This is a genomic window from Streptomyces sp. NPDC005262, from assembly GCF_042872425.1.
In the GTDB taxonomy this organism is placed as follows: Bacteria; Actinomycetota; Actinomycetes; order Streptomycetales; family Streptomycetaceae; genus Streptomyces.
In genome coordinates this window covers 1-225,008 of sequence record NZ_JBIAKK010000013.1, presented here as the reverse complement: position 1 = coordinate 225,008, position 225,008 = coordinate 1, and the positions used below count along the sequence as shown (strand labels likewise).

Below are 225,008 nucleotides of genomic sequence, written 5' to 3'. Positions count from 1 at the left end.
CGTAAAGCGTTGGAAAAGCATGGTGGGGACCAGGGCGAGCTGGTGGCGCTGCTCTCCGGGGCGACCGCGGTGCAGGGGCCCGGTGTGAAGCTCGTCGTCGACGACGCGAAGGACACCGACCAGGGTGGTGGTGGACCGCGGGAGACCAGCGGTTTCGCCGATACGGGGCGGGTGCGCGACCGGGACCTGCAGCGGGTCGTCAACGGTCTGTGGCAGTCCGGGGCGGAAGCGATCGCCATCAACGGGCAGCGGCTGACAGCCCTGTCGGCCATCCGTGCCGCGGGCGACGCCATACTGGTCGACAACAGACCGCTCGTACCGCCGTACACGGTGCTTGCGGTGGGGGACGGGAAGCGGCTCAGTACCGCGTTCCAGGACAGTGCCGACGGGCAGTATCTGCAGGCGCTGAAGGACACGTTCTCCATCAGGACCAGCATCTCCGTCCAGGAGCAGGTGCGCCTTCCGGCCGCTCCGAGCCTGATCGTACGAACAGCAGAGCCGAAGGCCGCAGACACCGGCAGTGGTGCGGCAGACACAGGGAAGGGCACATCGTGATCGCCGTACTGGGCCTCGTCGTGGGAGTCGTGGTCGGACTGTTGGTCCGGCCCGAGGTGCCGGCGGTGGTCGAGCCCTATCTTCCGATCGCTGTCGTGGCTGCGCTGGACGCGGTCTTCGGCGGCCTGCGGGCCATGCTCGACGGCATCTTCGTCGACAAGGTCTTCGTGGTGTCGTTCCTCTCGAACGTCGTCGTGGCAGCCCTGATCGTGTTCCTGGGCGACAAGCTGGGTGTGGGGGCCCAGCTCTCCACCGGTGTGGTGGTCGTGCTCGGCATCCGGATCTTCTCCAACGCCGCGGCTATCCGCCGGCACGTCTTCCGGGCCTGAAGCCGATGAGCGACGAAGAATTTCCCCGTGACACCGAGCGCACCGGCGAGCCGCCGGCCGGCGCCCCCGAGGAGCTCACCGGGCGCCGGCGGCTCATCGCCGCCGTGTGGCCGCCCCGGGTGACCCGGGCTCAACTCATCGTGGCGCTGCTGCTGTTCGTCCTCGGCCTGGGGCTGGCGATCCAGGTGCGGTCGAACAGCGACAACAGCGCACTGCGCGGCGCTCGCCAGGAGGACCTGGTCCGCATCCTCGATGAACTGGACGACCGTACGCAGCGCCTTGAAGACGAGAAGCAGCGTCTGGACGATCAGCGGACAGAGCTCGAGAACAGTTCGGACCAGGCTGAGGAAGCGCGTAAGCAGACAGTGGAAAAGGAGCGGCAACTCGGTATCCTCGCGGGCACCGTGGCGGCGCACGGGCCCGGGATCACGCTGACGGTCAACGACCCGGGCGGCGCGGTGGAGCCGGACATGCTGCTCGACGCACTGCAGGAGCTGCGTGCGGCCGGCGCCGAGGCGATCGAGGTCAACGGGGTGAGGGTGGTTGCCAATACGTACTTCTCCGGTGACGGCGGTGACATCAAGGTCGACGACCGGCACATCTCCGCGCCGTACGTCTTCGACGTCATCGGCAAGCCGCAGGACCTGGAGCCGGCGCTGAACATCCCAGGCGGCGTCGTACAGACGCTGGAGAAGGAGCAGGCCACCGTGCATGTGGCACAGGCTGACGACATCGTGGTGGATGCCTTGCGACCGGCGAAGCGGCCTGACTACGCTCGGTCGTCCTCCCAGTGACGCCGGCGGGTACGGGGGGCGAAGGACACAGGCACGAGGTTGCGGGGGGTCGCCGCATCGTAATGGTGACGCGTGGTGGAAACTGTCGAGTGACTACGGACGTTGTGAAGATGTCCGGGTCGGCAGGTGTGTTCATTCAGGGTTCGTCCTGCCCCACGGGCGGGTCTATTTCGGTCAAGGGGAATCGCCCGTGAAGTTGTTTGGGAAGTTGTTCGGCAAGAGCGCACGCGATGAAGCTGCCCGCCATCGCGCACCGCGCCATGGCCAGGCCGATGAGCAGGGCACGGAACGCCCGCTCTTCCGCGACGAGGTGGCGGGTGCGGGCGGCGACATTTCGGGTGGTTCCGGCGCGTCGTCTGTTGACCCTGCCGGTGCGGGCCGCATAGGTTTCGGAGATCCATCGACCTCAAGTACGGGTGGAGGGTTCGCGTCCATGCCGGTCTGTACGAGGTGCGGTCATCGCAACGCCGAGGCCAGTCGTTTCTGCTCCAACTGTGGTGCGCCGCTGAGGGGTGGTGCTCCGTCCGAGCGCCCCTCGGAGACGACCTCGACCATTTCCATCTCCGGTCTCGAGGCGTACGAGGCGGAAGCCACGGGGCAGACGTCCGTGCCGTCCCTCTCTCCCGAGGCACAGGCCGCCGTCGACGCCCTGCCGCTCGGCTCGGCGCTCCTGGTGGTGCGTCGCGGTCCGAACTCCGGCAGCCGCTTCCTGCTGGACAGCGAGCTGACCACGGCCGGCCGCCACCCGCAGAGCGACATCTTCCTCGACGACGTGACGGTCTCGCGCCGCCATGTGGAGTTCCGCCGGAACCCCGACGGCAGCTTCACGGTCGAGGACGTCGGCAGTCTCAACGGCACGTACGTCAATCGTGAGCGCATCGACTCCGTCGCGCTGTCCAACGGCGACGAAGTGCAGATCGGGAAGTACCGGCTGGTCTTCTACGCGAGCCAGCGGGGCATCTGACCCGTCAGGGAAGGTCCATGCTGAGAACACCGACGGGCGGTGCCGGTCACGGCACCGCCACCGCCGCCGACCGTGCGATGAGTATCGGCGCGGTGCTCCTGCAGCTGCGGGACGAATTTCCCGAAGTCACCATCTCCAAGATTCGTTTTCTGGAGGCCGAGGGTCTCGTCGAGCCGCAGCGGACGCCTTCCGGATACCGGAAGTTCCGGCCCGACGACGTCGAGCGGCTGGCACAGGTGCTCCGGATGCAGCGGGACCACTATCTCCCGCTGAAGGTCATCCGGGAGCACCTGGACGCCCTCGCCCGCGGTGAACAGGCGTCCCTGCCGTCCGCGGGCGGGCAGCGGGACCTGACCGACGGTTCCGGCGACGCCGAGTCCGGGCGGGCGACCGCGGCGCGGATCGGCCGCGCGGAGCTGCTGGCAGCGGCCGAGGTCACCGAGAGCGAGCTCGAGGAGTGGGAGTCGTACGGCCTTGTCGCTCCGACGGCGGAAGGCGGCTACGACGCCGAGACGGTGACCGTGGCCAAACTTGTGGCGGATCTGGGTCGATTCGGTCTCGAACCGCGTCATCTGCGGGCCATGCGAGGGGCTGCGGAGCGTGAGGCCGGGCTGATCGAGCAGGTGGTCGCTCCCTTGCGCCGGCACCGGAATCCGCAGACCAGAGCCCATGCGGAGGCCACGGTGAAGGAGCTCGCGGAGCTGTCCGTACGGCTTCATTCGGCCTTCGTGCAGACCGCTCTGCGGATCCGACTCCACTGATCACGGGGGAGCCCGACTACCCAAACCTGCCGAGCACGTCCTAGGGTTGCTGTGTGAACGAGCTCGACGTTGTGGGTGTCCGGGTGGAAATGCCCTCCAACCAACCGATCGTGCTCCTGCGTGAAGTGGGAGGCGACCGGTACCTCCCCATTTGGATCGGTCCTGGTGAGGCGACCGCGATCGCCTTCGCCCAGCAGGGCATGGCTCCGGCCAGGCCGCTGACCCATGATCTCTTCAAGGATGTGCTCGAGGCCCTCGGCCAGGAGCTCACCGAGGTCCGCATCACGGACCTCCGGGAAGGGGTCTTCTACGCGGAGCTGGTCTTCGCCGGCGGGGTGGAGGTGAGCGCGCGTCCGTCCGACGCCATAGCGCTCGCGCTGCGCACCGGCACGCCGATCTACGGCAGTGACGGGGTGCTCGACGACGCGGGTATCGCCATCCCGGACGAGCAGGAGGACGAGGTCGAGAAGTTCCGGGAGTTCCTCGACCAGATCTCACCGGAGGACTTCGGTACCAACAGCCAGTGACCGTCCTGCGGAGGTTCCGTCACCGCATCCGGCAAGCCATTCCCGGGAATGGGACACGGGAAACCACCCTCAGGGTGATTATCACCCGGCGTGCCGAGTGTGGCGATCGTTGACGCACCCCGAGTGACTGCCTACCTTCGAGATGGCAGGTCAAGGACGGAGGTCGGCGTGAGAAACAGCGGCGACGGTACGGCAGCGGGTGGGCCGTATCTGCAGCACGGAAGTACAGCCGGCCACACCATCAGGCAACCGGTCCAACCGGCGGCGATGGCAGGGGACGGTACGGCAGCGGCCGGCGACATCGGATATCGAGGGCCGACGGCGTGCGCGGCGGCCGGGATCACCTATCGGCAGCTCGACTACTGGGCGCGGACAGGGCTCGTCGAGCCGAGCGTGCGCCCCGCCTACGGATCGGGCACGCAGCGCCTCTACAGCTTCAGGGACGTCGTCCTGCTGAAGATCGTGAAGCGCTTCCTGGACACCGGTGTGGCGCTGCAGAACATCCGCACCACGGTCCAGCATCTGCGCGCCCGGGGGTTCCAGGATCTGGAGCGGATGACGCTCATGAGCGACGGTGCGACGGTCTACGAGTGCTCCTCGCCCGACGAGGTCGTGGATCTGCTCCAGGGGGGCCAGGGGGTCTTCGGCATCGCCGTCGGCGTGGTGTGGCGGGACGTCGACGTCGCACTGTCGCAGCTGCACGGCGAGCGGGTGGACACCGGTGAGACGTTGGTCGGCAACAACCCCACCGACGAGCTTGCCCGGCGGCGCAACCGCGCTGTCTGACCGCGTGCGGATCAGGGGTGCGGCGATTGTCAGTGCCGTAGGGCAGCATCGATTGATGTGAGAGCCGCGCCCACCATCCTCCATCTCGACATGGATGCCTTCTACGCCTCTGCGGAGCAGGCGGCGAAGCCCAGCCTGCGTGGCAAGCCGGTCGTGGTGGGCGGGCTGGGGCCGCGCGGGGTCGTCGCCACCGCGTCGTACGAGGCCCGGCGGTTCGGGGTGCACTCGGCGATGCCGACGGCCCAGGCCCGGCGTCTGGCACCCAACGCCGCGTACCTGGTGCCACGCTTCCTGCTGTACCGGACGGTCAGCGACCAGGTGATGGAGCTGCTCGGGCGGCTCTCACCGCTGGTGGAGCCGCTCAGCCTGGACGAGGCCTTTGTCGATCTGGAGGCCGGCGGGGTGGCAGACGACTCGGCCTCGGCACGGGCCGTCGGTGAGCAGCTGCGGGACGCCATCAGAGCCGTCACCGGCCTCACCGGCTCGGTGGGCCTGGCGGGCTCGAAGATGCTGGCCAAGATCGCCTCGGAGGAGGCCAAGCCGAACGGGCTGCTGCTCATCGAGCCGGGCACCGAGCGCGAGCTGCTCGCGCCGATGTCCGTGCGGATCCTGCCCGGCGTCGGACCGGCCACCGGGGACCATCTGCGACGCGCCGGGATGACCACGGTCGACGACCTGGCCGAGGCCGGGGAGGCGGAGCTCGTACGGCTGCTCGGCAAGGCCCACGGCGTCTCACTGCACCGCATGGCCCTCGGGTACGACAACCGCCCCGTCGTGGCGGAGCGCGACGCGAAGTCGGTCTCGGTCGAGGACACCTTCGACATGGACCTGCACGACCGGGTCCGGGTCAGGACGGAGGTCGACCGGCTGGCCGACCGGTGTGTGCAGCGGCTGCGGGCCGCGGAGCGGTCGGGACGGACCGTGGTGCTGAAGGTCCGCAGGTACGACTTCTCGACGCTCACGCGGTCCGAGACGCTGCGGGGGCCCACGGACGACCCCGCGGTGGTCAGAGAGGCGGCCGCGCGGCTCCTGGAGGCCGTGGACACCACCGGAGGCGTACGGCTCCTCGGTGTGGGCGTCACGGGGCTCGCCGACTACACCCAGGAGGATCTCTTCGCGCAGGCGGCCGGTGAGCGGGCCGCGCCCGCCGACCCGGCCACCGAGGACCCGGGCCCCGGCGAGCACGGGGACGTGTCGGCGGCCGGTGCACCGGAGCAGGAGACCCCCGAGCAGCTCGCGGCCCGGCGCTGGCCCGCCGGGCACGACGTACGCCATGACACCTACGGTCACGGATGGGTGCAGGGCAGCGGGGTGGGCCGCGTGACAGTGCGGTTCGAGGAACCGGAGTCGCCGCCCGGCCGGGTGCGCACGTTCCGTATCGACGATCCGGAGCTGTCGCCCGCGGATCCGTTGCCACTGGTGCGCGATCCCGTGGACTACTCGTCCTGGCCGGCCAGCCTGCCGAAGTCGCGGTCCGGTCCAGGCTCCTCGGGCGGCGAGTCCAGACCGTAGTGCCGGTAGAGCTGAAGCTCCTGTTCCGGCGAGAGATGGCGGCCCACGCCGAAGTCGGGTGCGTCCTTGATCAGTGCGCGGTCGAACGGGATGCGGAGCGAATCGTCGACGAATTCGCTGGGCTCCAGCGGGACGAAGGCGTCCCTGCTGAACAGTCCGGTGCGTACGGCGGCCCACTCGGGGACGCCGGTCGCGTCGTCGAGATACACCTCGTCGATGGTGCCTATCTTGGTGCCCTTGCGGTCGAACGCCTTGCGGCCGATCAGGCTCCGCGGATCGATGTCGGTCTGCACGGTCCCTCCCATTGGTCGCGGCTACTCCACAGGCACTACGAAAGTGCAGATCCGGGGCTTCGGCCACTCGAGACTTCCGAGACGAAGCCCGCTGGTAGGCTGGCTATGGCCGCTGACCCCGTGCGGGAGAGTCCTCCGGAGCAAATCCGGCAGGCGCCGAAGGAGCAAATCCTCCCCGGAATCTCTCAGGCCCCCGTACCGCACGGACGAGGTCACTCTGGAAAGCAGGGCGGGTTTCGTGGCGGCTGACGCCGGGACGGATCCCTACCTCACCGACGGTGAAAGTCGGTACGCCGCAAGGCGGACCGGTGAAGCTCTCAGGTTGAGATGACAGAGGGGGAGGCCGTCCGGGCACCCGCGCCGCGGTGCCCCTCGCAGGTCGTGACAGACCAGGAGGCCTCCACCATGACCCCCCGTCGCACTCCGCTCTCCCAGCTGGAGCAGGGCATCCCCTTCGAACAGCGCCACATCGGACCCGATGCCGAGGCGCAGGCGAAGATGCTCGCCCAGGTCGGTTACGGCTCGCTCGACGACCTGACCGCGGCCGCGGTGCCCGACGTCATCAAGAGCGCGGAGGCGCTGCAGCTGCCGACGGCCCGCACCGAGGCCGAGGTCCTGGCCGAGTTGCGCTCCCTCGCCGACCGCAACCAGGTCCTCGCCCCGATGATCGGGCTCGGCTACTACGGCACCTTCACCCCGCCGGTGATCCTTCGCAACGTCATGGAGAACCCTGCCTGGTACACGGCCTACACCCCGTACCAGCCGGAGATCTCGCAGGGCCGGCTCGAGGCCCTCCTGAACTTCCAGACGATGGTCGCCGAGCTGACCGGGCTGCCCACCTCCGGCGCCTCGCTGCTCGACGAGGGCACAGCGGCCGCCGAGGCCATGGCACTCGCACGGCGCGTCGGCAAGGTCAAGAACGGCGTCTTCCTGGTCGACGCGGACACCCTGCCGCAGACCATCGCCGTGATAGAGACCCGCGCCGAGCCGACCGGTGTCGAGGTGGTCGTCGCCGACCTCGGCGAGGGCATCCCCGCCGACATCGCCGAGCGCGGTGTGTTCGGCCTGCTGCTCCAGTACCCGGGTGCCTCCGGCGCCGTCCGGGACATCAAGCCCGTCATCGAGCAGGCCCATGAGCTCGGTGCCATCGTCACCGTCGCCGCCGACCTGCTGGCCCTGACCCTCCTCACCTCGCCCGGCGACCTCGGCGCGGACATCGCCGTCGGCACCACGCAGCGCTTCGGCGTGCCGATGGGCTTCGGCGGACCGCACGCGGGCTTCATGGCCGTGCGCGAGAAGTTCGCCCGCAGCCTGCCCGGACGCCTCGTCGGTGTCTCCGTCGACGCGGACGGCAACAAGGCGTACCGCCTCGCCCTGCAGACCCGTGAGCAGCACATCCGCCGTGAGAAGGCCACCAGCAACATCTGTACCGCACAGGTGCTGCTCGCCGTCATGGCGGGGATGTACGCCGTCTACCACGGCCCCGACGGGCTGCGGACGATCGCGCGGCGCACGCACCGTTACGCCGCGATCCTGGCCGAGGGCCTGCGGGCCGCCTCCATCGACGTCGAGACCGACGCCTACTTCGACACGCTCACCGTGCGCGTCCCGGGCAGGGCCGCCGAGGTCGTCGCCGACGCCCGTGAGCGCGGTGTCAACCTGCGGTTCGTCGACGCCGACCTGGTCTCCCTCGCCTGCGACGAGACCACCACCCGTGCGCAGATCGCCGCCGTGTGGGCCGCCTTCGGCACCGACGGCGACATCGAGGCGCTGGACGGTGCGGCCGCCGACGCGCTGCCCGAGTCCCTGCTGCGCACCGATGCATTCCTCAAGCACCCGGTCTTCCACCAGCACCGCTCCGAGACCGCGATGCTCCGCTACCTGCGCAAGCTCGCCGACCGTGACTACGCGCTGGACCGCGGCATGATTCCGCTCGGCTCCTGCACCATGAAGCTGAACGCGACCGCCGAGATGGAGTCGATCACCTGGCCGGAATTCGGCGCGCTCCACCCGTTCGCGCCGGCCGAGCAGGCGGAGGGTTTCCTCACGCTCATCCGTGAGCTGGAGGAGCGCCTCGCCGAGGTCACCGGATACGACGCGGTCTCCCTTCAGCCGAACGCGGGCTCGCAGGGCGAGTTCGCGGGCCTGCTGGCCGTGCGCGCGTACCACCGGGCCAACGGCGACGACCAGCGGACCGTCTGCCTCATCCCGTCCTCCGCGCACGGCACCAACGCCGCGAGCGCCGTGATGGCGGGCATGAAGGTCGTCGTGGTGAAGACCGCCGACGACGGTGAGGTCGACGTCGCGGACCTCCGCGCCAAGATCCAGCAGTACCGCGACGAGCTGGCCGTGCTCATGATCACGTACCCGTCGACGCACGGCGTCTTCGAGGAGCACGTCGCCGACATCTGCGCCGAGGTGCACGACGCTGGCGGTCAGGTGTACGTCGACGGCGCCAACCTCAACGCACTCGTCGGCCTCGCCAAGCCGGGCCGGTTCGGCGGCGATGTCTCGCACCTGAACCTGCACAAGACCTTCTGCATCCCGCACGGCGGCGGCGGCCCGGGCGTAGGCCCGGTCGGTGTCCGCGCACACCTTGCGCCGTACCTCCCGAACCACCCGCTGCAGCCCGCCGCGGGCCCCGAGACAGGTGTCGGACCGATCTCGGCCGCTCCGTGGGGCTCGGCCGGCATTCTGCCGATCTCGTGGGCCTACGTACGTCTGATGGGCGGCGAGGGCCTGAAGCGCGCGACGCAGGTCGCCGTACTCGCCGCCAACTACATCGCCAAGCGTCTGGAACCGCACTACCCGATCCTGTACACCGGCCCGGCCGGACTCGTCGCGCACGAGTGCATCGTGGATCTGCGGCCGATCTCCAAGGCGACCGGTGTCAGTGTCGACGACATCGCCAAGCGCCTGGTCGACTACGGGTTCCACGCGCCGACCATGTCCTTCCCGGTGGCCGGGACGCTGATGATCGAGCCGACGGAGAGCGAGGACCTTGCCGAGCTCGACCGGTTCTGCGACACGATGATCGCCATTCGCCACGAGGTCGAGAAGGTCGCCTCCGGTGAGTGGAGCACGGACGACAACCCGCTCGCCAACGCCCCCCACACGGCCGCCATGCTCGGCGGGGAGTGGAAGCACGGCTACAGCCGCGAGGAGGCCGTCTTCCCGGCCGGGGTCTCGGCCGCCGACAAGTACTGGCCGCCGGTGCGCCGGATCGACGGTGCGTTCGGTGACCGTAACCTCGTCTGCTCCTGCCCGCCGCTGGACGAGTACGACAACTGACTCACCCGTCGGGTGTGACGCGGACATGCGTCGGGGCCGGTGCGGAGATCTTCTCCGGGCCGGCCCCCGTTCGTACGGGCCGCGGTCAGGCGGCCTTCATCACCTGGCCGGTTCCCAGTGGCCGGTGCGGGGCGATGATCTGCCCGTCCGGGAGCAGCTCACCGGTGTCCTCGAAGAGCAGGACTCCGTTGCACAGCAGGCTCCAGCCCTGTTCCGGGTGGTGAGCCATCAGGCGGGCAGCCTCCCGGTCGGCTGAGTCGGCGGTCGGGCAGGGTGGCTGGTGCTGGCACATGGGTGGGTTCTTTCGCTGCGTCGTAGTGAGTGTCCTGCGGCTTGATGAGGTGTTCATGGCCGCCCCCCGTATCAATCGGTCCGGTCCCAGTGTTGCCCCACGGGCGTCAATCCGCAGGGATTTCGCGGCAGCACTTCTCCTACTCCCATGACGCATCACCCGGCCGGACGGTTCAACACAACTGCACTGTCCCTTCGGGTGGTTCGGGGTAGCCGGACCGGACTAGTCCGGATGGCCTCGGAGTGCGTACGAGCAGTACTGTGCCCCGCCACCGGAAACGGCGACGGGGCACAGCAATGCGAGCCGGAGGCGGGCTGTGGTCAGGCCGGTGAACCGAGCAGGGGACCGGGGCCAGGGGTGATACGCAGCGTCATCACGGGGAGCAGATCGGCGACCCGGTGCGGGCGGTGTGCCGCGATGCCGGGCGGGGCGGGAGCCAGCGGTACCAGAAGGTCGGTGGGAGCGAGGGCTCCGCCGGACGCGGCGGCCTCGATGTCCTCGTGCAGCCACAGTGTGAGCATGTAGAGCTCTGGGATGGAGAGCAGGCGTGGCTGATAGTGCGGTGTCAGTGGCTCCGCCTGGCGCAGGGCGAGTTCGGTCGAGGTGATGTACGGACCCTCGAAGAAGTGCGAGAAGGTCCACCCGTCCGGGGTGAGCATGGTGTCCGCCGCGGCGACGGCCCGCTCCGAACTACGGATCAGGAAGCGCCACGCGGCCAGCCTGGTGCGTGGTGCGAGCCCGCTCGGGCCGATCCGGTCCAGCACATGGACGGGGAGCGGGAGTTCGGGGCTCAGCGGTCCCTGGACGGACCGGAGAGCCGGGGTGCGGGCCTCGCGGACTGCGGTGGGTGAACCGAGTGCCGCGAGGACGCTGCGCAGGGCGGGCGCGGGAGCCGGAGGTACGTGCAGCGGCATAGTGGGTCGCCTCTCACTTCGGAGACACGGTGATGCGTGGGCGGGTGCAGACGGCGCTGTCGGCGTGCGGGGCCAGAGGAGGCCGGTGACTGGGCCGGTGCGTCAACTCTCTGCCTCGTCCGCGGAGTTTATACGACAGGTGTTCACACGGTGTTTCCGCTAGCCGCCTCATGTATTGCCGGCAAGGCGGTATCCGGACTTTATTATGCGGAGAACCTGCTGATTCGGTGGGTGTGGCGCAGCTGCTGCCTGGTGTTTTTTCCCGGCGGCGGTCGGCCGAAACACGTCGACGATTTCACCACCACCGCACGGTGGGAACTGCGCAGTGCTTCATGCCGTCGGAATGTGCCCCCGGCGGCCGCACTCAGATTAGTGGGTCCGCGGTGTCCGTGGGGGCGTTATCGATCACCTGCCTGGGCATTATCGACCGTGACGCGAGCGGCCTGGGCCGCGGGCTGCCCACTCGAGGAGGGACGCTCCGATGGGGGAGAAGGTCGTGGCGGGCGCCTTTGACCTGTCCGATCGGCACAGGTACCGGAGGAAGCTCCACCTGTGCCTGGAGGGGCTGGGGAGGCTCCTGGCGGAGCAGAGGTTCGACCGCCCGCGCAACCTCATGGGCATGGAGATCGAGCTGAATCTGGCAGGTGCGGACGGTCTGCCGAGGATGATGAATGCGGCGGTGCTGGAGCGGATCGCGAGCCGTGATTTCCAGACCGAACTCGGGATGTTCAATTTGGAAGTGAACATAGTCCCGCACCGCCTGCACGGACGCGTATTCGATCAACTGGCCGAGGAGCTCAGGACCGGCCTCGGATATGCCCACCGGAAGGCAGGAGAGGTCGACGCCGGCATCATGATGATCGGAATACTGCCGACGCTCGACCATCGGGACCTGGTCTCGGCGAACCTCTCGGACGGGGACCGCTACGTGTTGCTGAACGATCAAATGGTGGCGGCGCGCGGAGAGGATTTCGCGCTCGATATCGAAGGCGTGGAGCGATTGGTCTGTACCTCCACCTCGATCACGCCCGAAGCGGCCTGTACCTCGGTCCAGCTGCATCTGCAGGTGACGCCGGCTCGGTTCGCGGACGTGTGGAACGCGGCGCAGGCCGTCGCCGCCGTTCAGATCGCCCTGGGGGCCAACTCGCCCTTCCTGTTCGGCAGGGAGCTGTGGCGGGAGTCCCGCCCGCCGCTCTTCCAACAGGCCACCGACACCAGGCCGCCCGAGCTGCAGAACCAGGGAGTTCGCCCGCGCACGTGGTTCGGCGAGCGGTGGGTCGGTTCCGCGTACGAGCTCTTCGAGGAGAATCTGCGCTACTTCCCGCCGCTGCTGCCGATCTGCGACGAGGAGGACCCGCTCCAGGTCCTCGACGAGGGCGGGGTGCCTGCGCTCCAGGAGCTCGTGCTGCACAACGGTACGGTCTACCGCTGGAACCGGCCGGTGTACGGGCTGGCCGACGGCGTACCCCATCTCCGTGTCGAGAACCGCGTCCTGCCCGCGGGGCCCACCGTCACCGATGTGATGGCCAACGCCGCGCTCTACTACGGCCTGGTGCGGGCGCTCGCCGAGGAGTCCCGCCCGGTGTGGACCAGGCTGCCGTTCGCCGCCGCGGCCGAGAACTTCGACACCGCCTGCCGCCGGGGCATCGACGCCGAGCTGATCTGGCCCCGGCCGGGCCGGTCGGGCGGGCTGGCCCGGCTGCCGGCCGTCAAGCTCGTACGGGACGAACTGCTGCCGCTCGCCGCGGCAGGGCTCGATGCCTGGAACATCGAGCCCGCGGACCGCGACCACTACCTCGGGGTCATCGAGGAGCGCTGCAAGCGGCGGGTGAACGGAGCGTCCTGGCAGGCGGACACCTACCACCGGGGGCTGGACGCCGGCCTCGCACGGGACGCGGCGCTCGGGGCGACGACGCGCCGGTACGCCGAGCTGATGCACAGCGGCGAGCCCGTGCACAGCTGGCCGGTCGGCTTGCCCGACAACCCGTAGACCGGCGTGGCCCGACGCTGTCCCAGGTGAGCCCGTGCGCGCTGTCCGATGCCGTGCCCGGCCGCGTGCCGGCTATCCCTGGGCGGCGCGGCTGTTCTGTCCGGCTGTCATCACGGCCTGCAGAATCACGGCCTGGATCTCGGCCGGGTCGGTGACCTGGTAGCCACCACCACCGGTCACCCTGGCTATCTCGTCCACCTCCTCGCGGTCGGCCTCGGGGCCGACCGCGATGGCGAGGAGCGGTACCGGACGCTCCGGGTCGGCGAGCCGCTTGAGCTCCGCGATCAGGGCACTGCGGGAGATGGAGCGGTCGTTCTGGTTCGAGCCGTCGGTGAGGATCACGACGGCGTTGAACTTCCCCTTCACATAGGTCGACTGGGCCTCCTTGTAGGCAGCCGGCGTGGTGTCGTACAGACCCGTCGCACCGTTCGGCACCGGCTGGAGTGCGGAGAAGGCCGCGGCGAGCGTCTCGCGGTGGGTGCCGCCGCCCTTCACCGGGTCGCCGAGCCGGGCGGTCGGCACCAGCCGGCGGTAGTCCTTGGCGCCGTCGAGCGTGGTCGCGAACTCCCCCAGACCTATCTCGTCGTCCGGCGTGAACTGGCCGAGGGCCCGGATCAACGACGCCTTGGTGACATCCATCCGGGACTGGTTGCGTCCCGGGACGAACGTGGCCATGGAACCTGAGGCGTCGACGACCGCGGTCAGCCGTGCGCTCTGCACAGTGATCGTTCACATGCCGAGCGTCTCCTGGACGTCCTCGGTGGAGGGGGGAACGGCGGATGAAGTGGCGTACGGCTGTGGTGCCTTGCCGCCGGCCGATGTGACCAGTTGTCGGCGACTGCACGCACGGCGGGGGCGATGTCGGGGGAGGTCATCATGGAGAGCCGAACTGGACTCCTCGCAGGACTCGGAGAACGACAACAGGCCGCCCTGCGCAGCAACTGCCGTACCTGCCGCCACAGCGAGGACCAGCATGGTGGCGATGACAACGGTGCGACGGCGTGGCGGAGAGCTGTCCCCGTCCGGTTGCGTCGCGTAGTCATCGGGCAAGCTGTGGCGTCCCATGTCGGTGGTGCCCCTCCTTGAGGATGAACAAGGAAATGGGGGACCACACCATCACCGGTGTTGGTCGCCCCCGGCCGATCGAGCATGATCTTCGTACCTGCATTCGAGACCCTGGCGGGGCGGGGAGCGGGATGAGACGCGAATGCACAACTGAAGGCGGGTGTACAGGTGGAGGAGGGGCGTGTGGCTGGTTCTTTCCCTCAGGAGGACGTGTCGCGACGGATCCTGCGGTCCGAAACGGTGCTGGTGCTGGCTCTGTCGCTGGGTGCCAGCGCGGTGTCTGCCCTGATCAGTTTTGTCGGATCGCTGACGAAACCGGGGGCTTTGAAGGAGCAGGCGGCGACGCTCAACAACTCGTACGCTCCAGGACGCCCCTGGCTGGATCTCGCCTGGCAGCTCTTCGGTATCGCCACGGCGCTGGTGCCCGTCGCGCTGGTGGCGCATCTGCTGATCAGGGAGGGGGCGAGCCTGCGCGCCATCGGCTTCGACCGGACCAGGCCCAGGTCGGACCTGGGGCGTGGGGTACTGATCGCGGCGGGGATCGGCAGCGCCGGCCTCGCCTTCTATCTGCTGGCGCGGGCCGCCGGGTTCAACCTCACGGTGGTTCCGGAGTCGCTTCCCGGTGTGTGGTGGAAGTATCCGGTCCTGATCCTCTCCGCGCTGCAGAACGCCGTCGTGGAGGAAGTGATCGTCGTCGGGTATCTGCTGCGCAGACTCGGGCAGTTGGGGTGGACTCCGATGGCCGCCCTGGTGGCGAGTTCGGTGCTGCGTGGCTCGTACCACCTCTACCAGGGGATCGGCGGGTTCATCGGCAACATGGTGATGGGAGTCGTCTTCGTGCTGCTGTACCGGCGATGGGGGCGCGTGGGCCCGCTGGTCGTGGCACATGCGCTGCTCGACATCGGCGCCTTCGTCGGGTACGCGCTGCTGGCCGGGAAAGTGGGGTGGCTGCCGACGCCCTGAGCGGGTTGCGCGGAAGGAGGGGGCGTACGGACCATTGCGCACGCCCCCTCGCCCGTCGGTCAGAAGGTGGTCAGCAGTTCTCCGTCGACGACTGTCACCGCGCTGCCCGTCAGCAGTGTGCGGTCACCGCGCAGCGACGTGCGGACCAGGCCGGAACGGGCGGAAGCCTGCAGGCCGGTCAGCTCGTCACGGCCGAACCGGGCCGACCAGAAGGGGGCCAGGGCCGTGTGGGCGCTCCCTGTGACCGGGTCCTCGTCGATACCGACCCGGGGGAAGAAGCCGCGGGAGACGTAGTCGTAGCCGCGGGACGGGTCCTCGGCGGCGGCCGTGGCGATGATGCCGCGCCGTGAGCAGGAGGCCAGCCCGGCGAAGTCCGGGGTCAGTCCGCGCACGGACTCCTCGTCGGCCAGTTCGACGAGCAGGTCGCCGATGTGGGCGCCGGTGTCATAGACGGTCAGCGGTTCCGCGCCCAGGGCGACGGCCAGTCCGGCCGGGGTGGAAGCCGGGGTGAGCGGGGCCGTGGGGAAGTCGAGCGTGAGTGAGCCGTCCGGGTGCGAGGTGGAGGTGAGGATGCCGCAGCGGGCGGCGAAGCGCACCGTTCCGCCGGCCGTTCCGGTCGTGTGCAGGACGTGGGCCGTGGCGAGGGTGGCGTGCCCGCACATGTCCACCTCGGTGGCAGGGGTGAACCAGCGCAGCGCCCAGTCCGCCTCTCCGCCCGGAGGCAGGGGGTGCGCGAAGGCGGTCTCGGAGAGGTTCATCTCCAGGGCGACCTGCTGGAGCCGGTCGGCCTCGGGGAAGGCGTCGGAGTCCAGGAGCAGGACGGCTGCGGGGTTGCCGGTGAAGGGGCGGTCGGTGAACGCGTCGACGATTCGGATCCTCATGGGACGACCGTAGAGGTCCTTGACGACGGCGGACCAAGGCCAATTCCAGGTCGGCGGCCCGGGATGCCGAGAGCCACCCCGGGCGCTACGGCCGACGTCCCCACGCGGAGACGAGCGGGGCGGTGGCCAGATCCAGGCGTCCGGTGGCGACGTTCTTCAGATGCCGGTCGATCTCCTCGTCGGTGGCGAGACCGGATGTCACCAGCCGGTCGCGGATCTGGCGCACGGTGGCGGCCTCGAGGACGGTGCACGCCGGTGAGGTGATCGGGAAGTACGCGTCCGCCTGCACATCGGCCAGACCCGCCTCGCGCAGCAGCCGGGGCAAGGTCCGGCCGTAGGTGAGGTCTGCGCCGCGGGCCGCCATGAGTTCACGGAAGCCTGATCGGAGGCGATTGGCGAGGCGCTGTTCGGGGCCGGACTCGTCGGGGCACAGCAGGGGCTGCAAGCCGGGGTCGGCGTCCTCCAGAAGGAGTACACCACCGGGACGCAGCGCCTCGATCATGCGGCGCAGCGCCCCGGCACGGTCGGTGACGTGCACCAGGACCAGCCGGGCATGGACCAGGTCGAAGCCTCCGGCGGGCGGGGGATCGGCGGCGACATCGTGGCGCAGTACCTCGACGACGTCGTCCGCGGCGCCCTGCGCCCACGACACATCGATGTCCGTCGCGACCACCGCGCCGGCCGGAGCGACTCGCGAGGCCAGCCCTGCGGGAACGGAGGGGCCACCGGCTCCGACCTCCCAGCACCGCATGCCTGTGGTGATCCCGAGCCGGTCGACATGCCGGAAGGTCACCGGGTCGAAGAGTTCGGCGAGGGCGCCGAAGCGGATACCCGCCTCGGACTGACGGTTGTCGAGCAGGTAGCCGTGGTCCGGGCCGTGGCCGTGCTCCGGGTCGGGTGCAGTCATGTCGCATCGCCTTCGTCCTGTGCCGTCTCGGGGCAAGTATGCAAGGCCCTTCCGTAACGATTGCCGTACGACCTGTTCCGATATATCGTTGACGCATCGCGACAGATCAACGATGGAAGGAGCGTAGCGATGCGTTCACATGGACACGACCACGAGCACGGGCACGGACATGGGCACTGCGGACCCGGTCATCAAGGTCGGGGCGACTTCGAGGGGCGCCGCGCCTTCGGGCAGTTCGGTCCGCCCTTCGGTGGCGGTCCGTTCGGTGGCGGCCCCTTCGGTGGGGGACGCGGTCGTGGAGGCGGCCGGGGAAGGGCGCGTCGCGGTGACGTCCGCGCCTCGATCCTGGCGCTGCTGAAGGACCGGCCGATGCACGGCTACGAGATGATCCAGGAGATCGGCGAGCGCAGCGGCGGGGCCTGGCGGCCCAGCCCCGGCTCGGTCTACCCGACCCTTCAGCTGCTCGAGGACGAGGGGCTGATCGTCAGCGCGAGCGAGGGCGGCAAGAAGCTGTTCACGCTCACCGACAGCGGCTGCACCGAGGCGGAGTCCGGGCCCGAGGCGCCCTGGGAAGAGGCCGGGCGCGGGGTCGACTGGGAGAGCGTGAACGAGATCCGGCAGGCCGGCTTCGGTCTGATGGAGGCGTTCGGCCAGGTCTGGAAGACCGGCTCGGCCGACCAGCGCCAGAAGGCACTGTCGGTGATCAACGACGCCCGTAAGAAGCTCTATCTGATCCTTGCCGACGAGCACTGACCCGACGGATGCGGAGGAGGGGCCCCGCGGCTCGACCGCGGGCCCCTCGTCCGCCCGGAGGCGGTCAGGCGGTGACGAGCCCGCTCAGCTTTCGGAGGGACTCGGCGAGCGCGGCGGTCGCCGAGTCCTTGAGCTTGCCTGCCATGAGGGAGACGGCGGCGCCGGTGAACTCTCCGTCGATGCGAACGGCGGTGGCATCGCCGTCGGGTGTCAGCGAGTAACGCATGGCCAGATTGACGCCCATGGGGCCCTTGCCCTTGGTGGTCAGCAGCCGGGCGGTCTCGAGCTCCTCCACCGTCCAGGTCACTTCGGCGGGGAAGCCCATGAGCTTCATGTTCTCCTCATAGGTGGCCGCGAGCTCGAGTGTGGCCGGGCCGCCCTTGGGGAAGCTGGTGTGGGTGGCATTCCACTGGCCGTACGCGGTGAAGTCCGTCAGCTGGGCCCAGACCTTCTCGGCCGGCGCTTCGATACGCGCTTCGGCACTGACTTCGGCCATGCGACCACCCCTTCTCGTCGGGTTACGGTGTCGCGGAACGTAGCCGCAGTAGCGAGAACATTCAATACTGATGAACCGTCAGGTATGTGGGGAGCGGCCCGCCCACCGGATCGGCGCCGCGTCGAAGTGGTCGAACGCCCGAGGGTACGGCCCGTCGTCATGGCGGTGGAACGCCGCCCGGAACAGTCGGCGGGCAGGGCGTCGCAGGGTGCGTGGCCCAGGTGGACGTATTCCCGGCCGTCGATCGCCGGCGGGGAGACCATCCATGACGCTCCGGCACTCCCATCCGGCTGTGGCGAAAATGGTGACGCGTGACGGACGCGTGCGGGGCGGCCCGCGGTTGCTCCGGGAGTACAAGGCAAGACGGCGCGCGCCGTCTCCCAGGATCGTATCCGTCATTGGCGCGATCTCATCCGCAAGGAGGAGGAACCGCTCTGATGTGCCCAACTTCGGTGGGATACCTAAATGGGCCCCTCCGGGGATGCTCGCGCACCACTGGACTGATGGGGTGAGAGGTGTGCAAAACCGGACGCCGCGGATCCCTCAGCAGCCCGCATCGAACCGTGCTGAGCTCGACGCCATCCTCACCGTGGAGCTGGCCTCGGTGGTGACAGGTGCGCGCCGGCGTGCACTGCGTGACGGCGACCGGCAGATCGACACGGCCCATCTGCTGCACTCCCTCATCGAGTCGGACCCGGAGGTCCGTGCGGCCTTCGCCGGTGGACCGCAGCTCGCCAAGGTGCTCGGCTATCTCGTGCAGCGCTCCATCGGTTACGGCCTTCGCTGGCAGGGTGCCGTGGAGGACTCCGGTGCGCTGCCCACGGTTACGGAGACGGGGGTGGACGGCTGGTCGCCCTCGGCCGTCTCGGCAATGGAGGGCGCGCGCGGGCGGGCGGAACTGCGCGGTGACCCGCGGGCCGGGGGACTTGATCTGCTCGCCGCTCTGGCGGCGGACCAGGAGTGCCGGGCCGTCGAGGTGCTGGAACGGGCCGGTGTCGACGCGGCGCTGCTCGCGGACCGGATCGCGAGGGCCTCCCGGCAGAGCTGACGTCGGGAGCGTGATCCGTTCGACGCGCATGACAGTGGTAACCATGGTGACGGTCCTGACGGCAGCTGTCATGATGTCCCGATGCACGCGTCTCAGGGGAGAAGCGCCGGCCTGGGACTAGCCCTTGCCTCGGCGTTCGCATTCGGTGGTTCCGGGGTGGCGGCCAAGCCGCTCATCGAGGCGGGGCTCGACCCGCTTCATGTGGTGTGGCTACGGGTGGCCGGCGCCGCTCTCGTCATGCTGCCCGTGGCCTGGCGCCACCGAGATCTCGTACGCGGTCGGCCGGTGCTGCTGCTGGGCTTCGGACTGCTCGCCGTCGCGGGCGTCCAGGCCTGTTACTTCGCCGCGATCTCCCGTGTTCCCGTCGGCGTGGCGCTGCTCGTCGAGTACCTGGCGCCCGCGCTCGTGCTCGGCTGGGTCCGGTTCGTCCAGCGCCGTCCGGTCACCCCGGCCGCCGCGGTCGGCGTGGTCCTCGCGGTCGGGGGCCTCGCCTGTGTGGTCGAGGTGTGGTCCGGGTTGAGCTTCGACGTCGTCGGGTTGCTGCTGGCCCTCGGTGCCGCATGCTGCCAGGTCGGTTACTTCGTCCTCTCGGATCAGGGGAGCCAGGACGGCGCGGCGGGCGCGGAGCCTCCGCATCCGGTGGGCGTCATCGCCTACGGACTGCTGATCGGCGCGGTCGTCCTCACCGTGATCGCACGGCCCTGGGGCATGGACTGGTCGCTGCTCGGGGGCAGGGCGGCCATGAACGGGACAGATGTGCCCGCGTGGCTGCTGCTCATCTGGATCGTGCTGCTCGCCACCGTGATCGCCTACGTCACCGGTGTGATCTCGGTGCGGCTGCTCTCCCCGGCGGTGGCGGGCGTCGTCGCCTGCCTGGAGGCGGTCATCGCGACCGTGCTCGCCTGGGTCCTGCTCGGCGAACATCTCTCCGCGCCCCAGCTCCTCGGCGGTTCCTTGGTGTTGATCGGTGCGTTCATCGCCCAGTCGTCGACGCCGAAGGCGGCTTCCGGGCCCGTGGCATCGGGGCCGGGTGAGGAGCAGGGCCGAGGGGAGCATGAGGACCGCGGTGTGGCGCGTGACGGGGGTCGTACGGCGGCGGCCGGGGAGGAGTTGTCCGCGGAGCGTGCCGCCACGTAGTGTGCCGATCATGCACTTGCACGTACTTCCGCCGCCTGCCGCCTAGCGCGGGCAGCCACTCCTGACGAAGACCGGGCTCGGGCAGTCCCCGAGCGGATCGTCGCTGCCCGCGCGCGGAGCCGAGCGGCCGTCGTCCTGTCCTTCTTGTGGAGAAGTCACGTGTCAAATCCTGCTGCCGGCCTGCCCGTCGGGCGGAGCCTGTTCTATCTGATCGTCGCCGGAGTGGCCTGGGGTACCGCGGGGGCCGCCGCCTCGCTGATCTTCCGGGTCAGCGATCTCGGCCCTCTCGCCCTGTCGTTCTGGCGCTGCGTAGGCGGCCTGGTGCTGCTCCTGGCCGCGCTCGTCCTGCGGCCCCGGCGCACCGCCGCCCCCGCCGAGTCACGGCGGCGCCGGCTGCTGCGCATCCTCGGGACCGGCGTAGGCCTCACCGTGTTCCAGAGCGCGTACTTCGCGGCCGTGGAGGCGACCGGCCTCGCGGTCGGGACCGTGGTCACGCTGGGCGCGGGGCCCGTGCTCATCGCGGTCGGTGCGCGGCTGACCATGGGGGAGCGGCTGGGCGGCGGCGGACTCGCCGCAGTGGTGGGCGCGCTCGCCGGGCTCGCCGTGCTGGTGCTCGGCGGCGACGGCGGTACGGTCCGGCCCGCCGGGGTCGCGCTGGCGCTGCTCTCCGCTGCCGGTTACGCGGGCATCACCCTGCTGACCCGGTGGCTGGGCCGCGACGGCGGTGGCTCCGACGCGCTCTCCACCAGCGCCTGGGCGTTCGGGATCGGGGCACTCGGGCTGCTGCCGATGGCGGCGGCCGAAGGTCTCGTGCCACATACCGCGGACGCCGCCCAGGTGGTGTGGCTGCTGGTGTACGTGGCAGCTGTCCCGACCGCGCTCGCCTACGCGCTCTATTTCGCGGGCGCGGCGGCGGTGCGGGCCGCGACCGTGTCCGTGATCATGCTGCTCGAACCGGTGAGCGCCGCGGTGATCGCCGTTGCCGTGCTCCGTGAGCAGCTCACCGCGGCGACGGTTGTCGGCACACTGCTGCTGCTCACAGCGGTGGCGGGGCTCGCCGTCGCCGAGACGCGCAGTGCGTCGAACGCCCGCCGCCAGGCGGCCGTTCCGGCCTGACGCCGACCGCCTGACCGCTGATCGGTCGTCAGAACGTCAGGTCGTCAGGACGTCCGGGAGCGCGGGTCCACCCCCTCGTAGAGAGCCCGCGCTCCGGACCGCGGTCAGAGGACAGTCAGATAGTCGGGCACGGCGATGGCCGGATCGAGATCGTCCGACGGCTGTGGCGCACGGTAGCCGCGGGCCAGCGGTACGACGCCCGCCCAGTGCGGCAGCGCGAGATCGTCCGGCTCGTCGTTCGGACCGCCGGTCCGCACCTTCGCGGAGACCTCGTCGAGATCGAGCCTGATCACGGCCGTCGCGGCGAGCTCCTTCTCGTTGGCCGGACGGGAGTCGGCGGTCCTGCCCGGAACGACATGGTCGACGATCGCTTCGAGCGCGGTGCGGCGCTCCTGCGGGTCGGTGACCGTACGGGCTACGCCATGGACCACCACGGAGCGGTAGTTGATCGAGTGGTGGAAGGCGGAGCGGGCGAGCACAAGACCGTCGACATGCGTCACCGTGAGACAGACAGGCAGGCCGGGGTCCGCCTGGCCTGCCGCCCGGAGCGGCCGGGAGCCGGTCGAACCGTGTACGTACAGCCGCTCACCGATCCGGCCGAACAGCGTCGGCAGGACGACCGGCGCGCCGTCGCGGACGAAGCCGAGATGGCAGAGATAGGCCTCGTCGAGTATCGAATGCACCAGCTCCCGGTCGTACGAGGCACGCTCCCGGGAACGGGTCGGGACGGTCCGCTCGGTCGGTTGGTACGGGGCTGCTGCCTCCGGGCCCGTGGTCTGCGGCGGTGCGGTGTCCGGCATTGCCAACTCCATTGCACTAGTGCATAATCTTGTTTGTGCTAGAAGAGTATCGGATCGTCGGGCGACGTGCATCGGAAATTGCCGCGAGTGTGGAGCGAGCGGTCGGGTCGGGCGAGCTCGCGCCGGGGCAAGTGCTGCCTCCCATGCGGGAGTTGGCGGCACGGCTGGAGGTCAATCCCAATACGGTGGCGGCCGCGTACCGCACCCTGCGCGAGCGCGGGGTCATCGAGACGGCCGGGCGCAGGGGGAGCCGAGTGCGCCTGCGCCCCGCCGGTACGGTGCGCGGCTCGCTCAGGGTCGAGGCGCCGCCCGGCGTGCGGGATCTGGGGGAGGGGAACCCGGACCCGGCGTTGCTGCCGCCGCTGGACGAGGCGCTCGCGGCGGCGGCGCGCGCGTACGCGAAGCGGCCCGGAATGTACGGGGAGGCACCCGTGGATCCGGAATTCGAGGCTCTGGTGCGTGCCGCTCTCGACGCCGACGGATTGCCGGCCGGGCCCGTGGCCGTCGCGTCCGGATCCCTGGATGCCATCGAGCGCGTGCTGGTCGCCCACCTCAAGCCCGGTGACGCGGTCGCCGTCGAGGATCCCGGCTGGGGCGCCCTGCTCGACCTCGTCCCGGCGCTGGGGCTGCGTCCCGTGCCGATCGCCCTGGACGACGAGGGCCCGCTCCCCGACGAGGTCGACCGCGCGCTGAACGCCGGTGCCCGCGCGCTCGTGGTCACCGACCGCGCGCAGAATCCGACGGGCGCCGCAATCGGGGCCGCACGGGCGGAGGAGCTGCGGTGTGTCCTCGCCGGCCACCGTGGAGTGCTGCTGATCGAGGACGACCACGGGCACGCCATCGTCGATCTGCCGTTGCACCCGCTGGCAGGCGCAACGGACCGGTGGGCGTTCGTCCGGTCGGTCGCCAAGGCGTACGGACCCGATCTGCGGGTTGCCGCGCTGACCGGGGACGCGATCACGGTCGACCGCGTCCTGGGGCGGCAGCAGTTGGGGCCCGGCTGGGTGAGCAGGCTGCTGCAGCAGGCCGTGGCGCATCTGCTCACGACGGGTGCGGTGGACTCCGGCGCGGTCGCCCGGGCGTACGGGGAGCGACGCGACGCGCTCGTCCAGGCGCTGGTGGAGCGTGGCATCGAGGCGCACGGCCGCAGCGGCATGAATGTGTGGGTGCCGGTGAGCGACGAGACCGGAGCCGTGGCCCGCTTGCTGAACGCCGGCTGGGCGGTGGCGCCCGGGGCGCGGTTCCGGGTCGTCGCGCCGCAGGGGATCCGGCTCACCGTGTCACCGCTCACCGCTGCCGACATCGCGCCGCTGGCCGACGCGGTGGCGGCAGCGGCGGAACCGCCCCGGCCGATGAGCTACGGCTGAGGCGGCCCTGACGGGTGGCCGGCCTCAAGGGCCGTCCCGTGTGGTGCCCGGCGTGCACGGCGGCAGCCACGGCACCTCGCCGCGTTGTCGGAGCACCGGGATACGCCCAGGGCGAGGGACCTCTCCGCCCTGCGATGCACCGCATCCGGTGCCGCGCGCTGATCACCAAGGACGACGGGACGGCGCTCAGGGGCGTGGAGTGGGCTTGGGCGAACGGGCCCTGCTCTGGGTGAGGGCGGCTCCTGCCAGGACGATCAGCGCGCCGACCGGGGTGTTCCAGCTCAACTGCTCGCCGAGCACGGCGACCCCGGCGGCGGTGGCGATGACCGGAATGAAGTACGTGACCATCTGCGCGGTCGTCGGGCCGACCTCCTTGACCAGCCCGTACTGCAGCAGCACCGCAAGTCCCGTACCGAGCGCGCCGAGGGCGACGACGGCGAGCGTCGGCAGCAGCGGGAAGCCGTCGGGCGCCGACGTGAACAGCGGGGTGACCAGCGCGATCTGCACCGTGCCGAGGAAGAGCTGGCTTCCCGTCAGGGCAAGGGTGGACGAGCCGCTGCCCGCCAGTGTCCGGCGCACGTAGATCCAGCCGATCGGATAGCTGAGAGAGGCGAGGAGCGCCATCGCCGTACCGCTGAAGTCCAGTCCGGAGAAGCCCTGCCAGGCGCCCAGCACGGTCAGCACGCCGAGGAAGCCGAGACCGAGTCCGGCCACGCGGCGACGGGTCGGCCGGTCCTCGGAGAGTGCGACGAGCGACAGCGCCATGCCCCACAGCGGCGAGGTGGCGTTGCAGATGCCGGCCAGCGTCGACGGGATGGTCAGTTCGGAGTAGGCGAAGAGCGAGAACGGCAGCGCGTTGAGGAAGAACGCCGCGACGGCGAGATGGCCCCAGGTGCGGGCGGTCCGCGGCAGCCGCTCGCGGCGCACCGCCATGGCGACGGCGAGCACCGCCGTACCCGAGAGCAGGCGGCCGAGGGTGACCTGGAAAGGGGCGTACCCCTCTGTGCCGACCTTGATCAGAAGAAAGCTGAAACCCCAGATGAGCGAGAGCGCCCCGAAGCGGATCCGCCAGTCCAGTGCGGGGCGGCGGGTGGCCGCAGGAACGGAGTACGGGGTGGAGGCCGCAGTGGTGGCCGTCCGGATCGGGGCGGACGGCACGGTGGCAGAGCTCGGCGCGGGTTCGGGATCGGTGGTCATGGCAGCGGCGGTCATGACAGCAACAATGACGAGTTCAACCGCGTAGGACAAGTGAGACTTTGTGCGAGTGGTCGCGTAGCATTGCTTACATGTTGAACTTGGAGCGCTTGCGGACCCTGGACGCCCTCGCCCGGTTCGGTTCGGTCAGTGGCGCGGCCGACGGCCTGCATGTCACCACGTCGGCGGTCTCCCAGCAGCTGGCGAAGCTGGAGCGCGAGGTGGGGCAGCAGCTCCTCGCCAAGAACGGCCGCGGGGTCCGGCTCACCGACGCGGGAAAGCTGCTCGCCGACCATGCCGCGAAGATCCTTTCCCAGGTGGAACTGGCCCAGTCCGACATCGAGGCCCAGCGCGGCGAGGTGGTGGGTGAGGTCCGACTGGCGGCCTTTCCGACCGCGGCGCGCGGACTGTTCCCCGCGACGCTCACCTCACTGCACGCGGACCACCCCGAACTGAGGGTACGCACAGCGGAATTGGAACCCGAGGCCGGAATCCGGGCCGTGCTGCGGGGAGATTTCGACCTGGCGGTGGTGCTCGACTGGAGCAACAAGAGGCTGCCGGTGCCCGGCGGTCTCACCATGGCCGAACTGCTCGACGACGCGCCGGACATAGCGATGCCGGCCGACCACCCGCTCGCGGGGAGGCCGGAGGTCGATCTGGAGGACTTCGCCGACGACGACTGGATCTCCTGGCCGGAAGGCGAGTTCTGTCACGACTGGCTGATGTTCACTCTGCGTTCGAAGGGCATCGAACCGCGCATCGCCCATCTCGCGGGCGAGCACCACACCCAGCTCGCGCTGATCGCCGCCGGAGTGGGCGTCTGTGTGGCGCCCCGGCTGGGCCGAGGAGTGGTACCGGACGGGGTGCGGCTCGTGCCCGTACGGCAGAAGATGCGGCGTCATGTGCACGCCGTGTGGCGGACGGACGCTGATCGCCGCCCGTCGATCAGGGCGGCGGTCATGGCGCTGCGGGCGGCGGGCCGGGACCTGGACGCACCGGTGGACGGCGACGGCGCGGACTGACCGGCGCGCGAGGCACCACGCCCACCTCAGGGAGACGGGGCAGGTGGGGTCGGCACCTCAGCCCAGGTCCGCCAGCTTCCGGAAGTCCCACGACGTGACCGTCTGCGGAGTCAGCCGCAGCCACGCGTGTCGTCCGTCGTGCGGCATGACGTCCATTCCGAAGTACTTCGCCGCGAACAGCCTCTCCGGCCCCACCAATTCGGGGCAGTCCTCGCCCGTACGCGGGGCTTCGCCGACGAAGACCGCCTCGCCCGACAACTCGACGCCGCGCAGCTCGCCGTACTCCGCGCCGTCGTCGACGACCACAGCCATCCTCGGGTCGTGGCGCAGCTGGGACGAGCGCAGACTCCGGGTGATCGAGTACAGCCACAGGGACGCGCCGTCCCAGACGAACCAGAGGGCGCCGATGTGTGGGCGGCCGTCCGCTGAGACGGTGGCTACCCGGCAGGTGCGCTGCTCCGCGAGGTAGGTGTCGCGTTCTGCCTCCGTCATCATGATCCGACGGCCCCGTCGCTGGGTGACGGTCATGGGACGCCTCCTTCGGCTGGCTGACCATGTGTCAGAAATCATGGAGCCTCTTCCCTCCTGGCGCAATGGCCGTTAGCCTCGCGCGCCCGGTCCGTCAGGAGAGGTCCGTCGCCTCGAATTACCGAGAGGGGCAGCCGTGCCGCCCAGGGAAAAGCTTGCCGAGCAGCTCGATCCTGCCACCACCGTCCTGCTGACGGTCGAGTGCCAGCAGGGTGTCGTGGGACCGGACAGCGCGCTGCCCGAACTCGCCGAGGAAGCGCTGACCTCCGGCGCCCTGCACAACATCGCCCGACTGGTGGCCGCCGCCCACGAGGCCGGAGTCCAGGTGCTGCACGCGGTCGCCGAACGACGCCCCGACGGGCGCGGCGCCAACAGCAACGCCCGTCTCTTCCGGGCTGCCGGCCGACTGCCGGTCCAGCAGCACTCCGGCACCACGGCGGTCGGGATCGCCGCACCCATCGAGGTGGCGGACGAGGACATCGTCGTACGCCGACTCCACGGCCTGTCGCCAGTCGCCGGCACGGACGTGGACGCCCTGCTGCGCAATCTCGGCTGCCGCAACCTCGTCGTCGTCGGGGTCTCCGCCAACGTCGCCATCCCGAATGCCGTCTTCGACGCGGTGAACCTCGGTTACACGGCCCTTGTGCCATCCGATGCCATCGCGGGGGTGCCATCCGACTACACCCCCGCGATGATCCGCAACACGCTCGCGCTCGTTGCCACCGTCACCACCACGCGGGAGGTGCTGGGCTGCTGGCAGAGCCACCGAAGGGCTACGACGCGAGCATGATCGAGTCGCCCTTGACCGTGATCGTCGCGGCGGGCAGCGGCTCGGTGGCGGGACCGCCCGACACATCGCCCGTCGCCGCGTCGAACTTGCTGCCGTGACAGGGGCAGTTGATGGTGCCGTCCGAGACACTCGTCACCGCGCATCCCCTATGGGTGCACTTCGACGAGAACGCCTTGAACTCCCCGGCCTTCGGCTGCGTCACCACCACGCCCTCGTCGGCGAAGATCTTCCCGCCGCCCTCCGGGATGTCCGCGGTCTTCGCGAGAGCGTTCCCGCCATCGCCGGTCGCACCCTTGGCCGGCTCGACGGCATCCGAGCCGCCCGAGTCCTTCGAGCTTCCGCACGCCGTGAGTACGGCAGCCACCCCGGCCGCACCGACGCCTGCGACAACGGTGCGACGCCCGAGACGGACCTCGTGCTCCTGCGGTGCGCTCATGCTGGCTTTCCCTTCCGCGGTGTTCATGACTTCGACCAGGGGTACGCGCCGCCGGGGCCTCGTGTTCAACGGCTCAGGGACTTCTTGAGGAAGTCCCGCTCCAGCAGCAACAGGTTGCTCGCCGTCTCCTCCTGCGTGACCAGGTGGCTCGTTCCGGAGAGCGGCAGCACGGTGTGCGGCCGCCCCGCGGCCAGCAGGGCTGCGGAGAACCGCAGCATGTGGGCGACGGCGACATTGTCATCGGCACATCCGTGCACCAGCATGAGCGGCCGCGTCAGCCGGTGTGCCTCGGAGAGCAGGGAATTGCGCTCGTACGTCTCCGGCTCCACATCCGGATGGCCGAGAAACCGTTCCTCCCAATGGGTGTCGTACAGCCGGCGGTCGGTCGGCGCCGCACCCGCGACGGCCGCGTGGAAGACCTCCGGGTGACGCAGCACGGCGGCGGCCGCGAGGTAGCCGCCGAACGACCATCCACGTATCGCCACCCGTCCGAGGTCCAGCTGCGGGTACTGTGCCGCCGCCGAGTGCAGCGCATCGATCTGATCTTCCAGGACAGCCGTCAGCCGGTCGCCCCGCACCGACTTCTCCCAGGCCTCGCCCCGTCCCGGGGTGCCGCGACCGTCCGTCACCAGCACCGCGAACCCCTGCTCGGCGAACCACCGGGCGGTCGCGGCCCACCAGCTGCGCACCGGCAGGACCAGCTGCAGGCCGTGGCCCGCGTAGGGGCTGAGCAACACGGGCAGCGGGTCGTCGCCCGATCGGTGCCACGACGGCAGATACAGGTTGCTGCGGAGCTCCCGCACCCCGAGTTTCAGCGTGAGGGGCCGCGGGGTGACCACGGGAGCCTCGGCGAGCACTGCGATCCGCCCCACCCGCGCGCCCTCGCGCAGCACGGTGACCGTCTGTCCCTCCGGGGTCCGGCTGTCGAGCACGACCGTGGAGCCGCCCACCGAGGCCGTGTGCACGCCGGACGCCTGGGTCAGGCGCAGGGGAGCGTCCCCGGTCGCGCCCGCCGCGTACGACCAGACATGGATCTCCGTCGGTTCCTCGCTCGCGGTGAAGAACACCCGCTCGCCGATGGCGCCGACGACCTCACGGACCTCCAGCCCCGGCGGTGTCGTGCGGCCACCGATCGCCAGTCCCTGGGTGTCGCCGCCCGGCTGTGCGGGAACGACAAGCGCCCCGGACGGAAGACGCAGCGGCGTTCCCGCGCGGAGTGCGACCCATGCGCGGTCGTGGGCGCGGTGCAGGGGCAGGGTCTCTCCCGTGGCCGGATCCACCGCCAGGACGTGGACCGAACGCTGGTCGCGCGTCTGGACCGAAACGATGGGCCCGTGCATGTCCCAGTCGGCCGTCGCGACGTACTCGAACGCCGGGTCCGTCCACATCCCTCCGGGGTGGTCCGGTCCTGCCGCCGCGGGCAGCCGGACCGCGACCCGTTCGCCCGACAGCCGCACGAGGTGCAGCGACACCTCCGCGTTCGCCGTGCCGGCCGCCGGGTATGCGATCACGCGCGGCGGCCGTTCCGGATCGGCCGGATCACTGACGTACCTGCGCTGCACCATGGACGTGTCGACGCGCGCCACCAGCAGCGCATCACCGTACGGCGACCACCAGTAGCCACGCTGTCGTCCGAGCGACTCGGCCGACACGTGGTCGGAGAGCCCGTACGTGACGTGCTCCGGCTCCTCCGGGGCGGCCGCCGGGCGGTCGTCGGTCCCGTCGCTCCGTACGAGCCGCAGCGCACCCCCGCACACGTAAGCGATCAAGGAGCCGTCGGGCGAGGGCCGCGGATCGACCACCGGGCCTGCGGTGGCGATCCGGCGCGGGGCGGAGCCGTCCGTCCGCACCACCCACAACTCACCCTGTAGTGCGTAGGAAGCGATCCGGACGTCCGCGTCCGTCGCGTACGACACCACCCCCGACGACATCTCGCGGGCCCGCTCCCGGCGCGTCAGCTCCTCCTGGGGCACCGCGCCACCGTCCCCGCCGTCGCTCCGCACGGCCGCCGGGTCGGCGAGCATCCGCTCCGCGCCGTCCTCGTACAGCCACAACCGGCTCACCGGGTCGGTGCCGCCCGTAGTCCTTATGAACAGCGCCCGTTCGCCGTCCGGTGAGACAGTGAACTGCCGGGGCACTCCGAGCGAGAAGCGCCTGGTACGGGCCGACTGCAGCGGCAGACCGTCGGACTTGGTCCCGGCGGCTTCCTTCATCGTCATGTCTGTGTTCCTCCTGGTGGTGATCGGCTGCTCCCGGCAGCTGCTTCGATCGGCTGCGAAATCCGTTCAGGCGTGTCCGGCGCACCCCGGTGATCAGGGGCGAGGCTCACCGGCGCCGCTCTTGTTCCTCTGCGTCGCCCCTCGGCGCCCACTGCTCCCGGTGCCGGTGCCGGTGCCGGGCCTGTCGGTGCCACGTCCCTGAGCGCGCCCGCGACAGTCGCTTGCCGACCGCGACAGGGGTGACGTCCGGCGCCGTGGGCGGCGGCACCGGGCTGGCCGTCGCGTCGGCGGCCGTCCCGCGTGATCATCGAGGCGCGTGGCCGGGAGTGCCGGCCGGCGGTCCGCCGGGCAGCAGGGGGGGGCGAAGTCCGGAGCTGTAACTCCCAGGTTCTCCCCGCGATTCGTGCCAGGTTCCGGCGGAAGGCGGTTTCCGGTCCGCACCGGTACTTGTGAAGACCGGATGCCTGGCCCGATAGCCTGGGAAAATGCTCACAGAAGTCACAGCGACCCGCTACGTCACCCCCTTGAGGGAAGGCGGATCCCTGCCCGGAATTGTCGAGGCCGACAATTTCGGCACCTACGTCATGAAGTTCACCGGCGCAGGACAGGGTCGCAAGACCCTCGTCGCGGAGGTCATCTGCGGGGAGCTCGGCCGGCGGCTGGGACTGCGGGTCCCGGAACTCGTCACGATCCAGCTCGACCCGGTCATCGGGCTCGCCGAGCCGGATCAGGAGGTGCAGGAGCTGCTCAAGGCGAGCGGTGGGCTGAATCTCGGTATGGACTATCTGCCTGGTTCGATCGGGTTCGATCCGCTCGCCTACCAGGTGGACCCGGCAGAGGCCGGGAAGATCGTCTGGTTCGATGCGTTGATCAACAATGTCGACCGATCGTGGCGGAACCCTAACATGCTGGTCTGGCACGGCGACGTCTGGCTCATCGACCACGGCGCCACGATGATCTGGCACCACAACTGGCCGGGCGCGCAGGCGTCGTCCGCCAAGCCGTACAACGCTTCCGACCATGTGCTCGCACCCTTCGGCCCGGACATCGCGGCCGCGGCCGCCGAGCTCGCCCCGCTCGTCACCGAACAGCTGGTGGCCGAGGTGACCGCCGAGGTGCCCGACGAGTGGCTGGTCGACGAGCCCGGCTTCGATACGACCGACGCGCTGCGTCGCGCCTATGCTGCGCCGCTGCTGGCACGTGCCGCCACCATCCATGAGCGGATCTCGATGGACGCGCCCACGAAGACCAAGCCGTCCCAGGCGCCGGGGTGGCTCACCGAGCACCTGGCACCGTGGCCGCACCCCACGAAGAAGGACCGGGCCGCGAAGGCCGCGGCCGAGCAGGCCGGTTCGGACCTGACCGGTACGACGCAGAACAGCAAGGACGGTGGCCGGTGAGCGAGCGCGACGTTTTCGAGTACGCGCTGCTGCGCGTCGTGCCCCGGGTCGAGCGCGGTGAGTGCTTCAACGCGGGTGTGCTGGTGTACTGCCGTGCCAAGTCCTTCGTGGCCGCCCGGACCCATCTCGACGAGAACAAGCTGAAGGCCCTGGACCCGCAGGCCGACGTGGTCGGCGTGCGGGCGGCGCTGCGGGCCGTCGAGGGTGTCTGTGACGGTGGCGACGCGGCCGGCCAGGCCGCCTGTGACGATGCGGGCCGGCGCTTTCGCTGGCTGATCGCCCCGCGCTCCACGGTCGTTCAGCCGAGTGCGGTGCACAGCGGTCTCACCACCGATCCGGAGGCCGAGGTCGAGCGGCTGCTCGACCTGCTGGTGCGCTGATCCGGCACCTGTCGGCGCCACCCCTGCCCACCTGGGGCCGTGGCGCCGACAGGTGTGACATGCGCTGCTGTCCCCGTGGGCCGTTGACACCGAGTGCCAGGGCTTCTAGCGTCTCGTCTGCTGAAGGTACTAAGCGGTTGCTCAGTTATCGGGAACTTCCTGACGTCCGCTGAGCCGCGATCCAAGGGCGAGGAGAACCAAGCATGTCCACCACCGAGCAGCGCGTCGCCATCGTGACGGGAGCGGCGCGGGGCATTGGCGCCGCCACCGCGGTACGCCTGGCGGCCGAGGGCCGCGCCGTCGCCGTACTCGACCTCGACGAGGCGGCCTGCAAGGACACCGTCGAGAAGATCACCGCCGCCGGGGGCACCGCCCTCGCCGTCGGCTGCGACGTGTCGGACGGCGCCCAGGTGGAGGCCGCCGTGGCGCGTGTCGCCGCCGAGCTCGGCGCCCCGACGATCCTCGTCAACAACGCGGGCGTGCTCCGCGACAACCTGCTCTTCAAGATGAGCGAGTCCGACTGGGACACCGTGATGAACGTGCACCTCAAGGGCGCGTTCCTGATGGCCAAGGCCGTCCAGAAGCACATGGTGGACGCCAAGTTCGGCCGTATCGTCTCGCTGTCCTCCTCCTCGGCGCTCGGCAACCGCGGCCAGGCCAACTACTCCGCTGTCAAGGCCGGTCTGCAGGGCTTCACCAAGACCCTTGCCAAGGAGCTCGGCAAGTTCGGCATCACCGCCAACGCAGTCGCGCCCGGCTTCATCGTCACCGAGATGACAGCGCAGACCGCGGCCCGGGTCGGCATGGGCTTCGAGGAGTTCCAGGCCGCCGCGGCCACTCAGATCCCCGTGCAGCGCGTCGGGCACCCCGAGGACATCGCCAACGCCATCGCCTTCTTCACGGGCGAGGAGGCGGGCTTCGTCTCCGGTCAGGTCATGTACGTCGCCGGCGGACCGCTCAACTGACCCGAAGGGCAACGGAGATCATGACTGTGCAGGACAGTGGGAAGGTCGCGCTGATCACGGGCGCCAGCCGGGGGATCGGCTACGGGATCGCCGAGGCGCTCGTCGCCCGCGGCGACCGGGTGTGCATCACCGGCCGCGGCGAGGACGCGCTCAAGGAGGCCGTCGAGAAGCTCGGCTCCGACCGGGTCATCGGCATCGCCGGCAAGGCGCACGACGAGGCGCACCAGGCGGCGGCTGTCGAGCGCACCATGGAGGCGTTCGGCCGCGTCGACTTCCTGGTCAACAACGCCGGTACGAACCCGGTCTTCGGCCCGATGGCGGAGCTCGACCTGGCCGTTGCCCGCAAGGTCTACGAGACCAATGTGATCTCGGCGCTCGGCTTCGCCCAGCAGACCTGGAAGGCCTGGCAGAAGGAGAACGGCGGGGCGATCGTCAACATCGCCTCGGTCGCCGGTGTCTCCGCCTCGCCGTTCATCGGCGCGTACGGCATGAGCAAGGCCGCCATGGTCAATCTGACCCTTCAGCTGGCGCATGAGTTCGCACCGGTCGTCCGGGTCAACGCCATCGCCCCCGCGGTCGTGAAGACCAGGTTCGCCTCGGCGCTGTACGAGGGCCGTGAGGCGGAGGCGGCCGCGGCCTATCCGCTCGGCCGGCTCGGTGTCCCCGAGGACATCGGTGGCGCCGCCGCGTTCCTCACGTCGAACCAGTCCGACTGGATCACGGGGCAGACGCTGGTGGTCGACGGAGGCATCTTCCTGAATGCGGGCGTGGGCTGAGCACAGCCTGAGCCGGTTTGGCCCTGATTGCCTCAAGTGCCCCGTCGAGCCTAGGGATTGACCCGACGGGGCGCTGCGGTATGGTCTGCCGACCCATGGCTGATCGAGGAGCGTGCACGTGTTCTACCGGGCCAGGCTGCAGGCCGCTGCAGCCCTTGCTTCCCTTTCTCTGCTGGCCGGCTGCGGTCTTTTGTCCGACAGCGGATCGGAAGTGGATCAGAAGATAGTCGTCGGTACCACGAGTGAGCCCTCCACCCTCGATCCTGCTGCGGCGTGGGACAACTCCTGGGAGCTGATGCGCAACGTCTTCCAGACCCTGGTGAGCTTCCCCACCGGCAGTACGAGCCCCGAGCCCGACGCCGCGGAGTCCTGCACTTTCACCGACCGGACCAGCACGGCCTACCGCTGCACCATCAAGCAGGGGCTGAAGTTCTCCAACGGGGACAAGCTCGACGCCGAGGCCGTGAAGTACTCCATCGACCGGATCCTGACCATCAAGGTCAAGGGCGGCCCCCTCGGCCTGCTCGGCTCCCTCGACCGGGTCGAGACCGTGGGTGACAACAAGGTCGTCTTCCACCTCAACAAGCCGGACGCCACGTTCCCGTTCGTCCTGGCCACCCCCGCGATGTCTCTGGTGGCGCCCGGCGACTATCCGAAGGACCAGGTCCGCACGGACGGCAAGGTCACCGGATCCGGCCCCTACCTCCTGGACACGTACGTGCCGGGGGACAGGGCCGAGCTGGTGAAGAACCCGAACTACAAGGGCTTCGCCAACCGCAAGAACAATGCCGTGACCATCCGGTACTTCAAGGGGTCCGCCCCCATGGTCGACGCGCTGCAGAAGAACGAGATCGACGCCACCTACCGCGGCCTCACCGCCGAGGAGGTCGTCAGGCTCGAGGACAACAAGGACAAGAACAGCAAGCTGCAGCTCATCGAGACCGTCGGCGCCGACATCCGATTCCTGGTCTTCAACCCCGAGGACCCGGCAGCCGGGAACCCTGCCGTCCGACGGGCCATCGCCCAGCTCGTGGACCGGGACGCCTTGGTGGCCAAGGTGTACCAGGGCACTGCCGAACCGCTGTACTCCATGGTGCCCAAGGGCATCGCGGGGCACACCACCAGCTTCTTCGACAACTTCGGTGACCCGGACACGGAGAAGGCCAGGCAGATACTCGTCAAGGCCGGCATCACCGAGCCCGTCGCCATGACGTTCTGGTTCACCACCGACCGGTACGGCTCCTCGACGGCCCCCGAGTTCGATGAACTGAAGCGGCAGCTGGAGGCCTCCGGGCTGTTCAAAATCACGCTGAAGAGCGCTCCGTGGAAGACGTTCCAGGCGGGTTTCACCAAGGGTGACTACCCCGTCTTCGGCCGCGGCTGGTTCCCGGACTTCCCGGACCCGGACAACTTCATCGCCCCCTTCGTGGGCAAGGACACCGTCACCGGTATGCCGTACGTGAAGAACGAGATCACCCAGCATCTGCTGCCGCAGAGCCGCCAGGAGAGCGACCGGGGCGCGGTCAGCAAGCAGTTCGAGCGGGCCCAGAAGATCCTGGTCGACGACGTCCGGCTGCTGCCGCTGTGGCAGGGCAAGCTGTACGTGGCGGCGGGCGAGGACATCGGCGGCGGCGAGCGCGCCCTGGACCCGCAGACGGTCATGCAGATGTGGGAGTTGCACCGCAAGGCCAGCTGGTAGGGCTTGCCCGGTCGATTGTCAGTGGCCCCCGGTAGGTTCTCGGACAAGAACCTATTTGCGTACCGGAGGTTGTTGAAGTGACCGACACCGACCTGCTGCCCGAGTCCTGGCGCGGCGTACTCGGCGAAGAGCTGCAGAAGCCGTACTTCAAGGAGCTCACCGAGTTCGTCGAGGAGGAGCGGGCCAAGGGGCCGGTCTATCCGCCGCGCGAGCAGGTCTTCGCCGCACTGGAAGCCACTCCGTACGACAAGGTGAAGGTCCTGGTACTCGGCCAGGACCCTTACCACGGCGAGGGGCAGGGGCACGGGCTGTGCTTCTCCGTGCGGCCCGGCGTCAGGACGCCGCCCTCCTTGCGGAATATCTACAAGGAGATGAAGGAGGAGCTCGGCCTGCCGGTCCCGGACAACGGGTATCTGATGCCGTGGGCCGAGCAGGGTGTGCTGCTGCTCAACGCCGTGCTGACGGTCCGGGCCGGCGAGGCCAACTCGCACAAGGGCAAGGGCTGGGAGAAGGTCACGGACGCGGTGATCCGCGCGGTGGCCTCGCGGCCCGATCCGGCCGTCTTCGTCCTCTGGGGCAACTACGCGCAGAAGAAGCTCCCGCTGATCGACGAGGATCGCCATGTGGTAGTCAAGGGTGCGCACCCGTCGCCGCTGTCCGCGAAGAAGTTCTTCGGCTCCCGTCCGTTCACGCAGATCAACGACGCCGTTGCGGCGCAGGGGCACCAGCCCATCGACTGGCGCATCCCCGACCTGGGCTGACCGCAGCCACCTGCCCGACAGGCTCGGGCGCTTTGCCCGAGCCTGAGCGGGTTTGCCCGCATCAGCGGCTAGCGTCGAGCCGACCGGATTCGAACGGACTCCATCGGGCGTGACGCGGCGACCGGACGCTATGCAGCGACGGGGTGCGACGCGGCGGCCGGTGCGGTCGGATCCGACCGGGATGGGCTGGGCAGGTGCGAGGGAGACCGCGGTGACGGAGCAGCAGCAGGAGGCGTCGAGGGACGCCGTCATGACCAGGATCGGCCAGGCGATCATGCTGCTGCACGGTGGCGACCGGGAAGAGGCCCGGAACCGATTCGGCGCACTCTGGTCGGAGATCGGCGAGGACGGCGAAGCCCTTCACCGCTGCACCCTCGCGCACTACATGGCAGACACCCAGGACGATCCCGGTGATGAACTGGCCTGGGACCTGAGGGCGCTGACCGCCGCAGAGGGGCTGACCGACGAGCGGGCGGCGGAGCACCGGGACACGCACGCGGTCCGGGCCTTCTATCCCGCGCTCCATCTCAGCCTCGCGGCGGACTATGTGAAGCTCCAGCGCCCGGAAGCTGCCTGGATCCATCTGAACCGGGCCCGGAAGGCCTCCGACGTGCTCGCGGACGACGGGATGGACGACGGGTACGGGGGTGGGGTCCGAGCGGCGATCGGGCGACTGGAGCGGCGGCTGTGGGATCAGTGGCCGTAGGTGTCTTCGCAGATCCGGGACTGGGGGCTGCCCGCCGGCCAGCCGCCGTATCCCCGCCCGAGTGCGCAGACGTCCGTGCCGGTGGCGGGGGAGGACGGCAGGTCAGGGACCTGTGTGGGCACCGCGCGCGGGACGTGTGCCGACCATGGGCCGGTCACGCCTGGATGCTGCCTTTGCCGGGGAGCGCGCGCCGCGCCGCGACGGGTCTCCGGGGGGACCCCGGTGGCCGGGCCGGACGCCGCCTCGGAGGGTTTGGGGTCCGGCAGCGCCTCCAGCGTGTCCCGGACCGGTGGCCGGACGATCTGGGGGGCCAGGTCCTGGACGGTCCTGCTGGTCTGGGGCCGGGGCGCAAGGCCCGGCTGGGGCTCCACGGACACGCAGCCGGACACGGCAGTGACTGCCACCCCGACGAGGAGCTGCACGGCGATTCTGGTTCGTTGCACCTGGGCAACTCTGCTGTGCGGGCAGCACTTCGCGGGAGCGGGGAAGTCATGATTGGCCCGCACGAGTGACCCCCGGTCAGCGCAACGCCCGGCCGTTGCCGCTTCCCGGGGCACGGGTCGGGCCGAGCCGGCTCCCCGTCGGCTCCGGGTCGGGTCCTGGGCCGGTCAGTCGCCGGTCGAGCCGTCGATCTTCTCCCGGACCAGATCGGCGTGGCCGTTGCGCCCGGGAAGCCCTTCGCCCCCCACGAGACCTGGGGCCGCGGCGCCCTCTGGGGCACGCAGCCGCTCAAGGACGGCCGGATCTACGCGTACGCGGCCGCGGTCGCACCAGCCGGAGAGCGGGCCGACGACGAGAAGGCCGAGCTGCTGCACCGGTTCGGCGGCTGGCACGACCCGATCCCCGGAATCATCGCCGCAGTCGAACCCGACCGGATTCTCCGCAACGACGTGCACCATCTGATCGACCCTCTGCCGGCGTTCCACCGGGGCCGCACCGTCCTGGTCGGCGACTGTGCCCACGCTATGGCGCCCACGCTCGGGCAGGGCGGCAACCAGGCCATCGAGGACGGTATCGTGCTCGCCCACCACGTGGCGCCCGACGGCGAACTGGCGGCGGCCCTCGCCGCGTACAGCGCGGACCGGGTCCCGCGTACGGCCGGCATCGTCCGCAAGGCCGCCCAGGTGACCCGGCTGATGCGCCTGACCAGCCCTCCTGCCGTCGCGCTGCGCGACACCCTGATGTCCGCCGTCTCCCGCTTCGGGCCCGGCCTCGTCCTGCGCACCTTCGACGGCATCGCCGACTGGCGGCCGCCGCAGCACACGTATGCTGCCGGGACGAAGAACACGCCCATGCCGCAGCGGTAGCCACGGGCGGGTCATGGGCGAGAGGGAGACCCCTGTGAAGGTCGGCTGCATCGGGCTCGGCGACATCGCGCAGAAGGCGTATCTGCCGGTACTCACCACCCTGCCCGGGGTCGAACTGCATCTGCAGACCCGTACCCCCGGCACCCTGGCCGCCGTCGCCGAGACCCACCGGATCCCACCGGAACAGCGCCACACCGACCTCGAATCGCTGATCGCCGCGGGCCTGGACGCGGCGTTCGTCCACGCCCCGACCTCCGTACACCCGGAGATCGCCGGCCGGCTTCTCGACGCGGGTGTTCCCACGTACATCGACAAGCCGCTCGCCTACGAATTCGCCGATTCCGAGCGGCTGGTGCACCTCGCCGAGGAGCGCGGTGTCAGCCTGGCCGTCGGCTTCAACCGGCGGCTGGCGCCCGGCTACGCGCAGTGCATCGAGCACCCGCGCGAACTGATTCTGATGCAGAAGAACCGGGTGGGTCTGCCCGAGGAGCCACGGGCGATGGTGCTCGACGACTTCATCCACGTCGTCGACACCCTGCGCTTCCTGGTGCCGGGCCCGGTCGAGCACACCGTCGTACGGGCCAGGATCCGCGACGGGCTGATGCACCATGTCGTGCTGCAGCTGTCCGGCGACGGTTTCACCGCCATCGGCGCGATGAACCGGCTCAGCGGCTCGACGGAGGAGCGGCTCGAGGTCTCCGGGCAGGATTCCAAGCGCGAGGTGGTGAACCTCGCAGAGGTGATCGACCACAAGGGGCAGCCGAGCGTCCGGCGACGCGGCGACTGGGTGCCGGTCGCGCGCCAGCGCGGCATCGAGCAGGGCGTGCTGAACTTCCTGGACGCCGTGCGGGCCGGAAAGCTGCTGAGTGCCCGGGACGCTCTCGAGAGCCACGAGTTGTGCGAGCGCATCCTGCGTGACCTGGACTGTGCCTAGGGGATCCGCGGATCAGGGTCTGACCCCCGGCGCACTGCGCCGCAGTGGATCGTCCACAGCGGAATCCGCAGGTCAGGACGGGTTCCTTCCGCTCCGGATGCGTCTCGCTCGGCCCCGGGGCAGGCTGAGGGGAATGGACCGCCGGCCCGTGGAGGTGACCTCGTGAAGCCTCACGACGAGCCACAGGGATGGGGCGCGCTCCAGCCGCCGCCCGGCTACTACGCGGCGGACGGGCGGCCTCCGGATGCGACGCAGCGAAGCCTGATCCTCGACTGGGCGGTCAATCAGCGGATCGCGACCGGCTGGCGGGTGGAGTCCCGGGCCGAGACACAGGTCGTGATGGTCAGGGGACAGCCGCTCAACCACGTGCTGCACGCCCTCCTGATGGTGTTCAGCTGCTTCCTGTGGGGGGCCGTGTGGATGGTGCTCGCCGTGAAGAACAAGGTCGAGCGCGTCGCACTCACCGTCGACGCGCGAGGGCACATCGTCTCCGTGAACGGCCCGTCATAGCGTGGGTGCCCGGTCAGGGACCGGGTACCCCGGCTTTCGGACCCACGGCACCGACCGGCTCCTCCGGGTTACGCCGCCGCAGCGACCGGCCGCCCTCATAGGCGCAGAATGCCGCCAGCACGGCCAGCGCGCCGTACACCGGCCAGTCGCCCAGCCGCACGTAGAGGGTGCTGCCACTGGCCAGCGGTACGTCGAAGACGGTGGCCCCGCTCGTGTCCGTGCCCAGCGGCGTGCCGACGCGCTCGCCCCGCGGGCCGTACGCCGTGCTGATTCCGGTGAGCGTGGCATGCACCATCGGGCGGCCGTTCTCGGCGGCCCGCAGCGCGCCGAGCGAGGCGTGCTGCTCCGGCGCCCAGGTGTGCTGGAACGAAGAGGTCGACGACTGGGCGATCAGCAGCTGTGCCCCGTCCCGGGTCAGACGCCTGCTCATGTCGGGGAACGCCGACTCGAAGCAGACCAGCGGCCCGACCCGCAGAGTGTGCTCCGGCGCGCGGCCCTCGGTGGATCCGTACCTGCGGGGCGGCTCGGGTACGGACATCACCACCTGTCGGGTGCCGCGCAGCCGGTCCTCGCCCGCCGCCTTGCCCACGGACGTCACCCAGCCGAGCACCGAACGGGCCGGGATGTACTCACCGAATGGCACCAGGCGCATCTTGTCGTAGCGGTCCCCGGTCGGGCCGTCCGGCCCCACCAGCACCGCACTCTTGAATATCCCCGTCCGGCCCGACGCGCCGGTGTGCCGGGCATCCTCGTTCACCAGCAGATCCGCGCCGACCCCGCGCGAGAGTTTCGCGAGCCGCTCGGCCAGGTCCGGCCGCCGGGACAGATCCTGGCCGACACTGCTCTCGCCCCACACCACCAGATCGACGTCGCGGCCCGCCAGCGTGCGGGTCAGCTGCTCGCTGCGCGCGAAGCGGAGCGCAACGCTGTTCGGTCCCGCGACGACCCCCGGCTGCACGACGGCGATCCGGGCCACGCCCGACTGCTCCGGCTGCGGCGCCCACATCCATATGGCGCCCACGGCCAGCGCGCACACCACGACGGCGATCGCCGCGGCCGTCCGTGCGCCGGGCGTCAGGAGCAACAGGGTGACCGCGGTGTTCACCGCCACCACCAGAAGACTCACCAGCCACACGGCGCCGACCGATGCCACACGGAGCGCCGCGGGTACCTGCCACTGGCTCGCACCGAGGAGTCCCCAGGGACCACCGAGACCCTCCCAGGAGCGTGCCAGCTCGATGATCAGCCAGCCGGAAGGCACCACGACCACGGCGGCCGCGGCCGTGGCGACGGACGGGGCGCCGCCGAGCATCCTGGACACCAGCAGGCCCCAGGGCGCCCACAGCAGACCGAGCAGCGCCGCGAGGACGACGATGAAGACGTGCAGGCTCGGCATCAGCCATTGGTGGACGGCGAGCAGGTAGCCCGTCCCGCCGAGCCAGCCGTCGAGCGCCGCCCGGCGCGCAGTACCGGCCGAGCGGATCAGCAGCAGCCAGGGCACCAGCGCTACATAGGCGAACCACCACAGGGACGGGGCCGGGAAGGCGAGCGCGGGCAGTGCCCCGGCGAGCAGGGCTCCAGCGCCGCGCCACCAGGGTGACCGGAGCATCCCCTCCCGCTGCTCACGCCGACCGACGGGAATCCGCATACCGCGCCTCCTCGACCTGACCGGTGAGCAGTGGTGCACTTCTCCTTACCCAGTGTGGGGGGAGCGGAACGGGTGCGGCGAGGCCGGGTTCGGGGCTGCGCGGCTCAGCTCGGTGCGAGGGAGCCGGAGAGGCTGCGCCATTTCTCGTGGACGGTCACGGTACGGATCCGCCAGCCGGCGTCCGTACGCAGCAGCCCGAAGGCGTACCGGCCGCCGGAGGCGAAGTTCGGCGCAGTGCTGCCGGGGGCATCTCCGTCGGGTGCACCCTCCAGCCGCATGGGGTTCAGGTAGTCGGCCCGCACATCGGCGCGGTCACCGGGGTAGCCGCCCAGGTCCTGGAGGTCGAGCCGGCGGTTGACGATCAGGTGCTGGCGCACGGGGAAGAGCCGCATCGTCTCCGCGAGCCAGTGCGCGACCTCGGCTGCGGGCCCCTCGACACCGCCCGCGCTGCGGTAGTCGGCTCTGCCGTCCGGGGTGAAAAGGTCCCGGTAGTCCTGCCAGGAGCCGTCGTCCACCGCCACCGCATAGCCGGTGATCACTGCGTCGATGGACAGCTGGTCCATCACGGTCGCGAGAGCCACGCGCTGCGTCATCCGGCCAGTGTGTGCCCGCCGACCGCAGACGCCAAGGGCTGTGCACGCGCGGCGCCATGTCCGACCATGATCCGGTCGCCCGGAACCCCGGACCAGGATCCCGGACGACAAGAACGCCACGGCCGGCACCCGCACCGCCCGTGGCCGTCTCAGCAGGGGACCACGGCCACCGGCCCGAGCGCATGAGTGAGTGTTGTCTGCGCCACGGGGGAAAGCCCGAATCCAAGCTCCTCGCCGCCCTTGCGCCGTCCGATCACCGTGAGGGCGGCGGTCGCCGACGCCGTGACCAGGGTGTGGGACGCGGATCCGTGGACCGGCTCCTGCACGACCTCGACCTGCGGATACTTCTCCGGCCGCCCGGCGGTGAGCTCCGCGAGGGTCCGCTCGGCCGCGCCCGCCGCCGCATCCCGGTCGAAGACGGGGCCGCCGGAGAGCATCGACGAGAACATCGTCCAGCCGTGCACGATCCGCAGGCGCGCTCCGGGCCTTGTCATTGCGGCCTCGAACGCGAAGTCCAGCACCGCCTCACTGCTTTCGTCGGCGGCCACCCCCGCGACAATGTCCGAGTGTGTCGCCGGTGCCGCCTCCGCCCCCTCCTCGTCCTCCCGGCCACTGCGAACGACGACGACGGGACACCTGGCCATCGAGGCGGTCGTCAGACTGTTCGAGCCGATCAGCAGTGACCGGAACCCGCCCAGCCCGCGCGAGCCAAGTACCAGCAACGACGCGTGCTCGCTCAGCGCCGTCAGTGCCGCGGCCGGGAAGTCCATCGGCGCGAGGGTCGACGTGTGCAGGGTCGGCGCGACCTGCGCCACCCGGCCCACGGCCTCCGCGAGCAGTTCCTCGGCCTCCCGCCGCTGCTCCTCCTGGCTGGCATGCCGATTGAGCGGCCTGACATGCACGATCGTCAGCGGAAGCCCTCGCCGCACGGCGTCGCGCGCGGCCCACTCGAGCGCCTCGTAGCTGCGCCACGAACCGTCGACGGCGGCGATCACAGGAAGCTCGGCGGTGGTCATGGAGTCCTCCAGGGTCCAGCGGTACACGTCCCAGGCTGGTACGTGTACGGGGCATACGGCATGGACTTTCGGCCGTGTCCGCCCCCCGGTATTACCCCGGTCGTGTTCCGTACGCTACGGCCGGTCGGCGTCCGGCGCAGGAGCAGCCGCAGTGCGAACGGCGAAGCGGTGCGAAGTGCTGAAGCGCGTCGCGGAAGGTCACGAGCAGACAGGTCTCCGGTCTCTCCGGACTGTCGGCTTCGGGACTTCCGCGACGCGCTTCAGCTGAGGGCGATCCGGCGACGGCCGCCCTCATGGCGGAGCGGTGGGGTATCAGCTGCCGGCGATGTACGCCGTGAGGGTGCCCAGATTTCCGGTGAAGTCGGACGTGGTGATGCCCAGCGGACTGGCCTGCGGCGTATAGGGGGATTCCAACGGCGGCTTCAGCGGGTCGTAGGGCGAGGTGTCGTAGATGTCGCCCACATTGCGGCTCATGTAGGCCTTGCCGTCGTACGGCGTCGCGGGTGCCGGACCCCGGTAGGGGTTGGTGATCGAACCGATCGGCGTCAGCCAGTGATCGCGGCTGCCGAGTCCCTCGACGACGGCATCGGCCTGCGCCCGGGTCACGGTCGGCAGCGACAGATCGGCGTCCCGGAAGAGGTCGTCGAGACTGAGGTCGCTCATCGAGAAGTAGTCCGGCAGTTCACGCCTGCCGTGGGCGGAGAGGGGCGAGCGGGCCTTGAGGTCGGCGACCTCGGACCGGCTCATCGCCATGAGCTCCTCGTACGTCGCGCGCAGCGCGGCGGTGTCGACCTTGCGCCCGCCGCCGTAGTGGCTCGGGGTGTCCCGGTGGTCGTAGTCGTTGTAATAAGCGCCGTTGCGGATGTTGGAGCCGAAGCGGTGTACGAAGCGGGCGCGGTTGGTGCCCAGTTCGACGAAGGTCGGGTGCGTGCTGGAGGCCAGCAGCGGGTTCTCCGCCTTCTGCTGGTCCGTGAGCCGGCAGCTCTCCAGCCACGTTATGGCTTCCGGGACGCGGCGCAGGAACTCATGGTCACCGGTGAGACGGAAGTAGGCGAAGAGCTGCGACACGTTGGTCTGAGTGGTGTGGGTGACCAGTGCCCGCGGCTCGTAGGACCGGGCGCCGGCGGGAGCGCCGGCCGGTCGGCCGCCTGCCGCACGGGCGAGATGCTGGAGACCCCAGCCGGCCTGCGGACCCGGCTGCTGCATACGGTGGAGACAGGCCATGGCCCGCCTGACGTCGGGGATCAGGTCCCGGCGCCCCAGGGCGGTGATGCACATCAGCAGGAACTTGATGTTCTCGCCGAGGACGTTGTCGTTGAACGTCACATGTCCGGTGTAGTCGCCGTCCTCCATGCCGTGCCGGATGCCGGACGGCAGCCACGACGGCAGTTCGTCCGGCCAGGGCGTCTGCTTGACGGAGCCGGAGAAGGCCGGGAAACGCTGTGGCCAGCCGCCGTCGGCGACACCGCCGCGGTACTGCGCCGCGACGATGAAGCGGATCGCGCGGTCCAGGGATGCCTCGAACTTGGGGTGCGGCCGCTCCAGTTGGAGCCGGAGAATCAGCTGAGCGGCGGTCGAGGTGGCCGCGTCGTCGAACGTGGCGTTGCCGTAGAAGTGCTGGAACTCCTCCAGGCGCCACCCGTTGGCGCCGATGGTCCCGTACCACTTCCGCAGCGAACCCTCGCCCGCCGTGTCATGGATGTAGTTCCAGCCTCCGCAGGCCAGTTGGGCGGCGACGAGGGCGAGCCCGGTGCGCTTGGCCGCCCGGTAGCAGGCCTCCGATCCGGTGGCATGGTAGGCGTCGAGCAGGCTGTGGCCGACGGACGGGGTGCCGGGCGGCTGGATCCAGCACATCGTGCGCCGGGCTTCCATCTCGCCCCAGGTCGTCGAGAGGTCCGGCAGGTAGCTCCAGACGTAGCCGCCGCCGTAGGAGACGTGCTCGTCCATGAACGTGGTGACGCGGTCGACGGTCGCGGCGATCTCGCCGCGCGTCCGTGCGGAGGCGGGAGCGGGGGTGGTGCGGGGCGCGGTACCGGCGGCCGAGGCGCGCCCGGCCGATCCGATCACGAGTGCCGCTGCCGGTGCGACAGCGAGGCGGGAGAAGGTGCGACGGCTCACTGGCAAATGCATCGAACGACTGCCTCCACTCTGGTGGCGAAACGCGAATGAAGGGCCGCGGGGAGGCGGTCCTGGGCATGACGCAGCGTGATCCGAGGACCTTGCTCGCCATGCGAAAGGAGTTCTAGCACCATGTGGTGGCGGAGCCAATAGGTCATACACAACTACGGTGTTCATGTACGTGGATAACTGGAGGAGTTAATCGGTTATATGCGACTCACTGGTTCGGCTATCTGGACGCCAGGAGTCAAGTTGAGCGTCCGGGTGGAGCCGGTCGATCGTCACGCTGAGATATGCGCCGCCCCCTTGAGTGACGCGGCAGCCACGGCTTGAGGTCATCCGGCGAGGGGCGATCGCGGTACTCCGGAGGGCGTACGGCGACTGCCTCCGGACGTACGACGACGGCCGCGCACCCCACGGGGGATGCTCCGGACATGGAGAACCAGCCCGCCGCATCCGCCAGGACGGAACCGGTCCGCAGCGGCACGCCCGACTCACCGCCGACCGCGCCCCCAGGGCGGAAGCCGAGCCCGCTGGAGCGCCTGTGTTACGCGACCGGCGCGGCGCTCGTCGTCTCCGGGCTGCTGCATCTGATCGTCTTCGCCGTCGACGGCGGCCCCTGGGACGGTCCGGTCTCCTGGCGCAAGCCCGTCACCTTCGGGCTCTCCTTCGGCCTGACGCTCATCGCGATCTGCTGGGTGGCCTCGTACGTCCGCCTACGGACCCGCACCCGTGACGTGTTGCTGGCGGTGTTCGCGGCCGACTGCGTGCTGGAGGTCTCCGGCATCACCCTCCAGGCCTGGCGCGGCGTACCGTCCCACTTCAACATGGAGACCCCCTTCGACACGGCGGTCTCCATGTCGCTGGCCGTCGGCGGGGGAGTGCTGTTCGTCATTCTGGCCGCCCTGGCGGTGGCCTCGTTCGTGCGGCGTCCCGAGGGGCCGACCGGGATGGCGCTCGCGCTGCGGGCCGGTTTCGCGATCCTTGTCGTCGGGCTGCTGGCGGGCGCCGCGATGATCGCCCGCGGCGTCTATCTGACGCGCACCGGCCACCAGTTGGCCGGCTACGCCTCCACTGCATCGCTCAAACCGCTGCACGGCGTCAGCCTGCACGCGATCCTTGTACTGCCCGTGCTGGCCAGGGTGCTGGCCGGCACTCCGTGGAGTGACTCCACCCGGCGCACCCTCGTCCGAGCCGCCGTGGGGTGCTACGCGGCGGCCGTCGTCGGGGCGCTGACATGGGCGGTCGTGGCGTACTGAGCCGTCGTGCACGGAGAGCCGGTTTGATCTTAGGTGCGGTGGCCGTTCACTGGTCCGTGGTGGTGAACCGATGAGTCGGGTCACCGAAGCGGGACAACTGCCTGCCGCGTAGGCATGGATCGCCGCGTGAGCGGAATCCCCGTGCGAGCCGGCCGGTCAACCTGGAGACTTCCGGCATGAACAAGATTCCCACCATGTTCGTCCGCGACTTCGCCTCTCGCCCCGCGCGCGTGCTGCCGGAGGTGACGCCCGGCTGCGAGTGGGTGCTCGCCGGGGAAGGCCGTGCGACCCGCAAGTACGACGGCACGTGCGTGATGCTCGACGAAGCAGGTGAGTGGTGGGCACGGCGCGAGGTGAAACCCGGCAAGGCGTCGCCGCCGAACTACGAGGTCATCTCCACCGACGACGCCACCGGCAAGACGGTCGGCTGGGAACCGATCGGGCAGTCGGCATTCGCGAAGTTCCACGCAGAGGCGGTCCAGAACATCGGACCCTGCGAGGGGATCACCGGGACCTTCGAACTGGTCGGCCCGAAGATCAACGGAAACCCGGAGCGCAGCGACTTCCATCGCCTTGTCGAGCACGCCCTCGCGCGCGACGTGGCCGTGGAGGAGCTGACCTACGAGGGCATCCGGAGCGCCGTGCTGGCCCTGGCCACGGCCGACGGCTGCGAGGGCATCGTCTGGCACCACCCCGACGGACGGATGGCGAAGATCAAGGCGCGTGACTTCACCCCGGACCGGTCGTGAGGCCGGTGACGACCCGGCCCGCTCCGGGCCCCGCCCGGAGGTCGACGCAGGGCGCCTTCCGTCACCTGTTCCGGGCTTCCGCTCCTGCCGCCATGGCGGTGTACGACAGCGGGGGGCAGAGCCGGGCCCGTCTTCACGATGCGACAACTTCCCCCCGCCGGACTGCGCTTCGACCGGCGGTGACGGAAAGGACGGGCGGGGCGGCAGGCCCGGTGCTGACGGCCGGACGTGTCCTGGTGGATACTCCCTGCAGGCCCCGCCGGATGGTCCGGACGCCCTGGTGTGCCGCCGGAGTGGTGCAGAGGCACCGTCGCCGGACACCAGCCGTAGCCTTCTCGGGCTCGGCGCCCTCACAACGACCGCTATGCACAGGAGACTTGATGGCTGACGCTTCACCGCGCCGCGCGGACGACAGCGCCGAGGACATGGGTACGACGGCTGCCCGCGACCTTGTCGAGGCGCCGCGGCCGCAGTACGCGGGCCTGTTCGTCGCGCCCCCCGACCTGCCGGAAGCCGACACCGACTGACGCAGCCCCCTGCCGCTCTCCTCCATGAACAGGTGGCGGTCACCTCCGCCGACGAGGTGGTGGACCGGTCGGACCTCGCCCATCCTTCAGAGATGCAGGTGGCGGGTTCTGGCCGGCAGGCCGGGTCGCCGCTCTCGGGCGAGGCGGCCCGGCCCAACCACCGTCCCGGCCGGCGCGCACCGCCCCGATCAGGCTCGAAGCCGTACTAGCCCGCCGACTCACCCGCGTGCGGGCTCAGTACACCGGCCGCCACGAGGGCGAACAGCAGCACGCCCAGCAGCACGCGGTAGATGACGAACGGCATGAAGCTCTTGGTGGTGATGAACTTCATGAACCATGCGATGACGGCGTACCCCACGCCGAAGGCGATGAACGTCGCGAAGATCGTCGGCCCCCATGACACGTGCCCCTCGCCCGCGTCCTTCAGCTCGAAGACGCCCGAGGCGAGCACCGCCGGGATGGCCAGCAGGAACGAGTAGCGGGCCGCCGCCTCACGGGTGTAGCCCATCAGCAGACCACCGCTGATCGTGGCGCCCGAGCGGGAGACACCCGGGATCAGGGCCATCGCCTGGCAGAAGCCGAAGATCAGACCGTCCTTGACGCCCAGCTCCTCGAGGGACTTCCGCTCCTTGATGGCCCGGTGCTTGCCGCCGGTCTCGTCCCGGGCTGCGAGACGGTCGGCGACGCCGAGGACGATGCCCATGACGATCAGGGTGGTGGCGATGAGCCGCAGGTCGCGGAAGGGGCCCTCGATCTGGTCCTTGAAGGTCACGCCGAGGACGCCGATCGGGATGGAGCCGACGATGACCAGCCAGCCCATCTGGGCGTCGTGGTTGCTGCGCATCGACCGGTTGGTCAGCGAGCGGAACCAGGCCGAGACGATCCGCGCGATGTCCTTGCGGAAGTAGATGAGGACGGCCGCCTCCGTGCCGATCTGGGTGATGGCGGTGAACGCCGCACCCGGGTCGTGCCAGCCGGCGAACGCAGCGGTCAGCCGCAGGTGCGCGCTGGAGGAGATCGGCAGGAACTCGGTCAGTCCCTGAACGAGGCCCAGGACGAACGATTCGAACCAGCTCATGGGGCTTTGGCCATCCCGGAAGTCATCGTGCATCGGCCGACGGACAGCAGGGCCGTCGGCAACGTGCGGAGTGCGGTCATGTGAGGGAAGGGCCACGGCGGGCCCGATGATCGTCTGTCGTGCGCGGGCAGCGTATCGTCCTCGGGTGAACGGGGTGACGGCTGCCCCCGGCCATCGACCGGAGCCGGCGCTGTGCCCAGTGCCGTTCAGCGGGCACACGGCCGGTCCGCCGACGCCGCCCGCCGGGTCGTTCGGCGTCGGGACGGTCGCTCCGTCGCCGCCCGCGGATCATTCCCCGCCGGAACCGTGCCTCTTGCCCTGCGCGCCCGTCATTTCGCGCCGAGACGGTGCCGCTTGCGCCAGGCGACGACGGCCGCGCCGATCCCGGTCAGCACGATGAAGCCCATCGCGGCCAGGAACGCGGGCGACGTCGGCGACGAGGCCTCGCTGCCCGCGACGACGTACGCGGCGGTGTTCGGGACGGAACCGATCCCGGTGGCCATCAGGAACGGCGGATACCCCATCCGCGACACCGCCGCGCAGTAGTTGGCGGCCGCGAACGGCACGCCGGGGAAGAGCCTCAGGGCCAGCATCGAACGGAACCCGTGCCGGCTCAGCTGCCCGTCCGCCGCCTTCAGCCAGCGCCCGCGCAGCAGCGTACGGAGCGCCTCCTGTCCCAGCACCCTGCCCAGGCCGAACGAGATGCCCGCACCCAGCACCGTGCCCGCCAGCGCGGCGGCCAGACCGGCCTGAGAACCGAAGAGCGCCCCCGCGGCCAGATTGAGCAGCGGCCGCGGTACGAACGCCACGGTGCACACCCCGTAGGCGACGCCGAACAGCGCAACCGCAGCGCCGCCGCTGCTCAACCGGGCCGGCCACCCGGTGGCCAGCAACCGCTGCGGTTCGAGGAGCAGCATCGCCGCCGCGGCGGCCACCAGCAACACCACGAGCAGCGAGAACCGGGACCAGGGCGAGCGCAGCGCCCTCGAGCAGCGCAGGGCCAGGCCGGTGGCGGACCGGGCGTCGGGGAGGGGGTCGAGCATTCGGGGAGACTAACCGACACCTTTGTGTGATCGCCGTAATGTGCCCCGTACGGGCCGCCCCGCCGGCAGCACACGGGACTGCGTCGGGGGTGCCCGGGACCGGCTCCCACCGCTGTGGGTGCGCGGACACGAACCAGCTGCGGAGCCCGTCGGCCGGGGGATGAACTCTCGTACCGGGGCCGGAAGAACGCCCGGAGAGAAAACCGTTCGACGGGTAAGCGGCCGTCGGCCATGATCGGACCCATGTTCCGGTACGCCTTCCTCGCAGCGCAGTCCGCAGTCGCGGACACGCCGAAGGCTGCCGTCGTCCCCTCCGTCGATGTTGCCGCCGCGTTCGCCGCTGCCGCAGCAGCAGTTGACGCAGCAGCGTTCGCCGCTGCCGCAGCGCCCTCCGGCGGCGCCCGAAGCTGACCCTCCCCCGACAGTCCGGCGGACCCCGTAAGGGGAGGGTCGGCAGGGCCCTGGGGTCTTCTCTCTCAGCTTCGCATCCAGAAGGAATCGAGCCATGCCCAAGACGGCATACGTGCGCACCAAGCCGCACCTCAACATCGGCACCATGGGCCACGTCGACCACGGCAAGACCACCCTGACCGCTGCCATCACCAAGGTCCTCAGCGACCGTGCAGGCAGCAGCACCTCTTACGTCTCGTTCGACCGGATCGACCGGGCGCCCGAGGAGGCGCAGCGCGGCATCACCATCAACATCGCGCACGTCGAGTACGAGACCGACACCCGTCACTACGCGCACGTCGACATGCCCGGCCATGCCGACTACGTCAAGAACATGGTCACCGGCGCCGCGCAACTCGACGGGGCGATCCTCGTCGTGTCCGCGATCGACGGGATCATGCCGCAGACGGCCGAGCACGTCCTGCTCGCCCGCCAGGTCGGCGTCGACCACATCGTCGTCGCTCTCAACAAGGCCGACGCGGGCGACCCCGAGCTGACCGACCTGGTCGAGCTGGAGGTCCGCGAGCTGCTCTCCGCGCACGGCTACGGCGGCGACGGCGTACCTGTCGTCCGGGTGTCCGGTCTGAAGGCGCTGGCGGGTGACCCGCGCTGGACCGCGTCCGTCGAGGCGCTGCTGGACGCCGTCGACACGTACGTACCGATGCCGGTGCGCTACACCGACGCCCCGTTCCTGCTGCCCGTGGAGAACGTCCTGACCATCACCGGCCGTGGCACGGTCGTCACCGGGGCCGTCGAGCGCGGCACCGTCCGTGTCGGGGACCGGGTGTCCGTGCTCGGGGCGGACGTCGAGACGGTCGTCACCGGTCTGGAGACCTTCGGGAAGCCGATGGAGTCCGCGCAGGCCGGCGACAACGTGGCGCTGCTCGTGCGAGGGGTGGAGCGTGACCGGGTCCGTCGCGGCCATGTGGTGGCGGCGCCCGGCAGCGTGACGCCCAGCCGTCGCTTCACCGCGCAGGTGTACATCCTGTCGGCGCGGGAAGGCGGTCGGACCACACCGGTGGCCACCGGCTACCGGCCGCAGTTCTACATCCGTACCGCGGACGTGGTCGGCGACATCGACCTCGGCGAAGCGGCAGTGGCTCGCCCCGGCGACACGGTCACCATGACCGTCGAGCTGGGCCGTGACACACCGCTGGAGTCCGGCCTCGGCTTCGCGATCCGGGAGGGCGGCCGCACGGTCGGCGCGGGCACCGTGACCGCCCTGCTCTGATCCGTACCCGGCCGCGCAACGGACCTGCCCCCCCGCATGCCAGGGAGGCGGGTCCGTTGCCATGCGCAAGACTGACGGCATGGCAGACATTGCACTGGTGCTCGGAGCCGGGGGCGTCACCGGAAGCGCCTGGGAGACCGGGATCCTGTACGGACTCGCCGAGGCGGGTGTGGACCTGTCCACCGCCGACCTCATCATCGGCAGCTCCGCCGGGGCCGTCGTCGGCGCCCAGCTCGCCTCCGGTCGGCTCGGCCTCCCGGAACTGTACGCCCGCCAGCTCGCGGATCCGCAGGGCGAGACCGGCGGCAGGCTCGGCACGGCCACGCTCATGCGCTACGCCCGGGCCGCGCTGACCGCGGGCACCCCCGAGGCGTACGGGCGGAAGCTGGCCCGAATAACGCGCGGGACCCGGACCGGAATCACCGCCGCCGATCGGCGGGCTCTGATCGCGAGCCGGCTGCTGACGCCCGAGTGGCCCGAGCGGCAACTGCGCATCACCGCCGTCCACGCGGCCTCCGGGGAACTCCACACGTTCGACAGGGACAGCGGGGTCCCGCTCGCGGACGCCGTCACCGCCAGCTGCGCCGTTCCCGCGGTCTGGCCGGTCGCCACCATCGACGGCCAGGACTGGATCGACGGCGGGGTCTACTCCCCGGCCAACGCCCATCTCGCGGCCGGATGCGAGCGCGTCGTTGTCATCGCACCGACGGACAGTGGCAACAAAGTGATCGTCTCGCCCCGGTCCCAGGCCACCGACCTCGAAGCGAGGGGCACCCGGGTCGCCGTCATCACCCCCGACGCGGCCGCCAGGAAGGCATTCGGCCGCAACCCCCTCGACCCGAGCCGCCGGGCGGCCGCCGCGCGAGCCGGACTCGCCCAGTCCGCGACGCACACCGAGAAGGTCGCCGCGGTTCTGAACGGCTGAACCCGCACCCCACAATGGAAGGGTGAACGAGCCGATACCTGTGATCCGGGACGTGGATCAGGGCACCGCCAGACTGCTTCCCGACGTGGACCGGGACCGGGCCTGGCTGCTCACCGTCGACGGCGCACCCCAGTCGTACGTCGACCTCGACGATCCGGGCCATGTGGAGTTCGAGTACGCGCGACGGCTCGCCCATGTCCTCGACTGCGCCGGGGAGCCGGCCGCGCCCCTCGACGTACTCCATCTCGGCGGCGGCGCACTCACCCTGCCCCGCTATGTCGCCGCGACCCGGCCGGGTTCCCGGCAGATCGTCGCCGAGGCCGACCGCGGCCTCCTCGACCTGGTCACCGAGCAGCTGCCGGTCCCCGACGGCAGCGGGGTCACCGTGCACGCCACGGACGCCCGCGGCCTGCTGGAGGAGACACCGGCCGGATCCGTGGACGTGCTGATCGCGGATGTCTTCGGTGGCTCACGTGTGCCCGCGCACCTCACCTCGGTCGAGTACGCGAGGGCGGCCGGTCGGGCGCTCAAGGACGACGGTGTGTATGCCGCCAACCTCGCCGACAGCACACCCTTCGCCTTCCTCCGGTCGCAGCTCGCCAACTTCGCGGCCGTCTTCGACGAGCTCGCTGTGATCGCCGAACCGGCGGTGCTGCGCGGCCGGCGGTTCGGGAATGTCGTCCTGGTCGCCTCCCGCAGCCCCTTCGACATCGCGACCCTGGCCCGCCGCTGTGCGGCCGACGCCTTTCCGGCCCGGGTCGAGCACGGCGCCGCGCTGGACCGGCTCATCGGCGCGGCCCGGCCGGTCGGGGACGCAGACGCGGTGCCCTCACCCGAGCCGCCCGACGGCGCCTTCAGTATCGGCTGACGGTGCCTTACCGGCCGTGGCGGACGGCCCCGCGGCCACCGGCACCGTGGCGGCCTTCCGGCGGGTGAGGTTGCGTACGTCGGGTACGAACAGCACGGCTCCCGTGACCAGCACGATCAGCACGGCGCAGCCCCAGAGCGCCTGACCTCGTCCGACCAGCTCCTCCACCGGACCGGCAACCGCGGTGGCCAGCGGCAGCATCGCCACCGATCCGAACCAGTCGTACGCCGAGACCCGCGACAGCTTCTCCTCCGGGATCTCCTGGTGCATGGCCGTCATCCAGGAGACCCCGAACACCTCGATGGCGACACCGCTGACGAACATCACCGCGCTGAGCCCGGCCACCGGCAGCGGTACCGCGAGCGCCGCCGACGGCAGGGCCAGCGGGAAGACGCAGAGCGTCCCGGCGAGCAGCAGCCGCCGGGGCTTCCAGCGCATCATCAGCAGTGCTCCGCACAGCGTGCCGACCCCGAATGCGGCGAGTGCGAGACCCCAGGGGCGGGCGCCGCCGAGTTCGTCCTTGGCGACCAGCGGCCCGTACACCGACTCGGCGGCCCCGACCACTGCCACCACCACCGAGAACTGCGCCACGATGGACCACAGCCAGGGGCGGCCGACGAACTCCTGCCAGCCTTCGCGCAGATCCGAGAGCAGCCCGCCGCCCGGTGCGCGCGACGGGATGTGAGCGACATCGAGGAAGGCGCGCAGCGCCCCGGCCACCGCGAACGCCGCCGCGTCGACGGCCAGGACCCAGCCCGGGTTCATCGCCGCGATCATGGCGCCACCGAGCGCTGCGCCACCGATGGCGGCGCCGTGCATCGACATCCGGAAGAGGGCGAAGGCGCGGCCGGCCTGCTCGCCACTGACGCTGGACATCAGCATGCCCTCGGCCGCCGGGTTGAAGAACGCCTGCCCGGTGCCGCAGGCCGCGGTGAGCACCATCATCTGCCACAGCTTCGGATCGCCGGCCAGCACCAGCCAGGCGAAGGCGGCCTGCGAGACGCAGTTGAGGGCGTTCGCCGCGACCATCACACGGTGGCGCGGCAGCCGGTCGGCGATGGCGCCGCCGATGAGCAGGAACACGACCAGGGGCGCGGTACGGGCAGCGGCGACCAGGCCGACGTCGCCGCCGTCACCGCCCGACTCCAGAACGGCGAACGTCGCCGCGATCAACGCGCCATGGGTCCCCAGGCCCGTGATGATCGCGGCGGCGGTCAGCAGACTGTAGTTGCGCCCGGCCCAGGCAGGGCGGCGTATGCGGGACGGGGGAACGGAAGCAGGAGTCACCAAGGGACTATCCCTGTCCGGAGCCCGACCTGCCAAATGCATTGCCCGGGCGGTACGCGGAGCGGATGTGGATCAGGAGCCGGTCAGACGTGCATCAGGACTTGGTGACGTCCGTGAGCCGCAAGGTGCTGAGGATCTTCTGGATCGTGGTGTCCGGAAGTTCGCCCTCCACGTCCGCTCCGGCGTAGAGGATCCACGAGGAGTACTCACCGTTCTTGTTCTTGAAGGAGAACGCGATCGACTTGCCGTCGCTGTCGCACTTCTTCTTCTTGGTGACGCCGGGCGCGGTGGCCGTGACGACACTGCCGGTGACACCGGACTTCGTGGTGTACGGCTTGGGCTTGCCGATCTTGATGGTGCCCTTCGGCATGTGCTGCGCATAGGCGGCCCACACCCAGTTCGCCGCCTCGTTCGTCGCCGCCTCGTCGGTGCTCTTCGCACCCTGGGCGCCCTTGGTGCCGACACCGGCCAGGCTCATGTCCTCCTTGGTGCCGTCCTTGTCGGCGTCGTCGACGCACCACTTGCTCTTGTAATACGCCGGCGCGGAGAAGCCGACCGCGGGCGACCCGTCGCCCTTCTTGTCGTCCTCGAAGAAGGAGAATATTCCGGGAGCGGCGACCTCCCAGTCACCGGGTACGTCGAACTGGGTGCCCCACTTGGGGTTGGTGACGACCTTCCAGCCCGCGATGAGGGGCTTGGCGTCCCCGTCGGTGCCGCGCGGGTTCGCCTCGGGCGAGGACGCGCTGTCGGACGGCTTCGGGGAGGACGACGACTTCCCGTCATCGGCGACGTCCGTACCGCCCTTGTCATCGTTCTTGTTCATCACCACGACACCGGTGACCACGGCGGCCACGACCACGGCGGTGGCCGCGACGATCGCGACGAGGGTCGTCGACTTCTTCTTGTTGTCGCCCGGCTGCGGCGCACCGGGCGGACCGGAAACCGCGTACTGCGGCACGGTCGGCTGCTGGTACGGGTTCGGCTGCGGATATCCCGGCTGCCCCTGCTGCGGATAACCCGGTTGCTGCCCCTGCTGCGGGTAACCGGGCTGGCCCTGCTGCGGGTAACCCGGCTGGCCCTGCCGCGGATATCCCGGCTGCTGATAGGGATTCGGCTGCTGGTACCCCGGCTGCTGGTACGGGTTCTGACTCTGGTCCTGCGGGTTCTGCTCGCCCCCGGGCGGCTGCTGTCCTGGCCACATGGCGAGTAACGATAGAGGGGCGGCGGCCGGTCGGCTACGGCCGCCCCCGTGGGGAAGCGGTCAAGGCGGCTGCCATGTGGCCGTCTTGAGGGGAGCGGGGATGGTCAAACGGTTCTACTCGTGAGTAACATTCGGCCCATGAGCGCTGAACAGATGACAGTCGGAGACATGCTCGTCGCCACCGTTCCGATGGCGAGGACCCTCAATCTGGAGTTCCTCGAGACGACCGCGGAGCGTGCGGTCGTCCGCATGCCCGACCAGGCGGAGTATCACAACCATGTCGGCGGTCCTCATGCCGGAGCGATGTTCACGCTCGCCGAGTCGGCGAGCGGCGCGATCGTCATCGCCGCCTTCGGCGACCAGATGTCCCGCGCCGTGCCCCTCGCCGTGAAGGCGGAGATCGGCTACAAGAAGCTGGCGATGGGTGTCGTCACCGCGACCGCGACCCTGGGTCGGCCGGTGGCGGACGTCGTCGCCGAACTCGACGAGGGCAAGCGTCCCGAATTCCCCGTCACCATCGAGATCCAGCGCGCCGACGGCGCGGTGACCGGTGAGATGACCGTCGTCTGGACACTCCGCCCGAACGCCTGAGGACCGCACCGCCCGACCTGGGCCGTCCCCACCCTGACGAGGGGGCGGGGGCGGCCCTTCGCGCTGTCCGGGCGGGTGGTGGGACGGGTAGGCTTCCAGCCGTGCGCCGAGTCGCCGGCGGGCGACAGCACATCAGCACGGGAGGAACCGGCGTTGCACATCCAGGAGTGGCTGGAGACAGTCCCCGCGGTCAGCGTGTACGTCCTCGTGGGCGTCGTCATCGGGCTGGAGAGCCTGGGCATTCCGCTGCCCGGTGAGATCGTCCTCGTCAGCGCGGCACTGCTGGCCGCCGGGCACAGCGGCATCAACCCGGTGATCCTCGGCGCCTGCGCCTCCGCCGGAGCGATCATCGGGGACTCGATCGGGTACGCCATCGGGCGCAAGGGCGGCCGGCCGCTGCTCGCCTGGCTCGGCGGCAGGTTCCCCAGACACTTCGGTGCGGACCAGATCGCCATGGCGGAGCGGTCGTTCCAGAAGTGGGGCATGTGGGCGGTGTTCTTCGGCCGCTTCGTCGCACTGCTGCGTATCTTCGCCGGACCGCTGGCCGGCGTCCTGCGGATGCCGTACTGGAAGTTCCTGATCGCCAATGTGCTCGGCGGCATCGTCTGGGCGGGCGGCACCACGGCCGTCATCTACTCGGTGGGGGTCGTCGCCGAGGCCTGGCTGAAGCGTTTCTCCTGGCTCGGACTGGTGGTCGCGCTGCTGATCGGGCTGACCTCGATGCTGGTCCTCAAGAGCCGTGCCAAGAAGGCGGCGGCGCAGTCCGGGGAGCGCACCGCGGCCGAGGCGGAATCGGTGCCGGCCGCGGACTGACCCGCCGGCTGGCTGCCAGGGCCGACGGCTCGTACGGCGCTCAGCCCTGGTGCGCCTGGCGGTGCGCCTTGGCCAGCTCGACGTAGCCCACCGCGTTGAACTTGATGCCCTCGAGCTCCTCCTCGGTCAGGTCGCGCTTGACCTTGGCCGGCACCCCCGCGACGAGCGAACCGGGCGGCACCCGCATCCCCTGCGGGACGAGTGCCTGAGCGGCGATCAGCGATCCGGCGCCGATGTGCGCCCCGTTGAGAACCGTGGCTCCCATGCCGACCAGGACGTCGTCCTCGACGGTGCAGCCGTGCAGGACGGCGTTGTGGCCGACCGAGACGCGCTCGCCGACGGTGACGGGGAACCCGGGGTCGGCATGGACGCTGCAGTTGTCCTGGATGTTGCTGTCGGCACCGATGGTGATGGGGGCGCAGTCGGCCCGCAGCACCGCCTGGTACCAGGCGCTGGATCCCGCGGCCATGGTGACCTCGCCGATCACGACGGACGTCGGCGCGGTGAAGGCCGCCACGTCGATGTCCGGTTCGTGGCCGCCCATGCCCGTGATCAACGCCTGCTCTGCCATCGCCCGTTCCTCCGTGCTCCGGTTTGTTCGGCCGCGTGGTCCGGCCGCCGTTGTTCGATCGCCCGTGTTCGATCGAGCCAGGGGAACGGTATGCGACGGCCCTGCCCCTGCCGCGGAGTGGGGTGAACATCACAGGACGCCGCGGTGATCGTTCCGGCCGTGCCGACTACCGTGAGCGAGTGCCGAAGAACAGCAACACGTTCTCATCCCTCACCGCCTGGCGGCGCCGTGTCCTGTCCCGCGCCGTCCACCGCGGCTGGCGTGCGATCCAGGAAGCGGGCGCGATCACCGCCCAGCACCCGGGTGGGCTCCGCTTCGGCCGCATCGGCGAGGGGACCCGGCTGGCCTTCCCCCAGGGCACCGTCTTCGGTGAGCCCTGGATCGAGCTGGGCGGCCACTGCATCATCGGCGAGCAGGTCACCCTGACCGCGGGGCTGATGCCGGATCTGGACCTCGGCTCCGCGCCGATCCTGACCCTGGGGGACGGTGTGGTGCTCGGCCGCGGCAGCCATGTCGTCGCCGACACCACGGTGACCATCGGCTCGAACACGTACTGCGGGCCGTACGTCTACATCACGTCCACCAACCACAGCTACGACGATCCGCACGAGCCGGTCGGCAGGCAGTGGCCACGCATGGAGCCGGTCTCCATCGGACCGGGCTGCTGGATCGGCACGGGCGCGGTGATCCTGCCGGGGGCCAAGCTCGGCCGCAACGTGGTGGTCGCGGCAGGCGCGGTGGTACGCGGAGAGGTACCCGACCATGCGGTGGTGGCCGGGGCGCCGGCACGTGTCGTACGCAGCTGGGACCCGGTGAAGGGCTGGCAGCCGCCCCTGCGCACTCCTGCTCCGGTGCCGATCCCGGCCGACGTCACGCCCGAACAGCTGCTGGCCGTCGCGGAACTGGAGGAAAGGCCCTGAGGACTGTCCCGTAGCCCCGGGCGGATCGGCGCGCGGCGTCGGAGCCGGTGGACCGCAGGGTGGACGAGCGTCCTCGTGCTGGGCGTATCCAGGCGTTCCGGCAACGCGGCGAGGTGCCGTGGCTGTCGTCGTGCGCCCGTCGGGGATTACGGGACAGCCCTTGGAGCCGGCTTCCTACCCGGTGGCGAGCAGTACGGTCCCGACCAGGGCCAGCCCCGCCCCCGCCGCCTGCACCCCGCGCAGGCGCTCGCCCAGGACGCCGCGGGCGGCCAGGGCCGTGACCACCGGGTAGAGCGAGGCCAGGACGGCGGCCACGGTGACCGGGCCGTGCTGCGCGGCGATCGAGTAGGTGCCGTTGGCCGCGACATCGGCGAGGCCGACGAACGCCAGGGCGGGCAGCGCGGTCAGCAGTACGGCCGCCCCGCCCTCCTCGGGCAGTGCGCGTGCCCCGCGCCGTACCGATACGTACAGCGCCGCGCCGCCGACCGCGATGTTGGTGAGGCGCTGCACGAAGAGCGCCAGGAACAGCCCGGTGACCGTCGTGGACGCCTCCGAGATCAGCGACATCACCGTCCCGAAGCCGAATGCGGCCACCAGTGTCAGCAGCACCGCCTGCCGCTGCACCGGCGCCCCGCGCAGCTCCGGTCCACCTGCCAGCACGATGCCCGCGATCGCGACGGCGACCCCGGCGAACTGCAGCAGCCCGGGCCGCTCGCCGACGATCAGTCCGACACTCACCGGCACCGCCACGCCCAGCGAGCCGAGTGGCGAGACGACCCCCATGGGGCCGAGTGCCAGCGCCTTGTAGAAACTGAGCATGGCCACCGGGCCGACCGCACCGGCGGCCACGGCGAACCAGAGCTGACCGCCGGCCTCGCTCCAGCCGCCGGTGGCGACCACGATGATGCCCAGTACGACCGCCGCGACGGTCTGCGAGGCGACGACCACGGTGAGCGCGGGCGTACGCCGGGTGAGCAGCCCGCCGCCGAAGTCGGCCAGCCCCCACAGCAGGCTGGTGGCCAGGGCGAACAGTGCTGTCATCGGCATGCCTCGCAGTACAGTGCGGTGAACGGTTGGGTGCACCACACCGTAGTGCAGTATTTTCGACTCTGTCATCCATAATATTGGACGGAATGTGTCTGACCTCGACCAGCTCACCCAGTCGCTCGCGCGCAACCTCAAGCGCTGGCGCGGTGAACGTGGCTTCACCCTGGATGCCCTCGCCGCGCGCGCGGGGGTCAGTCGCGGCATGATCATCCAGATCGAGCAGGCGCGCACCAATCCGAGTGTCGGCACCACGGTCAAGCTCGCCGACGCCCTCGGCATCAGCATCACCACCCTGCTCGACTACGAACAGGGATCGCAGGTCCGGCTGGTTCCCGAGAGTCAGGCGGTGCGCATGTGGTCCACCGACGGGGGCAGTTCCACCACCCTGCTCGTCGGTACGGAGGCCAGGGGCCCGATCGAACTCTGGTCCTGGCGCCTGATGCCCGGCGACGGCAGCACCTCCGACCCGCACCCCGAAGGCACCGTCGAACTGCTCCACGTCACGGCGGGCGTGCTCACCCTCGAAGTCGACGGCGAGGCCCACTCCGTACCCGCGGGCACCTCCGCCACCTTCGAGGCCCACCACCCGCACGCCTACCGCAACGAAGGCTCCGAACCGGCCGAGTTCACGATGGCGGTGTCCATCCCGCCCGTACGCTGAGACGCCCGGTCGGCGGCCGTGCGGACGCTGTTAGCGTGGCGCGTATGCGCGCACCCATCGGCACCTTCGAGAACGCCGCCCCCGCCGTAGACCGCATCGACCTCCTCACCCCTCCGGTCGCCGAGGCCGTGCGCGGGGGATGGGGTGGTGTACCCGCCGACCGGATCCTCCACGTCGACACGGACCCGGAGATCGCGGACACGGCGCTCTTCGTCGCCCACCACGGCGCCGACCTGCTCGACCGGTCGGCCAACTGCGTCGTGGTGGCCGGCAAGCGCGGCGGCGAGGTCACCCTGGCAGCCTGCGTCGTCCTCTCCCGCACGCGCGTCGATGTGAACGGCGCGGCCCGCAAGCACCTCGGCGTCCGCAAGGCGTCGTTCGCCTCCATGGACACGGCGGTCGGCGAGACCGGCATGGAGTACGGCGGCATCACGCCGATCGGACTCCCGGCCGACTGGCCGCTGCTGCTCGATCCCGCGGTGGTGGACGAGGAGTGGGTACTGATCGGCAGCGGCAGCCGCCGGGGCAAGCTGATCGTCCCGGGGAAGGCGCTCGCGGCCCTGCCGAACGCGACGCTCGTCGAGGGGCTCGGCATCACGGTGTGAGGCGCCCATGCTTCCGTTCGAAGTCGTCGCGACGCCGTGGTCGACACACCTCGGCGGGGCAGCGGCAAGCACCGGGAGCCGAGGGGGCGTTCGGCCCCGCTACGGCCGCGCCGCCCGGCGGGACGGAAGCCGGCGGGTCGCGAAGTCCACCGCGTCGGTGAAGCGGAAGAGCCGTGCCGTCGCCGACCCCACCGTGCCGGTGCGTACCGCAGTGCCGTCGGCCGTGCGCTCGAACTCCGCTCCGAGCGCGGCGAAGTCGCTGTCGTCCAGCGCGACGTCCTCGTACTCCCACCAGTGGCGCCTGCCTCCGGTGGTCACCACACACCGGTAGCTGCGGCGGGGCGGGTCGGGCACGCGGTACTCGCCGAGGTGGAACGCACTGCAGGAGTCGAACCCGGTGCCCAGCAGCAGCACTTGAGCCCGTACGTCGTAGAGGAAGGCCAGCGGCGAGTCCTCGCCGAGATGGCAGTCGGGGCGGTGGTGCGCGACGATCTTCCCGGCGAGAGAGCCCAGCGCGGTGAACGACGTCTGGGGATGGCCGCTGCGCGCGGCCCCCGGCATCTGTCGTACGGCCTCCGAGAGGCGGCCCATCGACGGTGCGGCCGACGTCGCCCGGTCGAAGGGCGGCATGCTCGCCCGCACCGCCTCCCGGGCCGGGGCGCCGAGGCCGCGCACCCGCTCGCGGTAGTGCGGGGACGTATCGGAGTTCTCCGGCGTGAACGACGGGACGACCAGGGTGCCGTCCGCGCCGATCGTGTCCCGCAGTGCGGCGATCACTGACCGCACCCCGCCACTCACCGCCCCTGTCGCGCGCATCGACGCATGCACCATGAGGACACCGCCCCGCGCCACACCGAGTTCGGACAGCTCATCGGCCAGCCGGCTTCGGCGGTGGGGAACGGTCAGGACGGCGGACGCACCGGTAACACTCACAGCGGGACATTCTCCCAGCCGTTCGGCATGTGTGACACCCCGCACATCCGGCCGAGTCGCGGTACCCCGCTCATCGGTCCAGAAGCGGGATCTCGATCGCCGGGCAATGGTCCATCACCATGTCGAGTCCGGCCGCCCGTGTGCGTTCGTACGCAGCGTCGTCGATCACGCCGAGCTGGAACCAGACGGCCTTCGCGCCGACCGTGACCGCCTCGTCCGCGACGGCGCCCGCCAGTTCGCTGTTGACGAAGACGTCCACGACATCGACCGGGAACGGAATGTCCGCCAGCGAGGCGTACCCCTGCTCGCCGTGGACCCGCTCCGCCTTGGGATGCACGGGGACGATGCGCTTGCCGAAGCGCTGGAGGACCGCGGCGACGCCGTAGGCAGTCCGCGACTCGTTGTTGGACAGGCCCACCACGGCCCAGGTGTCGCCCGTGTCCTGGAGGATCCTGCGGACCGTCTCTGCGTCTGTGCCCGTGTCTGCGTACATGGTTCGGTCAACGGACATCGGTCGTGGGCCATTCCCGCCTTGCGCATAGGGTGGCCGGATGCAGGAGCAGTACCGGACAGTCGCCCGAGCGGGCGTGCACGAGACCGAGATCAACCGATCGCGCTTCATCTGCGCGCTCGCCCCCGCTGCCACCGAGCAGGAGGCGCAGGACTTCGTCGCACGCATCCGCAGGGAACACCCGACCGCCACCCACAACTGCTTCGCGTACGTGATCGGCGCCGACGCCTCGGTGCAGAAGGCCAGTGACGACGGCGAGCCCGGCGGCACCGCGGGCGTCCCGATGCTGCAGATGCTGATGCGACGCGAGATGCGGTACGTCGTCGCCGTCGTCACCCGCTACTACGGCGGCGTGAAGCTCGGGGCCGGGGGACTGATCCGGGCCTACGGAGGGGCGGTCGGCGAGGCGCTCGACGAGCTCGGCACGATCACCCGACAGCGGTTCCGGCTCGCCACGATCACCCTCGGCCACCAGCGGGCCGGCAGGCTGGAGAACGACCTGCGCGCCACGGGAGTGGCCGTGCGGGAGGTCCGGTACGCGGAGGCTGTGATCATCGAGATCGGACTGCCGGACTCCGACGTGGAGAGCTTCCGGAGCTGGCTCGCCGACGCGACCGCGGGTGAGGCGCTGCTGGAGCTGGGCGGCGAGGCGTACGGGGATGCCTGAGGGGTGGGGATCGGCCAGGCACCCACATCACCCGGCCTCATCCCCGGCGGCGGCGATCTGTCGGCCCTGCTCGATCCCGGCGCCCGCCCGGCGGCCGACGCGCCGGGGACGCTGGGCGGCGATGGGACACTGTGGTCGGTGAGGGAGCCGGGTCGTGAGGAAACGGTTTCTGTGAGGGAGCAGGGGCCCACCGACGGCAGCGCCGTCCCGTGCCGGTTCGGTGCGGCTCAGGGGTGCGGCCGGAGGCGGGCGCAGGGGCGAAGGGTGAGAGACATGCAGGTCGGAGCCGAGTCTTGAGGATTTTGCACACATCGGACTGGCATCTGGGGCGGTCGTTCCACCGGGCCTCCCTGCTCGACGCGCAAGCCGACTGCCTCGATCATCTGGTGGCGACTGTGCGCGAGCGCGAGGTCGACGCCGTCGTGGTGGCAGGTGATGTGTACGACAGGGCCGTGCCGCCGCTGTCCGCCGTGGAGCTCTTCGACCGGGCCCTGCACCGGCTCGCCGCAGCCGGCGTACCCACGGTGATGATCTCCGGAAACCACGACTCGGCCCGCAGGCTCGGCGTGGGCGCAGGTCTGATGGGCCGGGCCGGTATCCATCTGCGGACCGACCCCGCGGAGTGCGCCACCCCCGTGGTCCTGCGGGACGACCACGGCGACGTCGCGTTCTACGGACTTCCCTACCTCGAACCGGCCCTCGTCAAGGACGTGTTCAAAGCAGAGCGGGCCGGACACGAGTCCGTGCTGACCGCCGCCATGGACCGCGTCCGCGCCGACCTCGCGACACGGCCGGACTCCACCCGGTCCGTGGTGCTCGCCCACGCCTTCGTCGCGGGCGGCGCACCCAGCGAAAGCGAACGCGACATCACCGTCGGCGGAGTCGCCGCCGTCCCCGCCGGAGTCTTCGACGGCGTCGACTACACGGCGCTCGGCCACCTGCACGGCAGTCAGGCCGTCACCGAGCGGGTCCGCTACTCCGGCTCGCCCCTCGCCTACTCCTTCTCCGAGGTGGACCACCGCAAGACCATGTGGCTGATCGACCTCGACGCCACGGGAGCGATCACCGCCGAACGGATCGACTTCCCGGTGCCCCGGCCGCTCGCCCGGCTCCGCGGCCGCCTCGACGCGCTCCTCGACGACCCCGCGCTGACCCGGCACGAGGAGGCGTGGGTGGAGGTCACCCTTACCGACCCCGTCCGTCCGGACGAGCCGATGGCGCGGCTCATGGCGCGGTTCCCGCACACCCTCAGCCTCGTCCTCGAACCCGAGAGGGCCCCCGAGGATCCGCTCGCCTCCTACGCACAGCGCCTCAAGGGGCGCGACGACCAGCAGATCGCGGAGGACTTCGTGGCACATGTCCGGGGCGGGAACGGGGCGGACGACCGGGAGCGTACGGTGCTGCGCGGCGCCTTCGACCACGTACGGGTGGACGACGGCGTACGTGAGGTGAACCGTTGAGACTCCACGGACTCACCCTCACCGCCTTCGGCCCGTTCGGCGCCACCCAGGACGTCGACTTCGACGCGCTCTCGTCCGCCGGGCTCTTTCTGCTGCACGGTCCCACCGGAGCCGGGAAGACCTCTGTCCTCGACGCCGTCTGCTACGGGCTGTACGGCGCGGTGCCCGGCGCCCGCCAGAGCCCCGGCACCTCGCTGCGCAGCGACCACGCGCCGGTCGGCCTGCCTACCGAAGTGCGGCTGGAACTGACCGTCGGCGGACGGCGACTGGAGATCACCCGACGCCCCGCCCAGCCCCGCCCCAAGAAGAAGGGGGACGGCTTCACCACCGAGAAGGCCCAGAGCTGGCTGCGCGAGTACGACCCCGAGAACGGCTGGCAGGCACTCAGCCGGTCGCATCAGGAGATCGGTGAGGAGATCACCCAGCTCATCGGGATGAGCCGGGACCAGTTCTGCCAGGTGGTGCTTCTGCCGCAGGGCGACTTCGCACGCTTTCTGCGCGCCGACGCCGAAGCCCGCGGCAAGCTGCTCGGCAGACTCTTCGACACCCGCCGCTTCGCGGCCGTCGAGGAACGCCTCACCGAACTGCGGCGTACCGCAGAAACCCAGGTCAAGGCCGGCGACGAACAGATTCTCGCGATCGCCCAGCGGATCGCCCAGGCCGCCGGACCGGCGGCCGGCGAGCTGCCCCTGCCGGACGCCCAGCCCGGCGAACCGGGGCTGTCCGACGGCGTTCTGGAGTGGTCCGCCGTCGCCCGCAGCGGTGCCCGGGAACGGCTCGGCATCGCTGAGTCCGTCCTGGCCGCGGCCGAGAGCCGACAGGCGGCAGCCCGCCGTGAACTCGACACCGCGCGCGAACTCGCCAGGCTTCAGCAGCGGTACGAGGAGACGCGGCGCCGCGCCACCGAACTCGAAGCCCGTCGCCCCGACCGCGACGGGCACCAGGCCCGGCTCGAACGTGCTCGCAAAGCGGAACGCGTCGCCCCCGCACTGGAGCTCCGTGACGAAGCGGAACGGGCCTACCGCTCGGCGGGTGCGGCCCGCGAGCGCGCCCGCGCCCAACTGCCGGACAGCCTTGCCGACGCCGGTGCGGAACAGCTGGCAGCCGTGGAACGCAGGCTCCGGCAGGAGCTGGGCGGCCTCGACGCCGCGCGTCGGGCCGAGCGGCGGAGCGCGGAGATCGACACCGAGCGGGCCGAACTGGAGCGGCAGGCCCGGGCCGACGACGAACTGATCCTGGAAGCGGAAGGCTGGCTCGCGGGCTGGGAATCCGCCCGCCGCGAACTTCAGGAACGCATCGAAGCGGCGCAGGAGTCCGCGACCCGCGCCGAACAGCTGGCGGGCCGGCTGGAACCGGCTCGCCGACAGCTGGAAGCGGCGCGGCGCCGTGATGCGCTCGCGACGGAGTCGGCGTCCGCCGCGGACCGGCTGGCCGCGGCGCGGGAGCGCGCGCTCGGCGCCCATGAGAAGTGGCTGGAGCTGCGCGAACGGCGGCTGCGGGACATCGCCGCCGAGCTCGCGGCGCAGCTGGTCGACGGCGAGGCCTGCAAGGTGTGCGGGTCGGGCCACCACCCGGAGCCGGCTCGCGCCGGTGACGGTCATGTCGACAAGGCGGCCGAGGAGGCCGCTCTCGACACGTACCGGCGGGCCGAGCAGGTCCGTACGGAGGCGGACCGGGAACTCGGAGTCGTGCGCGAGAAGCACGCTGCGGCGCGGGCGGCGGCCCGGCCGGTGCAGGCGCGGAGCACGGGTGCGGCAGGTGGCGGCGACGCCCGCGTCGCCGGACCCGGTGCCGACGGCCTGTCCGGTGCCGCTACAGGCGCCGCTGCCGATGCGGCCCGCGCCGGCACGTCACCGGACCTCGACCCCACCGTCGCCGAACTGGACGCCCTGGTCACCCGGTTGGCGACCGAGCACACCCAGGCGCACCGCACCGCCGCCGGCACGCATGCCGCGCGGGAGGCTCTCGCGGCCGCCGAACGGGAGCAGGCCGAGCGGCTCGAAGAGCGGCAGTCGGCCGAGCGCCGTGCCGCTGCCCGGACCTCCCGGCGGGACGGCCTCGACCGCGAACAGTCCTCACTGGAAGCCGAGTTGGTGACCGCCCGCGGGGAGTCAGGCAGCGTTGCCGCGCATGCCGCCCTGCTGGAGCGCCGGGTCGCCCTGCTCGCCGACGCCGGGGAGGCGGTGCGCGCCGAGGAAGCGGCGGCACAGCACAGCAAGGAGGCCGACGGCCGGCTCGCGGACGCCGCCTTCCGGGCCGGGTTCCACACGCCGCAGGCCGCCGCGGCGACCCTGCTCCCGGCCGCCGAGCAGCGCGAACTCCAGCACCTGATCGATGCCTGGCAGGCCGAGGCCGCCGCCGTCGCCGACCGGCTGGCCGAGATGGAGACCCGCGCCGCTGCCGAACGCCCGCAGGCCGACCCGGACGCGGCACAGGCCGCGTACGACGCGGCCGAGCGACAGGTGAGGGACGCCGCCACCACGCTCGCCGCCACCCGGGAGCGCTGCACCGAGCTCGACCGGCTCTCGCGCCGCGCGGCGGACGAAGTGCGCAGGCTGGGACCGCTGCGCGCGGAGTACGAGCGGGTCGCGCGGCTCGCCGGTCTGACCGCCGGAACCTCGGCCGACAACGAACGCAAGATGCGGTTGGAGTCGTACGTGCTCGCCGCCCGGCTCGAACAGGTCGCGGCCGCCGCAACGGCCCGGCTGCAGCGCATGTCGTCGGGCCGCTACACACTGGTGTACTCCGACGCGCGCACCGGAGGCCGCCGGGCCGGCCTCGGGCTGCATGTCGTCGACGCCTGGACCGGGCGCGAGCGCGACACGGCCACGCTCTCCGGCGGCGAGACGTTCTTCGCCTCGCTCGCCCTGGCGCTGGGCCTCGCCGATGTCGTCACCGACGAGGCGGGCGGGGTCCGGCTGGACACCCTCTTCATCGACGAGGGGTTCGGCAGCCTGGACGACCAGACCCTGGACGAGGTGCTCGACGTACTGGACTCGCTGCGCGAGCGGGACCGCAGCGTCGGCATCGTCAGCCATGTCGCGGATCTGCGCCGCCGTATCCCCGCCCAGCTCGAAGTGGTCAAGGAGCGGCACGGATCGGCGGTGCGGCACCGGGCCGGCGGCGCGGTCAGCGGCTGATGGCCCGCCGGGGGAGGGGCGAGGAGTAGACGACGCTGGTGGTGACGGAGCCGAGCGCGCCGATCTTCCCCGAGACCCCCTCCAGATGACTCATCGAGCGGGCGGTGACCTTGAGTACGAAGCAGTCGTCGCCCGTGACGTGGTGCGCCTCCACGATCTCGGGCGTGCTGTCGAGGAGATCGTGGAACGGCTTGTAGTTGCCGTTCGGATAGCGCAGCCGTACGAGGGCGAGAATCGGCAGCCCGAGCCGTTCCGGATCCACCACGGCGGCGTAACCACGGATGACGCCCGCCTCCTCCAGCCGGCGCACCCGCTCCGTCACCGCGCTGGGGGACATGGCGACCTCACGCGCCAGTTCAGCGAACGTGGCCCGCCCGTCGCGTTGCAGGGCATCGAGGATGCGCCAGTCGGTCGCGTCCGTGGAATAGTCGGTCATGCCGTCAGACAACAGGGAATCCCCCGGCGAATCAAGCGCGGTGGCGGTGATCTCTTCTTCCCGCAGAAGGATCACCGGTCGTAGATTTTTGGTCATGACTTCGCAGCTCACCGCCTCCGCCGGTAACCCCGTCCTCCGCGTCCCGCCGGCCTCCCCTGCCGCGGCCGCCGCCTACTTCGGCGCCTCGCTCGCCTTCCACGCCGATGTCTCCGACGTCGCCGCCGCGCTCGCGGCCGACGCGGACCCCGGCTTCGTCGTCCTCGACTCCCGGTCCACCGCCTCCTGGGACCAGGGCCACATTCCCGGGGCCGTCCACCTGCCCACCGCGCTCATCGCCGTGCAGGCCCGGGACCTCCTCGACCCGGCCGTGCCCGTGGTCACGTACTGCTGGGGCCCCGGTTGCAACGGCGGCGCCCGCGCCGCGCTGGCCCTCGCCGAACTGGGCTACCAGGTCAAGGAGATGCTCGGCGGATTCGAGTACTGGGCGCGCGAGGGCTTCGAGTTCGAGACCTGGGAGGGCCGCGAGCGGCGCACCGCCGACCCGCTCACCGCACCCGTCGACTCGGACGACTGCGGCTGCTGAACGGATCGGGCCATGCGCCCCGACCGGGCCGATGACCATCGCCCGTCCGGCCGCCCCGGCGAAAACCCTCCTCGGCGGCGGGAGGAGCGGGCGCACGCCCGTGGCCGACGGCTGCCAGGCCCCTGGCACCGGCCCGGGCCTGGCCGCCGTCCACCGAGTGCGGTCCGGATTCAGAGCTTCGACAGCTCGTCGACCAGATCGTCCAGACCCAGCGGCCCCTGCGACAGAGCGGCCATGTGCCAGGCCTTGGCGTCGAACGAGTCACCGTGCGCCTTGCGGGCGTTCTCCCGGCCCAGCAGCCAGGCTCGCTCGCCCAGCTTGTAGCCGATGGCCTGCCCAGGCATGGACAGGTAGCGAGTCAGTTCGCTCTCCACGAAGTCCGCAGGCCGACCGCTGTGGTTGCCGAAGAACTCCTGGGCGAGGTCAGGCGTCCACCGCTCGCCGGGACGGAAGGGGGAGTCCGCCGGGATCTCCAGCTCGGCGTGCATGCCGATGTCCACGATCACCCGGCAGGCGCGCATCATCTGCGCGTCCAGGTAGCCGAGGCGGCGCTCGGCGTCGGGCAGGAAGCCCAGCTCGTCCATGAGCCGCTCCGCGTACAGGGCCCAGCCCTCCGCGTTGGCGCTGACCATGCCGATCGACGCCTGGTAGCGGGAGAGGCTGTCGGCGACATGCGTCCACTGCGCGATCTGCAGGTGGTGGCCGGGCACCCCCTCGTGGTACCAGGTGGAGACCAGGTCGTACACCGGGAAGCGGGTCTCGCCCATGGTGGGCAGCCAGGTGCGGCCGGGACGTGAGAAGTCCTCGGACGGGCCCGTGTAGTAGGGAGCGGCTGCGCCGCCGGGAGGTGCGATCCGGGACTCCACCTTCCGTACCCGCTCGGCGAGTTCGAAGTGTGTGCCGTCGAGTGCTTCTATGGCCTCGTCCATCAGGCCCTGCAGCCAGGCCTGGACCTCGTCGACACCCTCGATGTGCTTGCCGTGCACGTCGAGATGGGCCAGTGCCTCCCAGGGACCCGCGCCCGGCAGTACCTTCTCGGCCTCGGTCTTCATCTCGGCGAGCAGCCGGTGGTACTCGGACCAGCCGTACGCGTACGCCTCGTCGAGATCCAGATCGGTGCCGTTGAAGTAGCGCGACCAGCGTGCGTACCGCTCTCGGCCCACCGTGTCAGGGGCGCCCTCGATCCCGGGGGCGTACACATCGCGCATCCAGTCGCGCAGCTCCACCAAGGATGTCGTGGCCCGCCGGGCGGCGTCGTCCAGATCGGCGCGCAGCGCGTCCGGGCCGGGAGCGACGAAGCTCTGGAAGAACCCCGTCCCGTTGTCGCCGATCCACTCCGTCAGCTGGCCGACGAAGGTGGTGGTGGCCCGCGGCCCGCCGTACAGCTTCCGTTCCAGACCCAGCGCGAGCGAGGTGCGGTACCCCTCCAGGGCCGCGGGAACCGCGCGCAGCCGCTCCACGATCGCGGCCCAGTCCTCGTCGGTATCGGTCGGCGTCACCGTCAGCACCTCACGGACGCTGTGCGCCGGCGAGTGCAGATTGGAGACGGCGCGCAGGCTCTCGTCGGCCTCATGGACGGCGAGCTCCGCCGTCAGCCGCTCGCGCAGCAGGCGGCCGCAGCGGCGCTCGGCATCGCTGTCCGCGCCCGGCAGCTGCTCGGCCGCGTCGAGCTTCACCAGGGTGGTACGGGCCAGCTCGGCGAGAGCCTCCTGCCCGGCGGGGGAGAAGTCGGGCAGGCGGCTGGAGCTTGCCTCGACGCCGAGGTAGGTACCTGCGATCGGGTCGAGTTCGATGAATGCGTCGACGTAGTCGTCGGCGACCTGGCGGGGCAGTGCGCTGTACGTAGTGTCTGACATGCGAACATCCTCGTACGGCCAAGGGGCCCGCGTCACTAGCAATCGGCTTCGAGGGGCTGTCGCAGTTGTGACAGTCGTGGAGACCGCACCGGGTCATGCGGGCGTGGTGGCCGGACTTGACCGATCGGCCGCGACGGCCGGTACCGGACGTTCGGCGCGGTGGCCGGGCCCGTTCATTCGGTCTCCGCGGCCGGTCGGTGCGTTGCGGATGACGGAGGCAGCAGCGGACCGCACTCCCACTGCTGGAATATCAGCCGGGTCTCCACCCGGGCCACCTCGCGCCGCGAGGTGAACTCGTCCAGCACCAGCCGCTGCAGATCCGCGGTGTCCGTGACTGCCACATGGACCAGGTAGTCGTCGGGCCCGGTCAGATGGAAGAGCGCGCGGGACTCCGGCAACGCCCTGATCCGTTCGACGAACGGGCCGATAAGCTCCCGGCGGTGCGGGCGGACCTGTACCGAGAGGAGCGCCTCCAGACCGCGGCCGAGCCGGGCCGGGTCGAGACGGAGCTGATGGCCGAGAATCACTCCCGAGCGTCGCAGCCGGGTCACCCGGTCCAGGCAGGTCGACGGCGCGACCCCGACCTCCGTGGCCAGCTCACGGTAGGTGGTCCGGGCATCGTTCTGCAGCAGCCGCAGAATGTGCAGATCCACCGGGTCGAGAACGACAGAATCGGTCATTCGCCGAACGTAGCACGGCACTTCGCCACGCCGGTCCGGTGAGTGTTCAGAGTGGTGTCATGGACACCGAAGCCTCGATGCTGCCCTCGACGACACCCCGGTCCAGGGCGCTGGCCACCGAAGCAGTGCACGCCGGACGCGACGACCTCGCTGCACTCGGCCTGCACGCCCCGCCGATCGATCTGTCCACCACCTACCCCTCGTACGACTCCAGGGGAGAGGCGGAACGGATCGACGCCTTCGCCACCACCGGCGCCAGGCTCGACGGGCCGCCCGTCTACGCCCGGCTCGACAACCCGACCACGGCCCGGTTCGAGACGGCACTCGCCCGGCTCGAAGGGACCGCCGGCGCCGTCTCGTTCGCCAGTGGAATGGCGGCGCTCACCGCCGTCCTGCTGGCCCGCGCGAGCATGGGGCTGCGCCATGTTGTCGCCGTCCGCCCGCTCTACGGCTGCAGCGACCACCTCCTCGGCGCCGGACTGCTCGGCACCGAAGTCACCTGGACCGATCCGGCGGGCGTCGCGGGAGCCATCCGTCCGGACACAGGTCTGGTGATGGTCGAGACGCCGGCGAACCCGACGCTCGCCGAGGTCGACATCCGTGCGCTCGCGCACTCCTGCGGCTCGGTGCCGCTGCTCGTCGACAACACCTTCGCCACCCCCGTCCTGCAGCGGCCCGTCGAGCACGGGGCCAGGATCGTCCTGCACAGCGCCACCAAGTACCTGGGCGGGCACGGCGATGTGATGGGCGGGGTCGTCGCCTGCGACGAGGAGTTCGCGGCCCGGCTGCGTCAAGTCCGCTTCGCCACCGGTGGGGTGCTGCATCCGATGGCCGGGTATCTGCTGCTGCGCGGGCTCTCCACCCTGCCGGTGCGGGTTCGGGCCGCTTCCACGAGCGCCGCCGAACTGTCCCGCCGGCTGAGCGCCGACCCACGCATCGCCCGGGTCCACTACCCGAGGGTGGGCGGAGCGATGGTCTCGTTCGAGGTGTACGGGGATCCGCACCGGGTGATCTCCGCGGTACGGCTGATCACACCGGCGGTCAGCCTCGGCAGTGTCGACACCTTGATCCAGCATCCCGCCTCCATCAGCCACCGCATCGTGGATGAGGGAGACCGGCAGGCCGCCGGTGTCGGGGACCGGCTGCTGCGCATGTCGGTCGGCCTGGAGGACGTCGAGGACCTGTGGGCCGACCTGTGTCAGGCGCTCAGCGACCCGCCTGCTCGTACGGCGGCAGGGAGCGTACCGGAGTGGCTTCCAACCGGGCGGTGATGACGAGCGTGCCTTCCTCGATCTGGTAGTCGAGCGGCAGCGCGAGGGCTCGCATCGCGGCGACCATGCCGGTGTTGGACGCCTGGGTGACCGCGTAGACGCTCTCGCAGCCGGCCTCGATGGCGAGCGTCACCAGACGGCCGAGCAGCTCGGAGCCGATGCCGCGGCGCTGCCAGTCGTCCTCGACGAGGAGGGCGACCTCGGTCTCGTCGCCGTCCCAGAGGAGGTGGCCGAGGGCGACGAGCCGGCCGGAGGCCGTCTGAACGGCCAGGGTGCGGCCGAACCGGGGGCTCAGCAGGTGGTCCAGATAGCGGTCGGCGTCCTGGACCGGGCCGTGGTACCGCAGCCGCAGTGTCTGATCGGAGCAGCGGTCGTGCATGGCGCGGGCGGCTGCGAGATCGCTCTGGTCCGCACGGCGCACGGTGATCTCGTTGCCCTCGGGGAGCGTGAGCACGTGCTCGCTGCGCGGGACGCGGGGGCCGAGCCGTGCGTCGAGCTCGACCAGGGCGCGGGCCCGGGCGAACTCGGTCGGTGTGAACGGCAGATAGGGCCGTTCGATCGTGATCGCACCGCCGGACGGGTCGCGCAGCCGCATCACGGTCTCCTCCAGCACCCCCTCGACCGGCGCGGTCTCGCCGGTGGCGCGGCCGCTGATCGACACGGCAGGGAGCGAGTGGATGGTGCAGCGGCCGAGCAGCTGGCGCAGGGCGAGGGGGAGTTCGGCCGCGTCCAGGGCCGTGCGCGTGGCGAGGCCCAGAATGCGCGTCGGGGCATCCACCAGATCGTGCGCGTCGGCACGCTCGATCCAGGTGGAACTGCCGCCGGCGGCGGAGACGGCCCGGCTCAGCTGCTGCATCTGCAGCGGGGCCGGGGCACGCAGCAGGAACTCGTCGACCGTTCCCTCGGCCAGCGGGTGCGTCTGCAGGGTGAGGATGTCGACCCGGTGCCGGGCGAGAACGATGCACAGCGCGGCCAGGCTGCCGGGGGTGTCCCGGACAGTGGTACGCATCCGCCACAGCACCGTTTCCCCGGCGGGGAGGGCAGGGCCCGCGGCGATGGGCGTAGCCACCGGAGCGACAGCGCCGGTGGCGGCGGCGGTATCTGTGGCGGCGGTGTGGCGGTCGGTGGAACGGCCCGGGCCCGAGCTGTCGTGGTCGGCGCTCAGGCCGTCGGCGGTCGGTGGCGGTGCGTGGCTGTGCCGCCGTGCCCACCAGGTGTGGAACGTGGCCGTCGCGGTCAGCGCCACGGCCGAGGCGACCAGCAGATACGGGCCGTCCGGCTGGTGCCCGATCAGGTTGGCGATCGCGTCGGCCACCGCGACCGCGGTGAACAGGGCGGCCAGCTCGATCAGGTCCCGGCGCCAGTGGTGGGGGCGGCGGGCACTCTTCGCAGATGTCACATCAGTCATGCTTCCACTGTGACGGAGCGGTGTTGCCTGATCACGAACGCCTTGTGACCGATGGGTTAAGTATGGATCTAGGTCCCTATCGCCGGTTTTTGGCGGGTTACTGTCTTGAGTGATCGCGGTTGTGGCGGTGTATGCGGGGGCTGCGGCAGCCTGTGAACGCTTCGCAGCGGGTGCGGTCAGCGAGTGGCGCGGTGGGCGGACCGGTCGCGGGCCGGCCCGGTCACGGTGATGCGCGTCCGGTTACGGCACGATGTCCACGGCCGTCGCCCCGCACCCTGCTCCCAGGCGGCCGGCGGCCGCATGCGCACTCCGGACGCCGATCGGGCACTACCTGGTCACGGCCGACGGGAACCGCCGGATCCCTGCCGAACAGCGTCGTGTCAGGGCCGCGCACGTGCCCGGCCCGGGAGGAATCCGTGGCGGAGGAGGCCAAGACCTGAACCGGCCGGGTCGCGCAAGAACCGTGGAACCCAACCACCGACAATCGGCCCCGGACAGTCGTCCGGGGGCTCCGCCCACGTCGGTGAGCGGCACAGGCTCACTGCCCGACGCGTCCCGGCTGCAGAACCTTGCTGAACAGCACCGAACCGCCCTGAGCCCGCAGTCGCACGGTCAACTCGCCACTGTCACCGTCGATGTCGACCTCGCCGAAGAACTGCGGCGACTCCATCGGCGACACATTCGCCCGGTCGGGCGCCCGCACGAAGACCCGGTCGGGACCGAACGTGCTGTCCAGCGCATTGGCGGGGAAGCCACCGGCGGCCAGCGGCCCCGACACGAACTCCCAGAACGGTGCGAAGTCCTTGAACGCCGCGCGCTCGGGGGCGTAATGCTGCGCCGACGTGTAGTGCACATCGGCCGTCAGCCAGAGCGTGCCGGTGATCCGGCGGTGCTTGATGAACCGCAGCAGCTCCGCGATCTGCAGCTCACGGCCGAGCGGGGCGCCGGGATCGCCCTGGGCCACCGCCTCGAAGTCCGTCGCACCGTCCGTGACGACAAGTCCCAGCGGCATGTCCGCGGCGATCACCTTCCATACCGCGCGGGACCGCGACAGCTCGCGCTTGAGCCAGTCGAGCTGCTCGGCGCCGAGGATGCCCGTGGTGTCGTCAGGCTGCCGGCCGGGGGAGTTGGCGTTGCGGAACGAGCGCATGTCGAGGACGAACACGTCGAGCAGCGGGCCGTGCCGCACCACACGGTGCACCCGGCCGTCGCCGGACGACTCGTGCAGCGTCGACACCGGGAAGTACTCGCGGAACGCCCGCATCGAGCGCGCGGCCAGGACGTCGACGTTCTTCTCGGTGTACCGGACGTCGTCCAGGATCTGTCCCGGATACCAGTTGTTGCGCACCTCGTGGTCGTCCCACTGGATGATCGACGGCACCTGTGCGTTGAACTTCCTCAGGTTGTCGTCCAGGAGGTTGTAGCGGAAGTTCCCGCGGTACTCGGCGAGCGTCTCGGCGACCTTCGCCTTCTCCTCGGTGGTGACGTTGCGCCAGACCCGGCCGTCGGGAAGCGTCACGCTCGGCTCGATCACCCCGTCCGCGTAGATGTTGTCACCGCTGCAGAGGAAGAAGTCCGGGTCGAGACGGCGCATCTCGTCGTACACCCGGTAGCCGCCGATGTCCGGGTTGATGCCCCAGCCCTGTCCCGCGATGTCGCCGGACCACAGGAATCGGACCCCGTCACGGCGCCGGGCGGGCGCGGTACGGAACGTCCCGTACACCGGCTCACCGGTCCGGCGCGGATCGTCCGGGTCCGCGAGCGTCACCCGGTAGTGCACCTGCTCGCCCGCGGGCAGCCCGTACAGCGGCGTCGTGCCGGTGAAGTCGGTACCGGAGCCGACCAGGGGCCCGTACCAGGTGCGCGCCCGCCGGAACGAATCCGTTGCCGACGTCTCCACGATCATCCGCGCCGGACGGTCCGAGCGCACCCAGACGAGGGCGGACGAGGCGGTGACATCACCCACCTGAACGCCCCAGGCCGCGCGCGGTCGGCCGGACAGGGCGAAGGCGGGGGCCGCCGTCGCCGTCAAGGGGAGAGCGAGCGCGGCCGAAGCGACGAGTGAACCGCGCAGCACAGCGCGGCGGTCGGGCGAAGCGATGCGCGGGCGGTACGACATGGAGGCGCCTCCGGGGCAGCGGGACAGAGGTACGGGTGGCCGGTCGACGAGCCCCACTTTTGTGCCCGTCGGCGGCGAGCACACCAACCTCAGATGAACACCGGGCCGCGTCACACGTCGATGTCCGCTCCGTGCGGCTGCCGTTGGGCCTTCGGCGGCGCGCCGTGCCGCACGGTGAAGCCGGCCCGGAAGCCTCTGCCTGCTCAGCGACTGGTGTCGAGGATGACGCGTGCCACGAGCGCCGGATCGTCGTTCATCGGCACATGCCCGCAGCCGGGCAGCCGCACCAGCCGGGCACCGGGGATGGTGTGCTTGGCCCTGATCCCCTGCCGGCGCAGCAGCAGACGGTCGCGACTGCCCCAGGCGACAGTCACCGGAAGCCCCGGCACATCGTCGGTGAAGGCGACATTCCGTCCGACGGCGAGCGTCTCGTGGAATCCGGCCGCCTCGCGCAGGGCCACGGTCTCCGAGACGACCGCCTCGGGTGAACGGCGGCCGGGTCGCGCGTAGATGGTGCTCGTCAGCGCGGCACGCCCGGCCGCGCTGCGCGAGAGCCCTTCGATCAACGGCATCGGCATTGCGAGTGCGCCCTGTCGCATGGCCCGCAGCGTCGCGAACGCGTAGCGCCGCTCGCTCTGCGTCCAGAAACCGGCGGGCGACAGCGCCGTCACCGACCGTACGAGCTTCTCGCGGCCCAGTTCCAGTGCCAGCAGTCCACCGAGCGAGTTCCCGGCGACATGCGGGCGGTCCACGCCGAGCGCCTCACAGAACGAGCCGAGCACCGGCACCACGCTCCCCAGGCCGTACGGGACACCGTCCGGGAGCGCCGGGGAGGCGCCGAAGCCGGGCAGATCCACGGCTATCACATCCCGCTCCGGTGCCAGCGCGGGCAGCACCGGATCCCAGGCCTGGTGGTGGTGTCCGATGCCGTGGAGCAGCAGCAGCGGCTCTCCGGAACCGGTCCGTTCGTACACCACGGACACGGTCCGCGGACCTCGGGGCGAGTCGACGCTGAACGAGACCGTGCTGGCCATGCTGCTGCTCCCAGGGGTGGGCCGTGTGTGAAGGGATGGAGTGTCGAGTTCCGGTCAGAACGTGCAAGTGGCCTCCGCAGAACGGATGTAGACGCCTCGTCAATAACAATTACCGTTCGGTAGCCTGCAGTTCAAGGGGGCTGGGCAATTCGTGCTGGACAGGGCACGGCGCGTCGGCTGGGATGGATCCGTGACCACCGACACCGTTACCGACGTCTTCGAAGAACACCGCCCCGTCCTCACCGGGGTCGCCTACCGCATGCTCGGCCGGATCGCCGACGCCGAGGACGTGGTGCAGGAGGCATGGCTGCGCTGGTCGTCCGCGTCGCGTGAGGACGTACGTGAGCCGCGGGCGTTCCTCGTACGGATCACCACCCGGCTCGCCGTCGACCGGCTGCGGCAGTTGCAGTCGCGGCGCGAGGCGTACGTCGGACCCTGGCTGCCCGAACCGCTCGTCACCGACTTCGGCCCCGCTGTTCCCGACACCGCCGAGCAGGCTGTCCTCGCCGACTCCGTGTCGGTGGCCGTGCTCGTCGTCCTCGAATCGCTCTCCCCGCTGGAGCGCGCCGTCTTCGTCCTGCGCGAGGCATTCGGATTCCCGTACGGGGAGATCGCCACGACCCTCGACCGGACCGAGGCCGCGGTGCGTCAGCTCGCAGGGCGCGCCCGGCGGCATGTGGAGGAGCGCAAGCCGCGTTACGACGTCGATCCGGCCCAGCGCCGTGACCTCACGGAACGGTTTCTCGCCGCGGCGGCGGGCGGCGACATCGAGAAGCTGCTGGCGCTGCTCGCACCCGATGTGCGGCTGGTCGGCGACAGCGGCGGGAAGTCGAAGGCGCCGCTGCGGATCATCGAGAGCCAGGACAAGGTCGGCCGCTTCCTCCTGGCCGTCGCCCACGGTCAGCCTCCGGGCATGGAGATCCGGTTCCTGGAACTCAACGGCGGCCCGGCCCTGCTGGTGCTTTCGGACGGAAAGCCCGATTCTGTCTTCCAGGTCGACATCAGGGACGGTGTCATCCAGTGCGTATATATCGTCCGCAATCCTGACAAGCTCATCGGTCTGGACGTCGAATAGCCTGCCCGATCCGACGCCCGCCTCGGACACCTGCCTCGACCGAAGCCCCACGGACCCGCCGGACGTGGGGCTTTGTGCTGCGCGTACCTCACGGCACCACGAATGTCCTGTGAACGCTCAGCGGCAGATGCCCGTTTCGCTCCGTGACGGAATAAGGATTGGTCTTGACCAAGGGGGTGTGCCGTCCTATGGTCTCAACGTTAAGACAGGAACCTTTAATAAATAACGTCGCGGAAAAAGACGCTGGGTGATTGCGGAGGACAGGGTGGGGACCACGCAGCTGGAATCGGTGCAGGAGCCGAAGTACTGGCACCTCAAGACCGTGCTCAGTGAGGCACTCGACTCGGACTTTGCGGTGGGAGAGATCCTGCCCAACGAGCGTGAGCTCGCTGCTCGGTTCGGCGTCGCACGGGCCACGCTCCGGCAGGCTCTGGAGCAGCTCGAACTCGAAGGCAGGCTGCAGCGCCGCCGTGGCGTCGGGACCACCGTCGCGCCGCCGCGCCTGGGCGTGGCCGTCTCGACCGCGCAGCACGACTGGACGGACGGCGTAGCCGGCGAGGCCTGGCAGGCGGTCGACTGCACGAGCGCCGTCGCACCCGCCCCGGTGGTCGCCATGCTCGACGTGGAGAGCGACGAGCCCGTGCACATCGTCCGCCGGATCCGGGTCACCCAGGGACAGTCCGTCGCGGCGGAGTTCCTGTACGTACCGTCGTCGTCCGTGCCCGAACTGTCGGCGATCGAGAGCCCGTCGGGCCCCACCCGCGCCCGCAGTGTCGTGCGTGAACTGCACCGTCTCGGCCTTGACGGCCAGGACCGTTCGGTGGAGCTCGGTTCGGCCCGTGCGGACGATGCCAAGGAGCTCGACCGCCTCCCCGGTGCACCCGTCCTCGTCGTCACCACCCGCTACCTCGCCGCGGGAGGCACGGCCGCTGTCTCCGTCGCCACCTACCGGGCCGACACCTGCCGGCTCACCTTCGGCGCCTCGGGTGACCTGGAAATCAGCCACCCCGGCCAGGAGCGCAAGGCTTCCTGAGACCGGCCGGCCCCGCCGGCCCCGCACATGGAAGCGCGGCCCGTCGCACTCAGCGGCGGGCCGTCACCGTTCCCTCCACCGCGAACAGCTGCTCCTCGACATGGTCGAGTGCCAGGCGCAAGGCGCCGGTGGCCACGGCCGCCTCGCCGAGCAGGGACAGCGCGACCCTCGGCGGCCGGAGACAGTAGCGGGCGAGTTCACCCCGGAGCGGATCAAGGACGCCGTCCAGTCCCGCGGCCCAGCCGCCGATGACCACCAGCTCCGGGTCGAGTGCCAGTACCAACGCCGCCACATCGTGCACCAGGCGCTGGATGAACCGGTCGACCGCCGCCATCGCCCGCACGTCACCGTGGCGAGCCTGCGCGAACACCGCGGCGACCGCCTGCTCGTCCAAGGGGTCCAGCGGCGTGTCCGTCGTCGACAGCAGCTTCTCCGGAGTGACTTCGCGGCCCAGCAGATGCAGCGCCCCGATCTCACCCGCTGCCCCACCGAAACCGCGGTGCAGCCGACCGCCGATCAGCGAACCGGCTCCCGGACTCAGCCCCGCGAGGACGAACACGATGTCGTCGGACTCGGTGGCCGCGCCCTTCCAGTGCTCCGCCACAGCCGCCGCATTGGCGTCGTTCTCTACCAGGACCGGACATCGGAAGGAGCGCCGCAGCCGCTCACCGAGCGCGAGACCGGTCCAGTCCGGCAGCGCCGTACCCAGCCGTACCGTCCCGTCGGCCTCCACGATGCCCGGGCTGCCCACACCGACCGCACGCAGACTGCTCCGGGCCACCCCGGTACGCCGCAGGAGATCGGCGACCACGGCCCTGACCCGGTCGAGCCGGTCATCCGCGCCGGCGGTCTCCGACACCTCGCGTGAACCGGCACCGATGATCCGGCCGTCCAGTCCGGACAGCAGCGCGGAGACGCGGTGCGGACCGATCTCGATGCCGAGCAGATGCCCCGCCTCCGCGCGGAACCGGAACCGTCGGGCCGGCCTGCCCTGGCGCCTGGCCTCACCCTCGTCGGGCGTCGCTTCGACGACCAGCCCGGCCTCGAAGAGCCCCTCGACGACGCCTTCCACCGTGGGCCGGGACAGACCCGTGATCCGGGTCAGGTCCGTGAGTGTGGGGGAGTGGGCACCCCTGAGAGCATGAAGCACCACCGCGGAATTGATCCGTCGCAACAGCGACGGGTCCCCACCGGTCAGCCGGCCCACGGTGATTCCTTCCAGCTCGTGCGCATGTCAGGCGGATCGTACTCGCTGCCCGGAAGCAGGGCGACCGTGGGCCACGACGGGTTCCGGGCGGGCCCTGTGTCAGCTCGGAGCCACGAACCCGGACTCGTACGCGGCGATCACCGCCTGGGTCCGGTCCCTGGCTCCCAACTTGGCCAGCACCGCACTGACATGGGTCTTCACCGTCTCGACGCCGATGACGAGTTTGGCGGCGATCTCCGCATTCGACAGTCCCCGCGCCATCAACCGGAGCACCGCAGCCTCGCGCTCGGTGAGCGCCGCCCGCTTCATGACTGCCTTCGCCTTGCTCGTCCCGTACTCGGCGGCGAGCTGCCGGACGGCGGCCGGGAACAGCAGGGACTCCCCCTCCGCGACCAGGCGCACCGCATGCACGATCTCCGCGGGCCGGGCGCGCTTGAGCAGGAAGCCGTCCGCCCCCGCGCGCAGCGCCTCGTACACGTACTCGTCGTTCTCGAACGTCGTCACCACCAGGATCTTCGGCGGATCCGGCACTGTGCGCAGCACCACCCGGGTCGCCTCGATGCCGTCCATCAAGGGCATCCGCACATCCATCGCCACCACATCGGGGCTCAACTTGTGCACCAGCGGGATCACTGCCGCGCCGTCGGCCGCCTCGCCCACCACCTTGATATCGGGCTGAGCCTCAAGGACCGCGCGCAGCCCCGCGCGTACGAGAGGTTCGTCGTCGACCAGAAGAACGGTAACCGGCATCGGGTCAGCCTAAGGGCTGCATCGCAATCCCTGGCGGGCGCGCGACGACAGCTGCGGCGGCTCGCCGCGTTGTCGGAACCCCCGAGTACGCGCCGGTACGAGGACGCCCCGCCGCCTTGCGATGCGCCGCATCTGACGCCGCGTTCCGATCCACCGGGGATTACGGGACAGCGCTCAGGCGGTCCAGCGGGAGGCTTGCGTGCACCCGCCACTCACCGTCGTACGGACCGGTCTTGGCATTTCCGCCCAGGAGCGCGGCCCGCTCGCGTATGCCCCGCAGCCCGCTACCGCCCCCGGACGAGCCTGTCGATCCGGTGAGTGGATTCGCCACCTCCAGCTCAAGCCAGCCCTCCGCCACCGTGATGCGTACCCGTACAGGGACGGTCCCGGAGTGGCGCAACACATTGGTGAGGGCTTCCTGCAGGATCCGGTAGCCCTCGCGCGACACCGGCCCCGGAACCAGCTCCACCGGACCGGACATCTCGGCATCGACCTTCGCCCCCGAACCGCGCGCCGACTCCAGCAGCCGGTCCGCCTCGGCAAGGGTCGGCCGCTGACTCACCGGCGCGTCCGATTCGCGCAGAACCCGCAGCACCCGCTCCAGATCGTCCAGCGCATCCCGGCCCGTCTCCTCGATCGCGGCCAGCGCCCGCTCGGTGAATTCAGGATCCTTCGCCGCCCGCGCCGCGCCCGCCTGGACGACCGCGACGGTCAAGGCATGCCCGATCGAGTCGTGCAGCTCGCGCGCGATGCGATTGCGCTCCAGCAACTGCTCGGTGCGCTCCTCCAGCCGGGTAAGCCGCTCCACCGGCGACTGGCTGAGCAGCCACCGCGCAGCGGCCGTGACCAGCTCGCCGCACACCACCATGACGGCCAGCAGCACCAGCAGGGGCAACGGCACGAACAGGATGTACCACGAGTGCGGCTCCACCCCGCGGAGGAGCCAATCGCCGCTCGGGCCCGCATCGGTCACGGTGAGCACGAGGTCGACGGCTGTCGCGGGCAGCCACACCGTCGCGAACATCGCCACGCCGGACAGCAGCAACCGCACTTCCAGCCAGGCCACGGTGCGCCAGCGGTCCGCCCAGGTCACCGCGGACGCGGCAGCGATCGATGCGTCCGGACTGCCCCGCTCGTCAGGCGTGAGCAACAACTGCGCCTGGACGCCCTCGGCGAGCCGCATGGCGGGCAGCAGTCCCACCGGCACGGCGAAGACCAACGCCGCCCACGGTGTATCGGGGGAGATGAACAGCCACACGCTGACGACCGCGCTCGGAATGAGCAGATGCAGCCAGCGGGTGTAGGTGACGGAGTCGGTCAGCGGACGGAGGAAGCGGCGCATGCTGCCATCGTGTCAGTGACCCTCCGCGCGGCGGCTCCCCCGAGCGAGGGAGATGATCCCCTCCTGCGGGGGAGGCCAGGAGCTGGGCGCGGCCGCCAGGCTGAGGACATGACCAGCATCGACGTCCATGAGCTCACCAAGGAATACGGGGCCACTCGCGCCGTGGACCACTTGACGTTCAGCGTGCGGCCCGGCCGGGTCACCGGCTTCCTCGGCCCCAACGGCGCCGGCAAGTCCACCACCATGAGACTTGTCCTGGGCCTGGACCGGCCGACGGGCGGCACGGCCACGATCGGTGGCCGTGCCTACACCACGCTCGACGATCCGCTGCGCCGGGTGGGCGCGCTGCTCGACGCCCAGGCCGCCCACGGCTCACGGACCGCGCGGAACCATCTGCTGGCTCTCGCCACCAGTAACCGCATAGCTCCCACCAGGGTCGAAGAGGTACTGGAGGAGGCGGGGCTCGGCCGGGTCCGCAGCCATCGGATCAGGACGTTCTCGCTCGGCATGCGACAGCGTCTCGGTATCGCGGCCGCACTGCTCGGTGACCCGGAAGTCGTGATGCTGGACGAGCCGTCGAACGGGCTAGACCCGGAAGGCATCGTCTGGATCCGCGAACTGATGAAGCGACTGGCCCGCGAGGGCCGCACGGTCCTGGTTTCCAGCCACCTGATGAACGAGACGTCGTCGTTCGCCGACCACCTCGTGGTCCTCGGCCGGGGCAGACTCCTCGTCGACCTGCCGATGCAGGAGTTCCTCGACTCCCGCACCCGCCCGCGCGTGCGCGTACGCACGACCGAGTCCAGCCGACTCCGTGACGTGCTCACCCGCAAGGGATACGCGTTGTCGCAGGGCGACGACGGGCGCTGGACCGTCGAGGGGGCCAAGGCGGTGGAAATCGGTCCCATAGCCGCCTTCGAAGGCATTCCCATCCTGGAACTCGCCGACGAGCAGGACACCTTGGAGCAGGCGTATCTCGATCTGACCGCCGACGCGGCGGAATTCGCGTCCGCAGCAGCCTCACCCACCACTCGTCAGGAGGCCTGACCATGTCGACCCTCGCAGTGCTCCGATCCGAGTGGATCAAGATCAGATCGGTGCGGTCCGTGGCCGGCTCCCTGATAGCGGTCTTTCTCGCCACACTCGCCGTCACTGTGCTCGCGTTCGCCACCGTCGGCCAGGCCGAGGCGGACAACCCGGGTGTCGATCCGGTCTTCGGCGCCTTCTACGCGCTGAACTTCGGCCAGATCGCGGCAATCAGCTTCGGCGCGACCGCGCTCTCCTCGGAGTACCTGAACGGTGCCCTGCGGGTATCGCTCGCCGCAGTGCCGCGCCGTGACCTCTTCTACGCAGCCAAGATGACCCTCGTCGGTGCACTCGCGCTGGTCATCGGGCTCGTCACCAGCTTCACCGCTTTCCTGGTGGGGCAGTTGTTCATGGGGAAGTACGCGATCGGCCTGGGGGAACCAGGAGCCCTCCGAGCTGCTCTCGGCGGAGGGATATATCTGGCCCTGATGGCCCTGTTCGCGGCCGGCCTGACGGCTCTGCTGCGCAGCGCCGTCGCCGTTCTCAGTCTGCTTATCCCGTTCATCCTGATCGTCTCCTTCGTGGTCGGAGACATCGCGGGCGGTGTCGCGCAGTATCTTCCCGACCGGGCAGGGCAGTTGGTACTGCACCAGAATCCGGAGGGGAGCCTCGGGCCGTGGACGGGGCTTGCGGTCACAGCGGCCTGGGCGGGTGCGGCGCTGCTGACAGGCTGGTGGGCGATGCGGCGCAGGGACGCCTGACGGCCGGACTGCCCACTGTCGGAGCCCTGGTGGGGGGCGTCCGGCGCCCAGAGACGGCTGAAAGTCCCTCAAGGCTCAGGCCAGGGAAGTGGTTGTCAGTGCCGGGCGGTTTACTGGCGGTATGACGACCGCACATCACCTCCGCCTCATCGACGGGATGCGCGCCCGGGACTTCCCCGCGGAGCGCATTCAGTCGGGCTCAGGAGTCAGCGGGCCCGGTTACCACATGGTGTGGTTGCACGGGGACGACGAGCACCGGGACGACGACGAGGCGGGGCGTCTGGAGCACCGGGCACAGTGTCTCGCGGAGCACGACGCGCTGCTGACGCTGCTCGCGGGGCGCTGGGGTGAGCCGCAGATGATCAGTCTGTGGAGTGCGCAGGCGCGGATGATGGCAGGCGAGGAGATACCGGAGCCCTGGACCGATCCGGTCGCCGGATGTGAATTCCTGCAGCTCTGGCGCATCGAGGACCGGTGGATCGCGATGGGACTCCATCTGGAGGAGGAGGGCCCCGGCTGCGAACTGAGCGTCCTGGTGACGGAGATCGATCCGCCCTGACCGGCGACGGTGTCCATCCGGGGCCGAGCGGTCCCAGGGGGGGGCTGAATCATCCGCGCGGTTCGAGTCTCTCAGGCCGTATTACGGGGGCCTGCCGAGTCGACGGCCGTGCGGAGGCGCCCGTACTCCTCGGCCATGGTCCGGGCGGTCCAATGGGCGTTCAGACCGCTGGGGTTGGGCAGGGCCCAGACCCGGGCACCGCCGATCGTCCTGTCCTGCGGGCCGATCTGCGCGCGTCGGTCACCGAACGCGGTCCGGTAGGCCGTGACGCCCACGACGGCCAGCCACCGAGGTCGCAGCCGCTCGACCTTGGCCGCCAGGATGACACCGCCCTCGCGGAGCTCCTCGGACGCGAGTTCGTCGGCTCGCGCCGTGGCTCGGGCGACCACATTGGTGATGCCCAGGCCGTGGTCCAGCAGCTCGCTCTGTTCCGACGGCTTCAACTGGCGGGGGGTGAAGCCCGACAGGTGGAGCACCGGCCAGAAGCGGTTGCCAGGGCGGGCGAAATGATGCCCCGTGGCGCCCGTCATCAGGCTCGGGTTGATTCCGCAGAACAACACACGCAGGCCACCCGCGACCACATCGGGAACGGTGCGGTCGCGGGCGGCCTGAAGCTCTTCGGGTGTCATCCGGTTGTGGTTTCGGCCGTCAGAGGATGGAGCCCGGCGTGTATCCGGCGGCCTCCGGGTGCTGCTTGGTGATCTCCTCGATCCGGGCGACGAGCGCGGCGACCTGGTCGGCCGCCGCTCCCGTGAAGGAGAGCTTGTCGGCCATCAGGGCGTCGAGCTGGGCGCGGTCCAGCGGGATGCGGTCGTCGGCAGCCAGCTTGTCCAGCAGCTGGTTGCGCTCCGTGCCCTGCTCGCGCATGGCCAGGGCGGAGGCGACCGCGTTCTCCTTGATGGCCTCGTGCGCGACCTCGCGGCCGACACCGGCGCGGACGGCACCCATCAGCACCTTGGTCGTGGCGAGGAACGGCAGGTACCGGTCCAGTTCGCGGGCCACGACCGCGGGGAACGCCCCGAACTCGTCGAGCACCGTGAGGAAGGTTTCCAGCAGACCGTCGAAGGCGAAGAAGGCGTCCGGGAGAGCAACCCGGCGGACCACGGAGCAGGACACATCGCCCTCGTTCCACTGGTCGCCCGCCAGCTCACCGGTCATCGAGGCGTAGCCGCGGAGGATCACCATCAGACCGTTGACACGCTCGCATGAGCGGGTGTTCATCTTGTGCGGCATCGCGGACGAGCCGACCTGCCCCGGCTTGAAGCCCTCGGTGACCAGCTCGTGCCCGGCCATCAGCCGGATGGTCTTCGCGACGGACGAGGGTGCGGCGGCCAGCTGCACCAGTGCGGTCACCACGTCGTAGTCGAGCGAGCGGGGGTAGACCTGGCCGACGGAGGTGAAGGCCTGCCCGAAGCCGAGGTGGCCGGCGATGCGCTGTTCCAGCTCGCCGAGCTTCGCGGCGTCGCCGCCCAGCAGGTCGAGCATGTCCTGCGCCGTGCCGACGGGGCCCTTGATGCCGCGCAGCGGATAGCGGCCCAGCAGGTCCTCGAGCCGCCCGTACGCCACGAGCAGCTCGTCCGCGGCGGTGGCGAAGCGCTTCCCGAGGGTGGTCGCCTGGGCGGCGACATTGTGGGAACGACCGGCGATGACCAGCTCGCTGTACTCGCCGGCCAGCCTGCCGAGCCGGGCCAGGACGGCCACCGTGCGGTCACGCATCAGCTCGAGCGAGAGCCGGATCTGCAGCTGCTCGACGTTCTCGGTGAGGTCACGGGAGGTCATGCCCTTGTGGACCTGCTCGTGCCCGGCGAGAGCGTTGAACTCTTCGATCCGTGCCTTCACGTCGTGCCGGGTGACCTTCTCACGCTCGGCGATGGACGACAGGTCGACCTGGTCGAGGACCCGCTCGTAGTCGGCGAGGGCGGCGTCGGGCACCTCGATCCCGAGGTCCTGCTGAGCGCGCAGCACCGCCAGCCACAGCTGGCGCTCCAGCTTCACCTTCTGCTCGGGGGACCAGAGGACAGCCAGCTCGGTGGAGGCATAGCGGCCGGCCAGGACATTGGGGATGCGAGGCTTCGCAGACACAGCAGTCACGTGTCCAGATTCTACTGGCGGTTTCTGCAGGCCAGCGCCGCGGCCCGGTTTGTGGCTTACTACGAACGCGGTCTCTCGCGCGAGGGAAGCCGCCCGGACCCCGGCTCGGGGTCCTTCGGTACGGCTCCATGCTCCGCTGCCCGTGTTCACCCGGGTTGCCGGGCACCGGCTTCAGGAACGCGCGGTCCGACCCCTGCGGAGGCCGTACGCAGCCGCACCGAGCAGCGCCACCGCTGCGCCCGACAGCACCGACGGAACGGGAAGGGTGACAGCGAGGACCAGGCAGCCGGCCAGACCGAGCACCGGAATCGCGCGCAAGGGGCGGCCCTCGGACGGTGCAAGGGTGAGGGCAGCTGCGTTGGCGATGGCGTAGTACAGCAGCACGCCGAAGGAGGAGAAGCCGATCGCGCCGCGGACATCGCCGGTGGCGGCGACGAGAGCGGCGACCGCGCCCACGGCGACCTCGGCGCGGTGCGGTACGCCGAATCGGGGATGGACGGCGGCCAGTACGTGCGGCAGATGGCGGTCGCGGGCCATCGCCAGCGTCGTACGGGAGACCCCGAGCAGCAGCGCGAGCAGCGAACCGAGGGCGGCGACCGCCGCTCCGGCACGGACCACCGGCACCAGCGCGGGGACGCCGGCGGCACGGACCGCCTCCGCCAGTGGTGCTGTGGCATCGGCCAGCCGGGCGGGCCCGAGGACCGACAGCACCGCCACGCCGACGGCCGCGTAGACGACCAGTGTGATCCCGAGAGCCACGGGGACGGCTCGTGGGATCGTGCGAGCCGGGTCCCGGACCTCCTCGCCCAGCGTGGCGATGCGGGCGTATCCGGCGAAGGCGAAGAACAAGAGCCCGGCAGCCTGCAGCACTCCGCTCACCGTGGCGTCGGAACCCGGCGCCAATCGGGACGCCTGGACGACGCCGCCGGTGAGGCACGCGGTGACGACGGCAGCGAGGACCGCGAGGACCACGGCCACGATGATCCTGGTCAGCCAGGCGGACTTCTGGACCCCCAGACAGTTCACGGCAGTGAGCGCCACCACCGCGCCGACGGCCACCGCATGGGCCTGCCCCGGCCAGGCGTAGGCGCCGACGGTCAGGGCCATGGCCGCGCAGGAGGCCGTCTTTCCGACGACGAAACTCCAGCCTGCCAGGTAGCCCCAGAAGTCGCCCAGCCGCTCACGCCCGTAGACGTACGTGCCGCCGGAGGCCGGATAGCGGGCCGCGAGCCGCGCCGACGACGTGGCATTGCAGTACGCCACGACCGCGGCCACCGCCAGACCGATCAGGAGCCCCGACCCTGCCGCGCGGGCGGCCGGAGCGAGCGCGGCGAAGACGCCTGCTCCGATCATCGAGCCCAGACCGATGACCACCGCATCGAAGACCCCCAGGCGGCGCCTCAGTCCGTTGCCGCCTGTACCGCTGTTCACACCACCGCTCGCCCTACCAGCCATCGCATCCACCTCGCGCTCATCCCCTGCCTCACCTGCACCGCTGTACCGGCGCACCGTACAGAGCGAAGGTGACGAGACGGTGGCTGTCTGGCGCACCACATGACCGGAGCCCCTCGGGTCAGGCCGAGGGGCTCCGGTGTCTGTGCCCGGTACGGGACCGGGGAGTTACGGGGCCAGGGTCAGTCCGATCCGGATGCCGGTGGACGAACCGAGTGCCGACACCCCGTAGTAGAGGCCGGTGTCCGCCTTGATTCCCGAGGTGCTGGTGTTGTCGATCTGCAGGATCGTGCCGTTGTTGGCGTCCTCGCCATCCGCGCCGATCGCGATGTCCGCCCGGCTGTAGCCGGAGAGGTCGGTGAGGGACACGGACGAGCCGAGGCGGTCGTTGGGTTCGGTGGCGCCGGGGATGCCCGTGGTGTCCTGGCTGTATGCGACGGCCCCGGTGCCGGTGGGTCCGGTGGCGGAGCCGTGGATCAGGAAGACCTGGCCGGCGTTGCTCTCGTTCACGCCGCTGCGGGTGATGTCCTCGCCCGGCGCGCCGGTGAGAATGTCGCCGTACCCGTCGAGGTCGACATCGCCGACGGAGACGGACGCTCCCATGTCGTCGCCGGTCTCGCCGCCGCCCGGTACACCGGTGGTGTCCTGGTGGATCGTCTTGCGGCCGGTCGAGGTCAGACCGGTGGCCGAACCGAACACGGCCGTGACCGCGCCGCCCTTGGCGGTGTGCCCGGACTCGGTGGCGGACGGCTGGCCGACCGCCAGGTCGGTGGCGCCGTCGCCGTTGATGTCACCGGCGGCCAGCGAGCGTCCGCCGCGGGCGTCGAGGATGCCGACGCGCTGGAGTCCGGTGGTGGACCCCTTCAGCCACAGCAGGCGTCCGATGCCGCTCGGGTCGCGGTAGCTGACGGCTGCGTCCGCGTAGCCGTCCTTGTTGAAGTCGCCGGTGACCGCGGCCGCGTAGCCCACGGCAGCGGTGTAGGCGGTGGTGTTCAGGTAACCGGACCTGGCCGCACCGGTCTTGCCGTCCCAGGCCCACCAGCGGCCGGGCTTGCCCGGCGCGACGGAGAAGATGTCGGCCTTGCCGTCGGCGTTGAAGTCGCCCGAGGTGACGGTCGTACCGAGCTTCTCGCCGCCGATCCGGCCGGAAGTGGTGACCGAATAGCTCTTGCCGGTGGTGAGGGCGGGGCCGTACATCACGACGACCGTGCCGTTGTCGGCCTGCGTGATGTCCTCGCCGGGCCCGCCGATGAGCAGGTCGGCGTACCCGTCGCCGTTGACGTCGCCCCAGGCGTCGGACGAGCCGAAGAGGTCGCCCGCCTCGGAGTTGCCGGGCACTCCTGCACTGCTCTGGTTCAGCGTCCGCTTCGCCGTCGAGCTCGGGCCGTCCGCGGTGCCAGGCAGCACGGTGACGCTTCCGTCGCTGCTCGCCGCCTTCGGGAGGCCGACCACCAGGTCGGTGATGCCGTCCCGGTTGAAATCGGTGGTCGGGATCGCGGCGTTGCGGGTGCCGTTGGTCGCGTATGTCCGGATGGCGCCGAGCTTGGCGTACAGGTTGGCACCAGGGCATGCGGTGGCGAAGCCGTCGCGGTGTCCGGCGATGGTGTTGAACGTGACGTCACCGTCGGGCTGAGTGTTGCCGTCGGCGTCGGTGACGAGGCGGGTCAGTGTCACCTTGGCGGTGGGGCTGACCCCGTACTGGCCGAGCTTCCATGCGGCGATGCGCGCCGCGGACTGGAGCGCGGCCGGCGTCGGCTTGCCCGTCTCGAAGTTGCCGAGCAGGGAGATGCCCGTCGAATACGAGTTGAAGCCGTAGGTGTGCGCGCCCTTGACCGGGAGATCGGTGCCGCCGGCGCGGCCCTCGAAGATCTGGCCGCACTTGTCGACCAGGAAGTTGTAGCCGAGGTCGTTCCAGCCTTCGGTCTTCACGTGGTACGTCATGATCGCGCGGACCATCGCGGCCGAGTCGCCACAGCTGTAGTTGTTCGTGTCGACGGTGTGGTGGATGAAGACCGCCCGCACCTTGTCGATGTACTCGGGCGGATCCTCGACCAGCGACTCGTCGGCGCCCCACTGGGCGCGGCTGATGATCGGCGGCCGGTTGACGGTCGACGGCGGCGCGGTGGGTACGGGGGAGGGGGTGGCCGTGTCCGTGGGGGTGGCCGTCGCGGTACCCGTCGGGGTGCCCGTGGCCGTCTCCGTCGGGGTGCCGGTGGCGGTCTCCGTGGCCGACGGCGTTGCGGGATCGGCCGGTGAGGCGGTGTCCGTGGGAGCGCCGGCGGTGTCCGACGCGGTGGGAGCCGGGGTCCCCTCCAGTGCGAACGCCGCGTTCTCCGGACCGCTCGGTGCGAGAGTCGCCTCCGCCGGGTTCCTGGACTCGGCCTTGCTGACTCCGGGGTCGACCATGTGCAGCTTCAGGTTCTTCGGCAGTGCCTTGCCCGGCCGGCCCGACCCCACCTTCACCTGTACGGCGTCCGATGCCCCGACCCACATCGGCTCGGTGGCCCGGTTGGCGGCTGCCCGTTCCCGCCCGTCCGGCCCGTCGGCCGACACCTCCAGCTCGCGCCAGGGCGACCACTTGCCGGTCCCGGCAGCCCGCGTACGCACTTCGGCGGTGCCGTCGACCTTTGCCGCCCCTTCCCAGCCGATACCGACCATCGAGAACGCCGCGGTGTTCGTGACCGGCAATTGCCGCTCCGTGGCCGTGCCGTCGTCGATCGCGACCGACCGCAGCTTTGCCTGCCGAACCTCCGGCCCCTTGGGTCCGGCCGGGCCGTCGGACGGGTTTGCCATCGCCACCGTCACCACTCCGGCCCCACCGAGAACGACAGCGCCAACGGTCAGCCAGGCGCGGCGTTTCAGGCTCATCGGTCTGTACGCATGCGACGTGCGCGGGCTCAAATGCCCCACCCCTCAGAGAAGTTTGCTCAAGACACACCCGTCACATGGGCGGCCTGGTGTACCCAGCGCACCCAGGGTTCGAAACGTCACACGGGTCGGCGAAGTGTGTTGTGAGTCACGTGAATTGCCGGGCTGTCGGGCGTCGGATGCGGTCTCCTGACTGCGATTCACGTCCACCGGGCGGCGACGGGCCCGGTCAGTGCGTTCGGTGCCGCGAAGCCCCTTGCTGTGACATTTCTGTGCCACGACACGCAGAACTAGTCGAGAGGCTCGCGAGCCCGGGGGCATGGGCACCGTGAGCGGTGCCGGGGCGGTGCGGGTGCGACGCAGTCGGTACGAAGAGGAAAGTGTGACCAAGGGCGGGAAACAGCACCGCGGGCGAGTGGACGACGCCGAGCTCGGCGCCGCGGTGGAGCGGGCCCAGCAGGGGGACGAGGAAGCCTTCGCGGTGGCGTACCGGATGGTCCATCCCGGGCTGCTCGGCTACGTGCGGGGCCTGGTCGGCGAGGACGGCGAGGACGTGACCTCCGACGCCTGGCTGGAGATCTCCCGCGATCTCGGGCGGTTCCGTGGTGACGGGGCCGGGTTCCGCGGCTGGACCGCGACGATCGCCCGGCACCGGGCGCTGGACCATCTGCGAAGACAGAAGCGGCGGCCGCGCACCGCATTCCTGGAGCAGGACGTCCTCGAACTGCCCAGCGGTCATGACACGGCCGCGGCCGCCCTGGAGACGCTCTCCACCGAGCAGGCGCTCGCGCTCATCGGGCAGTTGCCGCGGGAGCAGGCGGAAGCGGTTCTGCTGCGTGTCGTCGTCGGTCTCGACGGCCCCGCGACGGCGCGTGTGCTCGGCAAGCGAGCCGGGGCCGTACGCACCTCCGCCCACCGTGGACTGAAGCGACTGGCAGAGCGCATGACCTCGGCGGGGTCGGGCACTGTGACGTCTGCGACGCGGCGCACGCTGAGAGATGAGACATGAGAGATGAAACGCAGCGGGTGACCGGAATGCCGGTGACCCCCGAAGTGGACGCACTGCTGACAGCCGCGCAGCGCGCCGGGGAAGCCGGCCCCGCTGCCGAGGAGCGGGCTCTCGATGCGTTCCGGGCGGCGCGCGACGAGGGCGCGCACACACCGGTCTCACCGCTGCGCCGCCGTCGGCGCGACGACTGGCGTCCGGTCGAGCGGTGGCGCGGAGTGCGCTCGGTCCGGGCCGTCGTCGCCGGCCTCGCGGCGGTGGTGGCGCTGGGTGGGGTCGCGATGGCCGCCGGCTCGGGGACGATGCCGGGACCGTTCGGTGACGGCGGCCACGACCGGCCGCACCCCGCACACCCCGCGAACGGCGAGCCCGCAAAGCCCGGCGGCAGTCAAGGAAGTACGCCGACGCCCCGCGCGGACCGCACGCGGCAAGGGGCGACGGACACCCCGGGCACCGGGCGGGCTTCCAACCATCCCGACCAGGCGAAGGACGATGCGGCACTCTGCCGTGCGTTCCGCCATGTGCAGGACAGCGGGAAGGCAGCGGACGCGACGGCCTTCGACCGGCTGGCGTCGGCGGCCGGTGGCGTGTCGGCGGTGCCGGACTACTGCGACGGCATCCTCGCCGCTCAGCCGTCGAAGGGGAACGGGACCGGCAGGAAGGAGAAGCCGGGAGCGACCCCGGCGGCCCCGGAAGCGGAGAAGGGCACCGGGAAGAACACCCGGGGCAACTCCGACGCGCCCTGAACCCGGACCCGTGGGTGCGGACGCAGGACAGCGGGGAGCCCGGGTGTGCCGCGAGCGCAACGCGCGAGCCGAACAGCGGAATGCTGCGCGCCCTGTGACACGACGCCCCGACGGGTACGCACGCGATCCGGGAGCGGCACCGGCGAGCCGCCACCGCTCCCGGACGCCACGTCAATAGGGTCGCCCGGACTCGTACGTCCGGAATTGGTGTCGCCATGAAGCCGTCCATCTGCCTGTGCATGATCGTCAAGAACGAGGCCCACGTCATCGAGCGCTGCCTCGCCTCCGTTCGCGACCTGATCGACACCTGGGTGATCTCCGATACCGGTTCGAGCGACGGAACACAGCAGCTGATCCGTGCCGCGCTCGACGGCATCCCGGGCGAGCTCCACCAAGAGCCCTGGGTGGACTTCGGCCACAACCGGACCCTGAACATCAGGCACGCCCATGCCAAGGCCGACTATCTGCTCCTCCTCGACGCCGATCTGGTGATCCACCGGGAGGGGTCGCTGCCTCCGCTGACCGCCGACTCGTACCTGCTGCGGCACGAGGGCGCGACCGAGTGCCGGGTCAAGCGTCTGGTCCGTGGCGACATCGCCTGGCGGTACGAAGGCGTCACCCATGAGTACCTCACCTCCGACCAGCGCGACGACCGGCGGACTCTCGACGCCCTCGTCATCGAGGACCACGCCGACGGGGGAACGCGGCACGACAAGTACGAGCGGGATGTGCGTCTGCTCGGTGCCGAACTCGAACGCGACCCCGACAACGCCCGGAACGTCTTCTATCTGGCGCAGACCATGCGGGACCTCGGCGACAGGGACAAGGCGATCGCCCTGTACGAGCGCCGCGCGCGGATGGGCGGCTGCGGCGAGGAGGTGTACTGCTCGCTGCTGCAGGCCGGGATCCTCAAGGCCGATGCCGACGACTGGCCTGCCGCCATGGACACGCTCTCGCGTGCCTGGGAGTCGCGGCCGCAACGGCTCGAGGCCTGCTACGAACTCTCCTCGCGGCTGCGCGGCCTCGGCCGCCACCGCGCCGCGCACGCGTTCGTCTGCGCCGGACTCGACCGGGAACCGCCGGACGACCTGCTGTTCCTCCAGCCGTGGGTGTACCGATGGGGGCTGCTCTTCGAGTACTCGATCACCGCCTGCCGGGTCGGCGACATCCTCGGTTCGCTCAGAGCCTGCGACCGGCTCCTTTCGATGCAGGACCTCCCCGACGTGCGTCGCAGGCAGACGCTCACCAACCGCGAGTTCGCCGAACAGCGTCGGGCCACTCGCAACGCGTCATGGGCATCACCCCCCGACTGGCGGCGGGGTCCACACCTCAGTGACAACAGCTGCAGTACCTGTCACGCCTGACATCGGCGGTCCGGGGCGACGGATGCCGTACCCGAGGCGGATGACCGGTGCGGGAGCCGCGCCCGGTGGCCCCGACAGGACATCACTGGCGGGCGCCGTCCACCCGGCGCCACGTCGCCACCGGGCCCGGGGTCCGGTCGTCCTCGGGGGTGACCCAGAAGGCCTTCCCGAGCTCGGTGCTGAACTGGGCGCCCGTCCGTCCGTCGCCGGACGACCGGCCGGTCAGACGCCGGCCGATCCATGGAACCAGATGCATGCGCGCGAAGCGGAGGTCGTCGACGCGCCGCGTCGTCCACCGAGGAGGCACGGCGGCGGGAAGCGGCGTCTGCCAGTCGTTCTCGACCGGAAGACCCAGCGTCTGCCAGACCGCCTCGGCAACTCTGCGGTGTCCCTCGTCGGTCAGGTGCAGCCGGTCGACGTCCCACAGCTGGGGATCTCCCAGCGCCGGAGCTCCGTACAGATCGACGACCAGCGCACCGTGGCGGTTCGCCAACTCGTCGACCAGGGTGAACAGCTCCTCCATGCGCGGACGGAACCGCTCCATCACCGGGCCGTTGCGACCGGGGCTGCGCATCAGCACCAGCTTCTTGCACGCCGGCGCCAGACGCTCCACGGCCTCTTCCAGCTGCCCGCGCACCATGCCCATGTCGCACTTCGGTCGCAGCGTGTCGTTGAGACCGCCGACGAGCGTGACGACATCCGCCTGCATGGCGGCCGCCGCTTCGACCTGCTCGTCGACTATCTGGCGGATCAGCTTTCCCCGTACGGCGAGATTCGCGTACCGGAACCCGGGGGAGCGGGTGGCGAGCCGGCCGGCGAGGACATCGGCCCAGCCGCGGTACGAACCGTCGGGCAGCAGGTCCGACATTCCCTCGGTGAACGAGTCGCCGACCGCGACGAGACTGGTGTAGGAGGCATTCATTTCCATGGCGATGAGATCGTATCGCGGTGGGGCCGGCGCCTTTCACGGAGACCGGACCGAGCCCGCCGGGCGGTGCGGGCCGTGGGGCCGGCGCGTACGCCTCACCACCACACGGCCCGCGCCGGCTCCGTCAGCGTCCTTGCGACCGTCCCACCAGCTCGCGCAGGACATCCTCCATCGTGACCAGACCGGCCAGCTTGTCGTCCTCGTCGAGCACCGCCGCGAGGTGTGTGCGGCTCCTTCGCAACGCCGTCAGCACATCGTCGAGCGGTGTCGCGGCCCGCACCCGGGCGATCGGCCGCATGGCCGTCACCGGGAACGGCACATCGCGCGGTGTGGCGTCCAGGGCGTCCTTCACATGGAGGTAGCCCAGGATCCGCTGCTCGCTGTCCATCACCGGGAAACGCGAGAAACCCGACTCGTACGAGAGCCGTTCCAGCTCCGCGGGTGTCGTCCCGACCCGGGTGGACACCACCTGGTCGACCGGCAGCACCACATCCCGTACCGGTCGACGGCCCAGCTCCAGGGCGTGCCGCAGACGCTCGGCCGCGCGGTCGTCGACGAGCCCGGCGTCCCCGGCGTCCTTCACGAGACGGGCCAGTTCGTCGTCGGAGAACGTGGCGGACACCTCGTTCTTCGCCTCCACCCGCAGAAGTTTCAGCAGGGCGTTGGCGAAGGCGTTCACCGTGAAGATCACCGGGCGCAGCGCCCTGGCCAGGGTGACCAGTGGCGGACCGAGTATCAGCGCGGTCCGTACCGGCTCCGCCAGCGCGATGTTCTTCGGCACCATCTCGCCGAGCAGCATGTGCAGATACGTCGCCACGGTCAGTGCGATCACGAACGAGATCGGATGGACCAGTCCGTGCGGCACACCCAGCACGTCGAAGACGGGTTCCAGCAGATGGGCGATGGCCGGTTCGGCGACGATACCAAGGACCAGCGTGCACAGCGTGATGCCCAACTGCGCTGCCGCGAGCAGCGCCGACACATGTTCCAGACCCCAGACGACACTCCGCGCCCGCCGGTCCCCGGCCTCGGCCTGGGGCTCGATCTGGCTGCGGCGTACGGAGATCAGAGCGAACTCGGCGCCGACGAAGAACGCGTTGGCGACCAGGGTCAGCAGACCGATGAATAGCTGGACGGCGGTCATCGTCCGTCCTCCGTCCCGTCGTCGGAGCCGGGCAGCGGTGCGTGCAGCAGTACCCGGGCCGCGCGGCGCCCCGAGGCGTCCGCCACATCGAGTCGCCAGCCCGCCAGCTCGATGGAGTCGCCCACGGCCGGGATCCGGCCCACCTCCGTGGCGATCAGTCCGGCGAGCGTCTCGTACGGTCCTTCCGGCACCCGGAGTCCGATGGTCCGCAGCTGGTCGGTGCGGGCGGCGCCGTCGGCCGACCAGAGGGTGCGTCCGTAGGCGTCCTCACCGGCCGGCGCGAGGTCCGGCGTCTCGTGCGGGTCGTGCTCGTCGCGTACCTCGCCGACCACCTCCTCGACGATGTCCTCCAGCGTGACGACTCCGGCCGTGCCGCCGTACTCGTCGATGACCACGGCCATCGCGAGCTTGCCGGACAGCCGGTCGAGCAGCCGGTCAACGGTGAGGGTCTCCGGTACGAGCAGGGGCTCGCGCAGCATCTCCGACACGCGTCTGCGTGGCCTCTCCTCGGCCGGGATCGCCAGCACGTCCTTGATGTGCGCGACGCCGACGACGGTGTCGAGGCTGCCCCGGTAGACGGGGAAGCGGGACAACCCGGTCGCCCGGGTGGCGTTCGCGACGTCCTCGGCGGTCGCCTGCACCTCCAGCGCGGTGACCTGCACCCGGGGGGTCATGACGTTCTCCGCGGTCAGATCTGCGAGATTGAGGGTGCGGACGAAGAGCTCCGCGGTGTCCGCCTCCAGCGCGCCTGCCTTCGCCGAGTGTCGGGCCAGCGCCACCAGCTCCTGCGGGCTGCGGGCGGAGGCCAGCTCCTCGGTCGGTTCGAGACCGACGCGACGCACGATCCGGTTGGCCGTGTTGTTGAGGTGGCTGATGAACGGCCGGAAGACCGCGGTGAAGGCCCGCTGCGGGGTGGCCACGGTCTTTGCCATGGCGAGCGGCGAGGAGATCGCCCAGTTCTTCGGTACGAGTTCGCCGACGACCATCAGGAACACCGTGGACAGTGCCGTTCCGAGCACCAGCGCGACCGAGGACGCCGCACTCGGGGACAGCCCGGTCGCCTCCACCGGACCGCGGATCAGTTTCGCGATCGACGGCTCGGAGATCATGCCGACGACCAGGTTGGTGACGGTGATGCCGAGCTGTGCGCCGGAGAGCTGGAAGGTGAGGCTGCGCACCGCCTTCATGGCGCTCGCCGCGCCCCGCTCGCCCAGCGCCTCCGCCCTTTCGAGCTGACCGCGCTCGACCGTGGTCAGGGAGAATTCGGCCGCGACGAAGGCACCGCAGGCGAGCGAGAGCAGTACCGCCACGAGCAGCAGGAGCACTTCGGTCATCGGTTCACCTCCGTCCCATGATCGGGCAGGGACAGGAAGATCGCTCGATGTCGGCGATGTCGGCTTCTACTGGGAGGCTCGCCCATGGGCGGACGCTCACACCTTTCGGGAGGAGGGGTCGGTAGTGCACCTATAGTAAAGGATCGGCAAAGTCGCCGGTGCTGCGGTTGTTCGCCGACCGGCTGCCGGGCGCGCGGGGGCTTGATCCACGACAGTCCTACAGCGGTTTCACCCAGCGTCGCCAGTGGCCCTCGCGGTGGTAACCCGCGGCAGTCCATGTGTGGTGCGCCCGTTCGTTGGCTTCCAGGACCATGGCGTCGACCCGTCGCCCACCCAGGCTGATGAATCGCTGTTCCGCTGCTTCCAGCAAGGCGGTGGCGATGCCTTGCCGACGGCGGTCCGGGTGTACGGCCAGCCGGTAGGCGGAGCATCGCCACCCGTCGAAACCGGCTATGACGGTTCCCGCGAGGAGACCGTCACGCTCGGCGAGAAGCAGGGCTTCGGGGTCTCTTGAGATGAGCCGGGCCACCCCGTCGTGGTCGTCGCTGATGCTGGTTCCTTCTGCGGCTTCGCTCCAGAACTGCAGCACGGCGTCGATGTCGGAGAGGTCGGCGCAACGGACGGAGAGATCACTCATCGGGTGAGCCAATCAGAACTCCGACCCGTTCGGCGAGCCTTTTCCGCACCGAGTGATCGAGAGCGGTCTGCGGAGTCATGTCCGGCGTCCGATCATCGAGGGTATGGCCCCGAATCCCGGGCGCGCCCGTTTCGCGCCTCCGTCGATCGCACCGATGCTGGCCGTGCCGGGGCCGCTGCCGGTGCACGACGAGGATTGGGCGTTCGAGGCCAAATGGGATGGTGCGCGCTGCGTCCTGACCAGCGCAGGCGACGGAACCGTGCAGCTGACTTCCAGGGCGGGCAACGACATCACCGTGACCTATCCCGAGCTGCAGGCGCTCGGCGGGATCCTGCGTGGGCGGGGTGTCGTCCTCGACGGCGAGGTCGTGGTCCTGGACGCCGAGGGGCGGCCCGACTTCGGATTGCTCCAGCGCCGGATGGGTGTGGCGAACACACTCCACGCCAGTCGCCTGGCACAGCAGACGCCCGTCCAACTCGTGCTCTTCGACGTGATGTTCCTGGACGGCCGTTCGCTGCTCACCTCCTCCTACCGCGAGCGTCGCCACGTCCTGTCGGGGCTGGGGCTGGCCGGTCCCCACTGGTCCGCGCCCGGATACGTGCACGGACAGGGTGACCGGACGTGGGAAACCGTGGTGCGTGAGGGCCTGGAGGGCGTGGTCGCCAAGAGGCTGTCCTCCCCGTACAGGCCAGGGGCTCGCTCGCCCGACTGGCGCAAGACCAAGAGGGTCGAGACCCTGGACGTGGTCATCGGCGGCTGGACGCAGAGGCGGGGCGCGGCCCGGGACGTGCCCGGCGCGGTTCTGGTCGGCGTGGACACTCCGGAAGGCCTGCGGTACGCGGGATCGGTGGGGTCGGGGATGTCCGAGCGTGAGCTGGGTGAACTCGCCGCGTACCTGGCGGTTCTCGCGCGCCCGACGTCACCGTTCACCGGTCCGGTCCGGGTGACGGATGCGCACTGGGTCGAGCCGCGGCTGGTCGCGGAGGTCACCGCCTCCGAGTGGACCGCCGCCGGCCGGCTGCGTCAGCCGGTCTGGCAACGGCTACGGCCGGACCTGACCCGGCTGGACTGAGTACCGGAGGCGACCGATCACGGGGCGATGCGGCGCCGTTGCCGGCGCGGGGTCGCGTCGACGGCACCCGTCGTCCCCCGGTGAGCGGGTCGGGGATCGATGCGGGGGCAGGGCTCCACCGCCTGACCCACCCCACCGGGCTCCCTTCCGCTCCGGAGGCGCGTGGCTTGTGTCATGCCGCTTCGTACCGGTGAGCCGGCCCGCCGCGCCACTCGATCCAGTTCGGGTCGTCCAGGAGATGCTCGGCATCGTAGATCCCGGCCCGCCGGAGGAATTCGATCAGGTCGCGGTCGTCGTGGGCGAGCCCTGCGATGTCACCGTTGATGGTGACCGCACGGCCACCGGTCGGTGCGCAGCCGTGCACGACTATCGGGGGACTCATCCCCTCAGGGTGCCTCCGCCCGGCCGCCCGCGCGCGCCGTGAATCAGGTGGCCTTGTACTGATGCGCTTCAGCGCCCTGCCACTGGACCACGGCGCGGTTGTCGAGGATCCGTTTCGGGTCAGCCAGTCCGGCGTCGGCGAGGAACACGATGAGGTCGTTGTCGCTGTGTGCGAGCCCGAGTCTCTCGTCGCGATTGTTGACGTGCACGGTTACGGGCCGGGCGCCGGACGGGGTGGGTGCGTGGATGGTGATCGGTGGTGTCGGCATGACTCCAGGGTGGCCCCGCGCGAGGGCGGGCGCATCCGGCCGGGGCAGATGTGGGGGCCCGGTCCGGCGTGAGGAGTCGGAGCGTGACGATCGGTGTGCGGTCAGTGGCCGGTGTGGCGATCGGTCCCCCAGGTGCCTCCTGCCAGGTCGGTCCCGCCCCCGACCGACGAACGCACGCCACCATGCGGTCAGTTGCCGGCGAGCTCCTGGACGATCGGGCCGCATGCCTCCATGTTCGGCTCCAGCACCGTCAGGTACGAGAAGCCGTACCGCTCCCGTCGCCTCTGCGGCGGCGACCAGTGCCGGGAAGGGGGCCGGCAGGCCCAGGTGGTCTGGGACCAGGACGACGTCGTACCCGAGCTGCTCCGCGCGGCGGCAGCGGGTGCGCCAGTCCGTCCCGCCGGCCGGCCGGCGTCAGCATGTTCACTCCGAATCGAAACGGCCTTGCCACGGCCTCTCCTCGCGCCGGGGTTGATCGATGGACAGGCCACACACTCTGCCAAGGAAGAGCGTTGTCCGTATGTCCGACCACGCTCCTTGCCTGTGCTAGCAATCCCGCGCTAGCGTGTTGCTGTGCCCAAGACTCAGCTGAACGTACGAGTGGACGAGGCCACCGCCGAGGCCGCGCGGCAGCGCGCGCTGCAGAGGGGGATGAGCGTGAACCGTTACATCGAGGAGCTCGTCAAACAGGATGCGGGCGAAGTCGGACATACCTTTGTAGAAGCGGCTGCCGACTTCATGAAGCAGTACGAGTCGGTCTTCGCCGAGGAGTTCGGCCCGGAGCGCGAAGGCACCCGTTGAACCTCCGGATCGACCTTTCCTGGCTGCTCATGGTCGCCGAGCACAAGACGCCCGGCGATCCGCAGGTCGTCGACTGGGGTGCGCTCGTCGCCGCGGTGGCCCGTCATGAGGCGGAGATCTTCGGCAGCCCCGTATACAGCGACCCGTACATCAGGGCCGCCGCACTTCTGCAGTTGCTCCTCCACGTCCCCGCGCTGGAACACTCCAACGCGATGTTCGCCTCCGCCGTCGCCTATGGCTATCTCGTCGCCTCCGGACGGAAGGTCATCACTTCGCCCGAACAGGTCCGCGACCTGGCCCGGCTGGTCAAGGAGGGCAAGGCCGACGTCCGGGCCATCTCCGACGAGCTCCGCCAATGGAGCCTGTGACTCCTTCTGCGCGGGGTTTCTGAGAAGGAGCCGGCCGACGTCCTGCCGGCGTCCGTGGACGAGCTGGAGCGGGAGGACCCGAGGGGTCAGTCCAGCACAGTCGTCCGGCGGGCCACGCCCAGCACGCAAGCGGAGGTGGGGAGACGGATCCCGCTCTTCGGCACCTTGACCCTGCGGTACTCCTCCACCACGAACCCGGCCTTCTCGATCGCGGCGAGTGTGTCCCGCGACGTGTGACACCCACCGCACACCAGCGGCCACACCGTCCGGTCCAGTGCCCGCTGGGTCGTCGCCATGGCGCGGTCGTCGGCCCGTACATGCTCGAAGAAGCGCAGTTCCCCGCCCGGGCGCAGCACCCGGAGGATCTCTGCGAGCGACCGTTCCACATTCCGTACGGTGCACAGCACGAGTGAAGCGACGGCCCCGTCGAACGCCTCGCTCTTCACCGGCAGCGCCTCCGCGGCCGCCGGCACGACATCCACCGGCATACCGGCACGCAGCGCGGACCGCAGCGCCAACTGCCGCAGGCACCGCTCGGGTTCGATCGCCACCACTTCGGACACGGCCGGCGGGTAGTGAGCGAAGTTCAGACCGTTCCCCGCGCCGATCTCGATGATGCGTCCCGACAGGCCCGTGAGCAGATCAGCGCGGATCGCCGCGATACCGGATCCGGTATCGGCGGCCACGCTCACACGGGCATAGACCCGGGCGAAGACCGGATGGTGCACCGCATCCTTCGGGATCTTCGTGCTCCGCAGACGCATGACAGACCTCCTCGACAGGACCGGCTCGACCGGGCCGGCTCCACCGGACCACTCGGCGCGGGCGGGCCGGACCCGCCCCGAAAACCGACCGGAGAAGCCCGACCGGCACAGTACGGCTACTTGGATTCTCCCCCGTCGCGCGCCGCTCAGCCGCTTCGCCGACGGCCGGATTTTCGGCCGTCACCGCTCCGCGGCTCAGTGAGCGGTCCGGATCCCGCCCAGCTCCGCCGTCAGCCAACTCGTGGCCCTGGCACGGAAGTCGACGGGCGCCAGCGCCCCCGCCCCGGCGGGCACCACCCCCAGCAGCGGCGCACCCGCCACCACCGGAAGATCACCGAGATTGCAGCGCGCGGCCAGGTCCGGCTCGGCGGGCATGCTGCCCACCACCACCCCGAGGCACCCGAGCCCCCGTGTCCGCAGGGCCTCCGAGGTGAGGGCGGTCGTGTTGAGTGTGCCGAGCCCGGCAGCCGTCACGACCAGGACCGGGGCGGCCAGCAGCCGGGCCGCGTCCGCGAGAGTGGCGCCCGCCTCGTCGAACCGTACGAGCAGCCCGCCCGCCCCCTCGACCAGCACCAGATCGTGCTCGGTCGCGAGTTTCTCGGCCGCTTCCGCGATCTGCTCCGGGTGCACGGGCGCCATGCCCGCCCGCCGGGCGGCCGTGCCCGGCGCCAACGGCTCCGGGAACCGTGCCAGTTCGAGGCCGGTGACTGCCTCGCCTGCCAGCCGGCGCACCTCGAAGACGTCGCCCGGTTCCCCCGGCGCGACACCCGTCTGGGCCGGTTTGAGCACGGCCACCGAACGCCCGGCGGCGACCGCCACCGCGGCCACCGCCGCCGTGACGACCGTCTTGCCGATCTCCGTACCCGTGCCGCTCACTACCAGTACCGGCATCTCAGCCCTCCCGCGCTGCGGCGCACACCGCACGGCAGATGCGCGCCAGATCGTCGTCGCCGGTCACATACGGCGGCATCGTGTAGATCAGGTCCCGGAACGGACGCAGCCACACGCCCTCGCGGACCGCGGCCTCGGTGGCCGCAGCCAAGTTCACGTCGTGATCGAGCTGTACGACGCCGATGGCGCCCAGGACACGTACGTCCCGTACTCCCGCGATCGAACGCGCACCGGCAAGACCGTCCCGCAGCCCCTTCTCCAGGCGCTTGACCTCCTGCTGCCAGTCCTGGCCGAGCAGCAGATCGATCGACGCCAGGGCCACCGCGGCGGCGAGTGGGTTGCCCATGAACGTCGGCCCGTGCGCCAGCACCGGCACCTCGCCGCGCGAGATACCGTCCGCCACCCGCGTGGTGCACAGCGTCGCCGCCAGCGTGAGATAGCCACCGGTCAGCGCCTTGCCGACGCACATGACGTCAGGAGAGATCCCGGCGTGCCCGGCGGCGAACAGCTTCCCCGTCCGCCCGAAACCGCTGGCGATCTCGTCGAACACCAGCAGCACGTCATGGGCGTCGCAGGCTTCGCGCAGCGCCCGCAGATATGCGGGGGAGTGAAACCGCATTCCGCCCGCACCCTGCACCACCGGCTCCACGATCACCGCGGCCAGCTCATGGGCATGGCGCGCGATCAGGTCCCGCAGATGCTGTACGTACGCCTCGTCCGGCGGCGTGTCGAAACCGCCGGGCGGCTCGTCGGCGAACACCTGCTGGGGCAGCGCGCCCGACCACAGCCCGTGCATGCCGCCCTCGGGGTCGCACACCGACATCGGCTGCCAGGTGTCCCCGTGGTAGCCGCCGCGCCAGGTCAGCAGCCGCTTCTTGGCCGGGCGACCGATGGAATGCCAGTACTGCAGGCACATCTTCACCGCGACCTCGACCGACACCGAACCGGAGTCGGCGAGGAACACATGGCGCAGCGGCTCCGGCGTGATCTCGACCAGCCGGGCTGCCAGCCGCACGGCGGGCTCATGGGTGAGGCCGCCGAACATCACATGGCTCATCCGGTCCAGTTGGCCGCGCGCCGCCTCGTTGAGCACCGGATGGTTGTAGCCGTGCACCGCCGACCACCACGACGACATGCCGTCGATCAACTCGTCCTGCCCATGAGCCGGTTCGGCGAGCCGGAGCCGTACCCCGGACGCGGACTCCACGATCAGCGGCTCCTGCCGGCCCGGCATCGGGCCGTACGGGTGCCAGACGTGGGCCCGGTCCAGGGTCCGCAGCTGTGCGGGGGAGAGGGGGTCAGGCATTCGGGGCGAGATCCGTTCCCGCGCCGCGTCGGCGGACCGCCACCAGATCAGTGCGCGCGGCCGGAGCCTCTGCGTCGACGACCGCGGGCTCGTCGGCCACGTCACCACAGGGCGCACAGCCCCCGGAGTGTCCGCCGCAGCCGCCGCCGGTCTCGGGTTCGGCACCTGCCTCCGTACGGTGCCGGGGCAGCGTCGTCGTACCCGCGCCCTCCACCTCGAAACCGGCATCCGTGATCATGTCCAGATCCGCCTGTCCCGCCTGGCCCTCGCTGGTCAGATAGTCGCCCAGGAAGATCGAGTTGACCAGGTGCAGCGCGAGCGGCTGCATCGAGCGCAGATGCACCTCGCGGCCGCCCGCGAGCCGGACCTCGACATCCGGGCAGACGAACCGGACCATCGCCAGAATGCGCAGGCAGCGCTGCGGTGTGAGGTTCCACTCCTTGGCGAGCGGCGTGCCCTCGAACGGGATCAGGAAGTTCACCGGAACCGAGTCCGGGTCCAGCTCGCGCAGCGAGAAGACGACATCGACCAGATCGGCGTCGCTCTCGCCCATCCCGGCGATCAGGCCGGAGCACGCGGAGAGCCCCGCCGCCTGCGCCTGCTGCACGGTCTCCACCCGGTCCGCATAGGTGTGGGTGGTGGTGATGTCCCCGTACGTCCCCTCCGACGTATTGAGGTTGTGGTTGTACGCGTCGGCGCCCGCCGACCGCAGCCGGCCGGCCTGCCCCTCGGAGAGCAGACCCAGGCAGGCGCACACCTCGACGCCCTCGTTCTGCTCCTTGATCGCCTCAATCGTCTGCGACACCCGGTCGACGTCCCGGTCGGTCGGACCGCGGCCGCTCGCCACCAGACACACACGCTTCGCGCCGCCCGCCACCCCGGCGGCGGCGGCCTTCGACGCCTCGTCCGGTTTCAGCCAGGTGTACTTGAGGATCTCGGCCTTCGAGCCGAGCCGCTGCGAGCAGTACGAGCAGTCCTCGGGGCAGAGCCCGGACTTGAGGTTGACCAGATAGTTCAGCTTCACCCGCCGGCCGAACCACTGGCGGCGCACCTTTCCGGCCGCGGCCACCACTTCGAGCAGATCGTCGTCGGAGGTCGCCAGCACGGCGAGCGCTTCTTCTCGGGTCGGCAGCTCGCGCCGCAGCCCCTTGTCCACCAGCGTGTTCAGGAGGTCCATGGCGATGATCCTTGCCTACTCCACCGCCCTCAGCCAAGGAGGAACCGGACAACAGAGCCCACAGAGGGTGTGTGTATTGCCACACCATGCCCGGCTGCGCACCCGGTTAGGGTCTGTGAGCTGCCTACAAAAGGGACCGTCGCCATGCCCTTCGCCCCGTTCGACTGGATCGACGACGAGGCCCGCCGCCGTGCGGACGCCGGACTCGTCCGCACGCTCCGCCCCCGGCCCGCCGAACCGGAACTGCTGGACCTCGCGAGCAACGACTACCTGGGTCTCACCCGGCACCCCGAGGTGACCGCGGCCGCCGCCGAGGCCGCGCACCGGTGGGGTGCGGGCGCCACCGGCTCCCGGCTGGTCACCGGCTCCACCGCGCTGCACGCCGGACTCGAACGCGAACTGGCCGCATTCTCCGGCTTCGAGGCGGCCCTGGTCCTCTCCTCCGGCTACGCGGCCAATCTCGCCGCGCTCACCGCCCTCACCGGCCGGGGCTCCCTGATCGTCTCCGACGCTGGCAACCACGCCTCCATCGTCGACGGATGCCGGCTCTCCCGGGCCGAGACCGCCGTCGTGGCGCATGCCGACCCCGAGGCCGTGGAGAAGGCGCTGCACGCGCACGACGGTCATGCCCTGGCGGTCACCGACTCCGTCTTCTCCGTCGACGGTGACGCCGCACCGCTGCCCGGACTGGCCGACGTCTGCCGCGCGCGGGGGGCCGCGCTGCTCGTCGACGACGCGCACGGGCTGGGCGTGCTCGGTGAAGGCGGGCGCGGCGCCCTCGCCGCCGCCGGTCTCGCGGGCGGCGAAGGAATCGTCGCCACAGCCACCCTCTCCAAGTCCCTGGGCAGCCAGGGCGGCGCGGTCCTCGGACCGGCCCGGGTGATCGACCATCTGGTCAACACGGCCCGTACGTTCATCTTCGACACCGGGCTCGCACCGGCCGCTGCGGGCGCCGCCCTCGCGAGCCTGCAGCTGCTGCGCCGCGAGCCGGAACGGGCGGGCAGGGCCCGGACGGTCGCCACCGCCCTGTACGAACGACTGACCGCCGCGGGGCTGACCGCGGTGCGCCCCGACGCCGCCGTAGTCTCCGTCCGGGCGCCTTCGGCGGACGCGGCGGTGCGCTGGGCGGCCGACTGCCGCACGGCCGGGATCGCGGTGGGCTGCTTCCGCCCGCCGTCGGTCCCGGACGGCATCTCGCGGCTGCGGCTCACCGCCCGCGCCGATCTCACGGAGGCGCAGATCGCGATCGCGGTGGAGACCGTCCTGCGGACGGCCCCGGCGGCCTGACCGGAGCCGCGAAACGGCCGGTCAGCCGGCCGGGCCGTCGGTCAGACCGGAGACGAACGACTTCCAGGCCGCCGCCGAGAACCGCAGCGGCGGCCTGGACACGTCCTTGGAGTCACGCACAGCAAGTCGCTCCGGGCCGAACGGCGCTGCTTCCACGCAGTTGTTCATCCCCGTGCTGCGGCTGCTGCGCCGCCACCGTAACGCGTGATCTGCGAGGCAATCGGACATCGGGCCCCCTCGGGCAGTCTGAGGTTCCTGGTGCCCCTCCCGGCAAGCTTCGCCCCGTCGCAGACATTGCCGGTCGCGGCACTAACCGTCGCGGTCGATCGCGGCGATCAGGTCCAACGAGTGCTCCGGCGACAGCGCGTGTGCCTGCAAAGTGCAGAAGGCCGAGCTGTACGCCTCAAGGTCTTCTTTCCGTTCCAGGTAGAGGCTACTCGTCAAGTGGTCGAGAACGACCACATCCAGATCAGAAGTGTTCGGAAAGGAGAAGATAATGAAGGGTCCGGTGAGACCCATGTACCCACCCACCGAGAACGGCAACAACTGCAGCTCGACGTGCGGAAGTCGGGCGACCCGGATCAGATGGCGCAACTGATTGCGCATCACCCGGCGCCCGCCGACCTCGCGCCGCAGCACCGCCTCGTCGAGCACCGCGGTCAGCCGTAGCGGCGGATCGGTCCGCAGCACCCCCTGCCGGGCGAGCCGTACCTCCACCAGCGAGTCCAACTGGCCGGCGGGCAGTCCGTCCAGCGACGCACGGGTAACCGCACGTGCGTAGTCGGCGGTCTGCAGGAGCCCCGGCACCACCGAGGTCTCCAGCGTGCGGGCGGTCCTGGCCTGGGACTCAAGACTGATGAAGTCCCGGTACTGGGGCGGAATGAGACCGCGGTAGGCGTGCCACCAGCCGGTTCCGCCGCCTCCCGCCGAGCCCGCGAGCGTCTCGAGAAGCGTCCGTAACTGCGGATCGTCCAGACCGTAGGCATCCAGCAGTCGGCTCACGTCGGCCGGTTTCACACCGCTCGTACCGGTCTCGATCCGGCTCACCTTCGACTGATGCCAGCCGAGCAGCTGCGCCGCGTCACGACTCGTCAGTCCGGACGTGTGGCGCAGACTCCGCAGCTCCTCCCCGAGCTTGCGGCGGCGCACCGCGGGACCGTGCTGCATACGCGGTCTCCCTCCCTCTCGTGCCGAGGGGCCATCTTGCCGCCCATGTGCGGTATTCCGGCACAGAGTTCACCGCTTCGAGCGACAGATATATGCATATCTTGGTGGATCGCCGTCGCGGAGGGCCGCATCAGTGGCAGTCTGGCGCGAAGCGCATCCCGGGTCGATCGCGGGTCGGTCCGGGCGGGAAAAGGACGGCTCGCCATGGCAGACCATCAAGAAGCAAGTGTCACTCTGCCGAGCGAGCCGCTCTCGGTCTCCTCGGCCCGGAGATACGTGGCGGAAGTGCTCGCCGACTGGGGTCTCCCCGATGACACGGAGACTGCCGACACCATCCGGCTCATCGTCTCCGAGCTCACCACCAACGCCGTCCAGCACACCTTCGGCCAGTCGCCGACCTTCACCGTGGACCTGCGGCTGGAGCGGGAGGAGCAGTTGCATCTCGGGGTGACGGACAGCCACCCCCGCTGGCCCCAGCGGCTGCCCGCCGCCGTGCGGCAGGACAACGGACGCGGCATGGTGATCATTCGCTGTCTGGCCAAGGAGTACGGCGGACGCCTCACGGTCACGCCGACCGCCGAGGGAGGCAAGACCGTCTGGATCGCGCTCCCCTGGACTCTCCCCGTCCAGACTTGACCACGGTCCTCGCAGACCCGGAATCGGGTCCGGCCCGGACGTCGTGTCGCCGGCGGTCGGCGGCGTCGGCTGCCGACCCGACGCGTGGTCACTGCCCGGCAGTCCTCCCGAAGCCGCCGCGCAGCAGTGCGCACAGCGTCGCGGCCGCCCCACTCGCCCGGTCGCCGTGGTGCACCACCGAGATGGTCCGCCGGAAGGCCGCGGGTTCCAGCCGTCGCACGGACAGGGGCGTCGGCGCCATCGCGGCGACCATCTCGGGCACCACCGCCATCCCGATCCCCGCACTGACCAGGGCGCACACCAGCGCATAACCTGGTGACTCGCAGACCACGGCGGGTGTAGCGCCCGCCTCGGCCAGGGCGTTCTCCACCCCCTGGCGGGGCGGATGGGCCGGCGCGCTGCTGATCAGCGGCCGGCCGGCCAGTTCCGTCACCGGCAGCCGTCCCGTTCCCTCGGCCAGCATCTGTCCGACCGCCGTGATCAGCACCAGCTCCTCGACCAGCAGCGGTTCGACACGGACGCCGGAAGGCAGCGGCACCGCGGACGCCGGCTCGTATGCGTGGGTCAGGGCGAGATCGACCTCGCCCGCGGCCACCGCGGCGATCCCGTCGGGTGGCTCGTAGTCCGCGACAGCCAGCTCCACGTCGGGATGGGCGCGGCGGAAGGCGCTCAGGACGGGCGGCAGCAGATGGATACCCGCGGTGGTGAACGTGCCGACCCGGAGGCGTCCGCCGGAGAGCCCGGCGAGCCGCGTCAGTTCGTGCCGGGCCCGGTCCATCTCGTCGAGGACCCGCCGGGCGCGGACGACCAGCAGTTCGCCCGCGGCCGTAAGACGCGCGCCGCGGTGGTGGCGGACCAGCAGCGGGGTGCCCGCCTCCCGCTCCAGCTTGGCGAGCTGCTGGGAGAGCGCGGGCGCGGTGTAGCCGAGACGGGCGGCCGCACGCGTGATCGAACCCGCCTCGGCGACCGCCACCAGTGCCGCAAGGCGTGTCGGGTCGAACATTAAGCGTTCCTTTTGGCCCACCCAGAAGATTGCAAGTACATGGTGAAGGCTACTGCGGTCCATGGTGGACCCATGGACGCACAACTGATCGCCTTCGTAGGGGTGGCCGCCGGGATGGTGGCACTGCCGGGCGCCGACTTCACCGTGGTCGTACGGAACGCTCTCGCCTCACGGGCGGCCGGGGTGGCGACGGCGCTCGGCGTTGCCGGCGGACTGCTCGTCCACACCGCGCTGGCCGTCGCCGGGCTCGCGGCGGTTCTGGTCACCGTGCCCGCGCTGTTCCGCACCGTGCAGTTCCTCGGCGGGGCGTACGTCCTCCACCTGGGGATCAGCGCCCTGCACGCGGCACGGCGCCGCACCACGGACGGGGGCTCGGACCCGGGACCGGACGCGGGGCGGGTCGGTGGGCCTTCCGTGACCGGATACGGACGCGCGCTGCGCCAGGGCTTTCTGACCAACGCCCTGAACCCGAAGGCGCCCGTGCTCTTTCTCAGCCTGCTGCCGCAGTTCGTTCCGGACGGGCAGCCGCCCGTGTCCCGGACCCTGCTGCTGGCCACCGTGGTCGTGCTGCTCGCGCTGATCTGGTTCCCGGCCGTGGCGCTCCTGGTGGACCGTCTGGGCCGGTGGCTGCGCCGGCCGCGTGCCGCCCGCGCCATCGAGGGCGGCAGCGGCGCGGCGCTCACCGCGCTGGGCCTGGTGCTGGTCACCGGCCCCCTGCTGCACTGACGGGCGGAGGTGACCGGCAACCTGCATGGCGGAAGAGGCGGGGGTCAGCGGACCCGTCCGTACCAGACACTCCTCGTCCAGATCTTCTCCAGCCGCACCACGGCACCGGTCTTCGGCGAGTGCCAGATCCTGCCCCTACCGGCGTAGATCCCTACGTGGTAGACGCTGCGACCCCAGTGGAAGAAGACCAGATCGCCGCGGCGCCGCTGCGAGGCCGAGATGTGCCGGGTCTTGTTGTACTGCTGCTGGGCCGTGCGGGGGAGCTTCTTGCCCACCCTTTTGAACACGTACATCGTCAGACCCGAACAGTCGAAGCGGTGGGGACCTGTGGCCCCGTACCGGTACGGCGACCCCTTCTTCGACGCGACGATGTTGAGCGCCTTCGTCGAATGAGCCGCGGCCTGGGCTTCGGCCACACCGCCGGGGGCGATCGCGGAGCCGCCGACGGCGGCGAGCGTCAGAACCGTGGCGGTACCGGCCCGGGTGAGCAGAGACGGGACATGAACCTGCGCAGTCATGCGCAACCCTTCGTCAGCCGCCTGTGAAGGATGACCTGTCGGGTTCGGGCTGGCGAAGTTGCCCGGCCGCACTCGGCGGCTTCACCCCGAGGGTCGACCGGATGTCCGGTCGACCCGTTGTGCTCGGGTCCTCCACTCCTGCCGATCCACTTCCGTCGACCAGGCATCCGGGCGGCGGCAGGACTCGGCGTCCACCCGGACCGCCCCGCCGCGGTGGCGGGGGCTTGTCGTCTCACGGATCTTGACTCACCGAGTGCCGGATTTCCTAGGATTGGAAGCGATATGGAAGTTTTGTCGTGATTGATCCGTACGGGTGGGTACGGTAGTTACGCGAACCCGACCCGGTCGCCCCGACCGGCCCCGTACCAGCGGCGGAATGGCAGACTCCGTTCACCGGCCACGCTGGAGGCGCAAGTTGAACAATCCCTCGCGCGGGGGATCTCCTACGCCGAACGAGCGAGGAATTTTGATCAGGCCGCCGGGCGTGTCGCGGAAGGGAGTTGATCAACTTGTCTGGGCAGGGGGCACGGTGACCCGCCGGGCCCGACGCTCCCCGTCCAGGACGCGAAGCGCTCGCGCCAAGGTGGCGGCGTGGATCTGTGCTTCACCTCGCTCGTGCATCAACGCGAGTGCGTTGCGCAGGGCGACGGCCCGCGAGGCGAGTGCCTGCGCCGCTCGCAGCGCGCCGTAGGTGTCGCTGTCGTGGGCGGGGTTGATCCGCCCCAGCTGGTCGAGCACTTCCAGATAACGGTCGATGAACTCGCCCTCGGCGCGCGTCAGTGCGGGCAGCGGCGGGAACTCCGGTGGCTGCATCCGGTGTTCACCTCGCGCCGTTCGGCGGGAGTGACGGCTTGCGGTTCTCCAGTACGTGGTCCACCAGGCCGTACGCCTTGGCGCCCGGGGCATCGAGGATGAGGTCGCGCTCGATGTCCGCGGCGATCTGCTCGGCAGTTCGCCCGCTGTGACGGGCCAGCAGGCGGGTGAGCTGCTCACGGATGCGGATCAGTTCCCGTGCCTCGATCTCCAGATCGGACGGCTGGCCCTGCAGCGGCTCGGGAAGCGCGGGCTGCTGCACGACGACCCTGGCGCCGGGGAGGGCGTGCCGCCGGCCGGGAGCGCCCGCGGCGAGCAGCAGGGCCGCGCTGGAACCGGCCTGTCCGAGGCAGAAGGTCTCCACCTCGCAGGTGAGGTACTCCATCGTGTCGTAGATCGCTGCCATGGCGTCGAAGGAGCCGCCGGGGGAGTTGATGTAGAGGGAGACGGGGCGGTCGGGCGCCGCGTGTTCCAGGTACATGAACTGCGCGATCAGGTCGGTGGCGGCGGTGTCGTCGACCGCGGTGCCGAGGAAGACGATGCGCTCGGCGAGCAGCTTCGAGTACGGGTCGAGGGTGCGGGTCCCGTCGGACGTGCGCTCGGTGAACTCGGGCAGTACGTATCGGGCGGCAGGGCGGAACATGGTGAAGCCTCTCCTCCGGTGTCTGCGTCTGCGTGCGGCCTGCACAAGCGTCCGTAAAAAATGTACAGGACGTACAGAAGGTTATGATGGGGACTATGGCCTACGAGATTCCGGTGACGCAAGCCCGAGCTGAGCTCGCCGAACTGATCAACCGTGTCGTCTACGGCGGCGAGCGAGTCGTGGTGACCCGGCACGGCAAGCCGCTGGTGGCGCTCGTTTCGGCCGCTGACCTGGAGCGACTCGAGAAGGAGGAGGCGGCTGCCGAGGAGCAGGTGATCAGCTCGGTCTCCTCGATCGGCTCCGCCGCGTCCGCTCCGAGCGAACGGCGACGTTTCGGCATCGCGGCGGAGCACCGGGGGCGGACGGACCAGGGCAACTGACGACCTGTGGTCCCGTGGTGAGGTCGCCGGATGCACCCGCCGCGTACCCGGCCCCGGCGTCGTCACCGTGTCATCCGCTGCGTTCCCGGGCCCCGGCGTCGTCACCGGTGTGACCCGTTGCGTACCCCCGGCCCCGGCAGCGTCACCTTGTCACCCGGCTCCCCGCGCCCGGTGGCACCGCAATTCCATGACCCGTGACGCAAAAGCGCCGTGCACCCCCGTCCGCTACAGCGGGGGTGCACGGCAACTCGGGAGGGCGCTCAGCCCGCCAGGGCCGGCTCAGGGGCGCCAGGTGTGGGGGCCGTCGCCGCGGGTGTCCGGCGTCGGCCACCGACGAGGACCGCGGTCAGTCCGACCGCCGCCCACAGGCCGAGTGTCAGCGCCGCGCGGCCTGCCGCACTGCCGTCGAAGAAGGCGACGGACCGCAGCAGCGACCCGCCCGCCCCCGGCGGCAGCACCTGCCCGATGGCGCCGAGCGGCTGAGGCAGCAGCTCGGGTGCGCTGGTGATGCCGGAGAACGGGTTGCCCAGCAGCACCATCAGCAGGGCGCCGAGCCCGACCCCGGCCGGGCCGATCAGTGCGGCAAGCCCGGCCACGGATGCGCCGATGGCCAGCACGGTGAGCCCGAGCGCCCCGGCCTCGGTCCACCAGTCGCCCGTGATCGCCCCGAGCCAGCTGTCCGTGAGGGCCGCGGCGGCGATCCCGACGAGCGCGGCGACGCCGATCAGCGCCCCGGCGGCCCGGCCGCCGCGCAGCCTCAGCATCGTGACGGCGGATCCGGCGGCGACACCCGCGATCGCCAGCGGCAGGATGCTCGCGCCGAGCACGCTGCCACGCGGATCCCCGGCCGGAGCCGCCACGACATCCGTGACGTGCACCTGGCTGCCGGCCACGGCCTGAGTGGTGACGGCCTCGCGGAGCAGCTGGGCCACCACCGGGCTCGCCGCCGAGGCGGTCAGCAGCTGCGGCCCCTTCGGTGTGATCACGACCGCGCCGTATACGACCCGGTCCTCGACGGCGGTACGGGCCGCGGCCCCGTCGTCGAAGCGGTGGATCTCGAAGGCGTCCCCGTGCTGCTCGAACTGCTGCTGAAGCCGGTCGGCGGCCGGTGCGGAGCCCGCGATGCCCACCGGGAGGTCCCGTGGTGCGATCCGGGCGGCGGGCCAGGCGAAGGCCCAGAGTGCGATGGTCACCACCACGGGGATCAGGAGGACGACCGCCACCGTGCGGCGGTTCGGAGTGGCGGGCACGGGAGGCCTCGATTCAAAGAGAAGGATCGTTCGTTTTACTGCGGTCACACTGTCCTCCAGCGTCGTTCCTTGTCAAGAAGGAACGTTCGTTTTAGATTGAGGTCATGGCTCGCGTATCCCAGGCACACCTCGACGCCCGCCGCCGGCAGATCCTCGACGGCGCCGCACGCTGCTTCGCGCGGAACGGCTTCCACGGCACCTCCATGCAGGACGTGCTGCAGGAGGTAGGGCTTTCGGCGGGTGCGGTCTACCGCTACTTCAGCGGCAAGGACGATCTGATCGCGGCCATCGCCGGAGAGGCGGTCGGCAGTGTCCGGCAGGCGTTCGAGGAGGCAGCCCGGGTCAACCCGCCCCCCACCCCCGATGTGCTGATCGGCCGTGTGACACGGACGCTGTTCGTTGGAGAAAGCCGCGGAATGGACCGACGGGCCTACGCCGGGCTGATCGTGCAGGTGTGGTCCGAGGCCCTGCGCAGCGAGCGGCTGGCCGGCACCCTCGGCGAGGCGTACGGAGGGCTGCGGCTGGCCTGGGCCGAGCTGGTCGAGGTCTACCGCGAGGCAGGCATCCTGGCCGCCGATGTGCCGTCCGATCATGTGGCCCGCACTCTGATCGCCACCGCCCAGGGGTTCATCGTGCAGCTGGCGATGTTCGACGACGCCGCGCCCGAGGTGCTGGAGAACGGGCTGCGCGGCCTCATGTCCATGGACCTGCGAAAGATCAGTTAACGCGCCGGAAAAACTTCCGCCCTAACGTGCAATACCTCGGCGTGAGACGTCGGTTCTGAGTTCAACAGTCTGTTGAGCACAGTTAATGTCTCGCTGCGCCCGGCACCGGTACCGGGCGGAAGACTGTGAGGTGGAAGCGTTGCAACTGACCCCGCATGAGCAGGAACGCCTGCTCATCCATGTGGCCGCCGACGTGGCGGAGAAGCGTCGGGCGCGTGGACTGCGACTCAACCACCCCGAGGCGGTGGCGCTGATCACCGCGCATCTGCTGGAGGGTGCCCGCGACGGGCGTACGGTCTCCGAACTGATGGCGTCCGGGCGGAAGGTACTCACCCGGGACGACGTCATGGACGGGATCCCCGAGATGATCCACGACGTCCAGGTCGAGGCCACCTTCCCGGACGGCACCAAGCTGGTCACCGTCCATGATCCGATCGTCTGACGGGGCGCCGCCGATGATCCCCGGAGAGATCCTCCACGCGGACGGGCCCGTGCCGCTCAACCCGGGCCGCCCCGTCACCCGCCTCACCGTCCTCAACGCCGCCGACCGGCCCGTCCAGGTCGGCTCGCACTACCACTTCGCCGAGGCCAACCCCGGCCTCGAGTTCGACCGTCCGGCCGCCCACGGCCTGCGGCTGAACATCGCCGCCGGGACCGCGGTCCGCTTCGAGCCCGGCATCCCCGTCGACATCGAACTCGTGCCCCTCGCCGGACGGCGCATCGTCCCGGGCCTGCGCGGCGAAACCGGAGGTGCCCTCGATGGCTGAGCTCAACCGCGCCGTATACGCCGATCTGTTCGGGCCGACCACCGGCGACCGCGTCCGGCTCGCCGACACCGATCTGCTCGTCGAGATCGAGGAGGACCGCTCCGGAGGCCCGGGACTGGCCGGCGACGAGGCGGTGTTCGGCGGTGGAAAGGTGATCCGCGAATCGATGGGCCAGGCGCGCACCACCCGGGCCGAGGGGGCTCCCGACACCGTCATCACAGGCGCCGTCATCATCGACCACTGGGGCGTCGTCAAGGCGGACATCGGCATCCGCGACGGCCGGATCACCGGCATCGGCAAGGCCGGCAACCCGGACACGATGGACGGCGTCCACCCCGACCTCGTCATCGGTCCGGAGACCGAAATCATCGCGGGCAACGGCAAGTTCGTGACGGCGGGTGCTGTCGACGCACACGTCCACTTCATCTCGCCGACCATCGTCGACCAGGCGCTCTCCGCCGGTGTCACCACTCTCGTCGGCGGCGGCACCGGCCCGGCCGAGGGCACGAAGGCCACCACGGTCACGCCGGGCGCCTGGCACCTCGCCCGGATGTTCGACTCGCTGGAGGCCTACCCCGTCAACATCGGACTGCTCGGCAAGGGCAATACGATGTCCGGCGACGCTCTGCGGGCCCAACTGCGCGGCGGAGCCCTCGGATTCAAGATCCATGAGGACTGGGGGGCCACTCCGGCCGTCATCGACGCCTGTCTGGAGGTGTGTGAGGAGAGCGGCGCTCAGCTCGCCATCCACACGGACACCCTCAACGAGGCCGGTTTCGTGGACGACACCCTCGCCGCGATCGCCGGGCGCTCCATCCACGCGTACCACACCGAAGGTGCCGGCGGCGGGCACGCGCCGGACATCATCACCGTGGTCTCGGAGCCCTACATCCTGCCCAGCTCGACCAACCCCACCCGGCCGCACACCGTCAACACCATCGAGGAACACCTCGACATGCTGATGGTCTGCCACCACCTCAATCCGGCCGTCCCGGAGGACCTGGCGTTCGCCGAGTCGCGGATCCGGCCGTCCACCATCGCGGCCGAGGACATCCTCCACGACCTCGGAGCGATCTCCATCATCTCTTCCGACTCCCAGGCCATGGGCCGCGTCGGCGAGGTCGTCCTACGCACGTGGCAGACCGCCCATGTGATGAAGAAGCGCCGCGGTCCGCTGCCCGGCGACGGGCGGGCGGACAACCATCGGGTGCGTCGATATGTCGCCAAATACACCATCAACCCTGCCGCCGCCCAGGGGCTCGACCAGGAGATCGGTTCCGTCGAGACCGGCAAACTCGCGGACCTGGTGCTGTGGGACCCGGCCTTCTTCGGCGTCAAGCCGCAGACCGTCATCAAGGGCGGACAGATCGCATACGCACAGATGGGCGACGCCAACGCGTCCATCCCCACCCCGCAGCCGGTGATGCCCAGGCCGATGTTCGGCGCACTCGGCCGGGCGCCTGCCGCCAACTCGTTCAACTTCGTGGCGGGCGCGGCCATCGAGGACGGGTTGCCGGAACGCCTCGGACTCGGCAAACGTTTCGTGCCGATCACCAGCACCCGGGGGGTCACCAAGGCGGACATGCGGGAGAACGACGCGCTGCCGCGGGTCCAGGTCGATCCGGACAGCTTCGCCGTGACCATCGACGGCGAACCGGTCGAACCCGCACCCGCTGCCGAACTCCCCATGGCCCAGCGCTACTTCCTCTTCTGAGACAGGTCATGTGATGAGCCGCGCAGCACTGCTCGTCCTCGCCGACGGCCGGTTCCCCGCCGGAGGGCACGCCCACTCCGGCGGCGCCGAGGCGGCCGTCGAGGCGGGACGTATCCGCAACGCCGAGGACCTTGCCGCCTTCTGCCGGGGGCGCCTGCACACCGTCGGACTCACCTCCGCCGCACTCGCCGCGGCGGCCGCCCACGGCCTCGACCCGCTCGCGCTCGACGAGGCCGCCGACGCCCGCACCCCGTCACCCGCGCTGCGGGCGGTCGCGCGCAAGCTCGGCCGTCAGCTGATGCGGGCCGCCCGCGCCACCTGGCCCAGCCCCGAACTCGCCGCACTCGCGGAGGCCCGGCCGCGCGGTGCCCACCAGCCGGTCGTGCTCGGCCTCACCGCACGCGCGGCGGGTCTCGGACCCGAGGACGCCGCGCACTGCGTGGCGTACGAAGCGGTCAGCGGACCGGCCACCGCGGCGGTCCGGCTGCTCTCCCTCAACCCCTTCGAGGCCACCGCCGTCCTCGCCCGCCTCGCGCCCGAACTCGACCGGGTCGCCGAACAGGCGGCCGCCGCCGTTGGTCATGGCATCGACGCGCTGCCCGCCGCCTCCGCGCCTCTGCTCGACGTCACCGCCGAAGCGCACGCCGCCTGGCCGGTGCGCCTGTTCGCCTCGTAGGACCGCCCGCACCCCACTTCCCAGGAGCCGCACCCCATGCACCTCGACCACTCCCACGAAGGCCCGGCCGCCATCGGTGCCGACGCCGCACGCGCCGACGGCACCCGTCGCGCCCTGCGCATCGGGCTCGGCGGCCCGGTCGGCTCCGGCAAGACGGCGACCGTCGCAGCGCTCTGCCGCACGCTGCGCGACCAGCTGTCCATCGCCGTCGTCACCAATGACATCTACACCCGCGAGGACGCCGCGTTCCTGCTGCGCAACGCCGTGCTGCCGCCCGAGCGCATCCAGGCCGTCGAGACCGGCGCCTGCCCGCACACCGCCATCCGCGACGACATCTCGGCCAACCTCGAGGCCGTCGAGGACCTGGAGGACACCGTCGGCCCGCTCGATCTGATCCTCGTCGAGTCCGGCGGCGACAACCTCACCGCCACCTTCTCCAAAGGTTTGGTCGACGCCCAGATCTTCGTCATCGATGTGGCGGGCGGTGACGACATCCCGCGCAAGGGCGGTCCCGGCGTCACCACCTCCGACCTTCTCGTGATCAACAAGACCGACCTCGCCCCGTACGTCGGCTCCGACCTGGACCGGATGGCCCGCGACGCCGCGGAGCGGCGCGGCACACTCCCTGTCGTCCTCACGTCCCTCACCTCCGGCGGAGGAGTCGGGCCCGTCGCGGACTGGGTACGGGCGCAGCTCGCCGCCTGGACCGCATGAGCGTCCACGCGACCGCCAGGATCACCGCCGTCCCGGACGGCCGCGGCGCCACGGCTCTCCCCGTCCTCGAGAGCGACGGGCCGCTCGCCCTGCGCCGGACCAGGACCGACGTCGCCCCGAGCGCCCGGGTCACCGTCGTCGGTGCGATGAGCGCACCGCTGGGCGGCGACCGGCTGGCCATCGAGGCGCGGGTCGAGGACGGCGCCCGGCTCACGGTGGACTCCGCGGCGGCGACCGTGGCGCTCCCCGGCCCCGGACCGGATGTCCGACCCGCCACATACGACATCGAGTTGAAGGTCGGGGAGGGGGCGGAGCTCAACTGGCTCCCGGAGCAGCTCATTTCGGCGTGGGGCAGCGAGCTGCGCATGACCACCAGGGTCGAACTCGCCGAAACCGCAAGGCTGGTGCTTCGGGAGGAACAGATTCTCGGACGCCACGGCGAGACCACCGGCACTCTCGTCAGCCGTCTCACCGTCCGCCGCGCCGGGCGCCCGCTTCTCGACCAGCAGGTGGCGTACGGACCGGGGGCGCCCGGCGGCTGGGACGGTGGCGCCGTGCTCGGCGGACATCGTGCGGTCGGCCAGCTCCTCGTCGTGGACCCGGTGTTCGAGGAAAGGTGCCCCGATACGAGGCTGCTGGGGACGACCGCCGTTCTCACCCGGCTGGTCGGCCCCGCGGTACTGGTGACCGCCGTGGCGCCCGACGCACGGCTGCTGCGCAACGTCCTGGACGATGCCCTGGACGAGGTGCTGGCCGGCTGACGCGGTTGCGCACCGCTCAGCGGGACACGGGTGTCCGGTTATCGATTCGGTAAAGAAGTGCGTGTACGCCCTGTTCTCAGGAACCTCACAGGAGACAGGATCCGCGGGAGGTCTCGATGTGAACTGCGCTGCTGATCGCGGCGCTTCAGACGATGGGGGAGGTTCCACTTGAGACGCACAGCAGTGCTCGGCTCGGCCGGCACTCTGATCGCGGGCACGCTCATAGCGGGCGCGATAGCCGCACCGACGGCCACGGCCGACGGCCGCCACCACAGCGGTTCGGAGGCGCGCGGCGTCCAGATCGCCGCCGCACGTGCGGCCCACACCGGCATCGACTGGAAGGACTGCCCGGCGGACTGGGCCCTGTCCACTCCGATTCAGTGCGGCTGGGTGACCGTACCGCTCGACTACGCCAAGCCCCACGGCAAGCAGATCAAGCTCGCCGTCGACCGGCACGTCAGCACCGGCACGAAGGCGGAGCGGCAGGGCGCGCTGCTCTACAACCCGGGTGGCCCCGGCGGCTCCGGGCTGCGGTTCCCCACCCGGATCACCAACAAGAACCCGCTGTGGACGAAGGCCGCGAAGGCGTACGACTTCGTCGGCTTCGACCCCCGCGGTGTCGGCCACTCGGCGCCGATCTCCTGCGTCGACCCGCAGGAGTTCGTGAAGGCCCCGAAGGCCGACCCGGTACCCGACAGCGAGGCCGACAAGCGCGCCCAGCGCAAGCTCGCCGCCGAGTACGCGGACGGCTGCGCCGAGCGCAGCGGCGACATGCTGCCCCACATGACGACGCCGAACACCGCACGCGACCTGGATGTCATCCGCGCCGCGCTCGGTGAGAAGAAGCTCAACTTCCTGGGCGTCTCCTACGGCACCTATCTGGGGGCGGTCTACGGCACGCTGTTCCCGGACCACGTCCGGCGCATGATCGTCGACAGCGTGGTCAACCCGGCGAAGGACAACATCTGGTACGAGGCCAACCTCAACCAGGACATCGCCTTCCAGCAGCGCTGGGAGGACTGGACGGCGTGGGTGGCCAAGAACGACGCGGCCTTCCACATCGGCACCACTCCTGCCCAGGTCGAGCAGGAGTGGCTCAAGCTGCGCGCTTCGGCCAAGAAGAGCCCGATCGGCGGCGTCGTCGGACCCGCCGAACTCATCGGTTTCTTCCAGAACGCGCCGTACTACGACTCCACCTGGGTGCTCGTCGCCCAGACCTGGAGCGACTACCGGGCGGGCGACACCCAGGCGCTGGTCGACGCCGCGGGCCCCGACATGTCGGATCTCGCGGGGAACGCCTCCTCGGAGAACGGCAACGCCGTGTACACGGCTGTCGAGTGCGCGGACGCCAAGTGGCCCACCAGCTGGCAGAAGTGGGACCGCGACAACACCCGGCTGCACAAGGACTACCCGTTCATGACCTGGGCCAACGCCTGGATGAACCTGCCTTGTGCGACCTGGTCGGCCAAGCAGCAGACCCCGCTGGAGGTCAAGACCGGCAAGGGCCTGCCGCCGGTGCTGATCGTGCAGTCCACGCGTGACGCCGCCACTCCGTACGAGGGCGCCGTCGAGCTGCACAAGCGTTTCAAGGGCTCGCGTCTGATCACCGAGAAGGACGCCGGCTCGCACGGCGTCACGGGCCTGGTCAACCCCTGCATCAACGACCGGGTGGACAACTACCTGCTCACCGGGCAGACCGACCGGCAGGACGTGACGTGCGCCCCGCACGCCACCCCGAAGCCGTAGGCAGCTGAGTGAGGGGGACGGGCGGCCGGAGGATCATCACCGGCCGTCCGTCTCCGCGTACGGGCCCCGCTCGCCGGCCCCGGCCCTACCGCATCGGCCGCTCCCGGTCGTACCGCTCCAGCCAGGCGTCCTCCGCCTCATAGTCGAACAGGCCCTCGCCGTACGCGCGCAGCATCGCCGGGAAGGCGTCCCGCCAGTCCCGGCCGTCCAGCTGCCCGACGAGCCACTCGACGGTCTCCGGCAGCGACTCCACGTAGCCCGTCACCGGCCGGTAGCCGAGCTCCTTCGCGGCAGCCGTCATGTCGTACACGATGGGATGGGCGCTGGTCCACGGCGTCTCGCCGACCTCGCCCACCGGCGGCGCTCCGTGCACCAGCACCGTCTCCGTCTCCCGGCCGAGCACCCCGTCGACGGCCGCCGCGATCTCCGCGACCGTGGGCGCCTGAGGATCGGCCGCGTTGAGCACCCTCGACCCGGGCTGCCCGGCGGCGAGCCGGATCAGCTCGGCCACGTTGGACACATGGACCGGATGGAAGCGGCTCGTGCCGTCGTACGCGAGCACCCGTCGTCCGCGCCCGTCCAGCAGCCGCTTCACGAAGTACAGCTCGCGCGGCGAGCGGCAGTGCGGGCCATGGATCGCACCGGCCCGCAGCAGCGTCACAGGCAGGGTGTCCCCCGCCGCCAGCAGATCCCGCTCCAGCCGGACCTTCCTGGTCCCGTACGTCGCATCCCCCGGTGCCACCGTGCGCTGCGTCTCCGGGATCGGCACCGGGTACCGCGGTGCCCCGTCGGGCTCGCCCTGGGTGTCGAAACTGCGTCCGCGATCGTCCTCGTACACCGCACCGCTGGAGATGACGACCGCGGAACCTATCCGGTCGGCGAGCCCGGTCAGCTGCCGGGCGTGCTGCTCGCCGTACGCCACCATGTCGACGAGTACGTCACAGCCGTCACCCAGCGCCGCGGCGAACGCCCCCTCCTCGTCCCGGTCGAGGGCCGTCGTCCGCACGCCGTCGGCCCATTGCTCGTCCCGCCCACCGCCGCGCGAGGCCGCCGTCACCTCCCAGCCGTCCTCGACGAGCGCCCGCACCGCGGCCCGCCCGATCTGTCCCGTCGCTCCAAGAATCCATGCCTGCCCTTTGCCCATGGAGGGAACGCTAGGCGGAGGCGGCCCCGTCCGGCCATGCGAGTTCGCCGATCGCGGATTCGCGTTCAGCGTCGCAGTCTCGGGAACTTCTTCGTCTGTTCGGCCTGCCCGGCCTTCACCTTGACTGCGTACTCGTCGACGTACTCCTGACCGGAGAGCCCGAGGATCGCGTACATGATCTCGTCGGTGACCGCCCGGATCGCCGCCTTCTGGTTCTCCATCCCGGCATAGCGGGAGAAGTCCAGGGGCTCACCGAATCGGATGGTGACCCGCTTGATCCGCGGGACGACCTTGCCGGGAGGCTGGATCTCGAACGTACCGACCATGGCGCACGGCACCACCGGCACCTGCGCCTTGATCGCCATCACCGCGACACCGACCTTGCCCTTGTAGAGCCGGCCGTCGTGCGAACGGGTCCCTTCCGGATAGATCCCGAGCAGCTCGCCCTTGTTCAGCACCCCGAGGCCTTCACGGATCGCGGCCTGCCCCGCTTCCTTGCCGGACCGGTCCACCGGGATCTGCCCGGCGCTGTGGAAGAACGCGGCGGTCAGCCGCCCCTTCAGCCCCGGGCCGGTGAAGTACTCCGCCTTGGCGAGGAAGGTGATGCGCCGCTTGATGATCGCGGGCATCAGGAAATGGTCGGAGAACGACAGATGGTTACCGGCGACGATCGCCGCGCCCTCCTCCGGAATGTGCTCCAGTCCCTCGATCCTGGGCCGGAACAGCAACCGCAGCAACGGCCCCAGAATGACGTATTTGAGCACGTAATAGAACACGGGGCGGCTCCTAGCTCTGCCGGATCGGCTCCAGGGCTGCATTCTGCCAGGTCAGCGGAGATCTCAGGGAGGACAGCCTATGTGCAGCCGGCGTCACATGTAACCGTCTTCGGGCGGGTAGAAGCCGACCCGCTGCTGACTCCACTGACAAGGTGTCAGCTGGGTGCCGCACGGGAGTCGGTGCGGGCCGGGGTCGGTCCGACGAGGGAGGTCCGGTCACGGCGCATGAGTCGGGAAGCAGTCCCGGCGGGTCCGACTCCCGAGGTCACGGACGCGGCGTCCAAGGAGACATGCCTGCCACCAGGTGGTCGCACTGGTCACGCGCGTGGCGCAGGATGTCCAAGTGCCCGGTGTGGAAAAGATCGTAGGCGCCCCGACGTGTAGCCCACGCGATGCGCCTTGTTCGACGGCACAGACGCCCCCGCGATCGATGATGTCCCCCTGTGCGTACTCCTGCGCGGGGATGTGCGGACTTTGACGATAGCGTCCATGCTCGGTGCAGGAAGGGTGAACAATTGGGGTGCGTCCTGGTTCACTGCCGAGCAGTGCGCGGGACCGGGGGTCCCGTAGGGCGCGGACACACAGGGGAGGCCGCCGAGGCGGCCGGGGGGAGGGTTTCGTCGCGTGACACACATCCACGACGAGCGTCGCAATCGTGCCGGGAGCGGGGCTGCCCGTGCAGCGGCCTCCGTGCCGCGGCAGCGCGCCACACAGCCGGACGGCACCGCAGTCGAGGAGGATGAACTCGCATCGAAGAGACGCCGGTTGCTCCTGGTGTCCACCAACTACGCGCCCGAGCACACGGGTATCGGCCCGTACGCCACCGGCATCGCCGAGCACTGGGCGAGCCGCGGGCATGACACCCACGTCCTCGCCGGGCTTCCGCACTACCCGTCCTGGCGCCTCGACCCCGCCTACGGCAAGGTGTGGCGGGTCACCGAGCAGCGGGCCGGAGTCACCGTGCATCGCAGGCGGCACAGCGTCCCACCGCGCCAGAGCGCCCTGCGCAGGGCCCTGTTCGAGAGCTCGATACTCGCGCACGGTCTCGTCGCGCCGCCCCGCACCGGCCGCCTCGACGCCGTGCTCGCCCAACTGCCCAGCCTCGCCGGAGGCGTGCTCGGCGCCCGCGTCGCCGCTCGCCACCGGGCACCGTACGTTCCGGTCGTGCAGGACCTCATGGGGGCGGCCGCCGCCCAGTCCGGCATCCAGGGCGGTGGCCGCGCCGCCGAACTGGCCGAGCGCGCGGAGTCGTGGGTGCTGCGGCGTGCCACTCTGGTCGGCGTCATCCACGAGACGTTCGTCGAGCGGGTTCGGGCGATGGGCGTGGATCCGGGGCGGATACGCCTGGTACCCAACTGGTCGCACATACAGGCCCCTTCGGCACCGCGTGAGCGTACCCGCGAGCGGCTCGGCTGGGGGCCGGAGCAGACCGTGGTCCTGCACTCGGGGAACATGGGTCTCAAGCAGGGCCTGGAGGTACTGGTGGACGCCGCCCGCCGCGACCCGGCCACCCGTATCGTCCTGATGGGCGACGGCAACCAGCGCGAGCATCTCGCCGAACTGGCCGAGGGGCTGCCCAACCTGGAGTTTCTGCCGGCCGTGGACGACGCCGACTTCCCCGACGTCCTGGCCGCCGCCGACGTCCTCGCCGTGACCCAGCGCGCCTCCGTCCTCGACATGAGCGTCCCCTCCAAGCTCACCTCCTACTTCGCGGCCGGCCGCCCGGTGGTCGCCTCGGTCGCCGCCGAAGGCGGTACGGCCCGCGAAGTGCTGCGCTCAGGTGCCGGAATGCTTGTGGAACCGGAGAATCCTGATCAGTTCTTGTCAGCGGTGCGTAGACTCGCCGAAGATCCGAAGATGGCGCACGAGTTGGGCGCGGCGGGTCCGCGCCATGTAGCGGCCCATCTGTCACGGGAGGCGGGTCTCGCGCGCATCGACGCGCTGATCGACGAGGCAATGGGGGGACTTGGAAGGTGAACGAGACACACGTTCCCGCCCGGGGGGAGGACGAGCCGGAGCAGTTGCGTGAGCAGTTCCGCCAACTGCTGCGCTACCGGTGGCTGATAGGCGGCGGTGTCGGCATCGGACTGATGGCCGGCGCCTGGCTCGGCGTCACCGGCGCCGACAGCTACGCCGCCACCACCGACATCGTGCTCCGCGCCCCCACCAGCGACCCCTTCGCGCCGACGCTCTCCGGTGACAAGGCGCTGAACATGGGGTCCGAGCGGCAGACGGCCCTCAGCCGCTCGGTCGCACAAGGCGCCGCGAAGCAGCTCGACATGAGCGCGGACGAGGTGGACCAGCTCCAGGGCGGGCTCCAGGTCACCAACCCGCCGCAGACCCTCGTGCTGCACTTCACGTACAACGCGTCCGACCCCAAGGAGGCGGCGAGCCGCGCCAACGCCCTCACCGCGTCGTACATCGACATGCGCAAGGACCAGTGGGAGTCCGTCCGCGACTCGATGCTCAAGAGTCTGCAGGACCAGCTCGATCCGGTCGCCAAGCAGAACGACGAGCTCTCCCGGCAGATCAAACAGCTCCCCGACGGATCCGCCGCGGACTCCGCCTACGCGGTGCAGGCCAACCTGCTCAACCGCATCACCGACCTCCGCAGCAAGATCACCAGCCTGAAGGCGCTCGACATGACGCCCGGCAACGTGATCCGCAACGCCACGGTCCCCGCCTCGTCCGACGGGCCCGGTCTGCCGCTGTCGCTCGGTTTCGGCGGCCTCGTCGGCGTCGGCCTCGGCCTGCTCGGCGCCTGGGTGCGGCTCGTCTTCGACCCGGCGCCCCGCTCGGCCGGTGACGTCGCCCGCGCCGTACGCGGTCCCGTCCTCGGCGCGCTGCCGCGCGGCTCGGCGGGCACCCTGGTGGTCGGCCACACCGACTCCCGTGCGGCAGAGGAGTACCGCTCGATCGCCTTCCGCCTCGCCTACGACGATCGGTTCGCGGACCGGCGCCGCCTGCTCGTCGTCGCCCCGCGCGGCTCCATGGAGTCGAGCGTCGCCGTCGCGGTCAACCTCGCCGCCTCGTTCGCCGAGACCGGCAAGAACGTCCTGCTGGTGGAGGCCGACCTGCGCACCCCGTCGCTCTCCGAGCGGCTCCACGTGTCCGCCGCCTCCCGGCCCCGCTGGAGCCGTAGCGGCGAGCACGCCGAGGGCGAGTGGCCGAGCCGAGGGCAACTCCTCGTCGATGCGGGCGAGTCGGGAGCCTTCGGGCTGGTCCCCGGCGAGCGCGTGCGCAACGTACCGCGCGCGCTGACCTCCGCCCGGACCACCCGGCTGATCGCCGAGGCCGACGATCCGGACGCCACCGTCGTCGTCGTGGCCCCGCCCGTCCTCGCGTACGCCGACGCCCTCGCGCTCGTCGACCGTGTCGACGGCGTGCTCATCGTCTGCGACCCGCGGACCGTGCACCGAGCCGACCTGATGCGTATCCGCGAGCTGATCGTCGGCGCGGGCGGCACCGTCCTCGGCGCGGTGACGCACACCGACTCCAAGCGGGTCCGTGCGTCCGGCGCGCGCCGCACAGGCGGACGGCGGGCGCCCAAGAGGCAGCCGGCCAGGACCCCCGAGCCCACCAACAGCTCCGAACCCGAGCGGCACTTCGAGGGCGACGGAAGCGACACAGTTGCGCTGCGCACCGTCCGCTCGGGAGACCGGTGACCGTCCTGCAGGAACAGCCGCCGTCCGAGCAGCCGTCGGGGCCGCCGCGTACCCCGCGGCGGTCGGCGGCCGCCCTCGCCTCCGTGCTCGACCAGGCGGCGTCCAGTCTCACCAACATCGCCGTGCTGGTGATCGCCGCCCGCGTCTCCACGGCGCACGGCTTCGCCACCTTCTCGATGGTGTACCTCACCTTCACGGTGCTGCTCGGCCTCAACATGGCCTACGTCGGCCAGGCCGTGGTCCTCACCCGGGGTGACACCGTCACCACCGGCGCCGCCTGCCGGTCCGCGATCGCGTTCACTTCCCTCGCCTCCACCGTCGCCGGTGTGCTGCTCGCCGCCGTCGGCGCGGTGACCGGCGCCGTCACCGGCGGCTGGGCCGGCCCCGGCGGAGCCTTCCTCGCCCTCGGACTCGTCCTGCCCCTGGTCCTGGTGCAGGACGGACTGCGGTACGCGTTCTCCACCCTGCGGCGGCCCGGCCTGGCCCTGGCCGCCGACAGCCTGCGCCTGGTGTGCGTGGTTCCGGCGCTGCTGCTCCAGCCCCGGCACGCCGCGCCCGGGCTCCTCGTGGCGGTGTGGGGCGCATCGGCCGTCCCGGCGCTGGTGCTCGGCCTGTGCCTGCTGTGGCCCAAGGTCCGCGGCACGCGGGCGGACCTGCGGCCCTACGTACGCCGTGGGCACCTCGGGCAGCGCTTCGTCGTGGAGTTCGCCGTGGGTAACGCCTCCAGCCAGCTCGCCGTGCTGGGGCTGGGCCTGTTCGCCGCCCCGCTGGCGGTCGGTGCCCTGCGCGGGGCCACCACACTCTTCGGGCCGCTCAACGTCCTGTTCAACTCGGTCAACGCCTTCGGGCCGCCGCTGCTGAACCGGCTGGGCGGCCGGCGGGCCACCACTCGCGCCGCCGCGCTGCTCGGCCTCGTGCTCAGTGCCGTCGGCCTCGCCTGGGGTCTCGTGCTGTACGCCCTTCCCGACCACGTGGGGCGCCAACTCCTCGGCGCCACGTGGCAGTCGGCCGCCGCGCTGCTGCCCGCCTCGGGCGCCCAGTACGCGGTGATGGGCCTTGGCACCTGCGCCCTGGTGACCCTGCGCGTACTCAGCCCGCGCGCCACCCTGTCGGTCCAGGTGGTGTTCTCGCTGCTCTCGGTCGTCCTCATGCTCGCCGGATACCTGCTGACAGGCTCGGCGCTCGGAGCCGCCTGGGGTCTGGCCGCGGGCTCCGCGCTCAAGGCGGTGGCGGCCTGGTCCCGGGTCGCGCGCCTGCGGGTGGAGGAGACGGCCCCGACGACGGCGGTTCCGGCGGTCCCCGCGAGCTGAGAGTCACTTCGTGGGCGGAAGGGACGGGAGGGTGCTCTGTGCGCTCGCCCAAGGGGCGGCGCACTCCTGGGGGCCGGTTGGCCCCGTGCGCCGTGGCCGCGTGGTTCCGCAGTCCCGTGGCCGGATGTCCCTTCGGCCTTCCGCTCGCCGGTCCCGCGAGGGGCCTGCCGGACAGAAGCCGTCGGCCGGCGTGAACCCGCCCGGCCCCGCCCGGTCAGGACGCTCCGGTCAGCGCAGCCCCGCCGCCCGGTCCTGGCGGAACGTGGTGATCAGAGCGATGCAGAACGCCGCGATGGCCACCCGGCCCGAGGCCTGGAGCAGGGGACCCCGCAGCAGGATGAAGGAGTAACCGGCGACCAGCGGGACGGCCAGAGCGATCAGGCTGCCCGGGCGGGCGCTGCGCACCGCGCGGCGGGCATAGCGCCGGTCGACCCGCGCCGCCGCGTATCCCATGGCCACGAACCCCGCCACCATGCCGATCGTGCCGAAGTCGATCCACAGCTCTGCCCATACCGGCGACGAGAGGTTCGTGTTGGTCGCCCCCATCCACTGGCCGACCATGACCCCGGTGTCCATCGGCTTGTCGGGCCACACCGAGCGGGGGACCGCGAACAGCACAGAGCCGGCCAACTGGCGGCCGAAGGTGTGGCCGCTGCCTGACCGGACGTACGTGATGGTGTTGGCGAACATGCCGACCTGGTCGTAGTCCTTGAGTGCGAGCGGCTCCAGGGGCGAAGTGGTCTGCACCGGACGGTAGTTGGCGTCGTCGTAGCGGAAGCGGTCCGCGAACGGGAAGACGACCAGCGCCACGATGACGCCCAGGCTGAGCGCGATCCGGTAGAAGGCGGCGCTCACCGGGAAGACGGTGAACAGCAGCGAGAAGAGGACGGTGAGGAACCAGAAACGCGGGTTGGAGATCGGGTTGTTGACCACCGCGTTCAGGGCGGCCAGCGCCCCCCAGACCACGATGATCACTACCGAGCGGCGGGCACGCCGCGAGGTCACCAGCCAGCGCGTGTACGCCAGCCAGGCGATGAGGGCGGGCACGGTGCCGAAGCCCCGCACGATGGCCTGCCCGGCTTGCGAGTCGGCCTGGGAGAGCCCGGCCTCCTGGACGCTGCTGATGATCTCCTGGCGGCTCGTGAAGAAGACCGCGGGGCCGCCCAGCTTGACGACGAGGAGCGCCGAGCCGAGGAAGGCGACCACGGTCAGCAGGTACAGCCGGCGTCGGTGGACCAGCGCCGGCCGCAGCTTGTCCTCCCGCTTCCGCTCGGGTCGCTGGCGTGCCAGCAGAGTGCCGATGTCGAAGGCGACACAGCCGATCAGGACGAGCGCGACCGCCTCCGTCAGATCGGTGCGCGCGCCCACCACCGGCGTCGGCGTGCGGCCGAGAACGGCCTGCGCGAGCGGTGCCACGCCCATCGCCATGTAGACGAACAGCCAGAACGAACCGGCGAGCAGCTTGCGCCGGCTGGAGAGGATCATGGTCGAGAGCCGGATGCCCGCGTACATGGTGAGCGCCAGTTGGAGCCACAACGCCGAGTCGTGCAGACCGGTGCCGGGCTGGACCACGACGAGCAGCGGCAGGAACACCGCGAAGCCGAGCACGAGCGGGACGGACAGGGCGCGGGAGAGAAGCGTGCGCGGCCGGAAGGGCGGTACCACCACCTGCCGGCCCCGCTCCGGTGGCCCGGGTGTGCTGGTCGTGCCCTGGTCCATCTGCTGCGTCATGGCGCCCCCGCCCCGAAAATGATCCCCGGCGGCAGTCTAACGAGCCCTGGCCTGCGGTGAATGGTCAGCTACTAGAGTGTGGCGAAGTAGCGTCCGGGGAGACGCTGTTGGGGGGATGGATCGATGCGTGATCTCCCGGCCTTCACTCTGGCCGGATACGACAAGGGGCGCGGGATACTCGTCCAGGCGCTCTGGTTCGCGGTGATGAACACGGTCTTCATGGCGTGGTTCACCCCGGCCCGGGTCAGGACGGCCCTGCTGCGGGCCTTCGGCGCCGAGATCGGCACGGGGGTGCTCATCCGGCACCGGGTGCGCGTGCTGTGGCCGTGGAAGCTGACGGTCGGCGATCACACCTGGATCGGCGAGGGGGCGTGGATCCTCAACCTGGAGCCGGTGACCCTCGGCGCCCATGTGTGCGTTTCGCAGGAGGCCCTGCTGTGCACGGGCAGCCACGACCACCGCGCCGCCGACTTCCGGTACCGCAACGCGCCGATCACCGTCGACGACGGCGCCTGGATCGCGACCCGCGCCACCGTCCTCGCCGGGGTGAAGGTGGGCCGCTGCGCCGTCGTCGGCGCCGGCGCGGTCCTCCACAAGGACCTGCCCGAACTGACCCTGCACGCCGCCGACAACCGGCGCCGACCCGTCGAGGAGCCGGCGTGAGAGTGCTGCACGCGGTCACCCTGCACAGCCCCACCCACGCCTTCGGCGGTCCGGTCCGGGTCGCCCTCAACCTCTGCAAGGGACTGCGGGAACGCGGGCACGACGCGCGGCTCACCGCCCTCGCCGACGGCTTCGAGGGGCCCCTGCCCGAGGAGGTCGAGGGCGTGCCCGCCCGGCTCCACCAGGCGCACAGGATCCTGCCGTTGGGGTTCAGCGGACTGACGTCGCTGTCCCTCCTCGCCGGCGCCCACCGTCTCGTACGGCAGGCCGACGTCGTCCATGTCCATCTGGCGCGCGACCTGGTGACCCTGCCGGTGGCGCTAGCCGCGCTGCGCGCCGGGAAGCCGCTGTTCCTCCAGACGCACGGCATGGTCGACCCGAGCGAGCGGCGCTCGGCCCGCGTTCTCGACACGGTCGCGGTCCGGCGGGTGCTACGCGGTGCCACCGCCGTCCTCCACCTCACCACCCGTGAACTGCGGGACCTGGAGGCCGTGGTGGGCGGGACGGGGCTCGCCCGCGCCGTCCGCCTGGTGAACGGAGTGCCCACGCAGCCCGAGGGCGCCGCGCCGGACGGACCGCCGCGCATCCTGTACGCGGCCCGGCTCCAGGCCCGGAAGCGCCCGGTCGACCTGGTGGAGGCGGCGCCCGCGATCCTTGCCCGGCACCCCGAGGCGACGTTCGTCGTGGCGGGTCCCGACGAGGGCGAACTCGCCTTCGTACGGCGGCGGATCGACGAGCTCGGACTCGCCGCGCAGGTGAGCTGCCCGGGACCGCTCGACGTGACACGGATGACCGAGGAGCTGCGCAGGGCGCACGTGTACGTCCTGCCGTCGGTGGACGAGCCGTTCCCGATGTCGGTCCTGGAGTCGATGGCCGTCGGCACGCCGGTCGTGGTGACCGACTCCAACGGACTGGCCCGCGACGTGGACCGGGCCGGGGCCGGCCGTGTGGTGACGGGACCCGACGGCATCGCCCCGGCGGTGCTCGACCTGCTGGACCCGGACGTCCGGCGTACCGCGTCGGCGGCGGCCCGCAAACTCACCGCCGAGACGTTCGCGATGGACGCGGTCCTCGGCACGCTCCTCGACATGTACGAGCGGGCCTAGAGGTTTCCCTCTCGTGTTCGGACCGGTGCGGACCCGCGCCGGTCCGAACGGCACCCCCTACACGGGGAGCCAGGCGTAGCAGCCCGAGGAGACGAACGTACGGGTCCCGGAGGGAATCTTCGCGGTGACCTTCTTCGGGGCGTCCGGGCCCGGGCCCGAGGCCAGCACCTTGCCGTCCGCGCCCAGTGCCTTCCAGGTGCAGCCCTCGGCCGTGGTCAGCGCGCGGTAGGTGCCAGGCGCCGGCTTCTTGCGGGTACCGTCGGCGAAGCCGGTCGCGGCCTTGTCCAGCAGCGGTTTCTGCTTCGGGCACAGCTGGCCGATCGCGTCGTCGGCGGACGGCAGGTCCCCGGCGATGAGCGCGCCGATGGCGGCGTCCTTGTCGTGGGCGGCGGTGCGCTCGATGCGCTGGCAGGTCTCCTGGCCGATCTGGAGCACGGCGGCCGGGTCCATGTTCTTCGGCACACGGCCGTGCAGGTACTTCTTCTCCTTGGCGGTGAAGGAACCGGTCGCCGGAGTGAGCTTCGCGTCGGGCAGGACCGGTCCCTTGGAGGGGCTCGACGACTCCTGGGGAGCCGGGCTCGCCTGGTCGTCCGGGACGCCGGCCGCCTGGTCGTCGGAGATGCTCCGCGTCGGGTTCGCCGCCGCGTCGGTACCGCCGTCCGAACTGCAGCCGGAGAGCGCGAGGAGCGCGATGAGTGTGCCGGCGGCGGCACCGCGCCGGAGGGACCGGAGAGTACGAGTGTGCATGGTGGCTCCTGCGGCCCGAGCGGGCCGGGTATGAAGGCGGGCCCGCACACGAAGGTGCGGGCCCAGGTGGGGTGGGCTGGGTGCCGGGCGCACTGCCCGGCACCCAGCCCACGGGGACGCCGTGAGGGTTACGGCGCCCCGAAGGTCAGCACCAGCTGCGGGGTGTTCTCCGCGGCCGACGCCTCACTGGACCACAGCCAGAGCGCGTCCGTCCCGGTGCTCGTGAGCGCCAGGTCGTAGCTGCCCCCCAGAGCGGGGGAGAGCGCCGAGGTGTCGAGCGTCGCCGAGTAGACCGTCGACAGGTCGGTGGCCCCACTGAGGGTGCCGACCGAGGTCGAGGACAGGGCGGGCCTGGACGCGAAAGTGGTCCCCGCCTCCGTCCAGCTTCCGGTCACCGGCCGCACGGCGAAGTCGTCCGTGCTGCCCGCACTGCTCAGCGTGGTCGTCTTCACCGCGAGCCGCGCGCTCTTGAGCACGGTCCCGGCCGGGGCCGCAGGCACGTCGAAGCGCAGATACGTCTCGTACGCCGCGCTGCCGCGCACCGCCAGCGAGGTGGAGGTGCCGTAGTTGGTGCTCGCGGCACCGGCGTTGGCGTACGTGTCGTCCGTGGCGCGGACGGTCTGCACGCTGTCGGCCGGGGCCGTGGCCAGGGTGTAGTGGCTCTGCACCTGGGCCGCGCTCAGCACCGACGGGTAGACCGCGGTCTCGTCGATCTGTCCGGCGAAGTAGTTGCTGGACGGCTGGTTCGGCCAGCCGTTGAGGTTGTCGCCGCCGACGTGCCAGTAGCCGCTGTAGGCCTGGCTGTTGGACTCGGCGAGCGTGCCGATCTGGGTGCCGTCCACGTACAGCGCCATCCCGGAGGAGCCCTGGGTGGCGACGACGTGGTGCCAGGCGCCGTTGTTGTAGCTGTTGGGCGTGGTGATGGTGCGGGCCGAGCCCGTCCACACGCCGAAGACCAGCCGGCCGTCGTTGCGCATGTAGACGTGCTTGTCGTAATTACCACTGGCCCGCGTGGTGTTGTCGCCGAACCCGACGAGCTTGCCGCCACTGGTCGTGGTCGTCTTGAACCAGGTCTCGACCGAGTACTGGCTCGGCACCGTGGTGCGCTTGTCGCTGTAGACGATCTGGTCCGTGCCGTTGAATCCGATGGCGGTGGACGGACCGGTCACTGCGGCCGGAGTCTGGCGCAGCGAGGGGCCGCTGACGTGGATGCCGCTCTGGTCGCCGGACGAGGAGTCGCCGACGAACGGGGTGGCGGACTCGTCGTAGCGCCAGTACAGGTTGGCGCCGTCGTCGAGCACCTTCGCCGCGTACTTCTGGGCGGAGGTCGGCACCGTTACCGACGCCGTGGCGGACAGCGCGGAGGCGTTGCCCGCTCCGTCGGTCGCGGTCACCCGGTAGCTGTAGGTGGAGCCGGCCGTGACGTTGGTGTCGGTGAACGACAGCTGCGGGCGCGACCACTCCACGGAGTCGCCGTCGACCGTGTACACCGGCGTGGAACCGCCGTTGCGGTACACCTTGTACGTCAGCTTGGTGTCGTCCGTGTCGAGGCTCGCGCGCCAGCGTACGTGGGCCTCGGTCGGCTTGACCGACTCCGCGCCGACCGAGGGCACCGTCGGCGCGCCGACGTCCGGGGTCGCCGCGAAGTGCGTCAGGCCCTGGGCAGCCGAGCCGTTGACGGTGGTGAACTCGCCGCCGACCCACATGTACTTGTTGTCGGAGGTCTCGGAGACCGCCATGGCGCGCGGGCCGATGCCCTCGCCCAGACCGTCGTTGGTGTCCGGGAACCAGCCCAGCTTGTTGGTGCCGGTGGTCGGCTCCGCGAGGAGGTGGCGACGGCGCCCGTCGGGGTACTCGCCGACGCTGGAGCAGTCGTGCGCGTGCGAGGCGCTGTACACCACGCTCTGGTACGACTTGACGGCCTGGGTGGCACCCAGGCAGGTGTCGCGCCAGCGCTGGTTCAGCGTGGACAGGTCCAGCGCGATGCGGCCGTCGAAGACGCCGCCGCCGGTGCCCTCGTTTCCGGTGTAGAAGCCGGTCGCATCCGTGTCGAGCGCCTTGACCACCGAGTTGTTCTCGATGAACCCCGGGTAGGTGCGGACGTTGGCGCCCGTGCCGGAGTCGACGACTGCCAGGGCGTGTGAGTTCGCGCCGTTGACGGTGAAGAAGTCGCCGCCGAGGATCACGTTGTTGCCGTCCGGGGTGACCGCGACGGCCCGGCCGGGCTCGTCGACGTCGGCCTGGAAGGGCTTGACCGCGCCGCTGGTGGCGTCGACCGCCGCGTACCGCGCGTGCGCGCTGCCGCCGACCGAGCTGAAGTCACCACCCAGGTACACGGTGTCGTCGGTGACCGCGAGCGCCCGCACGGTGGCGGAGACGCTCGGGTGGAAGTTCGCCTTGGGTGTGCAGGTGGCGATGTCGATCGCGGCGAGGCTGCTGACCGGCGTGCCGTTGACCGCGCCGAAGTAACCGCCCGCGTACAGCGTCTTCTTGTCCGGCGAGACGGCGAGCGCACGTACCGTCGCGCTGCCGCTTCCGATCGTGAAGGACAGGTTGCAGGACGTGGGGTTGCCGGTCGCCGCGTCCAGCGCGACGAAGTTCACCGCGTTCTGCGCGGTGCCGCTGCCCCCCTGGGGCGGACGCACCTGCGAGAAGGTGCCGCCGGCGAAGACCGTGCCGCCCGCCTCCGCCAGCGCCCACACGATGCCGTTGGTCTGCCAGGTCGGCAGGTCGTCGGCGGTGAAGGCGACGGGCGGGGTCAGCGCGGCCGCCGGCTGTGGCAGGGCCACCAGGCCCAGGCCCGCGGCCGTGGACAGGACGAGGGCGGCGCTGAGCCCTCTGGATCTTTGCATGTACCCCCCGGCTTCCGGGCCCGGTGGCGGGCCCTCTGCCTCGACGAGCCCGCCGGGATCCCCGGGATCCGAACGGGCTGCATGAACGTGTTTGCTCGCGAACCATACGAGTACATGACACGCGATGGAGCGCACTTGACTCATCTAGTAGGAAATTCCGGTGTGTTGATGATGATCCCGTACGTCCGGGACATCCGCTTCCGGTAGGCGCGGTCGCCTTTCTGCACACACCCGGCGTCAGCGGTCGATGCGCACAGCGGCGCCCGCGAGCTGGTCCTCCACCTGCCGCACATCGGCGTCGACCATGATCCGCGCGAGCTCCTCGACGAGGACGCCGGGCCGCCAGCCCAGCGTCTCGCGCGCCTTGGACGCGTCACCGATCAGTGCGTCGACCTCGCTGGGACGCTCGTACTTGGGGTCGTAGCGCACGTACTCGTTCCAGTCGAGGTCGGCGTGGGCGAACGCGGTCTCCATGAACTGCCGCACGGTGGCCGGGACTCCGGTGGCAACCACGTAGTCCGTCGGCTCGTCGTGCTGAAGCATCCGCCACATCGCGTCGACGTACTCGGGCGCGTACCCCCAGTCGCGGACCGCGTCCAGGTTGCCGAGGTAGAGGCGGTCCTGGAGACCGGCCTTGATCCGGGCGACGGCGCGGGTGATCTTGCGGGTCACGAAGGTCTCGCCACGGCGCGGGGACTCGTGGTTGAACAGGATGCCGTTGACCGCGAACATCCCGTAGGCCTCACGGTAGTTGACGGTGGTCCAGTACGCGAAGACCTTCGCGGCACCGTACGGGCTGCGCGGGTGGAAGGGGGTGTCCTCGTTCTGCGGGGGCGGCGTGGAGCCGAACATCTCCGAGGACGAAGCCTGGTAGATACGGGTCTCCACCCCGCTCGCCCGGACAGCCTCCAGGAGCCGCAGCGTGCTCAGGCCGGTCACGTCGCCGGTGTAGAGCGGCGCGTCGAAGGAGACTCGCACATGGGACTGGGCGCCCAGGTTGTACACCTCGTCCGGCTGTATGTCGCGCAGCAGGTTCACCAGCGCCACCCCGTCGGAGAGGTCGGCGTGATGCAGCACGAGGCGTCGCTCGGCCTCCTGGGGGCCCTGGTAGATGTGGTCGATCCGCTCGGTGTTGAAGCTGGACGACCGCCGCACCAGGCCGTGCACCCGGTATCCCTTCGACAGCAGCAGTTCCGCCAGGTACGAGCCGTCCTGCCCGGTGACGCCGGTGATCAGCGCGGTCTTGGTCATGCGGGGTTCCCCTCCCTGCCGGACCCCTCCCGGGGGCGGATCCGGTCCGTACGCCCGCCGTGTGCGGGACGCATGTCGTGAACTACTGAAAATTCAGGCAGAGTTGGCGGTGCAGGCGTGCTGCGGCGCCGGGCGTGATCCGGCTCGTGCCCGCATCGCTGCTGCCCGGGAGCGCCCGTGTCGTCGCCGCCGGCCACGGTGGCCCGGTGGGCTCCGCTGTGGCCCGCCGGCTCGCCGCCGAAGGGCACGAGGCGCTCATCCGTACCCGCGCCGAACGGGACCTGCGCGACGCCGCGCGCACTGTCCGGTCACGTGCGGCGCTCTCAGTGCGCCCCGCGGCCGTCGACGACGGCGCGGAACGTGCGGGACATGACGTCCACATCGCTGGTGAGGTCGGTGATCAGCGACGCGGGAACATACCAAGGGGACTTGCGGCCCACCCACGGTGAGTACGCGCGCGCCCGCGAGCGCGTCTTATGTGAACTTTCGGATTCAGCGGCCTGAACATCCCACATGTACCCCCCCAGGCACGTTCTGCGGCAGGAGCTGCCGGATGTCGCGAACGTTCATATGTCGAACATGCGGCACGATGGTGAAGAGTACGGCAAACTTGTGCGCACATGGGGGCGTTTACGTGAACGTCACTGAGAAGTGCCGAGCCGTACGAAGTCCTGTGCGGCGTCTGCTGGTTGATCGCGCGTGATGATGGCCGCACGGAAAGCAATACGAAAGTCGAACGTGCTGGCTACAGTGTGCGCCTGGCGCGGAAGGGGCCGCGCCGTGTCCATGTGGGGAGTGCATGGTGGGGGACAGGAACACGGCCGAGGCCGAAGCGACGGGTCTGGACGAAGCGGCGGAACGGAAGGAAGAGGCGGGCGGAGCGGGTCCGGTGGCATCCGACCGGGCGGTCGACGACCGCGTTCCGTCAACCGATGTTTCGCAAAAGGGGGTTGGTGCCGCCGGAATATCGCAGGCGCAGCCCCGGCGTGGCAGAAGCCGCACGCGTCGGGTGCTCCTCGGGGCGCTCGCACTGCTCGCTGTGGGACTGCTCATGGTGAGCGGGTGCGCCTGGTGGGCCGTCCACCACTACACCGGGAAGGTCGAGCGCATCTCCGGTGTCTTCCCGACGAAGGTCCCCGCGGCGGCGCAGCCCGCGCCCTCCGAGGGCGGGCAGACCTTCCTTCTCGTCGGCGTCGACAGCCGCTCCGTCCTGCCGACCACGGGGCGTGACGCCAAGGCGCCCGAGTGGAAGTACGGTGCCCAGCGCAGTGACACGATGATGCTGGTCCACCTCCCGGCCGACCACTCCGGCGCGTACGTCGTCTCGCTGCCCCGTGACGCGTGGGTGGACATCCCCGGACACGGCAAGGCCAAGCTCAACGCCGCCTTCTCCTGGGGCGGACCGCCGCTGCTCATCGACACCGTGCAGCGGCTGACCAAGGTGCGCGTCGACCATCTCGCCGTCATCGACTGGGACGGTTTCAAGAAACTCACCGACTCCGTGGGCGGAGTGGACCTCGTCGTGGACGGCGCCGACCGCCACATGAACGGAACGCAGGCCCTGGTTTACGTGCGTGAGCGCTATCACCTCGCCCGTGGCGACTTCGACCGCACGCACCGTCAGCAGTACTTCCTGCGGACGCTGCTGGCGAAGGTCATGCGTCCTTCGACCTTCTCCAACCCCGTCAGGGCCACCGAGGTGCTGGACGACCTCACCGCTGCCGTGAGCGTCGACGATCGGCTCGGCGACGACGACCTGCGTGCCCTGCTGTGGGACAACAAGGAGGTCAGACCCGGGGACATCGTCTTCATGAACGCTCCCGCCAAGGGAACCGGCATGATCTCCGGTCAGTCCGTGGTCCTCCTGGATTCCGTCGCGGGCCCTCAGCTGTGGCGGGCCATGCGCGAGGACGCCCTCGACGGCTACCTGCAGTCGCACGACACCGACCGGCTCGGCGTCACAACTCCCTGACGGGACAGCGGTGGCCGCCGGAAATGCCCGCCTGGTGGCGATTCGCCGGACAAGGGGCCGCACGTGCACTAGAGTCCCCACCGGCGGCCCACCGGAGTCCGCGGAGGACACCCATGACGGATCATCCCGCTCATCGAACGTACCAGCACCGAAGGCCGTCAGGCCGGCGGCGGCGCGCCGCACTCGGTGCCGTGTTCGGCCTGCTGCTGATCGGACTGATCGCCGGCACCGGGCTGGCCCGTGACCGGGAAGGCGCGCCCCGAGCCGAGCGAACGGGCGCCGAGACGCTTCCTTTCGACCTGCCGAGCTCCGATGTGCTCCGCGACGGTCCGCATCTGGTCTTCGCGCACTACTTTCCGCCGTACCCGCTCTCTCTCGACAACCAGCCCGCCGAGCACGACTACTACGCCCGCAACTACCTCACGCCGGAAGGTGAGCAGGGCAGGCACGGGGCCTACGGAGGACTGCTGCGTGACCGGCCGCAGCCCGTGCAGCCGTCCAGCGGCGACTGGCGACTCGCCAACCTTGAGCGGGAGGTGCGGACTGCCCGGGACGCCGGCCTCGACGGCTTCACTGTCGACATTCTCTCCCTGGCCGGCGCCAACCGGCAGCGCGTCGACATGCTGCTGCGCGCGGCGCGCCGCGTCGATCCGGGCTTCCGAATCGTACTGATGCCGGACATGACCTCCCTGCACACGGACCCGCGTACCCTCGCCGACCAGTTGGCCCGGCTTGCCGCGTCCCCGTCCGCATACCGGCTGGGCGACGGACGCCTCGTGGTCTCTCCGTTCAAGGCCGAGGCCCAGGACCCCGCCTGGTGGGGTCAAGTCGTCGCGCGCCTGCGTGACCACGGCATCGGCACCGCGCTCGTCCCGGTCTTCCTGGACTTCCGCGCCAACGCCGAGAGGTTCGCGCCGATCAGCCATGCCTTCTCGTCCTGGGGCAACCGCAGCTACACCCGCCAGGACAACGTTCCCGGCGACATTCAGCTCGCCCACTCCCTGGGGAAGAAGTGGATGCAGGCCGTGTCCGTGCAGGACGCCCGACCCAACCAGGGCATCTACGACGAGGCGGGCAACACCGCCACCCTGCGGTCGACCTGGAACCACGCCATCTCCGACGGTGCGGACTGGGTGCAGCTCACCACCTGGAACGACTACTCGGAGGGCAGCCAGTTCGCACCCTCACTGCACAACGGGCACACGTATCTGGACATCTCCTCCTACTACCTCACCCGCTTCAAGACCGGAGCTTGGCCGGAGATTGTCCGTGACACCGTGTACGTCACCTCCCGCATCCAGTTCACGGATGCCGGCAGTGCCTCGCTCCAGCCCCGACTGATGCGCCCGCGTCCGGGCACCGCGTCCCCGCGCGACCAGGTGGAGGTGCTCACCTTCCTGACCGCGCCCGCCACGGTCGCCGCGCGCGTGGGCACCGTGCCCTACACGTACCGTGCTCCCGTCGGCGTGTACGCCCGGGACCTGCCGCTGAGCCCCGGTCGCACCGAGGCCGTGGTGCGCCGCGCCGGGGGTACCGCCGCCGCCGTCACGACCCGCTATCCGGCGCGGCGTACGGTCACCGTGCAGGACCTTCAGTACTACGCGGTCTCCAGTGGCCGATGAACTCCTCGAAGGCTCCCGAAAGGGCGCACCGTCCGACCCCGCTCGATGCGCCCGCATGGGGCGTGCTGTCGGTGCGAGCGGCTGGTGACGACAGCCGTCGGTACGGCTCTCTCGCACCGGTGCGTTCCGCGCCGGCCGCAGGCACGACCGGACAGCGCTCAAGACGGAGGGCATCGAGGACCTCCTCGAGAGGGCCGGGATCCCGATGGGGCGCTGCCTATCGGCCGGACGGGTCGTCCCAGCCCTGCCGGGCCCGCCCCTCACACCGGAAACGGGTTTCCGTTCAGGTGTCGCGCGTGGCGGCCATCCCCAGGGTGATCAGCCCGAGCACCACCCAGCCGAACCAGAGCCAGCCGTTGCTCCCCAGCGCCACTGTGTAGGCGGTGACCGCCACCAGGGCCCCGACGGTGAGCATCCCCATCGCCTTCGTGGAACCGGACATGCGCGCACCCTCCTTGTCGGCCGCGCGGCCGTGGACCCCATCGTCACCCGGAAGGTGCGTCCACCGCTACTGTCCGCGCGCCTGCAACGAGGCGAGGTAGGCGTTGTACGCCTTCAGCTCCTGGTCGCCGTCCCGGTCGGCGGCGCGGTCCGCGCGCCTCGCCGTCCGCTGCTCGGAGCGGTACCACTGGAAGACCAGCGCGATCAGGACCAGCACCGAAGGGATCTCACTGAACGCCCAGGCGATGCCACCCGCCCAGTTCTGGTCGCTCAGCGCGTCGATGCCGAGCGAGGCCGGCGGATGCTTGTACGTCTCCACCATCGGCGAGGTCGCCATCATCAGCGCGATGCCGAAGAAGGCGTGGAACGGCATTCCCGCGAACAGCTCCAGCATCCGCATCACGTAGCCGGGCCGGTGCGGGCCCGGGTCGACGCCCATGATCGGCCAGAAGAAGACGAGCCCGACCGCGAGGAAGTGCACCATCATCGCGAGGTGCCCGGTCTTCGAACCCATCAGGAAGTCGAACAGCGGGGTGAAGTAGAGCGCGTACAGGCTGGCGATGAAGAGCGGGATGGTGAACACCGGATGCGTGATGATCTTCATGTACCGGCTGTGCAGCAGCATGAGCAGCAGCTCGCGCGGGCCCTTCCGGCCCCGGCCCGCGACGGGCAGGGCGCGCAGTGCCAGTGTCACCGGGGCGCCCAGCAGCAGCAGGATCGGCGACAGCATGCTGATCACCATGTGCTGCACCATGTGCACGCTGAACATGACCATGCCGTAGTCGTTGAGCCTCGTGCACATGACCAGGGCGATGGTCAGCACGCCGATGACGAAGAAGACCATCCGGCCGACCGGCCAGCTGTCGCCGCGTCTGCGCAGCCGCAGCACGCCGTACCCGTACAGGACGAGCGCCAGGACGCAGCCGATCAGGAAGACCGGGTCCGCGGAGAACGGAAGCCCACGTCCCAGCGTGAACGGCGGCAGATCCATGTTCATGCCGTGCCCGCCGTGATCCATCTGTTCACTCCCGCTGGGGACGTCCCCGTTTCGTGCCGGTTGTCCCGACCAGAGTAGAACTGCCCCCGGCCGCAGCTGCGGCCGGGGGCAGTCGTCGCGATCCGGTGTGGCTCAGAGCACGCACTCGGCCTCGGCGTACCGCTCGGCCGGGACCGTCTTCAGCGTCTCCACGGCCTGGGCCAGTGGCACCATCGTGATGTCCGTGCCGCGCAGCGCCGTCATCATGCCGAACTCGCCGCGGTGCGCCGCCTCGACCGCGTGCCAGCCGAAGCGGGTCGCCAGGACCCTGTCGTACGCGGTCGGGGTGCCACCGCGCTGCACATGGCCGAGTATCACCGGGCGGGCCTCCTTGCCGAGGCGCTGCTCCAGCTCGATGGAGAGCTGGGTGGCCACCCCGGCGAACCGCTCGTGGCCGTAGATGTCCTTGGTGCCCTGCTCGAACTCCATTGACCCGGCGCGCGGCTTGGCACCCTCGGCGACCACGACGATCGCGAACTTCTTGCCCGCCGAGAAACGCTTGCCGACCAGCTCGGTCAGCTCGTCCATGTCGAAGGGGCGCTCCGGCACGACGATGGCGTGCGCACCGGCCGCCATGCCCGAGTGCAGGGCGATCCAGCCGGTGTGGCGGCCCATGACCTCCACGATCAGCACCCGCTGGTGCGATTCCGCGGTGGTCTTCAGCCGGTCGAGGGCCTCGGTGGCGACACCGACCGCGGTGTCGAACCCGAAGGTCACATCGGTCGACGCGATGTCGTTGTCGATGGTCTTCGGTACGCCGACGATCGGCAGCCCCGCCTCGGAGAGCAGGTTGGCCGCCTTCAGCGTGCCCTCGCCGCCGATCGGGATGATCGCGTCGAGACCGAGATCGGCGACATGGCCCTTCGCCTGTTCGACGCCGCCCCGCAGATGTGCGGGCTGGACCCGGGAGGAGCCGAGGATCGTGCCGCCACGGGCGAGGATGCCACCGACCGCGTCGAGGTCGAGCTTGCGGTAGTCGCACTCGAGGAGGCCCTTCCACCCGTCGTGGAAGCCGATGACCTCGTCGCCGTGGTCGACCACCGCGCGGTGCACGACGGAACGGATGACGGCGTTGAGGCCGGGGCAGTCGCCGCCGGAGGTGAGCACACCAATTCGCATTGCCCGGGAAACCTTTGCAACGTGGGCCGACGACCGGACCACGTCGTCCGGTTGGATCCCCGCCACCCTACCGGCGCAGGGTGGCGGGACCGAACCAGGCGTCCGCCTGATGGACTCCGCTCAGCTGAGCGAATGGTCCGTCATGCGGGCTGGGTCGCCGAGGCGATGCGCTCGGCGCGCAGCGCCTCGTACCAACGGTCGTCCGTCGGCGGCAGCGCGTTGACGTCGAGGGCCAGCTTCAGCAGCAGGTCCGCGATCATCGGGTTACGGGCCATCACGGGCCCGTGCATGTAGGTGCCGAAGACCGTGTCGTTGTACGCGCCCTCGGTGCCGTCACCCGTGCCGTTGCCACGGCCGAACTGCACCCGGGCGAACGGCCGAGCCGTCGGACCCAGGTGGGTGACGCCCTGGTGGTTCTCGAAGCCGGTCAGCGGCGGCAGGCCCAGCTGCGGGTCGATGTCGGCCAGTACGTCACCGACGCACCGGGCCCCCTCGCCGCGGGTGGAGACCACGTCGAGCAGCCCCAGACCGGGCTCGCGCTCACCGAGGTCGTTGATGAACTCATGGCCGAGGATCTGGTAGCCGGCACAGACCGAGAAGATGATCGCGCCGTTGGACGCGGCCCGGCTGAGACCGCCGTCGCGGCGCAGCCGCTCCGCGGCGAGCCGCTGCGGCCGGTCCTCACCGCCCCCGATCAGATAGATGTCGCCGGACGTCGGGATCGGCTGGTCGCTGCGCACGTCGACGCGCTGCACGTCGAGACCGCGCTGCCGGGCCCGGCGCTCCACGACCAGCGCGTTGCCCTGGTCGCCGTAGGTGCTCAGCAGGTCGGGGTAGACCCAGACCAGACGCAGACCGTTGTTGCTCATGCTTCGTCCTCTCCGGAGGTGGCCGGGGCCGGGGTCAGTTGCCGACACGGCGGCGCAGGTCCTGGAAGGCGGTGTAGTTGGCGATGACCTCGATACGGCCGGGTGGGGCCTGCTGCACGGCCTCGTCGAGGCTCTCGCAGACCCGGAAGTCGAGACCGGCCACTTCGAGGCGGACCGCGAGGTCCAGCTTGCGGTCACCGAGCACGAAGATCGGGTGGCCGGCGAGCTGGGTGTAGTCGACGTCCCACAGCCACGAGGTGTCGGTGCCGTCCGCGCCACGGGCGTTGACCGAGAGGATCACCGGCGTGGGCGGCGGGTCGATCAGGGAAAACGTTTCGAGCCAGCCCGCCGGGTTCTTCGCCAGCAGGAGTCGCAGCTCACGGCCGAGGAAGGTGACCACGTCGTAGCGGCCCGCGACGGCCTGCACCTGGTACATGCGCTCCAGCGCGACCTGCGGAGGCACCCCGAAGACGGCGGCGACGGCGGCCGAACTGGTGGCGTTCGCCTTGTTCGCACGGCCGGGCAGCTGCAGGTGGATCGGCCACGCCGAACCGTGCGGGTCCAGGACGTAGTCGCCGTGCAGCACCCAGCTCGGCGCGGGGCGGCGGAAACCGCACTCGCCGCAGAACCAGTCGTCGCCGGGGCGCTGCATCACACCGCCGCAGGACGGGCAGGACCAGGCGTCGTCCTTCCACGCCTGACCGGCCGCGACCCACACCACGTTGGGGGAGGAGGACGCCGCCCAGACGATCAGCGGGTCGTCGGCGTTCGCGACGATCACGGCCTTGGAGCCGGACAGCCCCTCACGCCACTTCTCGGCCAGCATCCGGGTCTCCGCGGCGCGGTCCAGCTGGTCGCGCGAGAGGTTGAGCAGCGCGATCACCTTGGGTGTCGTGTCCCGCGCGACACCGGCGAGGTACTTCTCGTCGACCTCGATCACGCCGTACTTCGCGTCCGAGCCACCGGCCAGGGCGGAGGTGATGCCCGCGGGCATGTTGGCGCCGAGCGCGTTCGACACAACCGGGCCCGCGGCCCGCAGCGCCTCGGCGATCAGCCGGGTCGTCGTCGTCTTGCCGTTCGTCGCCGACACGAGGATCACGTCCAGGTGCTGCGCCAGTCGCCCCAGCAGGTCGGGGTCGAGCTTGAGCGCCACCCGGCCGCCGATCACCGATCCGCTGCCGCGCCCCGCAGCGCGCGACACCGCCGCAGCGGCCTTGCCCGCCGTCACCGCCAGCTTGGCCCGCGGCGACAACGGCTCCGTGTTGCCTGCCATCGTCCTAGATCCTCCTTGCATCGGTCCGCGCCCAGCCTATCGATGTCCGGCACGGCGACCGCACCACGGCACCACCAGGAACGTGGAGGTCACGTGGAACGTACTCTTACGGCCATGCGAAACCGCCTGATCCCCGGCAGTTCCGGACTCGTCCGTGCCCTGACCCTGCTCGGCGACCCGGTGCTCCACGGTGCCTGCGAGGAGGTCACCGACTTCGGGCCCTCGCTCGCCCGGCTGGTCGAGGACATGTTCGCCACGATGTATGCGGCGCGGGGGGTCGGGCTGGCCGCCAACCAGATCGGCGTCCCGCTGCGGGTGTTCGTCTACGACTGTCCGGACGACGAGGACGTCCGTCATCTCGGGCATCTCGTCAACCCGAAACTCGTCGAGGCGGACGGCATCACCGTACGCGGACCGGAGGGCTGTCTCTCGCTGCCCGGCCTGGAGGCCGCCACCCCGCGGTTCGACCATGCGGTGGTCGAGGGGGTGAACGTCGAGGGGGATCCGGTACGGGTCGACGGCACCGGCTGGTTCGCGCGCTGTCTGCAGCACGAATGCGACCACCTCGAAGGCTCCGTCTACACGGACCGGCTGACCGGGCTGCGCCGGGCGAGGGCGCTGCGCGCGGCCCGCCGGGCACCTTGGGGGCGTGCCGACTGACCGCTACCGTGCACCCGACAGAATCCCGGCCGGCGGACGTCAGAAACCGGGACCGCCAGGCCGGTCGCCCACGGCGGCCAGCCTGCCCCACAGCAGATCGGCCAGGCTGCGGACCAACTGGTCTCGTGAGCAAGGGCGTTCGCTCAGCCACCAGTCGCCTGCGGCGTGCATCATGCCGACGATGCCGTGGCCCCAGATGCGGGCCATCTCCTGGCTGTCCGGCCCCAGGTCCACCCGCTCGGCGATCACCAGGGCAAGCTCCTCGCCGAGGCGGCGCAGCAGCGGAGCGGAATGCCGCCCGACGTCGAAGCCCTGCTCGGGGGAGGGCGCCGCGTCGTCGGACGGGTGCATCAGGAAGCGGTAGACCTGCGGGCGGGCTTCGATCGCCGCGAGATAGGTGTCGAGCGTCGCCTCGACCCGCTGGCGGCGTTCGGCGGGGGCGTCGAGTGCCGCCCGCAGTGCGCTCAGCAGGGCATCGGTGTGGCGCTTGGCGAGCGCGCGGTAGAGGCCGCCCTTGTCGCCGAAGTGCCGGTACAGGATGGGCTTGGTGATCCCGGCCTCGGCCGCGATGGCGTTCATCGACGCCTTGGGCCCGTCCCTGAGCACCACGCGGTCGGCGGCCTCCAGCAGCTCCCTGCGGCGCTGTTCGGCCGCGGTCCGCTGTCGCTCGGCCTGTCGTGTGGTCTCCATGTCGCCTCTCCCCACCCCTGGCCGTGCATATGGCCATGCGAGTCCGTTACGCACGCGCAACGTAACACTCTGCCCAGCGGTGGTGCCGAACGGAGCCTGACCGGTTGACACAGGCTACTAGTCGGTAACAGACTGCGGTTACCGCAAGTAACGGTTTGTTTTTACGGTAATGCATGGAGGGGAACATGGCCGAGTTCACGCTCGAGCTCAACGACGACCAGAAGCAGGTCCGTGACTGGCTTCACGGTTTTGCCGCGGATGTCATCCGCCCGGCCGCTGCGGAGTGGGACGAGCGTGAGGAGACGCCCTGGCCCGTCATCCAGGAGGCGGCCAAGGTCGGCATCTACTCCCTCGACTTCTACGCCCAGCAGTTCTTCGACCCGACGGGGCTCGGCATCCCGATGGCGATGGAGGAACTGTTCTGGGGCGACGCGGGCATCGCCCTGTCGATCGTCGGTACCGGCCTGGCGGCCGTCGGCGTCCTCGCCAACGGCACCGAGGAGCAGATAGGCACCTGGATCCCGCAGATGTACGGCGACGCGAACGATGTGAAGGTCGCCGCCTTCTGTTCGTCCGAGCCGGACGCCGGCTCGGACGTCGCCTCCATGCGGACCCGCGCGGTGTACGACCAGGCCAAGGACGAGTGGGTGCTGAACGGCACCAAGACCTGGGCGACCAACGGCGGCATCGCGAACGTCCATGTCGTCGTCGCCGTGGTCGACGCGGAGCTCGGTTCCAAGGGCCACGCCTCCTTCATCGTGCCGCCGAACACCCCCGGCCTCTCGCAGGGACAGAAGTTCAAGAAGCACGGCATCCGGGCCTCGCACACGGCGGAGGTCGTCCTGGAGGACGTCCGGGTCCCCGGGCACTGCCTGCTCGGCGGCAAGGAGAAGCTGGACCAGCGCATGGCGCGGGCCCGTGAGCGCGCGCAGTCCGGCGGCGAGCGGGTGAAGAACGCGGCGATGGCCACGTTCGAGGCGTCCCGCCCGGCGGTCGGCGCGATGGCGGTCGGCACCGCCCGGGCGGCGTACGAGGTCGCGCTCGACTACGCCAAGACACGTACCCAGTTCGGCCGGCCGATCATCGACAACCAGGGCATCGCGTTCCAGCTCGCGGACATGCGTACGCAGATCGACGCGGCCCGGCTGCTGGTCTGGCGCGCCTCCTGGATGGCGACCACGGGCAAGCCGTTCGAGTCCGCCGAGGGCTCGATGTCCAAGCTGTACGCGAGTGAGACGGCGAAGAAGGTCACCGCGCAGGCGATCCAGATCCTCGGTGGAAACGGCTTCACCCGCGAGTACCCGGTGGAGCGGATGCACCGGGACGCGGCGATCTACACCATCTTCGAGGGTACGAGCGAGATCCAGCGCCTGGTGATCGCGCGCACGCTGTCGGGCATGCCGATCCGCTAGCGCGGTGCCGCGTGGGTGGGGTGCGGGAGTGCCGGGTGCCTCCGCACCCGCTCCGCCCTCGGTCGCCGGATGGGCTCGATGCCGTACCGACGGGTCGAGATCGTGCCGGGCGGGCTGAATTTCGGCCCGCCCGGCACCGTGCTGCCCGTCAGGCGGGGAGCAGGGCCTCGATCGCCGTCACGAGCTCCGGGGCCTCCGGCTCCGTGCGGGGGCGGATGCGGGCCACCGGCTCGCCGGCCGGGGAGATCAGGAACTTCTCGAAGTTCCACTGGACGTCGCCCGCTTCGCCGTCCGCGTCCGCGAGCTGCGTCAGTTCCGCGTACAGCGGGTGCCGTCCGTCACCGTTCACGTCGACCTTGGCCAGCAGCGGGAAGCTGACCCCGTACGTCGTCGAGCAGAACGTCTGGATCTCCTCCGCGCTCCCCGGCTCCTGGCCCGCGAACTGGTTGCACGGCACGCCGAGCACGGTGAATCCACGGTCCCCGTACGTCTTCTGAAGCCGCTCCAGGCCTGCGTACTGCGGAGTGAGCCCGCACCGGGAGGCGACGTTCACCAGCAGGACCGCCTGGCCGCGATACGTGCCGAGGGTGGTCGGCTCGCCGGTCAGCGTGTGAAGGGGAATGTCGTACAGAGTCATGAGGGTCTCCTTGTAAGTGTCTTATTCGGTGCAAGCGGCTTGCCCGGTCATTGTTATGCCCACGGCCTCATCGGTACGAAGCCGGCTACCCGTCCGCCCGAATCGCCTTGTAGTAGAACGTGGTCGGCTTCAAGGTCCCGGCCGGGTCGCCGGCGTAGTCCGGAATGGATCCGCACTCCGTCCAGCCGGCCGCACGGTAGAGCCGTTCGGCGGAGCTGCCGGTCTCGGTGTCCAGGACCAGCAGCGTCAGACCGGCCTCGGCCGCCGCGCCCTCGGCCACGGCCAGCAGCGAGCGTCCGAGCCCCTGGCCCCGCATCGACGGGCGCACCATCACCTTGCTGATCTCGGCGCGATGACGGGCGTTCGGCAACGGGGCCGGGTTCAGGCCGATGGTTCCCGCCACCCGCTCACCGTCCCGGGCGATCCAGACGAGCTGGTCGCCCGCGTCGACCGCGGCGGCACGCCCCCGCCACCAGTCGGCGGCCGCACTGCGGTCGAGCGGTGCCAGGAATCCCACCGAGGCACCGCCGTCCACGGTCTCCACCAGGAGAGCTGCCAGCTCGTCGGCGTACGTGATCAGCTCGGGTCCGGAGACGGAGACGATCTCGATGTGAGGAGTGGATGCGGCGAAGTGGGTGGCTTCGGTCATGACTCGGGTCCTTTTCACGGCAGAACGATCATCACGGCATAGCGGACCGGGCCCGGGCCCGGGCAGTGGAAGTGCGAAGGGCCGCGCAGCCGGAACCGCAGACAGTCGCCCTCGCGCACGGTGTGCACGGTGTTCTCGACGGTGATTTCCACCGTTCCCTCCAGTACCCAGATGTGCTGTTCCAGACCGGGCACCGGTGCCTGCTCGTACGCGATTCCGGCGCCCGCGTCGAGCATCCCCTCGATGATCTCGGCGCGTAGGCCGGCGTGCGGCGGCGAGACCGAGCGGCGCACGAAGCCGGACGCCTCGTCCCGCCACACCGGCTGCCGCGCGGCGCGCACCAGCCGCGGGGGCGCCGCCTCCACCTCCGTCAGCAACCGTGACATCGTCCGCTCGTAGACCGTGCACAACCGCCCGAGCTGGGCGGCGGTCGGGCTCAGCTCGCCGCGCTCCAGACGCGACAGCGTCGACCGGCTGACACCGCTGCGCCGGGACAGCTCGTCCAGGGACCAGCAGCGTTCGGTGCGGAGCTCACCCAGCCGGGCAGCCAGCCGGGCGTCGACGGACATCCGTTCCACCCCTTCGGACTCTCTCATATCAGAGAGAGTATCCCTGATCTGAGAGACCTTGTGGGTGGATCGGCCGGAGTGCCGACGGAGGGCCGTCGTGCCACGCTGAGACGGGGGATCGCGCCGGTCCGGCCCGCTCGGCCGGAATGCCCAGCGACCCAAGGAGACCGACATGGCCAGTGACGCCACCAAACCCGAAGTGGGCAGCCCCGGCCCCCGCCCATGGCATGGGCCCACGTCCGGCACCACCGTCCTCGCCGCAGCCCTGATGATCTTCGGCGGAGCGATGGCGATCCTCGAGGGGATCGCGGCCATCGCCAGGGACGACCTGTTCGTCGCGACGCGTCATTACGTCTTCCAGTTCAGCCTGGCGGGCTGGGGCTGGGTCCACCTCATTCTGGGCATCGTCCTCGTCCTCGCCGGCTGCGCCGTACTCACCGGAGCCCTGTGGGCGCGCTACTTCGGTGTGACGGTCGCCGGGCTGGGCGCGATCGCCAACTTCCTGTGGGTGCCGTACTACCCCTTGTGGGCCATGACGCTGGTGGCCGTCAACATCTTCATCGTCTGGGCGCTGTGCACGGGCATGCACCGTGAAGCCGGCCAAGGCTCCGTGCCCTGACCCGGCCGCGCCCGGCACGCGGTGACCGTTACGGCAGTCGGCCCTGTTGCGGGTGAGGAATCGCGAATCGCCGCCTAGTGTGCGAGTCATGCCGGAGAGCGCAACGTCCCAGGGAGGCGCGGCGGGGCGCGAGAGCGAGCTGGCCCCGGCCCCCGACCCCCGCCGCTGGCAGGCACTTGCCGTGTGCCTGGTGGCGGGCTTCATGACGCTGTTGGACGTGTCCATCGTCAACGTCGCCCTGCCGTCGATCCGCAACGACCTGCGGAGCCCGGAATCCGACCTGCAGTGGGTCCTGTCCGGCTACTCCCTCGCCTTCGGGCTCCTCCTCATCCCCGCCGGGCGGCTGGGCGACGCCCGGGGGCGCCGTGAGGTGTTCCTTGCGGGGCTGGCCGTGTTCACACTGGCGTCGGTGGCCTGCGGAGCCGCCCCGTCCAGCTTCTGGCTGGTGGTCGCCCGGGTGGTTCAGGGCCTCGGCGGAGCCTTGATCTCGCCGCAGATCTCCGCGTTGATCCAGCAGATGTTCTCCGGCCAGGAGCGGGGCCGCGCCTTCGGCATGTTCAGCACGGTGGTCGCCATCTCTACCGCCGTCGGCCCCCTGCTGGGCGGGCTGCTGATCCAGGCGGCGGGACGGGAGGGGGGATGGCGTTGGGTGTTCTTCGTCAACCTGCCGCTCGGCCTCGTCTGCTTCCTGCTCGCCCGGCGCCTCCTCCCGGACACACCGGCAGCGGGCCGCGTACGGCCGAGGGACCTCGATCCCGTCGGCGTACTCCTCCTCGGTGCGGGCGTGCTGGCCCTGCTGCTGCCCTTCATCCAGGCACAGCAGTGGTCCGGCGACGGGAAGTGGCTGCTGGTGGCCGTGGCCGTGGTGCTGCTCGGCGTCTTCGCCTGCTGGGAGGCCCGGTGCGGCGGGCGTGGAACCGTGCCCGTCCTGGACATGTCGCTGTTCCGGATGCACTCCTACTGGCTGGGCTGTCTGCTGAGCCTGCTGTACTTCGCCGGATTCACCTCGATCTTCTTCATCAGCACCCTCTACCTCCAGGCCGGACTGCACTGCACCGCCCTCGAGGCCGGACTGGCCATCACACCGTTCGCTCTGGGGGCGGCGGCCGCCGCCGGGCCAGGTGGCCGGATGGTAGGCCGCTACGGGCGACCGCTGGTCGCCGTGGGCCTGTCCATGGTGGTCGTCGGTCTCGGCGGCACCGTGTTCGCCGTGCACCTGGTCCCGGGTAGCGGTGTCGCCTGGGCGATGGCGGCCCCGCTGCTCCTGGCGGGTGTGGGCAGCGGCCTCGTCATCGCCCCGAACCTGACCCTGACCCTGTCGCAGGTGCCGGTGGTCGGCGGCGGGAGCGCCGCGGGCACGCTCCAGACCGGCCAGCGCGTCGGCTCGGCGATCGGGATCGCCGCGGTCGGCTCGGTCTTCTTCGCGCGGCTTCCCGCCGCCGGCTGGAGGAGCGCGTTCGACAGCGGGCTCATCGTCTCCGCCGCCTTCGTGCTGGGCGCTCTCGTCCTGGCGCTGACCGATGTGGGGATCTCCCGGCGGAACACGAGACGCATCCAGGGCCGGTCCGGCCCCGGCCCGTCCGACTGGAAGGGAGACCGCGATGAACCACCCCACCGGCAGTGAGCCGGACGGCAACGCAGCCTACGGACACAAGCCGTTCAAGCGATCCAGGAGCCACTTCGCCGACCGGATCACGGCTGACGGCCGCGACGGCTGGCCGGTCGAGGCGGGCCGCTACCGGCTGGTCGTCAGCCGTGCCTGCCCCTGGGCGAGCCGGGCACTCGTCTCCCGGCGGCTCCTCGGCCTGGAGGACGCCCTGTCGCTCGCCGTGGCCGACCCGATCCAGGACGACCGCAGCTGGCGCTTCACCCTGGACGAGGGCGGCCGCGACCCGGTGCTCGGTATCGCATATCTCAGCGAGGCGTACGAGGCGCGCGAACCCGGCTACCCCGGCGGTGTCAGCGTTCCCGCGATCGTGGACGTACCCAGCGGGAAGCTCGTCACCAACGACTACCAGCAGATCACCCTGGACTTCGCGACCGAGTGGACCGCGCTGCACCGGCCCGGAGCGCCCGATCTCTACCCCGAACGGCTGCGGGACGAGATCGACGAGGTCATGGGCGGCATCTACCGTGACGTGAACAACGGCGTGTACCGGGCCGGCTTCGCCAGCGGCCAGGAAGAGTACGAAGCCGCGTACCACGACGTGTTCCGCAGGCTCGACCTGGTCGCCGAACGCCTCAAGGACCAGCGCTACCTGGTGGGGGACACGCTCACCGAGGCCGACATCCGGCTGTTCACCACACTCGTGCGCTTCGACGCCGTCTACCACGGGCACTTCAAGTGCAACCGCTCGAAGCTCACCGAGATCCCGGTGCTCTGGGCCTACGCCAGGGACCTGTTCCAGACGCCCGGATTCGGCGACACCGTCGACTTCGACCACATCAAGCAGCACTACTACCGGGTGCACACGGGCATCAACCCCACCCGCATCGTGCCCCTGGGCCCCGACCTCTCCGGCTGGCGGACGCCGCACCACCGTGAGCAGCTCGGGGGCCGCCCGTTCGGCGACGGCACCCCACCCGCGTAGGGGCCGCAGGCCGGTCGAACGATGATCACTACCGGTGCCGGAGTCGTGCCCGGGCTCCTCCTCCTGCGGGAGAGGGCCGGGACACGAGTCGTCCGACTGCGTCATCGTCCATCCGTCCCCGACCACACGGACGCTGGCGTGTGCGGGGGAGCGTTGCGCATCGACGGGCGGAGAGGCAGAGGCGCCGTCCCGATGCGTGTCCGCGGACAGTGAGGCGAACGGCTGAGCGGCGTGAGCCACCGTGCACGCCAACTGCCTCATGGCCAGGTGGCTGAAGGGAGCGACGCCTTTGGGGAGCTGGACGGAGAAGGTGTGGTCGCCGCCGATCGCGAAGTCCGGTGTCTCCGTCAGGCGGGGCAGCTCCGTGGTGGCCGTCACGGTCTCGCTCCCGGTCGGTACGTCGAAAAGCAGGCGCACGACCGCCCCGAAGTCACCAGGGTCGCCGATCTTGCGGGAATACGGCGCCAGATCACCGTTGTGCAGGAAATAGAGGGGGACGACGGTGGGTGCCGAGGGCTTCGGGCGGGGCGAGGACATGCCGCTCGCCGGTGCGCCGGCCTGGATGACGTCGGACGGGGGGGCTCCGCACGCCGAGAGTGTGAGCGTGCTGCGCTCCTGAGGGCTGTCCCGCAAACTGCGCCGTCCGCCCGTGGCCTGCCGAGGGATGGCACGGGCACGGTGCGGACGGTGTGCCCCGGGCAGGGCTCGAACCCGCGGCCGAGCGCTCAGGTGGCGCCCTGTCCGTCCGGGAGGCCGTCCGGCTCCGGATCGAGCCGGAGCGAGACGACGTACGCGACCACGACCGAGACGATCACCAGCGGCATGACGGTGAGCCCCGGCGATCCCAACAGCAGAGTGGCCAGCAGCACCGAGGTCATGGGAAGTCTGAGCATCGCCACACACATGGCACCGATGCCCATCGCGAAGCCGGACGTCACGTTCAGCCCGGGCAGATGCGAGAGCGCGATGCCGCCCGCCGCTCCCACGAACATCGCCGGGAAGACGGGGCCTCCCCGGAAACAACTCAAGGACGCGCAGTACGCCAGCCCCTTGCAGACGATGAGCACCAGGAGCGTGCCCACCGTGTATCCCGCGCTCCCGGCAAGCAGGGGGTCCAGCGCGTTCTGCCCCGAGTACAGCACCCCGGAGGCGGCTCTCCCCGTGACTTCCGCATACGCCAGCGCGAGGACCCCGACCACCAGCCCCATCAGCACGGTGCCCACCACCATCCGTCGCTCGACCCGCGCCTGCAGGAACCGGGCGAGCCGCCGGATCCCTTCGCCGACGACAGCCGCGGCCAGCCCGATGACGACGGCCCAGCCGAACTGGGCGAAGTCCGGCTCTTCGGCCCGCGGCACGTGGTGAAGTGCCAGGGAGTACGTACCCAGACCGGTCCACGAACCCAGCCCGACGAAGATGAGCGAGCCCACACCCGAGGCGAGCAGGCCCGGCAGAAGGACCATCCCGAGCACCGTCCCGCCGAGGCCCGAAGCCTCCATCAGCAGGAACGCCCCGAGGAGCGGAGACCCCAGCAGGGCGCTGACGGCGGCGAAGCTGCCGGAGGCTCCCACGACGGCACTCGCGTTCGGCCTGATGTCCCGCTTCACCAGGCGCACGGCCCACACGGCCAGCCCGCCGCCGAGGGCGATGAGCGGCGCCTCGGGCCCGAGCACGGCACCGAGGCCGAGCGAGGCCAGGGCGGCGATCACGATTCCGGGCAGCTCCACCGCCGTCGGGGCCCCCGTCGTCTTCATGCCTTCGGCCGGCTTGTGCCCGCCTGTGCCGGGCAGGTAACGGATGGTCAGCCCGACCAGCAGGCCGGCAACGACGAGCAGTGGCACCGGCCACCACGTCGGCGTGGAGTGGAAGCCCAGCGCCTTCGGCAGATGGGAGTAGGTCAGCGACTGGAGTTCGTGGGTGAGCGCGAGGAAACCGAAGGCCACAGCCGAGATCGGAACCCCGAGAAGCGCCGCGACCACCAGCAGTCCCGCGTAGCCACGGGTACGGACGATCGCGAAGGGGTCCGGGGGCGCCGTCGCGGACGCCCCGACGGGCTTGGCCGACATACTCGTTGTCTCCTCACGTCGGAGCCCTCAGGCAGGCGCCGGCCCGCGAGCCTCCAGAACGTGATACCACGCGAGGGCGACGAGCCCGGGATGCCGGATCGCAGCCCTGCCGTGAGTACCGCAATTCACCCCCATGGACCCGGGCCGGCGGACGGATCACCGCCGGTCGCTGTCCGGCTCCGACGCGGGGAGCCGGCCCGCGCGTACCGCCTCGACCAGAGCCTGGTGGTCCCGCTCGTTCAGGTCGGCATACGCCTCGGCGAACATGTGGAGCGCACGGTCGAACGCGTCGCCGCGACCCAGATACGCGGCGATGGCGATGCGGTCGCCGGATCTTGCGTGGGCACGGGCCGGCGTGGTGCCCCAGACCTCGCCGAACGTCCTCAGGCCGGCCGGCGTCATCGACGCCGGATCGAGGCCGCCCTTCCAGTCGCGCAACTGGCGCACGTAGAAGTCGCGGCGCCGCCCGTCGATCCCCTTCGCCCACGTCCACCGGGCACTTGAGAAGATCGATTCGTGGACACCTCTGAACCGTTGCCCGGGTCCGACATCGAGCCCCTGCCCGGGGCCGGACGGGCCGTGAGCCGCCGACTGGTCCGCTGCCGCCTCTGCGGCCGCCCGCTCACCGGCACGGACTCGCGCCGCACCGGTCTGGGCCCCGCCTGCGACGCCAAACTGCACCCCGTCGCACCGGACATCCGTACCCGGCGTCACGAGGTCGAACAGGACCCGCTGCCCGGTACCTGAGCGGCGACGGCGGCTATGCGCCGAGGCGGCGGAACAATCCCTCCTGCACGACGGACACCAGCAGATTGCCGCCGCGGTCATAGATCCGGCCGCGCGCCAGTCCCCGTCCCCCCGTCGCGATCGGCGACTCCTGGTCGTACAGGAACCACTCGTCGGCCCGGAACGGCCGGTGGAACCACATCGCGTGGTCCAGCGACGCCATGTCGAAGCCGCGTGGTCCCCACAGCGGCTCCACCGGGATGCGGACCGCGTCGAGGAGCGTCATGTCGCTCGCGTACGTCAGCGCGCAGGTGTGCACGAGAGGGTCGTCGCCCAGCGGGCCGACCGCGCGCATCCAGACGGCGCTGCGCGGGTCCGCGTCCTTGGCCTCCTCGTGCGTCCAGCGCAGCCGGTCGACGTACCGGATGTCGAACGGCTGGCGCCGGGCCATCCGCTCCAGCGCGTCCGGCAACGCCCCGAGGTGCTCGCGGACCTCTTCGGCGACCGTCGGCAGCTGCTCGGGGTCGGGGACGGTCCGGGCGGGCGGCAGCTGGTGCTCGAAGCCCGCCTCCTCCGGCCGGTGGAAGGACGCCGTCAGATTGAAGATCGTCCGGCCCTGCTGGACGGCGGTGACCCGGCGGGTGGTGAACGACCGTCCGTCCCTCACCCGTTCGACCTCGTAGACGATCGGGACGCCGGGCCGGCCCGGCCGCAGGAAGTACGCGTGCAGCGAATGGACCGGCCGGTCCCCGTCGGTGGTGCGGCCGGCCGCAACCAGCGCCTGCCCGGCGACCTGGCCGCCGAAGACCCGTTGCAGGGATTCCTCGGGGCTGCGCCCGCGAAATATGTTGACCTCGATCCGCTCCAGGTCGAGCAGGTCGACCAGGCGCTCGGCGGGGTTCGTCATGCGGTTCGTCTCCACTCTCGCAGCGGTGCCGTGTGCAGGGAGCGCGGTCACAGCTGGCCGACGGAGGTGACCCTGACGACCGCGCGGCCCGCTTCGTCGGAGGCCGCCAGATCGATCTCCGCGCTGATGCCCCAGTCGTGGTCGCCGTTCGGGTCGGCGAACGTCTGTCGCACCCGCCACAGGCCGTGCGCGGCGTCCTCGTCGATCTTCAGCAGCTTCGGCCCGCGGGCGTCCGGACCGGTGCCCAGGTCCTCGTACTCGTCCCAGTACGCGTCCATCGCCTCGCCCCACGCGTCCTCGTCCCAGCCCGCTTCGCCGTCCAGGTCGCCGAGCTCGGCGACCTTGTCCAGCGCGGCCAGCTCCACCCGGCGGAACATCGCGTTGCGGACCAGCACCCGGAAGGCGCGGGCGTTGGCGGTGACCGGCTTGACCTCGTCGGCCCGCTCCTGCGCCTCCTCGGCGGTCTCCACCTCCGGGTTGGCGAGCTGCTCCCACTCGTCGAGGAGACTGGAGTCGACCTGCCGCACCATCTCGCCGAGCCAGGCGATCAGATCCTCCAGGTCCTCGGACTTCAGGTCGTCCGGGATGGTGTGCTCAAGAGCCTTGTACGCGCTCGCCAGGTACCGCAGCACGATGCCCTCGGTACGGGCCAGCTCGTAGTTCGAGGTGAACTCCGTGAACGTCATGGCGCGTTCGTACATGTCCCGGATCACGGACTTCGGCGAGACCGGGTGGTCGCCCACCCACGGGTGGCTCTTGCGGTACACGTCGTACGCGTGCCACAGCAACTCGCTCAGCGGCTTCGGGTACGTGACGTCCTGGAGCAGCTCCATCCGCTCCTCGTACTCGACACCGTCCGCCTTCATCTGGCCGACCGCTTCGCCGCGCGCCTTGTTCTGCTGTGCGGCCAGGATCTGACGCGGGTCGTCGAGCGTCGACTCGACGACGGAGACCATGTCCAGCGCATACGACGGCGACTCGCCGTCCAGCAGGTCGAACGCGGCCAGCGCGAACGTGGACAGCGGCTGGTTCAGCGCGAAGTCCTGCTGGAGATCGACGGTGAGCCGCACGATGCGGCCCTCCGCGTCCGGCTTGTCGAGCTGCTCCACCACGCCGCCGTCCAGCAGCGAGCGGTAGATCGCGATGGCCCGGCGGATGTGGCGCAGCTGCGCCTTGCGCGGCTCGTGGTTGTCCTCCAGCAGATGCCGCATCGCCGCGAAGGCGTTGCCGGGACGCGCGATCACGGACAGCAACATCGTGTGCGTGACCCGGAAGCGGGATGTCAGCGGCTCCGGATCGGACTGGATCAGCTTGTCGAACGTGCTCTCCGACCAGGCGACGAAGCCCTCGGGGGCCTTCTTGCGGACCACCTTGCGCTTCTTCTTGGGATCGTCGCCCGCCTTCTTGACGGCCTTCTCGTTCTCGATGACGTGCTCCGGCGCCTGCGCGACGACGAAGCCGGCCGTGTCGAAGCCGGCGCGGCCCGCGCGGCCGGCGATCTGGTGGAACTCACGCGCGCGCAGCGTACGGACCCGGCTGCCGTCGTACTTGGTGAGCGCCGTGAAGAGCACCGTACGGATCGGGACGTTGACGCCGACGCCGAGGGTGTCCGTACCGCAGATCACCTTCAGCAGACCGGCCTGGGCGAGCTTCTCCACCAGTCGCCGGTACTTCGGGAGCATGCCCGCGTGATGCACCCCGATGCCGTGCCGCACGTAGCGCGAGAGGTTCTGACCGAACTTCGTGGTGAAGCGGAAGTTGCCGATCAGGTCGGCGATCTTCTCCTTCTCCTCCTTGGTGCACATGTTGATGCTCATCAGCGACTGCGCCCGCTCGACGGCCGCGGCCTGCGTGAAGTGCACGATGTACACCGGTGACTGCCGGGTGTCCAGCAGTTCGGTCAGCGTCTCGGTGATCGGGGTCAGCCGGTACTCGTAGCTCAGCGGGACCGGCCGGGTCGCCGAGCGCACCACGGAGGTGGGACGGCCGGTGCGCCGGGTCAGGTCCTGCTCGAACATCTTGACGTCACCGAGCGTGGCCGACATCAGGATGAACTGGGCCTGCGGCAGCTCCAGGAGCGGGATCTGCCAGGCCCACCCGCGGTCCGGCTCCGCATAGAAGTGGAACTCGTCCATCACGACCTGGCCGATGTCGGCGTGCTTGCCGTCGCGCAGCGCGATGGACGCGAGCACCTCCGCGGTGCAGCAGATCACCGGGGCGTCCGCGTTGACCGAGGCGTCGCCGGTGAGCATCCCGACGTTCTCCGTACCGAACAGTTTGCACAGGTCGAAGAACTTCTCCGAGACCAGTGCCTTGATCGGTGCGGTGTAGAAGGTGACCTTGTCCTGGGCCAGCGCCGTGAAGTGCGCACCCGCCGCGACCAGGCTCTTTCCGGAGCCGGTGGGGGTGGACAGGATCACGTTCGCCCCGGAGACCACCTCGATCAGCGCCTCCTCCTGAGCAGGGTAGAGGGTGATGCCCTGGGTCTCGGTCCATGACGAGAAGGCCTCGAAGAGGGCGTCCGGGTCGTCGGTCGGGGGCAGCTGATCGATAAGGGTCACGCCCCCATCTTGCCTGTCTTCTGCCCGGATGAGGGAACCGGAAGACCGGACGAAGATCACGGACGATACGCTGCCCACTCAACTCGGCCGCATCGCAACGACGATGGCGGCCGGACAACTCTGGGGGCGGGAAGAACCATGATGGGACCGGCACACTCACTGTCCGGGGCGGCGGCCTGGCTGGGGGTGGGCGCTGCGGCGGCTGCCGCGGGCCATACGATGCCGTGGCCCGTCCTGGTCGTCGGCGCACTGATCACCGCGGGCGCCGCTCTCGCCCCGGACCTCGATCACAAGTCCGCGACCATCTCGCGCGCCTTCGGACCGGTCTCCCGCGGACTCTGCGAGATCGTCGACAAGCTCTCGCACGCTGTCTACAAGACGACCCGGGGCCCCGGTGACCCGCGCAGGAACGGTGGCCACCGGACCCTGACGCACACCTGGCTCTGGGCCGTCCTGATCGGTGCCGGGTCCTCCGCCGCGGCGATCGCCGGCGGCCGATGGGCGGTCCTCGCGATCCTCTTCGTCCATCTGGTGCTGGCCGTCGAAGGACTGCTGTGGCGGGCCGCCCGGATGTCCAGCGACGTCCTGGTGTGGCTGCTCGGCGCGACCAGCGCCTGGATCCTGGCGGGCGTCCTGGACAAGCCGGGCAACGGCTCGGACTGGCTCTTCAGCGCGCCCGGCCAGGAGTACCTCTGGCTCGGGCTGCCGATCGTCCTCGGCGCCCTCGTCCACGACATCGGTGACGCGCTGACCGTCTCCGGCTGCCCGATCCTGTGGCCGATCCCGCTGGGCCGCAAGCGCTGGTACCCGGTGGGGCCGCCGAAGGTCATGCGATTCCGGGCCGGCAGCTGGGTGGAGCTGAAGGTGCTCATGCCGGCGTTCATGGTGCTCGGGGGCGCGGGCGCGGCGGCTGCCCTCAACTTCATCTGACCGCCGTACCGTCGGCCCGCCGATGAGCACCGAATCGAGGACCTGCAGTAGCCGCAGTTCGCACTGGGTCACCGAGATGAAGACAGGCGGGCAGCGGTCGTTCCAGACCCTCGAGGTGTGCGTGGCGGGCCGGACGATCCGCTGTGAAGTCGTGTGCCGGCCGGCGAGGACGACGGTGCCGTCGCTCCGCCGGACCACCAGTGACCGGTGACCGTCGGTGTGGCCAGGAGTGGGGATGATCCGTACTTCCTGGCCACGCCTCGGCTCCTCCGCTCAGCCGTGCCAGGACCGCCACAGCGCTGCGTAGGCGCCGTCCGCCGCCACCAGCTCGTCATGGCTGCCCAGTTCGCTGATCCGGCCGCTCTCGACCACCGCGATCACATCCGCGTCGTGCGCGGTGTGCAGCCGGTGCGCGATCGCCACGACCGTACGGCCGTCCAGCACCCGTGCCAGCGAGCGTTCCAGATGCCGGGCCGCCCGCGGGTCCAGCAGCGAGGTCGCCTCGTCCAGCACCAGCGTGTGCGGATCGGCCAGCACCAGCCGGGCCAGCGCGATCTGCTGCGCCTGCGCCGGGGTCAGTGACAGACCGCCCGAACCGACCTCGGTGTCCAGCCCCTCGTCCAGCGCCTTCGCCCAGGCGTCCGCGTCGACCGCGGCGAGCGACGCCCACAGCTCGGCGTCCTCGGCACCCGTCCGGGCCAGCAGCAGATTGTCGCGCAGCGAACCGACGAACACATGGTGCTCCTGGTTGACCAGCGCCACATGCGTACGTACCCGCTCCGCCGTCATCCGGGACAACTCCGCACCACCCAGCGTGACTTCACCGGTGCGTGGGGCGTAGATCCCGGCCAGCAGCCGGCCGAGCGTGGACTTGCCCGCACCGGACGGGCCGACCAGCGCCAGGCGCGTGCCCGGGGCGACGTCCAGCGACACCTTGTGCAGGACGTCGACCCCGTCGCGGTACCCGAAGTGCACCTCACCCGCCCGGACGTCCCGGCCGTCCGGGACGACCGCCGTCTCGCCCGCGTCCGGCTCGATGTCCCGGACGCCGACCAGCCGGGCCAGCGACACCTGTGCGACCTGCAACTCGTCGTACCAGCGCAGGATCAGACCGATCGGGTCGACCATCATCTGCGCGAGCAGCGCACCGGTCGTCAGCTGTCCGACGGTCAGCCACCCCTCGATGACGAACCACCCGCCGAGCATCAGGACCGCGCCGAGGATCGTCACGTACGTGACGTTGATGACGGGGAACAGCACCGAACGCAGGAACAGCGTGTACCGCTCCCACGCCGTCCACTCCTTGATCCGCCGGTCCGACAGTGCCACCCGGCGTGCGCCGAGCCGGTGCGCCTCCACCGTCCGTCCTGCGTCCACGGTCTCCGCGAGCATCGCCGCGACCGCGGCGTATCCGGCGGCCTCCGAGCGGTACGCGGACGGCGCCCGGCGAAAGTACCAGCGGCAGCCGAGGATCAGCACCGGCAGGGCGATCAGTACGGAGAGCGCCAGCGGGGGAGCGGTCACGGTGAGCGCACCGAGCAGCAGCCCGGCCCACACCACCCCGATCGCCAGCTGTGGCACGGCCTCACGCATCGCGTTGGCCAGCCGGTCGATGTCCGTGGTGATCCGGGACAGCAGATCACCGGTCCCGGCCCGCTCCAGCACCCCCGGCGGCAGCCCGACCGACCGGACGAGGAAGTCCTCACGCAGATCGGCGAGCATCTCCTCGCCGAGCATGGCGCTGCGAAGCCGCATCATCCGCGTGAACACGGTCTGTACCACCAGCGCGAGCGCGAACACCGCCGCGGTGCGCTCCAGATGGAGGTCGGCGACCCCGTTCGACAGGTCCTCGACCAGCCCGCCGAGCAGATACGGCCCGACGATCGAGGCGATCACCGCGACTGCGTTGACCGAGATGAGCACGGCGAACGGCTTGCGATGGCGCCGCATCAGCTCCTGTACATAGGCCCGTACGGTGGCGGGGGTGCCGACCGGCAGGGTCGTGGCCGACTCCGGGGCGGCCGGGTCGTACGCCGGTTGTGCGACGCCGATCATGCCCTCTCCTCGATTTCTTCGATCGATTCGATCTCGTCGATCTTGTCCAGTGCGCTCAGGGCCGCGATTTCGTCCTCGGTCTCACGGGTGACGACCGCCCGGTAACGCGATTCGGTGTGCAGCAGCTCGCGGTGCGCACCGACCGCGACGACCGTGCCGTCGTGCACCAGCACCACCCGGTCCGCCAGGTCGAGCAGCAGAGGCGACGAAGCGAAGGCCACCGTCGTACGACCGGTGCGCAGCGCCTTGATCCCGGCGGCGACCCGGGCCTCGGTGTGCGAGTCGACGGCGGACGTCGGCTCGTCCAGAACCAGCGCCTCAGGATCGGTGACCAGCGAACGGGCCAGCGCGAGCCGCTGGCGCTGTCCACCGGAGAGCGACCGGCCCCGCTCGGTGATCCTGGTGGTCATCGGGTCGCCGTCGGTGGCGACGGAGGCCTGCGCCAGCGCGTCCAGCACATCACCGCACTGGGCGGCGGCCAGCGCCTCCTCGGCGGTCACCAGGCCGGACGCCGGTACGTCGAGCAGCTCCCGCAGTGTCCCGGAGAGCAGTACCGGGTCCTTGTCCTGGACCAGCACCGCGGTCCGGGCGGCAGCCAGCGGAAGCTCGTCCAGGGGTACGCCACCGAGCAGGACGGACGGGGTCTTGTCCGGCCGGCCCTCGGGGGCGTCGTCCGCCGTGTCGGGTTCCGCGCCCACCTCGGCGTGTCCGCCGAGCCGTTCGGCCAGCCGGCCCGCCTCGTCCGGATCGCCGCAGACCACCGCGGTGAACAGACCCGACGGTGCCATCAGCCCGGTGACCGGGTCGTACAGGTCACCGGCCGGCACCGCGTCGACGGTCGAGGGCTCGGCGGTGCGGTGCAGCGACAGCACCCGGACGGCCCGCTGCGCGGACGGCCGCGAGAAGGAGTACGCCATCGCGATCTCCTCGAAGTGCCGCAGCGGGAACAGCATCAGTGTCGCCGCGCTGTACACCGTGACCAGCTGACCGACCTCGATCCGGCCGTCGTGGGCCAGCGTCGCCCCGTACACGACCAGCGAGATCAGCAGCACACCCGGCAGCAGCACCTGGATCGCCGAGATCAGCGACCACATCTGCGCGCTGCGCACCGCAGCCTTGCGGACCTCCTGCGAGGCGCTCCGGTAGCGGCCGAGAAACAGCTCCTCGCCGCCGATACCGCGCAGCACCCGCAGCCCGGCGACGGTGTCCGACGCCAGTTCGGTGGCCTTACCGGCCTTCTCGCGCTGGAGGTCGGCGCGCCGGGTGGCGCGGGGCAGCAGCGGCAGTACCGCCAGCGCCAGGATCGGCATGGCGAGCACCACCAGGACGCCCAGCGAAGGCAGATAGAGGACGAGCCCGACGCAGATCAGCACGAGAGCGGCGGCTGCGGCGGCGAAACGGGAGAGCGCCTCGACGAACCAGCCGATCTTCTCGACGTCGCCGGTGGACACCGCGACGACCTCGCCCGCGGCGACCCGGCGGGTCAGCGCGGCGCCGAGTTCCGCCGTCTTGCGGGCCAGCAGCTGCTGGACGCGGGCGGCGGCAGTGATCCAGTTGGTGACGGCGGTCCGGTGGAGCATGGTGTCGCCGACCGCGATCAGCACACCGAGGACCGCGATGAGCCCGCCCGCCAGCGCAAGCCGGCCGCCCGAACGGTCGACCACCGCCTGCACCGCGAAGCCGACGGCCAGCGGCAGCCCGGCGATGGAGCACTGGTGCAGCAGGCCCCAGGACATGGACCTGAGCTGGCCACGGATCTGGTTGCGGCCGAGCCAGAGCAGGAAGCGTGGGCCTGACCGGACATCAGGATCGCCAGGATCTGAATACGGAAGATCGCGAATCTGCATGACGTCCCATGGTTCGGAAGGGCGGAGATCTGTCGAAGACCTCGAGGAACGGGTGGGGGGACCAAACCGTGCAAGGTTCGCGTCCTGCCGGGGTCCGAGGCAAACGGTTTTTCGCTCGACGGTAAAGATTCGGCTCGTATTCGAGGCAGGTCACAGGCGGTGAGGCCGGCCGCTGGGCCGTGGTGCGAATATGGGCGGATGCGAATAACCGGTCCGGTACGAATGGCTGTCGCGGCAGCGGCCTGTGGTCTCATGCTCACTCCCCTGACCGCGTGCGGCAGCTCGCACGAAGGGCAGCAGGACGACAGGAAATCCGGCAGCGCGACGAACCGGAAGGCGCCGACCGCCGATCTGAAGCGCATTCCCGACGTGGGCGACCGGCTGTACGCGCAGATACCCGAGAACTCGCGTCAGGTCGTCGCGGTCTACGGCGTGGGCAAGAACTCGGCCGACTCCACCGTCGTGCTGTACACCAAGCACGGCGCCACCTGGGACACCACCGGCAGCTGGAAGGCCCACAACGGCAGGAAGGGCTGGACCACCGACCATCACGAGGACGACAAGCGCAGTCCGGTCGGTGTATTCACGCTCACCGACGCGGGCGGTGCGCTGGCCGACCCGGGCGCGCTCCTCCCGTACACGCAGTCCGCGTCGATCCAGGCACCGCGCTACTGGTCGAAGCCGTACTGGCACGACTTCGACTACGTCATCGCCATCGACTACAACCGCGTCAAGGGCACTGCGCCCAACGACCCCACGCGCCCGCTGGGACAGTCGAAGGGTGGCAGCATCTGGCTGCACATGGACCACGGCAGCGGTACGTCGGCCTGTGTGAGCCTGCCCAAGTCGGCCATGCAACTGCTGCTGCGCACCCTCGACCCGAAGCAGCACCCGGTCGTGGTGATGGGCGACAAGGCGACGCTCGGAGCGGCCTGACCACACCCCCTCTCGTCCGGCCGTTGCCGCGAGAGGGGGAGCGGACCGCCTCGGGCATGGGGGCGGGTACGCGGTCGGGCGGGGAGGGCGTCAGGGGCGCGTCGCCCGCTCCAGTTCGATCAGGACCGAGTAGTACTCGCGCCCCGTGGCCCGGTCCATGCCGATCTCGCACATCCGGTTGGCGGAGAGATACGCGTCGTACTCCCGGGAGTTCACCTCGGCGGCCTCCTTAGCCGTCGCCGACGCCGTCAGCTCCTTGTGCAGCATCCCGCGGTCGCCCGCGAACGCGCAGCACCCGGCGTCGTCCGGGACGACGACCTCCTCCGCGCACGCCTCGGCGACCGCACGCAACTGTTCCACGTCACCCAGGTGCTGCATCGAACACGTCGGGTGCAGGACCGCCGAACCGGTCCTGCGCAGGACGGTCAGCCCCGGGAGCAGCTCGTCGGCCGCCCAGACGAGGGAGTCGACGACGGTCAGCTCCCGGTGCAACTCCCGGTTTTCCTCGGTGAGATACGGCACCACCTCATGGGCGATACCCAGCGTGCACGACGAGGCGTCGACCACCAGGGGAAGCGTGCCTCCCGCCGTCCAGCCCCAGGCGGCCTCGACGATGCGGTTGGCCATCACCGCATTGCCCTCGTCGTACCCCTTGGAGTGCCAGATCGTCGAGCAGCAGGTTCCCGTTACATCCTCCGGGATCCACACCGGCTTTCCGGCACGGGCCGAGACGGCGACGACTGCCTGCGGCAGCGAAGGGCCGTGGTGGCCGTCGGGGCCGCCGAAGATCCGGTTGACACAGGCCGGGTAGTAGACGGCGCTCGCTCCGACCCGCGAGGTGCGAGGCAGCTTGCGGGCGGCTGCGCCGGGGATCTCCGGCAGCCACTCCGGCACCAGATCGGGGCGTACGGCCTTGCGGGCGAGCCCGGTGACCGTCTCCAGCAGCCGGTCGCCGATCCTGTCCGCTGCGGCGACCGCCAGCCGCGCCGAGACCTCCACCGTCTTGAAGTTCTTCGCCGTGAGCGCTGCGATCCGCTCCTCGCGCGGCGAGTGCCGCTGGTGGCGGAAGTCCTTCATCATGGCGCCGGTGTCGATGCCGACCGGACAGGCGAGCTTGCAGGTGGAGTCGCCCGCGCAGGTGTCGACGGCGTCGTAGCCGTACGCGTCGAGCAGTGCGGTCTCCACCGGCGAACCGTCCGGCTGCCGCATCATCTCCCTCCGCAGCACGATCCGTTGGCGGGGAGTGGTGGTCAAGTCCTCGCTGGGGCAGGTCGGTTCGCAGAAGCCGCACTCGATGCACGGGTCGGCGATCAGCTCGACCTCGGGAATGGTCTTCAGCCCGCGCAGATGGGCCTTGGGGTCGCGGTCGAGGACGATCCGGGGTGCCAGCACCCCGTCGGGGTCGATGACCTGCTTCGTGCGCCACATCAGCTCGGTCGCCTTGGGACCCCACTCCAGCTCCAGGAACGGAGCGATGTTGCGGCCGGTGGCGTGCTCCGCCTTGAGTGACCCGTCGAAGCGCTCCACGGTCAGCCGGCAGAAGTCGTCCATGAACGCGGCGTACCGGTCGACGTCGGACGGCTTCGCCGCATCGAAGGCGAGCAGGAAGTGCAGATTGCCGTGTGCGGCGTGACCCGCGACGGCGGCGTCGAAGCCGTGCTCCGCCTGGAGCCGGAGGAGGGATTCGCAGGCGTCGGCGAGCTGCGACGGCGGGACCGCGAAGTCCTCCGTGATCAGCGTCGTACCCGACGGGCGGGAGCCGCCGACCGCGGTGACGAAGGCCTTGCGGGCCCTCCAGTATCCGGAGATGATCTTGGCCTCGCGGGTGAACTCATTGGTCACCGAGGCGACCGGCGCGACAAGATCCAGCCCCTTGACGGCCGCGGCTGCCGCACGCTCGTACGCCTCCTGCCCCGGCTCGTCCGGAGCCCGGAACTCCACCAGCAGTGCCGCGGTCTCCTTGGGCAGCTCGGCCCAGTCGGCCGGCACGCCCTGGACGCTCACCGAAGCGCGCAGCGTATTGCCGTCCATCAGCTCGACGGCGATCGCCCCCGCCTCGTTGAAGCGGGGCACGGCAGCCGCCGCGGCGGTCAGCGAGGGGAAGAAGAGCAGCGCGCTGGAGACCTTTCGGTCCAGCGGCAGGGTGTCGAAGACGACCTCGGAGATGAACCCGAAGGTGCCCTCCGAGCCGACCATCAGCCCGCGCAGGATCTGTACGGGCGTCGAGCCGTCCAGGAAGGCGTCGAGCCGGTACCCGTTGGTGTTCTTGATCTCGTACTTGGCGCGGATCCGGGCGGTGAGCTCCGCATCCGCCTCGATCTCCGCCTTGAGGGCCAGCAGCTCCCCGCACAGCCGGGGCTCGGCATGCGCCAGCAGCTCGTCCGCCGCCGGATCGGCTGTGTCGACGACCGTGCCGCTCGGCAGCACGAAGGTGAGCGAGGAGACGGTGCGATACGAATTACGGGTGGTGCCGGCGGTCATTCCGGAGGCGTTGTTGGCGACGACCCCGCCGACCGTGCACGCGATGGCGCTGGCCGGGTCGGGGCCGAGCAGCCTGCCGTACCGGGCGAGGGTGGCATTGGCGCGCATGACCGTGGTCCCGGGGCGGATACGGGCCCGCGCGCCGTCGTCCAGGACTTCGATGCCCGTCCAGTGGTGGCGGACGTCGACAAGGATGTCCTCGCCCTGCGCCTGGCCGTTCAGACTGGTGCCGGCGGCCCGGAAGACGACTTCGCGGCCCTTGCCGTGCGCGTACGAAAGGATCGCGGAGATGTCGTCGATGTCCTCGGGGACCACGACGACCTGCGGGACGAACCGGTAGGGGCTGGCATCGGAGGCGTACTTCACCAGGTCGGAGACCTTCCACAGCACCTTCTCCGCCCCCAGCAGTGCGATCAGCTCGCCGCGCAGTGCTTCGGGTGTGCCCGCTGCCCGGTCGTCGAGGACCTGATCGGGGGACGCGGAGCGCGCCGCACGAGGACGGAGGGCTTCGGGCTTCGGCTCCAGCAGCGGCATGACGATGGTCCCCTCGGCGGATCGGTGCGGTACTCCCACCTTTCTACCAGCGACGATCTGCACCGCTCATGACCGGTGCGACGATCGGTACGGCCCTCAGCAGCGGCGGCGCTCCGGCATCCCGGCGACGAGAGCGGACAGCAGTCCGCCCAGCTCCTCCCGCTGATCCGCCGTCAACGGAGCCAGGATCTCCTCTGCGGCCGCCCGGCGCGCGTCGCGCAGCGACCGGAGCGTGGCACGGCCCTCGTCGGTGAGCTCGATCCGGACCACCCGGCGGCTGTCCGGATCAGGGGTGCGGCGCACCCGGCCGCTCGCCTCCAGCGCGTCGACCAGGCTCGTCACGGCCCGCGGCACGACATCCAGGCGCTGCGCGAGATCCGCCATCCGGGGCGGGCCGTCGTAGTGGGCGACCGTGCGCAGCAGCCGGAACTGGGCCGGGGTGATGCCTATCGGCTCCAGCTGGCGGCTCTGGATGCGGTGCAGGCGGCGGGTCAGCCGCAGCAGCTGCTCGGCCAGCAGGCCGTCGGAGTCGGGGGAGTCCATACGGGAACAATATCAGGACTCCCTACATTGTGAGTATAGGTAACAATGAGCTAGGCTCTCAAAAGTCAGACTGCCGCCCGCGGCCGTCTCCCTCCGTCACGCCTGTCGAAGGAGCCCATGAAACCCGACGAACCCACGTGGACGCCCCCGCCCAAGGACGGCACGCAGCCGCCGGCCGAGCTGCGCCGGATCCTCCGCCTCTTCCACCCCTACCGAGGCCGGCTCGCGCTGGTCGGACTGCTCGTCGGGGCCTCGTCGCTGGTCTCGGTGGCCTCGCCGTTCCTGCTGCGCGAGATTCTCGACACCGCCATCCCTCAGGGTCGTACGGGACTGCTGTCGCTGCTCGCCCTCGGCATGATCCTGACCGCCGTGATGAACAGCGTCTTCGGCGTCCTGCAGACACTGATCTCGACCACGGTCGGCCAGCGCGTCATGCACGACCTGCGCACAGCGGTCTACGCCCAGCTGCAGCGGATGCCCCTCGCCTTCTTCACCAGGACCCGCACGGGTGAGGTGCAGTCCCGCATCGCCAACGACATCGGCGGAATGCAGGCGACCGTCACCTCCACCGCCACCTCGCTGGTCTCCAACCTCACGGCGGTCATCGCCACTGTCGTCGCGATGCTGGCGCTCGACTGGCGGCTCACCCTGGTCTCGCTGGCACTTCTGCCGGTCTTCGTCTGGATCAGCCGCAGGGTCGGCCGGGAACGCAAGAAGATCACCACCCAGCGCCAGAAGCAGATGGCCGCCATGGCGGCGACGGTCACCGAGTCCCTCTCCGTCAGCGGCATCCTGCTCGGCCGGACCATGGGCCGGGCGGACTCCCTCACCAAGGGTTTCGCCGAGGAGTCCGAGCGTCTGGTCGACCTCGAAGTGCGCTCCAGCATGGCCGGGCGGTGGCGCATGTCGACGATCGGCATCGTCATGGCCGCCATGCCCGCCGTCATCTACTGGGCCGCGGGCCTCGCCCTGCAGTCCGGCGGCCCCGCCGTCTCCATCGGCACGCTCGTCGCCTTCGTCTCGCTCCAGCAGGGCCTCTTCCGGCCCGCTGTGAGCCTGCTCTCCACCGGAGTGCAGATGCAGACATCCCTCGCGCTCTTCCAGCGGATCTTCGAGTACCTCGACCTCAGAGTGGACATCACCGAGCCCGAGAATCCCGTCCGGCTGGAGAAGATCCGCGGCGAGATCCGCTTCGAGGACGTCGACTTCAGCTACGACGAGAAGAGCGGCCCGACCCTCAGCGGTGTCGATGTCGCCGTGCCGGCCGGCGGCAGCCTCGCCGTCGTCGGACCCACCGGCTCCGGCAAGTCCACGCTCAGCTACCTGGTGCCACGGCTCTACGACGTCACCGGCGGCCGCGTCACGCTCGACGGCGTCGATGTACGCGATCTGGACTTCGACACGCTCGCCCGAGCCGTCGGCGTGGTCTCCCAGGAGACATACCTCTTCCATGCCTCGGTCGCCGAGAACCTGCGCTTCGCCAAGCCGGACGCTACCGACGCCGAGATCGAGGCAGCCGCCCGCGCGGCACAGATCCACGACCACATCGCCTCACTGCCCGACGGCTACGACACCCTCGTCGGCGAGCGCGGCTACCGCTTCTCGGGCGGCGAGAAGCAGCGCCTGGCCATCGCCCGCACGATTCTGCGCGACCCGCCCGTCCTCATCCTCGACGAGGCGACCAGCGCCCTCGACACCCGCACCGAGTTCGCCGTGCAGGAGGCGATCGACGCACTGTCCGCCGGGCGTACCACCATCACGATCGCGCACCGCCTCTCCACCGTGCGCGACGCGGACCAGATCGTCGTCCTGGACGGCGGCCGGACCGCCGAGCGCGGCAGCCACGAGGAATTGCTCCAACTGGACGGCCGTTATGCGGCGCTCCTCCGCCGCGACACCCAACTCGCCCCCGTAGCAAGCTGATCGGGAGTTCCGGACGCACTCAGCCCAGAGGTGCGGGGGCCGGTTCTCCGTGCGGCATGATCCCCCGGCCATGAGAGCTCTGCGCGGGGTGGAACTCCCGGACGCCGGCCCGTGGACAACGACACGTGGGCGAACGACGACGGCGGTGTGCTGTCGGTGCACTTCTTCGACCTGCCGCCGGATCTGCCGGCCGGGCTCGACGACGGTCCGCTGCCTGCTTTCGTGTGACCGGGGCGCCGAGACTGACGCCGGGCACACGACGGCGCCGCCGCCCCCGTGGGACGGGGAGCGACGGCGCCAAGTGGAGCAATGGTCAGACGAGCCAGCCCACGAAGTGGACGATGCCGGCGAGCAGGCTGGTGATGAGGTTCATTCGGTGTTTCTCCTCGTACATGGTGCATAGGTGGGACGCGCAGTCGCGGTCTGCAGCCCGTCATCGGCGCCCTGTAATCATCTGATGCCGCAGAGGAGTTGAGCTACGAATGGCCATACGATCACGCGTTCCAGCGAACATCCGATCCCCTGTTCGTGTGTTCTGGCACGCCATGCGGGGGCCGTGTCCTCCGCGCCGGGGCGTCGGCGCCCGGATACCGTGCCCGCATGGTGAACGAGTCCCCGGACACCCTGCGCCACCCCTGGAGCCGGCTGTCCCGGCGCGGGCGTCCGGCGCTGCTCGCAGGCATCGTCCTCGTCCTCGGTGTCGCGGCAGCCGTCCTCGTCCTGCTGCTGGTCAGGGAGGGGATGTTCGGCCCGCCGCCACGCACTCTCGTCATCCCCGAGGGCCGACGTGCGTCGCAGGTGTACGCGGCCGTGGACAGGTCCCTCGATGTGCCGCCGGGCACGACCAAGAAGGCCGCGCGCAAGGCGGACCTCGCACTGCCGCCCGAGGTGAAGGGCAACCCCGAGGGCTATCTGTTCCCGGCGACGTACCCCCTCACCTCGGGCACCACTCCGACGAGCCTGCTGACGTACATGGTCGACACTGCGCGGCAACGATTCGGCGCGGACCACATCGCCGCAGGGGCCAGGCGCAATCACGTATCCGTCCATGACGCCGTGACGATCGCCAGCATCGTGCAGGCGGAGGCGGGGACCACGGACGACATGGGCAAGGTGTCCCGTGTCATCTACAACCGGCTGGCCAGTGGCATGCCGCTCCAGATGGACTCCATGCTCAACTACGCGCTGAAACGCAGCACTCTGGACACCACCGCCGACGACACCAAGATCGACAGCGCGTACAACAGTTACGAGCACAAGGGCCTGCCGCCCACTCCCATCGGTAACCCGGGGGAGCAGGCGATGGAAGCGGCGATCACGCCGACGCCCGGCCGATGGCTGTACTTCGTGACGGTCGCGCCCGGGGACACCCGGTTCACCGACAGCTATGCCGAGCACCAGCGGAACGTCGAGGAATTCAACCGCAACCGGCTTGAGGAGAGCGGCGGGTGAAGGGCGTCCGGCACTTCCGCCGGCGGCACTCGGTTCAGAGTCGAGCGAGCGTGACGGCGGGTTCGCCGCCACGTTCGACGGTCCTGTCCGCGGTGGTCCCGTCCTCGGGGGCCTTGAGCAGACGGGTGATCGCGTGCACGGCCGCCCGCCCCGCCCGGTTGGCCCCGATGGTGCTCGCGGAGGGTCCGTAGCCGACGAGTTGGATGCGCGCGTCCCTTACGGCCTGCGTGCCCTCGACCCGGATACCGCCGCCGGGCTCGCGCAGCCTCAACGGTGCGAGATGGTCGATGGCAGCCCTGAACCCGGTCGCCCAGAGGATCACGTCGGCTTCCACCGACCGGCCGTCGCCCCAGGTCACCCCGGTCGGAGTGATCCGGTCGAACATCGGCAGGCGGTCGAGCACCCCTTCCGCGCGGGCCCGCCGGACGGCGTCGGTGAGCGGCAGTCCGGTCACACTCACCACACTCTGCGGCGGCAGCCCCCGCCGTACGCGCTCCTCCACCATGGCCACGGCGGCCCGCCCCTGATCCTCGCCGAACGGCCCCTCCCGGAAGACCGGCGGCCGACGTGTCACCCAGAAGGTCTCCGCCGCCACCTCGGCGATCTCCATCAGATGCTGCGTTCCGGAGGCCCCGCCGCCGACCACGATCACCCGCTGACCGGCGAACTCCTGCGGCCCCGGGTAGTTCGCGGTGTGAAGCTGGCGGCCCCGGAAGGTCTCCTGGCCCGGGTAACGCGGCCAGAACGGCCGGTCCCAGGTGCCCGTGGCATTGATCAGGGTGCGGGTGGCGTACGTACCCTCGGAGGTCTCGACCGACAACCGGCCGCCCTCGCCCTCGCGCACGGCGCTCACCTCGACCGGCCGGTGAACCCGTAGACCGAAGGTGCGCTCGTAGGCGTCGAAGTACTCACCGATCACCTCGGACGACGCCCGGCTGTCATCGGCACCGGTCAGTTCCATGCCGGGCAGCGCGTGCATACCGTGGACCTTGCCGTAGGTCAGTGACGGCCACCGGAACTGCCATGCGCCGCCCGGCCGGGGTGCGTGGTCGAGCACGACGAAGTCGCGGTCCGGCTCCAGCCCGACGCGCCGCAGATGATAGGCGCCGGACAGACCTGCCTGCCCGGCGCCGATCACGACCACATCCACTTCGCGGCCTTCGCCGGCCCCAGAGTTGTTCACGCTTCTACCAACTACGCGGGGGGCCGGGATCTTCCCGGTCAGCGACCCCCGGCGACCAGCAGCGGTGCCCCGCCCGGCGCGGACGCCGGGCGCCCGTTCGCGGCAGGCACCCCAAGCAGCGGCGAAGCCGGAACGGTGGGCAGCAGTCCGCGCGCCGCCAGCTCCGGTGTGACCCCCTCACCGAACCAGTACGCCTCCTCCAGATGCGGGTAGCCGGAGAGCACGAAGTGCTCCACACCCAGCGCGTGATACTCCTCGATCCGGTCCGCGACATCCGCGTGACTGCCGACCAGCGCCGTGCCCGCGCCGCCCCGCACCAGACCGACACCCGCCCACAGGTTCGGCGAGATCTCCAGCTTGTCGCGCGAGCCGCCGTGCAGGGCCAGCATCCGCTGCTGTCCCACCGACTCGCTCCGCCCCAGAGCCTGCTGCGCGGCGGCGATCGTCTCCGCATCGAGATCGCCGAGCAGTCGGTCGGCCGTCGCCCAGGCCTCCTTCGCCGAGTCGCGCGAGATGGTGTGCAGCCGGATCCCGAACCGGACATCGCGACCCTGCTCCTCCGCGAGCCCGCGAATCCAGTCGATCTTCTGTTTCACATCCGCCGGCGGCTCGCCCCAGGTCAGATACACATCCGCATGTGCGGCGGCCACGGGCCCGGCCGCCGCCGACGACCCGCCGAAGAAGATCTCCGGCAGCGGGTCCGGCGGCAGCGCCGTCAGCCCGCCCTCCACCTGATAGTGCTCACCGTCGAAGTCGTACGGCTGCCCGCTCCACACACCCCGGACCACCGAAAGGAACTCGGCGGTCCGCGCGTAACGCCGGTCGTGGTCGAGATGGTCGCCGAACCGCCGCTGCTCGGTCGAGTCGCCGCCCGTCACCACATTGAGCAGCAGCCGGCCACGGGTGATCCGCTGATACGTCGCGGCCATCTGCGCCGCGAGCACCGGCGAGATCACCCCCGGCCGGAACGCCACCAGGAACTTCAGCCGCTCGGTGTGCTGCGCCAGCGCCACCGTCGTCAGCCAGGCGTCCTCGCACCAGGTGCCGGTCGGCGTCAGCACCGCCTCGAAGCCCAGTTGCTCGGCCGCCTTGGCGATCTGTGCCAGATACTCGACATCGGGCGCCCGGATCCCGCTCACCGGTGTGATCCGGTCCCGCTTGATCCCGCCGTCGGTGTACGCGTGGCGGTCGACGAGCGTGCGTCCGTCACCGCCTGTGGGGAGGAACCAGTGCAGATGAACGTTCATGACGTGGCCTTTCCGTACGAGCGGGGGGCTGCCGAGGACGCGGGCAGATCGCGGTTGAACCGGGTGTCGACGTAGTCCTTGAAGGTGAACCGGCGCGGAATGAGTTTCAGATCGGCGAAGGTGTCGGCGATCGCCTGCTCGGACGCGATCGCCGCCGGGTCGACGGCAACGGGCACCCGCGTCCCGTAACTGCGCTTCACGGCGTCCAGAGCGACGGCGTACGGCAACCCGGTCTCCTTCGCCCAGACCTTCGCCCACGCGTCCGGATGCTTGAACACCCAGCTCTGCGCCCGCTCCAGCCGGACCAGCAGATCACCGATCGCCCTGGACTTCCTGGCGTCCTTGAGGGCGGCGGGAGAGGCGACCTGGAAGCTCAGTCCGTTGACGACCCCCTCACCCGTGGTCAGCACCCGCGCCTGCCCACTGCGCAGGATCTGCGAGGTGTACGGATCCCAGATCGCCCAGGCGTCGACCTTGCCCCGGCTGAACGCCGCCAGCGCATCGGCCGGCTGCAGGAACTTCAGCTTCACGTCCGAGAGGCTGAGGCCCACCTTCTTCAGCGAGGCGACGAGCTGGTAGTGGGCGGAGCTGCCCTGGGCCACCGCGATGGACCTGCCCTTCAGCTGCGCGGCGGTCTTCAGCCCGGAGTCCTTCGGCACCACGATCGCCTCGCCCGCCGATGAGCCATGGGAGGCGCCCACCACCACGATCTTCGAATCGGAACCAGCGGCGAAGACCGGCGGCGTGTTGCCGACACCGCCGATGTCCACGGCCTGGGCGTTCACCGCCTCCAGAAGTGGCGGCCCGGAGGTGAAGGTCGACCATTTGATCCGGTAGTCGAGGTCGTCGAGCTCTCCAGAGGCCCGCAGTATCGCCTCGTAACCCCCCTTCTGGTCACCGACGCCGAGCGTGACGCCACTCCGGCCCTCGGTGCTGTCCGTGGTGGACGCGGACGAGGCACCACCGCATGCGGTGAGCAGCAGGGCGAGCGGCAGAAGCAGGGCGGGCAGGGTACGGCGTCTCATGACATGCCTCTTTCCGAAAGTCGAACGCATGGGGAGAATGTGCTGGTCAGGGGTCGGCTGATCTGGGGTCGGCCGGTCAGGCGGCCTCGGCCGGAGCGGCTTCCTCCGTGACACCCAGTTCGGTCAGCAGCCGGGAGCGCAGCGCGGCGAACTCAGGACTGCCCACAGTGCGTGGCCGGTCCAGATCGACGGGTGTCGCGTACGCGATGGCGCCGTCCCGCATCACCAGCGCACGATCGGCGAGCAGCAGTGCCTCGTCCACGTCGTGTGTGACGAGCAGCACCGCGCAGCCGCGCCGCTGCCAGAGCTCGGCGACCAGCTGCTGTGCCTTGATCCGGGTCAGCGCGTCGAGTGCACCGAAAGGTTCGTCGAGCAGCAGCAGATCGGGTTCGCGCACCAGGGCCCGCGCCAGCGACGCCCGCTGCGCCTCACCACCTGAAAGCGTCCTGGGCCAGGCCCCGGCTCGCTCGCCGAGCCCGACCTCCTCCAACGCCCGCTCGGCGACCGCTCGTTCTGGCTTGCCCGGCAACCCGAGCAGCACATTGCGCCAGACCCGCTTCCACGGCATCAGCCGAGGCGCCTGGAAGGCGACAGCCCGTCGCCTGGGCACCAGCACCGTGCCCGTGATGTCGCGGTCGAGCCCGGCCAGCACCCGAAGCAGAGTCGACTTCCCGCAGCCGCTGCGTCCCAGCAGTGCGGTGAACTCCCCGGCGCGCAAGGTGAGATCGAGCCCGTCGACGACGGCCCGCCCATCGAAGGAACGGGTCAGTCCCTCCACCCGCACGGCGGTGTCGTAGGACCGGGCGCTCACTGGCCCGTGAAGGTCGGTCGCCATTGCAGCAGCAGCCTTTCGAGTATCCGGACGATGACATCGGCGGTGAGACCGAGGAATGCGTAGACGACCAGGCAGACGACGATGACGTCGGTCCGGAAGAACTCCCGGGCCTGGTTCATCAGGAAGCCGATGCCGGCATCGGCGTTGACGGACTCGCCGAAGACCAGTGCCAGCCAGGCGGTGGCGAGCGAATAGCGCAGCCCTGTCATGGCCCCGGGCAGGGCTCCCGGCAGCACCACATGCCGGATGAGCCCCCAACGCCCGAGCCCCAACGACTGCCCCGCTTCGATGAGTTGCTCGTCGACACCCCGGATGCCGGCGTACACATTGAGGTAGAGATGGAAGGCCACGCCGAGCGCGATCAGCGCCACCTTCGGGGCCTCACCGATCCCCAGCCAGATGATGAACAGCGGGATCAGCCCCACCCAGGGCACGGTCCGCAGCATCTGCACGGTCGCGTCCACGAGATCCTCGCCGAGCCGGGACAACCCGGACACCAATGCCAGCGCGGTCCCGACGACGCCACCGAGGACCAGGCCCGCCGCAACCCGCTGGAGCGAGATCCCCATCGCGGACGGCAGGGTCCCGTCGGCGATCAGATCCGATCCGGCCCGGGCGATGGTTCCGGGCGAGGCGAGCACATCGGGATGCAGGACACCCGTCGCACTGAGCACCTGCCACAGTGCGAGGAGCAGCACCGGACCGATGGCCCGTCGCAGCGGGCGGGGTGCGGACCGCAGCCGTGAGCCGCGGGCTGACTCCGGCACGACGGGCTCGAGTTCCACTGCCGTACAGGTTGCAGATGTATTGATTTCCTCTGATATATCCGGCGGGGCGAGGGCATGGCCAAGGGTCATGAAAGCTCCACGAGCAGTCCACGGACGGGGAGAGGGCGCGCGTCGACAGCCCGGCACCCCGACGGCGGACCCGCTACGGCACGGGAGCTACTACAGAGGCAGAGCGAGATGGCGTACGACGAAGCGCCTACGGCAACAGAGGGGTGCGCGAGCCAGGTGCGGGCCGCGAGACCTCTTGTTCACCTGCGGAATACGTGCTGAAGGAACGTCAGCAACCGCGACGACACGCGGCGGAGGCCACACGCAGCAGGTCGATGTGACCGCGCGAAGTGAGCAGAGCTGAACGGAACATGTCGCTGAACGTAGCGACGCACCCGGGAACCGGTCAATGCTGTCTCGGCACGTGGACGCACCTTGTCGAGCCACGAGAGAGAAGATGGGGGCATGCCCGATGCCTTCATCACCAGCGTTCTGAACCTCACGACCGGTGACACCGAGACGGTCACCGACCTCACGGACGACTGCGAACGGTTCCTCAGCCGCGCCGCCGTCGGCCGGGACGGTCTCCTCAATATTTTCGTGCCTCACGCAACCGCCGGAATCGCCATCCTGGAAACCGGCGCAGGCAGTGACGACGACCTCCTCGCCACCCTCCACGCACTGCTGCCCGCGGACGACCGCTACCAGCACCGCCACGGCAGCCCCGGTCACGGCCGCGACCACGTACTGCCGGCCTTCGTCGCGCCGCACGCCACTCTGCCGGTGATCGGCGGACGGCTGGAACTGGGGACCTGGCAGTCGGTGTGCCTGGTCGATACGAACGTCAGCAACACCAACCGTAAGGTCCGATTGAGCTTCTTCGGCCAGTGAGTCGCTTCGGTGGGACTGACGGGGGAAAGTCCAGCAGCACCAACTGAGTCCGGATCCACCGGCTTGATTGCGGAGTGATCGTTTCGGAGATGTTCCGGTCGTCGGGTGGATGATCTGCGGGTTGGGGCGAGGGCGGCCGCTGGTCTGCCGAGCGCTTCCACACTTCCGCAGGTCTCGGGCGCTCTCGGGCCGGTAGGTCGAGGATTGCCAGACGGTCGGTGGCGGCGTGTGCATGGCGATGAACAGTTGCGTGAAGTCGCCTGTCCAGGCCCGGCGTTCGGGCAGATGGAGGGTGAGGCGGCGGGCCGAGCGGGCCAGGCGGGCGGGCATGTTGACGTGGTGGCCGCGGATCGTGGCGGTGGTGGCTCTGGCGTGGATGGCGTCGGCCAGGGTGCCGGCGGCACCAGGTCGCAAGGCACTTCCTAGTTTCCGGAAGAATTGTCCACAGGCGTCAAGCCGGTGGATCCGGGTTGAGACATGGCGCGACGGGCAGAATGAGCGGGTCGTGCTCCGGCGCTCAACGGGCGGTTTTTCTTTGCCATTCGGGCGCCCGAATCCCGCCCCCCACCTGGTTTAAGCATGGGGGAAACGTTAATTTTCTCCGCTGATTTGAATACATAGGTATTAGCATATGACCCGTGCATTGATCCGATCGGGTGTCAGCCAAGCGAGCGATGTTCTCAACGAATGCAACTGGGTGGATAGTGAAATAACTCCACCGGGTTTCGGAGTCCTTGGTGGAAGTGGGAATGGAGGCCGCAGGTGACCATTGAAGATTGGCTCAAAACCAATGTAACCACCGACACGAGGGCACTCGATTGGTACAGCGGCCCGGAGTGCGAGGACCGCATCGTCCGGGCCTATCGCGAGCTGCTGAGCGGCTATGAGATCGACACCTCAAAGATCCTCAAGACCACCTGCCTGGTGAATGGCGAGCACACCGGCGTGGTGCGTGTCCAGGAGAACAACTTCTTCTCGATCTGTGCGCACCACTTCCTGCCGTTCTTCGGGAAGGTCAACATCTCCTACGTCCCCGGTGACCGCATTCTCGGACTCGGGAAATTCCCTCGCCTGGTCCAGGCGTTCAGCCGGCGCTTCCAGATCCAGGAGTACCTCGTCAAGGACATCGCTGAAGAGATCATGTCCTCCGGCGGTGCAAAAGCCGTGCGCGTCACCTCCCGTAGTCGCCACCTCTGCATGTGCAGTCGCGGTCCGTCCGACCAGACCGTGATCACCGACACCTCATATGTGGCGGGCCATCAGGAGTTGATGGCCAAGTTCGGCCTGGACGACTGATCCGGACTCGCGTGGCGGGAGGTGCTCAAGGGACCGCCCTCCCGCCGCGCGGCACCGGTCACCCGGCGCTGGACGACCGCCGTGCGGGACAACGCGCCAGCCACCACAAGGAGAACCCGTGCGCGACATCAGGAGAGGCAGTCACCGCCGCGTGTCGGCGTCACCCTGGAAGTACGTTGTGGCGACATGGCTCGCCGGCGTGCTGGCGGCCGTCGGCCTGGGTGCCGTCTCACCGGCGGGATCCGCCCTGCGTTCGTCACTGGGGTTGTCAGCCGGTGCGCTCGCCTGGGCCACATCGAGCATCACGGCCGTGAGCGCCGTCCTCGGCATCCCGGCGGGATGGTGGGTTCTCCGCTTCGGCGCCCACCGGGCTCTGTCCTGGGGCCTGGCAGTCATGGCGGTTGCAACCGCCATCAGCGCGACCGCCGGATCCTGGGGTCTGCTGCTGGGGTCGCGTGTCGCGGAAGGGGTCGGCTACCTGCTGGTGTTCGTGGCGGGTCCGGTCGTCATCACCCGCATGACGCAAGGCGGCGTCCGATCGGCGGCGCTCGCGTTGTGGGGCACGTGTGTTCCGATGGGCCTGGCCATCGCCGCGGCCCTGGGCGGAGTCCTGGCATCCCGGTGGACGTGGAACCGATGGTTGGCCCTCACTGCGCTCGGACCGTTGATCATGGCCGGGGTGCTCACCGTCGTCCTGCCACGGCTGCCGAGGACACCCGTGCAGTCCCCACATCGCGCAGTCGGCACCTGGAACGGGGCACTGAGGCTCGGCGCGGCGTACGGAAGCCTGTCGCTGGTCGGCGTAGCTGTGGTGATGGTCCTCCCGCTCTTCCTCACCGAGCACCGAGAGGTATCGCCGACCGTGGCCGGTGCCATGGTGGCACTCGTCTGCCTGGGAAGTGCGATCGGGGGGCTTGCCGCCAGTTGGCTGCTGCGGCGCGGCTTGGCCCTCTCCTCGCTCGTCCCGCTGGGCGTACTGATGCCGGTGGCCTGCCTCCCCGCTTTCTCGGCCGAATTCCCACTCGCGGTCAGCGGTGGCGCCGCCACGCTTGTTCTCCTCGTCGACGGGCTGTTGATCTCCGCAGTCTTCGCTGCCGTCCCCGCCGCGGTGAGCCGTGCCGAGCATGTCGATGTCGCCAATGGCATCCTCAACCAACTCGGCAGCGTGGGAATGCTGATGGGACCACCGGTCTTCGGCCTGGCCATCGCTGCGGCAGGATGGGGCGCCGTCGCCGCCGCGACCTTCGTCTTCGGCGGACTCGGCACAGTCCTTCTGCTGAAAGGCACCCATACGTCCGCGACCGGCTCTGCAGACAGCGTGTCCCGGTCGCTGGACGCACCGGACGGTGTGGACGTGGGGGAGGGATCGGAGGCCTTGCGGAAGTCGCCGGATGTCAGCAAGCCCAACCGCAACAGAATCTGACCGAGCCAGGGCTGTGGGGGTTCCCGAATGCTGACGGCGGACTTTCCTTGAAAGGGGGCAGGATGAAAATCGACTTCCTCCCACTGCGGGACACCTGTGGCGAGTACTGCCTGTACTGCCACGCCGAGACCGTCGAATGGATCGTCGTGGACGGAAGGAAGCGGTGCACCTGCGGTTCGTGCGGCCGCGAGGCCGGAAGAGCCGTCGTCGTCGACCCCCGCATCTGCTGGTGGACCGATTCGGACGGCGAGTACTGGCATGAGAGCGCCGGCGTCTTCGTGCGTGACCCACGAGGAAGATTTCTCTTCTTCCAGAGAACTGCCTTTCCCTACCGCCTGACGGTACCCGCAGGCCATGTTGAACGCGGAGAGGACCCCAGGCGCGCGGCAGCGCGGGAACTCTGGGAGGAAGTTGGCATCCGCGGCGCGCACGGGGACCTCCGGCTCGTTGCGGACGAGCATCTCAACGGAGACATGTGCAGAAGGGGCTCCGACGCCCATCGTTGGCACGCCTATCTGCTGGACGTCGACGACCACCGGGCGGCCGGAACTCAGGGGGAACTGACCGTGAACGAGGAAGGCGAGGAGCCCCTCTGGCTCACTCTCGAGCAAGCACTCTCCTCCCAGCCGACGTTCGCCGTGGAACACATCATCGATCGGTATTCCCACAGACTCCTGCACGCCGGCGGGTGCACTCCCGGGGAGGGGACCGCGAAGCGAACGGTGTAACTCCTGATCACGGAATATGCGCCGCTGACCAGTAACAAAACCTGAGCTCGTCGAGGTGGCTGTTGAGTCCGGATCCACCGGCCAGACGTCAAGCTCTGGTCGGGGCCGTGCGAGCGGTCCCGTGCGACGACGTCCGTTTGGGGGAGGGTGTCACCGACGGGTCCACGCCCGACGGGACGAGACGGAGCTTGCCGAGCGGCTCCCCAGGGGCTCCATTCTCCCTTCCTGGACGGCGTCCTCACAGCCTGATGGTCGCTTCGCCCCAGATCACCGACGTGAGCACGCGGAATCCCATGGGCGAGCGCCCCCAGCCGTGCGGGCCTTGACGGCCGGAATAGGATCGCGTCGATCGGCCAGGGGGGTCGGATCTTTCAGGGCCTCTGGGGGCGACGCCGTGGGTGTCATCGTGGGTGCGATTGTTGCGGTAGTTGTCGTCGTGGCCGGGTGGTGGATTGTTCGGACCTACAACCGGCTCGTTCGGCTGCGGAATCAGACACAGGCTTCGTGGGCGCAGATCGATGTGCAGTTGAAGCGGCGCCATGAGCTGATACCGAATCTCGTCGAGGTGGCGCGCGGCTACGCCGCTCACGAGCGCGGCACCTTCGAAGCGGTCACCGCCGCGCGCGGAGAGGCCATGAGCGGCGGGCTCGGTGCAACGGATCGGGCAACCACCGAGGCCGCGCTCACCGCGACGCTGGGGAGGCTGTTCGCGCTCGGGGAGAGTTATCCGGAGCTCAAGGCGGATCAGCACTTCAGTACGGTGCAGGCCGAGTTGAGGTCGGCGGAGGACAAGATCGCTTACTCGCGGCAGTTCTACAACAGCGCCGTGCAGAGCTATCACACCGCCCTCGAAAGCTTCCCGGGGAACGTCGTGGCAGGGCTGGGCGGCGCGCACGGGCGGCGGGAGTACTTCGAGGCCGCCGGCGCGGCGCAGGATGCCGTCCAGGTGAGGTTCGCGTGACGCTCACCGAACAGCTGTACTGGGGTGGCGCCGGCCTGATCGTGCTCTGGCTCGTCGCCTTCGGCCTTGCGCTGGTCGCCACCCGGAATGGCGTGGTCACACCGGGGCCGGCGACCCAGGAGTTCGGGGCCGACCCCGAACCGCCGGCCGTGGTCAGCCTGCTCGGCAATCACTGGCGGGGCGTGGAGCATGCCGCCGCGGCCACCCTGCTGGATCTATCGGCCCGCGGGCTGGTCGAGCTGCGACAGCCGGGAGACGACCCGGCCCGCAGCACCGTCCACGTAACGGAGGCCGGCCGGGCGGCGCCGGGGCTGATGCCGTACGAGCAGCGGGTACTGGACCGCGTCACCGCCGGCGCGGCGAACGGCGGTGCACCCATCGGGGCGATCGCCTTCCGTGACGACAAGCGTGCCGCCTCCTGGAACACGGCGCTGCGCCAGGAGATCATCGCCGAGGCCCGGCTGCGCGGCCTGTCCCGATACCGGTTCGCGCCGTTGCTCGGCAGTGCTCTGCTGATCGGTGCCTTCGTGCCCGGCGCGTTGTTCACCGTGGCCGCGGTCATGGGAGGGCACGGCGTGCGCGCAGCGCTCTTCGTCGGTGTGGCCCCGGGGGCCGCGCTGGCCTTCCTGCTCGGCAGGTCGCTGGGCGAGCGGGCGACACCGAAGGGCCTTGAACGTGCTGGACATTGGGCCGGACTGCGAGCCTGGCTGACGGCGCACGAGGACTTCGCCCAGCTGCCGCCTGCATCCGTGACGGTATGGGACCGCTACCTCGCGTACGGGACCGCGCTCGGCGTCACCAGCTTGACCAGCCGGCTGCTTGGCTTCGACTCCGGAAACCGGCGACGCGTCTGGTCCTCGTACGGAGGGACCTGGCGCCCGGTGCGGATCCGCTACCCGCGGATGCGCCCCGGCTTCGGCGGCTCGACGATGCGGCTGCTGCAGTTGGCGGCCGCGGCGGGCGTGGTGGCGGTGGGCCTCTGCGCCTTTGCGATGCTGCGGCAGCCCGACTGGGCGGTCGCGGTCGACGCGCACAGCGGCGGCTCGCTGCGCCGGGCGGGGCTGGTGCTGAGTGCCGGCTGGGTGGGCAGTGCGCTGCTCGGGCTTGTGGTGGCCGGCAAGTTCAGCCGCTGGACACTGTTCGTGGCGTTCCTGGCGATGATGCCCGGCAACTTCGCGAGCGGCAGCCACGGCTGGTTCCGTGATGCGGCGGCCCACGAGGGGCCCCTGCTCGGCGAGTTGGCGGCGATCACGGCCTTCGGCGGGCTGGCGACGTACTTCCTGGCACTCGCCTGTCTGGAGGGGCGGGAGCCCGACACGATCACCGGTGAGGTGCTGCGGATGGAGTCGCGCAGGGGCAAGGGGGTGGCCCGGTTCCTGGCCCTGGACGAGGGGAACACGGACCTGACCACCGCCTGGGCGCTGCCCGCGGCCTCGCAGGGCATCGCGACCGGCGCCCAGGTGCGGCTGAAGGTCTCGCGCGGCACCCGCACCATCCGCTCCGCGGAGCTCGTGAGGGCCGCGATGCCGGAAGGTGACCGAGTGAAGCCCGCCAAGCAGGACGCGTCCTGAGGAAGAAGTCGGTGACTTGGGCGACAACAACAACTGATCCCTGGCGGGTACGTGCCTTCTGATCAGCTCAGGACCGGTATCCGTGAGGCGTGGTCACCACCGGGTCGGTGACACGGCTGTGCAGGCCCGGTCCCAACGAGGGCCCACGGATATCGCACCTACCTTGCTCTATAGTCGTGCAGCCCGAGACTGATGGTGGGCATGACAGCTGCTGGCCTCTGCGTGGCCCCCTGCGCGAGCCGAGGCGGCGAGCCGCCCCCGCGCAGGACTGGACAACCGAAACAGGGGGACTCAACCGCATGAACACGCATTCCGGTCGGCACGCCAGAACCACCGCGGCGATCACGGGACTGGTGGCCGTGCTGTTCGCCGCCACCCCGGGCATCGCCACGGCGGCGGGGGAAAACCTTCCTCCACTTCAGCCGAGCACTGACACCCTCACCGTCGACTCGACGAAGTCCTGTTCCGACGAGCCCGTCTACGTCCCCCGCGAGCCCGAACTCCGGGCCACCGTCGAGGACACGACGGAGGACAACGAGGAGTGGGAGACAAACGGGGCCGGCGCCGAGTTCGAGGCCTGGTGGACCGACGCTGACGGAGTCCAGCAGCGCCGCACCTACACCTCCGGCATTGTGCGATCCCCGAACACCCAGCTGTGGCGCACCCCCTCCGACCTCCCGGCAGACGCCGTCGTCTCCTGGCACGTCAGGGCCGTCGACGACGAGGGCGCGACCTCCGCCTGGAGCGACGAAACCCCCGGTACCACCTGCCGGTTCGTCATCGACACGGTCAGCCCCGAGCCGGCGACGGTTGTCTCGGAGCAGTACCCGGACGACGACAGCGGCTGGCACGACGGCGCCGGCGTCTACGGCAGCTTCACGTTCGACTCCCCGTCCGAGGACGTCGTCGAGTACGTCTACTCCGTCCTCGGCTCCGCAACCACGCGGGTCCGGCCCGAGAAGCCCGGAGGACCGGTCACCGTCCGGTGGATGCCGGAGGACAGCGGGGTCTACTACCTGCAGGTCCGCGCCGTGGACCGGGCCGGGCGGTCCAGCTCCCAGACGACCCACTACATGCGCGTCGCCGCGGGCCGCACCCCCGTCGCCCACTGGACGCTCGCCGATCCGGCCGGAGCTGACAACGCCGCTGCCGAGGCCGGCCCCGTGGCCCGCGCCGAGAACGGCGTCCGCTTCGGCGCCCCCGCTCCCTCCCGCACCGACCTCACCTCCACCGTCACCCTCGACGGCCGGGGCAACAGCTACCTCACCCCGGACGTCCCGGCGACGGACACCGCCAGGACCTTCGCTCTCTCCGCCTGGGTCCGCCCCACTGCCACCGGCACCCCGATGACGGTGGCCAGCCAGGACGCCGCCGACGGCACCTCCGCCTTCACCCTCGGCCTGCGGCCGACCGCGGACGGCCCGGCCACCTGGGCCTTCCGCTACGGCGCCACCACTCTCACCGGCGGCAGCGCCTCCGCCGGCGGCTGGGCCCACCTGACCGGCCTGTTCGACACCGAGGCCAACACCCTGCGCCTCTACGTCAACGGCAAGGAGGTGGCCTCCCAGACCGGCGTAGCCCCGGTGGCTGCCCCTGGCGCCTTCCAGATCGGCCGCGCCCGCGGTGACTCCGGTGCGCGCTGGCGGGGCGAGATCGGCGACGTCCGCGTCTGGGACCGGGTCGTGTCCCGTGAGGAGATCGAGAGGCTGGGTTCCCGCCCCGCCGAACTGGTCGCCGCCTGGGACATCGAGCGGACCGATGACGGTGTGATCCCGGACCGGGACGGCGACAAGCCGCTCACCCTGCACGGCGGCGCAGGCTTCTACACCCCCGACTACGAGGCGTGCCTCGAAGACCCCGAGTGCTTCGAGTTCCCGGCGGACGCACTCGACGGCAACGATCACCTGGCCCTGGACGGCACGGACGACTACGCCGCCACCAGTGGCCCTGTGGTCGACACCGCCGACAGCTTCAGCGTCGGCCTGCGAGTCCGCTTCGCCGACACCGCCCCCGACCGGCCGATGACCGTCCTGTCCCAGGGCGATGCTGACAGTGACGCCTTCAAGGTCCGCTACGACCCGGTCGCGTCCGAGTGGCAGCTGGTCGTCACCCGCGGCAGCGAACCGGGGGCCGCGGAGACCGTTGTCGCCGGGCCCGGCGCTCCCACGTCCTACTCCGACGAAGTGGTCGTCGTGTTCGACGACTCGGAGGGCCACATCACCCTGTACGTCAAGGGCGAGGCCGTGGCCACCACCGAATTCAGCGCCTCCTGGAGCGCCCCCGGCCCGCTCCGGATCGGCCGCGGCCACACCCCCGACGGCGCCTGGGGCGAGTACTTCCACGGCGGAGCGGACACCGTCCGCGTCTTCAGCGGAGCCCTCACCAGGTCCCAGGTGAACTCGTTCGCCTACCTCTACTGAGCTCCGCAGGAGCACCACCGGGCTCCGACTACGAAACCGTCTCCATCGGAGTTGTCCTTACGGAGGTTGGCGGATACAACCTCGAGCAACACCAACCGTGAGCTCCGGTTGAGTTTCCTCGGCCGCTCCGACCGCACAGGTTCACCGGAGCCGCCCTCGGACTCCGCGGTGCGGGGGCGGGATGCTGGGGCGCGGTCGGTGGTTCGGTCACCGAGCCGGCACGGTCAGGAGCGTGGACACGCCGCAGTGCGCGCTGCGGGAGACCTGGGGCGGGTAGCGGCCGGGGACGCTCGTCCCGCGGTGACCGGGTCCGGCCCCGTTCTGGAAGGCCCTTTCCGGCGGAGGAGGTGAGGCGCTGCGATGCCCATTGTTTCCGCTCCGGGGCCAGGGGCAGGTGGATGAGTGAGTGCCTACGAAGGGACCGACATGAGTGCCGGAGAGAAGGTCAAGGCCAAGACCGAGCAGGTCGTCGGGAAGGCCGTGAGGAAGGTGGCCCACGCGGTGGGCAACCAGACCACCGAAGCCAAGGGGGCCGCGTTGGAGGCCCGGGGCAAGGCCCGGGACATCAAGGAGAGGTCGAAGGACAGCTTCAGGCGCTGACCACGCCACGCCGTGGGCGGAGCGGGTGCGAGCCTCGGGCAGGTTCGTGCGCCCGGCGGTGCGGAGCTGGGCGTGGCGTCGCTACGGCGTGCCCCCGGCCCCGATCGCGTCGCATCAGCCCGTTCCGGCGCTCACGCGTGCGGCGGCGACTTCTGCCACTCGTGCTCCGGCGCTGATCTCCGCCCGCACCTCCCGGTAAGGCGCCTGCCCCGCCGCAACCAAAGGCAGTGATCACTGCTGATCCGCCCCGTCCGTGGCGGGGCGGAGGCGTCGGCGAGGCCTGCGCCGGCACGTTCACCTGGTGGGGCAACATCACCTACAGCCGCGCCGACGTCCCCGGCCCGACGGCAGACACCGGTTGGAGCCTCAAGTTCTTCGAGTAGGGCGGCAGGGGCGGTCGAGGTCCCGTGGAACCGAGGCCTGATCGACAGCCGGACGCGAAGTTCTGCGTGGGCAAGGACTGCCTGGCCCGCTGAGGTCACCACTCGGGACGACGGGATGAACTCCGGCCGCCCCTCGTACGGCCGGCCCTGCACCGACCGGCCCGATATTCGGCTGCGGCGGTCCGTGAGACCTCCCATACTGAGCGGGCTCGAACTCCCACGTCCCGAAGGAACACCTCCGCGTGCAGGCCGCCGTCACCGTCACTCCCGCCCGGATTCCCGACCTGCTGCTCGGGCTCGCCACCGTGCGGCCCGTGTTCCTGTGGGGCGCGCCCGGCATCGGCAAGTCGTCGCTCGTACGCGGCTTCGCCGAGTCGCTGGGACTGGAGTGCGTCAGTCTCCTCGGGACGCAGCTCGCACCGGAGGACCTGATCGGCGTGCCGCAGATCCGTGACGGGCGATCCGTGTTCTGCCCGCCGGAGAGCATCGCCCGCGACGAACCGTACTGCCTCTTCCTCGATGAGCTGAACGCCGCCAGCCCCGACGTCCAGAAGGCCTTCTACTCGCTGATCCTGGACCGGCGGATCGGTTCGTACGAGCTCCCCGCCGGCTCGATCGTGATCGGAGCCGGCAACCGCGCCACGGACAACGCGCTGGCGAGGCCCATCGCGTCCGCTCTGGTCAACCGGCTCACCCATGTCCATCTGCGGGCATCGGCAGCGGACTGGCTGGTGTGGGCGGGGGAGAACGGCATCCACCCCTGGGTGACGGACTATCTCATCGACCGCCCCGACCACCTGTGGTCGCAGCCGCCCAAGACCGAGGAGCCGTTCTCCACGCCCCGCTCCTGGCACATGCTCTCCGATGCCCTGCACTCCTTCGGACCGGACATCGATGAGGAGACGCTGAAGGTGATCGTGCACGGCACTCTGACGCCCGCGCATGCCGTCTCCTTCTGCGGCTACGCGAAGATCGTGCGCCATGCCTTCGGCATCGAGGCGATCCTCAAGGGCGACGCCTCCTGGCCCGCCCGGCTCGAGGACCGTGACCTCCTCTACTACCTGGCCGAGGCGTTCCGCGGACGGCTGGTGAAGGAGCTGCCACGGCAGAAGGAGCACGTCTCTGCGTCGATGCGGCAGACTTCCTACCGGGCCAAGTCGTTGCTCGTGCAGCTTGCGGAGATCTCGGTCGAGGTCGCGCAGACTGTCATCGCGGACGACGCCGACGGCCGGCCGGTGCTGCCCGCCTGGTTCCTGGTCGAGGCGGCACGTGACATGCCCCGGCTGGTCGAGGCCCGGCGATGAAGGCCACGGCAGGCGGGACGAACGGCAAGGGCGGCACGTCCGACTCGGCCGCCGAGGCGTTCGCGGCCGGGCTCGCGATGGTCAAGCGGAACCCGGCCTTCGCCGCCGTCGAGGCTTCCGTCTGCAGACAGGCCAAGTGTGCCTTGACCCCGGCCGGGGGACTGGCCGCCGTCACCTCCAACGGCACCGTCCACCTCCACCCCACCAAGCGGGCGGATCCGGCCGAATGGGCCTGGGTCCTTGCCCACTGCTTGCTGCATCTGGGCTTCGGGCATGTGCCGGCCGCCACGGACGACCCGCGCGAGCAGCCCGACCGGTTCGACCTCGCGGCCCGCTGCACGGTCGTCAACCGCTTCCTGCTCACCTTCCCGACAGGCCGTCCCCCTGGACACCTGCCGGAGTCCTATCCCGGCGGTGACGAGGCAGAGCTCGCCGCCCGCTGGCGCCGCGACGGCATCCCTGCCGCCTATGATCTCTGCGGCACTGCGGGTGGACACCCGGACCAGGTCCTCACGACGTGGCAGGCATGGAACACCTCTGTCCCGGACTGGGAGACCGCCTTCGCGCACGCCCTCACCCGGAGCGTCTCCACGGCCATGGACGTGGCGGGCGGACGCCTCGACCGCGTCACCGGTGAGCGCGCGCCGCAGAGCCCTTGGGACCGGGCCATGAACTGGTTCGTCTCCTCGTACCCGCTGCTGGGCGGACTCGCTGCGGGCCTCACTGTCGTGGCCGACGCCGAACTGGCCCGTGCGCAGGGCATCGCGATCGCCGCGGTCAGCTCTGCCGCAGGTGAGATCTACATCAACCCGCTGCGCACGTTCACCGACGAGGAATGGCGGTTCATCCTCGCCCACGAGATGCTGCACGCCGCGCTGCGCCACGGCGAACGCCGCGGTGGCCGCGACCCGTTCCTCTTCAACGTCGCGGCCGACTACGTCGTCAACGACTGGCTCGTCCAGATGCGCGTCGGCGACATGCCCGATGGGCTGCTGTACGACCCGGACCTGCGGGACCTGTCCGCCGAGGAGGTGTACGACCGTATCGCGGTCAACCTGCGCCGACAGCGGAGGCTCGCGACCCTGCGCGGCAAGGGTGCCGGTGACATCCTCGGCGAGGCGCTGCCGCACGCGGAGGCCCGCCCGTACACCGACCTGGACGAGTTCTACCGGCGAGGCCTGGTGCAGGGTTTCGATCTGCATCAGTACGGTGAGCGCGGCCTGCTGCCGGCCGGGCTGATCCAGGAGATCCGGGCACTGGCCCACCCGCCCGTGCCGTGGGATGCGAGGCTCGCCCGCTGGTTCGACGAGTACGTCCCCCGGCCGGAACCCGTACGCTCCTACGCCCGCCCGGCGCGGCGGCAGGCGTCGACACCGGATATCCCGCGCGCGGGCCGGTACTTCCCGCCTCAGGAGACGGCCCGCAGCACCTTCGGAGTCGTTCTCGACACCTCCGGCTCGATGAACAGCGCCGTGCTCGGCAAGGCACTCGGCGCCATTGCCTCGTACGCGGAGGCACGCGACGTACCCGCGGCGCGCGTGGTGTTCTGCGACGCGGCACCGTACGACGCCGGCTATCTGCCACCGGCCGAGATCGCCGGCCGGGTTCGGGTGCGCGGGCGTGGCGGTACCGCACTGCAGCCGGGCATCGACCTGTTGCAGAGGGCCGACGACTTCCCGCCGGCTGCCCCGATACTCGTCATCACTGACGGCTGGTGCGACACCCTGCGGATCCGGCGCGAGCACGCCTTCTTGATCCCGCAGGGGGCCTCTCTGCCGTTCACACCGCGCGGCCCGGTGTTCCGGTTGAGCTGAGGGTCCGGCGTCACGGGTTCTCGCGTGAAGGTCACTGAGCAACTCTGCGGAGAAATGACTGACAATGTCAGCCGCACAAAAGACCAGCTCATCATGCCTGCTGAGCACGAAAGATCCAGATAACGGCCTGCTCAGCAGACAGGTGCTCAACAAGCATGCCGAGGAACGTACGGCCCGCTGACCAGGCGAAAGAGGCACGTCACCGAACCGGAATCAAGATCGCCCCACTACCGCCAATTTCCGTTCCGATACTCCCCGAGGGCCGTTCACGCCCACGCCAGGCGCTCCCGGTCGTGCGCGATCAGGGGCCATTCAGGGCGCGGTGCGGAGCCGTCGACCAGGGGCGTACGTCAGATGCGGGGGAGCGGCCTGACGCTCTCGCGGATCACGATGTGCGTGCCCAGGACGTGCCGTTCGGGACCGGTGGCCGGCGGACCGTCCAGTGCGAGCCGGACCGCGGTGCGGCCCAGCTCCTCGGCGGGGATATGGACCGTGGTCAGCCGGGGGGTGACCTCGGCGGCCACCGGGTCGTCGTTGTAGCCCACGACGGAGATGTCCTCGGGTACCCGCAGCCCGCGCTCCTGGAGGGCGCGCATCGCGGCGGCCGCGCTCTCGTCGTCGCCCGCGACGACCGCGGTGAAGTCGGGCCGCCCGTCGCACGCGTCCAGGAGCCCGCGCATCACCTCGTACCCGGCGATCCGGCTGAAGTGGGTGCCGTGCAGCCGGGCCGCCGACGGCGGGAACCCGTGGTCGGCGAGGGCCTTGAGATATCCGGCGACGCGCGCCTCGCCCGTGGTGTGCCCCGGTTCGTACCCCAGCAGGACGATTTCGCGGTGTCCGGCGCCCAGCAGGTGGCTGGTGACGGCGTGCGCGCCCGCCTCGTTGTCGTACTCGACGACGATCGCGGGCACATCGGGTGCGGGTGTGGGCCGGCCGCAGAGCACCAGACGCGAACCGGCGGCGGCGAGCGCCTGGGCGTACTGCGCCATCCGCGCCCGGTACTCCTCGTCCTCCGCGACCCCGCCGACCAGCACCACGGCCTCCGCCGCCTGCTCGCGCATCATCTGCACGACGGCGAGTTCGCGGGCCGGGTCGCCCCCGGTCGTACACACCAGACAGAGGCGGTCGCGCTTGGCACTCTCCTCCTCCACGCCTTGGGCGACCTTCGCATAGAACGGGCTGGTGACCTGGGAGATGAGGACGGCGACGGTCTTGCGACCGGTGCCGGCCAGAGCGCGGGCGTGCGGGTTGATCACGTAGTCGAGGTCCTTGACCGCACGAAGCACCTTCGTCCGGGCACCGGCCGAGGTCGCATGGGTGCCGGACAGGACCCGGGAGGCGGTCGCCACCGAGACCCCGGCACGCGCCGCCACATCACGGATGGTGACCCGTCCCCCCACCACTGCCCCCTCTTGTCGTTCGCCGCCCCGGGTGGCAGCCCTCGCAGCTGTCACCCGGGACCATCTTGCCCTACCTGCTGGTCAGTGGGTCGACTCGAACTCCTTCATCAGTTCGTCTGCGGCCTTGGCGCCGCCCTGGTTGCGCCACTTCTTGTAGATGGAGTCCCAGTCGGAGAGCTTGCTGCGGCCGGAGATGATGGCGGTGGTCCCGTCCTTGAGGAGCTGGCCGAGGGTCGCGTTGTGCTTGCTGAGGGTCTCCGAGACCAGGCCCGCACTGTCGTTGGGCTTCATCATCGGCATCACCTTCTGCTCCCAGGCGTGCACCCGCTTGGTGAGTTCGGGGTCGCCGGGTACGAACAGCACGGTGGGGGCGTCGCAGAGGTAGGCGAACGGCACATTGATCTTGTTCTCGATCAGGCCGAGCGAGGTCAGGATGGGACTGCCGGTCGCGTCGCGGGTGAAGTGGGTGCCCTCGACGCCGAAGTGCATCAGCTGGTACTCCTCGGAGCCGAACGGCGAGGCCAGCCAGTCGAGGACCCGCAGGAGCAGTTTGATGCGGTCCTTCGACGCCTTCTTGAAGTAGGTGCCACCGAAATAGCCGGTGTTCTGCTGGTAGTGGGGGGTCGCGCCGCTGACGGTGTACGGGGTGAGGACGTCGAGTTCGTATGCGCCCTTGATGCCCTGCTGGGCCGGGAGCAGGGATCCGGCGAAACCGTCCGCCATGGAGAGCAGGGTGCCGTTGTAGAAGAGGGTCTTGATGTCGACGGTGGAGGTGGAGGAGGCGTCCGGGTAGAACACCTTGTCGTTGTTCCTGGCGACCAGGTACTCCAGCGTCGCCTTGAACTCCTCGGTGCCCCACATGTCGACGGCTTTGCCGTCCTTGATCTCCCAGTCGTTGGGGGCGCCGTGCCACATGGCGTGGGTCTTGTGCCCGTAAACGGTGGACATGGACGAGCCGAGCGCGAACTTCTTCGACGTCGAGGCCTCCTTCACCACGGCCGCGAAGTCCGCGGCGGACATCCCCGGCTTGTAGCCGGCGGCGTCGAAGGCGGTGCGGTTGATGAAGATGGCCTCGTTCGGCTTCGGGCGTTCGATGGGTACGCCGTAGAGCCGGCCCGCGATCCGGCCCAGGCCCTGCCAGGAGTAGGTGGGAATGTTGGCGAGGTTGGGGTACTCCTTGATCGCGTCGCCCGACAGGAACTCGGTGAGATCGGCGCAGCGTGCCCGTACGAACTGTTCCTTGCTGGGCAGTACATGGCCGCCGCCGACATTGATGATGTCGGGCAGGTCGCCACCCGCGATGACGGTCGCCATCTTGGCGTCGAAGTCCGCGTCGGGCACGACGGTGAACTCGATCTCCACGCCGAGGGCTTCGTTCATCGCGGCCCAGTACTTGTTCTGGGAGGCGGGCTTGGGTGGGGTGCCGTAGGTGATCGTGATGACCTTGATCTTCTCGCCCCTGCCGGGCTTGTCGGCCACCGCCGTGACCAGCTTGTCGGGGTAGCGGGTGTACCCGGCCTGTACGCCGCTGGCGGACGGTGCGAGTTCGGGCGCGGGTACGGGGGCGGCGACGTAGGCGGGCCAGGGCGCCAGCTTCGTACCGGCGTTGCTGACCTGACGGTCCTTGGAGCTGGTGGAGCACGCGGTCAGTCCGGCGGGGGCGGCGATCGCGGCGCCACCGGCGGCGATGGAGCGCAGCAGGGTGCGGCGCGAGAGGGAGGAGGACATGGCGAGGTAGACCCTTCGAGTCGGCTCTGGGGCTGGGGTGTCGGAGAGGTGGGCGTCAGCTCTTGATGGCGCCGGTGAGCACGCCCTTGGTGAAGTACTTCTGCAGGAAGGGGTAGACGATCAGGATGGGTACGGTCGCGATCACGAGCACTGCCATCTGCGTCGTCTGCGGCGCGGAGATCATGCCCGCCTCGCTGGCCCCGGTGTCGGCGATCTGTGCGCCACCGATGACGTAGGTGCGCAGGACCTGCTGGAGCGGCCAGTGGTCGGAGTTCATGTAGATCGAGGCATGGAACCAGGCGTTCCAGTAGCTCACCGCGTAGAAGAGGCCGACGACCGAGAGCGCGGCCTTGGACAGCGGCAGCACGATGCGCCACAGGGTCTGCCAGTCGCCCGCGCCGTCCAGGCGGGCGGCTTCGTACAGCTCTTCGGGGATCCCCTGGAAGAAGCCGCGCAGGACCACGAGGTTGAAGACGTTGATGAGCACGGGCGCGATCAGTGCGGCGTAGTTGTCGAGCAGGCCCATCCCCTTGACCAGGAGGAAGGCCGGGATCATGCCGGGCGGAAAGAGGAAGGTGAAGAGGATGAGCATCAGGGCCGGCTTGGCGCCGAAGACCTTGGGGCGGCTCAGTGCGTACGCGAGGAACGTCGTGCAGGCGAGCGAGAGGAGCGTCCCGAAAAGGGTGACGCCGACGCTCACCCCGAGCGCCTCGGTGACGATGCCGCCGTCGAGGATCTGCCGGTAGGCGCGGGTGGTCGGGTGAGAGGGCCAGAGCACCCAGCCGCCGTTGTCGACCACCTCCTGGTTGGAGGCGAGGCTGGTGGAGACGATCACCAGGAAGGGAATCAGGACCAGGACGAGCAGGACGGCGACGGCGACGGCCTTGCCCGCCTGGGTGACGGGCCTGGGCTTCTCCGCCCAGGCGGGACGGATGTGCCGGGCCGGGCGTGCGCGATGTGCGGCGGTGGTCACTTGTAGATCCCCTGCTCTCCGAGCCGGTGTGCGACCCTGTTGGCCGCGAAGACGAGAGCCGCGCCGACGACTCCCTTGAAGAGGCCCGCCGCGGCCGCGTAGCCGGTGTCGCCGCCGACCAGGCCCTGCCAGAAGACGAAGGTGTCGAGGATCTCCCCGGCGCCGGGTCCCACCGTGGACCGTTGCAGCAGCATCTGCTCGAAGCCGACGGACAGTACGTCACCGAGCCGCATGATCAGCACCAGCACGATGACGGGCCTGATGGACGGCAGGGTGACGTGCCAGAAGCGGCGCCAGGGGCCGGCGCCGTCGATGGCGGCCGCTTCGTAACTCTGCTCGTCGACCTGCATCAGGGCGGCGAGGAAGATGATCGTGCCCCAGCCGGCGTCCTTCCAGACGACCTGGGCGACGACGAGCGGCTTGTATGCGTCGGGGTTGCCGATGATGTCGACCGTGTGCAGCCCGGCATCGCCCAGCGCACTGTTCAACAGGCCTGTCGAACCGAGAACTTGCTGGAAGAGGGCGACGACGATGACCCAGGACAGGAAGTGCGGCAGGTAGACCACGGACTGCACGAAGCGGCGCAGCAGGTCCGAGGTGAGGCCGTGCAGCAGCAGGGCGATGGCCAGCGGTACGGGGAAGAAGAAGATCAGTTGGAGCAGGGCGATCGCCAGGGTGTTCCAGGTGGCGTGCCAGAAGTCGGGGTCCCCGAACATCCGGCTGAAGTTCTCGACGCCGACCCAGGGGCTGGCCCACAGTCCGTCGAACGGCACGTACTCCTTGAACGCCACGACGTTGCCGATGAAGGCGCCGTAGTGGAAGAGCAGGAAGTACGCCATCCCCGGGAGCATCAGCAGCACCAGGGTCCGACTCGACTGGAAACGCTTCCACCACTGACTATCCGAAGGAATGGTCGAGTTGGGGGGATACATCCGCTCGATGGGTGGCTCAACCGCTCCGCCGCCGGTCCGATTCTCTGTCACCGTGGGCACGGCAACCCCTCCGTCGTGGGAACAAGGTGCGAGGAATCTAAAGCGGTTACATGAGGCGGTCAACCCATCGCGTCCTTACATCTCTTGACCTCATGTGAGAAATCGCTCTAACCTCCTGCACTGTTGTGGAACCGGTTACAGGAAGAGAGTGGGCATCCGTGGCCGACCGACCAACCACCGCGCTGGCCATGGGCTCTGACGTAGCCCGGGCGGTGTTCACACCCGTGCTGCGTGAACGGCTCCGGCGCTGCGTCGACTTGGCGGACGAACCGCTGACCGGATCGCTCACCGGAAAAGAGGCGGGTACCGTCCTCGCCGATACCCAGCTCCTGATCACCGGCTGGGGCTGCCCGCCGCTCGCCGCGGACGTACTGGCCCTGGCGCCACGGCTGCAGGCGGTCGTCCACTCCGCGGGATCCGTCAAGAGTCTGGTCACGGAGGCGGTGTGGGAGCGCGGTCTGCTCGTCTCCTCGGCGGCGGACGCCAACGCGGGCCCCGTCGTGGACTACACCGTCGCCGTCATCACGCTCGCCTCGAAACGTGCCCTGTCCACCGCCGCGCGCTACGGGGAGGGCTGGCCTGCATTCTCGGAGCGGGAGGGCGCGGACGGCCGGACTGTCGGCATCATCGGCGCCTCCCGTATCGGCCGCGGCGTGCTCGCCCGGCTCTCCACTTCGGACAGCGACTACCGACTTCTGCTCACCGACCCCTACGTCACCGGACGGGAGGCCGCATCCCTGGGCGCTGAGCTGGTCCCGCTCGACGAACTCTGCCGCCGCAGCTCGGTGGTGAGCATCCATGCCCCCCAACTACCCGAAACGCAGCATCTGATGGACGCGGCGATGCTGGCGCTCGTCCCGGACGGCGCTACCGTCGTCAACACGGCCCGCGGCAGCCTGCTCGACACCGACGCCCTGACTCGCGAGTGCGCCTCGGGCCGTCTGGACGCCTTCCTCGACGTCACCGACCCGGAGCCGCTCCCCGCCGGCCATCCCCTCCTCGCGCTCCCCAACGTCCTGACCACCCCGCATCTTGCGGGTGCCCAGGGCAGCGAGGTGCGCCGACTCGGCGTCTACGCCGTCGAGGAGGCGGAGCGCTTCGCCCGCGGGCAGCCCCTGCGCGGCGGCCTCGGGCGAGCCGACCTGACACGGCTCGCCTGAGGCCGCTCACCGGCGACGTGGGATGCGAGAGCGTCGGCCCCGCCGTGCGCCCCCTGGTGACCGCCCGGTGCCGTCGGGGGCCGGTTGATGTGCCGGTCCGCCGCCGTCGCACCCCGTGGTGTGCGACGGCGGACCGCCTCGGCATCGTCCCGGGTGACCAAGGTGTGGGCGGCCGGCACGATGGCGAGGGCGCCCAGGGTGCGCCCGGCGCGCCAGATCCCGCCCTACCCGCGCACCGACCAGGCAACTCGCGGCAGGCTGCTCAACCCCGGCTACACCGCCGCCGAGACCGCCGCCGCGGACGCCAGTTCGCGCAGGTCACCGGTAGCGCGTCGGGCCCGGCGGGCTTACGCGAAGCCGACGATGCCGCGCGGGCTGTAGTGCTCCTCGAGGCGCTCGCACTCGTCGTCGCTCAGCCGCAGGTCGACCGACGCGACGGCGTCGTCCAGGTGCTGCGGCTTGGTCGCACCGACGATCGGCGCAGTCACCCCCGGCTGCCGCAGCAGCCAGGCCAGCGCGACCTGGGCGCGGGTGACACCGCGCTCGTCCGCGATCGCCGCGACGGCGTCCACGATGTGCCGGTCGGTGTCCTGGTAGAGGGTCTTGCCGAACTCGTCGGTCTCGCTGCGCGCGCTGGTGGTGTCCCAGGCCCTGGTGAGCCGGCCGCGGGCCAGCGGGCTCCACGGGATGACCCCGACACCCTGGTCGGCGCACAGCGGCAGCATCTCCCGCTCCTCCTCGCGGTAGAGCAGGTTGTAGTGGTTCTGCATGCTGACGAAACGTGTCCAGCCGTGCCGCTCGGCGACGTACTGCGCCTTGGAGAACTGCCATGCGTACATCGAACTCGCCCCGATGTAGCGGGCCTTGCCTGCCTTCACTACGTCGTGCAGGGCCTCCATGGTCTCCTCGATCGGCGTCGTCCGGTCCCAGCGGTGGATCTGGTAGAGGTCGACGTAGTCGGTGCCCAGCCGGCGCAGGCTGTGGTCGATCTCGGTCATGATCGCCTTGCGGGACAGCCCGCCACCGTTGGGCCCGGGCCGCATCGGGCCGTGCACCTTGGTGGCCAGCACGATCTCGTCGCGGCGGGCGAAGTCGGCAAGCGCCCGGCCGACGATCTCCTCGCTGGTGCCGTCGGAGTAGACGTTCGCGGTGTCGAAGAAGTTGATCCCCGCCTCGACGGCCTGCCGTACGAAGGGCCGGCTGGCCTCTTCATCCAGCGTCCAGCCGTGGTCACCGCGGTCGGCGACGCCGTAGCTCATACAACCCAGGCAGATGCGGGAGACGTCGAGACCGGTCGTGCCGAGTTTCAGATAGTCCATGGCCACCCACCCTACGTCGCGTCCGGTCGCCCTCACGGGGGCGAGGCACCAGGCGAGCACCGCGGGCCAGGGACCGTACACCGGGACAGGGTTGGGATGGCCTCCGCCGGGCGCCCTGGCGCGGCCGGGACCGCCGGGGCACACTCTTCGACGCGTGAGTGGAGGGCGTTCGACCCATCGGCTCGGCGCCCGCGCGCGCAGGCTGCGTCGCGAGCGGCCGTGGGCTCCCTGTTCGTCACCCGCTTTGCTCTGCCGTACTGCCTTGCGGCTAGTTTGTGTGCAGGACAGGTACGCAGGCCCGTGGTGGCAGAGGCGCACGGGGGACGGGAGGTCGGGAAGAGTGTCGCTGCGCGGAGGTGACCCAGCCGAGATCGGCGGCTATCCGCTCGAGGCGCGGCTCGGCTCGGGTGGCATGGGCACGGTCTTTCTGGCCCGTACGAGTTCGGGGCGACCTGTCGCGATCAAACTGATCCACCAGCAGTTCGCGGGGGACGACGAGTTCCGCATCCGTTTCCGACAGGAGGTGGCGGCGGCGAGGCGGGTGAGCGGGGCGTTCACCGCCGCGGTGGTCGACGCCGCCCCTGAGGCCGAGCAGCCGTGGATGGCGACGACCTATATCGAGGGCCACACGCTGGCCCAGCGCATCGCTACGAAGGGCCCGCTGAACGGAGCGGAGCTGAGGAGGCTTGCCATCGGGCTGGCGGAGGCGCTGCGCGACATCCACCGGGTGGGGGTCGTCCACCGTGACCTGAAGCCGTCGAACGTCGTGCTCTCGCCCGAGGGGCCGCGCGTCATCGACTTCGGTATTTCGCGCGCTGTGGACCAGCAGACGCTGACGATGACAGGGCGGGTCATCGGTACGCCGCCCTTCATGTCGCCGGAGCAGTTGCAGGCGCCGCGTGACGTGGGGCCGCGGTCCGATGTCTTCTCGCTCGGGACGCTGCTGGTGTACGCAGCGACGGGCCACGGGCCCTTCGACGCGGACAGCCCGTACATGACGGCGTATCAGGTGGTGCACGAGGAGCCGTCGCTGGGTGCCGTACCGGTGGCTCTGCGTGCGGTCGTCGAGTCGTGCCTGGACAAGGAGCCAGAGGGACGCCCCTCGGCGGACGAACTCCTGGTGCTGCTGCGGGACCTGCCGGCCGACCTCGGCGGGACCGACGCGAACGGGGTCGGCGCGGGCCGCACCCGCGACATGATCACCCAGCATCACCTCGCGACGCGAGCCACACCGGCGCCGAATGCCCCGGACGGTCCCGACACAGGGAGCACCGGCAGTTCCATCGGCCGCCGTCTGCGCGGCCGATGGCGGCCTGTGCTCGCGGCCGCGGTCGCGGTGGCAGCGATCGGCGGGGGAGTCGCCGCGCTGCAGGCGGGTGGCCCCAGCGGCGACAGCGGCGGCGACAAGGGCGACAGCGTTGCGGTGCCGGGTGCCAAACTTCCGGACGGCTTCGAGTCGTGGCGCAAGACCGTGCAGGGCGGTCGCGAGGACATCCCCGACGAGCTGCGTTGCGTCGCGCGTGGCGACGCGCGTGGCAACGCGCTGTTCTGCGGGGGCGGCGGTGTTGTCGCGACCCGTATCAGGCCCCGGGACGGCTCGCGGGTGTGGACGGCGAAGAGCCCGGGCGTCCCCGTCCAGGGCATGCACCTGGTGGGCGCCACCGACGACACGGTGCTCGGTTACCGCTTCGCCGCCGAGGACGCCCCGCAGGACCCGCCCAGCGAGGTGGTGGCCATCGACGCGAACAACGGCCGGGAGCTGTGGTCCGTGCCGTCCGGTGCCCGGTCGAGGGCCGTCACGGGCCGGACCGAGGACGCCATGGTGGTCGGTTCCGCCGTCGTGACGGTCGACGCCTCCAACTCCCGCTTCGAGGCCCGGGATGCGAACAGCGGTGAGGTCGCCTGGACGACGTCGTTCCCCGCGGGTACGCAGTGTGCTCCCGTTCCGGTGGGTCCACAGCTATTCGCGATGTGCGCGACGGATGCGGAGGTGGAGGCCTCAGAGGTGCGCCACCCCACCCTGTACGCGGTCGACCGCGACTCGGGGACGCTGGGCAGGCCCATCGCGGTCGACGGACCCGCGGTGCCGATGGGCGTCGCCGACGGCGGACTCGTACTTCTTCAGGTGCACATGGAGGGAACGGCGCTGGCCGGGTACGACGGGGTGGCGCGGGTGGACCCGGCCTCGCGGAAGGTCACGTACTCCCGACTGGCCAAGACGTACGCGGGGACACCCGGCATGGCGGACGGCACTGTCTACGTGAGCAGGCAGACCGGTCTCGTCACGGCGCTCGACCCGGCGACCGGCAGGATGAAGTGGTCGCGGCAGACGGGCGTGGAGGGTGCGTCGGGTCCCGTGGCGGGGGCCGACGCGCTGTATTTCAGCTCGGCCACCGGCCGGGTGGTCGCGCTGTCGCCGTACGACGGCAAACCCCTGTGGACAACGGATCCGCAGGTTGATGGTTTCACGGGCGAGCAGGGCGCAAGCCCGCGCGTGACCGTTGCGGGGCGTGCGGTGATCGTGGCCGCGGCCGAGAACACTCTCTTCGCCTTCGACGGGCAGAAGCCGCCCAAGTCGGGCTGACCCCGGCGGCACCGGACGCCGGGCGCCTTCCCTGCGGATCAAGCCCGGTCGAGGGTCCGACTTCAGATGCTGAGGCCGGATCCCGTGCTCAGAGCGTGGCGCCCGTTACAGCGGATGTTCTGCGCAGGTCAGGGGCCATCTTCGGATGGCCCCTGAGGCGTAGGGGCCGTGCTCGCGGCCGACGCCCGTCCTTTCTCCGGCACCGGGAAGGATCCCCGCGGATCTGAGTACGGAGGGCAGGTCGAGTGATTGGGCAGTCCGCGCTCAGGCCGTGAGGAATTCGATGAGCGCCGCGTTCACCTCGGCCGGGCGTTCCTGCTGTGTCCAGTGTCCGCAGCCGGCCAGCTCGAGTGGCTTGCGCCGCAGTCCGGGCATCAGGTCGGGGAGGCGCGCGATGAGTTCGGGCGTGCCTGGGAAGGCGGGAACAAGGTCGCGGTCGCCGTAGATGTACAGGGCGGGACGGGTGATGGCCGAGCCTTGCCATGGGGCGGTCAGTTCCCAGTTCCGGTCGAGGTTGCGGTACCAGTTCAGAGCTCCGGTGAAGCCTTTGGAGAAGCTCTCGGTGAGCGCGTCGAGATCGTCCTCGGTGAACCACTCCGGCAGCGACTCGGGGTCCGGCATGTCCGCGAGCCAGCCCCGCTCGGGGTCGATCAGCGGCTGCTTGCCCGCGTCGGCGCCTGGAGCGTCCCCGGAAGCCGAGAAGAAGAATTTCCGCAACGCCGTGCGCGTGTCCTTCGCGAACTCGGCGTCGGCGACACCGGGACGGTTGAAGTAGTTCCAGTAGAAGCGGCCGCCGAACTTCTTGTCCATGGCGACCAGCGGAGGTTCTGCACCCCGGAAGGGGGGCGGCACGCTCAGGCCGGCCACCCCGAGGACCATGTCCGGTCGCATCAGGGCGGTGTGCCAGGCGACCGGCGCGCCCCAGTCGTGTCCGACGACGTGCGCCTTCTCCTCGCCCAGTGCCTGGATCAGACCTACGACGTCGCCGACCAGGTGGAGGATGGTGTACGCATCGACGGCGTCGGGACGGTCACTACGCCCGTATCCACGCTGGTCGGGGGCGACCACTCGGAAGCCCGCGTCGGCGAGGGGACCGAACTGCCGATGCCAGGAGTGCCATGACTCGGGGAAGCCGTGCAGGAGCACCACCAGGGGGCCTTCGCCTTCCTCGGCGATGTGCAGTCGAACCCCGTTCGTGTCGACCATTCGATGCTCAACCATGCGCATGAGCGTATACGTCATGACCTGTTCGGCAGCGTCACCACTGTCCGGCGGCGCAGGTCCTTGGTCTGTTCGGAGCCCGTCCCGTTCGTCTCGCCGTGAGTCGGCGCGGGGCCGTCCGGGGAGCGCATCGGGGCCGTGCGACGACCGGGTGACGCGATGGCTGGTCCTGGCCGGATGCGATGTCGGCGAAGTGGCGGACTTGGTCGTCCGAGGACTGCACCGGGGTGCGGCCCTCCTCGCGGGAGGGACCGCACCCCAAGGCCTCAGCGCTGTGCGGCCATGGCGGGCGGGGCTGCGTCGACGCCCCAGCTCGTCGGAGTGCCGGAGAGCTTGATCTTGATCGTGCCGGAGCGGAGCAGGTTCTCGTGAGAGAGCCAGCCCTGGCGCAGCTTGCCCTTGTTCGTGTCCACCGAGGACACGTACTGGAGCTTCGACGCGTCGGCGCCCGGGGCCTCGATGCTGATCCTGCGTCCGTGCTCAGGCCGGATCTCGACCTTCTCGAACATAGGTGCAGTAACTACGTAGTCGGCGGATCCCGGCTGGGCCTCGAAGACGCCGGCCATGGCGAAGACGAGCAGCGACGAGGTGGCGCCGAGGTCGTCGTTGCCGGGCATGCCGTACGCGTCGTCGGTGAAGAGCGTCCGCATCGCGCGCAGCACGGCTGAGGTCTTCCACGGCGCGCCGGTCCACGCGTACATCCATGGCGTGTGGAAGTCGGGCTCGTTGTTGGGGTTGAAGGCGAAGTTGTTGTGGTAGTCGTACGCGCCGGTCACCCACGACTCCGAAGCGGCCTTCGCCGGGTCGGTGAGCACGGTCGGCATGTCGAAGAACTTGTCGAGCCGCTGCTCGGCCTTCGCCTGGCCGCCCATGAGCCCGAAGAGGGTCTGCGGGTCCTGCTGGGCGAGCCATTCGTACTGCCATGCGGTGCCCTCGTGGAACGCGCCGGCCTGGGCCGGGTCGGGGTCGCCCGCGACGGTGCCGTCCGCGTTCTTCGTGACCGGGAAACCCGAGAAGCCCTGCGACGTGACGTCGGGGTCCCAGAGCTTGGTGAAGTTGTCGCAGCGCGAGGCAAGCGTCGCGGCCTTGTCCTGGTAACCGAGGCCGCCGGCCATCGTGGACAGTGCGCAGTCGGCGAGCGAGTATTCGAGCGTGGCCGAGCCTGCCTGGCGACTGTCTCCGTACTTGTAGCCGGGCAGGTTCTGGTAGCCGACCCAGCCGTTCTTGACGTACGTCGGGTTGCCGTCACGCCCGCGGAAGATCGACTGGTCCGCGGGGACCTCGTTGACGTTCTTCCAGAGCGCGTCGAAGAGCCGGCGCGAGGTGCGGTTGTCGAGCAGGCCGCGGTTGTAGATGTCGACGATCCACGGGGTGATGGGATCACCGCTCATCACGTTGGTCTCGCCGCCGCCGAGCCCCCAGCGCGGCAGCCAGCCACCGTCCTGGTAGATGTGCAGCACGGACTTGGCCATGTCCGCGGCCTTTTCCGGATGCAGCAGGGCCACCAGCTGGTTCTGCGAGCGGTAGGTGTCCCAGAGCGAGAACATCTGGTAGTACGTGGAATCCGCGCGGTGCACCTGGTCGTCGAAGCCGCGGTAGCGGTTGTCGACATCGGACCCGATCGACGGGTGCAGCAGCGAGTGGTAGAGCGCGCTGTAGTACGTGCGCCGGTCGGCGGTGCTGCCGCCGGCCACGCGCATGCGGTTCAGCTCGTCCTGCCAGGTGTCGTGCGCGCCGGTGCGGGCCTTGTCGAAGGACTTCGGCTGCTCGGCCTTGCGGTTGAGCCGCGCGCCGTCGACCGAGGTGTAGGAGAGACCCACCGAAGTACCGACCTGGTCGCCCTCGGCCGGGTCGAACGTCACCCAGGCGCCGGCCCGCTTGGCGCCGCGCGCTGCTTCGCGCCGGTCCGGGGTGAGGGTGCCGTCGGTCCAGGTCCCGAAGTTCGAGAACTTCCGGTCGAACTTGGCGCTGAAGAATATTCGGTAGCGCTCCTTGCCGGTCTCGCCGCAGAAGTTGCCCCCTTGGACCCAGCCTTCCACGGTGTCGTTGCCGACCACCTCGACGTCGCCGGCGTAGGTACTGCCGTTGCTCTCGCCGACCTCGATGAGTATGTTCTCGGAGCCCGATCCGGCGGGGTAGGTGTACCGGTGCTGGCCGGTCCGCTGTGTCGCGGTGAGCTCGGCCTGGATGCCGTTGTCGAACTTCACGCCGTAGTAGCCCGGCGCACGGGTTTCGTTGTCATGGCTGAACTTCGCACCGGACTGCGCCGGGTCGGACGACGTGACGGCACCGGTGGTCGGCATGAACCGGAAGTTGCCCATCGTCTGGCAGCCGACGCCCGAGAGATGCGTGTGGCTGAAGCCGAGGATGGTGTCCTGCTGGTAGTCGTAGGAAGCGTACTTGTTCAGCTGCGTGTCAGGGCTCAGCTGCACCATGCCGAATGGGGCGGCGGCGCCAGGGAAGGTGGTCCCGTCACCGTTGTTGCCGATCGACGTGTCGACCAGCGTGGTGGGGTCATCGGCGAACTTCGGTCCCTGCTCCCTGGCGTCCGCGACGCCGGAGGTGGCGGAAACCGTGGCCACGGTGGTGGCTATCAACAAGGCGGTGAACACGCGTTTCAACGCTCTCATCGCGATCCTCTCGTACGACAACGTTGTCAACTTCGAGCTCGACGATCTTTTCCCTTCCGGCACTGTTACGTCAATCCACCGTTGTCCACCGCTGGTTGGCCGTGGTGTCAGTGGCGGCCGGCAAGCACGCGCGGGCGTACGCGCGTCGGGTCGGCATGGCGAGGTGTGGCGCCCGGACCGGGGCGACCGGTCGGTGCATCCGGTCCGCAGCAACGGGTCGGCGTCCATGAAGTGCCCTGTCCGGCGTGGCTGTTCGTGGCTTCGGGCGGTGCCCACAGCGGTGGCCGCTGCCGTCGCGGCGGCGCCCGGGCCGAGGGCGCCGACCGGCCGCCGCCCCGATCGCGGCGGAACCGGCGGCCCTGCCGGGACTCGTGGGGTTGGTCCTGCTCGCCTCCTCGGACGGCTGCGTCGGGCCGCCGAACACCCTGGAGGGCAGCTGCTCCTGCCATCCGGTCCGACGCCGTGTCCTGGACGCTGCCGCGCCTGGTCGACGGCGTTCCCCTGCTCGCCGCGATCACCGCGCTCCTGGTGGCCGCGGCCGGATCACTCGTCCGACGCGTGCTCCCGCGAGGGACGCGACCGACGGACGCGGCGGGCGGGGAGCCCGCACGGTCCGGCGGTCGGGGCCCCGGTTACGAGGGCTGCTCGAGATCCACGCGGAAGGCGCGTGAGCCGGGCTGGTGATCTGTCTCGCCTCGGAGCATCCGGGTCTCGGGGGGAGTACCCCGGGCGCGGCGAGGTATCGGCGGTCCGACGCTCGCTCTCACCGCGAAGGAGGAGCGGATTCCCCGGTGAGCCCGGGACGGTCACTGCTCCCGCATGCCCCACGGCGAGCCATACGCGTCGAGCAGGTCCAGGAACGGGCGGGCGGGGAAGGCTTCCGGGCCGAGGACTCCCGAGCCGGTCCACGCGCCCGTGGCCAGGAGTTCGAGGGCGACGACCGGGTTGACGGCCGTCTGCCACACCACCGCCTGGGAGCCGTACTCGGCCATCGACCACTGGTTGTCGACCACGTGGTAGAGGTAGACCTCGCGCGGCGCACCGTCCTTGGTGCCGCGCACCCAGGTGCCCGCGCAGGTCTTGCCGTGCATGCGCTCGCCCAGCGTCGCCGGGTCCGGCAGGCAGGCGGCCACGACGTCGCGGGGCGACACACCCACCGGGCCCGCAGCGCTCGGCACGGTCACCGGGTCGGTGCGGTCCAGACCCAGGAGGTGCAGCGTCCTCAGGGTCTGGATGAACTCCTCGCCCAGGCCGTACTTGAAGGTCACACGCCGTGCGTCGATCCAACGCGGGACGAGCAGCACCTCCTCGTGCTCCACGTTCACGCACTCGACCGGGCCGATGCCCTCGGGGAAGTCGAACACCTCCGGCTCGCTGAAGGGCGCGGTGGTGAACCAGCCGCGGTCCGCCTCGTAGACGACCGGCGGATTGAGGCACTCCTCGATGGTGGTCCAGATACTGAAGGAAGGGGCGAACTCGTAGCCGTCGACGGTGAGGTTCGCGCCGTCGCGGATGCCGATCTCGTCGATCTCGTCGAAGAGTTCGTCCGCTGCGTACCGCGCGAAGACATCGGACAGCCCCGGCTCCACACCCATGCCGACGAGGGCCAGCGCGCCCGCCTTCTCCCAGTCGGCGGCCTGCGCGAACTGCGTGTCGCCGAGCATGACCCCGCACTCCTCGTACGGCCGGTCGGAGTGCGGGCGTGACAGAGACATCGCCATGTCGAGGTAGGTCGCGCCCGCCGCGAGCGCCGCCTGGAAGAGGGGCATCACGAACCGCGGGTCGGTGGCATTGAGCAGCACGTCGCACCCGTGCCGCTTCAGCAGTGCCGTCACCGCCGCCTGATCGGACGCGTCGACGTGCTCGGCCCGGAAGCGGCCCGCGGCACCCGCGAGGGCAGCGACCGCCGCCTCGGCCCGGCTCAGGTCGTAGTCGGCCACGACCATCTCGTCGAAGAACGTGCGCCGGGCCGCGATCCTGGTGATCGCGGTACCCACACCGCCGGCTCCCACAAGCAGAACACGCATGACACGGACTTCCTCTCTGGAGACGGGGCGTGGCCTCGCGGACCGGAGATGCGGGCGCCCCTGCCGGGAGATCCAACGCCGTGTGCTCGGATAAGGTCAATGGTGTTGGCATAAGGACCATGGGCGGGAGGCGGCAGTGGCGAAAGCTGTGGTGCCCGAGGAGAAACGGCGGCGCCGCCGTCCCACCAGGAGCGGCACCGTGCTCTCCGAGCAACTGATTCTCGAGACCGCCCTGCGGATGCTGCGTGAGCACGGCAGCGCGGGACTCACCGCCCGCCGTCTCGGCCTGGCCCTGGACGCCGACCCCAGCACCCTCTACCGGTACTTCCGCGGCATGGACGATCTGACCCTTGCCATCGGCGACGCCCTCATCGGGCAGGCCCTGCAGGGCTGGCGGCCCACGGGGGAGTGGCGGTCGGATCTGCGCGGCCTCGGGTTGCGCATCCACGCCGTGTACGTCGGGCATCCGCAGGCGGCGCTGCTGACGGCGAACCGGGTCACCGGCCGGGCCCACGAGCTGGCGGCCGACGAGGCCATCCTCGACGTACTTCGCACGGCGGGGTTCCCCTTGCCGGACACGGTACGGATCTACCAGGCCTTCATCGACCAGACGCTGGCCTTCGCCGCGCTCGACGCGGCCTCGCTGGCTCTGCCACGCGAAAGTCTCAGAGCCGACGAGGACATGTGGCGCTCGACGTACGCCCGTCTGCCGCGCACCACACACCCCCGGATCGCCGAGGCGGCGCCCCTCCTGGCGACCCGCATGGTTGACAGCGCCTATCCCGCCGCCCTCGAGATGCTGCTGGACGGCGCCGCAGCGCAGTGGGAGGCACTCCGCGCCCGGCGATAGAGGATCGCCCGGGGCCGTTGCGGACGGACCCGTCCGGCGCGCCCGATCCCGAGGACGTCCTGGCACCCTCCCCGGACCCCCAGCCGTGTGGCCCGACCCACGTGCCGGAGCTTCGGGTCGAATGACGTCACAGGCCTGGTCCGTGGGGGGTCCGGATCTTGATGGCGGGTCACATCGCGTGTGGCAGGGTGAGTTCGGTCCAGATGGTCTTGCCGTTCGAGGTGTAACGGGTGCCCCAGCGCTGGGTGAGCTGGGCGACGAGGAACAGGCCGCGGCCGCCCTCGTCGTCCGCTCCGGCGCGACGCAGACGAGGAGAAGTACTGCTGCTGTCGGAGACCTCGCAGATGAGGCAGGTGTCACGGATCAGCCGAAGCCGGATCGGCGGGAAGCCATAGCGAATGGCGTTGGTCACCAGTTCGCTGACCACCAGTTCGGCGATGAACGAGATCTCTTCCAGACCCCATTCGGTCAGCTTCCGTGCGGCCAGGGACCGGGCCTCCACGACGACCGCCGGGTCGGCGGCCAGGTCCCAGGAGGCGACACGGTCTGCACCCAGGGCGTGGGTGCGGGCGACGAGGAGCGCGACGTCGTCCGGTGGGCGGAGAGGCAGCAGGGCGGCGGCCACCTGGTCACAGATCTGCCCGAGCGGACGGTCGGGGTGGGACAGGCTGCGCCGCAGTTCCTGAAGTCCGACGTCGATGTCGGGGTCCCGTCCCAGGAGGAGTCCGTTGGTGAAGAGGGCGAGCACGGTTCCGTCCGCGACATCCAGCTCGGCGGTCTCGAAGGGCAGGCCGCCCAGGCCCAGCGGCGGGCCCGCGGGCAGGCGGGGGAACTCGACGCTGCCGTCGGGGTGGACCACCGCGGGCGGGTAGTGGCCGGCGGAGGCCAGTGTGCAGCGCTGCTCGACCGGGTCGTAGACCGCGTACAAGCAGGTGGTCCCGGTGACGGTGCCGCCGGTCGGCGAGGAGCCGGCGGAACCGTCCTCCTCGGCGAGCCGGACCACCAGGTCGTCGAGATGCGTGAGCAGCTCGTCCGGGGGTACGTCGAGGTCCGCCAGGGTGCTCACGGCGGTACGCAGCCGCCCCATGGTGGCGGAGGCGTGTATGCCGTGCCCGGGGACGTCGCCGACGACCAGGGCGACTCGGGCACCGGAGAGCGGGATGACATCGAACCAGTCGCCTCCTACGTCGCTCTCCGCGCCGGCGGGTCGGTAGTGTGCGGCGACCTCGACGGCGTGGAGCTCGGGCAGCTCGCCGGGTAGCAGTCTGCGTTGCAGGGCCAGGGAGGCGGCGCTCTCGCGGGTGTATCGGCGGGCGTTGTCGATGCACACGGCGGCACGGGAGGCCAGTTCCGCGGAGAGGGTGAGGTCCTCGTCGTCGAACGGGTCCGGTTGCTGCCACCGGTAGAAGCTGGCCACACCCATCAGGACGTTGCGGGCGGCCAGCGGTACCACCATCAGGGAGTGCGCACCTGCGGCTCGGATTCCCACGATTCGCCGCGCATCGTCCCGCAACCAGTCGGCGGTGAGGTCAAGTCTGGCGACGAGGCGGGCTTCGAGGTCGGCCAGGCAACGGGCCTGCGGCGAAGAAGAGGCGAACCGGCTCAGCTCGCCGACCGCGTACGCCGCTCGGGAATGCCCGCGCCATGTGGACCGAAATGCCGCGCGGCGCAGCGTGACACTGTCTTCGACCGGACCCGGCCGGGGCGCCTCGCCCTCCACGACGGCGTCCAGCAGATCGACGGTGACGGTGTCGGCCAACCGGGGGACGGCCACCTCGGCCAGCTCCTGCGCGGTCCGCATGACGTCCAGCGTGCTGCCGATGCGCAGACTGGCCTCGTTGAGCAGAGCTCTCCGTTCCTGGGCCCGGTAACTGGCGGTGACGTCGATGACCGCGTGACACAGCCCGAGGACGGCTCCGGCCGGGTCCTGGAGCCGGAAGGTACTGGTGGACCACACATGCTCGTGTTCCGGGTCGGCCACGGTGCGCCCGCGGTGCACGAAGTCCGTCGTCGGTACGCCGGTGTCCAGGACCTGCTGCATCCGTGCCTCGATGGCGTCGGCGCTCAGCCCCGGCAGTGTCACCCCGATCCGCCTGCCCAGCCGTTCCTTCGTCGGTATGCCGGTCATGCGCTCCAGGGCCACATTGCGCCGTACACAGCGCAGTTCGGTATCGGTGACCAGCAGTCCGACGGGCGACTGGGAGAAGAGTCCCTCCATGACCGCCTGGTCGCCTTCCCAGCGGCGCATCTGGGCTGCCTCGACCGCCAGGACCACCCAGTGCGGCTCGGCCCCGGGGCCTTCGGGACCGGTCGAGGGGTACGCCCACAGGATCAGCTCCAGCAGTCGGCCGTCCCCGCGGCGCACGGTCACGGCTGCGGACCGCACCTCCGGCGTCCCTCGCAGTGCGCGCCGTGCCGCGGCGGCTGCGGCCGGCTCGGGCCGGGCGAGCAGTCCGCCGGCGGGCCGGCCCAGCACCTGGGCCGCCGGATGGCCCAGCAGCTGTTCGGCAGCCGGGCTCCATCGGACAACGACGCCTCGGGAATCCAGCACAGCGGTCGCCGCCACCTCGGCGCCGACGACCGCATCACTCCCCAGGCCGCCACCGGTGTCCTGTGCCATCCGCGCCGTCCCACACCTTCCGATCGTGGCCGCAGCCCTCGTCGGCAGCGTATTCCCGATCCGGTGGAAGCGCTCCGTACCGGCTGTGCCCGGAGTGCACAGCCGGTACGCGCGGCTCCGCATCGACAGCGCTCGGTGCACCGGTCGAGTGCCGAAGACCTCGGGTGGCCGAAGTCGCCCCTCAGAGGTCTTCGGGGGGGGACCGGGCCTGGGGCCGGCGGTTCGCCGGTCACCGAAACCGCCCGCCGGCCCACTGAGCGGGTGGTGCACCGCCCATCCCGCCACGGAGCGCCCCCATGTGCGAGCGCAGGCCCTGGGCCCGGTGAGCGCGCGGCCGACGTTCCTCTGCCGTGGTACGACCGCGCCGCTGTCCGGGTGCGAGCCGCACCCTCGCACCCGGACCAAGTCCGGCTGCGGCGTTAAGGCTTTGACGTTTCTTTACAACCCCGTGCGGTGCCGCGTCGTCTCTGTTCGCAAATCCCGGATCGGCCGGGCCGGTGTCCGCCCATGAGGCCGGCGGCCGCCGTGAGGACAGGGAGCAGGACATGCGCAAGGGACCATTCGCCGCCGGTGCGGCGGTCGCAGCCGTCGCCGTGTTCACCGTCGTCCCCGCGACGGCGGCCGTGCCCGCACAAGAGGCATCCAGCACCCGGATGTGCGCGACCTCGCAGTTGACGGGCTCGCTCGGCGCCGGCGACGCCGGTGCGGGGAACCTCTACCGCTACCTGGTGCTGACCAACCACAGTTCGACGACCTGCCACCTCACCGGCTTCCCCGGTGTGTCGCTGCTGGACGCCTCCGGCCGGCAGATCGGCCCGGCCGCGACCCGCGAGCACACGTCGTACGAGCCGGTGGTACTGAAGCCGGGAGGCTCGGCCAGCGACACCATCCACACCCTCAACCACCAGGGCACCTGCCTGCCCACATCCACCCAGGTGCGGGTCTACCCACCCGGCAACACCGCATCGCTGGTCCTTGTCGGCGAGATCGCCAACTGCCACGGCGTGCTGAGCATTACGCCGCTCGCCGCGGGCGCCGGCGGCAACCCGGCGGGATCCTCGCCGAGCAGTGGCGGCACCGCCGGATCAGGGTCCGGCGGGCAGGTCACCGCCGTGCCCAGCGGCGCACCGGACACCGGGATGGCCGCCACCTCCTCCGACCGGGACCGTCCGGGCAGGGCCCTCGGTGCAGCAGCGGGCGGAGCGCTGGTACTCGGCGGTGCCGGTCTCACGGTCGCGCTGCGGCGCCGGGCCGGGGTCCGGGGCTGAGCGTTGAGCGCCCTCGCCCCGCCCCTGCACCGGCTCCGTCACCGTGCGGCGAACGCGATCGCGCTCACTGCTGCCGCTCTCACACTCGTCTGCGGCTGCGCGCCGACTGCGCCCGCCCCCGAGCCGTCCTCCAGCGGCACCGCGTCCCCCGCACCGCCCGGCACCGCCGCCGCGGCGCCACCGGCCGCGGTCCGCGCCATGGCGCGCTCACTCCCTGAGCGGCTGCGCATCCCGCTGATCGGCGTCGACACCGCTGTGATGTCCCTGGGCCTGCGCGCCGACGGTGAGGTGGCCGTGCCGCCGATCGCCGCCCACGCACCCGCAGGCTGGTACGACGGCTCGCCGACGCCCGGCCAGACGGGGCCGTCGGTGATCCTCGGCCACGTCACCGTCGGCAGGTACGGGGACGGGGTCTTCAAGGGACTGCCCCGGTTGCGTGCGGGCGACCGGGTGTCGGTCACCCGCGTGGACGGTTCGGTGGCGACGTTCGCCGTGGACGCGGTGCAGACGGTGGCCAAAACAAGGTTCCCGACGCAGCGTGTGTACGGGAACGTCGACCACGCGGCGCTGCGTCTCATCACCTGTGGCGGCACCCGGGTCGGCGCGGCGGGCGGCTACCCGGACAACGTCATCGTCTATGCCTCGCTGGTCGCCGCGTCGTGAGCGGGGAGCAGGCAGCCGCCTTGCCGGCCGGCACGACGGGTGTCACGACAGGAAGGGGGCGAGCGGCCATCCGGTCTCAGGAGCACGCGGCCTCCGAACTGTTCGCGGCCGTCTACCCGCGGCTGGCCGGCTGGGTGCGCCGGCTGGTGGAGGACGACGAGACCGCGCACGAGATCGCCGCGGAGGCGTTCACCCGGCTGTGGGCACGCTGGGCCAGGGTCGAGGAGCCCAGCGGCTTCCTCTACGTGACCGCGGCGAACCTGGTCCGTGACCACTGGCGCAAACTGGAGCGTGAACGCGGGGCCATGCGCCGTGTCACCGCCCAGGAGCAGCGGAGGCAGCACCCCGAGACCGATCCTTCCGTACGCATGCTCGTGCAGTCGCTGCCCGCGCGGCTGCGCAACCCGGCTCTGCTGTACTACTACGCCGATCTGCCGGTACGCGAGGTGGCGAGGCTGCTGGGCCGCAGGGAGGGAACCATCAAGGCCGATCTGCACGCGGCCCGCGAACTGCTCCGCGCCGAGCTCGGGGGACACCATGACCGGATCGCCTGACGACCGTGAGGACGGCGACCTGACCGGGCGGCTGGATGCCGGCCGGCCCGATCCGCTGGAGCCGCTGCTGCGGCCGCCGGCCACCTACCTGGCCACTCCGCCCGGCGCCTTCCACCGCATCCGCCGCCGGGCCGCGCGCCGCAGGCGGGCCCGGGCGGTGATGGTCGCTGCGGCCACCGCCGCGGTGTTCGGCGGGACCTCGTACCTGGTGGGGGCGATCTCCATGAACGGTGGAGACGAGCTGGTCGTACCCTCCGCCACCGGTACGCGGACCGGCCCGGGCCAGCACTCGCACTCGCCCAGCCCCTCCACACCACCGTCCACCACTTCGCCCCCGACCGTCCCGACCCCGACCCACCGCCCGCCGGGTGACCCCTCCACCGGCACAACCGGTGCGTCCGGCAGCGCAGTCGGCCCGTCCGGCCGCACGCCGGGCACCTCACCGATGTGCGCCGCTTCGCAGCTCACCATCTCGCTCGGCGGCGGCGACGCGGGTGCGGGCAATCTCTACCGGTACCTCGTGCTCACGAACCGCACGTCCGGTGCGTGCCAGGTCTCCGGCTATCCGGGGGTGTCCTTGCTGGACGCGGGCGGAAAGCAGATCGGCGCGCCGGCGACCCGCGACCGCAGGACGTACGCACCGGTGGTCCTGGAGCGCGGTGGCTCCGCGAGCGTCACGATCCACACAATCAACCGGCAGGGGGCGTGCCTGCCCACGTCGGCGCAGTTGCGGATCTATCCCCCGGGCAGCACCGCCTCGCTGGTGATCCCGGGAGAGGTCACCAATTGCGACGACCTATTCAGCGTCACGCCGTTCGCCGCCGGCACGTCCGGGAACCCGTCGGCCTGACGCAGCGGCCCGCGGCCCACGACGGCCTCGGTGCGACGGGAGCGCGCGCCGCCTGAGTGGCCGACACCTTGTCGGTCAGCGGACTGGACCGGGAGAGGCAGCAGGTGCGAGAGGGGCTGTTCCGGCCTCGTCGGCAGGATAGATCCAGCGCCGTGACGGTCGTCCGGCGACGGTCGGTGAGGATGCGTCAGGCGGCACTTCCGTCGGCTCTCCGCACCGGAGTTCACGACGAGCGGGTCTCGCCTCAGGCCGGCTTGCGCCACACGGAGATGTGCTTCGCGGAGTCCTGGGTGAACGGCGACCTGTCCCAGTCCGCGACGCGCAGTTCCAGCTCCAGCCCGGCGATCCGTGCCATGAGGTCGAGCTCCGCCGGCCACGCGTACCGGTGCCGGGAGCTGCTGCGGCGGTAGCGGCCGTCGTCGCCGTCGCGGGTGAGGTGGTGCGAGACCAGGATCTGCTCGACCAGGTCGAAGGTGTCGAAGCCGAGATGCCGCTCGGAGACGTCGAACGGCACCGCGACCTGTCCAGGCGGCAGGAACCGCAGCGGCGGCACGCCCAACTCGATGACGAATCGGCCGCCGGGCGTCAGGTGACGCGCGGCGTTTCGGAAGCACTCGACCTGCTCGTCCTGCGTGAGCAGGTTCGTGATGGTGTTGTAGACGAGATAGACCAGGGTGAACTTGCCGGGGACGGTGGTCGCGGCCATGTCCCCGATGGTGACCGGGAGCGCGTCCTCGTCGATCTTGCGCCGCAGAACAGCCGCCATGTGTTCGGACAGTTCGATGCCCACCACGGGCACGCCGCGCTTCCGGAGCGGGACACCCACGCGTCCGGTTCCGATGGCGAATTCCAGTGCCCGGCCGTCTCCGGCGAGTTCGGCGAGAAAGTCGAGAGTCGGACCGAGAACAGCGCCCGAGGACATCTCGTCCTCCTCGGCGTCGTAGCGGTCGGCGGTCGCACGGGTCCACAGTTCACTGCTCGTCACGAGCGTGCACTTTGCCGGGCGCGACAGGGCGCTGTCGACGTATTTACCTTCCACCGGCTCCGGGCACGCGGTTCCGGCCCGCGTCGCCGACCTGCTGGTGGCCGTCGGCGCCGCCGATGAGCCGGAGGTCCGGTCGTCCACCGAAGGGGCACCTGGCCGAGAGGGGTCTTCCGACGGGTTCACCACGCCGGTCGCCATTTCGTCGAGGACGATCCGGAGACACGCTCCCCGGCAGCCACCGCCATGTCGAGCTGCCCGATGCGTGCCTGACGCACGGCCTGCTTGTAGCGGGGAAGCGACCGGTCGGGCCTGCGAGGACACCGCGCGCGTCTCCAGGACTGCGTGCGATTGAGCCGTCGGAGTGAAGTTGACGGGCGCTCCCGAGTACGCCAGAACTCCGCCAGAACTCCCTGGATGAAGGGGAGATGAGAGAAATTCACCCGCCGTGCCGACGTGTGGTCCCCTTCGGACGAACTCTTCTCAGAGGATCTTCATCCTGGGCGCCCGGATGCAGTACCGGCGGGGCGGCGCGCCGCGATCCCCGGCAGGACCGCTCCGAACGAGGTCACGGGACATCGTGATTTTGCGCCGGAACGCCCGGCACGGAAGGGAAGAACGAAAATGAACCTCACCATCAAGCGCGCAGTCGTCACCGCGGTCGCCGCGATCTCGGTACTCGCAGGATCGGCGACCGTCGCGAGCGCCGCCTCCCCGCACGGCGGCCCGAAGCACCACTGCAAGCACGAGAAGTTCAACCAGCACGGGAAGTTCAACCAGCACGGGAAGTCCAACAAGATCCGCTACGGCGTCCGGCACCACCGCACGATGCACCTGAAGGGTCACCGACTGCCCGTCAAGTTCCTCGTGACGAAGGGGCTCGCACACAGGTCGCACTGATTCCGGCCCTCCTCACGGCGCCCCTGTGCGAGCTGCGCACAGGGGCGCCGCCGTGTCCCGACATGGCATGCGGCGGCAGCTTTGAACGGCGTCCGTCATGCGCTCGCCAGGGCCATGCTGGAGGGCGGGAGCCCGCCAGGTGTCGGCGCCCCGGTGGTCGTCGGAGGTGGTGGCTTCGTCCATGCGGCGCCGCTCGGCGGCGACCGATGCGCGCTCGGCCGCCACGTGGAACCCACTGCCGACCCCGACGTACCGGACCGGCCCCGACCGGCACGTCGGAGCCAGGTCGGCCGATCAGGTGCCGATAGCGCGATTCTGCGTAATCCCTTCGAGTAATGCGTTACCCGTAAAGGACGAACCGGAACAATAAGGGGACGCGTGACGGAAGGGAGACCGACGGGAGAGTGGTGCATGCCCCTGCGGAGACGTAAGGCGCAGCTGAAGACCCGGGCCGGGAAGGCGGCGGTCGGTGGATACGGCGCGATGGATGCGCGCCTGCCCGTCAGCGAACTGGCCAGGCAGTTGCTGCGCAAGGCCTTTCCCGACCACTGGTCCTTCCTCCTCGGCGAGATCGCCCTCTATTCGTTCGTGGTCCTGCTCCTCACCGGCGTGTACCTCACCCTGTTCTTCGACCCGAGCATGATGGAGAGCGTCTACACCGGTTCCTATGCCCCGCTGCAGGGCGTGAGGATGACACAGGCCTACACGACCACTCTCGCCATCAGCTTCGACGTGCGCGGGGGCCTGCTGATCCGTCAGATCCATCACTGGGCGGCACTGGTGTTCGTCGCCGCGATCGCCGTCCATTTGCTGCGGATCTTCTTCACCGGCGCCTTCCGTAGGCCGCGGGAGGCCAACTGGGTGGTGGGCGTGACCCTGTTCGTACTCGCGCTCCTCGAGGGATTCGCGGGCTACTCGCTGCCCGACGACCTGCTGTCCGGTACGGGCCTGAGGACGGCGGCCACCATTGTGGGGTCGATCCCTGTCGTCGGAACGTACGTGGAGCTGTTCGTCTTCGGAGGGCAGTTCCCGGGCGATGACGTCATCCCTCGTCTGTACGCCGTGCACATCCTGCTCGTGCCCGGCCTGATCGTGGCGCTGATCACCGCTCATCTCATTCTGGTGGTCCACCTGAAACACACCCAGTGGGCGGGGCAGGGGAAGACCAACAAGAATGCCGTCGGTCCGCCGGCGTTCCCGCACTTCACCGCGAAGACCACCGGTTTCTTCCTCATGGTGTTCGGCGTACTGGCCCTGCTGGGAGGGCTCTCCCAGATCAATCCCGTATGGAACTACGGTCCCTACCGTGCCGACCAGGTTTCCGGCGACGCACAGCCGGACTGGTATGTCGGGTTCCTGGAGGGTGCGCTCCGGCTGATGCCGCCATGGGAGTCCGACATCGCGGGTCACACCGTCATGTGGAATGTGTTCATTCCGACGCTCGTGCTGCCGGGCGTGGTCTTCATACTGCTGTTCCTCTATCCCTTCTTCGAGCAGTGGGTGACGGGCGACCGCAGGGAACACCATCTGTGCGACCGGCCGCGCAACCGGCCGACCCGCACCGGGCTCGGCGTGGCGGCCATCGTCTTCTACGGCGTTCTCCTGGTCGCCGGCGGAAACGACGTCGTCGCCCTCTCGTTCAGGGTTTCGATCGAAGTCATGACCTGGATCCTCAGGATCGCGCTGGTCGTCGCCCCGCTCCTGGCGTTCGCGCTTACCAAGCGCCTCTGCCTCGCCCTTCAGATGCGGGACCGCCGTCGGCTGACCGAGGGCGAGGAGACCGGCCAGGTGACCCAGTCGGTGACCGGCGACCTCTCGGAGAGCCACCGCGGACTGAGCCCGACAGCCCGCTACCGCATCCTGATGCGTGACGTCCCGACGCCCCTGGAGCTCCCCGCGGAGGGCCCGGTCTCGCGTGGGCGACGGCTTCGGACCGTACTGAGCGGGTGGTACTACAGGGACCTCGTGGAACTGCCCGCGACGGACGAGCAACGCTCGCGGATCGCCGAGCGGACCGCGCCGCCGGAGCCGGTTCGCACTCCTGAGGACTGAGAGCCGTCTTCAGTCCTGTACGCGCGCGTACTGGAAGACCATTCCGAACACCCCCGTCAGGGCCAGGCCCAGCCCGATCAGGAAGAGCCACAGACCGAACACCACACCGAGAGCGAGCAGGGCCGTCCCCGCGGCTGTCATCGACGGCCAGATGCTGTGTGGAGAGAAGAAGGCCACCGGGCCGGACCGCTCATGGATCTTCCCGTCTCCGCGGTCCTCGGGGCGCAGCCCCTTCCTCCGGTAGTTGGTGGCGAAGAAGAACGCGACCAGCAGCGCCATGAGGAACGAGATGGTGAGCGCCGCCGTGCCTGTCGGATCCCGGGACCACACGGCGTAGAGAACGTCGGTCACGAGGAAGAACCCCGCGACTCCGGCGAAGAGAATGGCCTCGGTCTTCATTCGCCCGACTCCTCCTCGGAGCCCGAGACGGAGTGGGACGCGCCTCGGCCGAGGCCCGGCTTCTCCTTCAGGGGGTGGTGCAGGTCGAAGGCCGGCGAGTCGGAACGTACGCGGGGCAGAGCCCGGAAATTGTGCCTCGGGGGTGGACATGAGGTGGCCCACTCCAGCGAACGGCCGAATCCCCACGGGTCGTCCACTTCGACCTTCGGTGCGTAACGGCTGGTGTGCCACACGTTGTACAGGAACGCCAGTGTCGACAGGCCCAGCACGAAGGATCCGATGGACGAGATCGTATTGAGCAAGGTGAAGCCGTCCGCTGCGAGATAGTCGGCGTAACGGCGGGGCATTCCGGCCTCCCCCAGCCAGTGCTGGACCAGGAACGTCAGCTGAAAGCCGACGAACAAGGTCCAGAAATGGATGCGCCCGATGCGTTCATCCAGCATGCGGCCGGTCAACTTGGGCCACCAGAAGTAGAAGCCGCCGAACATCGCGAAGACCACTGTGCCGAAGAGCACGTAATGGAGGTGCGCGACGATGAAGTATGAATCGGTGAGGTGGAAGTCCAGCGGGGGAGAGGCGATCAGCACCCCGCTGAGGCCGCCGAGGAGAAATGTCACGAGGAAGCCGATCGCCCAGAGCATGGGTGTCTCGAACGTGATGCTGCCGTGCCACATGGTGCCGATCCAGTTGAAGAACTTGACACCGGTGGGCACGGCGATGATGAACGACATGGCGGAGAAGAACGGCAGGAGAACGGCCCCCGTGGCGAACATGTGATGGGCCCAGACCACCGCCGAGAGCATGGTGATGCTGATCGTGGCCATCACCATTCCGAAGTACCCGAACATCGGCTTCCGGCTGAACGCGGGAATGATCTCGCTCACGATTCCGAAGAAGGGCAACGCGACGATGTAGACCTCGGGATGGCCGAAGAACCAGAAAAGGTGCTGCCACAGCAGTGCCCCGCCGTTGGCGGAGTCGAAGACATGCGCCCCGAACTTCCGGTCGGCTTCGAGGGTGAGCAGCGTGGCAGCGAGCACCGGAAACGCCAGCAGCGCGAGGATCGAGGTGAACAGAACGTTCCAGGTGAAGATCGGCATCCGGAACATGGTCATACCGGGGGCGCGCAGACAGACGATCGTGGTGATGAAATTGACCGATGCCAGGGTCGTACTGATCCCCGTCAGCACCAGGCCCATGGTCCAGAGGTCTCCGCCGGCGCCGGGCGAGAAGACGGCACTGTTCAGCGGGGCGTAGGCGAACCAGCCGAAGTGTGCCGCGCCGCCGGGCACCACGAATCCGGACACCACGATGATTCCGCCGAACAGGAAGAGCCAGTAGGTGAGCGCGTTCAGGCGAGGGAAGGCGACGTCGGGCGCGCCGATCTGCAGCGGCATGATGGCGTTCGCGAAGCCGCCGAACATCGGCGTGGCGAACAGCAGCATCATGATGGTGCCGTGGATCGTGAACAGCTGGTTGTACTGTTCCGCGCTGACGATCTGAAGTCCTGGCCGGGCCAGCTCCGCTCGCATGAGCATGGCCAGCAATCCGCCCAGCAGGAAGAACCCGAACGCGGTGACCATGTAGAGATTGCCGATGACCTTGTGGTCCGTGGTCGTCAGCCACCCCATGAGCCTCACACCGGCAGCGATGCGCTTGTCGGCCGCCGGCTCGGCCGGCGCGGCTTCCTGCAGGTCCTGCGCCATCGGTTCTCCGTCCCTCCCGGTTGACTCGATGGTGGAGCCTGCCGGCGAGCACGGCCGTACGACTGGCGGTGTCTCCCTCGAATTTCACCGGATCACCGGTGCGCCGAGCGGGTGCCCCGGGGTCCCGCCGGATGCCCTCGACGGATCGTGTGCCCGGGCGAGGACCGATGTGGCACACGGAACTGACCGGTGGCGCTCGTTCCGCTCAGCCGGTGCCGCGGCGACTCACTGTTCGGGGGACGCCAGGTAGACGGCGAGGTCCGTGCCCCCGCGCAGCGGCGGCAGGGTTTCGGGCCGCCAGGCGCGGGCGTACGCGGGTGGTTTGTGCCCGGGAGCCACGATCACCGCGACAGGCGTGTGACGTGCCACCGCGCGCAGACCGTCGGTGGTGATGCTCCCGTCGTGCCCGCCGATCTGTCGCGACGAGCAGCCGGCGTAGTAGCCGATCGGCACCGCGTCGAAGCCGGTGACCACGCAGGGCGGGCGTACCCCCAGACGGTGCAGCCGGTCGGCGATCGCGGTGTACTCCTGTCGCGCCACCCGGCTGCGGGCGACGACATGGCCGAGTACCCAGTACTGGACGGCGAGGTGACCGGCCAGGGCGTACATGAGCAACACGGCGACCGTCGGCCGCCACCCGGGGCGGGCGGAGGTGTACAGACCGCGCAGGCACTCGGCGACGGGAAGCGCGAGCAGAGCGTAGCTGGGAAGCAGGAACCGGGGGGCAGCGTAGTCGATCATGAACAGGTAGGGCGTCGCCATGGACGCAGCGACCAGGGTCGCGAGGACGGCGGCGGGGCGGCGCGGGCCGGCGGCGACGATGCCGCCCGCCGCGAGCAGCGGCAGCGCGAACCACCACGCCGCGGTGACCGGGTGCTTCCAGGGCACGTCGCACGGGCGGCACAGGGTCCGCCCGTCCAGGGCTCGAATCTGATCGTCCACGGCGAGATGTCGGCCCAGGCCGCCCTGGATCTCGCTGGCGCGGTGCAACCGGGCGGCCACGCCGCCGTAGTGCAGCTGGGCTTCGATGATCCACGGTGCCGAGCCGAGGAGAAGGGCGGCCACGAGCACGGCGGGGACAGCGGGAAGCCGCCAGCCCGGGACCGCCACCGCTGCCACGACCAGAGGCAGGACCAGGTAGCAGGCGTCCGAGGGTCGCATGACGGCGACCAGAACCACACCGGCGCCGAGGCCGGCGAGCGCCTTGCCGTCGGCCGTTTCCCTGACGGCTCGTAGGAAGCAGCCCACGGCGGCCAGCGACCCCAGGGCGCACCACAGGTTGGGCATCGCCATCGGGCCGTAGTACAGGGTGATCCACAGCCCGGCGAACATCGCGCCCGCCCCGGCGAGAACCGCGGGTGGCAGAAGGCGACGCCAGACCCACAGGGCGACGAAGAGCCCGAATCCGGAGCACAGCGCCAGATAGACGTGCAGCGCAGCCGTGGAGGAGGTCAGCGCGGCCACGGGCGCGACCAGATACGAAATGCCCCGGGCCCGGGGCGCACTGAAGAACGCGGCCGGAACATCCCGGCTGACCTGGCTGACGTAGACGGTCTCGTCCCAGCCGAGTCCCGAGCCGGGCACCACCAGCACCAACTGGACGAGGGCGAAAGCGGCGGCGACGGACGCCAGCCAGGGAAACGGGCGGCCGTACGCGTTGTCGGCATCGGAGAGCCGCATCTGCGCCACTCGCGGGCCGACGGAGAGTCGGTCGAGCATGGATCAGTCCTCCACGGCAACGGGCAGCGGGCCGGGCTCTGTGCGCAACTCTGCGAGTGCCTGGCGCAACCGGCCAACGTTGATCGGCCATGTGGAGCACACGCCCTGCCGGGCGTGGGGTGGAGGAGGGGGAACAGCAGGCCGCTCACCCAGCGATCACGGGGTCAGCCGTCGGGCGGCGAGATGGGTCTCGTGCTCTCCGGCGCGGTGAACCCGTGCGGCCCGGAGGCGGTCGTCCCGGGCGGGCTGTTCCGAGGGCTGATGCCATGGCGCGGTGCGCCTGTCGGACGCCCGGCTCATCGCGCGGCTGGTGCACGAGGACCCGATCGCCGGACCGGCCTGCATCAGGCCGGTCCGGCGATCGAGGACGGCGGCCAAGGGCTGTCCCGTAATCCCTGGTGGATCAGCGCGCGGCGTCGGATGCGGTGCATCGCAAGGCGGAGGGGCGTCCTCATACTGGGCGTATTCGGGCGTTCCGACAACGCAGCGAGGTGCCGTAGCTGTCGTCGTGCGCCCGCCAGGGATTACAGGACAGCCCTTAGGGCCGGTGCGCGGCGATCAGCCGCTGATACCAGCGGTAGCTGTCCTTCGGGGTCCGCTCCTGGGTGTCGTAGTCGACCCGGATGATCCCGAACCGCTTCGCATAGCCCAGCGCCCACTCGAAGTTGTCCAGCAGTGACCAGACGTAGTAGCCGCGTACGTCGACACCGGCGTCCATCGCCGCCTTCAGAGCCGTCAGATGACTCTGCAGGTAGCTCACCCGGTCGGCGTCGTGGACGGCACCGTCCGGGCCGACGGTGTCGAACTCGGCGGAGCCGTTCTCGGTGATGTGCACCGGCGGCAGGGCGTCACCGTAGGTCCGCTTCAGCGCGGTCAGCAGATCGGTGAAGGACTCGGGGACGACCGGCCAGCCCATCGCCGTGCGCCGGACGTCCGGGTACTGCGTCTCGGTGTACCGGTTGTCCGTGGCGACCCGCAGCGCCGGGTCGGCCTCGCGGTAGGGGGCGGCGGCGACCACGATGGGCCGGTAGTAGTTGATGCCCAGGAAGTCCAGCGGCTGGGAGATCAGCTCCAGGTCGCCCTCACGGCGGAAGTCCTGCGCGGTGATCAGCTCGCCCCAGGTCTCCTCATCGGTCCCCGGGTAGCGGCCCGCGAGGATCGGCTCGGTCCACACCAGGTTGTGCTGGGTGTCGGCGCGGACGACGGCGGCGAGGTCGGCGTCCGATTCGGTGGCCGGGACGTTGCGGTCCAGGTTGAGCGTGATCCCCGCCTCGCGGACACCCGTGGCGCGCAGCGCCTTCATCGCCAGGCCGTGACCGACGAGCAGATGATGCGCGGCGGCCAGCGCCCCGGTGCCCTCCTTGGCACCCGGTGCGTGCCGGCCCACGGAGTATCCGAGGAAGGCGCTGCACCACGGCTCGTTGAGCGTGATCCAGCGCGGCACCCGGTCGCCGAGGTGCTCGGCGACGATCGACGCGTACTCGCCGAACCGTTCCGCGGTCTCCCGTGCCCGCCAGCCGCCTCGGTCCTCCAGGGCCTGAGGCAGGTCCCAGTGGTAGAGGGTGGCAGCCGGCTCGATGCCCGCTTCGAGCAGCGAGTCGACGAGCCGGGAGTAGAAGTCCAGGCCCTTCCGGTTGGCCGGCCCGCTGCCGTCGGGCTGGATCCGCGGCCAGGCGATGGAGAAGCGGTACGACTCCACTCCCAGGTCGCGAAGGAGCGCGACGTCCTCGGGGTAGCGGTGGTAGTGGTCGCAGGCCACGTCACCCGTGTCGCCGCCGTCCGTCCTGCCGGGCGTGTGACTGTAGGTGTCCCAGATGGAGGGCCCGCGGCCGTCCTCCTGCGCGGCGCCCTCTATCTGGTACGAGGCCGTTGCCGCGCCGAAGACGAATCCGGGCGGGAAGGCGGGGAACTCACTCATCACGGACCTTACTTGACGGAGCCACCGGAGATACCGGCAGCGATGTACTTCTGGGCGAGGACGAGCAGGATCGCCGCGGGGATCGCGGACAGCACGGCCGCGGCCATGACCGAACCCCAGTCACCGACGTGCGCGCCGATGTACTGGTAGATACCGAGCGTGATCGGCTTGACGTCGTCGGTGGTGTTCAGCGTGAGGGCGAACATGAAGTCGCTCCACGCGTACAGGAACGAGAACAGACCGGCGGTGATCAGCGAGTTGCGGCTCATCGGCAGCACGACCTGGACGAAGGTACGGAAGCGTCCCGCACCGTCGACCTCGGCGGCCTCGATGACCTCGCGCGGGATGGCCACCATGAACGAGCGCATCAGCACGATCGCGAACGGGATGCCCAGCGAGGAGTCCGCCAGCATGAGGCCGAAGTACGAGTTGACCAGCCCGAGGTCCACGTACGCGCTGTAGAGGGCGTTGGCGATGACGATGCCCGGGACCATCTGGGTGATGAGCGTGCCGAAGACGATCACCTTGGTGCCCGGCAGCTTGAACTGGGCGAGCGCGTAGGCGGCGGGCGCGGAGATGGCCAGACAGATGACGACGGCGCCGAGTGCGACGGCCAGCGAGGTCAGCAGGTTGGTGCCCTGCTCGCCGATGGCCGAGCTGAAGCCGGACAGGTCCAGGCTGTGCGGGATCGCGTCCACCTCCAGCAGCCCGGACTCGGGTTGCAGTGCGGTGTTGATCATCCAGTAGAGCGGGAAGAGCATCACGCAGAGGATGACGAGGCCCGCGATCATGGAGCCCCAGCGGCGCTTCGGCCTGTTCCGGTCGGCCTGCGACGGGACAGCGGGGGTGTGGGAGATGGTCGCCATTCCGGTCACTTCCCCTCGTTGCGGTTGGCTCGCAGGTAGAACACCGCGAAGACGGCGGATATCAGGATCAGGATGTTGCCGACCACGGCACCGGCTCCGAAGTCCAGCGAGACGAAGGACTTCTGGTACGTCAGGGTGCCCAGGGTCTGCGTCGAGTCGGCGGGTCCGCCGTCGGTGAGGGCCAGGATCAGGTCGAGGATCTTGACGGTCGACATGAAGCCGAGCACCAGGACCACGGTGATGACGGGCTTGAGCAACGGCAGGGTGATGGACCGGAAGGTCCGCCAGGCGGAGGCGCCGTCGAGTGCGGCGGCCTCGTACAGCTCCTTGGGGACCTCTTGGAGCCCGCCGTAGAGGATCACCATGTTGAACGGGATGCCGATCCAGATGTTGACCAGGACGACGGAGACCAGTGCCATGCTCGTGCTGGTCAGCCACGGGGTGTCACCGAGGCCGAAGATGCCGAGGAAGGAGTTGAGGACACCGGTGTCCTGGTCGAGGATGCGCCGCCAGACGATGCCGGAGACGACCATCGGGACCAGCCACGGCAACAGGATCAGTGAGCGGAGCACGCCGTTGAGCGGGAACCGCTTGGTGAAGAACACCGCCAGCGCCAGGCCGATGCAGAACTGGCCGATCAGCGAACCGATGGTGAAGAGGATGGTCTGCAGGAGGGCCTTGCCGAACAGGTCGTCCTGGAAGACGCTCTTCCAGTTGTCGAACCCGTTGAACGGGGCCTTGCCGGTGAAGAAGGTGGACGGCGAGTAGTCCTGGAAACTCATCACGACGTTGCGGACGAGCGGGTAGCCGAAGAACAGCAGCATGAACACGACCGCGGGGGCGAGGAAGCCCCACTGGGCGAGCTTCCTGCGGCGCTTGGCCCTCAGCGGGTCCTGAGTCCTCGTCCTCGTGGCGATCGGCGCGACGGGCGCGGGAGCAGTGGTGGTCGACATGTTCAGTTACCTCAGTTCCCGCTCTCGACACGCTGCTGTGCGTGCTTGAGGACGCTCTCGCTGGACTGGCCGGTGAGAGCGGCCTGGAAGGCGCTCTGCAGAGCGAGCGACACCGAGGACCAGCCCGCGCCGAGCTTGGCGGTGCGCGACCGGGCGGTGGCCACCTGGTCGGCCAGCGAGCTCAGCTCCGGAACCTTCTTGCGCCAGGTGTCGGCGGCCTTCTGGTTGGCCGGGATCATCCAGCTGTTCAGCGCGTAGGTGATCTCTTCCTGCTCGCTGGTCATGCAGTTGATGATGCGGGCGGAGGTCTTCTCCCGGACGGTGTCACCGATGTCGGGGACGGTCAGCATGCCGCCGCCCAGCGGACCGACCGAGTCGTCGCCGGCCTCGGGGACGGGGATCTGTGCGATGCCCCAGTTGAGCCCCTTCTTGGTGTTGAGGGTCTCGACCTGCCAGGGACCGTTGATCATCATGGCGGCATTGCCGGCCATGAACTGGTCGTTGACGTCCGCCTGGGTCCAGTTGACCGTGGACTTGGACAGCGAGCGGTCCTTGAGCAGAGCCTTCCAGTAGTCCAGCGCCTCGACGACCTGCTTGCCGCCGAGGTCGGTCTCGCTTCCGCCGTTGGACCACATGAACGGCGTGAACTGGTAGACGCCGTCCTCCGCGCCGCCCGCGCTCAGGGCGATGCCGTACCTGCTGCCCTGGGTGAGCTTCTTGGCGCTCTCCTGCATCTCGGCCCAGGTGGTGGGTACTTCCAGGCCGGCCTTCTTCAGGATGTCCTTGTTGTAGAACAGCGCGAGAGTGTTCACCGTGCGCGCCGCGCCGTAGTACGTGCCCTTGTACGAGCCGTAGTCGAAGATGCCCCGGGGTATGTCGTCGGTGGAGACGCCCAGCTTCTTGAGGTCCTTCAGTCCGCCGGTCTCGGCGAACGTCGGCATCTCGGAGCCGTCGAACTGGATGATGTCCGGGAGCGACTTCGAGGAGGCCATGCGCAGCGACTTCGTCATGACCTGAGCGGCCGGAACGCTCTGCTGCTCGATGGTGACGCCGAGCTTCTTGCTGCACCGCGACAGGGTGGCGGCGTCCCAGCTGTGGTACGAGTCGTCGGTCGAGGAGTTCAGGACGGTGTACACATTTTCGTCCCGCTGCTGGCCACAACCCGAGAGAACTGTGCCGGCGACGATCGCTGAGACGACGGTGAGCGGGACGATGACCCGCCTGTTGCGACGACGGCGCCGATGGCGCAGGCCGTCCGGGGAAGATGCTGTCACGTGCGTGCCCTTGCATGAGAGGGGTGCCGGCCCGGCGGGACCTCTCTGTCCCGGCGAGAGATGCATACGCCTCGGTACGGGTCGGCAGGTCCGTAGCGGGCGGGTCGGGGGTGTCCGGCGGCGGTCCGTCGCCGCACACCCCGGCGGGCTCAGCGGACGCCGAGCAGGTGTTCCATGGCGAGCTGGTCGAGGGCTTCGAAGGCCATCGAGCGTTCGGCGGCGGCCGTGACGTC

204 protein-coding genes, 5 pseudogenes and 2 riboswitches (1 of these 211 running past the window's edge) are annotated in these 225,008 nt (G+C 70.3%); of the genes and pseudogenes, 105 read left to right on the top strand and 104 right to left on the bottom strand.

Annotation, left to right across the window (positions count from 1 at the left end):
• The 8 genes from ACFYP5_RS28270 to ACFYP5_RS28235 form a co-directional block, all read left to right on the top strand.
• On the top strand, nt 1–555 hold the 3' portion of the coding sequence (locus ACFYP5_RS28270; protein ID WP_389041256.1) for a DUF881 domain-containing protein. 366 nt of this gene lie to the left of the window's left edge; only the last 555 of its 921 coding nucleotides appear in the window; its start codon lies beyond the left edge, outside the window; the stop codon is at nt 553–555.
• Nucleotides 552–884, top strand: a complete 333-nt coding sequence (locus ACFYP5_RS28265; protein WP_003970459.1) for a small basic family protein — start codon at nt 552–554, stop codon at nt 882–884. Before ACFYP5_RS28270 ends, ACFYP5_RS28265 begins: the two co-directional genes overlap by 4 nt.
• Before the next feature lie 5 nt (nt 885–889).
• Nucleotides 890–1,678, top strand: a complete 789-nt coding sequence (locus tag ACFYP5_RS28260) for a DUF881 domain-containing protein (RefSeq protein ID WP_389041254.1) — start codon at nt 890–892, stop codon at nt 1,676–1,678.
• Nucleotides 1,679–1,868: 190 nt separating this feature from the next.
• The gene (locus ACFYP5_RS28255; RefSeq protein WP_389041252.1) at nt 1,869–2,642 is read left to right on the top strand and encodes an FHA domain-containing protein; all 774 of its coding nucleotides are present in this window, start codon (nt 1,869–1,871) and stop codon (nt 2,640–2,642) included.
• A gap of 17 nt (nt 2,643–2,659) precedes the next feature.
• Nucleotides 2,660–3,403: a MerR family transcriptional regulator gene (locus tag ACFYP5_RS28250; RefSeq protein WP_389041250.1), complete on the top strand. Its 744-nt coding sequence runs from the start codon at nt 2,660–2,662 to the stop codon at nt 3,401–3,403.
• Nucleotides 3,404–3,456: 53 nt separating this feature from the next.
• Nucleotides 3,457–3,930 (top strand): bifunctional nuclease family protein, encoded by a 474-nt coding sequence (locus tag ACFYP5_RS28245; RefSeq protein ID WP_030921587.1) that lies wholly within the window; start codon nt 3,457–3,459, stop codon nt 3,928–3,930.
• 168 nt (nt 3,931–4,098) lie between these two features.
• The gene (locus ACFYP5_RS28240; RefSeq protein WP_389041248.1) at nt 4,099–4,716 is read left to right on the top strand and encodes a MerR family transcriptional regulator; all 618 of its coding nucleotides are present in this window, start codon (nt 4,099–4,101) and stop codon (nt 4,714–4,716) included.
• 57 nt (nt 4,717–4,773) lie between these two features.
• Complete coding sequence (locus ACFYP5_RS28235) at nt 4,774–6,228, top strand: DNA polymerase IV (RefSeq protein WP_389041246.1); 1,455 nt, start codon at nt 4,774–4,776, stop codon at nt 6,226–6,228.
• Here ACFYP5_RS28235 and ACFYP5_RS28230 read toward each other — a convergent pair.
• Nucleotides 6,153–6,533 carry a PRC-barrel domain-containing protein gene (locus tag ACFYP5_RS28230; protein ID WP_030979528.1) on the bottom strand — a complete coding sequence of 127 codons (381 nt, stop codon included), beginning with the start codon at nt 6,531–6,533 and terminating at the stop codon, nt 6,153–6,155. The genes ACFYP5_RS28235 and ACFYP5_RS28230 overlap by 76 nt on opposite strands.
• A 101-nt stretch (nt 6,534–6,634) precedes the next feature.
• Nucleotides 6,635–6,732, top strand: a riboswitch (glycine riboswitch).
• Between the two features lie 194 nt (nt 6,733–6,926).
• On the opposite strand from ACFYP5_RS28230, the gene gcvP reads away from it, so the two are divergent.
• The gene (gene gcvP / locus ACFYP5_RS28225; protein WP_389041244.1) at nt 6,927–9,812 is read left to right on the top strand and encodes an aminomethyl-transferring glycine dehydrogenase; all 2,886 of its coding nucleotides are present in this window, start codon (nt 6,927–6,929) and stop codon (nt 9,810–9,812) included.
• An 85-nt stretch (nt 9,813–9,897) separates the two neighbouring features.
• Here gcvP and ACFYP5_RS28220 read toward each other — a convergent pair whose 3' ends face one another.
• Both ACFYP5_RS28220 and ACFYP5_RS28215 read right to left on the bottom strand, forming a co-directional pair.
• A complete protein-coding gene (locus ACFYP5_RS28220; RefSeq protein WP_030921602.1) occupies nt 9,898–10,104 on the bottom strand; it encodes a DUF5999 family protein in 207 nt (68 codons plus the stop codon).
• 320 nt (nt 10,105–10,424) lie between these two features.
• A complete protein-coding gene (locus tag ACFYP5_RS28215; RefSeq protein ID WP_389041242.1) occupies nt 10,425–11,018 on the bottom strand; it encodes a hypothetical protein in 594 nt (197 codons plus the stop codon).
• A 481-nt stretch (nt 11,019–11,499) separates the two neighbouring features.
• On the opposite strand from ACFYP5_RS28215, the gene ACFYP5_RS28210 reads away from it, so the two are divergent.
• The gene (locus ACFYP5_RS28210; protein WP_389041240.1) at nt 11,500–13,008 is read left to right on the top strand and encodes a glutamate-cysteine ligase family protein; all 1,509 of its coding nucleotides are present in this window, start codon (nt 11,500–11,502) and stop codon (nt 13,006–13,008) included.
• Nucleotides 13,009–13,080: 72 nt separating this feature from the next.
• Here ACFYP5_RS28210 and ACFYP5_RS28205 read toward each other — a convergent pair.
• A pseudogene (locus tag ACFYP5_RS28205) lies at nt 13,081–13,836 on the bottom strand (hypothetical protein); the annotation flags it as partial.
• A 420-nt stretch (nt 13,837–14,256) separates the two neighbouring features.
• Here ACFYP5_RS28205 and ACFYP5_RS28200 point away from each other — a divergent pair.
• Nucleotides 14,257–15,036: a CPBP family intramembrane glutamic endopeptidase gene (locus tag ACFYP5_RS28200; RefSeq protein ID WP_389041238.1), complete on the top strand. Its 780-nt coding sequence runs from the start codon at nt 14,257–14,259 to the stop codon at nt 15,034–15,036.
• A gap of 59 nt (nt 15,037–15,095) precedes the next feature.
• Here the strand turns inward: ACFYP5_RS28200 and ACFYP5_RS28195 are convergent, their stop codons facing one another.
• Complete coding sequence (locus ACFYP5_RS28195) at nt 15,096–15,917, bottom strand: PhzF family phenazine biosynthesis protein (RefSeq protein WP_389041236.1); 822 nt, start codon at nt 15,915–15,917, stop codon at nt 15,096–15,098.
• A gap of 85 nt (nt 15,918–16,002) precedes the next feature.
• Nucleotides 16,003–16,824 (bottom strand): class I SAM-dependent methyltransferase, encoded by an 822-nt coding sequence (locus tag ACFYP5_RS28190; RefSeq protein ID WP_389041234.1) that lies wholly within the window; start codon nt 16,822–16,824, stop codon nt 16,003–16,005.
• Between the two features lie 129 nt (nt 16,825–16,953).
• On the opposite strand from ACFYP5_RS28190, the gene ACFYP5_RS28185 reads away from it, so the two are divergent.
• A complete protein-coding gene (locus ACFYP5_RS28185) occupies nt 16,954–17,577 on the top strand; it encodes a PadR family transcriptional regulator (RefSeq protein ID WP_389041232.1) in 624 nt (207 codons plus the stop codon).
• A gap of 64 nt (nt 17,578–17,641) precedes the next feature.
• Here ACFYP5_RS28185 and ACFYP5_RS28180 read toward each other — a convergent pair whose 3' ends face one another.
• Nucleotides 17,642–18,073 carry an SRPBCC family protein gene (locus tag ACFYP5_RS28180; protein ID WP_389041230.1) on the bottom strand — a complete coding sequence of 144 codons (432 nt, stop codon included), beginning with the start codon at nt 18,071–18,073 and terminating at the stop codon, nt 17,642–17,644.
• 517 nt (nt 18,074–18,590) lie between these two features.
• Between ACFYP5_RS28180 and ACFYP5_RS28175 the strand changes: the two genes are divergently transcribed.
• The 3 genes from ACFYP5_RS28175 to ACFYP5_RS28165 all read left to right on the top strand — a co-directional run bounded on the left by ACFYP5_RS28175 (nt 18,591) and on the right by ACFYP5_RS28165 (nt 21,374).
• The gene (locus ACFYP5_RS28175; RefSeq protein WP_389041228.1) at nt 18,591–19,121 is read left to right on the top strand and encodes a Clp protease N-terminal domain-containing protein; all 531 of its coding nucleotides are present in this window, start codon (nt 18,591–18,593) and stop codon (nt 19,119–19,121) included.
• Nucleotides 19,122–19,202: 81 nt separating this feature from the next.
• Complete coding sequence (locus ACFYP5_RS28170) at nt 19,203–20,258, top strand: DMT family transporter (protein WP_389041226.1); 1,056 nt, start codon at nt 19,203–19,205, stop codon at nt 20,256–20,258.
• Nucleotides 20,259–20,417: 159 nt separating this feature from the next.
• A complete protein-coding gene (locus tag ACFYP5_RS28165; protein ID WP_389041224.1) occupies nt 20,418–21,374 on the top strand; it encodes a DMT family transporter in 957 nt (318 codons plus the stop codon).
• Nucleotides 21,375–21,478: 104 nt separating this feature from the next.
• Here ACFYP5_RS28165 and ACFYP5_RS28160 read toward each other — a convergent pair whose 3' ends face one another.
• The gene (locus ACFYP5_RS28160) at nt 21,479–22,174 is read right to left on the bottom strand and encodes a pyridoxamine 5'-phosphate oxidase family protein (protein WP_389041222.1); all 696 of its coding nucleotides are present in this window, start codon (nt 22,172–22,174) and stop codon (nt 21,479–21,481) included.
• A gap of 35 nt (nt 22,175–22,209) precedes the next feature.
• On the opposite strand from ACFYP5_RS28160, the gene ACFYP5_RS28155 reads away from it, so the two are divergent.
• Nucleotides 22,210–23,541 (top strand): aminotransferase class I/II-fold pyridoxal phosphate-dependent enzyme, encoded by a 1,332-nt coding sequence (locus ACFYP5_RS28155; RefSeq protein ID WP_389041220.1) that lies wholly within the window; start codon nt 22,210–22,212, stop codon nt 23,539–23,541.
• 186 nt (nt 23,542–23,727) lie between these two features.
• On the opposite strand, the gene ACFYP5_RS28150 is transcribed toward ACFYP5_RS28155, so the two are convergent.
• A complete protein-coding gene (locus ACFYP5_RS28150) occupies nt 23,728–24,753 on the bottom strand; it encodes a DMT family transporter (RefSeq protein ID WP_389041218.1) in 1,026 nt (341 codons plus the stop codon).
• Nucleotides 24,754–24,827: 74 nt separating this feature from the next.
• Between ACFYP5_RS28150 and ACFYP5_RS28145 the strand changes: the two genes are divergently transcribed.
• Complete coding sequence (locus ACFYP5_RS28145; protein ID WP_389041216.1) at nt 24,828–25,757, top strand: LysR family transcriptional regulator; 930 nt, start codon at nt 24,828–24,830, stop codon at nt 25,755–25,757.
• Between the two features lie 57 nt (nt 25,758–25,814).
• Here ACFYP5_RS28145 and ACFYP5_RS28140 read toward each other — a convergent pair whose 3' ends face one another.
• On the bottom strand, nt 25,815–26,285 hold the full coding sequence (locus ACFYP5_RS28140) for a pyridoxamine 5'-phosphate oxidase family protein (protein ID WP_389041214.1): 471 nt from the start codon (nt 26,283–26,285) through the stop codon (nt 25,815–25,817).
• A 136-nt stretch (nt 26,286–26,421) separates the two neighbouring features.
• On the opposite strand from ACFYP5_RS28140, the gene ACFYP5_RS28135 reads away from it, so the two are divergent.
• Entirely contained in the window at nt 26,422–27,075 is a 654-nt protein-coding gene (locus ACFYP5_RS28135; protein ID WP_389041212.1) for a cysteine hydrolase, read from the top strand.
• Here the strand turns inward: ACFYP5_RS28135 and ACFYP5_RS28130 are convergent.
• A complete protein-coding gene (locus tag ACFYP5_RS28130) occupies nt 27,059–27,511 on the bottom strand; it encodes a Rieske (2Fe-2S) protein (RefSeq protein WP_389041210.1) in 453 nt (150 codons plus the stop codon). The two genes, ACFYP5_RS28135 and ACFYP5_RS28130, sit on opposite strands and share 17 nt — an antisense overlap.
• 65 nt (nt 27,512–27,576) lie before the next feature.
• Nucleotides 27,577–29,730: an alpha/beta fold hydrolase gene (locus tag ACFYP5_RS28125; RefSeq protein ID WP_389041208.1), complete on the bottom strand. Its 2,154-nt coding sequence runs from the start codon at nt 29,728–29,730 to the stop codon at nt 27,577–27,579.
• Between the two features lie 485 nt (nt 29,731–30,215).
• On the opposite strand from ACFYP5_RS28125, the gene ACFYP5_RS28120 reads away from it, so the two are divergent.
• The 7 genes from ACFYP5_RS28120 to ACFYP5_RS28090 all read left to right on the top strand — a co-directional run bounded on the left by ACFYP5_RS28120 (nt 30,216) and on the right by ACFYP5_RS28090 (nt 36,417).
• A complete protein-coding gene (locus ACFYP5_RS28120) occupies nt 30,216–31,130 on the top strand; it encodes a HipA family kinase (RefSeq protein ID WP_389041206.1) in 915 nt (304 codons plus the stop codon).
• The gene (locus ACFYP5_RS28115; protein WP_389041204.1) at nt 31,127–31,510 is read left to right on the top strand and encodes a DUF3037 domain-containing protein; all 384 of its coding nucleotides are present in this window, start codon (nt 31,127–31,129) and stop codon (nt 31,508–31,510) included. Before ACFYP5_RS28120 ends, ACFYP5_RS28115 begins: the two co-directional genes overlap by 4 nt.
• A gap of 203 nt (nt 31,511–31,713) precedes the next feature.
• Nucleotides 31,714–32,475 carry a 3-oxoacyl-ACP reductase FabG gene (gene fabG / locus ACFYP5_RS28110; protein ID WP_389041202.1) on the top strand — a complete coding sequence of 254 codons (762 nt, stop codon included), beginning with the start codon at nt 31,714–31,716 and terminating at the stop codon, nt 32,473–32,475.
• A gap of 20 nt (nt 32,476–32,495) precedes the next feature.
• The gene (locus ACFYP5_RS28105) at nt 32,496–33,251 is read left to right on the top strand and encodes an SDR family oxidoreductase (protein WP_352268976.1); all 756 of its coding nucleotides are present in this window, start codon (nt 32,496–32,498) and stop codon (nt 33,249–33,251) included.
• A 118-nt stretch (nt 33,252–33,369) separates the two neighbouring features.
• A complete protein-coding gene (locus ACFYP5_RS28100; RefSeq protein WP_389041200.1) occupies nt 33,370–34,950 on the top strand; it encodes an ABC transporter substrate-binding protein in 1,581 nt (526 codons plus the stop codon).
• A 77-nt stretch (nt 34,951–35,027) separates the two neighbouring features.
• Nucleotides 35,028–35,711, top strand: a complete 684-nt coding sequence (locus ACFYP5_RS28095) for a uracil-DNA glycosylase (protein WP_389041198.1) — start codon at nt 35,028–35,030, stop codon at nt 35,709–35,711.
• A gap of 181 nt (nt 35,712–35,892) precedes the next feature.
• Complete coding sequence (locus ACFYP5_RS28090) at nt 35,893–36,417, top strand: hypothetical protein (protein ID WP_389041196.1); 525 nt, start codon at nt 35,893–35,895, stop codon at nt 36,415–36,417.
• Here ACFYP5_RS28090 and ACFYP5_RS28085 read toward each other — a convergent pair.
• Nucleotides 36,405–36,860 carry a hypothetical protein gene (locus ACFYP5_RS28085; RefSeq protein WP_389041194.1) on the bottom strand — a complete coding sequence of 152 codons (456 nt, stop codon included), beginning with the start codon at nt 36,858–36,860 and terminating at the stop codon, nt 36,405–36,407. The two genes, ACFYP5_RS28090 and ACFYP5_RS28085, sit on opposite strands and share 13 nt — an antisense overlap.
• A 210-nt stretch (nt 36,861–37,070) precedes the next feature.
• Between ACFYP5_RS28085 and ACFYP5_RS28080 the strand changes: the two are divergent.
• The 3 genes and pseudogenes from ACFYP5_RS28080 to ACFYP5_RS28070 form a co-directional block, all read left to right on the top strand.
• A pseudogene (locus ACFYP5_RS28080) lies at nt 37,071–37,724 on the top strand (FAD-dependent monooxygenase); the annotation flags it as partial.
• Nucleotides 37,725–37,758: 34 nt separating this feature from the next.
• Nucleotides 37,759–38,658, top strand: coding sequence for a Gfo/Idh/MocA family protein (locus tag ACFYP5_RS28075; RefSeq protein ID WP_389041282.1), 900 nt, complete (start codon nt 37,759–37,761; stop codon nt 38,656–38,658).
• A 162-nt stretch (nt 38,659–38,820) separates the two neighbouring features.
• A complete protein-coding gene (locus ACFYP5_RS28070; protein ID WP_389041192.1) occupies nt 38,821–39,168 on the top strand; it encodes a hypothetical protein in 348 nt (115 codons plus the stop codon).
• A 13-nt stretch (nt 39,169–39,181) separates the two neighbouring features.
• Here ACFYP5_RS28070 and lnt read toward each other — a convergent pair whose 3' ends face one another.
• The 4 genes from lnt to ACFYP5_RS28050 form a co-directional block, all read right to left on the bottom strand.
• Nucleotides 39,182–40,816, bottom strand: coding sequence for an apolipoprotein N-acyltransferase (gene lnt, locus ACFYP5_RS28065; RefSeq protein WP_389041190.1), 1,635 nt, complete (start codon nt 40,814–40,816; stop codon nt 39,182–39,184).
• 104 nt (nt 40,817–40,920) lie between these two features.
• On the bottom strand, nt 40,921–41,409 hold the full coding sequence (locus ACFYP5_RS28060) for a nuclear transport factor 2 family protein (protein ID WP_389041188.1): 489 nt from the start codon (nt 41,407–41,409) through the stop codon (nt 40,921–40,923).
• A gap of 149 nt (nt 41,410–41,558) precedes the next feature.
• Nucleotides 41,559–42,425: a universal stress protein gene (locus tag ACFYP5_RS28055; protein ID WP_389041186.1), complete on the bottom strand. Its 867-nt coding sequence runs from the start codon at nt 42,423–42,425 to the stop codon at nt 41,559–41,561.
• Nucleotides 42,426–42,737: 312 nt separating this feature from the next.
• The gene (locus ACFYP5_RS28050; RefSeq protein ID WP_389041184.1) at nt 42,738–44,543 is read right to left on the bottom strand and encodes a pectate lyase; all 1,806 of its coding nucleotides are present in this window, start codon (nt 44,541–44,543) and stop codon (nt 42,738–42,740) included.
• 434 nt (nt 44,544–44,977) lie between these two features.
• Between ACFYP5_RS28050 and ACFYP5_RS28045 the strand changes: the two genes are divergently transcribed.
• The 3 genes from ACFYP5_RS28045 to ACFYP5_RS28035 all read left to right on the top strand — a co-directional run bounded on the left by ACFYP5_RS28045 (nt 44,978) and on the right by ACFYP5_RS28035 (nt 47,078).
• Nucleotides 44,978–45,802: a hypothetical protein gene (locus tag ACFYP5_RS28045; protein ID WP_389041182.1), complete on the top strand. Its 825-nt coding sequence runs from the start codon at nt 44,978–44,980 to the stop codon at nt 45,800–45,802.
• Between the two features lie 176 nt (nt 45,803–45,978).
• Entirely contained in the window at nt 45,979–46,551 is a 573-nt protein-coding gene (locus tag ACFYP5_RS28040) for a hypothetical protein (protein WP_389041180.1), read from the top strand.
• A gap of 380 nt (nt 46,552–46,931) precedes the next feature.
• Entirely contained in the window at nt 46,932–47,078 is a 147-nt protein-coding gene (locus tag ACFYP5_RS28035) for a hypothetical protein (protein ID WP_389041178.1), read from the top strand.
• A gap of 205 nt (nt 47,079–47,283) precedes the next feature.
• Here ACFYP5_RS28035 and ACFYP5_RS28030 read toward each other — a convergent pair whose 3' ends face one another.
• Together ACFYP5_RS28030 and ACFYP5_RS28025 are read right to left on the bottom strand one after the other, a co-directional pair.
• A complete protein-coding gene (locus tag ACFYP5_RS28030) occupies nt 47,284–48,156 on the bottom strand; it encodes an undecaprenyl-diphosphate phosphatase (RefSeq protein ID WP_389041176.1) in 873 nt (290 codons plus the stop codon).
• Nucleotides 48,157–48,485: 329 nt separating this feature from the next.
• Nucleotides 48,486–49,199, bottom strand: coding sequence for a TVP38/TMEM64 family protein (locus ACFYP5_RS28025; protein WP_389041174.1), 714 nt, complete (start codon nt 49,197–49,199; stop codon nt 48,486–48,488).
• Between the two features lie 243 nt (nt 49,200–49,442).
• Here ACFYP5_RS28025 and ACFYP5_RS28020 point away from each other — a divergent pair, with 243 nt between their 5' ends.
• The 4 genes from ACFYP5_RS28020 to ACFYP5_RS28005 all read left to right on the top strand — a co-directional run bounded on the left by ACFYP5_RS28020 (nt 49,443) and on the right by ACFYP5_RS28005 (nt 52,673).
• A complete protein-coding gene (locus tag ACFYP5_RS28020; protein WP_389041172.1) occupies nt 49,443–49,610 on the top strand; it encodes a hypothetical protein in 168 nt (55 codons plus the stop codon).
• A gap of 94 nt (nt 49,611–49,704) precedes the next feature.
• Complete coding sequence (gene tuf / locus ACFYP5_RS28015) at nt 49,705–50,880, top strand: elongation factor Tu (protein ID WP_389041170.1); 1,176 nt, start codon at nt 49,705–49,707, stop codon at nt 50,878–50,880.
• Nucleotides 50,881–50,959: 79 nt separating this feature from the next.
• The gene (locus ACFYP5_RS28010) at nt 50,960–51,805 is read left to right on the top strand and encodes a patatin-like phospholipase family protein (RefSeq protein ID WP_389041168.1); all 846 of its coding nucleotides are present in this window, start codon (nt 50,960–50,962) and stop codon (nt 51,803–51,805) included.
• Nucleotides 51,806–51,827: 22 nt separating this feature from the next.
• A complete protein-coding gene (locus tag ACFYP5_RS28005) occupies nt 51,828–52,673 on the top strand; it encodes a spermidine synthase (protein ID WP_389041166.1) in 846 nt (281 codons plus the stop codon).
• On the opposite strand, the gene ACFYP5_RS28000 is transcribed toward ACFYP5_RS28005, so the two are convergent.
• Entirely contained in the window at nt 52,635–53,960 is a 1,326-nt protein-coding gene (locus ACFYP5_RS28000) for an MFS transporter (RefSeq protein ID WP_389041164.1), read from the bottom strand. The two genes, ACFYP5_RS28005 and ACFYP5_RS28000, sit on opposite strands and share 39 nt — an antisense overlap.
• Nucleotides 53,961–54,054: 94 nt before the next feature.
• Nucleotides 54,055–55,161 carry a hypothetical protein gene (locus ACFYP5_RS27995; protein WP_389041162.1) on the bottom strand — a complete coding sequence of 369 codons (1,107 nt, stop codon included), beginning with the start codon at nt 55,159–55,161 and terminating at the stop codon, nt 54,055–54,057.
• A 153-nt stretch (nt 55,162–55,314) separates the two neighbouring features.
• Here ACFYP5_RS27995 and ACFYP5_RS27990 point away from each other — a divergent pair, with 153 nt between their 5' ends.
• Together ACFYP5_RS27990 and ACFYP5_RS27985 are read left to right on the top strand one after the other, a co-directional pair.
• Nucleotides 55,315–55,752: a DUF4442 domain-containing protein gene (locus tag ACFYP5_RS27990; RefSeq protein WP_389041280.1), complete on the top strand. Its 438-nt coding sequence runs from the start codon at nt 55,315–55,317 to the stop codon at nt 55,750–55,752.
• Nucleotides 55,753–55,905: 153 nt separating this feature from the next.
• Nucleotides 55,906–56,565, top strand: coding sequence for a DedA family protein (locus tag ACFYP5_RS27985; protein ID WP_389041160.1), 660 nt, complete (start codon nt 55,906–55,908; stop codon nt 56,563–56,565).
• 40 nt (nt 56,566–56,605) lie between these two features.
• Here the strand turns inward: ACFYP5_RS27985 and ACFYP5_RS27980 are convergent, their stop codons facing one another.
• Nucleotides 56,606–57,136 (bottom strand): gamma carbonic anhydrase family protein, encoded by a 531-nt coding sequence (locus ACFYP5_RS27980; protein WP_389041158.1) that lies wholly within the window; start codon nt 57,134–57,136, stop codon nt 56,606–56,608.
• A gap of 179 nt (nt 57,137–57,315) precedes the next feature.
• On the opposite strand from ACFYP5_RS27980, the gene ACFYP5_RS27975 reads away from it, so the two are divergent.
• Nucleotides 57,316–58,056, top strand: a complete 741-nt coding sequence (locus ACFYP5_RS27975) for an acyltransferase (protein ID WP_389041156.1) — start codon at nt 57,316–57,318, stop codon at nt 58,054–58,056.
• Between the two features lie 174 nt (nt 58,057–58,230).
• Here ACFYP5_RS27975 and ACFYP5_RS27970 read toward each other — a convergent pair whose 3' ends face one another.
• Nucleotides 58,231–59,097, bottom strand: a complete 867-nt coding sequence (locus ACFYP5_RS27970) for an EamA family transporter (RefSeq protein ID WP_389041278.1) — start codon at nt 59,095–59,097, stop codon at nt 58,231–58,233.
• 94 nt (nt 59,098–59,191) lie between these two features.
• On the opposite strand from ACFYP5_RS27970, the gene ACFYP5_RS27965 reads away from it, so the two are divergent.
• Nucleotides 59,192–59,764 (top strand): helix-turn-helix domain-containing protein, encoded by a 573-nt coding sequence (locus tag ACFYP5_RS27965; RefSeq protein ID WP_389041154.1) that lies wholly within the window; start codon nt 59,192–59,194, stop codon nt 59,762–59,764.
• A 44-nt stretch (nt 59,765–59,808) separates the two neighbouring features.
• Nucleotides 59,809–60,369, top strand: a complete 561-nt coding sequence (locus tag ACFYP5_RS27960) for a YbaK/EbsC family protein (protein WP_389041152.1) — start codon at nt 59,809–59,811, stop codon at nt 60,367–60,369.
• Between the two features lie 99 nt (nt 60,370–60,468).
• On the opposite strand, the gene ACFYP5_RS27955 is transcribed toward ACFYP5_RS27960, so the two are convergent.
• Both ACFYP5_RS27955 and ACFYP5_RS27950 read right to left on the bottom strand, forming a co-directional pair.
• The gene (locus ACFYP5_RS27955; RefSeq protein WP_389041150.1) at nt 60,469–61,302 is read right to left on the bottom strand and encodes an aminoglycoside N(3)-acetyltransferase; all 834 of its coding nucleotides are present in this window, start codon (nt 61,300–61,302) and stop codon (nt 60,469–60,471) included.
• 70 nt (nt 61,303–61,372) lie between these two features.
• On the bottom strand, nt 61,373–61,795 hold the full coding sequence (locus ACFYP5_RS27950; protein ID WP_389041148.1) for a CoA-binding protein: 423 nt from the start codon (nt 61,793–61,795) through the stop codon (nt 61,373–61,375).
• A gap of 58 nt (nt 61,796–61,853) precedes the next feature.
• Between ACFYP5_RS27950 and ACFYP5_RS27945 the strand changes: the two genes are divergently transcribed.
• The 3 genes from ACFYP5_RS27945 to ACFYP5_RS27935 all read left to right on the top strand — a co-directional run bounded on the left by ACFYP5_RS27945 (nt 61,854) and on the right by ACFYP5_RS27935 (nt 67,080).
• The gene (locus tag ACFYP5_RS27945) at nt 61,854–62,480 is read left to right on the top strand and encodes a YigZ family protein (protein WP_389041146.1); all 627 of its coding nucleotides are present in this window, start codon (nt 61,854–61,856) and stop codon (nt 62,478–62,480) included.
• 293 nt (nt 62,481–62,773) lie between these two features.
• Nucleotides 62,774–63,940 (top strand): exonuclease SbcCD subunit D, encoded by a 1,167-nt coding sequence (locus ACFYP5_RS27940; RefSeq protein WP_389041144.1) that lies wholly within the window; start codon nt 62,774–62,776, stop codon nt 63,938–63,940.
• A complete protein-coding gene (locus ACFYP5_RS27935) occupies nt 63,937–67,080 on the top strand; it encodes an AAA family ATPase (protein ID WP_389041142.1) in 3,144 nt (1,047 codons plus the stop codon). The genes ACFYP5_RS27940 and ACFYP5_RS27935 overlap by 4 nt, the downstream gene beginning before the upstream one ends.
• Here ACFYP5_RS27935 and ACFYP5_RS27930 read toward each other — a convergent pair.
• Complete coding sequence (locus ACFYP5_RS27930; protein ID WP_389041140.1) at nt 67,070–67,516, bottom strand: Lrp/AsnC family transcriptional regulator; 447 nt, start codon at nt 67,514–67,516, stop codon at nt 67,070–67,072. The two genes, ACFYP5_RS27935 and ACFYP5_RS27930, sit on opposite strands and share 11 nt — an antisense overlap.
• Before the next feature lie 94 nt (nt 67,517–67,610).
• Here ACFYP5_RS27930 and ACFYP5_RS27925 point away from each other — a divergent pair, with 94 nt between their 5' ends.
• Complete coding sequence (locus ACFYP5_RS27925; RefSeq protein ID WP_389041138.1) at nt 67,611–68,099, top strand: rhodanese-like domain-containing protein; 489 nt, start codon at nt 67,611–67,613, stop codon at nt 68,097–68,099.
• Between the two features lie 170 nt (nt 68,100–68,269).
• Here the strand turns inward: ACFYP5_RS27925 and ACFYP5_RS27920 are convergent, their stop codons facing one another.
• Both ACFYP5_RS27920 and ACFYP5_RS27915 read right to left on the bottom strand, forming a co-directional pair.
• The gene (locus tag ACFYP5_RS27920; RefSeq protein WP_389041136.1) at nt 68,270–69,955 is read right to left on the bottom strand and encodes a DUF885 domain-containing protein; all 1,686 of its coding nucleotides are present in this window, start codon (nt 69,953–69,955) and stop codon (nt 68,270–68,272) included.
• Nucleotides 69,956–70,128: 173 nt separating this feature from the next.
• Nucleotides 70,129–70,635, bottom strand: a complete 507-nt coding sequence (locus ACFYP5_RS27915) for an Lrp/AsnC family transcriptional regulator (RefSeq protein ID WP_389041134.1) — start codon at nt 70,633–70,635, stop codon at nt 70,129–70,131.
• Between the two features lie 59 nt (nt 70,636–70,694).
• Here ACFYP5_RS27915 and ACFYP5_RS27910 point away from each other — a divergent pair, with 59 nt between their 5' ends.
• On the top strand, nt 70,695–71,906 hold the full coding sequence (locus tag ACFYP5_RS27910; protein WP_389041132.1) for a trans-sulfuration enzyme family protein: 1,212 nt from the start codon (nt 70,695–70,697) through the stop codon (nt 71,904–71,906).
• Here the strand turns inward: ACFYP5_RS27910 and ACFYP5_RS27905 are convergent.
• The 3 genes from ACFYP5_RS27905 to ACFYP5_RS27895 all read right to left on the bottom strand — a co-directional run bounded on the left by ACFYP5_RS27905 (nt 71,842) and on the right by ACFYP5_RS27895 (nt 76,467).
• Nucleotides 71,842–73,305, bottom strand: coding sequence for a GNAT family N-acetyltransferase (locus ACFYP5_RS27905; RefSeq protein WP_389041276.1), 1,464 nt, complete (start codon nt 73,303–73,305; stop codon nt 71,842–71,844). The genes ACFYP5_RS27910 and ACFYP5_RS27905 overlap by 65 nt on opposite strands.
• Before the next feature lie 547 nt (nt 73,306–73,852).
• Entirely contained in the window at nt 73,853–75,433 is a 1,581-nt protein-coding gene (locus ACFYP5_RS27900; protein WP_389041130.1) for an alkaline phosphatase D family protein, read from the bottom strand.
• Nucleotides 75,434–75,636: 203 nt separating this feature from the next.
• A complete protein-coding gene (locus ACFYP5_RS27895; RefSeq protein WP_389041128.1) occupies nt 75,637–76,467 on the bottom strand; it encodes an alpha/beta fold hydrolase in 831 nt (276 codons plus the stop codon).
• A 190-nt stretch (nt 76,468–76,657) separates the two neighbouring features.
• Between ACFYP5_RS27895 and ACFYP5_RS27890 the strand changes: the two genes are divergently transcribed.
• A complete protein-coding gene (locus ACFYP5_RS27890) occupies nt 76,658–77,542 on the top strand; it encodes an RNA polymerase sigma-70 factor (protein WP_389041126.1) in 885 nt (294 codons plus the stop codon).
• A 265-nt stretch (nt 77,543–77,807) separates the two neighbouring features.
• Nucleotides 77,808–78,575 carry a GntR family transcriptional regulator gene (locus tag ACFYP5_RS27885; RefSeq protein WP_389041124.1) on the top strand — a complete coding sequence of 256 codons (768 nt, stop codon included), beginning with the start codon at nt 77,808–77,810 and terminating at the stop codon, nt 78,573–78,575.
• A 49-nt stretch (nt 78,576–78,624) separates the two neighbouring features.
• On the opposite strand, the gene ACFYP5_RS27880 is transcribed toward ACFYP5_RS27885, so the two are convergent.
• From ACFYP5_RS27880 to ACFYP5_RS27870, 3 genes are all read right to left on the bottom strand, one after another.
• Nucleotides 78,625–79,782, bottom strand: a complete 1,158-nt coding sequence (locus tag ACFYP5_RS27880; RefSeq protein WP_389041122.1) for an ROK family transcriptional regulator — start codon at nt 79,780–79,782, stop codon at nt 78,625–78,627.
• Between the two features lie 99 nt (nt 79,783–79,881).
• Nucleotides 79,882–80,532, bottom strand: coding sequence for a response regulator (locus ACFYP5_RS27875; RefSeq protein WP_389041120.1), 651 nt, complete (start codon nt 80,530–80,532; stop codon nt 79,882–79,884).
• Between the two features lie 160 nt (nt 80,533–80,692).
• On the bottom strand, nt 80,693–81,874 hold the full coding sequence (locus ACFYP5_RS27870; protein ID WP_389041118.1) for a sensor histidine kinase: 1,182 nt from the start codon (nt 81,872–81,874) through the stop codon (nt 80,693–80,695).
• A 108-nt stretch (nt 81,875–81,982) separates the two neighbouring features.
• On the opposite strand from ACFYP5_RS27870, the gene ACFYP5_RS27865 reads away from it, so the two are divergent.
• The 3 genes from ACFYP5_RS27865 (at nt 81,983) to ACFYP5_RS27855 (ending at nt 84,220) form a co-directional block, all read left to right on the top strand.
• Complete coding sequence (locus ACFYP5_RS27865; RefSeq protein WP_389041116.1) at nt 81,983–82,921, top strand: ABC transporter ATP-binding protein; 939 nt, start codon at nt 81,983–81,985, stop codon at nt 82,919–82,921.
• Nucleotides 82,922–82,923: 2 nt separating this feature from the next.
• Nucleotides 82,924–83,661 carry an ABC transporter permease gene (locus ACFYP5_RS27860; RefSeq protein WP_389041114.1) on the top strand — a complete coding sequence of 246 codons (738 nt, stop codon included), beginning with the start codon at nt 82,924–82,926 and terminating at the stop codon, nt 83,659–83,661.
• 121 nt (nt 83,662–83,782) lie between these two features.
• The gene (locus tag ACFYP5_RS27855) at nt 83,783–84,220 is read left to right on the top strand and encodes a hypothetical protein (RefSeq protein ID WP_389041112.1); all 438 of its coding nucleotides are present in this window, start codon (nt 83,783–83,785) and stop codon (nt 84,218–84,220) included.
• Between the two features lie 71 nt (nt 84,221–84,291).
• Here ACFYP5_RS27855 and mug read toward each other — a convergent pair whose 3' ends face one another.
• The 4 genes from mug to ACFYP5_RS27835 form a co-directional block, all read right to left on the bottom strand.
• Nucleotides 84,292–84,849, bottom strand: coding sequence for a G/U mismatch-specific DNA glycosylase (gene mug / locus ACFYP5_RS27850; RefSeq protein ID WP_389041110.1), 558 nt, complete (start codon nt 84,847–84,849; stop codon nt 84,292–84,294).
• A gap of 19 nt (nt 84,850–84,868) precedes the next feature.
• Nucleotides 84,869–86,311 (bottom strand): adenylosuccinate lyase, encoded by a 1,443-nt coding sequence (purB, locus tag ACFYP5_RS27845; protein WP_389041108.1) that lies wholly within the window; start codon nt 86,309–86,311, stop codon nt 84,869–84,871.
• Between the two features lie 171 nt (nt 86,312–86,482).
• Nucleotides 86,483–87,766, bottom strand: a complete 1,284-nt coding sequence (locus ACFYP5_RS27840) for an APC family permease (RefSeq protein ID WP_389041106.1) — start codon at nt 87,764–87,766, stop codon at nt 86,483–86,485.
• 165 nt (nt 87,767–87,931) lie between these two features.
• Complete coding sequence (locus ACFYP5_RS27835) at nt 87,932–90,631, bottom strand: FG-GAP-like repeat-containing protein (RefSeq protein WP_389041104.1); 2,700 nt, start codon at nt 90,629–90,631, stop codon at nt 87,932–87,934.
• Between the two features lie 382 nt (nt 90,632–91,013).
• Between ACFYP5_RS27835 and ACFYP5_RS27830 the strand changes: the two genes are divergently transcribed.
• From ACFYP5_RS27830 to ACFYP5_RS27820, 3 genes are all read left to right on the top strand, one after another.
• Nucleotides 91,014–91,640, top strand: coding sequence for an RNA polymerase sigma factor (locus tag ACFYP5_RS27830; RefSeq protein WP_389041274.1), 627 nt, complete (start codon nt 91,014–91,016; stop codon nt 91,638–91,640).
• Nucleotides 91,637–92,383, top strand: a complete 747-nt coding sequence (locus ACFYP5_RS27825) for a hypothetical protein (protein WP_389041102.1) — start codon at nt 91,637–91,639, stop codon at nt 92,381–92,383. Before ACFYP5_RS27830 ends, ACFYP5_RS27825 begins: the two co-directional genes overlap by 4 nt.
• Nucleotides 92,384–92,598: 215 nt before the next feature.
• Complete coding sequence (locus ACFYP5_RS27820; RefSeq protein WP_389041100.1) at nt 92,599–93,747, top strand: glycosyltransferase; 1,149 nt, start codon at nt 92,599–92,601, stop codon at nt 93,745–93,747.
• 82 nt (nt 93,748–93,829) lie between these two features.
• On the opposite strand, the gene ACFYP5_RS27815 is transcribed toward ACFYP5_RS27820, so the two are convergent.
• From ACFYP5_RS27815 to ACFYP5_RS27800, 4 genes are all read right to left on the bottom strand, one after another.
• Nucleotides 93,830–94,675, bottom strand: coding sequence for an SGNH/GDSL hydrolase family protein (locus ACFYP5_RS27815; RefSeq protein ID WP_389041098.1), 846 nt, complete (start codon nt 94,673–94,675; stop codon nt 93,830–93,832).
• 124 nt (nt 94,676–94,799) lie between these two features.
• Nucleotides 94,800–95,819, bottom strand: coding sequence for a hemolysin family protein (locus ACFYP5_RS27810; protein WP_389041096.1), 1,020 nt, complete (start codon nt 95,817–95,819; stop codon nt 94,800–94,802).
• Nucleotides 95,816–97,153: a hemolysin family protein gene (locus ACFYP5_RS27805; RefSeq protein WP_389041094.1), complete on the bottom strand. Its 1,338-nt coding sequence runs from the start codon at nt 97,151–97,153 to the stop codon at nt 95,816–95,818. The genes ACFYP5_RS27810 and ACFYP5_RS27805 overlap by 4 nt, the downstream gene beginning before the upstream one ends.
• A gap of 217 nt (nt 97,154–97,370) precedes the next feature.
• Nucleotides 97,371–97,790: a GNAT family N-acetyltransferase gene (locus ACFYP5_RS27800; RefSeq protein ID WP_389041092.1), complete on the bottom strand. Its 420-nt coding sequence runs from the start codon at nt 97,788–97,790 to the stop codon at nt 97,371–97,373.
• Between the two features lie 103 nt (nt 97,791–97,893).
• On the opposite strand from ACFYP5_RS27800, the gene ligD reads away from it, so the two are divergent.
• A complete protein-coding gene (ligD, locus tag ACFYP5_RS27795; RefSeq protein WP_389041090.1) occupies nt 97,894–98,862 on the top strand; it encodes a non-homologous end-joining DNA ligase in 969 nt (322 codons plus the stop codon).
• Between the two features lie 172 nt (nt 98,863–99,034).
• Here ligD and ACFYP5_RS27790 read toward each other — a convergent pair whose 3' ends face one another.
• The 3 genes and pseudogenes from ACFYP5_RS27790 to ACFYP5_RS27780 form a co-directional block, all read right to left on the bottom strand.
• Nucleotides 99,035–99,244 (bottom strand): hypothetical protein, encoded by a 210-nt coding sequence (locus ACFYP5_RS27790; protein WP_389041088.1) that lies wholly within the window; start codon nt 99,242–99,244, stop codon nt 99,035–99,037.
• A 43-nt stretch (nt 99,245–99,287) separates the two neighbouring features.
• The gene (locus ACFYP5_RS27785; protein ID WP_389041285.1) at nt 99,288–99,512 is read right to left on the bottom strand and encodes a hypothetical protein; all 225 of its coding nucleotides are present in this window, start codon (nt 99,510–99,512) and stop codon (nt 99,288–99,290) included.
• A 261-nt stretch (nt 99,513–99,773) separates the two neighbouring features.
• Nucleotides 99,774–99,963: pseudogene (locus ACFYP5_RS27780) on the bottom strand (LLM class F420-dependent oxidoreductase); the annotation flags it as partial.
• A gap of 122 nt (nt 99,964–100,085) precedes the next feature.
• On the opposite strand from ACFYP5_RS27780, the gene ACFYP5_RS27775 reads away from it, so the two are divergent.
• Both ACFYP5_RS27775 and ACFYP5_RS27770 read left to right on the top strand, forming a co-directional pair.
• On the top strand, nt 100,086–100,313 hold the full coding sequence (locus tag ACFYP5_RS27775) for a hypothetical protein (protein WP_014157595.1): 228 nt from the start codon (nt 100,086–100,088) through the stop codon (nt 100,311–100,313).
• Complete coding sequence (locus ACFYP5_RS27770; RefSeq protein ID WP_389041086.1) at nt 100,310–100,681, top strand: fic family toxin-antitoxin system, toxin component; 372 nt, start codon at nt 100,310–100,312, stop codon at nt 100,679–100,681. The genes ACFYP5_RS27775 and ACFYP5_RS27770 overlap by 4 nt, the downstream gene beginning before the upstream one ends.
• 86 nt (nt 100,682–100,767) lie before the next feature.
• On the opposite strand, the gene ACFYP5_RS27765 is transcribed toward ACFYP5_RS27770, so the two are convergent.
• The 4 genes from ACFYP5_RS27765 to bioB form a co-directional block, all read right to left on the bottom strand.
• Nucleotides 100,768–101,445, bottom strand: coding sequence for a class I SAM-dependent methyltransferase (locus ACFYP5_RS27765; RefSeq protein ID WP_389041084.1), 678 nt, complete (start codon nt 101,443–101,445; stop codon nt 100,768–100,770).
• A 195-nt stretch (nt 101,446–101,640) separates the two neighbouring features.
• Nucleotides 101,641–102,336 carry a dethiobiotin synthase gene (gene bioD, locus ACFYP5_RS27760; protein WP_389041082.1) on the bottom strand — a complete coding sequence of 232 codons (696 nt, stop codon included), beginning with the start codon at nt 102,334–102,336 and terminating at the stop codon, nt 101,641–101,643.
• A 1-nt stretch (nt 102,337) separates the two neighbouring features.
• Nucleotides 102,338–103,642 (bottom strand): adenosylmethionine--8-amino-7-oxononanoate transaminase, encoded by a 1,305-nt coding sequence (locus ACFYP5_RS27755; RefSeq protein ID WP_389041080.1) that lies wholly within the window; start codon nt 103,640–103,642, stop codon nt 102,338–102,340.
• Nucleotides 103,635–104,819, bottom strand: coding sequence for a biotin synthase BioB (gene bioB / locus ACFYP5_RS27750; protein ID WP_389041078.1), 1,185 nt, complete (start codon nt 104,817–104,819; stop codon nt 103,635–103,637). Before bioB ends, ACFYP5_RS27755 begins: the two co-directional genes overlap by 8 nt.
• A gap of 144 nt (nt 104,820–104,963) precedes the next feature.
• Here bioB and ACFYP5_RS27745 point away from each other — a divergent pair, with 144 nt between their 5' ends.
• A complete protein-coding gene (locus ACFYP5_RS27745; protein ID WP_389041076.1) occupies nt 104,964–106,106 on the top strand; it encodes an 8-amino-7-oxononanoate synthase in 1,143 nt (380 codons plus the stop codon).
• 21 nt (nt 106,107–106,127) lie between these two features.
• Here ACFYP5_RS27745 and ACFYP5_RS27740 read toward each other — a convergent pair whose 3' ends face one another.
• Together ACFYP5_RS27740 and ACFYP5_RS27735 are read right to left on the bottom strand one after the other, a co-directional pair.
• Nucleotides 106,128–106,334: a DUF397 domain-containing protein gene (locus ACFYP5_RS27740; protein WP_389041074.1), complete on the bottom strand. Its 207-nt coding sequence runs from the start codon at nt 106,332–106,334 to the stop codon at nt 106,128–106,130.
• 81 nt (nt 106,335–106,415) lie between these two features.
• On the bottom strand, nt 106,416–107,273 hold the full coding sequence (locus ACFYP5_RS27735) for a helix-turn-helix domain-containing protein (protein ID WP_389041072.1): 858 nt from the start codon (nt 107,271–107,273) through the stop codon (nt 106,416–106,418).
• A gap of 204 nt (nt 107,274–107,477) precedes the next feature.
• On the opposite strand from ACFYP5_RS27735, the gene ACFYP5_RS27730 reads away from it, so the two are divergent.
• Nucleotides 107,478–107,909, top strand: a complete 432-nt coding sequence (locus ACFYP5_RS27730) for an ATP-binding protein (RefSeq protein WP_389041070.1) — start codon at nt 107,478–107,480, stop codon at nt 107,907–107,909.
• Between the two features lie 88 nt (nt 107,910–107,997).
• Here the strand turns inward: ACFYP5_RS27730 and ACFYP5_RS27725 are convergent, their stop codons facing one another.
• Nucleotides 107,998–108,912 carry a LysR family transcriptional regulator gene (locus ACFYP5_RS27725; protein ID WP_389041068.1) on the bottom strand — a complete coding sequence of 305 codons (915 nt, stop codon included), beginning with the start codon at nt 108,910–108,912 and terminating at the stop codon, nt 107,998–108,000.
• Between the two features lie 72 nt (nt 108,913–108,984).
• On the opposite strand from ACFYP5_RS27725, the gene ACFYP5_RS27720 reads away from it, so the two are divergent.
• Nucleotides 108,985–109,638, top strand: coding sequence for a LysE family translocator (locus ACFYP5_RS27720; RefSeq protein WP_389041066.1), 654 nt, complete (start codon nt 108,985–108,987; stop codon nt 109,636–109,638).
• A gap of 44 nt (nt 109,639–109,682) precedes the next feature.
• On the opposite strand, the gene ACFYP5_RS27715 is transcribed toward ACFYP5_RS27720, so the two are convergent.
• The 3 genes from ACFYP5_RS27715 to ACFYP5_RS27705 form a co-directional block, all read right to left on the bottom strand.
• Nucleotides 109,683–110,156 carry a C40 family peptidase gene (locus ACFYP5_RS27715; RefSeq protein WP_389041064.1) on the bottom strand — a complete coding sequence of 158 codons (474 nt, stop codon included), beginning with the start codon at nt 110,154–110,156 and terminating at the stop codon, nt 109,683–109,685.
• 3 nt (nt 110,157–110,159) lie between these two features.
• A riboswitch (cyclic di-AMP (ydaO/yuaA leader) is annotated at nt 110,160–110,356 on the bottom strand.
• 304 nt (nt 110,357–110,660) lie between these two features.
• Nucleotides 110,661–110,969: a hypothetical protein gene (locus ACFYP5_RS27710; protein WP_389041062.1), complete on the bottom strand. Its 309-nt coding sequence runs from the start codon at nt 110,967–110,969 to the stop codon at nt 110,661–110,663.
• Between the two features lie 7 nt (nt 110,970–110,976).
• Nucleotides 110,977–111,612, bottom strand: a complete 636-nt coding sequence (locus ACFYP5_RS27705; protein WP_389041060.1) for an ATP-dependent Clp protease proteolytic subunit — start codon at nt 111,610–111,612, stop codon at nt 110,977–110,979.
• 95 nt (nt 111,613–111,707) lie between these two features.
• Here ACFYP5_RS27705 and ACFYP5_RS27700 point away from each other — a divergent pair, with 95 nt between their 5' ends.
• Entirely contained in the window at nt 111,708–111,992 is a 285-nt protein-coding gene (locus tag ACFYP5_RS27700; protein WP_389041058.1) for a type II toxin-antitoxin system Phd/YefM family antitoxin, read from the top strand.
• A gap of 260 nt (nt 111,993–112,252) precedes the next feature.
• Here ACFYP5_RS27700 and ACFYP5_RS27695 read toward each other — a convergent pair whose 3' ends face one another.
• Complete coding sequence (locus ACFYP5_RS27695) at nt 112,253–113,242, bottom strand: ABC transporter permease (RefSeq protein ID WP_389041056.1); 990 nt, start codon at nt 113,240–113,242, stop codon at nt 112,253–112,255.
• A gap of 104 nt (nt 113,243–113,346) precedes the next feature.
• On the opposite strand from ACFYP5_RS27695, the gene ACFYP5_RS27690 reads away from it, so the two are divergent.
• The 8 genes from ACFYP5_RS27690 (at nt 113,347) to ACFYP5_RS27655 (ending at nt 120,345) form a co-directional block, all read left to right on the top strand.
• The gene (locus tag ACFYP5_RS27690; protein WP_389041054.1) at nt 113,347–113,967 is read left to right on the top strand and encodes a TetR/AcrR family transcriptional regulator; all 621 of its coding nucleotides are present in this window, start codon (nt 113,347–113,349) and stop codon (nt 113,965–113,967) included.
• A gap of 139 nt (nt 113,968–114,106) precedes the next feature.
• On the top strand, nt 114,107–114,409 hold the full coding sequence (locus ACFYP5_RS27685) for an urease subunit gamma (protein ID WP_176902329.1): 303 nt from the start codon (nt 114,107–114,109) through the stop codon (nt 114,407–114,409).
• Nucleotides 114,410–114,422: 13 nt separating this feature from the next.
• Nucleotides 114,423–114,734 (top strand): urease subunit beta, encoded by a 312-nt coding sequence (locus ACFYP5_RS27680; protein ID WP_313941476.1) that lies wholly within the window; start codon nt 114,423–114,425, stop codon nt 114,732–114,734.
• On the top strand, nt 114,727–116,448 hold the full coding sequence (locus tag ACFYP5_RS27675; protein ID WP_389041052.1) for an urease subunit alpha: 1,722 nt from the start codon (nt 114,727–114,729) through the stop codon (nt 116,446–116,448). The genes ACFYP5_RS27680 and ACFYP5_RS27675 overlap by 8 nt, the downstream gene beginning before the upstream one ends.
• A 13-nt stretch (nt 116,449–116,461) precedes the next feature.
• Nucleotides 116,462–117,124 (top strand): urease accessory protein UreF, encoded by a 663-nt coding sequence (locus tag ACFYP5_RS27670; protein ID WP_389041050.1) that lies wholly within the window; start codon nt 116,462–116,464, stop codon nt 117,122–117,124.
• Between the two features lie 36 nt (nt 117,125–117,160).
• Complete coding sequence (gene ureG / locus ACFYP5_RS27665; protein ID WP_389041049.1) at nt 117,161–117,838, top strand: urease accessory protein UreG; 678 nt, start codon at nt 117,161–117,163, stop codon at nt 117,836–117,838.
• Nucleotides 117,835–118,599 (top strand): urease accessory protein UreD, encoded by a 765-nt coding sequence (locus ACFYP5_RS27660; RefSeq protein ID WP_389041047.1) that lies wholly within the window; start codon nt 117,835–117,837, stop codon nt 118,597–118,599. Before ureG ends, ACFYP5_RS27660 begins: the two co-directional genes overlap by 4 nt.
• 168 nt (nt 118,600–118,767) lie before the next feature.
• Entirely contained in the window at nt 118,768–120,345 is a 1,578-nt protein-coding gene (locus ACFYP5_RS27655; RefSeq protein WP_030921914.1) for an alpha/beta hydrolase, read from the top strand.
• A gap of 85 nt (nt 120,346–120,430) precedes the next feature.
• Here the strand turns inward: ACFYP5_RS27655 and ACFYP5_RS27650 are convergent, their stop codons facing one another.
• The 3 genes and pseudogenes from ACFYP5_RS27650 to ACFYP5_RS27640 form a co-directional block, all read right to left on the bottom strand.
• Nucleotides 120,431–121,489, bottom strand: coding sequence for an NAD-dependent epimerase/dehydratase family protein (locus ACFYP5_RS27650; RefSeq protein ID WP_389041044.1), 1,059 nt, complete (start codon nt 121,487–121,489; stop codon nt 120,431–120,433).
• Between the two features lie 65 nt (nt 121,490–121,554).
• Nucleotides 121,555–122,265 carry a lysophospholipid acyltransferase family protein gene (locus tag ACFYP5_RS27645; RefSeq protein WP_389041042.1) on the bottom strand — a complete coding sequence of 237 codons (711 nt, stop codon included), beginning with the start codon at nt 122,263–122,265 and terminating at the stop codon, nt 121,555–121,557.
• 289 nt (nt 122,266–122,554) lie between these two features.
• Nucleotides 122,555–122,678 (bottom strand): annotated as a pseudogene (locus tag ACFYP5_RS27640) (adenylyltransferase/cytidyltransferase family protein); the annotation flags it as partial.
• Between the two features lie 358 nt (nt 122,679–123,036).
• On the opposite strand from ACFYP5_RS27640, the gene ACFYP5_RS27635 reads away from it, so the two are divergent.
• The 3 genes from ACFYP5_RS27635 to ACFYP5_RS27625 are packed head-to-tail and all read left to right on the top strand — an operon-like array spanning nt 123,037 to nt 127,240.
• The gene (locus ACFYP5_RS27635) at nt 123,037–124,242 is read left to right on the top strand and encodes a glycosyltransferase family 4 protein (protein WP_389041272.1); all 1,206 of its coding nucleotides are present in this window, start codon (nt 123,037–123,039) and stop codon (nt 124,240–124,242) included.
• Complete coding sequence (locus ACFYP5_RS27630) at nt 124,239–125,930, top strand: lipopolysaccharide biosynthesis protein (RefSeq protein ID WP_389041040.1); 1,692 nt, start codon at nt 124,239–124,241, stop codon at nt 125,928–125,930. The genes ACFYP5_RS27635 and ACFYP5_RS27630 overlap by 4 nt, the downstream gene beginning before the upstream one ends.
• Nucleotides 125,927–127,240, top strand: a complete 1,314-nt coding sequence (locus ACFYP5_RS27625) for a hypothetical protein (protein ID WP_389041039.1) — start codon at nt 125,927–125,929, stop codon at nt 127,238–127,240. The genes ACFYP5_RS27630 and ACFYP5_RS27625 overlap by 4 nt, the downstream gene beginning before the upstream one ends.
• A gap of 228 nt (nt 127,241–127,468) precedes the next feature.
• Here the strand turns inward: ACFYP5_RS27625 and ACFYP5_RS27620 are convergent, their stop codons facing one another.
• The gene (locus tag ACFYP5_RS27620) at nt 127,469–128,971 is read right to left on the bottom strand and encodes an O-antigen polymerase (protein ID WP_389041037.1); all 1,503 of its coding nucleotides are present in this window, start codon (nt 128,969–128,971) and stop codon (nt 127,469–127,471) included.
• Nucleotides 128,972–129,094: 123 nt separating this feature from the next.
• Between ACFYP5_RS27620 and ACFYP5_RS27615 the strand changes: the two genes are divergently transcribed.
• On the top strand, nt 129,095–129,634 hold the full coding sequence (locus ACFYP5_RS27615) for a WcaF family extracellular polysaccharide biosynthesis acetyltransferase (RefSeq protein ID WP_389041035.1): 540 nt from the start codon (nt 129,095–129,097) through the stop codon (nt 129,632–129,634).
• Nucleotides 129,631–130,740, top strand: a complete 1,110-nt coding sequence (locus tag ACFYP5_RS27610; RefSeq protein ID WP_389041033.1) for a glycosyltransferase — start codon at nt 129,631–129,633, stop codon at nt 130,738–130,740. Before ACFYP5_RS27615 ends, ACFYP5_RS27610 begins: the two co-directional genes overlap by 4 nt.
• Nucleotides 130,741–130,797: 57 nt before the next feature.
• Here ACFYP5_RS27610 and ACFYP5_RS27605 read toward each other — a convergent pair whose 3' ends face one another.
• The 3 genes from ACFYP5_RS27605 to gmd form a co-directional block, all read right to left on the bottom strand.
• Entirely contained in the window at nt 130,798–131,487 is a 690-nt protein-coding gene (locus ACFYP5_RS27605; protein WP_389041031.1) for a hypothetical protein, read from the bottom strand.
• A gap of 128 nt (nt 131,488–131,615) precedes the next feature.
• Nucleotides 131,616–134,339, bottom strand: a complete 2,724-nt coding sequence (locus ACFYP5_RS27600) for a LamG-like jellyroll fold domain-containing protein (RefSeq protein ID WP_389041029.1) — start codon at nt 134,337–134,339, stop codon at nt 131,616–131,618.
• A gap of 237 nt (nt 134,340–134,576) precedes the next feature.
• Nucleotides 134,577–135,590, bottom strand: coding sequence for a GDP-mannose 4,6-dehydratase (gmd, locus tag ACFYP5_RS27595; RefSeq protein WP_389041027.1), 1,014 nt, complete (start codon nt 135,588–135,590; stop codon nt 134,577–134,579).
• 799 nt (nt 135,591–136,389) lie between these two features.
• Between gmd and ACFYP5_RS27590 the strand changes: the two genes are divergently transcribed.
• Together ACFYP5_RS27590 and ACFYP5_RS27585 are read left to right on the top strand one after the other, a co-directional pair.
• Nucleotides 136,390–137,562: an LCP family protein gene (locus ACFYP5_RS27590; RefSeq protein WP_389041025.1), complete on the top strand. Its 1,173-nt coding sequence runs from the start codon at nt 136,390–136,392 to the stop codon at nt 137,560–137,562.
• Between the two features lie 113 nt (nt 137,563–137,675).
• Nucleotides 137,676–139,184, top strand: a complete 1,509-nt coding sequence (locus ACFYP5_RS27585) for a glycoside hydrolase family 71 protein (RefSeq protein WP_389041023.1) — start codon at nt 137,676–137,678, stop codon at nt 139,182–139,184.
• 283 nt (nt 139,185–139,467) lie between these two features.
• On the opposite strand, the gene ACFYP5_RS27580 is transcribed toward ACFYP5_RS27585, so the two are convergent.
• From ACFYP5_RS27580 to ACFYP5_RS27560, 5 genes are all read right to left on the bottom strand, one after another.
• Entirely contained in the window at nt 139,468–139,626 is a 159-nt protein-coding gene (locus tag ACFYP5_RS27580) for a hypothetical protein (protein ID WP_389041021.1), read from the bottom strand.
• A 66-nt stretch (nt 139,627–139,692) separates the two neighbouring features.
• Nucleotides 139,693–140,643 carry a cytochrome c oxidase assembly protein gene (locus tag ACFYP5_RS27575; RefSeq protein ID WP_389041019.1) on the bottom strand — a complete coding sequence of 317 codons (951 nt, stop codon included), beginning with the start codon at nt 140,641–140,643 and terminating at the stop codon, nt 139,693–139,695.
• Between the two features lie 111 nt (nt 140,644–140,754).
• Nucleotides 140,755–141,780 carry a 6-phosphofructokinase gene (locus tag ACFYP5_RS27570; protein WP_030921961.1) on the bottom strand — a complete coding sequence of 342 codons (1,026 nt, stop codon included), beginning with the start codon at nt 141,778–141,780 and terminating at the stop codon, nt 140,755–140,757.
• A 140-nt stretch (nt 141,781–141,920) separates the two neighbouring features.
• Nucleotides 141,921–142,649: a type 1 glutamine amidotransferase gene (locus tag ACFYP5_RS27565; RefSeq protein WP_030921963.1), complete on the bottom strand. Its 729-nt coding sequence runs from the start codon at nt 142,647–142,649 to the stop codon at nt 141,921–141,923.
• A 34-nt stretch (nt 142,650–142,683) separates the two neighbouring features.
• Nucleotides 142,684–143,922, bottom strand: coding sequence for a MurT ligase domain-containing protein (locus ACFYP5_RS27560; protein ID WP_030976487.1), 1,239 nt, complete (start codon nt 143,920–143,922; stop codon nt 142,684–142,686).
• Nucleotides 143,923–144,036: 114 nt separating this feature from the next.
• Here ACFYP5_RS27560 and def point away from each other — a divergent pair, with 114 nt between their 5' ends.
• Nucleotides 144,037–144,582 (top strand): peptide deformylase, encoded by a 546-nt coding sequence (gene def, locus ACFYP5_RS27555; protein ID WP_389041017.1) that lies wholly within the window; start codon nt 144,037–144,039, stop codon nt 144,580–144,582.
• A gap of 39 nt (nt 144,583–144,621) precedes the next feature.
• On the opposite strand, the gene ACFYP5_RS27550 is transcribed toward def, so the two are convergent.
• Nucleotides 144,622–145,272, bottom strand: a complete 651-nt coding sequence (locus ACFYP5_RS27550; protein ID WP_389041015.1) for a TetR family transcriptional regulator — start codon at nt 145,270–145,272, stop codon at nt 144,622–144,624.
• 185 nt (nt 145,273–145,457) lie between these two features.
• On the opposite strand from ACFYP5_RS27550, the gene ACFYP5_RS27545 reads away from it, so the two are divergent.
• On the top strand, nt 145,458–146,684 hold the full coding sequence (locus tag ACFYP5_RS27545; RefSeq protein ID WP_030976493.1) for an acyl-CoA dehydrogenase family protein: 1,227 nt from the start codon (nt 145,458–145,460) through the stop codon (nt 146,682–146,684).
• Nucleotides 146,685–146,832: 148 nt separating this feature from the next.
• Here the strand turns inward: ACFYP5_RS27545 and ACFYP5_RS27540 are convergent, their stop codons facing one another.
• The 3 genes from ACFYP5_RS27540 to ACFYP5_RS27530 form a co-directional block, all read right to left on the bottom strand.
• Nucleotides 146,833–147,321, bottom strand: a complete 489-nt coding sequence (locus tag ACFYP5_RS27540) for a glutathione peroxidase (protein WP_030921977.1) — start codon at nt 147,319–147,321, stop codon at nt 146,833–146,835.
• An 85-nt stretch (nt 147,322–147,406) separates the two neighbouring features.
• On the bottom strand, nt 147,407–147,970 hold the full coding sequence (locus ACFYP5_RS27535; protein ID WP_389041012.1) for a GNAT family N-acetyltransferase: 564 nt from the start codon (nt 147,968–147,970) through the stop codon (nt 147,407–147,409).
• A 14-nt stretch (nt 147,971–147,984) separates the two neighbouring features.
• Nucleotides 147,985–148,566: a helix-turn-helix domain-containing protein gene (locus ACFYP5_RS27530; protein ID WP_389041010.1), complete on the bottom strand. Its 582-nt coding sequence runs from the start codon at nt 148,564–148,566 to the stop codon at nt 147,985–147,987.
• 145 nt (nt 148,567–148,711) lie between these two features.
• Here ACFYP5_RS27530 and ACFYP5_RS27525 point away from each other — a divergent pair, with 145 nt between their 5' ends.
• The 3 genes from ACFYP5_RS27525 to ACFYP5_RS27515 all read left to right on the top strand — a co-directional run bounded on the left by ACFYP5_RS27525 (nt 148,712) and on the right by ACFYP5_RS27515 (nt 151,749).
• Nucleotides 148,712–149,158: a hypothetical protein gene (locus ACFYP5_RS27525; RefSeq protein ID WP_389041008.1), complete on the top strand. Its 447-nt coding sequence runs from the start codon at nt 148,712–148,714 to the stop codon at nt 149,156–149,158.
• 88 nt (nt 149,159–149,246) lie between these two features.
• The gene (locus ACFYP5_RS27520) at nt 149,247–150,782 is read left to right on the top strand and encodes an MFS transporter (protein ID WP_389041006.1); all 1,536 of its coding nucleotides are present in this window, start codon (nt 149,247–149,249) and stop codon (nt 150,780–150,782) included.
• Nucleotides 150,760–151,749 (top strand): glutathione S-transferase family protein, encoded by a 990-nt coding sequence (locus ACFYP5_RS27515; protein WP_389041005.1) that lies wholly within the window; start codon nt 150,760–150,762, stop codon nt 151,747–151,749. The genes ACFYP5_RS27520 and ACFYP5_RS27515 overlap by 23 nt, the downstream gene beginning before the upstream one ends.
• A 725-nt stretch (nt 151,750–152,474) precedes the next feature.
• Here ACFYP5_RS27515 and ACFYP5_RS27510 read toward each other — a convergent pair.
• Both ACFYP5_RS27510 and ACFYP5_RS27505 read right to left on the bottom strand, forming a co-directional pair.
• Nucleotides 152,475–153,815 (bottom strand): chloride channel protein, encoded by a 1,341-nt coding sequence (locus ACFYP5_RS27510; protein WP_389041003.1) that lies wholly within the window; start codon nt 153,813–153,815, stop codon nt 152,475–152,477.
• Between the two features lie 156 nt (nt 153,816–153,971).
• Nucleotides 153,972–154,430: pseudogene (locus ACFYP5_RS27505) on the bottom strand (DUF2252 family protein); the annotation flags it as partial.
• Between ACFYP5_RS27505 and ACFYP5_RS27500 the strand changes: the two are divergent.
• Nucleotides 154,332–154,562, top strand: a complete 231-nt coding sequence (locus ACFYP5_RS27500) for a DUF6011 domain-containing protein (protein ID WP_389041270.1) — start codon at nt 154,332–154,334, stop codon at nt 154,560–154,562. The pseudogene ACFYP5_RS27505 and the gene ACFYP5_RS27500 overlap by 99 nt on opposite strands.
• Nucleotides 154,563–154,575: 13 nt before the next feature.
• Here the strand turns inward: ACFYP5_RS27500 and ACFYP5_RS27495 are convergent, their stop codons facing one another.
• Together ACFYP5_RS27495 and ACFYP5_RS27490 are read right to left on the bottom strand one after the other, a co-directional pair.
• Nucleotides 154,576–155,448, bottom strand: a complete 873-nt coding sequence (locus ACFYP5_RS27495; protein WP_389041001.1) for an acyl-CoA thioesterase — start codon at nt 155,446–155,448, stop codon at nt 154,576–154,578.
• A 47-nt stretch (nt 155,449–155,495) separates the two neighbouring features.
• On the bottom strand, nt 155,496–158,009 hold the full coding sequence (locus tag ACFYP5_RS27490) for a DEAD/DEAH box helicase (RefSeq protein WP_389040999.1): 2,514 nt from the start codon (nt 158,007–158,009) through the stop codon (nt 155,496–155,498).
• Nucleotides 158,010–158,147: 138 nt separating this feature from the next.
• Here ACFYP5_RS27490 and ACFYP5_RS27485 point away from each other — a divergent pair, with 138 nt between their 5' ends.
• The gene (locus tag ACFYP5_RS27485) at nt 158,148–158,939 is read left to right on the top strand and encodes a metal-dependent hydrolase (RefSeq protein WP_389040997.1); all 792 of its coding nucleotides are present in this window, start codon (nt 158,148–158,150) and stop codon (nt 158,937–158,939) included.
• A gap of 273 nt (nt 158,940–159,212) precedes the next feature.
• Here ACFYP5_RS27485 and ACFYP5_RS27480 read toward each other — a convergent pair whose 3' ends face one another.
• A complete protein-coding gene (locus tag ACFYP5_RS27480; RefSeq protein WP_389040995.1) occupies nt 159,213–160,994 on the bottom strand; it encodes an ABC transporter ATP-binding protein in 1,782 nt (593 codons plus the stop codon).
• On the bottom strand, nt 160,991–162,841 hold the full coding sequence (locus ACFYP5_RS27475) for an ABC transporter transmembrane domain-containing protein (protein ID WP_389040993.1): 1,851 nt from the start codon (nt 162,839–162,841) through the stop codon (nt 160,991–160,993). Before ACFYP5_RS27475 ends, ACFYP5_RS27480 begins: the two co-directional genes overlap by 4 nt.
• Before the next feature lie 222 nt (nt 162,842–163,063).
• Here ACFYP5_RS27475 and ACFYP5_RS27470 point away from each other — a divergent pair, with 222 nt between their 5' ends.
• Entirely contained in the window at nt 163,064–163,777 is a 714-nt protein-coding gene (locus ACFYP5_RS27470; protein ID WP_389041268.1) for a hypothetical protein, read from the top strand.
• 90 nt (nt 163,778–163,867) lie between these two features.
• On the opposite strand, the gene ACFYP5_RS27465 is transcribed toward ACFYP5_RS27470, so the two are convergent.
• Together ACFYP5_RS27465 and ACFYP5_RS27460 are read right to left on the bottom strand one after the other, a co-directional pair.
• Nucleotides 163,868–166,792 (bottom strand): FAD-binding and (Fe-S)-binding domain-containing protein, encoded by a 2,925-nt coding sequence (locus ACFYP5_RS27465; protein WP_389040991.1) that lies wholly within the window; start codon nt 166,790–166,792, stop codon nt 163,868–163,870.
• 96 nt (nt 166,793–166,888) lie between these two features.
• Nucleotides 166,889–167,335, bottom strand: a complete 447-nt coding sequence (locus ACFYP5_RS27460) for a MarR family winged helix-turn-helix transcriptional regulator (protein ID WP_389040989.1) — start codon at nt 167,333–167,335, stop codon at nt 166,889–166,891.
• A gap of 117 nt (nt 167,336–167,452) precedes the next feature.
• Between ACFYP5_RS27460 and ACFYP5_RS27455 the strand changes: the two genes are divergently transcribed.
• Together ACFYP5_RS27455 and mltG are read left to right on the top strand one after the other, a co-directional pair.
• The gene (locus ACFYP5_RS27455) at nt 167,453–169,258 is read left to right on the top strand and encodes an ABC transporter ATP-binding protein (RefSeq protein ID WP_389040987.1); all 1,806 of its coding nucleotides are present in this window, start codon (nt 167,453–167,455) and stop codon (nt 169,256–169,258) included.
• 600 nt (nt 169,259–169,858) lie between these two features.
• A complete protein-coding gene (mltG, locus tag ACFYP5_RS27450; protein WP_389040985.1) occupies nt 169,859–170,710 on the top strand; it encodes an endolytic transglycosylase MltG in 852 nt (283 codons plus the stop codon).
• A gap of 34 nt (nt 170,711–170,744) precedes the next feature.
• On the opposite strand, the gene ACFYP5_RS27445 is transcribed toward mltG, so the two are convergent.
• The 6 genes from ACFYP5_RS27445 to ACFYP5_RS27420 form a co-directional block, all read right to left on the bottom strand.
• Nucleotides 170,745–171,893, bottom strand: coding sequence for an NAD(P)-binding domain-containing protein (locus tag ACFYP5_RS27445; protein WP_389040983.1), 1,149 nt, complete (start codon nt 171,891–171,893; stop codon nt 170,745–170,747).
• A 38-nt stretch (nt 171,894–171,931) separates the two neighbouring features.
• On the bottom strand, nt 171,932–173,140 hold the full coding sequence (locus tag ACFYP5_RS27440; protein ID WP_389040981.1) for an LLM class flavin-dependent oxidoreductase: 1,209 nt from the start codon (nt 173,138–173,140) through the stop codon (nt 171,932–171,934).
• Complete coding sequence (locus ACFYP5_RS27435) at nt 173,137–174,165, bottom strand: ABC transporter substrate-binding protein (protein ID WP_389040979.1); 1,029 nt, start codon at nt 174,163–174,165, stop codon at nt 173,137–173,139. Before ACFYP5_RS27435 ends, ACFYP5_RS27440 begins: the two co-directional genes overlap by 4 nt.
• A 76-nt stretch (nt 174,166–174,241) precedes the next feature.
• Nucleotides 174,242–175,000 (bottom strand): ABC transporter ATP-binding protein, encoded by a 759-nt coding sequence (locus tag ACFYP5_RS27430; protein ID WP_389040977.1) that lies wholly within the window; start codon nt 174,998–175,000, stop codon nt 174,242–174,244.
• Nucleotides 174,973–175,857, bottom strand: coding sequence for an ABC transporter permease (locus tag ACFYP5_RS27425; RefSeq protein ID WP_389040975.1), 885 nt, complete (start codon nt 175,855–175,857; stop codon nt 174,973–174,975). Before ACFYP5_RS27425 ends, ACFYP5_RS27430 begins: the two co-directional genes overlap by 28 nt.
• Nucleotides 175,858–176,065: 208 nt before the next feature.
• Nucleotides 176,066–176,149, bottom strand: a complete 84-nt coding sequence (locus ACFYP5_RS27420) for a putative leader peptide (protein WP_350692898.1) — start codon at nt 176,147–176,149, stop codon at nt 176,066–176,068.
• 92 nt (nt 176,150–176,241) lie between these two features.
• On the opposite strand from ACFYP5_RS27420, the gene ACFYP5_RS27415 reads away from it, so the two are divergent.
• From ACFYP5_RS27415 to ACFYP5_RS27365, 11 genes are all read left to right on the top strand, one after another.
• On the top strand, nt 176,242–176,667 hold the full coding sequence (locus ACFYP5_RS27415) for a secondary thiamine-phosphate synthase enzyme YjbQ (protein WP_389040973.1): 426 nt from the start codon (nt 176,242–176,244) through the stop codon (nt 176,665–176,667).
• Between the two features lie 762 nt (nt 176,668–177,429).
• Entirely contained in the window at nt 177,430–177,963 is a 534-nt protein-coding gene (gene folE, locus ACFYP5_RS27410) for a GTP cyclohydrolase I (protein WP_389040971.1), read from the top strand.
• A gap of 118 nt (nt 177,964–178,081) precedes the next feature.
• Entirely contained in the window at nt 178,082–179,386 is a 1,305-nt protein-coding gene (locus ACFYP5_RS27405) for a CynX/NimT family MFS transporter (protein ID WP_389040969.1), read from the top strand.
• Nucleotides 179,387–179,448: 62 nt separating this feature from the next.
• Nucleotides 179,449–180,114, top strand: a complete 666-nt coding sequence (locus ACFYP5_RS27400; RefSeq protein WP_389040967.1) for an NUDIX hydrolase — start codon at nt 179,449–179,451, stop codon at nt 180,112–180,114.
• A 394-nt stretch (nt 180,115–180,508) separates the two neighbouring features.
• A complete protein-coding gene (locus ACFYP5_RS27395; protein WP_389040965.1) occupies nt 180,509–181,075 on the top strand; it encodes a LemA family protein in 567 nt (188 codons plus the stop codon).
• Nucleotides 181,072–182,646: a DUF2207 family protein gene (locus ACFYP5_RS27390; protein ID WP_389040963.1), complete on the top strand. Its 1,575-nt coding sequence runs from the start codon at nt 181,072–181,074 to the stop codon at nt 182,644–182,646. Before ACFYP5_RS27395 ends, ACFYP5_RS27390 begins: the two co-directional genes overlap by 4 nt.
• 299 nt (nt 182,647–182,945) lie before the next feature.
• A complete protein-coding gene (locus tag ACFYP5_RS27385) occupies nt 182,946–185,066 on the top strand; it encodes a LamG-like jellyroll fold domain-containing protein (RefSeq protein ID WP_389040961.1) in 2,121 nt (706 codons plus the stop codon).
• 426 nt (nt 185,067–185,492) lie between these two features.
• On the top strand, nt 185,493–185,666 hold the full coding sequence (locus ACFYP5_RS27380; protein ID WP_389040959.1) for a hypothetical protein: 174 nt from the start codon (nt 185,493–185,495) through the stop codon (nt 185,664–185,666).
• Between the two features lie 227 nt (nt 185,667–185,893).
• On the top strand, nt 185,894–186,049 hold the full coding sequence (locus tag ACFYP5_RS27375; protein WP_389041283.1) for a hypothetical protein: 156 nt from the start codon (nt 185,894–185,896) through the stop codon (nt 186,047–186,049).
• Nucleotides 186,050–186,291: 242 nt separating this feature from the next.
• The gene (locus ACFYP5_RS27370; RefSeq protein ID WP_389040957.1) at nt 186,292–187,353 is read left to right on the top strand and encodes an ATP-binding protein; all 1,062 of its coding nucleotides are present in this window, start codon (nt 186,292–186,294) and stop codon (nt 187,351–187,353) included.
• Entirely contained in the window at nt 187,350–189,167 is a 1,818-nt protein-coding gene (locus tag ACFYP5_RS27365; RefSeq protein WP_389040955.1) for a hypothetical protein, read from the top strand. Before ACFYP5_RS27370 ends, ACFYP5_RS27365 begins: the two co-directional genes overlap by 4 nt.
• Nucleotides 189,168–189,517: 350 nt before the next feature.
• Here ACFYP5_RS27365 and ACFYP5_RS27360 read toward each other — a convergent pair whose 3' ends face one another.
• The 4 genes from ACFYP5_RS27360 to ACFYP5_RS27345 all read right to left on the bottom strand — a co-directional run bounded on the left by ACFYP5_RS27360 (nt 189,518) and on the right by ACFYP5_RS27345 (nt 194,107).
• Nucleotides 189,518–190,540 (bottom strand): LacI family DNA-binding transcriptional regulator, encoded by a 1,023-nt coding sequence (locus ACFYP5_RS27360; protein WP_389040953.1) that lies wholly within the window; start codon nt 190,538–190,540, stop codon nt 189,518–189,520.
• Between the two features lie 108 nt (nt 190,541–190,648).
• A complete protein-coding gene (locus ACFYP5_RS27355) occupies nt 190,649–192,295 on the bottom strand; it encodes an extracellular solute-binding protein (protein WP_389040951.1) in 1,647 nt (548 codons plus the stop codon).
• Between the two features lie 55 nt (nt 192,296–192,350).
• On the bottom strand, nt 192,351–193,268 hold the full coding sequence (locus ACFYP5_RS27350) for a carbohydrate ABC transporter permease (protein ID WP_389040949.1): 918 nt from the start codon (nt 193,266–193,268) through the stop codon (nt 192,351–192,353).
• Nucleotides 193,265–194,107 (bottom strand): ABC transporter permease, encoded by an 843-nt coding sequence (locus ACFYP5_RS27345; protein ID WP_389040947.1) that lies wholly within the window; start codon nt 194,105–194,107, stop codon nt 193,265–193,267. Before ACFYP5_RS27345 ends, ACFYP5_RS27350 begins: the two co-directional genes overlap by 4 nt.
• Before the next feature lie 341 nt (nt 194,108–194,448).
• Between ACFYP5_RS27345 and ACFYP5_RS27340 the strand changes: the two genes are divergently transcribed.
• The gene (locus ACFYP5_RS27340) at nt 194,449–195,420 is read left to right on the top strand and encodes a hydroxyacid dehydrogenase (protein WP_389041266.1); all 972 of its coding nucleotides are present in this window, start codon (nt 194,449–194,451) and stop codon (nt 195,418–195,420) included.
• Nucleotides 195,421–195,767: 347 nt separating this feature from the next.
• Here the strand turns inward: ACFYP5_RS27340 and ACFYP5_RS27335 are convergent, their stop codons facing one another.
• On the bottom strand, nt 195,768–196,739 hold the full coding sequence (locus tag ACFYP5_RS27335; protein ID WP_389040945.1) for an aldo/keto reductase: 972 nt from the start codon (nt 196,737–196,739) through the stop codon (nt 195,768–195,770).
• Between the two features lie 340 nt (nt 196,740–197,079).
• Here ACFYP5_RS27335 and ACFYP5_RS27330 point away from each other — a divergent pair, with 340 nt between their 5' ends.
• Nucleotides 197,080–199,323, top strand: a complete 2,244-nt coding sequence (locus ACFYP5_RS27330; RefSeq protein ID WP_389040943.1) for a serine/threonine-protein kinase — start codon at nt 197,080–197,082, stop codon at nt 199,321–199,323.
• A gap of 264 nt (nt 199,324–199,587) precedes the next feature.
• Here ACFYP5_RS27330 and ACFYP5_RS27325 read toward each other — a convergent pair whose 3' ends face one another.
• From ACFYP5_RS27325 to ACFYP5_RS27315, 3 genes are all read right to left on the bottom strand, one after another.
• Nucleotides 199,588–200,544: an alpha/beta fold hydrolase gene (locus tag ACFYP5_RS27325; RefSeq protein WP_389040941.1), complete on the bottom strand. Its 957-nt coding sequence runs from the start codon at nt 200,542–200,544 to the stop codon at nt 199,588–199,590.
• 266 nt (nt 200,545–200,810) lie between these two features.
• Entirely contained in the window at nt 200,811–203,174 is a 2,364-nt protein-coding gene (locus tag ACFYP5_RS27320) for a GH92 family glycosyl hydrolase (protein WP_389040940.1), read from the bottom strand.
• Between the two features lie 806 nt (nt 203,175–203,980).
• Nucleotides 203,981–205,201: a saccharopine dehydrogenase family protein gene (locus ACFYP5_RS27315; RefSeq protein ID WP_389040938.1), complete on the bottom strand. Its 1,221-nt coding sequence runs from the start codon at nt 205,199–205,201 to the stop codon at nt 203,981–203,983.
• A 136-nt stretch (nt 205,202–205,337) separates the two neighbouring features.
• Between ACFYP5_RS27315 and ACFYP5_RS27310 the strand changes: the two genes are divergently transcribed.
• Nucleotides 205,338–206,051 carry a helix-turn-helix domain-containing protein gene (locus ACFYP5_RS27310; protein WP_329452338.1) on the top strand — a complete coding sequence of 238 codons (714 nt, stop codon included), beginning with the start codon at nt 205,338–205,340 and terminating at the stop codon, nt 206,049–206,051.
• A gap of 169 nt (nt 206,052–206,220) precedes the next feature.
• On the opposite strand, the gene ACFYP5_RS27305 is transcribed toward ACFYP5_RS27310, so the two are convergent.
• On the bottom strand, nt 206,221–208,671 hold the full coding sequence (locus tag ACFYP5_RS27305) for a SpoIIE family protein phosphatase (RefSeq protein ID WP_389040936.1): 2,451 nt from the start codon (nt 208,669–208,671) through the stop codon (nt 206,221–206,223).
• 545 nt (nt 208,672–209,216) lie between these two features.
• Between ACFYP5_RS27305 and ACFYP5_RS27300 the strand changes: the two genes are divergently transcribed.
• The gene (locus ACFYP5_RS27300; protein ID WP_389040934.1) at nt 209,217–209,939 is read left to right on the top strand and encodes a DUF4232 domain-containing protein; all 723 of its coding nucleotides are present in this window, start codon (nt 209,217–209,219) and stop codon (nt 209,937–209,939) included.
• Between the two features lie 38 nt (nt 209,940–209,977).
• On the opposite strand, the gene ACFYP5_RS27295 is transcribed toward ACFYP5_RS27300, so the two are convergent.
• On the bottom strand, nt 209,978–210,139 hold the full coding sequence (locus ACFYP5_RS27295) for a hypothetical protein (RefSeq protein WP_389040932.1): 162 nt from the start codon (nt 210,137–210,139) through the stop codon (nt 209,978–209,980).
• Between ACFYP5_RS27295 and ACFYP5_RS27290 the strand changes: the two genes are divergently transcribed.
• The 3 genes from ACFYP5_RS27290 (at nt 210,138) to ACFYP5_RS27280 (ending at nt 212,006) form a co-directional block, all read left to right on the top strand.
• Nucleotides 210,138–210,602: a class F sortase gene (locus ACFYP5_RS27290; RefSeq protein ID WP_389040930.1), complete on the top strand. Its 465-nt coding sequence runs from the start codon at nt 210,138–210,140 to the stop codon at nt 210,600–210,602. The genes ACFYP5_RS27295 and ACFYP5_RS27290 overlap by 2 nt on opposite strands.
• Nucleotides 210,603–210,670: 68 nt before the next feature.
• On the top strand, nt 210,671–211,156 hold the full coding sequence (locus ACFYP5_RS27285; RefSeq protein ID WP_389041264.1) for an RNA polymerase sigma factor: 486 nt from the start codon (nt 210,671–210,673) through the stop codon (nt 211,154–211,156).
• Entirely contained in the window at nt 211,140–212,006 is an 867-nt protein-coding gene (locus ACFYP5_RS27280; protein WP_389040928.1) for a DUF4232 domain-containing protein, read from the top strand. The genes ACFYP5_RS27285 and ACFYP5_RS27280 overlap by 17 nt, the downstream gene beginning before the upstream one ends.
• Nucleotides 212,007–212,250: 244 nt before the next feature.
• Here ACFYP5_RS27280 and ACFYP5_RS27275 read toward each other — a convergent pair whose 3' ends face one another.
• Nucleotides 212,251–212,991 (bottom strand): class I SAM-dependent DNA methyltransferase, encoded by a 741-nt coding sequence (locus ACFYP5_RS27275; RefSeq protein ID WP_389040926.1) that lies wholly within the window; start codon nt 212,989–212,991, stop codon nt 212,251–212,253.
• Between the two features lie 621 nt (nt 212,992–213,612).
• Here ACFYP5_RS27275 and ACFYP5_RS27270 point away from each other — a divergent pair.
• Both ACFYP5_RS27270 and ACFYP5_RS27265 read left to right on the top strand, forming a co-directional pair.
• Nucleotides 213,613–213,888, top strand: a complete 276-nt coding sequence (locus ACFYP5_RS27270; RefSeq protein ID WP_376514301.1) for a hypothetical protein — start codon at nt 213,613–213,615, stop codon at nt 213,886–213,888.
• A gap of 411 nt (nt 213,889–214,299) precedes the next feature.
• Nucleotides 214,300–215,940 (top strand): cytochrome bc complex cytochrome b subunit, encoded by a 1,641-nt coding sequence (locus ACFYP5_RS27265; protein ID WP_389040924.1) that lies wholly within the window; start codon nt 214,300–214,302, stop codon nt 215,938–215,940.
• Nucleotides 215,941–215,949: 9 nt separating this feature from the next.
• On the opposite strand, the gene ACFYP5_RS27260 is transcribed toward ACFYP5_RS27265, so the two are convergent.
• The 7 genes from ACFYP5_RS27260 to ACFYP5_RS27230 form a co-directional block, all read right to left on the bottom strand.
• A complete protein-coding gene (locus ACFYP5_RS27260; RefSeq protein ID WP_389040922.1) occupies nt 215,950–216,339 on the bottom strand; it encodes a cytochrome c oxidase subunit 4 in 390 nt (129 codons plus the stop codon).
• Entirely contained in the window at nt 216,336–217,970 is a 1,635-nt protein-coding gene (gene ctaD, locus ACFYP5_RS27255) for a cytochrome c oxidase subunit I (protein ID WP_389041262.1), read from the bottom strand. Before ctaD ends, ACFYP5_RS27260 begins: the two co-directional genes overlap by 4 nt.
• Before the next feature lie 300 nt (nt 217,971–218,270).
• Complete coding sequence (locus ACFYP5_RS27250; RefSeq protein ID WP_389040920.1) at nt 218,271–219,764, bottom strand: hypothetical protein; 1,494 nt, start codon at nt 219,762–219,764, stop codon at nt 218,271–218,273.
• A gap of 538 nt (nt 219,765–220,302) precedes the next feature.
• Complete coding sequence (locus ACFYP5_RS27245; RefSeq protein WP_389040918.1) at nt 220,303–221,682, bottom strand: GH1 family beta-glucosidase; 1,380 nt, start codon at nt 221,680–221,682, stop codon at nt 220,303–220,305.
• A gap of 8 nt (nt 221,683–221,690) precedes the next feature.
• On the bottom strand, nt 221,691–222,548 hold the full coding sequence (locus ACFYP5_RS27240; RefSeq protein ID WP_389040916.1) for a carbohydrate ABC transporter permease: 858 nt from the start codon (nt 222,546–222,548) through the stop codon (nt 221,691–221,693).
• A 5-nt stretch (nt 222,549–222,553) separates the two neighbouring features.
• Nucleotides 222,554–223,501 (bottom strand): carbohydrate ABC transporter permease, encoded by a 948-nt coding sequence (locus ACFYP5_RS27235; RefSeq protein ID WP_389040914.1) that lies wholly within the window; start codon nt 223,499–223,501, stop codon nt 222,554–222,556.
• Nucleotides 223,502–223,512: 11 nt separating this feature from the next.
• Nucleotides 223,513–224,775: an extracellular solute-binding protein gene (locus ACFYP5_RS27230; protein ID WP_389040912.1), complete on the bottom strand. Its 1,263-nt coding sequence runs from the start codon at nt 224,773–224,775 to the stop codon at nt 223,513–223,515.
• Between the last annotated feature and the right edge of the window lie 233 nt (nt 224,776–225,008).

Excerpts from the sequence above, each read along its gene's own strand:
- ACFYP5_RS28260 (WP_389041254.1), top strand. The coding sequence starts at position 890 with ATGAGCGACGAAGAATTTCCCCGTGACACCGAGCGCACCGGCGAGCCG.
- ACFYP5_RS28250 (WP_389041250.1), top strand. The coding sequence starts at position 2,660 with ATGCTGAGAACACCGACGGGCGGTGCCGGTCACGGCACCGCCACCGCC.
- ACFYP5_RS28230 (WP_030979528.1), bottom strand. The coding sequence starts at position 6,533 with ATGGGAGGGACCGTGCAGACCGACATCGATCCGCGGAGCCTGATCGGC.
- gcvP (WP_389041244.1), top strand. The coding sequence starts at position 6,927 with ATGACCCCCCGTCGCACTCCGCTCTCCCAGCTGGAGCAGGGCATCCCC.
- ACFYP5_RS28220 (WP_030921602.1), bottom strand. The coding sequence starts at position 10,104 with ATGTGCCAGCACCAGCCACCCTGCCCGACCGCCGACTCAGCCGACCGG.
- ACFYP5_RS28215 (WP_389041242.1), bottom strand. The coding sequence starts at position 11,018 with ATGCCGCTGCACGTACCTCCGGCTCCCGCGCCCGCCCTGCGCAGCGTC.
- ACFYP5_RS28210 (WP_389041240.1), top strand. The coding sequence starts at position 11,500 with ATGGGGGAGAAGGTCGTGGCGGGCGCCTTTGACCTGTCCGATCGGCAC.
- ACFYP5_RS28195 (WP_389041236.1), bottom strand. The coding sequence starts at position 15,917 with ATGAGGATCCGAATCGTCGACGCGTTCACCGACCGCCCCTTCACCGGC.
- ACFYP5_RS28190 (WP_389041234.1), bottom strand. The coding sequence starts at position 16,824 with ATGACTGCACCCGACCCGGAGCACGGCCACGGCCCGGACCACGGCTAC.
- ACFYP5_RS28185 (WP_389041232.1), top strand. The coding sequence starts at position 16,954 with ATGCGTTCACATGGACACGACCACGAGCACGGGCACGGACATGGGCAC.
- ACFYP5_RS28180 (WP_389041230.1), bottom strand. The coding sequence starts at position 18,073 with ATGGCCGAAGTCAGTGCCGAAGCGCGTATCGAAGCGCCGGCCGAGAAG.
- ACFYP5_RS28170 (WP_389041226.1), top strand. The coding sequence starts at position 19,203 with ATGCACGCGTCTCAGGGGAGAAGCGCCGGCCTGGGACTAGCCCTTGCC.
- ACFYP5_RS28160 (WP_389041222.1), bottom strand. The coding sequence starts at position 22,174 with ATGCCGGACACCGCACCGCCGCAGACCACGGGCCCGGAGGCAGCAGCC.
- ACFYP5_RS28150 (WP_389041218.1), bottom strand. The coding sequence starts at position 24,753 with ATGACCGCCGCTGCCATGACCACCGATCCCGAACCCGCGCCGAGCTCT.
- ACFYP5_RS28145 (WP_389041216.1), top strand. The coding sequence starts at position 24,828 with ATGTTGAACTTGGAGCGCTTGCGGACCCTGGACGCCCTCGCCCGGTTC.
- ACFYP5_RS28140 (WP_389041214.1), bottom strand. The coding sequence starts at position 26,285 with ATGACCGTCACCCAGCGACGGGGCCGTCGGATCATGATGACGGAGGCA.
- ACFYP5_RS28130 (WP_389041210.1), bottom strand. The coding sequence starts at position 27,511 with ATGAGCGCACCGCAGGAGCACGAGGTCCGTCTCGGGCGTCGCACCGTT.
- ACFYP5_RS28125 (WP_389041208.1), bottom strand. The coding sequence starts at position 29,730 with ATGACGATGAAGGAAGCCGCCGGGACCAAGTCCGACGGTCTGCCGCTG.
- ACFYP5_RS28120 (WP_389041206.1), top strand. The coding sequence starts at position 30,216 with ATGCTCACAGAAGTCACAGCGACCCGCTACGTCACCCCCTTGAGGGAA.
- fabG (WP_389041202.1), top strand. The coding sequence starts at position 31,714 with ATGTCCACCACCGAGCAGCGCGTCGCCATCGTGACGGGAGCGGCGCGG.
- ACFYP5_RS28105 (WP_352268976.1), top strand. The coding sequence starts at position 32,496 with ATGACTGTGCAGGACAGTGGGAAGGTCGCGCTGATCACGGGCGCCAGC.
- ACFYP5_RS28090 (WP_389041196.1), top strand. The coding sequence starts at position 35,893 with ATGGGCTGGGCAGGTGCGAGGGAGACCGCGGTGACGGAGCAGCAGCAG.
- lnt (WP_389041190.1), bottom strand. The coding sequence starts at position 40,816 with ATGCGGATTCCCGTCGGTCGGCGTGAGCAGCGGGAGGGGATGCTCCGG.
- ACFYP5_RS28060 (WP_389041188.1), bottom strand. The coding sequence starts at position 41,409 with ATGACGCAGCGCGTGGCTCTCGCGACCGTGATGGACCAGCTGTCCATC.
- ACFYP5_RS28055 (WP_389041186.1), bottom strand. The coding sequence starts at position 42,425 with ATGACCACCGCCGAGCTTCCTGTGATCGCCGCCGTCGACGGTTCGTGG.
- ACFYP5_RS28045 (WP_389041182.1), top strand. The coding sequence starts at position 44,978 with ATGGAGAACCAGCCCGCCGCATCCGCCAGGACGGAACCGGTCCGCAGC.
- ACFYP5_RS28040 (WP_389041180.1), top strand. The coding sequence starts at position 45,979 with ATGAACAAGATTCCCACCATGTTCGTCCGCGACTTCGCCTCTCGCCCC.
- ACFYP5_RS28035 (WP_389041178.1), top strand. The coding sequence starts at position 46,932 with ATGGCTGACGCTTCACCGCGCCGCGCGGACGACAGCGCCGAGGACATG.
- ACFYP5_RS28030 (WP_389041176.1), bottom strand. The coding sequence starts at position 48,156 with ATGAGCTGGTTCGAATCGTTCGTCCTGGGCCTCGTTCAGGGACTGACC.
- ACFYP5_RS28025 (WP_389041174.1), bottom strand. The coding sequence starts at position 49,199 with ATGCTCGACCCCCTCCCCGACGCCCGGTCCGCCACCGGCCTGGCCCTG.
- ACFYP5_RS28020 (WP_389041172.1), top strand. The coding sequence starts at position 49,443 with ATGTTCCGGTACGCCTTCCTCGCAGCGCAGTCCGCAGTCGCGGACACG.
- tuf (WP_389041170.1), top strand. The coding sequence starts at position 49,705 with ATGCCCAAGACGGCATACGTGCGCACCAAGCCGCACCTCAACATCGGC.
- ACFYP5_RS28010 (WP_389041168.1), top strand. The coding sequence starts at position 50,960 with ATGGCAGACATTGCACTGGTGCTCGGAGCCGGGGGCGTCACCGGAAGC.
- ACFYP5_RS27995 (WP_389041162.1), bottom strand. The coding sequence starts at position 55,161 with ATGTGGCCAGGACAGCAGCCGCCCGGGGGCGAGCAGAACCCGCAGGAC.
- ACFYP5_RS27990 (WP_389041280.1), top strand. The coding sequence starts at position 55,315 with ATGACAGTCGGAGACATGCTCGTCGCCACCGTTCCGATGGCGAGGACC.
- ACFYP5_RS27980 (WP_389041158.1), bottom strand. The coding sequence starts at position 57,136 with ATGGCAGAGCAGGCGTTGATCACGGGCATGGGCGGCCACGAACCGGAC.
- ACFYP5_RS27970 (WP_389041278.1), bottom strand. The coding sequence starts at position 59,097 with ATGACAGCACTGTTCGCCCTGGCCACCAGCCTGCTGTGGGGGCTGGCC.
- ACFYP5_RS27960 (WP_389041152.1), top strand. The coding sequence starts at position 59,809 with ATGCGCGCACCCATCGGCACCTTCGAGAACGCCGCCCCCGCCGTAGAC.
- ACFYP5_RS27950 (WP_389041148.1), bottom strand. The coding sequence starts at position 61,795 with ATGTACGCAGACACGGGCACAGACGCAGAGACGGTCCGCAGGATCCTC.
- ACFYP5_RS27945 (WP_389041146.1), top strand. The coding sequence starts at position 61,854 with ATGCAGGAGCAGTACCGGACAGTCGCCCGAGCGGGCGTGCACGAGACC.
- ACFYP5_RS27930 (WP_389041140.1), bottom strand. The coding sequence starts at position 67,516 with ATGACCGACTATTCCACGGACGCGACCGACTGGCGCATCCTCGATGCC.
- ACFYP5_RS27925 (WP_389041138.1), top strand. The coding sequence starts at position 67,611 with ATGACTTCGCAGCTCACCGCCTCCGCCGGTAACCCCGTCCTCCGCGTC.
- ACFYP5_RS27920 (WP_389041136.1), bottom strand. The coding sequence starts at position 69,955 with ATGTCAGACACTACGTACAGCGCACTGCCCCGCCAGGTCGCCGACGAC.
- ACFYP5_RS27915 (WP_389041134.1), bottom strand. The coding sequence starts at position 70,635 with ATGACCGATTCTGTCGTTCTCGACCCGGTGGATCTGCACATTCTGCGG.
- ACFYP5_RS27910 (WP_389041132.1), top strand. The coding sequence starts at position 70,695 with ATGGACACCGAAGCCTCGATGCTGCCCTCGACGACACCCCGGTCCAGG.
- ACFYP5_RS27900 (WP_389041130.1), bottom strand. The coding sequence starts at position 75,433 with ATGTCGTACCGCCCGCGCATCGCTTCGCCCGACCGCCGCGCTGTGCTG.
- ACFYP5_RS27895 (WP_389041128.1), bottom strand. The coding sequence starts at position 76,467 with ATGGCCAGCACGGTCTCGTTCAGCGTCGACTCGCCCCGAGGTCCGCGG.
- ACFYP5_RS27875 (WP_389041120.1), bottom strand. The coding sequence starts at position 80,532 with ATGCCGGTTACCGTTCTTCTGGTCGACGACGAACCTCTCGTACGCGCG.
- ACFYP5_RS27870 (WP_389041118.1), bottom strand. The coding sequence starts at position 81,874 with ATGCGCCGCTTCCTCCGTCCGCTGACCGACTCCGTCACCTACACCCGC.
- ACFYP5_RS27865 (WP_389041116.1), top strand. The coding sequence starts at position 81,983 with ATGACCAGCATCGACGTCCATGAGCTCACCAAGGAATACGGGGCCACT.
- ACFYP5_RS27860 (WP_389041114.1), top strand. The coding sequence starts at position 82,924 with ATGTCGACCCTCGCAGTGCTCCGATCCGAGTGGATCAAGATCAGATCG.
- ACFYP5_RS27855 (WP_389041112.1), top strand. The coding sequence starts at position 83,783 with ATGACGACCGCACATCACCTCCGCCTCATCGACGGGATGCGCGCCCGG.
- mug (WP_389041110.1), bottom strand. The coding sequence starts at position 84,849 with ATGACACCCGAAGAGCTTCAGGCCGCCCGCGACCGCACCGTTCCCGAT.
- ACFYP5_RS27840 (WP_389041106.1), bottom strand. The coding sequence starts at position 87,766 with ATGGCTGGTAGGGCGAGCGGTGGTGTGAACAGCGGTACAGGCGGCAAC.
- ACFYP5_RS27835 (WP_389041104.1), bottom strand. The coding sequence starts at position 90,631 with ATGAGCCTGAAACGCCGCGCCTGGCTGACCGTTGGCGCTGTCGTTCTC.
- ACFYP5_RS27825 (WP_389041102.1), top strand. The coding sequence starts at position 91,637 with ATGAGAGATGAAACGCAGCGGGTGACCGGAATGCCGGTGACCCCCGAA.
- ACFYP5_RS27820 (WP_389041100.1), top strand. The coding sequence starts at position 92,599 with ATGAAGCCGTCCATCTGCCTGTGCATGATCGTCAAGAACGAGGCCCAC.
- ACFYP5_RS27815 (WP_389041098.1), bottom strand. The coding sequence starts at position 94,675 with ATGGAAATGAATGCCTCCTACACCAGTCTCGTCGCGGTCGGCGACTCG.
- ACFYP5_RS27810 (WP_389041096.1), bottom strand. The coding sequence starts at position 95,819 with ATGACCGCCGTCCAGCTATTCATCGGTCTGCTGACCCTGGTCGCCAAC.
- ACFYP5_RS27805 (WP_389041094.1), bottom strand. The coding sequence starts at position 97,153 with ATGACCGAAGTGCTCCTGCTGCTCGTGGCGGTACTGCTCTCGCTCGCC.
- ACFYP5_RS27800 (WP_389041092.1), bottom strand. The coding sequence starts at position 97,790 with ATGAGTGATCTCTCCGTCCGTTGCGCCGACCTCTCCGACATCGACGCC.
- ligD (WP_389041090.1), top strand. The coding sequence starts at position 97,894 with ATGGCCCCGAATCCCGGGCGCGCCCGTTTCGCGCCTCCGTCGATCGCA.
- ACFYP5_RS27790 (WP_389041088.1), bottom strand. The coding sequence starts at position 99,244 with ATGAGTCCCCCGATAGTCGTGCACGGCTGCGCACCGACCGGTGGCCGT.
- ACFYP5_RS27785 (WP_389041285.1), bottom strand. The coding sequence starts at position 99,512 with ATGCCGACACCACCGATCACCATCCACGCACCCACCCCGTCCGGCGCC.
- ACFYP5_RS27765 (WP_389041084.1), bottom strand. The coding sequence starts at position 101,445 with ATGCGTCTGCGGAGCACGAAGATCCCGAAGGATGCGGTGCACCATCCG.
- bioD (WP_389041082.1), bottom strand. The coding sequence starts at position 102,336 with ATGCCGGTACTGGTAGTGAGCGGCACGGGTACGGAGATCGGCAAGACG.
- ACFYP5_RS27755 (WP_389041080.1), bottom strand. The coding sequence starts at position 103,642 with ATGCCTGACCCCCTCTCCCCCGCACAGCTGCGGACCCTGGACCGGGCC.
- bioB (WP_389041078.1), bottom strand. The coding sequence starts at position 104,819 with ATGGACCTCCTGAACACGCTGGTGGACAAGGGGCTGCGGCGCGAGCTG.
- ACFYP5_RS27745 (WP_389041076.1), top strand. The coding sequence starts at position 104,964 with ATGCCCTTCGCCCCGTTCGACTGGATCGACGACGAGGCCCGCCGCCGT.
- ACFYP5_RS27740 (WP_389041074.1), bottom strand. The coding sequence starts at position 106,334 with ATGTCCGATTGCCTCGCAGATCACGCGTTACGGTGGCGGCGCAGCAGC.
- ACFYP5_RS27735 (WP_389041072.1), bottom strand. The coding sequence starts at position 107,273 with ATGCAGCACGGTCCCGCGGTGCGCCGCCGCAAGCTCGGGGAGGAGCTG.
- ACFYP5_RS27730 (WP_389041070.1), top strand. The coding sequence starts at position 107,478 with ATGGCAGACCATCAAGAAGCAAGTGTCACTCTGCCGAGCGAGCCGCTC.
- ACFYP5_RS27725 (WP_389041068.1), bottom strand. The coding sequence starts at position 108,912 with ATGTTCGACCCGACACGCCTTGCGGCACTGGTGGCGGTCGCCGAGGCG.
- ACFYP5_RS27720 (WP_389041066.1), top strand. The coding sequence starts at position 108,985 with ATGGACGCACAACTGATCGCCTTCGTAGGGGTGGCCGCCGGGATGGTG.
- ACFYP5_RS27715 (WP_389041064.1), bottom strand. The coding sequence starts at position 110,156 with ATGACTGCGCAGGTTCATGTCCCGTCTCTGCTCACCCGGGCCGGTACC.
- ACFYP5_RS27710 (WP_389041062.1), bottom strand. The coding sequence starts at position 110,969 with ATGCAGCCACCGGAGTTCCCGCCGCTGCCCGCACTGACGCGCGCCGAG.
- ACFYP5_RS27705 (WP_389041060.1), bottom strand. The coding sequence starts at position 111,612 with ATGTTCCGCCCTGCCGCCCGATACGTACTGCCCGAGTTCACCGAGCGC.
- ACFYP5_RS27700 (WP_389041058.1), top strand. The coding sequence starts at position 111,708 with ATGGCCTACGAGATTCCGGTGACGCAAGCCCGAGCTGAGCTCGCCGAA.
- ACFYP5_RS27690 (WP_389041054.1), top strand. The coding sequence starts at position 113,347 with ATGGCTCGCGTATCCCAGGCACACCTCGACGCCCGCCGCCGGCAGATC.
- ACFYP5_RS27680 (WP_313941476.1), top strand. The coding sequence starts at position 114,423 with ATGATCCCCGGAGAGATCCTCCACGCGGACGGGCCCGTGCCGCTCAAC.
- ACFYP5_RS27675 (WP_389041052.1), top strand. The coding sequence starts at position 114,727 with ATGGCTGAGCTCAACCGCGCCGTATACGCCGATCTGTTCGGGCCGACC.
- ACFYP5_RS27670 (WP_389041050.1), top strand. The coding sequence starts at position 116,462 with ATGAGCCGCGCAGCACTGCTCGTCCTCGCCGACGGCCGGTTCCCCGCC.
- ureG (WP_389041049.1), top strand. The coding sequence starts at position 117,161 with ATGCACCTCGACCACTCCCACGAAGGCCCGGCCGCCATCGGTGCCGAC.
- ACFYP5_RS27660 (WP_389041047.1), top strand. The coding sequence starts at position 117,835 with ATGAGCGTCCACGCGACCGCCAGGATCACCGCCGTCCCGGACGGCCGC.
- ACFYP5_RS27650 (WP_389041044.1), bottom strand. The coding sequence starts at position 121,489 with ATGGGCAAAGGGCAGGCATGGATTCTTGGAGCGACGGGACAGATCGGG.
- ACFYP5_RS27620 (WP_389041037.1), bottom strand. The coding sequence starts at position 128,971 with ATGACGCAGCAGATGGACCAGGGCACGACCAGCACACCCGGGCCACCG.
- ACFYP5_RS27615 (WP_389041035.1), top strand. The coding sequence starts at position 129,095 with ATGCGTGATCTCCCGGCCTTCACTCTGGCCGGATACGACAAGGGGCGC.
- ACFYP5_RS27605 (WP_389041031.1), bottom strand. The coding sequence starts at position 131,487 with ATGCACACTCGTACTCTCCGGTCCCTCCGGCGCGGTGCCGCCGCCGGC.
- ACFYP5_RS27600 (WP_389041029.1), bottom strand. The coding sequence starts at position 134,339 with ATGCAAAGATCCAGAGGGCTCAGCGCCGCCCTCGTCCTGTCCACGGCC.
- gmd (WP_389041027.1), bottom strand. The coding sequence starts at position 135,590 with ATGACCAAGACCGCGCTGATCACCGGCGTCACCGGGCAGGACGGCTCG.
- ACFYP5_RS27590 (WP_389041025.1), top strand. The coding sequence starts at position 136,390 with ATGGTGGGGGACAGGAACACGGCCGAGGCCGAAGCGACGGGTCTGGAC.
- ACFYP5_RS27585 (WP_389041023.1), top strand. The coding sequence starts at position 137,676 with ATGACGGATCATCCCGCTCATCGAACGTACCAGCACCGAAGGCCGTCA.
- ACFYP5_RS27580 (WP_389041021.1), bottom strand. The coding sequence starts at position 139,626 with ATGTCCGGTTCCACGAAGGCGATGGGGATGCTCACCGTCGGGGCCCTG.
- ACFYP5_RS27575 (WP_389041019.1), bottom strand. The coding sequence starts at position 140,643 with ATGGATCACGGCGGGCACGGCATGAACATGGATCTGCCGCCGTTCACG.
- ACFYP5_RS27570 (WP_030921961.1), bottom strand. The coding sequence starts at position 141,780 with ATGCGAATTGGTGTGCTCACCTCCGGCGGCGACTGCCCCGGCCTCAAC.
- ACFYP5_RS27565 (WP_030921963.1), bottom strand. The coding sequence starts at position 142,649 with ATGAGCAACAACGGTCTGCGTCTGGTCTGGGTCTACCCCGACCTGCTG.
- ACFYP5_RS27560 (WP_030976487.1), bottom strand. The coding sequence starts at position 143,922 with ATGGCAGGCAACACGGAGCCGTTGTCGCCGCGGGCCAAGCTGGCGGTG.
- def (WP_389041017.1), top strand. The coding sequence starts at position 144,037 with ATGCGAAACCGCCTGATCCCCGGCAGTTCCGGACTCGTCCGTGCCCTG.
- ACFYP5_RS27550 (WP_389041015.1), bottom strand. The coding sequence starts at position 145,272 with ATGGAGACCACACGACAGGCCGAGCGACAGCGGACCGCGGCCGAACAG.
- ACFYP5_RS27545 (WP_030976493.1), top strand. The coding sequence starts at position 145,458 with ATGGCCGAGTTCACGCTCGAGCTCAACGACGACCAGAAGCAGGTCCGT.
- ACFYP5_RS27540 (WP_030921977.1), bottom strand. The coding sequence starts at position 147,321 with ATGACTCTGTACGACATTCCCCTTCACACGCTGACCGGCGAGCCGACC.
- ACFYP5_RS27535 (WP_389041012.1), bottom strand. The coding sequence starts at position 147,970 with ATGACCGAAGCCACCCACTTCGCCGCATCCACTCCTCACATCGAGATC.
- ACFYP5_RS27530 (WP_389041010.1), bottom strand. The coding sequence starts at position 148,566 with ATGAGAGAGTCCGAAGGGGTGGAACGGATGTCCGTCGACGCCCGGCTG.
- ACFYP5_RS27525 (WP_389041008.1), top strand. The coding sequence starts at position 148,712 with ATGGCCAGTGACGCCACCAAACCCGAAGTGGGCAGCCCCGGCCCCCGC.
- ACFYP5_RS27520 (WP_389041006.1), top strand. The coding sequence starts at position 149,247 with ATGCCGGAGAGCGCAACGTCCCAGGGAGGCGCGGCGGGGCGCGAGAGC.
- ACFYP5_RS27515 (WP_389041005.1), top strand. The coding sequence starts at position 150,760 with ATGAACCACCCCACCGGCAGTGAGCCGGACGGCAACGCAGCCTACGGA.
- ACFYP5_RS27510 (WP_389041003.1), bottom strand. The coding sequence starts at position 153,815 with ATGTCGGCCAAGCCCGTCGGGGCGTCCGCGACGGCGCCCCCGGACCCC.
- ACFYP5_RS27495 (WP_389041001.1), bottom strand. The coding sequence starts at position 155,448 with ATGACGAACCCCGCCGAGCGCCTGGTCGACCTGCTCGACCTGGAGCGG.
- ACFYP5_RS27485 (WP_389040997.1), top strand. The coding sequence starts at position 158,148 with ATGATGGGACCGGCACACTCACTGTCCGGGGCGGCGGCCTGGCTGGGG.
- ACFYP5_RS27480 (WP_389040995.1), bottom strand. The coding sequence starts at position 160,994 with ATGATCGGCGTCGCACAACCGGCGTACGACCCGGCCGCCCCGGAGTCG.
- ACFYP5_RS27475 (WP_389040993.1), bottom strand. The coding sequence starts at position 162,841 with ATGCAGATTCGCGATCTTCCGTATTCAGATCCTGGCGATCCTGATGTC.
- ACFYP5_RS27470 (WP_389041268.1), top strand. The coding sequence starts at position 163,064 with ATGGCTGTCGCGGCAGCGGCCTGTGGTCTCATGCTCACTCCCCTGACC.
- ACFYP5_RS27465 (WP_389040991.1), bottom strand. The coding sequence starts at position 166,792 with ATGCCGCTGCTGGAGCCGAAGCCCGAAGCCCTCCGTCCTCGTGCGGCG.
- ACFYP5_RS27460 (WP_389040989.1), bottom strand. The coding sequence starts at position 167,335 with ATGGACTCCCCCGACTCCGACGGCCTGCTGGCCGAGCAGCTGCTGCGG.
- ACFYP5_RS27455 (WP_389040987.1), top strand. The coding sequence starts at position 167,453 with ATGAAACCCGACGAACCCACGTGGACGCCCCCGCCCAAGGACGGCACG.
- mltG (WP_389040985.1), top strand. The coding sequence starts at position 169,859 with ATGGTGAACGAGTCCCCGGACACCCTGCGCCACCCCTGGAGCCGGCTG.
- ACFYP5_RS27440 (WP_389040981.1), bottom strand. The coding sequence starts at position 173,140 with ATGAACGTTCATCTGCACTGGTTCCTCCCCACAGGCGGTGACGGACGC.
- ACFYP5_RS27435 (WP_389040979.1), bottom strand. The coding sequence starts at position 174,165 with ATGAGACGCCGTACCCTGCCCGCCCTGCTTCTGCCGCTCGCCCTGCTG.
- ACFYP5_RS27430 (WP_389040977.1), bottom strand. The coding sequence starts at position 175,000 with ATGGCGACCGACCTTCACGGGCCAGTGAGCGCCCGGTCCTACGACACC.
- ACFYP5_RS27425 (WP_389040975.1), bottom strand. The coding sequence starts at position 175,857 with ATGACCCTTGGCCATGCCCTCGCCCCGCCGGATATATCAGAGGAAATC.
- ACFYP5_RS27420 (WP_350692898.1), bottom strand. The coding sequence starts at position 176,149 with ATGTTCCGTTCAGCTCTGCTCACTTCGCGCGGTCACATCGACCTGCTG.
- ACFYP5_RS27415 (WP_389040973.1), top strand. The coding sequence starts at position 176,242 with ATGCCCGATGCCTTCATCACCAGCGTTCTGAACCTCACGACCGGTGAC.
- ACFYP5_RS27400 (WP_389040967.1), top strand. The coding sequence starts at position 179,449 with ATGAAAATCGACTTCCTCCCACTGCGGGACACCTGTGGCGAGTACTGC.
- ACFYP5_RS27385 (WP_389040961.1), top strand. The coding sequence starts at position 182,946 with ATGAACACGCATTCCGGTCGGCACGCCAGAACCACCGCGGCGATCACG.
- ACFYP5_RS27380 (WP_389040959.1), top strand. The coding sequence starts at position 185,493 with ATGAGTGCCGGAGAGAAGGTCAAGGCCAAGACCGAGCAGGTCGTCGGG.
- ACFYP5_RS27365 (WP_389040955.1), top strand. The coding sequence starts at position 187,350 with ATGAAGGCCACGGCAGGCGGGACGAACGGCAAGGGCGGCACGTCCGAC.
- ACFYP5_RS27355 (WP_389040951.1), bottom strand. The coding sequence starts at position 192,295 with ATGTCCTCCTCCCTCTCGCGCCGCACCCTGCTGCGCTCCATCGCCGCC.
- ACFYP5_RS27345 (WP_389040947.1), bottom strand. The coding sequence starts at position 194,107 with ATGGCGTACTTCCTGCTCTTCCACTACGGCGCCTTCATCGGCAACGTC.
- ACFYP5_RS27340 (WP_389041266.1), top strand. The coding sequence starts at position 194,449 with ATGGGCTCTGACGTAGCCCGGGCGGTGTTCACACCCGTGCTGCGTGAA.
- ACFYP5_RS27335 (WP_389040945.1), bottom strand. The coding sequence starts at position 196,739 with ATGGACTATCTGAAACTCGGCACGACCGGTCTCGACGTCTCCCGCATC.
- ACFYP5_RS27325 (WP_389040941.1), bottom strand. The coding sequence starts at position 200,544 with ATGGTTGAGCATCGAATGGTCGACACGAACGGGGTTCGACTGCACATC.
- ACFYP5_RS27320 (WP_389040940.1), bottom strand. The coding sequence starts at position 203,174 with ATGAGAGCGTTGAAACGCGTGTTCACCGCCTTGTTGATAGCCACCACC.
- ACFYP5_RS27315 (WP_389040938.1), bottom strand. The coding sequence starts at position 205,201 with ATGCGTGTTCTGCTTGTGGGAGCCGGCGGTGTGGGTACCGCGATCACC.
- ACFYP5_RS27305 (WP_389040936.1), bottom strand. The coding sequence starts at position 208,671 with ATGGCACAGGACACCGGTGGCGGCCTGGGGAGTGATGCGGTCGTCGGC.
- ACFYP5_RS27300 (WP_389040934.1), top strand. The coding sequence starts at position 209,217 with ATGCGCAAGGGACCATTCGCCGCCGGTGCGGCGGTCGCAGCCGTCGCC.
- ACFYP5_RS27290 (WP_389040930.1), top strand. The coding sequence starts at position 210,138 with ATGGCGCGCTCACTCCCTGAGCGGCTGCGCATCCCGCTGATCGGCGTC.
- ACFYP5_RS27295 (WP_389040932.1), bottom strand. The coding sequence starts at position 210,139 with ATGGCGCGGACCGCGGCCGGTGGCGCCGCGGCGGCGGTGCCGGGCGGT.
- ACFYP5_RS27280 (WP_389040928.1), top strand. The coding sequence starts at position 211,140 with ATGACCGGATCGCCTGACGACCGTGAGGACGGCGACCTGACCGGGCGG.
- ACFYP5_RS27270 (WP_376514301.1), top strand. The coding sequence starts at position 213,613 with ATGAACCTCACCATCAAGCGCGCAGTCGTCACCGCGGTCGCCGCGATC.
- ACFYP5_RS27265 (WP_389040924.1), top strand. The coding sequence starts at position 214,300 with ATGCCCCTGCGGAGACGTAAGGCGCAGCTGAAGACCCGGGCCGGGAAG.
- ACFYP5_RS27260 (WP_389040922.1), bottom strand. The coding sequence starts at position 216,339 with ATGAAGACCGAGGCCATTCTCTTCGCCGGAGTCGCGGGGTTCTTCCTC.
- ctaD (WP_389041262.1), bottom strand. The coding sequence starts at position 217,970 with ATGGGGTGGCTGACGACCACGGACCACAAGGTCATCGGCAATCTCTAC.
- ACFYP5_RS27250 (WP_389040920.1), bottom strand. The coding sequence starts at position 219,764 with ATGCTCGACCGACTCTCCGTCGGCCCGCGAGTGGCGCAGATGCGGCTC.
- ACFYP5_RS27245 (WP_389040918.1), bottom strand. The coding sequence starts at position 221,682 with ATGAGTGAGTTCCCCGCCTTCCCGCCCGGATTCGTCTTCGGCGCGGCA.
- ACFYP5_RS27240 (WP_389040916.1), bottom strand. The coding sequence starts at position 222,548 with ATGGCGACCATCTCCCACACCCCCGCTGTCCCGTCGCAGGCCGACCGG.
- ACFYP5_RS27235 (WP_389040914.1), bottom strand. The coding sequence starts at position 223,501 with ATGTCGACCACCACTGCTCCCGCGCCCGTCGCGCCGATCGCCACGAGG.